Raw genomic sequence first — 228,582 nt, forward strand, 5'->3', positions numbered from 1 at the left:
CGGTTGCATTCATCATTGTAAGCTTATTAATGGGCTATGAATTCGCGAACAAACAGAAGGAAGATCAGCCGAAAGCCGTTCACTCGAACACGAATGAACCAAGAAAGAAATCGGGGAATAGCGCTAATGGGGGAGGCGTTTACGGTACTCCATCCGCAAAGCTTGGCACGGAACCGAACTCCGTGCTCGATTTGCGGATGGCCGTAAACGCCTTTTCGTGCTATGGATTACGAGGCCGGGCCGCCGCGAAGGATTTTGATTATCGCGGAAACTTCTTCATCCCCGTATCCTGCTGCGGCAGCTTTCGCAAAGAGCGGCAAAGCGAATCTGGGAAAATCGGAATTGATCCCCGCTTCGGTCGCTTGTTGAAGCAGCCGCTCCACGCTATCGGCCGAGGTTTGGAGGGAGCTTTCGGGGTTTCCGAATTTCCCCGTCTGGATGACCTTCCCCTGATGCTTTGCTTCCTCCCCAAGTAAAGGTGCGATGGCGGCGATCATGGAGCCGAAGGAGTCGACGGGCAGGTGTTCGGATTCGAGGATGTGAGCGCCGTGAGCAAAACCCAGCCATGTACCCAGAAGGTAGGAGATCACAGCTAAAGCCTGGGCAGACGCCGAGCCGACGGGTTCACCCAAATAAATCGAGTTCCCGGCAAGGATCCGGAGAAGCGGCTCACTTGTCTGGAATGCAGTGCTTGAACCGGAGAAGAGGATGACGGTCTCCGGTGCTCCAATATGACTGGGCCACGCCTGGATCGCGCCATCCAGATAGTAGGCGCCCCGCTCCCGGGCCCAGAACTCACTGTTTCGCGCTTCCTGAGGGGTGCCTGTGCTTAGCTGTATAAGCGTACGTCCGGCAAGTGCGGAAGCCGCTTCTTGGGTATCAAGGAGACTGGCTGAACTCCCATAGTTGGCAACGCAGATGATAGTGATGGGACTCGCGTTAATGGCTGAAGCCGCAGAGGAGGCGAGCACTGCACCTTGCCGTACTAGCGATTCCGCCTTCGAAGCCGTCCGGTTCCAGATCGTAATGCGTTTGTCGTTGTTGAGGAATGTCTGCGCGAGCGCTGTTCCCATGGGGCCCAAACCAATAATGGATACTTCACTCATAGTAATTACCTCCCGGATAGGTTGATCAGTATACAACATGACCTAGATGATACTAAACGGTTTCGTATTACAAGTCGAATGATACTATACCGTTTAGTTTCGTGTCAATCCATATATTTCTTGCCGGCCACCATGCTCAAAAATAAAAAACCTTTGGAGTTCAAGAAATAACCGCGGTTATCTCCCGGACTCCAAAGGAATCAATGTACATACTGATGTATCATCTGGGCAGTCAATTTTTTTAGTTGAGCAGCGGACCCGGTTAAACCGAGCACAGGAACGGATGAATAGGCTCCATTGATGACCAAAAGCAGCTGATCCGGCCAGCTCTCGTCGGTGACGCCTGCCTTCCGGCTGAGGTCAGACAACCGTGAGCGTAAGGCGTGATTATATTCCATCGCCAGCCGGTGTGCTGGATGATGTGGATCCGAAAATTCGGCAAATGCGTTGAGAAAAGGACATCCCCGGTAATATTCGGGTTGGAACAGCTCTGCAATGGCATCGATCAGCGCCAACAGCTGATCTTTGGGGGAACCTTCATGTTTAGCGACAGCTTCGTCAAAATGTTCCCAAATGTGATGATCGTGTGCCTTAAGATAGGCGGAGATTAATTCATCTTTGGTAGGAAAGTGCCGATAGAGGGTTGCTTTGCTTACCCCGGACCGCTCAACGATCGTATCCATGCTGATGGCCCGAATCCCTTCACGATAAAACAAATCGGAAGCTACATCCAATAGGCGCTGGCGGGAGGAAGTGGGTGCTGTGGACATACGTTCACCTGACCAATCATTCATATTCGTGTTCGCAGGAACTGCATCTTCGTGAAACGAAACGGTTTAGTCTTAAAATTTTATCATTCGGATCTCCCCTTTGCAAGGTAGCGTCAGCACATAACCCTTAGGCCCTGCCAGTTACAGGGAATCGGTAGAGACTTGCTCCTGGTGTATTGTAATTCTTCTTTTCTTATAGGAAAATACAGAGGGGAGGGCGACTTATGCCAAGAGGAAAGAAGACACAAGATGCAGGCAAGGCAGGGACACAGCAAAAGTCTCTCGCGGGTAAACTCATACGGGAATTGGAAATGAAGGGCGAAGAAACGGAAGCCGCTTCTTCCATAGATGAGCAGGATACGAAACCCCGTTCAAATACAAAGCCAAAAGTAAAATCCAGCATTATCCGACTGGCGGACAAAGCGGAAGCCATGGCCGAGAAACTCATCCGCCAGATCGAGCAGAGCACCAACCCCGATGATGTGACATCCGTTGAAGATCTGCTGAAGGAATCGGCATCCAAGCTCGATTCAACCAAATCCTATCTTACGAAAGATATCACGGAGGCCAGCGTCTATCTGCTCCAGAAGCTGTCTCAGATCGTCAGTGAAACCTCAAGCGTCGTCGATAATTTGAGTCTGACCAAGAACCAATACGCACGGCAGATCATCAAACTGGCTAAGGAAATGCGTGAGCGAAAGAAGACGCAGCCGATGGAGCTGAATCTAATGGCAAGCAACCCTTTCTTCACTGGGATTCCCAACAGCTACAAAGAGAAGGTAAAGGAAACCGGATTGGCTGAGGTAGTCAAAAACGGCACCAAGACCCTGGAATATCAAAACAGCGAGGGCTTGTATTTGTCCGAGTTTGACAAGCGCGTCTTCACGGCCCTTACTTCCATCTGGGTAGATCAGAACTGCAAACAGATTTTCAAATTTACGGAGTTTGAACTCCTGCGGCGGCTGGAGATGAACCCCAAGGGTGGAATGCAGCATAAGCGCGTTCGGGATTCCCTAAGGGCGCTGACCACAACCCAAATCGTCATCAAGGAGTTCTATGAAAAGAAAAATGCCAATCGCATCGTAACCAGTAAGTTTCACTTGGTCGCGTCCGAAACAACGATCGAGGAGTACAGCAAGGATGATGGGAAGCTGCAGTCCCGGGAGTACCAGTTCCAGTTCGCGGATCAGATCCGGCAGTCGTTCCAGGACGGGTACACGACGCTCATCTCCCTGGGGATTCTCGATACCTTGAATACGAAGACATCCAGAGAGCTGTACCAGCTTCTATGTACGATCCGCGATATGGCCCCGCAGGAGCAGTTCAAATATACGGTAGAGGCCGGCGCGTTTGACGTCTCGCTTACGGAAATCAGCGAGTATATGCATTTAGCCAATAATGAATACGACAATCGCCGGAATATCCTCAAGGCCTGCGAGGAATTGAAGGAAGTCTATGTACTGCAGGACTATGTCAAACTGGGCACCGGCCGTTCCTGCAGTGCCATCCGGTTCTACCCGGGCACCCTGTTGAAAAAAGAGGAAGTAAAGGTACTAACACAGGGATAAGTCAATGAATTTCGAGACCTTAGGGGTCTCTTTTTTTGTGGATAAATTCATTTTCTGACTTCGCCCGTTTAGTAAAAAAAATTTTATGAGTCGAATTTTCACCTTTTTTGGCGGATTAGGGAGCGTCGGGGACGCTTCTTATCTGTTCGTTAGTACAACCGGGGAGTATCCGGCCATGTGCAGCCAATCCGTTCGCTAGTACAACCCTTTCTGTCCTCATCGTTCGATCCCAATCTGTTCGCCGGTACAACCTATTCTGAAAGTGCAATGAATGTGAATCTGTTCGCCAGTACAACCTGTTCATCGAGCGCCTGCAGCTCATTCCTCGCCAACCCTCTACTACACAGGAATGACAATCTGTTCGCTAGTACAACCGTTTTTCTAAAAGCAGCGGCACGGAATCCGTTGGCTGCTGTGATTCCCGCTGTGGATATCCGATCGGGCCAAAAGCTGCTAAGAAAAGGAGGCACCTCAACCTTCGCGGAATCCGCCGTATCCGCAATCTGTTCGTTAGTACAACCGGTAGTTTATGAAAAACCCAAAATGTAAGCTTGCTGCTGCTAGAAAGTGAACGGTTATCTGTTCGCCAGTACAACCTGTTCCTATCTGCAGCCTCCTGCGAATCTGTTCGTTAGTACAACCTATAATGATGAAGGGGGGGGGATCGAGTCTAATCCGCGTCCTGTTCGCCAAATGAGCAGCTCCTTCCGCAGGTTCACTCCAATATCCCTTGGTCGAATACTTAACCACGGACACTCTCCGTTCGGCAGGCCCGGCTTTATCATCTGTTGGCTAGTACAACCTGTCCCGTTTCAATCCTTCCCTTTAATCTGTTGGCTAGTACAACCGCTTTCGGGGAGGACGCTCGCTGCGAATCTGTTGGCTAGTACAACCTTTATTGGATGTATTCGCTCCGTGCGAATCTGTCCGCCAGTACAACCTGGTTGTACCTGGATGCCGCTGGAAAAAAGCCTGAATCTGTTGGCTAGTACAACCTTTTTTGGCTATTTGGGAGGGTGGTTCGGGGGATTGGCAAATGGGATAAACATGTGTAATATCGTATAAGGTTAAGATTCAAACCAAGCATACATAGCGATGGAAGAAAGAAATAGAGAAGCCCGCAAATAAAAAAAGACCCTATCAGAGGGTCGGGCCAGATCGCAGAGGTGTTGGAAGCACCCGTGATCTGCTTGGAAGAAAATAACAACGAATCCACTCGCAGCGTGTTGGAAGCACGGCTGCCGGGAAGCTCAATGCCGCAAGACTTGGAAGGTCTTCGCATTGGTAGTAACGTTCGATTGAAGGAAGGACCAGATACACAGCTGTAAGATAAACGCCTGTGACGTCCAATTCAGGACGAAGAGCGTCTATTAAAAATATCAAAAAACAGAAACAAGCTTAAGCGAGCTATGCTTTCTGACATTTCAGGAACAGACAGTGACCGGTTTGTAGTAAAACCAAGGTCTTCTTCAAGCACGTCTAATTTCATTATAGCAATGATACACGCAGGGTTCAATCACTATATACATTATTAGCCAATGAAATTACTTCTAATTTCGGGAAAGGAGAGACGAACATGATCTATAAAGATACGTATCACCTCATGATGAACAGTCTCTCCTCGACCGAGATCGATGCCTGCCTTGCCATGCTGCTCCATCTGGACTGGGAGAACCGCCTTCGGACCGAACCGGAACACCTGGCCAGGCAGATCGGCACGACCTCCAAGTACATGGGGGATATTCTGCGTAAGTTTCTTCGTGACAAGAAGGTCCTGAGCAAGGATCGCAAGGATGACACGTATGCTTTCCGCTACGGGCAAAGCTCCCTTCAATATGATGAGAGAACCACGAAATACGGGAAGAAGTTCAGTCTGTACTACACGCCTCAGTTCCGCTCGCTCTCCTTGAACGCGAAGCGGCTGCTCATCATGGCGTTATTCAGGATCAGCGAAACGCGGGATACCGAGTTTCATATCCCCCGGCTTCGTCTTATCCGCAGATCCGGACAAGAAGGACGTCTGCCGTTGACCGGTACCCAGCTGCTTGACGTGCTGCAGGAGCTTCGCGACGCGCAGATCCCGGGGCTCTCATCCGCAGAGATCGTACAGTTTCAGGGCGAGGCGAATGTGGTGATCCGATTCTCTGACGATATTCAGCAAGCTTACCTGGAGAACCATACGGAAATGAATCTTGTAAAGCGTGAGCTTTTTAAGTTAGGTCTGCATCGCCTTGTGCCCAGCGATGAGCTTTGCCATGCCCTGCTTTCCGTAGGGTATCACCTCTTTAAGTCCATGCTGGAGGCGGATTTCGCCATGAACCGCAGAGAAGGAGAGGCAGAGGAGCGGCGCCAAGGGATTCTGCGCACGGCACGTCATATGTATAATACCGCGCTGGCCCGCCTGGCCGCTTCCTTCCCGGCCAAACGAATGGAGCTCACGAATAAGGACAAGCTTGCGGCTTATTTCAGCGCCATTGTCCATGAAGTGATGACTCAGGAGATGGCTTCCTGCAGCTACCAGGTACTGCAGCAGGAGAGTCTGCTTGACTATTATATGGACAAGACGAAACAAGAGGGGATCACTTACGGCGGACCGGAAGTGAAGGCACTCGTGCTGCATATCGACGGCATGAAAAGAATGGCCGCTGTATTGGAGACGGTTTGCCAGCAGTGGCTGCTGTCCAGGGTGGCGACGCTGTCGAAGGACTTATCGGAAGCCGCGCGTTCAACCCAAGACCAAGAGCGGATCCTGGACCGCCGCGGCTGGACCAGCATAGAGGAGGGGAAGGCTCAGCTTCGCAAGCTGCTCAAGCATGAGGAGGAACTCCTGGCTGCCATGAGAGCCCATGTGGGCAGCGGCGTGCGTGTACCCGCCAGAGTGCTCGAGGAAGCGATGGAGCGGTACTTTGTCGAGATTCAGACTCGTGCGGCCGATCTGGCTGCGAAGAACTCCCGCATGAACACCGATAAAACTGCATAAACAACACCGAGCACTGGTTAGAGCTGATACAGCTCCGATACGAGTGCCATTCGGCGTTTCGGCATCGAGTTACCTAAAGCAGTTCCGTTTATCCGACGGAGCTGCTTTTTTATTTTGTCTTATTCCATTGTGGATAAGCGTTCCCAACCGGACTCGTTTATTCACAAAAGCGCGGTCTTATCAACCTGTGAATTGTTTAAAGCAGGATGTAAATTCATGTCCGGGCATTGTGGATAAGTGAAACGGACATGTGAAGCCTGAGGAAGCCGCTGTAAACGAAAACTCTCCGGTTGGGGATAACAGCAGACGGCTGTATGTTAATTCCGAAGGATGGCTTTCAGGCTTGCCCCATCAAGGTTTCTTCCCATAAGTTATCATGATATTAAAAGAGGTTTTGATCTAATGTTCTTCTCATGGTAATCATCAGTGTATTCATTTATGACTGCATTCCCCATCATCATTAGGAAAAGAAGAAATAGTAATTTAATTCCATAAGTGATATCATAATAATATTATTCATCAGTCCTCCAGATTATCAGATCATCAACCCCCAAATGAGGTGCAGGAGCATGGATCATGTAATCGAAGAAGTGATGTCAGATCCGAAGGCTCTTCGCTGGGCCAACCGGCCGGCACATCAACTGACGGTGGGAGTCCTTCATCCCTCCGGACGAAAGATATGGAGCAGCGGGGGAGAATCCGGGGAAACCGACGGCACGGGGAGAGCGTATGAGATCGGCTCGATAACCAAGACGATGACAGGCTTGATGCTGGCGGCGGGGGAACAGCAGGGTCTGTGGAGCCGTTCGGACCGGCTCTCCGATGTGAATCCGGACCTGGCAGCGAGCCCCTTCGCCAAGCAGACGACACTGCTGGATCTGGTGACCCACACCTCCGGACTGCCGGACGTACCGGGGAATTTCAAAGCCTCCATCACCGACCGGCTGAATCCGTACGCGAATTATGATGAAGCCCGTCTCATCGAAGCGGTGTTAGCGGAGAAGCCCAAAAGCGGCAGCAGGCATCGGTATTCCAACTATGGCTTTGGTCTGCTCGGCTGGCTGCTCAGCAGGCGGCTTGGCACCGCGTTGGATGATGCCCTGACCCGGCAGGTGTTTCACCCCCTCGGGCATGCCCGATACCTATGCAGGGTGGAGGACGCCCGCGCCGGCACAGCTCCTGCCTGTGTACAATTCGAAAGGAAAGGCGCTGCCGCCTTGGGATTTTCACGATGCGATGGGAGGAGCGGGGGCCGTCCGTTCGACGGCGGCCGATATGCTGAATTACTTGGAGGCGCATGTCCACCCCGACTCACATTCCTTCAGCCCGGCAGTGGAGGAGGGCTTGAAGGAGCATTATGCCATCATGCCAAGCAGAGGCATCGGAATCGGTTACGGATGGATGAGGTACCGGGAGAAGGACGGGACGGTGACGCATTGGCACAATGGAGGGACGTATGGGTCAAGCTCTTTCATCGCTTTTAACCGGTCCAAGGGGGCGGGGGTTGTCATCTTATCCAACAACGGTTCTACGATGTGGAGCCAGCTCGCCCCTATGCTGGGACTCCGGCTGCTGTCCGTCGATGCCCTGGCCACCAGGCTGACCAAGAAGCTGTTTGCGGCAAGCGCCGGATGAACGGGGTTCCCGGACAGCCTCGTGCGCATCCCTAAAGAGAACTTTACGCATCTTTTCGAGCGGCTTCATCTATATTGATTGGGAACAGTCCGTGGGTGCATCCCGGTCACCGGGGCCGGCTCCCATAGCAGCGGCCCGCTGTTTGTAAACGGGTGGAGCATGCCCATATCAACCTTCTTGGATGGGGATCGATGGTGCTGTTCGGGCTCCTTTATCATGTGTATCCGACAGCCGGCAGGTCCGAGGACCCGCCGGCTGTTTTTCTTGGAAACAGACCATCGAAGGCCATCTCGCAGTGCGGATTCCTTGATTTTCACGAAAACGAGAAATAAGGATGCCTTCTTCGGACAGGCAGATTGTGCTTGCTCTGTAACGCGTTTCATAATCTATACTCATCCTGTACACGCTACGCAATAGATCAAGGAGGGAACCATAGATGATTCATACGCAGGTACGTCCGTTTCCGCAGGATTTTCTCTGGGGCTCCGCTTCGGCAGCCTACCAGATCGAAGGGGCCTGGAATGAGGACGGGAAGGGCCCGTCGGTGTGGGATGTGTTTACCAAAATCGAGGGGACAACGTATAAAGGAAGCAACGGCGACGTCGCCATGGACCATTACCACCGCTACCGGGAGGATATCGCCCTTATGGCGGAGATGGGGCTGAAAGCTTACCGCTTCTCGGTCAGCTGGCCGCGGATCTATCCGTCCGGCCATGGCGAGGTGAACGAAGCGGGCCTGCAGTTCTACGATAACCTGATCGACGAGCTGCTCGCGCACGGCATTGAGCCGGTGCTTACGCTGTACCACTGGGATGTCCCCCAGGCGCTGATGGACGAATATGGGGCATGGGAGTCCCGGCGGATTATCGAGGATTTTGACAACTACTGCATTACCCTGTTCAAGCGTTACGGGGACCGGGTGAAATACTGGGTCTCGCTCAACGAGCAGAATTACAACACGAATCACGGCTTTATTACCGCCATGCATCCGCCTGGAGTCAAAGACCGCAAACGCTTCTATCAGGCCAACCATCATGCCTTCCTGGCCAATGCCAAGGTCATCGACTCCTTCCGCCACTACGTGCCGCATGGTAAAATTGGTCCAAGCTTCGCGTATTCTCCGGCCTATCCGGCTTCGAGCAAGCCTGAGGATCTGCTGGCCTTCGAGAATGCGGAGGAATTCACCAACTACTGGTGGCTGGATGTCTACTGCCTCGGGCAATATCCCCAGATCCCGCTGCGGTATCTCGAAGAGCAGGGGCTGGCTCCCGTCTTCGAGGAGGGAGACCTCGAGCTGCTGCGCCGGGGCAGACCGGACTTCGTCGGCGTCAACTACTATCAGACGATTACGTATGAGACGAATCCGCTGGACGGCGTGGCCGAAGGCCGGATGAATACGACCGGCCAGAAGGGCAGCAACCAGTCGACCGGGATGCCGGGGCTGTTCAAGACGGCGGCGAATCCGAATCTCGAGACCTCGAATTGGGACTGGGCCATCGACCCGATCGGCCTGCGGATCGGCATGCGCCGAATCACGAGCCGCTACGGCCTCCCTGTCTTCATCACGGAGAACGGCCTCGGCGAATTCGATAAGCTGGAAGCGGATGACACGGTCCATGACGATTACCGGATCGCTTACCTGAGAAGCCATCTGCTTCAATGCCAGCAGGCGATGAGCGAAGGGGTGGAGCTCATCGGCTACTGCTCCTGGTCGTTCACCGATGTGCTCAGCTGGCTCAACGGGTATCAGAAGCGCTATGGATTTGTCTATATCGACCGGGATGAGACCGATGCCAGGTCGCTGCGCCGGATCAAGAAGCTCAGCTTCCACTGGTACCGGGAAGTCATCCGAACAGGCGGGGAGCATTTGTTGAAGTAACCCGTCTGAAACCGATCAAGAACAGGAGCGGATCCGCATGAAAACAGGAGCGGCGTCGGCCCCCGTCCATGGGGAGGCCCACCGGCATGGCGAATATCCGTGAGATTGCCAAGGCGGCCGGGGTCTCGGTGGCTACGGTATCCCGGGTGCTCAACAGCCACCCTTACGTCAGCGCCGAGAAGCGCAGACGGGTGGAGGAAGCCATGCGCCGTGCGGGGTACAGCCCGAATTCCAATGCTGTTCATCTGTCCACGGGGCGGACAGGCATGGTGGGCGTCATCCTGCCGTTCAGTCATCATCCGTACTTCCATGCGCTGCTGGGCGGACTGATGGAGGAAGCGTTGAAGCACCAGTATACGGCGCTGCTCTGCCAGACGAATTATGAGGCCGGCGAAGAACGGCGGTATCTGCAGATGCTGCGTACGAAGCAGGTGGACGGGCTGATCCTGTGCTCCCACGAGCTGCCATGGGCTGAGATCGCCGCTTATGCCGCGGACGGGCTCCTCGTTGCCTGCGAGCCGGTCCGGCAGGAAGGGATTTCCTGTGTCTATACCCATCACTATGAAGCCTTCCTCACCGGTATGCGGTACCTGATCCGCCGCGGGCACCGGAACATCGGCTTCTGCATCGGAAGGCGGGACAGCGAGAGCAGCCGCCAGAGGTACGCCGCCTATGCCGACGCGCTGCAAGAGATCGGCCGCCCGGTGCAGCCGGAGTGGATCTTCGAAGGCTGCACGGACCTGCGGGACGGGATGCGGGTAATGGACCGCATCGCCGCGATGGAGAGCCGGCCGTCGGCCCTGCTCGTCACCGGCGATGAGGCTGCGGCCGGTGTCCTGGCCCGTTCCCGGCAGCTCGGGATCGCGATTCCCGGAGAGCTGGCGGTCGTCGGCTTCGACAACCAGCCGATCTCCGAGGCGCTGCAGCTGACGACGATTGACCAGCATCTGCAGGAGATCGGCCGGCAGGCTTTTGGCGCCTTCTATCACGGGATCGTCCAGCCGGGTGCCGCACCGCGGCGGATGGAGGTTCCGTTTGCACTGGTCGAGAGAACAAGCGTGTAACGGCCGCTCCTTCTTGGAAGGGAGCGTTCATAACGCTGGAGTAAGCCCGGTATCCCACAGATGCCGGGCTTCTCTGTTTTTGTTCCTTGTGTGATCCGCTTCACATCCTGCGCCTTGGGGCCGTGCTATAGTAGAGACATGAGGGACAGCACCTCAGGAGCAAAAAGAAGAAAAAGAAGAAAAGAGGCCGCGAAGCCGGTAACATGGCTCTGACGCCCATCCTATATTGTGAAAAAAATCACGAAGGTGCTGCGCTTCATAATAACCCGAACGACACAAGGAGATGTTCACTATGCTTACCCGATTCCTGAGAGACAACGTGTATGCCGCCGGACTGCTGCTCATTCTTCGCTTGTATGTCGGTTATCAATGGTTCACCGCAGGCTTTCATAAGCTGACAGGCGGCTTCGATGCCGCAGGCTTCCTCAAGGGGGCCATCGCGAAGCCGGTGCTCGATAAGGCGACGGGCGAGCTGGTCTATCCAACCTTCACAGCCTTCCTGCAGAACTTCGCCCTGCCGAACGTGAAAGTGATCAACTTCCTGATTCCCGCAGGGGAAACGCTGGTGGGCCTTGGCCTGATCCTGGGTGCGCTGACGACGGCAGCCGCGTTCTTCGGTCTCCTGATGAACTTCATGTTCCTCTTCGCCGGTACGGTCAGCACGAACCCTTGGCTGGTCCTGCTCGGAGTGATTGTCCTGATGGCCGGAACGAATGCGGGCCGGTTCGGTGTGGACCGTTATCTGATGCCCCTGCTCCGCAAGCTGCGCCGACAGGGCGGAGATGAGGCGGGCCGCCGGAAGGGCATCCCTGCCAAGGCTTAATCGATAAGGTTTTGGATTGAAAAGAAAACCGGGAAGGCGTCCGCGCCTTCCCGGTTTATTTGCTGATGGGCGGGGCATGCCGGGCAACTTCCCCATCCGGCTGCTGCCGATCTCCGGAGCCTCGCCGCCTAGCTCTGATGGACCAGGCTGCCGCGTTCCACGGCGCCCGGGATTTTCTCCATCCATTGATGCTTCAGCATCAGCTCCGCTCCGTCTTCTCCGTACTTGGCGATTTCGCCGATCAGCCGCACATAGACCGAAGTGATATCGCGGCGGGTGCTGTTAGGGGCGGCCACACCGTAATTGACCGCGCCTGTCGCTGACAAGGCCCCGATATGATACATCATCAGCCTGTCGGAGTACGGAGGGGTGGTGGAGGCCGTGACACCGTCATCCCAGTAATTCGGCGCCGGCAGGCCGTCGTCCCGGAGCAGGGAGCTGAATACTTCGACGTGCTTCCCCGAGATCTCATGGCCTCTCAGCAGATAAGCCCGGATGTCCTTGGATACGGCGGTCTGGGCGAATCCCAGGGTCAGCGCCTTGCCCATCAGATTCGTCACGATGTTGGCGTACAAGTGGGCGATCTCCGGACCGTTCACCGGGCGCTTGTCCTCGAAGAGCGCATAGAAGTAGCTTTCCTTGTGCACATACTCACGAGCTTCCGGAACCGGGATGCGGGGAGGCCTGACATATACCCCCTTCGCCAGCATAAGATCCAGCGTCCGGTTATAGAGGGCAGAAGAAGAGGCAAGGCATTCGGACAGATACTCGCGGATATCCTGCCTGGACGAGACGGGAACCGAGTAAGCGTACAGCGCCATCCCCTGTTTGCCCATATTGAGAAGGTATCCGAGATAGAAGATGTCCGAGAAGAGGCGGGGGGCTTTCGGATCGACGTCCTCGTCCCCGAAGCCCTGGGGAACCGGGATTTTTTCGGTTTCAAAATAACCCAGCAGCCGCGTAATATGCTTGTCGCACAGCTCAAGCGCATAGGCTATGAGCTCCCGGACCTCCGTATCTTCCACGTGGGCGGCAAAATGGGTCAAAACACACCTGGACAGTGTGTCCCCCTGATAGCCTGACCAGAGATTGGAGATTTCCGGCGCCGTTAACGGAATGTTATGTGCTGTTTCCATCGTTCACCCCGCAGGTTGAGTATTTTTGATTTAGTATGGTTGATTTGGAATTCCTTATGCCCCCCGGGCGGAATACCTTACCTCGAATTGCCTCATACAGAGGGGAGTGACTTTGGAGCGGGAGGAATGGTCTCTTGTTGAATCAGCTGATCCTGTGGTCTCTGCTCAGCATCCCATGGTTTTCGCTGCTGTTCATGGATACGACGAAGCTCCGCCGCTTCTTCCCGGTTGCGCTGCTGGTCACAGTGATCAACACGCTCTTCTACCAGGCAGCGAGCTCGAAGTGGAGCTAGGGGGGAGGAGGAAGCGGGCGCGGTAAAAATGGAAAAGACAGGGCCAGTTTCCTGCCCAAGGTAAGGTTCGATCCGGAGCTCCTGGAATACGCTGCGTTTATCTCCTTCATGCAGTAAGATGGACGCACTTCTCTCTATCCTTTCGCCCATGTCCCCAGTAAGGAATCATGCTAAGATAAACGGGAATGATTTCCGCACGAGCAGTGCGGAAGCGTTGACAGCAGGAGCATCCTCCATGAATTCCAATCCGAATGCGCGAACGGTACCTGTCCTTGATTCGGGATGCGGATTAGACGCTGACGAATAAAGGGGAGGCCGGCCGCCGCATTCGGTTTTTTTGGCTTATTCAGGGGACGCAGGGGGGCATAATGTGATGAGAAACCAGGGGAGACGGAAACTGCCGGTTCTGGCGGCAGCAGGATTGGCCGCAGGGCTGGTCTTCTCGTCCGCTGCGGCGGCATATCCCCATCCGGGGGGAGTGCATTCCGAAGCGCAGCTCGCTTCCGCCAAGCGAAATATCGCAGGGGGATTGCAGCCGTGGGCGGATGCCATGAAGGAACTGATCCCGCGAGCGGATTTTTATTTGTCGGAACCTCCGAGCGCTTCCGCCGATTTTCACGTGCCGGGCTACTATGAGGATCCGGCCGGGCATACCGGGGCTTCCGAGGTGCTTCATACCGATGTCCGCGCCGCCTATGCTTCGGCATTGGCTTACCGGTTGACGGGCAGAACGGCCTATGCGGAGAAGGCGAAGGCCATTCTGAACGATTGGGCATTCCGGAATACCGCGGTAAGCGGCACCGACGGTCCCCTGGTGATGACCTATTCCGGTGTGGGATTCATCCATGCGGCGGAGCTCCTCCGGGATTACAGCGGCTGGAGCGAAGCGGACAAGACGGCCTTCTCGAACTGGCTTACGAATGTATACCTGGCGAGGGCGGCGAATCCGATCAAGACCCGGAGCAACAACTGGGGGGATTGGGGCATCTACGGCGCGATGGCGGCCTATTACTACAAGGATGATCCCGTCCTCCTGAACGCCGAGATTACCCGCCTCAAGAACAAGATCGATTCGAGCATCGCGGCCGACGGGTCCATGCCGCATGAGGCCGGCAGGGGAGCGAGCGGGCTGTGGTATACGTATTTTGCGCTGGCACCGATGACGGCTGCCGCCCAGATCGCCAAGGAAGCGGCCGGCATCGACCTGTTCCAGTGGACCTCCCCGGGCGGCAGGACGATCAAGCAGGCACTCGATTACCTGCTGTTCTACATGAACCGCCCGGACCAATGGCCGTATGGGGCGAATCCGCGGATGCCCGTCTCCGATGAAGAGTGGGGCTATAATCTGTTCGAGGCGATGTCCGATTATTATGATGAGCCTGCCTATAAGTCTTTCGCTTCGGTGAAAGGGCCGATCATGTATTTGGCCAGCCACTTCGCATGGAACTTCCCGAGTGTGACGAAGGGCGGCCTGCGGCTGGTCGACGAGAAGTTCGACGCCCTGACGTCTACCGCCGCACCGCGCGGATGGACGGTTTCCAAGGCGGCCAATACGAGCGCCGTCGTATGGAACACGCCGACGGCAGCGGACAAGAGCCTCAAAATCTGGGATACCAGCACCTCCGGAACGGCTTCGGCCGTCAAAGTCTTCCCGGACCAGTACGGCATTATTGAAGCGGAGTGGAAGTTCATGTACATGGCGCTGTTCCCGAATGCCAGGTTCGGGTTGAAGCACGCGGCTGTCTATGCGGCCGAGCTGCTTACCACCGCGTCGGGGCTGATCTACCGCAGCGGCACGGGCAGCGATATCGTTCTCCAGACCCTGTCTCCGGAAGCCTGGTATACGGTGAAGCTCATTGCCAATCCGGCGTCGGACAAGACGGATGTGTATGTGAACGGGCAGCTCAAGGCATCGGGCGTTCCTTTCCGCAGCACGGTCAGCGCCCTGGACCGCATCGAGTTTGCCGGAGGATCGGGAGAGACGGGGACCTTCTATATCGATCAGGTCAAAATCATGAATTGACGCATGGCCCACAGAAACGGATGCAAAGACGCCTGAAACGAAAAAAGTCCTTTCCCATGGCGACAAACGAGGGAAAAGGACTTTTTGCGCTGCGCATGCCAAGCCGCGGGCCAAGAACTACCAGCCCTCCCGGCGGGTGGCTTGTGTTATGATGGAGCAGCCTCAGGAACAGGGGCATCTGCTCGGGGGAATTTGTCTAAATTCTCAACAACACAAACACCCAGGAGGGATACAGCAAATATGAAACGTATCATTACAGCAGCTTCCGCAGCCCTGATCGCAGGCGTTTTCGCCCTGCCGCAGGGACAAGCCCAGGCGGCGACCACGTCGACCATCGTAAGTGACGTCAGCTTCCGCAAAGCACCGGACACGGATGCGGCACGGATCCGTTACCTGCAGGAAGACGAGAAGGTTACGGTCGTCAGCAAGGTGAACGACTACTGGTATAAAGTGACGGACAAGAACGGCGTAACGGGCTACGTTTCGTCGAGCAGCAAATATATATCGGCACCCCGGACGACTTCGACCGGTACGGCCGCAGCCTCGAACACAGGGAAGATCGTCAGCGGCGTTTCCTTCCGCAAAGCGGCGGACACGGATGCGGCCCGCATCCGGTACCTGCAGGAGGGCGAGACGGTCACGATCCTGGACAAGGTCAACAGCTATTGGTACAAGGTGAAGGACAAGAACGGTGTGACCGGCTATGTATCGACAAGCTCCAAATACATCTCTGCTTCGTATAAAGAAACGGCATCGGCAGCACCGGCCGGCACGACAAGCGGCGGTACTTCTTCCTCCACAACGTCCACCCAGAAGGTGGAGAAGGTCATCGCGGCAGGAATGAAATACCTCGGAACTCCGTACGAGTACGGTTCCGACCGCAGCACCGTGGCGACCTTCGACTGCTCGGACTTCGTCAGACAAGCCTTCAAGGACGCACTGGGCGTTACGCTGCCTTCGAACTCCCGGACGCAGGCTGATTATGTGCGCGAGCACTCCAGCCGGATCGTCACGGATATCGACAACCTGAAGCGCGGCGACCTTGTGTTCTTCATGTCTTACCGCGGCTCTTCGCTCAGCGCCTATTCCGGCATGGACAAGTCCGCACAGCGCATCACTCACGTCGGGATCTACCTCGGTGACGGCAAAATGCTCAACACCTGGGGAACCGGCGGCGTGAAGGTCGACACGATCACGGGCCGCCACTGGGAAGGCCGCTTTATTTTTGGCGGCAGCGCCCTGTAAATTGTAAGGTAAGCTGCAGCCTTGGCTGCGCACAGACACTGCGTCACCGGAGACATGCCGGTGGCGCTTTTTGTTGTATCTAAGGTTCCCCTTGGAGCTCCAGGATATTCAGCGAGCCCATTATCCCCTGGGCGCCCACAGCATAATCGCCACGCCTGCGGTACATACCACAGCGCCGATCCAATCGTAGAGATCCGGTGTTTTCCTGTCAATGAGCCATCCCCACAGCACGGCCAGAACTATGAATACGCCGCCGTAAGCCGCATAGACCCGTCCGAACGACGGGAAGCTCTGCAGCGTCGGAATGATCCCGTAAGCGACCAGAACAAGGCATCCGGTGAGGCCGAGCCACAGGGACCGGCCCTCCCGCAGCCAGAGCCACACCAGGTACCCTCCGCCGATCTCAGCCAAGCCGGCAAGCAGGAACAATACAACAGCCATACGGCAAGCCCTCCTTTCTGACATTTCATGGTCCAAGCATACAGGGGGGAGTTGGTTCTGACAAGGCGTAACGGGCAAGCCGGAAACGGCCTGACCCCCGCGAGTTCCCATCCGCTTACTTTGGCAGGGAGTTGGGGATGGTAATCCTATGAACGACGGACCCAAGAAAGGAGCGGAGGATATGAACCTTATGTATGGCTTCGGGCTGCTGGCGGCCGGATTGTCCATCATTAACGCCATCTTCTCCTACCAGGCGAAGGCGATTGACCCCGGCTTCGGGCCGATGCTGTGGTTCCAGCTGCGGATGCTCCCCCTGATGTTCTTCTCCAACGTGATGATCGGATACGGGGTAAAATATTTGTACCGTGCCTTCCAGAGCCTGACCTTCGCCCTGACGGTCTCGAAGGGGCTCGAGATCCTGGTGTGTGTGGTGATGGGCTACCTCTTCCTGAAGGAAGTGCCGACCTGGAGAACTTACGCGGGGCTGGGCGTGGTGGTCTGCGGTTTTGTCCTTACCCGCTGGAAATAAGCGTGTATAGAGTGTGCGGCAGTAACGCAACCTAACCTTTGGATTTCATTATAGGGAAAGGAGGTGCTACAACAATGTCCAGACAGAACCGGAATCAGAACCAAAACGAAAATCAAGACGGTTTCATGGAAGATACCACGGAAGCGGCCCGCAATGGACTGCAGTCCGCAGGCGAGTTCGTGCGGAATGCGGCGGAGAACACCGTCGATGCGGCGCAGAATGCGGCCCAGAACGTGGCCGATTTTTTTGACGGCGATAACGAGGAGAACCAAGGCAGCAGCAGATCGTAAGGATTCAGGGACCGGAGGTTTGCCTCCGGCCACCGGGAGACACCGGCGCAGACGGCGCCGGTGTTTTTTGTGCGCTGATAAGGGCTTTGGCAGGTTATACCATTGCAGCATTTTAGGTCGGTCTATTCAAGCTTCGGGCCTCTTATCCGATACTAGATTATGGACCGGGTGCAGTTCATCCGTTCAAACTTAGTGAAAAAAGGGGTCAATGAAATGTCACGGTTGACAACCAAAGCAGGACTGATCGGCGGTGCACTGCTTCTGCTGCTTACCGCATGCAGTCCGGCGGAACCGGCTGGGCAGCAGGATAAAACGGTCATCGGCTTCTCGATGCACAACCTGATCGACGAGCGGTGGCAGCGGGACCGCGATCACTTCGAAGCCTCGATCCGCGAGGCGGGCGCCGACGTGATTACGCTGACTGCAGGAGGGGACGAGAACAAGCAGGCCGCCCAGGCGGAGAAATTGCTTGAGCGCGGGGTGGATGTGCTCGTCATCGTCGCCCAGAATACGGAGTCGCCTCTCCTGGGGGCCGTCATAGAGAAGGCCCACAGCAAGGGCGTCAAGGTGCTGTCTTATGCGCGCCTGATCAAGAATGCCGATACGGACTTCTATGTCTCGATCGATAATGTGAAAGTCGGGGAGCTGCAGGCGGAGGAAATCCTGAAGCGGGCTCCACAGGGCAATTATGTGTATATCGGCGGCGGTCAGACCGACAACAACGCCGTTCTGCTGCGCGACGGGTCCATCCGGGTGCTGGAGAAGCACAAGGACCGGGTCACGGTCGTGGCCGACGACTATTCCGCGGATTGGAAGCCGGAGGAAGCGTACAAGCATATGAAAGCGGCGCTTGCCCGGACAGGTGGCAGCATTCAGGGCGTAGTCGCTGCCAACGACGGGACAGCCGGCGCAGCCGTACAAGCCTTGAGCGAGCTGGGGCTGGCAGGCAAGGTGCCGGTATCCGGCCAGGATGCCGAGCTTGAGGCGCTTCAGCGCGTCGTCCGCGGCACGCAGGCCATGACGATCTTCCTGCCGATTGAGAACATGGCGAAAGCCGCGGCCGATGCGGCCCTGGCGTTTGCCGGAGGGCAGGAGCCGGTATCCAACCATAAGGTGCCGAACGGCAAAAAAGACGTTCCGTCGCATCTCCTGGAGCCGGTGGTCGTCACGAAAGAGAATGTGGCGACTACGGTCGTCAAAGCGGGTTACGCCGCCATGGAGGACGTCTTCCAGGGCGTTCCGAAGGAACAGTGGCCGCAGCCGTAAGGGCAGCGGTCAATCATAAGAGGGAGAGAGAACTGTCATGAGATTTTCCATACGCGCCAAACTGATCAGCGGGTTCCTGCTCTGCACGTTCCTGCTGGTGATCGCGAACGCGGTCGGCCTCTTCCGGATTTCCATGCTGGGCGACGCCGTAACCCGAATCACCTCGGTCCATCTCCAGCAGGTTATCCTGATCAATGACATGGGCCAGTCAATGAAGAACATGGAGAACAGCATGCTCCAGATGCTGAGCACCGCCAAGTACAGCGAAATCCAGGAGCTGAAGAAGGCGATCGCAGACGAGCAGGAGAAGATGAAGGAGCTTCGCGCCAAGTACGAGAGCATGCCGCAGGGGCACGGTACGGAAGGGCTCTACTACCAGTTCACGAATGACTGGGAAGCCTTCGAGGGCACCATCCCGCAGCTGATCCAGGAAGTGGAGACGCCGGGGAGCTCGCTTGCCGAGACCAAAACGATCAATCTGATGAAATACCTCAGCCGGAAGGCCAATGCTTCGGCTGAGGAGCTCGTCCAAGCCAACCGGGCGGAAGCTGAGCGGCAATCGACGGCTGCGGGCCGGATCATCACGTCGAGCAAAACGATCATGATCACGCTCGGCCTGATCGCCATGCTCTTCGCCGTCGCGGCAGCCGCCTGGATCTCCATGCAGATCGGCGGGGCGATCCGCCGCTTGTCGGCCTATGTGTCCCGCATCGCCGAAGGCGACCTCACGGCGGAAGCGCCGGTGATAACGCTCCGGGACGAAGTCGGCGATCTCTCGAAGGACATCGGCGGCCTCGCCGTAAGCCTGCGGGAGAAGCTGTCGAACATCATTCTCGCTTCGCAGCAGGTTGCCGCCACCTCCGAGCAGCTGACGGCTTCGGCCGAACAGACGGCGCAGGCCACGGAAGTCATCACGGTGGCGGTACAGGAGATCGCCGACGGCTCCGAGAAGCAGAGCCGCACGATGCAGCAGTCGCTCGAATCTTCGCGCCAGCTGGACCGCAGCGTAGACGGGGTCAACCGCTCGCTCGAAGACGTTTCGAATACGTCGAACGAAGCGATCGGCCACGCCCGGCAGGGGAACCTGGTCGTAGGCGAGTCGGTCGCGCAGATCGGCCGCATTGAGGAGAAGGTGTCCGCATCGTCCGGATATGTCTTCGCCCTCGGAGAGAAGTCGGCGCAGATCGGCGACATCGTCTCCCTGATCTCGACGATCGCCACGCAGACGAACCTGCTCGCGCTCAATGCGGCTATCGAAGCGGCCCGCTCGGGCGAACACGGCAGAGGCTTCGCCGTCGTCGCCGAGGAAGTGCGCAAGCTCGCGGAGCAGTCCCGGATGGCCGCCGACCAGATTCATGCCCTGATCACCGAGATCCAGGGAGGCATCACGCATGCAATGACTTCGATGGAAGAAGGCAATGCGGCGGTGAAGGAAGGCACGGTTATCATCGGACAGGCGGGCTCGGCGTTCGAGCATATCCGCCGTTCGATCGAAGGGGTTCACGCCATCGCGCAGAAGGCGGTGCAGGATGCGCAGCAGATCCGTCACGAGACCGCCCAGGTGGTCTCCGACATTAACGTGATCTCGGGCGTGGCGCAGGAAGCTTCCCAGCATGCCCAGGGCGTGGCCGCTTCGGCGGAGGAACAGAATGCGACGATGGAGGAGATTGCGGCCGCATCCGCCATGCTTTCCCGCCTGGCGGAAGACCTGCAGGATTCACTTGCCATTTTCAAGCTTTAATCCGGTATATGATGGGACCCGTCTGTAATGCGGCGGGTCTTCCATTATAATGTTCGACAAAAATATGAGATAATAGTTCATAATTCGACAAAATGGGTAGACACCGTACCATGCCCCTCACTATAATATGAGTAATTGTTCTGCACGTCCCAAGCACACATCACGATTACGCATCAAGGAGGCTTGAAATGCACCCGACCGAACAGGGTATCGAAGGCTCGTATGACTGGGTCCTCGTCCTGCTGTCCTATCTTATTGCCGTCATCGCTTCGTATACCGCTCTCGATATGGGAGGACGGGTTTCTTCTTCGCAAGGCCGTGCCCGCTCGGCCTGGCTGCTCTGCGGCGCCGCAGCGATGGGGATCGGCATCTGGTCCATGCACTTTGTGGCGATGCTGGCTTTCCGGCTGCCTGTACATACCAGCTATGATCTCGGGCTCGTTCTGCTGTCCATGCTGTTTGCGGTTCTGGGATCCTATGCAGCCTTGTTCATGATCGCCCGGCCGCAGCTGACCGTGGGCCGGCTGAGCACTGGGAGCCTGCTTATGGGCAGCGCGGTGGCGGCTATGCATTATACCGGTATGGCTTCCATGCGGATGGAAGCTGTCATCACGTATGCGCCGGTGCCTTTTGCCGCATCGCTTGTCATCGCCGTAGGCGCTTCGGCGGCGGCCATGTGGCTTACCTTTTACTTCCGCGGGGAAGGCGGCATCAGGGCCTTCTACCGCAAGCTGATCAGCGGTCTTGTCATGGGCGGGGCCATTGTCGGCATGCACTACACGGGGATGGCGGCGGCGCACTTTACCGAAAGCGGGGCTTCGGCCCACGGCATGGTGATGGGAGGCGCGTATCTTGGTTATGCGGTTGGCCTCGCCACGCTGATCGTGCTGTCCACCGCCCTCGTGACGGCCTTCTTCGACCGCCGGATCGCCAGTGCCACGGCCAAGCTGTCGGAGAGCGAGCAGCAGTTCAAATCGCTGTTCGAGCATAATCTAGACGGGGTTGTCGCCTTTGATCTGCAGGGCAGGGTTACCGCTGTCAATCCGGCGGTGACAAGGATCACGGGGTACACCCAGGAGGAGTCGCTGGAAATTCATCTGACCGAGCTCCGCTCCGCCTCGAACCCGGGAGACCTTCAGAGGTATTTTCACCAGGCTGTCTCCGAGAATTCGTCCGTTAAGTTCGAGTCCGTAGTTCGGCATAAGCGGGGGCATGAGGTGGCCGTCATCGTTACTACGGTGCCGATTGTCGTAGACGAAGAGGTCACCGGCGTCTACGGCATTATTCAGGATATTACGAGGAACAGGGAGGCCGAGCAGCTGATCAAGCATATGGCCTACCATGATGATCTCACGGGACTGCCGAACCGCCGGTATCTGCTTGCCCGGATCCGGGAGCTTGGCACGAACCCCGGTGCGATGCTGCTGCTGCTCGACATCGACCGATTCAAAATGTTGAACGACTCGATCGGGGCAAGACTGGGAGATGAACTCCTGCGCCAGCTTGCCGGAAGACTCCGGTCGGAGGCGGGCGAGGCCGGTACGGCCGCCCGGATCGGCAGCGACGAATTCGCGGTCCTCTTCCCCTGGAGCGGGGGACAGGGGGAACCGGAGAAGCTGGCCGGCCGGATCATGGAGGCGCTCAGCCGGCAGTATGACCTGGATGCGCACAAGCTGCATCTCAGTGTCAGCGCAGGCTACGACCTGTCGGCCGGCTGCGATAACCATGAGCTTCTGCTGGAGCACGCGGGCACAGCCTTGTTCCAGTCGAAGAAGGAGGGGCTCGGCAGAGCGCTGGCGTACACCGCGGAGATGGATGCCGCGACAAGGGAGAAGCTGGAGCTCGAGAAGGGACTGCGCGAGGCTCTGGAGCGGGAGCAGTTCGAGGTGCATTACCAGCCGCAGCTCGATATGTTCGGGAACCTGATCGGCTCGGAGGCGCTCGTGCGCTGGCGGCATCCGGAGCGCGGGTATATTCCGCCGGGTGTCTTCATCCCGGTGGCGGAAGAGAACGGTCTCATCAATCCGATCGGCAGCTGGGTGCTGCGGACCGCCTGCCGGCAGAACCGCGCTTGGCAGCTCGAAGGCCGGGCGCCCGTGCCGGTGTCCGTCAACCTGTCGATCAAGCAGTTCGAGCAGCCGAACCTCGTGGAGATCGTGCAGTCCGCCCTCGCCGATTCCGGTCTTACGCCGCAGTATCTCGAGCTTGAGATCACCGAGAGCATGGCGATGAATGCCGCGGCCACCGAAGGCACACTCTACCTGCTCAAGGCGCTCGGCGTCAAAGTCAGCATGGACGACTTCGGTACGGGCTACAGCTCGCTGAGCTACCTGAACCGGTTCCCGATCGACAAGCTGAAGATCGACCAGTCCTTTGTCCGCGACCTCTTCAAGGAGGAGAGCGGGGCGTCGATCGTCGCCACGATCGTTGCCATGGCCCATCACCTGAAGCTGTCGGTGATCGCCGAAGGCGTGGAGACCCGTGAGCAGCTGGAGTTTCTGCGCGAGCAGAAGTGCGATCAGGTGCAGGGCTATTATTACAGCCCGCCCCTGAAGCCCGAGGCGTTCAGCCGGTTCTGGGACGAGCTGGAGAACGGAACGAAGAAGGGGTAGACGCCCCTGCTGCCGGACCGGATAGGGCCGGAATACGCCAAAGCCGCCAATCCTGCAGATGCTGGATTGGCGGCTTATTATTTTCGCTCGATGTAATTATTTTTGCGTTCCGTTGAGCTTCGCTCAAAGGTCACTTACAAAAATAATACATCTCGCTGGCAGAAAAAGATAAAAGACAAAAGATAAAAAAGAACCATCACACTTACATCTTGCTGGCAGAAAAAGATAAAAGCATTAAAGATTACGACTATTCCTTCAACCGCTGGCGCTGAGTGGAGGCTCGTGGAATCAGCGTAGGCAGGAGGAGACGGTTCTCCACCCCGGTCACCGAGCCGTCGATCCGCTCCATGAGCATGGAGGCCGCGTGGATGCCGAGCTCGAAGGTGTCGAGATGCAGACAGGTGAGCGGCGGCGTCGTGTAGGGGGCCAGCGGATAGTCGTCGAAGGTGGCGACGCAGATGTCCCCCGGGACGCGGAAGTTCGCTTCCTGCAGCGCCTGGAGCACGCCGAAGGCGACGTAATTGCTGATGGTGATGATCCCGTCGGGGGCATATCCCGAAGCCAGGAGCTCCTTCGTCAGCCGATATCCTTCGGCTGCGCTTCCTTCGCAGCAGGAGACCGTGCCTTCGAGGCCGTGGGCCTTCAGGCTCCGGTGGAACCCCGTGCTGCGGCTTTCGAAGATCGAGTCGGCGGGCTCGCCGCCCAGGAACGCAAGCTTCCGGCAGCCCTGCTCCACGAGGTGGTCCGTCAGCATGCCGGATCCGAGGGCGTTGTCGATATCGACGGAGCTGACCCCTTCGGTATCCGCAATCCGCCCGATGGAGACGAAGGGGAATTCGAGCTGAAGCAGCTCATCGACCTGTTCCCGCGTCAGGATGGATTTCTCCATAATGAGCCCGTCGACCTTACGTCCGCGGACCAGCCGGTTCATGAAGTTGTCCGGGCCCGAAGACTGGATGTTCGAGATCGTCAGCTCGTAATGAAGCGGGCCGGCCACACTCTCGATTCCGCCGATGATCGTGTAGAAGAAGTGGTTGAGAAAATCGGCCCTTCGTGACAAGTCGACCAGCATTCCGATCGTGGAGCTGCTCTGTCTTGCCAGCTGGGTGGCGATGGTGCTCGGCGTATAGTTCATCTGCTTCATGATGGCCCGCACCCGGCGTTTGGTGTCGGGGGATACGGTTGGCGCATCGTTCATGACTTTGGACACCGTCGATTTGGCAACGTTCGCCGCCCTGGCGATGTCGTTGATCGTTACTTTTTTCATGGGAAGCCGCTTCTTTCGTTCAAATAAGGTAGGACTTACGCGGATGTCAGCGCACAAGCGCATCCATCACCCGGCTCGTCCGGATAGCTGTGGCCGCAGTGCTCGGGGAGCTTCCGCGTCCGAGGAGCTCGTCCACGATATGCTGGATGAGCGGCTGCTGCACGTGGGCGGGATTCGGGATGAGCAGCTCTTCCACGGACCCGTCCCGCAGCAGCCGTACGGGCGCTTCGGTGAAGGTGGAGAACTCGATGCGTCCCCGGGTGCCTGTTATTTCGTTATACTCCAGGTTCCGGTCCGCCGCAAAGCACCAGGTGCCGGTGCCGTGCGCGCCGGATTCGAACCGGTAGGCGCCCGTTACCGTGTCCTTGGCTTCATAGTAGCCGCCGAGGTTCGAGGAGAACCCGCTGGCGGCGCCGATGGGGCCGAGCAGGTAATCAAGCAGGTCGAGCGTATGGCTCGCCAGGTCGAAGAAGTAGCCGCCGCCCGACAGCTCGGGCCGGGTCCGCCAGGAGGCCGAGGTGCCGTTCACCTCATCCGGCTTGGGCCTGGCCACATGCATGGTATTGACGGCAAGCACCTCGCCGATCGCTCCGGCGTCCAGCCACTGCTTCACCTGAACGAACCGCGGAAGCGCCCTCCGGTAGTAGGCGACGTAGATGGGGACGCCGCTGCGTTCGGAGGCGGCCGTCATTTCTTCGCATTCCGCCGCATTCAGCGCCATCGGCTTCTCGACGTACACGGGCTTGCCGGCCCGGCACGCTTCAATGGCATACGATTTGTGGAACGCGGGCGGCGTTGCGATATAGACGGCGTCCACTTCCTCGTCCGCAATGAGATCTTCGGCCTGGTCGTACCATTTCGGTATGCCGTGCCCTTCTTGCGTAATCCTCCGCAAGCCGCCCGTCTCTTCTCATCACGGCGGTCAGCCGGGAGCCGTCGGCCTGCTGGAGCGCCGGACCGCTTTTGACTTCCGTCACATTGCCGCAGCCGATGATGCCCCATCTGATCTCTTTGTTCATCCTTTGCCTCATCCTCTCCTGCCGGCATTTGGTCCCATCCATTATATCAAGGGGGGGAGCGGGGGGCCACTTTCTTTTCCCCGGTGGCGGAGGCGGCCCTCTGTCTTGTCTTTTTTTGGAGAGCAGTGCTATAATGTGAGATACCATCGGATGCTTTCCGGATTTTGGGACACGTTCGTTCCGCCTGCAGTTCCCGTTCTTGATGCGGTGTACCTGGGAGGACGGCACAAGATACAGCTCTCACACCCCCTGTAACAGCATGAGCGGGGTCTTTGGTATGAATTTGGAGAAGGTTCACAAAGTGGGCTACAACGGTAGAGATGGGGGCTGTTTCGATATGAAAAAGATACTGGTTGTCGATGATTCGCTGTTTATGCGCATGATTCTGAAGAATGTGATCCAGGAGCTGGGGTACGAGATTGCGGCCGAGGCGAGCAACGGGATGGAAGCGCTGACAAAATATGAGGAGATCAAACCGGATCTTGTTACGCTCGATATTACGATGCCGGAGATGGACGGGATGACGGCACTCGAGGAGATCCGCAGCCGCGACCCTGAAGCGAAGGTGATCATGGTGTCGGCCATGGGGCAGCAGGCGCTGCTGATCCGGGCGGTTTCCATGGGAGCCAGTGATTTTATCGTGAAGCCGTTCAATAAAGACCGCGTACGCGAGGCGCTCAAGAAGGCATTCGCTTCCTGAGGAGGGGCCGGCCGGAGCTGCTCCTTCGAAGCCCGGTTTGCTGAAGTGAAGCAGGCATGCGGTGCAGATTCCCAATTGAGATAGGGAAAGGGACATCAGAGGAGGCCGGCACTTATGCGGGCCTCTTCAGCATGGCTTCGGGCAGGTGGAGGCCGGCCGCTATTTTGAATTCGGGACAGGTACCCGTTACAATTAAGAGGGGAAAAACCGTCTGCCGGGCATCCCTCACATTTTCGTCGAAGAAGGAGTGAATCGCAATGGAAGTATGGTATCATGGGCATTCCTGCGTCCAGCTGACGCACGGAGGCCATTCCCTGATTATCGATCCGTTCATTTCGGGCAACGGACTGGCCGTTACCCGTCCCGAGGACGTCAAAGTAGATCATATCCTGCTGACGCATGCGCATGCGGATCATATTCTCGATACGGTGCCGATCGCCAAAGCGAACGACGCCACGGTGGTCGCCACCTTCGAGCTGGCCGCCTATATGGGCTGGCAGGGGCTGAAGACCTTCGCGATGAACATCGGAGGGCGGACATCGCTCGGCTACGCGGATGTCGAGATGACGCCGGCGCTGCACAGCTCGGGCATCGTGCTGGAGGAAGAGAAGAAGATCATCTACGGCGGCATGCCGGGCGGCTTCGTCATCAAGTGGGCCGGCTTCACGATCTACCACAGCGGCGACACCTCGCTGTTCTCGGATATGAAGCTGATCGGCGAGCGCCACAGCATTGATCTGGCCTTCCTGCCGATCGGCGATGTCTTCACGATGGGGCCGGAAGACGCGGCGACCGCCGCCGCCTGGCTCGGAGCGAAGTCCGTCGTGCCGCTGCACTTCGACACCTTCCCGCCGATCCGCCAGGATGCGGAGAAGTTCGCGGCAGGGCTGTCGCAGCAGGGCATCCGAGGGATATCAATGCAGCCTGGAGAGAAGCGGGTCCTGGAGGCGTAACAGCCGGGCACCCTGCAGCATAGAGGAGGAATGGGTTGTGGGAGTGTTGGCAATCCCCGTAGAGACAACCGAACAGCTTGAGGAATGCTTCGGCATCCGCAGGCGTGTGTTCGTAGAAGAGCAGCAGGTGCCGGAGGAGGAAGAGATCGACGAGTTCGATGCAAGTCCTGCCGCCTGCCGCCACTGGCTGCTGCGGGATGGAGAAGAGCCGGTCGGCACCGGACGCTGGCGCATGTATGACGGGGAGACGGCCAAGCTGCAGCGGATCGCGGTGCTGAATTCCCGCCGCGGACAAGGCCTCGGCCGGACGATCATCGAGGCGATGGAGCAGGATGTGCGGAAGGCGGGCGTGCCGGCCGTCATTCTTGACGGACAGGTGCAGGCCGAAGCCTTCTACCGCAAGCTCGGCTACGAGACGATCTCGAAGGAGCCGTTCCTTGACGCGGGCATCTGGCATGTCCGGATGCGCAAGGAGCTGCGTCCCGAGGAAGCATAGCATTCAAAGGTAGGGAAGCCTAGCATCCTTGGAAGCATGACAGCCAAGGAAGCATAGAACCCGAGAAAGCATAACACAAAGAAAGCACACCACAAAGAAAGCGAAGGCCCGGGCCTCCGCTTTCTTTGTGTTACGGACTGCAGGCAGCAGACACGGCGGAAGGGAGTCTTCCTGCCGAATGCCTGCAAGCCCGCTCAAGCTTGTCAGCCGTTATTCCCCGCCGGCAAACTTCTTCGTGATCGTCTGAGCGGGCACCGGCCTGCTGAGCAGGTAGCCCTGAATCGCCGCACAGCGGCTGCGGGCCAGCCGTTCGCGCTGCTCCTCGGTCTCCACCCCTTCGGCCACCGTCCCCATGCCGAAGCTCAGGGCCAGGGTGATCAGGGCTTCGGCGATCGCGCCGTTGCCGCCCTCGTCCGTCATCTCCTGCACAAACGAGCGGTCGATCTTGATCGTCTTCACCGGGAGCTGCCGGATGAGTCCGAGCGACGAATAGCCCGTCCCGAAATCGTCGAGGGAGATCGAGACGCCGAGCTGGGCCAGATCCAGCAGCATCCGGCGGGTGTGCTCGAGGTCCCGCACGGCGGCCGTCTCGGTGATCTCGAGGATGAGCAGCTCCGGCGGAAGACCGGTCTGCTCCAGGACGGCACGCACCTCTTCAGGGAATCCGGAGCGCATGAGCTGGGCGGCCGACACATTGACCGAGACGGTCCATCGCTGCCCGAGGTCGTACCAGGCTTTGTTCTGCCTGCACGCTTCCCCCAGCACCCACTGGCCGATCGGCACGATGAGGCCGCACTCCTCCGCCACCGGGATGAACTCGACCGGAGGGACCAGGCCGGAGGCACCGGGCGCATTCCAGCGGATGAGGGCCTCCATGCCGATGATCCGGCCGGAAGAGAGCTCCGCCTGTGGCTGGTAATGCAGGACGAGCTCGCCGCGGTCGAGAGCCAGCCGCAGCCGCTGTTCCAGGCTGAAGCGGGCTTCGGACAAGCGGTTCATCTCCAGATCATAGACGCTGACGCGGTTCTTCCCAAGGCTCTTCGCCCGGTACATGGCATTGTCGGCATGCTTCATGAGCGTCTCGGTATCCGTACCGTCCTCGGGGTAGTGGGCGATGCCGATGCTCGACGTCAAGTGAAGCTCCTGGCTGTCAAGCACGAACGGCCGGCGGATCTCCTTCAGTATGAGGTGTGCCAGGTCCTCCGCTTCCCCGCGGTCCAGGTCGGCAAGCAGGACAAGGAACTCGTCCCCGCCCAGTCTTGCGATGAGATGCGGCCCCGGGACCGCCGACTTCAGGGATTCCGCCACATGCTGGAGCAGCTGATCGCCCGTGCCGTGACCGAGGACATCGTTGATCTGCTTGAACCGGTCGAGATCCAGCAGCAGGACGGCCATCCGCCGGTCCGGGTTCTCTTTGGCAAGCTCACCGAACCGTTTGTGGAACAGAGCCCGGTTTCCGACACGAGTCAGGGGATCGGTGTACGCCATCTCCCGGATCCGGTCCTCCGTAAGCTTCACGTCCGTCACGTCCCGGACGATATCCATCCGCAGCAGCTCATCTTCATATTCGAAGTAATCGCAGTCCAGGGCGACATGCATCACTTCGCCTTTTGCCGTAGTAAGGGGGAACACCAAGCCGCGGTGACGCTCCTGCCGGTCGAAGTCCCCGCGGAAATGAGCCAGCATGGCCTCGCGTTCTTCCTCGGGAAAAATCTCGAGCAGCGAGCTGCCCGGGGAGAGAGCAATATGGAACATGTTCTCCACCATGGGATTCAGCTCACGGATGCGGGCGGAGCTGTCCAGCACCATGATGCTGTGCGGGCTCGTCTCGAACAGGATGCGGAATCGGTTGCCGATCGAGGTCAGGAAACCGTATTTGACCATCAGGTAGCGGATCATCGCGGCCCAGATCACGGTGCCGTACACGAAGAACAGGGACGGAAGCGGCATCGGCGGCGGGAGCAGCTCGGCGAGCACCCCGAAGACCAGCACCCAGATGAAGAGGATCGAGGACGATGCGGCAAGGATCGTGTACTTGCGTTTCATCCGCTCGGTCGGGACCCGCCGTCTGGCCAGCAGCAGCAGCGGGACGAAGGCGGAGATATAGAAGAGCACGAAGATCATCAGGGCAAAGTAGCCCGAGGGCTCGATCACGAGCTTGTTCCAGGGACCGACCGCCTCGGTGCCGGTGAAGATCAGTTCCGTATGGCCTGTCTGGAAGATCAGCGCTAGAACCAGGGGAGGCGCATAACAGATGCCGTAGTAGAGCAGAGGATGCAGCCGTTCGTTCCAACGAACAAATTGGGTATAAAAATGGTAGGCGAATCCGATCGACAACCCTGCCGAGATTCCCGACCAGTTCTCCACAATCGCAATCGAATACTCGGGAGGCAGCAGCGCCCGCACCATCTCACCGAAGAAGAAGGAGGCGAGGGACAGCATCAGGGCGGCGGCCGTGCGGCTTTTGGCATCATGGCGCCATTCCATCTCGCAAGCCATAATCAGGCACAGAAGGCCGGGGAAAAAATAAAAGCCCCACAGCAGATAAGAAGTCAGTGTCATGGTGAACCTCCATATGTAGAACAGCCCAAACCATATAGTTTCAGTTTACCTTAAGATTCGACAAAAGTAACCGTTTTCCTCCCTGCCGGTTTATGCCATTGAAAGTGCAGGTGTCCTATAGAGAGAATTGGGAGGATATGTTAGACTATTGAACTATCGGCCGGACCCTGTAAGCCGCAGCCGACCAAACTGACTCAGACCGAGGTGACAAGCATGGCCAAAGGGCTTCCCAAAATTCCCATACGCGATTATGTGCTCCTGCTGTCCCAATACCTGAAAAACCAGCGGAGGAGCATGCTGCTGCTGACCTTCCTGCTGCTCTTCGGCATCGCCATGCAGCTCATCACGCCGCAGATCATACGCTATTTCATCGATACGGCACAGTCGCAGCCGAGCTCCCGGCCGCTCTATTACGCGGCGGGGCTTTTCCTCGCAGCTACGCTGCTGCAGCAGATCGTCAACGTGGGGGCGACCTACGTCGGGGCGAGCGTCGGCTGGATTGCGACCAACCAGCTGCGGCTGGATGTCGCCTCCCACTGTCTGCGGCTCGATATGTCGTTTCACAAATCCCAGACCTCCGGCGCCATCATCGAGCGGGTAGACGGGGACATCAACGCGCTGTCGAATTTCTTCTCGAGCTTCGTCATTACGCTGCTGAGCAACGTGATCCTGGTGGCCGGCATGCTGGTGCTGCTCTTCCGCGAGGGATGGCTGATCGGGACGGGAATGCTGTTCTTCGTGCTATTCGCCCTGGCCTCCATTCAATACATACGCCGCTTCGCCGTCCCCCATTGGGGCAAGCTCAGGGAGATCAGCGCCCGGTTCTACGGCTTTCTCGGGGAGCATCTCGAGGGAACGGAGGACACAAGGGCGAACGGGGCGACGGGCTACGTCATGTTCCGCTTCCATCAGCTCCTCAGGGAGTGGCTTCCGCTGCGCATCCGCGCTTTCCTCGGGTGGGCTTCGATGTGGATCACCACGCTGATCGTGTTCACGATCGGCAGCGCCGTCGCTTTCGCGATCAGCTACAGCCTGTGGAAGCAGGGGGCAATTACGCTCGGCACCGTGTACATGATCTTCTATTATACGGAGCTCATGGCCAAACCCATCGAGCAGATCCGCACCCAGATGGAGGATCTGCAGAAAGCCGACGCGAGCATCCTCCGGGTGAGGGAGCTGCTGGCCACCCCGGCCGCCATCCAGGACGGCCCCGGGACACCGGTGCCGGAAGGCCCGCTGTCCGTCGAGTTCGACCGGGTCTCCTTCAGCTATGACGGCTCCGGCCGGACGCTCGACGGCTTAAGCTTCCGCCTTGAGCCGGGCCAGGTGCTCGGGCTGCTCGGCCGTACGGGGAGCGGCAAGACGACGCTCGCCCGCCTGCTGCTCCGCTTCTACGATGCGGACGAAGGCGAGATCCGCATCGGCGGAACGGAGATCCGTGAACCGAAGCTGCAGCAGCTGCGGGGGCGTGTCGGCATGGTGACACAGAATATTGAGATCTTCCAGGGGACGCTGCGCGACAACCTGACCTTCTTCGACGATACGATCGGCGATGAGCGGGTGTCGGGGGTCCTGAGGGAGCTCGGCCTCCACGGCTGGCTGGAGTCGCTGCCGCAGGGGCTGGATACCCAGCTGGAATCCGGAGGCGGGGGATTGTCCGCAGGCGAAGCCCAGCTGCTGTCCTTCGCCCGGGTGTTCCTCGCCGATCCGGGGCTCGTCATTCTCGATGAAGCCTCTTCCCGGCTGGACCCGGCAACCGAGCAGCGGATCGAACGGGCGATGAACCGGCTGCTCGTCGGGCGCACCTGTATTATCATTGCCCACCGGCTGGCCACCATCGAGAGGGCCGACCGCATCCTGATTCTGCAGGAGGGCCGGATCATCGAGGAGGGGGAACGGGAGACGCTGCGGCGTGACCCGGGCTCCCGCTACGCCCGGATGCTGCAGGTGGGAATGGAGGAGATGCTGGTATGACGACCTTTACCTTCTTGTGGCGGCTGACCCGCTACCGGCTCGGGCTCTATTTCCTGAACGCGCTGGCTTGGACCCTGATCTACCTGGCGCCGATCGTGCCGGGACTGCTCACCAAAGCGTTCTTCGACATGCTGTCCGGCAGCTCGCCGTATGAGCTGGGCCTGGGCATGATTATCGTGCTGCTTGTCGCGGCGGCGCTCGGGCGTGTGGTGCTCATTATTTTCGGGTTCATGACCGATGTCCAGTTCCGCTTCCGGATCGGCGGCCTGCTCCGCCGCAACCTGCTCAGCCACGTGCTGAAGGAACCGGGGGCCCGTGCGATCCCGACCTCCCCGGGTGAGGCGATCTCCTCGTTCCGGGACGATGTCGAGCAGGTGGAGGAGACGGTGAGCTGGTCGGTGGACGCGTTCGGCATGACGCTGTTCGCGGCGGTCTCCTGCTACATCCTGATCGGGATCAACGCTCAGATGACCTTGTGGGTATTCCTGCCGCTTGTCCTCGTGGTGACCGTCGCCCAGCTGTCCACGGCGATGCTCCAGAAGTACCGGGCCGCCAGCCGAGAGGCGACCAGCCAGGTGACCGGGGCGATCTCGGAGATGTTCAGCACCGTGCAGTCCATCCAGGTGGCCGGCGCCGAAGACCGGGTGATCCGCCGGTTCAAGGAGCTGGGGGAGCAGCGCAGGGAAGCGATGCTGAAGGACCGGCTGCTGAGCACGTCGCTCGAGTCGATCTTCAGCAATGCAGTGAACTTCGGCACAGGGCTGATCCTGATCCTTGCAGCGGATTCCATGCGGACCGGCACGTTCACTGTGGGCGATTTTGCCTTGTTTGTTTACTATTTGAATTTCGTGACGCAGTTTATCCAGAATTTCGGCAAGTTCATGACCTACTTCAAGCAGAGCACCGTTGCGCAGGAGCGGCTGCAGAGCCTGCTGCAGGGTGCCCCGGCCGAGCGGCTGACGGAGCATCATCCGCTGCTGCTTCGCGGGAACCTGCCGGAGCCGCAGGAAGCGGAGCGCAGGCCCGAGGACCGGCTGCAGCAGCTCAGCGTCGCAGGCCTGACCTACCGCTATCCCGAGACGGGGCGGGGGATCGAGGGCATCGACTTCGAGCTTGGCCGCGGCGCCTTCGTCGTGATTACCGGCCGTGTCGGCTCCGGCAAGACGACGCTCGTGCGGACGCTGCTCGGTCTGCTGCCGAAGCAGGCGGGAGAGATCCGGTGGAACGGGAAGCGGGTCGAGGACCCTTCCGAGTTCTTCATCCCGCCGCACAGCGCTTACACCCCGCAGATCCCGCGGCTTTACAGCGATACGCTCCAGAACAACATCCTGCTCGGGATGCGGGCGGACCCGGCCAGGGTTGGCCGCGCCGTACACGCGGCCGTGCTGGAGGAGGACCTTGAGCGGCTCGGTGCGGGAATGGAGACCGTCATCGGCCCGCGGGGTGTGAAGCTCTCCGGCGGGCAGGCCCAGCGGACGGCGGCCGCCCGAATGTTCGTGCGGGAGGCGGAGCTGCTCGTCTTCGACGATCTCTCCAGCGCTCTCGACGTCGACACGGAGAGCCGGCTGTGGGAACGGCTGGAGGAGCAGCGCTCCGGCGCCGCCTGCCTGGTCGTCTCGCACCGCAGGTCGGCCCTGGCCCGGGCGGACCGGATTCTCGTCCTGAAGGACGGCCGCGTCGAGGCCTCGGGACGGCTCGAGGAGCTGCTCGAGAGGAGCGAGGAGCTGCGCCGGCTGTGGTACCGCGGGGAAGAGTAAGGCGCCGCCGGCTTCCGCTAGCGTAGCGCAGACTGCACGATTTTTTGTATCCGTACGTGAACCGTGGTATTTCCCGGGGAAGCGCAGGAGTCGACAGGCTTCGGCACGAAGCGGCACCGCCCGGTCTCCCGGGCAAGGGGCTGCTTCCGGCCCTCGGTTTCAACTGGCAAGCCCTTCCGAGCCGACGGCCGGAAGGGCTTGTTTGTCGTTTGCTTCGCTGCCGGGCAGGGATCATACTCCCGTCAGGGGGTATAGAGCCTGTGCGCGGGGTCATGCAGCATGCTGCATGCTTAAGCCGTGAAGTTGAGCCTCCGTCAAGGGGGCGCGCGAGGTCTTCGTCATGCCGCGTTCGGGTCGGCAGTCTCGGCAAGCCGGCAGCCCGCTGTCCCAGGACCCGCGCCTTCTTACCGGCCGCAGCGGTACAGGAAGGCGTCCAGGGGCATCCTTGTCTGCAGCCCGGTGGCGAGATCCTTGACCTCAACCATGCCGGCCTCGTCCTCTTCCTCGCCGAGGACGAGGAGGTAGGAAGCCCCCGCCCGGACGGCCGTCTTCAGCGCTCCCTTCCAGCCGGCCGGCTCCAGCGGGGAATCGGCAGCCATGCCGGCGCGGCGCAGCGCATCCAGCACAGGCAGCACCCGCGGGCACGCCGCTTCGCTGAGGGGCACGACCCAGACATCGGGCCCCTGCGGGCCGGCATCCGGCAGGGCGCCGGTGTCCCGCAGGAGGAGCAGCGTCCTCTCGAGGCCGACGCCGAAGCCGGCGGCGTGCAGGGGCGGACCGCCGAGCTCCGCGTAGAGCGCATTGTAGCGCCCGCCCCCGGAGACGGCCGAACCGCCGTGCTGGATCTCGAATACGGTTCCCGTGTAATAATCGAGGCCCCGCACCAGCAGCGGGTCGCGCTCATACGGGAGGCCGAGCGAATCCAGGGCGGCGTCGACCCCGCCGGCGTGGCTGCGGCAGGGGGGACAGAGCGACGCCGAGAGCTGCGGGGCCTGCCCGAGCCGGCTCCGGCAGCCGGGCTGCTTGCAGTCGAGCGTGCGCAGCGGGTTCAGCTCGAGCCGCCGGAGGCAGTCGGTGCAGAGCGCTTCCGCATCCTGCCGCAGGTAAGACTGCAGCTTGGCGGCATAGTCCCGCCGGCAGTCCACGCAGCCCACGCTGCCGACGGAGACGGTAAGCCCGGTAACGCCGAGCTCCTCGTAGAAGCGCAGCGCCATGGCCATCAGCTCCGCATCGGCCAGGGGGGAGGCGGAGCCGACCGCCTCCACGCCGAACTGCGTGTGCTGCCGCAGCCTCCCCTGACCCGGCCGCTCATAGCGGAACATCGGGCCGATATAGTAGAGCTTCAGCGGCAGAGGGCCGCTGAAGAGCCGGCCCTGGATTATGGCCCGGGCTGTGCCGGCGGTTCCTTCCGGCCGCAGGGCCAGCTGCCGCCCGCCCCGGTCCGTTAAGGTATACATTTCCTTCTCCACGATGTCCGTCGCATCACCCACGCTGCGGCTGTACAGTTCCTCGTACTCCAGGAGGGGCGTGCGGATTTCCTTGGCATGATGCAGCCGCGCCACCTTTCTTGCAGCGTTTTCCATCCGGTGCCACAGGAAGCTCTCTTCGGGCAGCACGTCTGCCGTGCCGCGGGGGCGAATCCATTCTTTGGTCTTCAGTGCCTTTTCCCTCCTGGTGATAAGTATTGGCGTACAGCAGCTGACGGCTGGCGGCGGGCCGGGAGAACGCAAAAAAGCCCCATCCCTTACGGGACGAGGCTCGGCTCGCGGTACCACCCATGTTACACTGCACCCCGGTCTTCCGCAGAAGGGGAGCACAGCATCTCTCGACAGGGGTCACAACAACTAACCCCTCTTCCGCTGATAACGGTGGAAGTTTCCGGTGCCGCCTACTGGGCTGCCGCGCTGATTGCGCAGAGCGGGTTCGGGACACGGCTCAAGGGTGTGTTTCGGTCTCTTCATACGTCCGGTTCGCACCAGCCACCGGCTCTCTGCACGTACGGGGAAGCGACCTACTCTCCCTGTCAACGCCTGCATGCTATACAATAACAGCAGAGACTGGAATGAATTGGTTCATTCTGTCTCAATCTACCAAGGATTCTACAATGGGAAGCTTCCGGTTGTCAACTCTCGTTTCTGCGGCTGGGTGCCGGAACGGCAGCCGTCCTTCCGGCGTAATCTCAAAGCCCCCATCGACTCAGTGTCTCTGGGCGGGGAAGCTGAGCGTCTCCGAGACGGCCAGCACGTTCTCCTTCGAATCGAGCACTTTGATCTGTACGGCAAGCGTACCGGTTCCGCCGATCAGCTCCCGTGGAACGAGAGCCTGCAGGGTGGATTCGCTGCGCCAGGTGGTCGGCACGGCCTGCCCGTCGACGAAGACCGTGCAGCCGAGTCCGAAGCGGCCGCCTTCGAGGGTCAGCTGCAGGGGGCCGTGCCGTTCGCTGCGGGAGCCGCCCCCGGTGGTGATATCCTGCAGGCGCGGTTGGCCGTACCCCAGCTCGAAGGTTCCTTCGCTGCGCTGGGGGGCGAGGCGCTGGGCCTCGGCGAACTGCTCGGCCTGCCTGCGGGCGTATTCTCCCGCCAGGGCCGGGTCGATCCCGTACCGGGCATAGTGCTCCGCAGGCGGGAGGACAGGGAGCTTCTTCGAGAGCTCGCCCAGGTAGTCCGTATAGTCGCTGCCTTCCCGGCCGGCCATCTTCAGCACATGGGGACCGAGGAAGGAGGGGCTCATATGCAGCTTCTCCGCCTCTCCCCGGGGCAGGTAATTGTTCCAGATCACCAGCGGAACATGGTACATTTTCTCCAGGAAATCGGGATCGTCGGTTCCGGAGATGTACCCGGTATCCACGTAGGCGTTGTACTTCTCAAGGGAGGGCAGGTGGTCGCCGAAGAACACGATGATCGTCGGTTCCCTTACCGTGCTGTAGTGGCTGACGAGGCTCTGCAGCATGCGGTCTGCACCGGACATGCCCTGTGCGAGCGTCTCGGTCAGCCCGATCGTCTCGGCCGATACGCCGTCACCCTTGACGTCGATCGTATTACGCTTGAATTTGCCCGGGTAATAGTGATAATGGTTCTCCATCGTGTTGGCGAAAATAAAGTCCGGACCGTGGCTTCGTTCGCTCTCCTCTGTGATCCGACGGGCGACCGCGGCATCCCCCATATACGGCCCCACGAATTCGTCGGGGTTGAAGAACTCCAGGGGGATGAACCGGGAGAAGCCCAAGTACCGGTAGACATCGGTCGAGGTGAAGAACCACTGGTGGAACGGCGCGATCGCGGTCGCCTTGTAGCCTTGAGCCGACAAAATGGTGGCCAGCGACGGCGTGGGCTGCTTGATATACTGCTCGTACACAACGGAGTCCGGCGGAAAGAAACGGTAAGAGAGGCCGGTCAGCACTTCGAGCTCCACATTGGCCGTGCCGCCCCCGAACATGGGGGAGAGCATCGTTCCGTGCGGAAAGCTATTCTGCAGGGAGTGGAAAAACGGGATCGGATCCCGGCTGAACTGAAGTCCGGGCAGCTGGGTCGGGTCCCAGAACGCTTCACTCAGCACGATGATAATATTGGGCGGCTGCCTGAGCTCCTCGGGGGTGAGGGCTATCGGTTCGCTGAGATCGGGGGGAGGCCCCGGATCGCCCGGCTTGCTGTATTCGGACGCGCTGAAGGTCAGCACTAGGAGGAGGGTGGCGGCGGCTGCAGCCCACCGGAATAAACGCGCCATGGGATCAGTTCTCCTGTATTTTGTATGCGTTTGCGCAGCAGAAAAGTAACGTTATTATACCATGCCGGCCACCCGAGTGATACAGGCGGGACGATTTCGCAGAATTAAATTTATTTGATAAAGGCATGGGGATATGGGGTAAATATGTTTGACATTAACCAAACAAAAACATACTATGTCTATATATGATAAGGTTGAAGGAGAGGGTCCCGTATGAAGGAGCACCAGCCGTCCGAACTCCTGTGGTCCGCATCGCAGGAGGAATTGAAGAAAGGCTACCGGTTCGAGCCGGACAGCGGAGTCTACCGCTGCCTTGCCTGCAGTGCCCAATCCGAGCAGGGCATCATCTACCCTGCCGGGGAGGAGCGTCCGGGTCTGTACCTCGACGCAGGCCGGTGGATGAAGGAGCACATTGCATCGGCGCATGGCTCCATGATGCATTATTTGAGCAGTCTCGACAAGAAGTGGACCGGCCTCTCGGATCTGCAGCGCAGCCTGCTGCTCTTGTTCCACGAGGGCCACAGCGATGCGGAGATCGTCAAGAAGGTGGGGGGCGGCAGCGCTTCGACGATCCGCAATCACCGCTTCATGCTCCGGGAGAAGGAGAAGCAGGCCCGGCTGTTCCTGGCGATGATGGAGCTCCTGAGGGAGAGCAAGGAACAGGCGCCGAAGCCGTCCGGTGCAGCCGGGCAGGCGATCTCCCCGGACGAGGAGCTGCCCGAAGGGCTCGGCAAGCTGTTCCCCCAGGGGGCGCACGGTCCGCTGAAGCGCTGGCCCGGCAAGGAAAGCCTGCGCATCCGGATCGCGGGGCTGCTCGCCCAGCGGTTCGAGCCCCATAAGCGCTACACGGAGAAGGAAGTCAATGATGTGCTTGAACAAGCTTGGCCGGATTACGCCGTCCTGCGGCGCTACATGGTCGAATACGGCTTTATGGAGCGCAAAGACGACGGCAGTGCATATTGGCTGGCGGAAGAGAAAGATTCTACCGGCACGGAAGCGGCCGCAGAGGCTGACTCCGGAAGCGTGGGGGCCAAGCCGAGCCGCGAGAAGCGCAAGGAGCTCGTGCAGGCGTATCAGGAAACCGAGCGGCCGGCCGGTGTGTTCCGAGTGATCAACCGACGCACGGGCCGCATGCTCATCGGCTCTTCCCGCAATCTCGGGGGGATGAAGAACCGGATCTGGTTCCAGCTCGAGAGCGGCAGCCATCCGAGCAAGGAACTGCAGGAGGAGTTCCGGGCGTCGGACGGGGAGGGCATCGACTTCGAGGTGCTGGAGGAGCTTCCGCTGCGCGGGATCAATGCCGACGAGGCGGGCAAGCTGCTGGCCCAGCTGGAAGCCAAGTGGATGGACGAGCTGAAGCCCTATGGGGAGCGCGGCTATCACCCGGAACCGCGGGAGGGCGGCAGCGGCCGTTAGGCAAATGTAAGTCAGGCGTCAGGCACATAAACTTTTCAAACCCGGCAGGGGTGCGCTATGATAGAAAAGGATTCTGCTTCACCTGCAGGGAGGATGGAAGTTATGGATACTTATGCATCATTATACGTCATACGCGGAGAGCCCTTCCGCTCGGGAACCTGCCTGAACCTGGCCGCACCGGAGACCGTGGTGGGCCGCGCTTCCAATACCTATTCGCCGGATTTCGCATTCTCGAATGCGTTCATCTCGCGCAAGCATATATTGATCCGCCGGGAGGGGGAGCAGGCGGTGCTGTACGACTGCGGCAGCCGCCACGGGACGGAGCTCAACGGGGAGATGATCGAACCGGGGCAGCCGTATCCGCTGCAGTCCTTCGATATCATCAAGCTGGCCAAGGGCATGACCGTCCTGCACTTCTCGTATGTCTTCGCGGACCGGACGCTGGAGCTCGAGCCGCTGAGCATCACCCAGCGGCTGGATGAGCCGCTCGGGCCGATGACGATCCACTGGGAGAAACGGGAGTGCGTCGTGAACGGCAGGCGGATCGCCATGTCCGAGAAGGAGTATCTGCTGCTGCAGCTGCTGCATGAGCAGGCGAACCGCCTTGTGCCGATCTCCGAGATCAAGGGGAGCGTCTGGCCGGAGCGTTCGGCGGGGCCGGACGGCGCTCCCGACGTCACGATGGACGAGCTCAACGCGCTCGTGTACCGGATCCGCAAGAAGTACGGCAAGGACACCTTCCTCATTTCTTCGGTCCGGGGCAGCGGCTATGTGCTCGAGACCGATTTGAAGAGCCATGCGAGATAGACGATGCTAAAGGGAAAGCGGGGCTGCACCATGAATTATTTTGAAGTGGAAGCGGCGGGTAGGCTGCATGGCGAAGTCCGCATACCGGGCTCGAAGAACAGCTCGCTCGCCCTCCTGGCGGCCGCGTGCCTGGCCGACGGGATCGTGACGCTCGAAGGCATCCCGGAGATCGACGATGTCAAAGTCATCGGCCGCATCGCCCGGGATATCGGGCTGTCCATGCAGTGGACGGCGCAGGGCGAGCTGGTGCTCGACCCGAGATACATACACAGCGCGGTGATCGATCCCGGCAAAGCGTCCAGCTTCCGGGCATCTTATTACTTTGCCGGCGCGCTGCTTGCGAAGTTCGGACGCGTCACGGTCGGGTTTCCCGGCGGGGATGATTTCACGTCGCGCCCGATCGACCAGCACCTCAAGGCTTTTCAGGCGCTGGGGGCCAAGGTGTATGCCGGTGAGGAGTCGTATACCGTTGAAGCCGCATCGCTGCGCGGGGCGGACATCTACTTCGACACGATCACTTCGGGGGCAACCATCAATGCGATGCTGGCGGCGGCACGGGCGCGCGGGACGACCAACCTGTACCACGCCGCCGTCGATCCCGAGGTGGTCGATACGGCCGCGTTCCTGAACGCGCTCGGTGCCAAAGTCTACGGTGCGGGAACGGACCGCATCCGCATCGTCGGGGTGCCGTACCTGGACGGCGGCCGGCACGCGGTGATCCCCGACCGTCTGATCGCCGGGGCCTTCCTGATGGCGGCCGGTATGACCGGCGGTGTGGTGACGGTGCGTGACGTCATCCCCGAGCATCTGGGCTCCTGCATCGCCAAACTCGGCGAAGCGGGGCTGGAGCTCGAGAGCCGGGAGAGCAGCATCACAGCTTATGGCACGGAGGGGGTCCGGGCGGTGCGGGTGCGTGCCGCGATGTATCCCGGCTTCGCCACGGACCTGCAGCAGCCGATGACGGCGCTGCTCACCCAGGCGAAGGGTAAGAGCCTGGTGACGGACCACGTGTTCCCGAACCGGTTCAATCACGTGCCCCAGCTGAGGCGGCTGGGCGCCGAGATCGAAGTGCGCGGGGAGACGGCGTTCATCCGCGGGGGCCGGCCGCTCACGGGCGGGTGGGTCCATGCGACCGACGTGCGGGCCGGCACCTGCCTGATCCTGGCGGGGCTTGCCGCCGAGGGCGTTACCCGGATCACCGGGACCGAGCACATCCAGCGAGGCTATGCGGACGTGCTCGGCAGCTTCCGTGCGCTTGGGGCGAAGATCACTCTGCAAACGGGCGGGCGGCAGGAGGCGGCACTCTCGTCGGATTGCTCCTGAAGATAGTGAAGCGCATCACATACGTCGCGTTGATAAAGCAGGTACACTTAGGGTGTAACCTGCTTTTTGTGTTAGGAACGGCAGCGGGCCACAGGCTGCGAAGACGCTCATTGATTCCTGCGCCCCCTTGGCACGGGATGGGGCCGATGAGGATCATGCGGTTTCGGGGAATGCCGGGCGGATCGTAAAGGCGGCTGGAGTTTCTGGTGCTTCTCAGCGGTGTAATATACCCATACAGCGGCATGGGAAAGGAGAGAAGAATCTCCTGAATTCTCTTAAATATAACATACTATTTACTTGATATAAAGTATATGATATGTTTTATTCAAGTGAATTCGTTTTCTGTATGACGTAATGAACAGAGAAGCTTCACCCGGCAAGATTACGGGAGCCCCATTCCGGACATAATGAGATGTGGTCCCATCCGAATTTTCCCAACAATCCCAAAGAGAGAATGGAGTGCATTTCCATGGAAAGAACATTCTTGATGGTAAAGCCCGACGGTGTGCGCAGACAGCTGGTTGGCCGGCTTGTTCAGCGTTTTGAGGAGAGAGGGTTCCAGCTCACTGCAGCGAAGCTCGTCGTCTTCGGGCGGGAACAGGCTGAGAGGCATTATGCCGAGCACCGGGAGAAGCCGTTCTTCGGCGAGCTGGTGGACTTCATCACCTCCGGTCCGTGCTTCGCCATGATCTGGGAAGGCGACAATGTGGTGCAGCTTACGCGCAACATGATTGGCAAGACCGATCCGCTGGACGCCGCTCCAGGGACGATCCGCGGCGATTATGCGGTACATAAAGGCTTCAATGTGATTCACGGCTCCGACTCCGTGGAGAGCGCCGAACGGGAGATTGCGAATTTCTTCCGGCCGGAAGAGGTTGTTGCATATGACTGCCCGCTGCAGGTGTGCATCTAGGAGAGAGGCTTACGGAGCGGGAAGCCGTTCATTTATACAAAAATAGGATTTTGCTGGAAACCACTGTTTTGTCCTTCGGGAGAGACAGTGGTTTTGTTGTGTGCAGCTGGGCAAAAGTGCGGAGGATAGACCCTGCTTGCAGTAAGACGGAGCAGGTCCGGCTTTCCTGGTCCTGCCGTGTTTTGAATGTAAAGCGGGCTTGACATGTGTACTGGAAGTAAACCCACTGGCAGAAGGCGAGAGCGGCGGCCTGGTTCTGTACGTTATGCACGGTAATGCTGCTCTTCGTGCTCTATGGTCTAGGGATGCCGCTCACCGTACCGGCCGCGCTCGGCGGCGTGCTGCTCGTACACCTGTTCTCGTGGGGGGCCGTCGGCACCTACTATGCGGCACGCGGATAACCATTCCCTTTTACTGCCAGATTTGCAGGAGAGTTCGCCGTGCGGATGAGGAGATTTGAAGTTTGGCCGGGAATTGGTTACATTGGTACTGTAACACTTCCGATTTCACCCGCGAACGGATCCGATCCGTTCGGGAAACTGGTGCAACAAAGGAGAAAAGTCGTATGAGAGACCCCCGTTTGAAAGAATTGGCGCACAATCTGGTGCGTTACTCGGTGAACCTGCAGCCGGGCGAGAACATTCTGATCGAATCGATCGGCCTGCGTGATCAGGAATTGACCAAGTGTATAATTGAAGAGGTCTACGCGGCCGGCGGTCATCCGTTTGTCGAGTACCGTGATCCGGCGGTTACCCGCGCCCTGATGCTCGGCGGCTCGCTGGAGCTGTACCGCCAGATGGCGGAGATCGAAGTGGAGCGGATGAAGAAGATGCAGGCGTATCTCGGCATCCGCAGCGGAGACAACATCACGGAGACTTCCGATGTGCCGGAAGACAAACTGAAGCTGTATTTCAAAGAGTACCAGCGCCCGGTCACAGACCAGCGCGTCAATCATACGAAATGGACGATCATGCGGTATCCGAACGCCTCGATGGCCCAGCTGGCGAACACGAGCACGGAAGCGTTCGAGGATTTCTACTTCCGCGTCTGCAACCTCGACTACAGCAAAATGTCCGCCGCCATGGATTCGCTCGTCGAACTCATGGAGAAGACTGACAAGGTGCGCCTCGTCGGCGAAGGCACCGATTTGAGCTTCTCGATCAAGGGCATCCCGGCGATCAAGTGCGCCGGCGAGTTCAATATTCCGGACGGCGAAGTGTTCACGGCGCCGGTCAAGGATTCGGTAAACGGGGTCATCTCGTACAACGCGCCGACAATCTATCAGGGCACTGTCTTCGAGAAGGTAGTCCTGCGCTTTGAGAACGGCCGCATCGTCGAAGCGACGGCCAACGAGACGAAGAAGCTGAACGACATCCTGGATTCGGATGAAGGGGCGCGCTACATCGGTGAGTTCGCGATCGGGGTGAACCCGCATATCCAGCATCCGATGAAGGATATCCTCTTCGACGAGAAGATCGACGGCAGCATCCACTTCACCCCGGGCAACGCTTATGAGAGTGCCGACAACGGCAACCGCTCTTCGGTGCACTGGGATATGGTCCTCATCCAGCGTCCGGAGTACGGCGGCGGGGAAATTTACTTCGACGACCGTCTGATCCGCAAGGACGGACGCTTCGTCGTGCCGGAGCTCGAGAAGCTTAATCCGGAGAACCTGAAGTAAGCAGGCCTGCGGCCGGCTGTCCGCGCCGTCAGAAGGATGCGATAGTTTGGAAAATGCATGCAGGAAGCTGTAAAAGCCGCTCCGATTGGGGCGGCTTTTTTTGCTATGCATACGGCCAACTTGACGAGAAGCGGTGCGGGATTGTGAGGCGTGGGGCGAAATAGCACGGATTATCCGTGCAAGCGAGACGGAAACGCGCCTGGGCGCTGCAATAACACGGAAAATCCGTGTTCGCTGAGCCAGCGAGGGCGTGGAGGGCGAGCCCGAAGCGCGATTAATGCGGATCTTCCGTGTAAGCAAGGCGGAAACGCGCCCTGACACTTCAGCCACGGTAAATCCGTGCACGCAAGACGGCCGGCTGATTTGGCCGGCCGTTTTTATAGCGCCCGCGCCCGGCTTACTTCCCGCCCCCTTCGATGGACTTGCGGTACTGCAGCGGCGAGAGGCCGCAGATCGCCTTGAACACGCGCCCGAAGTGCGTCGACGAATCGAAGCCGACCTCGCCGGCCACTTCGGTGATCCGCATGGAGGTGCCGGCCAGCAGCTTGCGCGCTTCGTGGACCCGCAGCCGCTGGATGTACTCGACGAGGGTGAAGCCCGTCGCTTCCTTGAAGATGCGGCAGAGGTAGTACGGCGAGATGTGGAACCGGTCGGCCAGCACCTGCAGCGACAGCTCCTCATGGAACGAGGCGTTGATATGCTGCACGATGTCCGACACCTTGCGGTGCAGCGACGTCGGGTGCTCGGAGCGTCCGCCGTTCTCCGCAGCCTGCTCCTTCAACCGCCAGCGGTACAGCCACAGGAGCAGCTCCGCCAAATACAGCTTCAGCGCGCTGCCGGCCCCCGGCTCGTCCGGATGGCTCTGCTCGGCAAGCATCGTGGTCAGCAGGAGCTCGATGCGCTGGCGGTCCTTGGGCTCCGGCCGGACGACCGGCACACGGCCGAACGCCTCCAGAAGGTCCGGCTCCATCGCCGGCAGCAGCGAACCGAGCCACTCGGGCTTAAAGTTGATCAGGATGCGCTCGTGCTCGGAGCTGTGAGCTTCGGTGGTGCGGTGCAGCACGGAGGGCTCGATGAGCACAAGATCCCCTTCGCGGACGAGATATGAGCGGTCCTTGATAAAATAGTAGCGGCTGCCCGACTGCATATAGTAGATCTCGTAGGAATCATGCGAATGGTTCGATTCCATATTGAACGAGGCGGAGCGGTGGGTATGGTTCAGAATGAAAGCGGGTTCATCCGTGAGATGCACGGACGGGACCCTGGGCGTATCGGTGGGCGTCATCGGAGAGACTCCTTTCCTCAGAGGGACTGGATTGCAGCAAACAGAGAGAGCAATATATGTTGAAAATAAAGAATTTAGACAATTTCCGTGCTGAAATCCTATAGATCTTGCGCTATACTCCAACTATACCTTAACCCATAGAGGAGGAGCAACACATGACAGATCAGCGCAAGACGTATGCCCTGGTCGGGACCGGCGGCCGCGCGGCATTTTTCTATAAGGCAATTGTATCCGATTTCAAAGAAACCTCCCAGCTCATTGCCTTCTGCGACGTGAACCAGACCCGCATGAATTATGCGAACAAACAGATCACGGATCTTGGAGCAGAACCTGTACCTACATACAAAGCCCACGAGTTCGACCGGATGATCGAGGAGACGAAGCCCGATGTGGTCATCGTCACTTCCGTCGACCGCACACACCATACCTACATTATACGCGCAATGGAGCTCGGCTGCGATGTTATGACCGAGAAGCCGATGACTGTCGACGAGGACAAGTGCCAGGAGATTCTCGACGCGGTGAAGCGGACAGGCCGCCAGCTGCGTGTGACGTTCAACTACCGGTATTCCCCGCACAACACGAAGATCCGCGAGCTGATCGAAGACGGCGTGATCGGCGACGTGCATTCGGTTCACTTCGAGTGGCTGCTGAACACGAAGCACGGCGCGGACTATTTCCGCAGATGGCACCGCGACAAGCGCAACAGCGGCGGCCTCCTCGTGCACAAGTCGACGCACCACTTTGACCTGGTGAACTTCTGGCTGAACACCCAGCCGCAGACCGTGTTCGCCCTCGGTGATCTCATGTTCTACGGCAAGGAGAACGCGGAGAAGCGCGGCGTTACGGAGTTCTACCAGCGTGCGACCGGCAGCAAGAACGCGGAGAACGACCACTTCGCGCTCCATCTCGACAAGAACGAGTCGCTGAAGGGCATGTATCTCGATGCGGAGCACGAGGACGGCTACCAGCGTGACCAGAGCGTATTCGGCGAAGGCATCTCCATTGAGGACACGATGGGCGTGATGGTGCAGTACAAGAACCGCGCGATCCTGACGTACAACCTGTATGCCTATGCTCCGTGGGAAGGTTTCCGAGTGGCGTTTAACGGTACGAAGGGCCGCATTGAGATGGAGGTCGTCGAGTCCTCCTATGTGAACTCGGGCGGCGATCAGGCACTGGAAGGCGCGGTCGTCGGCAAAAAGATTATCGTCCACCCGATCTTCGAAGCGCCGTACGAGGTGCAGGTGAAGGAAGGCAAGGGCGGCCATGGCGGCGGCGACCCGGTGCTCCTGAACGATTTGTTCGGTACGCCGGAGCCGGACCGCTTCAATCGCGCAGCTTCTCACGTGGACGGCGCGATGTCGATCCTGACAGGGATCGCAGGCAACCGATCGCTGCGCACAGGCCAGCCGGTCCGCGTATCCGAATTGGTCCGTTTCTAAGGACATGTGGTATACTAACCTAAAATAAGTACATCGGCCCCCGGCTGCAGCCCTCTGCAGCCGGGGGTTCGTTTCGTAGGAAGGCGGCCTTCATCATGATGACACGTTTGCTTATGACGCTTGCCGTCACCGCGCCCGGAGGGCTGCTCTTCGCCTGGCTGCACATGCCGCTGAGCTGGATGCTCGGTCCGCTGACGGCGGCGGTGCTGTGGCAATCGCTGATCGCCGGAGCGGACCGGCCGCTGGTCTGGCCGGTCGCCTGCCGCAACGGCGGCCTGCTTCTGCTGGGCTACGCGATGGGCCTCGCCTTCACGGCGGACAGCGCCCGCCAGATCGCGGCCCAGCTGCCGGCCATGGCGGCGGCCACGCTGCTCACCGTCGGCTTCAGCATGCTCGCCGGGTACTGGCTCGCCCGCCGGGCCGGCATCTCCGCGCAGAGCGGAATCATCGGCAGCGTGCCGGGCGGCCTGAGCCAGATGGTCCTCGTCAGCGAGGAGACGCCTGGGGCCGACGGCACCGTGGTCGCCTTCATGCAGACGGTCCGGCTGCTCACCGTCATCTTCGCGGTGCCGTTCCTCGCCGTGCACGGCCTGGCCGGCCCTGCGGCTCCCGTATCCGCCGTGCCGCTTCCCGCCCCTGACGCGGCCGCAGCACATCCGCTCGGCCTGGCGGCCGCCGTCGTGCTCATCCCGCTCGCGGCCCTCGGCGCGGTGCGGCTCAAGCTGCCGACGCCGTGGTTCCTCGGCCCGATGCTGGCCTCCGCCGGGCTGACGATCGCAGGCCTGGCGCCGCCGCACCTGCCGGCCCCGCTGCTGCTCGCAGCGCAGTGGAGCCTCGGCATCTACCTCGGCCTCGGCATCAAGCTCAGCGGCCTGGCCGGGTGGCGCCGCCTGCTGCCTTACTCGCTGCTCACCGGCGCGGGGCTCGTGCTCTTCTCGCTAGGGCTCTCCTGGGTCTACAGCCTGCTCCTGCCGATGACCACGGCCACCGCCTTCCTCAGCACCTCACCCGGCGGCATGACGGAGATGGGGGTCGTCGCCTCTGTGATCGGGGCCGACGTGTCGCTCGTCGTCGCCTTCCAGATGTTCCGCATCCTGTTCATTCTCTTCGCGGTGCCTTATCTGCTCCGCTGGGGCTTCCGCCGGGCCGCCGCCCGCAGAGAGGAAGGGGCGCCGGCGAAGCCGGAGCGTCCTGGGGCGTGAAGCGGAGCGGAGGGCTGTGGACAGCGGGCAGATCAGCCCTCAGCGCCGGGTCTTCGACCTGCCGGTAACCGCTCATGAAAGGCATGGGACGGCGGAAAGTCGGCTGTTTAACCGGCAGCAGAACGTTTTTTTGCAGCCGGCAGCCCAATGGATAGTACATCGAGTCTGCTGTACCCAGAACAGTACATAGAGAAGCCCCGGGCGTCTGCGGCAGCCCGGGGCTTTTTCCAGAGACTCAGAAGAGTTAACTCGCTTAAGTTCGTTTCTGTCAACTGATCTTTCTTATGAACGCGCATATAAAGGACGGCGAAGCCGTTTATTCTGGCCGAGGAGGAGCTTCACGGCTGCGGACCGGAGACCTCCCGGATGTACGCCTGAAACTCCCGCATCGCATAGGAGACGTATTTGCTTTTGGGCCAGATCACTTCGAGGTTCCACGGAATGACCGGATCGGTGAGGGCCAGCGTGCGGACGTCCGGGTTCGTTATCTTGCTGCAGATCGCCTGGGGAATGATCGAGACCCCTACGCGGGCGGCGACCATCTCGGCCAGGAGATCCCACTGCGAGCTCTCATAGACGATCGACGGCTCGAAGCCGAGGTCCCGGCATGCCCGCATCACATGCCGCCGGACGGCGAACCCGCGGGGGAAGAGCACGAACGGCTCGCCCCGGAGCTCCTCCAGCCGGACGGAAGGCTGTGCGGCGAGTGGATGGCTCTCGTGAATCACCAGCGCAAGCTGCTGGTAGAGAAAAGGCAGCGTATCGAAGCTCTCCGGATCCACAGGGGAGACGACGACGCCCATGTCAAGCGCCCCTTCGAGCAGCAGGCTCTCCACCTTGTTCGCCCCTTCTTCCACCAGATCAAAATCAATATGCGGATGCTTGGCGCGGAACCCGGCCAGAATCCGGGGGAAGAACACGGAGCCGATCACGGGCGGCAGGCCGATGCGAATCAGGCCCTTTTTCAGCTGCACGACGTCTCCGAGCGCCGTGTGAAGCCCCTCGAACGCCTGCAGGACAGAGTGAATCTGAGCGACGGCGGCTTCTCCCGCATCGGTGACGCCTCACGCTTTTGCCGGAACGGTCGAAGAGGGTGACCCCGAGCTCTTCCTCGACCGCCTTGACGATCTTGCTCAAGGTGGGCTGGGTCATGTGAAGCGCTTCCGCCGCTTTGGTGATGTTCTGGTGTTTGGCAATCTCCAGCAGGTAGGCAAGCTGTCGTATATCCACGTGTGGGCAACCCCGATTCATAACATTTTTTCATGAAGATCATGCTATCTCTGAATTTTACCTGCGGGGGACGGGGATGTAAACTGAAAAGGCACAGGAACCCTTCCGTCGGAGCCGGCGGGAATTTGAATTGTAAGCGTTTTAGATAACAGAAAAAGCGATCAACTTCCATGAAGAGGAGAAATGCCCGATGATCCTACAGGTCTTGGCGATCGTGTTAGCCTTGGGACTGCTTATGTTTTTTGCCTACCGGGGGTATCCGGTCATCGTCTTCGCTCCGGTGTTCACGCTGCTTGCCGTTGTAATTTCGGGGAACGCCCTGCTGCCGAGCTACACGGAGACGTACATGAGCAATGCGGCGAATTATGTCAAAAGCTTCTTCCCCATCTTCCTCCTCGGCGCGATCTTCGGCAAAGTGATGGAGCTCAGCGGGGCGGCGTCCTCCATCGCGCAGGCGATCGTGAGAGCGCTCGGTTCGCAGCGGGCGATCTTATCGGTGGTCGCCGCCTGTGCGGTGCTGACCTACGGCGGGGTATCGCTGTTCGTGGTGGCCTTCGCGGTGTATCCGTTCGCCGTCGCCATCTTCCGTGAAGCGGACATTCCGAAGCGCCTGATCCCCGGCACGATTGCGCTCGGCGCTTTCACGTTCACCATGGATGCGCTTCCAGGGACGCCGCAGATTCAGAACATCATTCCGACGACATATTTCGGAACCGACGCGTATGCGGCTCCGGTGCTCGGGACGATCGGCGGGCTCATGGTGCTCGCCGGGGGATTGTTCTGGCTGGAGAGACGCCGCAAGGAGGCGGCGCAGGCCGGAGAAGGCTACGGGACCGGCCACAAGAACGAGCCGGAGGTGCTCGAGAACCAGACGTACCCGAATATCTGGATCGCCGTGCTGCCGCTGGTGCTCGTGCTGCTCTTCAACTATCTGCTCAGCCGGGGCGCACTTACGGTGAACAACTGGTACAGCGCGGAGCTCCTCAAGAGCTTCAACATCGCGAATGTCAAAACGGTCTCCTCCTCCTGGGCGCTCATCATCGCCCTGTGTATCGGGATTGCGGCAGCCTTGTGCATTAACGTCCGTGCGGTGCAGGGCAAGCTGGCGGCGGGATTGACCGCTGCGGCGATGGGCTCGCTGCTCGCCATTTTCAATACGGCTTCCGAGGTGGGCTTCGGCAATGTGGTGAAAACGCTCCCAGGATTCAAGCTCATCCAGAATTGGATTCTCGGCATCAGCGACAACCCGCTGATCTCCGAGGCGGTGTCCGTCAACATTCTTGCCGGGGTAACAGGGTCGGCTTCGGGCGGTCTGTCGATCGCGCTGGAAGTCATGGGCAAGACGTACCTGACGGCGGCCCAGGCGGCCGGCATCTCGCCGGAGCTGCTCCACCGGATCGCCTCGATGGCGTCGGGCGGGATGGACACCCTGCCGCATAACGGCGCAGTCATCACGCTGCTGGCCATCACCGGACTGACGCACCGGCAGGCGTATAAGGATATTTTTGCGATCACGGTGGTGAAGACGGTTACCGTGTTCGTGCTGGCGATCGTGCTGTCGATGTTCTGACGCAGTATCCATACGAAGGTCATACGGTAGGCAATCGTTCACATGTGGAAAAGGAGAGGATTCGTTCATGTCACAGCTGCTTAGAGACCGCACCGCCCTCATCACGGGGGCGGCCAGCGGCATCGGATTGGAGATCGCAAGGACATTCGCAAAGGAAGGGGCCCGGGTGGTCGTCACTGACATCCGGACCGAGGGGGCGCTGCAGGCGGCTTCCCTGCTGCAGGAGGAAGGCTTCGAAGCGCTCGGCCTGCGGTGCGACGTGACGCAGGAAGGGGAGTATGCGGCGGCGCTTCAGGCAGCGGACGAGACGTACGGCTCGCTCGATATTCTCGTCAATAATGCGGGACTGCAGCATGTGGCGCCGCTTGAGGACTTTCCTGTGGACAAATTCGAGTTCATGATCAAGGTGATGCTTACGGGAGCTTTTATCGGAATCAAGCATGCGTTTCCGCTGATGAAGCGGGGCGGGTACGGGCGCGTCATCAACATGGCGTCGATCAACGGGGTAATCGGGTTCGCCGGCAAGGCGGCTTACAACAGTGCGAAGCACGGATTGATCGGCCTGACGAAGGTGGCGGCGCTCGAAGGGGCGTCCCACGGGATCACCGTGAATGCGCTCTGTCCGGGCTACGTCGATACGCCGCTGGTCCGCGGGCAGCTCGAGGATCTGGCGCGTACGCGGGGCGTACCGCTCGAGAGCGTGCTCGAGGAAGTGATCTATCCGCTCGTGCCGCAGCGCAGGCTGCTGACGGTGGAGGAGATTGCGGACTACGCCGTGCTGATCGCCAGCGACAAGCTGCGGGGCGTAACGGGGGCGTCGCTGCTGATCGATGGAGGCTATACTGCACAGTAGCGTTTTGCGGGAGAAAGAAGCTGAGGGAGGAGAAGAAGCGCATGGACAAAAGAGTGGCTTCGATGGAAGAGGCGGTGCGGGATATTGCCGACGGCTCGCTGCTGGTCGTGGGGGGCTTCGGGCTCTGCGGCATTCCCGAAGGGCTGATCCGCGCCCTGCAGGCACAGGGCACGAAGGGGCTGACCGTGGTCAGCAACAACTGCGGTGTGGATGACGCCGGACTCGGCCTGCTGCTGGCGGGGCGTCAGATCCGCAGGATGGTGTCCTCCTACGTCGGGGAGAACAAGACGTTCGAGCGGCAGGTGCTCAGCGGCGAGCTGGAGCTGGAGCTCGTCCCCCAGGGGACGCTGGCCGAGCGCATCCGCGCTGGCGGAGCCGGCATCCCGGGATTCTATACCCCGACGGGTGTGGGCACGGTTGTGGCCGAAGGCAAGGAGCACAAATCGTTTGACGGCCGGACTTTTGTGCTGGAGCGCGGCATCGTGGGTGACTTCGCACTGGTCAAGGCGTGGAAGGCGGACACGCTCGGCAATCTCGTGTACCGCCGGACCTCGCGCAACTTCAACCCGCTGGCCGCGGCCGCCGGCCGGATTACGATCGCCGAGGCGGAGATCATCGTGGAGGCGGGGGAGCTGGACCCGGATGAGATTCATACGCCGGGGATCTACGTGCAGCGGGTCGTGCAGGGCACAGCGGAAGGCAAGCGCATCGAGCGGCGTACGGTACGCTCGAAGGAGGGTACGGCATGACGGGGCAGCCGGAGATCATGGATGCGCCGGGGAGATTCGTGCAGCGTGTCGAGCAGTGGACGTCGGAAGAGCTGAGCAGAGTATGCGCAGAGGAGGGAGCGTTATGAAGGGACAGCGGGAGATCATTGTGGCGAGAGCGGTCCGGGAGGTCCGGGACGGGATGTATGTCAATCTCGGCATCGGGATGCCTACGCTGGTGGCGGGAGCGATCCCCGAAGGAATGAACGTCATGCTGCAGTCGGAGAACGGGCTGCTCGGCATCGGACCGTATCCGTATGAGGGCGAGGAGGATCCGGATCTCATCAATGCAGGCAAAGAGACCGTCACGGCCATCCGCGGCGCGTCGTTCTTCGACAGTGCGGAGTCGTTCGCCATGATCCGGGGCGGTCATATCGATCTTGCGATCCTGGGCGGCATGGAGGTCGCGGAGAACGGGGATCTCGCGAACTGGATGATCCCCGGCCTGATGGTCAAGGGGATGGGCGGCGCGATGGATCTGGTCAGCGGGGCGAAGCGGATCGTCGTCATCATGGAGCATGTGAACAAGCACGGCCAGAGCAAGGTCCGGAAGGCCTGCACGCTCCCGCTGACCGGCTCGGGCGTCGTGGACCGGCTGATCACCGATCTGGCGGTTTTCGATTTCACGCCGGAGGGCATGCGCCTGATCGAGCTGCAGCCCGGTGTCACACTGGACGAGGTGCGGCAGCGGACGGAGGCGGCGTACACCGTGGCGCCGGAACTGCATAACGGCGAAGCGGCGGTCAAAGGGGGCGCGATAGGATGAACACGGATCGGGAAGCGGTTATTGTCAGCGGAGTCCGGACGGCGATCGGGAGCTTTCAGGGTTCCCTGGCGGGAATCTCGGCCCCGGAGCTCGGCAGCATCGTGGTGAAGGAGGCTCTGCAGCGGGCCGGTATCGGCGAGGAGCATGTGGATGAGGTGATCCTCGGCAGTGTGCTGCAGGCGGGACTCGGCCAGAATCCGGCCCGGCAGGCCTGGCTGAAGGCGGGCTTCGGCGTCTCGGTGCCGGCGATGACCGTCAATAAGGTGTGCGGCTCCGGGCTCAAAGCCGTGATGCTGGCGGCGCAGGCCGTACTCCTCGGAGACGCCGAGGTCGTGGTGGCCGGGGGGATGGAGAACATGAGCCGGGCGCCTTACCTGCTGCCGGGGGCAAGGGACGGCCTGCGGCTCGGCGATGCCGCGCTCGTCGACTCACTGGTCCGCGACGGCCTGTGGTGCGCCTCCTGCGATATTCACATGGGCCTCACGGCCGAGAATATCGCGGAACGGTACGGGCTGACGCGGGAGGAGCAGGACGCCTTCGCGGCGGAGAGCCAGCGGCGGGCGGCGGAGGCGGCATCGGCCGGCCGGCTGCAAGCCGAGATCGTGCCGGTGCCCGTGCCGCAGCGCAAGGGGCCGCCGGTGCTCTTCGCCGTGGACGAGCACCCGCGGGCCGGCACGACGGCGGAGGCGCTCGCCCGGCTGCGCCCGGCGTTCCGCGACGGCGGCACCGTCACGGCCGGCAACGCCTCGGGCATCAACGACGGCGCGGCGGCGCTCGTCGTGATGTCGGCAGAGCGGGCGCGGGAGCTCGGCGTGCAGCCGCTGGCCCGCATCCGGGGCTATGCGCAGGCGGCGCTGGACCCGGCCGTGATGGGCCTCGGGCCTGTCGACGCCGTGCGCCGGCTCGTGCAGAAGACGGGCGTGGCGCTGGACTCGGTGGAGCTCTTCGAGCTCAACGAGGCGTTCGCCGCCCAGTCCCTGGCCGTCATGCGCGAGCTGGGCGTGCCCGCGGACCGCGTGAACGTCAACGGCGGCGCCATCGCCCTCGGCCACCCGATCGGGGCTAGCGGAGCCCGCGTGCTCGTCACGCTGCTGCACGAGCTAGCCCGGCGGGAGGCGCGCTATGGCATCGCCGCGCTGTGTATCGGCGGCGGCCAGGGCGTTGCGATGCTCGTGGAGCGGGTGGAGCAGAGCGCGGGGTAGCGCGGAAGGAAGCGGTGAGTAAGCCACGCGGGGGGCGGCGGCTGGGGACCATGGATGCGAGCATGTGGCTGGTGTAGGCACATGCGGGCAGAAGAGACACTGAGTAGACGTTCACGCTTTGCGGCGGAAGGTTGTCGGCAGGGCAGCAGAGTGAAGTCGAGAATATAGCGAGAATAAAAGCACCCGATTCCATGGTAAAAGTGGGATCGGGTGCTTTTTGGGCTGCTGGAAGACAAGTCCTGCATAGGCTGCTTTAGGTCCATGTCACCGGTGATTGGAACAAAAAAAGTCATACATCTCCCACGGAATGTTCACAACTGTTTTGGCTGGAATGTAATATACTGGAAGGGTAAGCTTCATAGACGACACCCGAGAACCTGCCGGATGGACATCAACTGGAAGGAAGGGATTCCATGAGTTTGGACGTCGGATTGGACATGAGCTCGCCCGAATTCAAGAACCGTGCTTATGCGCTGTATGACCGCTGGAGAGTGGAGGAGCCCGTCCACTCGATGGGGACGACCGGAGGTCAGCAGGCCTGGCTGATTACCCGCTATGACGATGCCGTGGAGGCGCTAAAGAATGAAGAGCGGTTCACGAAGAACAACCGCTCTCTTCAGGCACCCGGTGAGCCCGGGCTGCTGCCGGATAAGGTCTTCGGCCTGATCAATAACAATCTGCTCGGGTCCGACCCTCCGGATCATACCCGGCTGCGGTCGATCGTCTCGAAGGCGTTCACGCCGGGCGTGGCGGAAAGTCTTCGGGGGCAGATTGAAGAGATTACAGGCCGGCTGATCGGGGAGCTCCGCCAAAAGGGAGGCGGCGACCTCATCGACGAATTCGCGTTCCCCCTCCCGATCTATGTCATCTGTCAGATGCTCGGGATTCCGCCGGAGGATCATGCCCTGTTCCGGAAGTGGTCCGACGACTTCATCGCCGCGGCGACCGATATCGAGAAGATTCGAGGGGTACAGTCCTCGCTCGAGGCCTTCGCTTCTTATGTCAACGGGCTGATCGAGGAGCGTAAGGCGAAGCCCCAGGCGGACCTGATCACGGAGCTCATCCGCGTGCAGGAGAACGGGGACCGGCTGACCCGGGAAGAGCTGTCCTCAACGATTTTCCTGCTCATCGTGGCTGGCCACGAGACGACGGTGAACCTCATTGGCAACGGCACCCTGGCGCTGCTCGAGCACCCGGACCAGCTTGCCCTGTGGCGCGGGAATCCGGACCTCGATTCCACGGCCGTGGAGGAGCTGCTGCGCTTCTACGGTCCGGTGGAGATTTCGACGAACCGGTGGGTCCGCGAGCCGTTCGAATGGCACGGCAAGCAGCTGCAGCGCGGCGACCTGCTCTTCGTCTCGCTCGCTTCCGCCAACCGCGATCCTTCCCAGTTTGAAGACCCGGCCCGGCTGGATCTCACCCGCAAAAAGAACCGCCACATCGCCTTCGGCAGCGGCATCCACTTCTGTCTCGGTGCGCCGCTGGCCCGGCTGGAGGGCAGCATTGCCATCTCGACGCTGATCCGCGAGCTGCCTAACCTGCGCTTTGTCGTGCCGCGCGAGGAGATCCACTGGCGCCCCGGCCGCCTGATGCGCGGGCTGCAGCGTCTGCCCGTGCTGGTGTAACATGCAGCAAGGCGTGCCGGCGGCTGCGGCGAACGCAGGCTGCTGTAACACGGAGGATCCGTGTTAGCGGCGCCGCATCGAGCTTTCAGCCGCTGCTTTACTCCTTCGAACACGGAAAATCCGTCTTCGGAGCGGCAAATGCAGCGAATCAGCCGGTTTAACGCGGAAAATCCGTGTTAGCGGCGCCGCATCGAGCCTTCAGCCGCTGCTTTACTCCTTCGAACACGGAAAATCCGTGTTGGGAGCGGCAAATGCAGCGAATCAGCCAGTTTAACGTGGAAAATCCGTGTTAGCGGCGCCGCATTGAGGCTTCAGCCGCTGCTTTGCTCCCTCGAACATGGAAAATCCGTCTTCGGAGCGGCAAATGCAGCGAAGCAGCCGGTTTAACGCGGAAAATCCGTGTTAGCGGCGCCGCATTGAGGCTTCAGCCGCTGCTTTGCTCCCTCGAACACGGAAAATCCGTGTTGGGAGCGGCAAATGCAGCGAATAAACCGGTTTAACACGGAAAATCTGTGTTAGCGGCACCGCATCGAGCCGTCAGCCGCTGCTTTACTCCTTCGAACACGGAAAATCCGTGTTGGGAGCGGCAAATGCAGCGAATCAGCGGTTTAACGCGAAAAATGCGTCTTGTCGTCAAACGCAGCGGGCCATCATCCGCGTTCATACTCCTGCAAGCCGGTGAGTCAGCTCGGCCGACACCGAGCGAACCCCTCGCGCCTTCGCATAGCCTCTGCGCGCGGCTGCCTCTTTCAACCGCCCCTTACGGCGAAGGCCAGCATCCGTCCCTCGACCGCCCCTGTCGGCATCCCCTGCCGCCCCGGCTGTCATCCCACGCAGCTTCTCCCGCCAACAGCAAGCCCCCTGCCGACTCCGGCAGGGGGCTTGTTTCTTTCTAAATATGCGATCCAAGCCTGCAGATCCGTGAGGGCATGGGTGTGTGGGGGGGGGAGCGCAGCGATGCTGGAACCGCCACCCATTCCTCCCGCGCACGAAAGTATATGCTACCACGCTGCAGATCGTCCGGCATCCGTTAAGCATATGGATTATCACATCGCACTCCGTCCGGCGATCCGGGTTACGACCTTTAATGCGCCGGGAAGAACGTCATCTGCACCAGGAAGATCACGCCGAACACGTACAGCAGCGGATGGACGCTGCGGCCCTTGCCGGTTACGAGCTTGAGCAGCGGGTACGTGATGAACCCGATGGCTATGCCGGTAGCGATGCTCGAGGTCAGCGGCATCGCGATCAGGATCGCGAAGGCGGGGAACGCTTCATCGAACGTGTCCCACTCGATCTTCGCCAGGCCTTCCATCATGAAGCAGCCGACGATGATGAGGACCGGTGCGGTGATCGCGGACAGGGACGAGAGAGCCTCGACCACCGGCGCGAAGAACAGCGAGAGCAGGAACAGCACGGCGACGGTCAGCGAAGTGAGTCCGGTCCGGCCGCCTGCGGCGACACCCGCCGAAGACTCGACGTAGGCGCTGGACGGGGAGGTGCCGAGCAGCGAGCCGGCCACCGTGGCGACGGCGTCAGCCATCAGCGCCTGCTTGGCCCGCGGGAACACGCCGCCGCGGACGAGGCCCGCCTGTTCGGCGACGCCGATCATCGTACCCGTCGTATCGAAGATCGTGACGAGCAGGAAGGCGAACACGACGGTGTACAGCCCGCTGGAGAACACGCCGGCGACATCCAGGTCGAAGAGCACCGGGGCAGCCGGAAGTGCGGCGATGCCCTTGAACTGCAGCAGGCCGAGCGCATAGCCCGCGGCCGCCGTCACCGCCATGCCGATGAAGAGGGCGGCCTTCACCCGGCGGGCCATAAGCACGAGGGTGAGCAGCAGGCCGAAGATCGTGAGCAGCGTGCCCGGCCGGCTCAGGTCGCCAAGGGCTACCAGGGTCGCCGGTGAGGCGGTTACGATGCCGGACATCCGCAGTCCGATGAACGCGATGAAAAGGCCGATGCCCGCAGTGATCCCGTACTTGATGGAGGCGGGGATCGAGGCGATCAGTGTCTCGCGGAGCTTCGTGAAGCTCAGCAGCAGGAACAGGACGCCGGCGAGGAACACGGTACCCAGCACGGCCTGGTACGTGACGCCCTGGGAGGCGACGACGGAGGTGAAATAAGCGTTCATGCCCATGCCGGGCGCGACCGCGATCGGATGATTGGCGAAGAGGGCCATGTACAGGGTGCCGATGACAGCGGCACAGACGGTGGCCGTGAAAACCTGGCCGAAGGGAATGCCCGAGGCGGACAGAATGGCCGGGTTTACGATGACGATATAGACCATCGTCAGGAAGGTCGTCAGGCCTGCGGTCACCTCGGTGCGGACGTTCGATTGTCTTTCGTTCAGTTGAAACCATTGGGCTAGCATATTATGTGTTATCTCCTCTCGGTAAGGAACTCAGTGCAGGGGCCGGAAGCCTTGAAGGCACACAAAAAAACCGGCCGCAAACGGACAGGTACACTTCACCTGCCCGTTCGTAGCCGGAGATTTACGGTCTCCTGTAGAGACCCCCGGCCCATATTGCCGGGGATATACGAAAGGTTGTCCCTTACGTATAGTAGGAGAAAGAGGTAACGATGTCAAGAGGGTTTTGATGTAATGTTCGTTTTTATGTATCAAATGGAGTCTGCCTAGTAATCCATGCGCTGTGATCTGAGCTAAATCCGAACGAAAGGATCCGAAACCCGGGTTATACCCTGAGCAGCAGCAGAATAATCGACGTCAGCCCGAAGCACACGTTGAGCAGGCAGAGGACCATGACGACCTGCTTCTGGTTCAGCCCGCTGCGCAGCAGCCGGTAATGGGCCTGGGAGGCGTCGGCCATGTAGATCGGCTTCCCGCTGCGCCAGCGCTTGAAGACGACGAACAGATTATCGAAGATCGGTACGCCGAGCGCGAGGATGGGAATCAGCAGCGAGAGCACGGTCGCCTGTTTGAATGCACCGTCCAGCGCGATGACGCCGAGCAGGAAGCCAAGCAGCGTCGCACCGGCGTCTCCCATGAATACGCGGGCCGGAGGCTTGTTATAGCGCAGGTAAGCGAGCGAAGCGCCGACGAGAATGATGGCGAGAATCGCCGAATCCTCCTGCCCCTTGGCCGCGGCTACGACGAACAGCGTACCGGCCGAGATGGCCGAGATGCCGCCGGCCAGGCCGTCCATGCCGTCGGTGAAGTTGATCACCGTGGTGACCCCGAAGATCCACAGCACCGTGAGCGCGAACTGCAGCCACTCCCAGAGGATGAAGTCCTGTCCGGTCAGCGGGTTGTTGAAGCCGTAGAAGACGATGCCGGACTGATACACGATGACGGCGGCGGCCATCTGGACGAGCATTTTGGGCCAGGCGGCGAGCTCCTTGCCCCGGGTTTTGTACCAGTCATCCAGGGTGCCGATCCCGAGAATGAGCAGCGAACCGGCGAGAATCGCCGTCGTCTGCGTCCAATCGTCATTAGCAAAAAGCAGGTACGTGCAGGCAAAGCCGGCGAAGATCGCGAGCGCCGCCATCATGGGTATAGGCTCCCGGTGGATTTTGCGCTCCTGGTCGGGCCTCGGCTTGTCCACAAAATCGATCCGGAACGCCCAGCGGCGCAGCGGGGGAATAAGAGCGAGAACGATGACGAACGACATAACAAAAGCGGCCGCGTACGAATACAGGTACAAGATACATATCCCTCCAGGATCCGCCAAATTCTGCGTGGCAATGATTAACAATTATACCATAGACGCACGCAGGAAACACAAACGAGCTCCTGTTATCAGGAAGACGTCAGGATACCAAAAAGCACCGGAGGGCATACGGTTGCCCCCACGGTGCTGATCTTCACCTTTTTATCCCCACCAGCGTACCTAATGATCCCCTTACGGCCCCTCACCGCTCGCCCTTCCGGTATTCCAGCGGCGTCATGCGGGCAAGCTTCTTGAATGTGCGCCCGAAGTGTGCGATATTCTCGAATCCTGTCAGTTCGGCAATCTCAATGATCTTCTTATTCGACTCCTTGAGCAGCCGCTGCGCCTCCCGGATCCGCGTCGTGTTGACATACTCGACGAAGGTGAAGCCCGTCACTTCCTTGAAGGCGCGGCTGAGGTAGTAGGGACTCATGAAGAACTGTTCGGACAGCCCGGTCAGCGTCATCGGCTCCTGGTAATTCGCATTGATATGGCGGACGATCTCGGAGATCTTCTTGTGCACGGGGCTCTGGTGCTCGATGGCCGTCGTCTCGGCCCGTTCCGAATAGCGTCCTGAGAAGAGCAGCAGCTCGAGCAGCAGCAGCTTCACATAGATCTCGTAGCCGGTTGCGCGCTCCTTGATCTCCTTGGCCATCTTCTGCAGGATGTTCTGCACGAAGATCTGGTCCGGCAGCTTCAGGCTGAACACGCGGGAAGGGCTCTGGAACGCGGCGAGCATAGCCGGGTGGGAGAGCGGATGCTCCCTGTCCCCGCCGATGAAGCGGTCGCTGAAGTTGATCACGACGCGCTCGTGGCCCGGCAGGCCGACGTCCGACGTCTTGTGCACTTGATGCTTGCCGATGAAGACGAGGTCGCCGGGCGAGATGAGGAAGGTACGGTCCTTGATAAAATAGGCGCGCTGCCCCGACAGCTGATAATAAATCTCGTAGGTGCCGTGCCAGTGGTTCGTGCGGGCGAACGGCTCGGTGCGCCGGACATGCTCGATATGAAAGTCGCCTTCTTCTTCTCCATAATGAAGCGTTACCGTTTCACTCATGGTGTTCATCTCCGTTCCGGGCTGCTTTCGCAAAATATGCATAGGTATATGTTAAAATAGCAAAATAAACGGAGAATGTAAACTATTATTGCGATAAGATGAGGTTGTGGAATGGAAGGAAATTATGATGGAATATACAAGGAGGCTCACGTTCATGAGCAAATGGGGTACAATCGCCGAAGCGCTGCGCGCCGGCACGGTAGCTGGAGTTAATGCAGAGGGCGTTAAAGTGTATGCGCAATCATTGACAGAGAACGAAACGACAAAGCTGGTGATGGTCAAGGACACGGCCGCCCATACCAAATATATTGCTGCCGCCGGCGAAGGCGCGCTGTATGACGAGCTTCAGGGTGAAGTGCAGGACGGCGTCAAGCTCGCCCCGCTGACCCACGAGAACCGTCTTGTCCTCAACAAGTACTTCGACTACACGGTGCCGCGCGCATTCGGCACGCAGATCGCAACGATCGGTCTCGGCGACCGCCTCGGCATTGCCTCCCCGGGCCATATCAAGACGGTCCGCGGCCGCAACATCCGTCCGATTCTGGCCCAGCAGTCCATCCGTGAGCTGGCGCTGACCGGCCGCGACTACAAGCAGGTTGTCGACGCCGCTTGCTTCGCCGTATTCCAGGAAGGCTACAAAGACGGCTTCGGCGCGGACGGCGACCACCTCAAGGTGGAAGCGGACATCGAGCTCGCCCTCGGCCTCGGCTTCACGATGCTGACGCTGGACTGCTCCGAGAAGATCGACAACAACGTGGAAGGCACGTCCGCGGAAGAGCAGGCGGCCAAGTATGCGGCACTGCCAGCCGAAGTGCGCGAGCACTACGAGAACCGCTTCCTGAACCAGACGTTCCAGGTAGCCGGCGGCGAGATCACGTTCGACCGCGAGACCCTGATCAAGAACGTGCTGATCTATGCGGCAGCCGTTGATTTCATGGAGCACATCTACAACACGTACATCACCAAAGCGGACCGTGAGATCGACTTCGAAATCTCCATCGACGAGACGATGACGCCGACAGCTCCGGAATCCCACTTCTTCGTGGCGAAGGAACTGTACAGCCGCGGCCTGACGATCTACAGCATGGCGCCGCGCTTCATCGGCGAATTCCAGAAGGGCATCGACTACATCGGCGACATCGCGCAGTTCGAGAAAGAGCTGGCCGTACACGCAGGCATCGCCGACGACTTCGGCTACAAGCTCAGCATTCACTCCGGCAGCGACAAGTTCAGCGTATTCCCGCTGATCGGCCAGTACACGAAGGGCCGCTTCCACGTGAAGACGGCAGGCACGAACTGGCTCGAAGCCGTCCGCACGGTAGCCAAGGTGAACCCTTCCCTGTACCGCGCTATGCACGCTTATGCGCTGGAGCATTTTGAAGAAGCAACGGCATACTACCATGTAACGACCGACTTGAGCAAAATCGCACCGCTGGATGGAGTGGCTGACGCCGATCTGGCCGACACCTACATGAACGAAGACAATGCCCGCCAGCTGATCCACATCACCTACGGCATTCTGCTCCAGGCGAAGAACGAGCAGGGCGGCAGCCTGTTCCGCGACGACTTCTACCGCACGCTGAGCGAGCAGGAAGAAGCTTACGAGGAGTCCCTGCGCAGCCACATCGGCAAGCACCTGGACCTGCTCGGCAAGTAAAAGCTGAAGGGGAGGAGCGCACGAAAGGGGGCGGCCTACGTGGGGGTCCGGACCAAGGAAGCGCTGCGGGAGCTGGTGCGTAAAACGGTGCGGGCGGTGCCGGTAACCGACGCTTTCACGGAGTTGTACCCGGAGGCGTTCGGGAGCCTGATGCGGTGGGGCCTTGACGGGCTGCTGACCTCCCGGGCCCTGCTGGAGGAGGCGGTCCGCTTTCATCCCGGTCTGACGGAGGAGGCTAGTTCTCTTCCCCGGCCGGCCGCCGCGGAGCTCGTCTGGCAGACGCTCTTCCTCGATCGGACGCCCCTCAGCCCGGCGTGCCGGGAGGTGGTTGCCGTGCTGCATGCCCTCGGATGGGACGGACGCAGGAAGCGCCTCTCCGCCTGGCGGGACTGCTATGACGACCTGACGGCTGCCGACTACCTCGATCTGGTGTTCGCGAGGTCCGGGGTCACGACCGTCTGCATGCTGAGCGACCCGCTCAACGACGCGGAAGGGCAGGTATGGGAGAGGCTTCACGCTCTGGACCCGCGCTTCAACCCGGTGCTCTCCGTCGACCTTCTCCTGCGCGACTGGAAGAAAGCCTGCGCATGCCTGAGAGCCAAGGACTACGCCGCGGCGGAGCAGCTCGATAACGGAACGCTGGAAGCGGTCCGCTCGTATCTGCGCTACTCGATCGTCCGGCTCAATCCGCTCTATCTGGCGGCGTCGCTGCCGGATGGGTACGCCAACGGAGGGGCTTCCGATGCGGACCGCCTGCTGCGGGAGTGCATCCTGCCGGTGGCGGGCGAAGCGGGCATCCCGCTCGGCATCCGGCTGGAAGCGCCGGGGCCGCTCAGCGGCGGCAGCCGCAGGGCACAGGACGGAGAAGGCTCCGCAGAATTCTCCGTCCTGCTCGAGCTCTGCAGGCGGCATCCCGGGCAGAAGTTTCTCGCGCTGGTCTCCGGCGCAGAGCTCACCCTGCCCGAGCTGAAGGCTGCAAGCTGCATGCCGAACCTGCACCTCGCCGGCTGCGCGGCGGCAGGTACGCCAGGCCGAGGCGCTGCCGTTAGGCTGCAGGGGTGCCTGGACATGCTCGGCCTGACCATGACGCCGATATACTCCGGCGCTGAGGCGGCCGACCTGCTGCTGCCGGCCTGGGAGCAGGGCCGCTCCCTGCTTGAGTCCGTGCTCTGCGAACGGTATGCCGCCTTGGCGGATGCCGGGTGGAGCATCTCGGCTGAGGACGTGGAGCGGGATGCGGCGGAGCTGCTCGGAGGAGCCTTCTGGCGCTTTCTCGGCCGGCCGAACCCGGCAACGGGGCTGTAGACGGCATGGAGATGAAGGGCGATTCAGTACGGCGTGCGGACCGGTGCCGATCCCGATGCCCGAAGCGTATCCTGGAAATTTTGCACGGCAGTGCCCATATATAAGAACACTCGCACCAGCATAAGCGGCTTCGACGTCCATGAAGGATGGCGAAGCCGTTTTGTGTTGTACTAGCCGGACAGGACCACTCGTTTAACCTCGTATGGTGAATCCGCTGTGCGGCGGCGGGATACATGGCGGAGGCCTGCGGGTAAGAAAGGAGAAGTGTCCCTGCCAGGGCCAAGGTTCATTCCTGTGCGGCCGTGATCCTGTCGCAAGCTGCAGGCCATGCAGGGCACCAATCCAATCCAGGTCGTAGGGAGGTCATTGAGATGACACAGCATTTTGCCGCCATGCCCCTTGTAGCCCATATCCCGGACGGCCAGCCGGGCTGGAGACTCGTTCACTGCCCCGAATGCGGGGCAGCCTGCTGGGAGCGGCCCGACATCGCCGAGGCGAAGCGGGTCATTCCCGATCTGACGGAGTGCTGCACGGAATGCGCACAGAAGGCCGGCCTGCCGCTGGACGGTACGCAGATTGAAGGCGGGGAGGGAGTCAGATGACCCCGCAGCGCCCCTGTCTGTAACAACGTTCACAATTTCGGTGTCCCTTCTGTGAATTCTTTGCGGCGGCCGTAGCCGGGTCTGTCCTCCCTGACTTATACTGTGGGTATAACAGATCGGCCGGGTGTGAGAATCCGGCTTCAGGGAGGTGAACCGGATATGACAATGCGTACTCCAATCGGACGGCTGCGTGTGGTGGGACTGCTGGAGGGGATCTCGTTCCTTCTGCTCCTCGGGATTGCGATGCCGCTCAAATATATGCTGGATCTGCCGCAGATGGTAAGCGTGGTCGGCATGGCTCACGGAGTTCTGTTCGTGGCTTATCTGCTCGCGGTGGCTCACGTTACTTTCGTGCACCGCTGGTCGCTGCTTAAGGTGCTCTTCGCGGTGATCGCTTCATTCCTGCCGTTCGGCACATTCGTGCTGGACGCCCGTTTGAAGCGTTCGTAGCCTGACGGCGGATGGAAGTGTCCACAAGCTCTTTTCGAGAGACGGCCTAGACTGGCTGGGCACACAGGAAATGGAATATGGGGAGCTTTCCGGAAGCAGGTGGAATCCGGAAGGCTTTCTTTTGTTTTGCCTGCGGTTATGTTAATCTTAATAGTTGGAATTCATATCAGACAACAAGGGAGTGAACAGCGGAATGTTCTGGAAAAGAAAACCGTTTCTAGTATTAACATTTCTGCTTATCGCCGGCATGCTGCTTGGAGCTTGCGGGAAGAAAGCATCGAATGAAGGACAGCAGGCTGCGGAAGGGAATGGTCAGGGTACGGCGGCGACGGAGCAGGGAGAATTCCTGATCGGCGTCATTCCGGCCCAGGGAAGCAACCAGATGAAGACCGGGGCGGACAAGCTGGCGGCGATCCTGTCGGAGAAGCTCGGCCGCAAGGTGCGGGCGGAAGTGTATCCCGACTATAACGGGGTCGTCGAGGCGATGGGCGCGGGCAAAGCGCACATGGCATATCTCGGGCCGCTGACCTATGTGGAAGCGCACGAGCGCTACAACGTCAAGGCGGTCGTGACGCAGCTCATTAACGGCAAGCCGTTCTACTACGCCTACATGATCGCTCCGTCCGACTCGCCTTATGCGACGCTGGACGATGTCATCAAGGACTCGAAGAACGTGCGCTTCGCCTTCGGGGACATCTCGTCCACCTCAGGCTCCCTGATCCCGGGCATCGCGCTGAAGAAAGCGGGCGTGTTCGAAACGCAGCAGAAGCACCAGTTCAAGAGCGTGACCTACACGGGAGACCACCTGGCTACAGCATTGGCCGTTCAGAACAAGACACAGGACGTTGGCGCGATCGACAGCGCGTATTTCAACCGGCTTGTGAAGGACGGCAAGGTCGACGGGACGAAGATCAAGCAGATCTGGCAGTCCGAAGAGCTGTTCCAGTATCCGTGGGCGGTCATTGAGTCGACGCCGGAGAAGGACGTGAAGATCATCCAGGACGCGATGGTCGCCATTACCGACAAGGACATTCTGGATGCCTTCGGCGGCGCGAGCGGGTTCACGGTCGCCAAGAACGAAGACTACGCGGCCATCCGCCAGGCGGCCATCGCAGACGGACGGGTGAAGCCGAAGCAGTAAGCCGGGCAGGTATAGGAAAGAGATGAGGGGCAACAATGAACAAAATACTTCTCCTCGCACTCGCCGTCCTGCTGCTGATCTGGTCGGGCCGCGGCGTCGGATTCGACATCGCGCTCTTCCGGGATCTCGGGAATACGTACCGCTTCATTACGGAGCAGTGGTTTCCCCTCGATCCCGCGGACTATGAGATCGCGCTTCAGGCGGCGGTCGAGACGCTGCAGATCTCGCTGTTCAGCACGATGATCGCCATCGGCATCGCGCTGCCGGCGAGCTTCTTCGCAGCCCGTAACTCCACCCCTGCACGCTGGCTCTACGACGGCTTCCGGTTCGTCTTCAACCTGTTCCGGGCCATTCCGGAGCTGGTGCTTGCGCTGCTCTTCATCCCGACGCTCGGGCTTGGCCCGCTGCCGGCGGTGATGGCTCTCATTATTCATAACACGGGCGTGTTCGGCAAAATGATCTCGGAGACGATCGAAGCGATCGACCGGGGACCCCAGGAGGCGGTCCAGTCCGTCGGGGGCACGAGGCTGCTCGTGTCGCTGTACGGGATTCTTCCGCAGATCGTTCCGCTCGTGATCTCGCACTTCTTTTACCGGCTCGAGGTTGCGATCCGCACCTGTCTCATTCTCGGGGTCGTGGGCGCCGGGGGACTCGGACAGCTTCTCTACAATGATTTCAAGCAGTTCATGTACCAGAAGGTGGCCTTCGAGGTGCTGCTGATCATGATCCTGGTGACAGGCGTCGATTACCTCGGCGCTTTCATCCGAAAGCGGGTGAGCTGAGATGAATGGGAAGCGGACGCCTGCGGAGAACCGGGGAGGAGCCCCGGCGCATGCCGGCCTCGAGATCCGCGGATTGACGAAGCAATACCCGGGCGCCAAGGAAGCCGCCCTCCAGGACGTGACGCTGACGGTCCGTCCGGGGGAATGGGTGGCGGTGCTCGGCCGCAGCGGGGCGGGCAAATCCAGCCTGATCCGCTGCATCAACCGGTTGATTGAGCCCGACAGCGGGGAGATCCGCTGGGCCGGGCAGCCGGTCACCGGCGTGTCCGGAAGCGAGCTGCGGCGGCTGCGCGGCGACATCGGCATGATCTTCCAGCACTACAACCTGCTTCCGCGGCTCAGTGTCCTCACCAACGTGATCGCCGGGCGCTTCGCGGACATCCCGCTGCGCCAGAGCCTCCTCGGCGTATTCTCGGGCGCGTACAAGGCCCAGGCGATGGAGGCGCTGCGCAGCGTGGGGCTGGCCCATCTCGCCGGCCGCAAGGTCGAGGCGCTGAGCGGAGGCCAGCGCCAGCGGGTGGCGATCGCGCGGGTGCTGATGCAGGACCCGCAGCTGCTGCTCGGGGACGAGCCGGTATCGAGCCTGGACCCGGTGACGGCGGTGCGCGTGCTCGACTTTATCGGGACGCTGCACCGGCGGGGCATGACGGTTGTGACGAACCTGCACGATGTGCATGCTGCCCGCCGTTATGCCACCCGCATTATCGGGCTGGCCCACGGCGGGATCGTTTTCGACGGCCCGCCGGAGGAGCTCGGGGAAGCCGAGCTCCAGCGGATCTATCCGCCGGATGACGACAAGCTGCAGCCTTAACCCATAGCACCATCATTTCCATCTGAAAGGATGATTCCTAATGACGCTCCAAGAGCCAGTGAAGCTTACTTCCTACTCGACCAAAGGCGGCTGCGGCTGCAAAATCGGCCCGGCCGATCTCTCGCAGGTCATCCGGAGCCTGCCGGCGGCGGTGCCGGACCCGAACCTGCTCGTCGGCCTCGATACGAGCGACGATGCGGGCGTATACAAGCTCAGCGACGATCTGGCCCTCGTGCAGACCGTCGACTTCTTCACGCCGATCGTCGACGATCCCTATGACTTCGGCCAGGTGGCCGCGGCGAATGCGATCAGCGACATCTATGCGATGGGCGGCCGACCGCTGACGGTGCTCAACATCGTGGCGTTCCCGATCTCGAAGCTCGACAAGCAGGTGCTCGCGGATATTCTTCGCGGTGCGGGCGACAAAGTCAAGGAAGCCGGAGCCACGCTCGTCGGCGGTCATTCCATCGACGATAACGAGCCGAAGTTCGGCCTGGCCGTCACGGGCCTCATTCACCCGGACAAGATCCGGGCCAACGCCGGTGCGAAGCCGGGCGACAAGCTCATCCTGACGAAGCCGATCGGCGTGGGCATTCTCACGACCTCGATCAAGCGCGACAAGCTGTCGCCGGAGGAGATCAAGCGGGTGACTCAGGTCATGGCCACGCTGAACAAGACGGCGGCCGAGACGATGGAGCCGTACGAGGTGCACGCGTGCACGGACGTCACGGGTTTCGGCCTGCTGGGGCATGCCTCCGAAGTGGCCAAGGGCAGCGGTGTAGGCCTGCGCATCCGCCAGGCCGACGTGCCGGTGCTTCCGCGTGTCCGCGAGCTCGCCGAAGAAGGCATCGTACCGGGCGGCACGAAGAACAACTTCGCGCACCTGCAGGGTTCGGTGACTTTCCCGGAGACACTTGATCAGGTAGGCCAGTGGATTCTGTGCGATGCCGTGACCTCCGGCGGTCTGCTTATCTCGGTAGCGGGCGACCAGGGCGATGCGCTCCTCGCGGACCTGCGCAAGGCCGGCGTGGAAGCGAGCCTGATCGGCGAGGCGACGGCGGAGCATCCGGGTCATATTGTAGTGGAGTAATCTTCAGCGAAGAAGCAGGGCAGCAGGGGAAGGGGCGGATTTCGCTTGTTTCAAGATATTTCGGTAGAGGAATTGCTGGAACTCCAGAAGAAAAGGGAGCTGACGCTCGTCGACGCGCGGTCGCCGTCCGAGTATGAGGAGTCGACGATTCCGGGCAGCCTGAACATTCCGCTGTTCGATGACGCGGAACGGGCGGAGATCGGCACGATCTACAAGCAGGTCAGCGTGCAGGCGGCGAAGGACCGGGGGCTTGAGATCGTGTCGGCGAAGCTGCCGGCCTTCATCAAGCGCTTCGAAGCGATCGACTCGCGCAAGGCGGTGTTCTGCTGGCGCGGAGGGATGCGGAGCAAGACGACGGCAACGGTGCTGTCGCTCATGGGCATTCGCGTGTACCGGCTGGCCGGCGGCTTCCGGGCCTACCGCAAGTGGGTCGTGGATACGCTAGAGCACTTCGAGTTCCGGCCGCCGGCGTACGTCGTGCACGGCTACACCGGAGCGGGCAAGACGGAAATTCTGCGGCGGCTGAAGGCCGAAGGGTATCCGGTCATCGACCTCGAGGGTCTGGCCGGGCACCGGGGTTCCATCTTCGGGCAGATCGGCCTCAAGGCGAACAACCAGAAGACCTTCGAGTCCCTCCTGCTGCATGAGCTGCTGGCTTACCAGGATTCGCCGTATGTGCTCTTCGAGGCGGAGAGCAAGCGGGTCGGCAAGGTCGTACTGCCCGACTTCCTTGTGAAGAGCAAGGAGCAGGGCGTCCAGCTCTTCATCGACATGCCGGCGGAGGAGCGGGTGAAGCACATTCTCGAGGATTACAAGCCTTGGGAGCATCAGGAGGCCTGCATTCAGGCGTTCGAGCATATCAAGCGGCGCATTCATACGCCGGTGGCTGCGGAGATCGAAGGCTGCCTGCGGGACGGCAAGTATGAAGGCGCGGTGCGGATGCTCCTTGAGCATTATTACGATCCGCGGTATGAGCATGCGGCGAAGCAGTATGACACGGAGCGCGAGGTTTTGAAGGCCGGGAACGTGGAGGAAGCCGTCGAGGCGATCAAGAAGCGCGTCCCCGCTCTCCAGCCGGAGGGACGGCGCTGAGGTTGGAGGCCGTGCATCCGGCAGAACATATCCATAACACATAAACCGGAACGGCAGCCGTTCCGGCAGGTCCTCCCGGTTGTCCCGGGGGGACCTTTTTTTGTGGAAGCGAGATTCCATGCTAATACGGGCTGAGGCCGCCGGGAGCTTCCGTCCAGGCCGAGGTCAGAGAGTCTGCTGGGCCGTACGAAATTGTGCAGGGGCCCGACAGCGATAACGGTGAACAGCAATGGCCTGGGCAGCATGTTCGAATAGAACGGTGCGACCGTAGGGGCGAAGCAGGGTTAAGGCGGCAAAGCCAGGCTGGGGACAGGGGCTTCCCGACCTTCTGTTGTAAGCGCTTTATCCGATGGGCGAAAGAGGCTCCCTCTCAAGGACCTAAACCTCTCGCCATGACTCATCCGCGTATACTTGTACTGCACCCGGAAGGGAGAGCCGGACCGCTGCGGGGGAAGTTCGGATCCTGTGCCTGAGGCCGTGTCATTGAGGCACCGGATCACGGAGGGATGCCCCCGATCTAGTAACTGGCCATGCTCCGCCGGAAAGCCTCACTGCGGAGCGTAATGCATCATATGCTCCTTGCCCCAGTCGTACATCATCCGGATGATCGGCAGGAGGGTTGTCCCGCGGGCGGTCAGCGAATACTCCACCCGGGGCGGCACTTCGGGGTAGATGCGCCGGAGTACGATGCCGTCTTCCTCGAGCTCGCGAAGCTGTGCGGTCAGCACCTTGTGGGTGATCTTCGGAAACAGGCGCTGCAGGTCGCTGAACCGGAGAGAACCCTCCTGATCCAAATAAAACAGAATGGAGATCTTCCACTTGCCGGAGATGAGAGAGAGCGTGAGCTCCTTCTCGCAGTGGAATTCCTTGTTTCCGAGCCGTCTCTTGACTTCTTTCCTCAGTACGTCAGACACCGGGGATCCCGCCTTTCCGTTCAGATATGGGGCTGCCAGAATCAGGGACTGCCGGAGCGGAAAAGGTCCTGCCTCTTCGGCGTGAAGACCGGTCCGTATGATGGAAAGCGCAGGGAGCAGTTTTTTGTAAGGTGGGTCAAGGCACGTCCCGCGCAAAAGTATCCTCCAGGTAACTACCGCACAAATAAGTGCATGCTTACCAGCAGCGCCTTCTTCTTTTAGAATACTTGTGAAAGCACTTTATTTCAAGAATGGAGGATCTTTCATGAGCGAATCGACGATGGCGCAGCGCAGCCGGCTGGACCTTTTCCTTCAGGGGACGAAACGATTGTTTATCGGCGGTCAATTTGTGGAAGCGATTGCAGGACGGACGTTCGAGACACCGAACCCGGCAACCGGGGAGACGCTGGCCGTGGTGAGCGAAGGGGATGCCGAAGATATTGATGCGGCTGTACGGGCCGCCCGCCGAGCCTTCGACGAAGGACCTTGGTCGCGGATCAGCGCGGCGGAGCGGGGACGGCTGATGTACAAGCTTGCGGACCTCATCGAGGAGAACAGGGAAGAGCTCGCCCGGCTGGAGACGCTCGACAACGGCAAGCCGATCCGCGAGACGCGCGGGGCCGACCTGCCGCTGGCCATCGAGCACCTCCGTTATTATGCCGGCTGGACCACGAAGCTGACGGGGCAGACGATCCCGGTCAGCGGTGATTATTTCAACTATACAAGGCATGAGCCGGTCGGCGTAGTCGGCCAGATTATCCCGTGGAACTTCCCGCTGCTCATGGCGATGTGGAAGATCGGTCCGGCGCTGGCCACCGGATGCACGATCGTGCTGAAGCCGGCGGAGCAGACGCCGCTGTCGGCGCTCTACCTGGCTGAGCTCATTCAGGAAGCGGGCTTCCCGGACGGCGTCGTGAACATCGTGCCGGGCTTCGGGGAGACGGCCGGCCAGGCGCTGGTGAACCACCCGCTCGTGGACAAGATCGCCTTCACCGGCTCGACGGAGGTCGGCAAGCTGATCATGCGCCAGGCCGCCGATTCGCTCAAGCGCGTGACCCTCGAGCTCGGCGGCAAGTCGCCGAACATCATTCTGCCGGACGCGGATCTCTCCCGCGCGATCCCGGGGGCGCTCAGCGGCATCATGTTCAACCAGGGGCAGGTCTGCTGCGCGGGCTCGCGTCTGTTCATCCAGAAGAAAGTGTACGACAACGTCATCGCCGACCTGGCGCTTCACTGCCGGAACCTCAAGCAGGGAGCGGGGCTCGAGGAAGGCACGGAGATCGGACCGCTCGTCTCCGCCGAGCAGCAGAACCGCGTGCTGCGCTACATCGAGCAAGGGCAAAGTGAAGGCGCCGAGCTCGTATACGGCGGCTCGAACCCGTACGGGGCCGGGTACTTCGTGGAGCCGACGGTGTTCGCGGGTGTGCGCGACGAGATGACGATCGCCCGCGAGGAGATCTTCGGGCCGGTCGTGGCGGCGATGCCGTATGAGGATCTCGACGATGTCCTCGCCCGTGCGAACGCGAACGACTACGGCCTGGCCGCCGGGCTGTGGACCGAGAATATCAAGAACGCGCACTACGCGGCTTCCCGTCTGAAGGCGGGCACGGTGTGGGTCAACTGCTACAACGTGTTCGACGCGGCCTCCCCGTTCGGCGGCTACAAGCAGTCGGGCATCGGCCGGGAGATGGGCTCGTACGCCCTCGACAATTACACGGAAGTCAAGAGCGTCTGGATTCAGCTGTAGCGGCGACCTTTCGGGAAGTCCTTCCCGCGGACGCCTGGCTGACTGCTAGCCGTGAAGTAACCCTCTGCCCCTGTGGGCGGAGGGTTTTTGGTGTTCGCAGAAATGGAAGCCGGCGCCCAGGCGACTTATGGAGTGAGGCAGAAGGAGAGGGGATTCGCCGCGCTTTTTTACAAGGAGCCGCAGTTTTCCCTCTCGATCTGCCATAGGATGAAAATCATCACATGTCCGACCGAAAGGCCGTCTTTGTGCAGTTATCCGATGTTATTCATCGCAAGCCGCGAGAAACGGGCCATCCATGCGGTTTCCGCAAGAACATCTGATGAAAAACAGCACAAATCAGCCCAAAATCGGGCTGTGGTTCCGTTATCCGATGTTATTCATCGCAAGCCGCCGGAGAAACGGCCCTTCAGGCAGCTTTTTGAGAGACGCAGCAGCCAGCCGGCACTTTCTAGCGTTAGTTTCATGAATCCCCAACCGAAGCTGCAAGCACGATCTCGTGAGGCTGCCGGTGGAACTCGGGCTTGTTTCATGAGCCGGGGGCCCGGATAAGTATAAGAGTACCCCATTTGTGGAAGGAGGTGTCAGCCATGCCGTGGAGAGACGGGGATTATCCCCCATCCATGAAGAACATGGATCCGCAGATCCGCCACAAGGCCGTTGAGATCGCCAATGCCCTGCTCGAAGACGGGCACGAAGAGGGGCGGGCGATCGCCATCGCCACAGCCAAGGCCAAGGAATGGCACGAGGCTCATGGCGGAGGCGAGGCGAGGGATGCACCGACATCGCAGAAGTGAACGGCCGACTGAAGGCCGCGCCCGGACGGACGCACAGTCTCCGGCAGATAGATCGATATCATGATGGGATCAACCGAAGGGAGAGATAACCATGAGCACGACGCAGAAGGACAAAATGACGATGCCCGCACAGCACCAGGACCGGCAGCCCGGTTTGGAAAGCGAAATGACACCGAAGCCGGTGGCCAAAGACCGCAAGTACAAAGGCAGCGGCAAGCTGCTCGGCAAGGTGGCGATCATCACCGGCGGTGACAGCGGGATCGGGCGCGCTGCCGCGGCCTGCTATGCAGCGGAAGGCGCGGACGTGGCGATCATCTACCTGAACGAGCATGATGATGCCAAAGAGACGCAGCGTCTCGTGGAAGAGGAAGGCACGCGCTGCATGCTGATCGCGGGCGACATCGGCCAGGAGCAGTTCTGTTTCGAGGCCGTACGGAAGGTCGTGGAGAAGTTCGGCAAGCTGGATATTCTCGTCAATAACGCAGCGGAGCAGCATCCGCAGAAGTCGATCACCGAGATTTCGCAGGAGCAGCTTGAGCGCACGTTCCGCACGAACATTTTCTCGATGTTCTATATGACCAAGGCCGCGATGCCGCACCTGAAAGAAGGGGCCGCGATCATCAATACCGCATCGATCACGGCGTACCGTGGACAGCCGACCCTGCTCGATTATTCGTCGACGAAGGGCGCGATCGTCGCCTTTACCCGCTCCCTGTCGATGAATCTGGCGGACAAGGGCATCCGCGTGAACGGCGTGGCGCCGGGGCCGATCTGGACACCGCTCATTCCTTCGACGTTCGATGCGGAGAAGGTGGCGGAGTTCGGCGGCTCTCAGCCGATGAAGCGCCCGGGTCAGCCGGAGGAGCTCGGTCCGGCGTACGTCTTCCTGGCCTCGGACGATTCTTCTTACATGTCCGGCCAATTCCTGCATATCAACGGCGGGGAGATTATCAACGGGTAATGGAACGAACAGCAAGCGGGGATGGGCAGGTCACTTCTGCCCGGCATCCCGGCGAACCCCCTGGGAAGGCTGCCTGACGGCGGCCTTTCTTTTTTATTTTTACGAACGCGTCACATGAATCCCCTTACACCCTCACCATCCCCTTCATTTTCAGCAAACTCCCAGCTCAAATTCATCTTATCTTAAGCTTTCTTCACGATTGATTCACAAATACAAGCTATCATGAAGCCTATAGAAAAGAATTTACGCTAGTCCTTTCAGGAGGGGAATACAACAATGGCACTACCACAACGCAAGACTTGGATCGTCGCCGGACTGGCCGTGGTGCTGGCCGGAGGGGGGACCTACGTCTATCTCCAGCAGAAACCGCAGAGTGCGGCAGCTGTCAGTCAAGAGAAGACAACGGATGTGAAAAAAGGAACGATCCGTTCCACCGTCTCCGGCACGTCGCAGTTCGAAGCCAGGGATCTGCAGAACATCATCGCTCCGGCCGACGGGACGATCAAGACGCTGAACCTGACCCGCAACCAGGCGGTCAAGCAGGGGGATGTGCTCGTGGTCGTATCGGACCCCGAGCTCGATAATCAGCTCAGTGAAGCCCAGTCCACGCTGGCTACGCTCCAATCCGACCTGGCGGATCTCCAGGCCGAGCAGGGCAGCATGACCATTACGGCTCCGGTGTCCGGTGAAATCACGCTCTCGAGCAATGTTGATGCGGGCGGCAGCGTGAACAAGTCGGGGCGCTTCGCCACGATTACGGATACGTCCGTGCTGACGGTGAAGCTTCCGTTCCTCGTAGATGATGCATTGCAGCTCAAAGCGGGCGACGAGGTGGAGCTGGAGGCCGACGGCTTCTCTCTCAGCCGTACGGGCAAAGTGCTCTCCGTGAGCAAGCAGGTCCGCGGGGATGCGGCCGGCAACAAGCTCGTCGACGTCGAGATCGAGATCGAGAACGACGGTACGCTGGACGAGGGCATGAACATCGAGGGATCCGTGCAGATCGGCGGCCGGGAAGCGGAGTCGACGGCGAAGGCCGCTCTCGCTTATGACGAGGTGGAGCCGGTGTTCGCAGCGGCGAGCGGAACGATCCTCGACCTGAAAGTGAAGACGGGGGATACCGTCAAGAAGGGAGCCGTGCTCGCGGTGCTCGGCAGCGATACGCTTGCCGACGATATCGAAGACAAGATCACGGCAATCGACAAGCAGCAGCAGCAGATCACGCTGCTCGAGGAGCGGATCGCGAAGCTGACGCTGACGGCGCCGTTCGACGGGGTCTTCTCCACCGACTTTGCGGACAAGAAGAAGAACGTGCTGGCGAGCTATCCGGTCGGTTCGACGATCGAAGCCAACACGCTGCTCGGCGGTGTAGCTAGCCTCGATACGATGCAGCTGCCGATCCAGGTCGACGAGCTCGACCTGCCGAACGTCAAGGTGGGGCAGAAGGCGGAAGTGACCGTCGATTCGATCTCCGGCAAGGTGTTCGAGGGCGAGGTCAGCCAGGTCTCTACCGTCGGTACGACGACCAACGGGGTTACGTTCTTCGACGTGGTCATCTCGGTCAAGAACTCCGGGGAGCTGCGCAACGGTCTGACCGCTACTGCGGAAATCCTCGTACAGGATAAGCAGGATATCATTACCCTTCCGGTGGAAGCTCTCCAGCGTTCCAAGGGCAAGCGGACCGTCACGGTGCTGAAGGCGGACGGGACCAAGGAAACCCGTGAAGTGAAGACGGGCATCAGCAACAAGACGTCCATTGAAATTACCGAAGGGCTGCAGGAAGGCGAGAAGGTCGTCATTCCAGTGCGCCAGACGACGCAGAACGGCTCCCAGGCCGATATCGAACGGATCCGGCAGATGATGCAGCAGGGCGGCGGCACAGGCGGCTTCCCGGCAGGCGGCGGAGGCTTCCCGGCCGGCGGTACGGGCGGCACAGGCGGCACGGGCGCGGCTGGCGGACAGCGGTAATCGCGGCGCAGGAAAGGAGATACGCAGGTGGAAGTCATGATCGAACTACGCAACATATGCAAAGAATACGCCCGCGGCGCCGAGAAGCTCCGAATCCTCGACGACTTGACCCTGGAGGTGGAGCGGGGCGATCTCGTGGCGATCGTCGGGCCGAGCGGCTCCGGCAAATCGACCCTTATGAATACGATCGGGCTGCTGGACGTGCCGACCTCCGGCACCTATAAGCTCGACGGCGTTTCGACGGAGAAGATGTCCGACAACCAGCTCGCCGAGCTGCGCAACAAGAAGATCGGATTCATCTTCCAGCAGTTCAACCTGCTGCCCCGGCTGACGGCAATCGAGAACGTGGAGCTGCCGATGATCTACTCCGGTGTTCCGGCGAAGAAGCGCAGGGAGCTGGCGCTCCAGATGCTGGAGCTGCTCGGCATGGGCCAGCGCGGCCACCACAAGCCGAGCGAGCTCTCGGGCGGACAGCAGCAGCGTGTGGCGATCGCCCGCGCCCTGGCGATGTCGCCGGCCCTGCTGCTCGCCGATGAGCCGACGGGCGCCCTGGATTCCAAAACGGGGATCGAGGTGCTCGAGCTCATCAAGAAGCTGAACGAGCAGGGCAATACCATCGTGCTCATCACGCATGACCTGCATATCGCGGAGAATGCGAGAAGAGTCGTCTCGATCCGCGACGGCCGGATTGTCTCGGACGTGCGGAACGCTCCGATACCCGGAGCGCCTGCGGCCGAACTGAAAGCGGGCGTGACGGTATGAAGGCTTCAGAACTGATCCGCATGGCCCTGCGCACGGTGATCTCTTCCCCGATGAGGACGATGCTCACCATGCTGGGAGTCATTATCGGCGTCGCCTCCGTCGTGACGCTCGTGTCGATCGGTCGGGGCACCACAGCCCAGATCGAGAAGCAGTATGAGGCGCTCGGCACGAACATGATGGTCGTGAACGTGCTCGGGAACGGGCGGGCAACGCAGCTGAACTACGACGAGCTGATGGAACTGGAGCTCCTCCCGGAGTTCTCGGCCATCGCCCCTACAATGACGAAGAATTCGAATATCAAATATGACCGTACGCAGGAAAGCCACACGCTCGTCGCAACGAACGACCGGTATATCGACATCATGAAAGGCGAGGTGGCCGACGGCCGCTTCCTGGTCGATGCCGATTCGGAGCTCCGCAGCCAGGTAGTGGTGCTTGGCAGCGAGGTGGCGACCGAGCTCTTCGGCACGGAGGACCCGATCGGCGAATCGGTTAACATCGACGGCGTCGTCTTCGAGATCGTCGGCACGCTGAAGAGCAAGGGCTCGAACAGCACGGGCACCTCGCTCGACAATTCGGTGTTCGTCCCGCTGGAGACCGCCAGACGCGCCTTCAAGCTGGGGGCCATCCGTACGACCTACGTGGAGGCGCCGAGCAACGAAGAGATCTATACGGCGCAGGCCACCATGAAGCAGTACCTGACTTATAAATTCAAAAGCGATACGGGCTTCACCCTCTCGAACCAGGATGAGCTCATGAATTCCCGGAAGGAAGCGTCGAGCTCCCTGACCAACCAGCTCATCAGCGTGGCGTGCATCTCGCTGCTCGTCGGCGGGATCGGGATCATGAACATCATGCTCGTGACGGTCAGCGAGCGGACGCGCGAGATCGGCATCCGCAAGTCGATCGGCGCCAAGCGGCGCAACATCTTGCTGCAGTTCCTCGTGGAGTCGGCGGTCATCAGCGGACTCGGCGGATTCATCGGACTAGCGCTCGGGTCCGGTCTTGCGCTGGCCTGGCCGTACCTCAATCCGAAGCAGCCGACGGAGCTGTCGATGGACATCGGCTTGTATGCCTTCCTGTTCTCCGTGCTGGTCGGGATCATCTTCGGCCTGTATCCGGCGAACAAAGCATCGAAGCTCCGTCCGATCGACGCGCTGCGCACCGACTAAGCTCCGCGCTGTACGAATACCCGCCTGCGGGCCGGACAGCCCATCGCGGTCCGGTCGCGGGCATTCCATCCAGACGAACACTGAAGGAGGATTATCCTTTGAAAAAGATATGGAACAAATCGCTGCTTTACGCCCTGGCGGTGACCACGGCACTCGGCTCGATCGCACTGCCGTCGTCCGCCCGGGCCGGCAAGGAAGGCGTCTTCCTTGCGAACGATACTTACTTCACGCTGGAGCGTGTCTCGGTTGCCTCCGGCAGCTCCTCGCTCATGCAGTTTACCCTGAAGCTGCATAACGGCAGCTCGTCGGTCATCGACTTCAACCGCTACGGCGTCCGCGTGCTGGATGCGGCGGGCAACCGCTATCCGGCCCGCCTCACAGGCAAGCTGAGCGCACGTGTGCAGCCGGGGGCCGACCAGGAGTTCCCGTTCTACTCGGAGCTCGGAAATCTGCCGTCGGCGGAGGGCCTGAAGGTCGATCTCTTCGAGTGGAACGGCAGCGGCACGGACGGGATCCGGGATATCGGCGCGCTGAACGCATCGGTCGATGTTCCGGCCGCGGCCGAGCCGGGCACCCAGGCGGTGATTTCCCTACAGGACGCCGACACCAGCCTGGACAGTGAAGGCTTCGTTACCGTAAAGCGCGGAGACGCCTACGAGACGGTGGAGAGCGGCAAGCGCTACCTCTATGTGGATCTCGCGTTCAAGAATGACAGCGGCTCGGATCTGACGCTCCCATCCGCTCTGCAGTACCGCCTGCGCGACGCCCAAGGCTACTCATATGAGGGCTCGCTGCTCACCGGCGATTCCTCCGTGCTTCCGTCCGGGCGGTACGGTCGTGCGCACGGTCCGCATGCTGGCTCCGACGGTCGAAGCGGCGGCGTCCGGCGCCATGAGCCTGCAGCTCTGGACCGATGCTTCCGGCGACGAAGAAGTGCTTGCGAGCCTGCCGGTGGCCGGAGCTTCAGCGGCGACGGCCCTTGGCGGCGAGCGCGCGCTGACCGGCAGCAATGAAGGCCTGACGCTGGTGGCCGAGAAAGCGGCCGCAGCGCCGCAGGATGACGAAACGCTCGTGCAGACGACGATCACCGTCCGCAACGACACGGACAGCGTGCTGGCCCTGCCGGACCTGACCGGCACATACCAGTTCGGCTACAGCGCTTCGGAGGAAGCGACGCTCGTGCGGACGACCAGCGAGTCATATGTCCAGCCGAAATCGTCGGTGACCCTGCAGTATTCCGCGCTGCTGCCGGAGGGCATTGATCCGGAGAGCGCCAACCTGGTGGTGCGTGCACAGACCGGCACGGCAAGCAGTACGTCGGGCACTTCCGGCACGTCATCCTCCTCGGGAACCACGTCGGGAACGAGCACCTCTTCCGGAACCACGGCAAGCACCGGCACTTCGTCTTCCACGGGCACCGGCACGTCGACCGCTTCGACGTCAAGCTCGAGCAGCACCTCCTCGACTTCCACGACGACGAAGGCGACGACGTCTTCCACCGTATCGGTGGACCGTCCGGTGATGATCGCCTCGCTCAAGGGAATTACGCGTCAGGCGAATACGCTGCAGACGGCCAAGGCCTATACGCTCGGCGAGGTCATGCCGCTCGAAGCGACCTCCTCGATCGCGTCGAAGCTTACCACCACGCTGGTGGAGCTGCACGAGCATGAGAGCGAGGAATTCGGCTACCGTACGGCGATCGCGAAGATCAAACTGACGAATAACGGGACGACGGCAGTCTCGCTGCCGGATGTCGGACTGGAGCTCCTGGCGAGCAGCGGCCTGTCCTACCCGGGGACGCGCCAAACGACGACGGCGTCCACGATCGCCCCTGGCACCAGCTACGTCGTTAGCTACTCCTTCCTGCTTGCGGACGATGCAGGCGAAGAAGAAACTTATGCGCTGCAGGTGACCGACGCCAAGGCGGCGGCTCCGGCCAAGCTCACGCTCGGCACTTATCAGGTGGCCTTCCAGAAGGATGACACTTCTTCGGACAAGATCAGCTTCTATCCGTTCGAGGTCGGCTTCGACTGGTATACGGGCGGCTGGCTCTACAGCAGCGGGGACTACTCTTACGTGCTCAATATGTCCCTCACGGTGGAGCGCAAGGACAATGTCATCATCGACTCCGGGTTCTCCGGCATCGAATTCGCGCTGGTGGATTCGACGGGCCGCGTGCTCAGCACGTCGACCGGCACCTTCATGGGCACCCAGAAGCTGAACTCCGGCAAGCACAAGATCACATTCACGGATATCCAGTCCGAGCAGATCGAATCCGGCACGTCGATTCATGTATACGAGACCGTCACGACGCCGGAAGGCACGGCGAAGCGTCTCGTGAAAATATTGAAGTAACCGCCGCACCGCATAGTGCGGGACTTGGAGCCTCCGGGTTCACGAACTCAGCCGAAAGCCGCTCAGGCTTCTTCCCGCCATGGGAAGAGCCGGGCGGCTTTTTGGCCGTTTCGGAAAGCCCGGCTTGCAGGGAGCAGGAGTCTGCTGTTCGGGGGCGTCCCTCAGATAACTGCATGGCTTCATGACAAAAACACTTGTAAGTTGGCACACGATTTGCTTAGATGAGAGAAGGAAGCTTTCACTACAGGCTGTCAGGAAGGATCATCCGCCAAAAGAAGGAGCGTTAACACCCCATATGCAGCAGTCTTCGCAAACGGAACAAGAAACGAATTCGCAGTCTTCACCCGCAGAGGCTCCGGCCTCTCCCGGACTGTGGAAGCTCTTCACAGTCGCCCTGCGCCTCGGGCTGACCTCGTTCGGAGGGCCTGCCGCCCACCTCGGATACTTCCGCCAGGAGTACGTGGTCCGGCGCCGCTGGATCGACGAGCGCACCTATGCCGACCTCGTCGCTCTCTGCCAGTTCCTGCCGGGGCCCGCCAGCTCCCAGGTGGGCATGGGTATCGGCCTGCTGCGCGGCGGAATCGCCGGAGCCCTCACGGCCTGGCTGGGCTTCACGCTGCCCTCCGTGCTGGCCCTGACGCTCTTCGCCTTCGCGGTGCAGGGCGGGGCGGCCGCCTCCAGCCCGTGGCTGCACGGGCTGAAGCTGGTGGCGGTCGCCGTCGTCGCCCAGGCCGTCATCGGCATGGGCGCCAAGCTGGCGCCGGACCGCTCCCGGCGGACGCTGGCCCTGCTCGCTGCAGCGGCCGCGCTGCTGTGGCAGGCGCCCTACAGCCAGGTCGCGCTCATCGCGGCGGCGGGGCTGTTCGGCCTCTGGGCCTTCCGCAGCGGGGGCGCGCAGCAGGAGGCTCCCGCCTCCCTGCACATCCCCGTGAGCCGGAGAGCGGGGGCGGTCAGCCTTGGGCTGTTCTTCGTCCTCCTGATCGGCCTGCCCTGGCTCCGTACCGCCGTCGACAATCCGTCGCTGGCGCTCTTCGACATCATGTACCGCGCAGGCTCACTTGTCTTCGGCGGCGGCCACGTCGTTCTCCCGCTGCTGGACCGCGAGCTTGTCCCGGGCGGGTGGATGAACAGCGAGACCTTCCTCGCCGGCTATGGCGCCGCCCAGGCGGTGCCCGGTCCGCTCTTCACCTTCGCCTCGTATCTGGGTGCGGCCGCGATGGGCTGGCAGGGGGCCGTCGTCGCGACCCTCGCCATCTTCCTGCCGGCGTTCCTGCTGATCCTGGGCGCGCTGCCGTTCTGGGCGGACCTGCGGACCAGCCCGCGGGCACAGGGGGCGCTGGCCGGCATCAACGCGGCGGTCGTGGGCATTCTGCTCGCGGCCTGGTACCAGCCGATCTGGATGACGGCCGTGCTGCGGCCCGCCGATTTTGCCGCTGCGGCGCTGCTGTACGGCATGCTCGAATTCTGGAAGCTGCCGCCGTGGGTGGTCGTTATCGCAGGGGCGCTCCTCGGCAGCGGATTGGGTTATCTTCCGGGTGCCTAAGATCAGGGTCAGATTAGGAGGGAACAAAGGATGCGCAACCGCAAAGCAGGCTACGGGCTCTGCCAAGGGGACAACGCCTACGGCTGCCCGGTCGAAGCGACGCTGGACGTCATCGGAGGCAAGTGGAAGGGAGTCATTCTCTATCATTTGACCGGAGGCACCGTGAGGTTCAACGAATTCCGCCGCCTCATGCCCGGCATTACGCAGCGGATGCTGACCCTCCAGCTCCGTGAGCTGGAGAGCGACGGACTGATCCGCCGGGAGGTGTTTCAGGAGATCCCGCCGAGAGTGGAGTATTCGCTGACGGATCTAGGCCGTACGCTGGAAGAGATCATCCTGGCGATGCGGGCTTGGGGCGAGAAGTACCAGCGCCTCTCCGCGAGGGACGGGGCGGCTGAGGACGCTGGTCGCTGACGGAGAGCCCATGCGGCTCCCTTATGATCTGGGCCGACTGCAGCCCCCTATATATGAACAAGTCCCGGCGTTGAAGACCGGGATTTGCTCTGAGCGCCTGCCTGGCAGCAGGGCCTGTCCCGCAGGGTGTCCGGCTGTGCCGGGCGCCTTTTTTATTATCAGTTAGGTTTGCTTGCGTCAGCACGTTTCTTTCATTTTAGATCTCACCGGGGCTCGATTCTCTAATCTTATCTCTCGTATAAAGGCGCCTCGTCCTAAAGGGATGCGAAGCCGTTTATCTTGGCTGCCTCATGAACGTTACTTCTTTTTGAGGATCCACCGGGCGGCTTCGGATAGGAGAATGACGATGGCAAGGCAGGCGAGGAGGTACGGGATGACGAGGGGAACGGCGCGCAGATCGGTGATCTTGACGGCCCGGAGAAACAGGGGATAGAGGAGCAAAAGCAGGATAAACAGGGCGATTTTCACGGGATACTCCTTATATTGGCAATAATGAACAAAGGTTAAATAAATATTGACGGAATGTGAAGCGGCGTAATAATATAGCATTACCGCGTTAAAGCAAATTTCTACAAAATATTCAGAAAAAGCGACAGGTTCTTCCTGCTTGCAGGACAGGCCCTTAGAATGGTCGCAGGCCGCTGTCCGCTCCCGGACGGGTCACCCCGTTATATCTACATATGCAGGAGGTCATTGTTATGAAACCATTCAAGCTCATCCCTCTCCTTCTTGCGGTTCCGCTCATCTTCGCGGGCTGTGGATCCAAGGAAACCCCGGCTTCCGGCAACAGCACCGGCGGGACGGCACCGGCAGCCACCGAGAAGAAGGTCTATAAGATCGGCATCACCCAGATCGTCGAGCATCCTTCGCTCAACGCGACCCGTGAAGGGTTCCTGGCGGCGCTGAAGGACAGCGGATTGGTAGAGAAGGACAACCTTCAGGTAGATTACCAGAACGCCCAGGGCGATTCAACCAATAACCTGACGATCGCCCAGAAGTTCGCATCGGATAAGAAGGATCTCGTACTGGCCATTGCTACGCCGTCCGCACTGGCGGCCGTGCAAAGCGTGAAGGACGCTCCCGTGCTCTTCGCAGCGATTACCGATCCAGTGGGAGCCAAGCTCGTGAAGAGCCTCGACAAGCCGGGCGGGAACGTGACCGGAGCGGCGGACACGCATCCGGATGCCGTGCCGAAGCTCATGGATCTGATCGCCTCCGACTTCCCGAAGGTGAAGACGGTCGGGATCGTCCTGAACGAGGGCGAGCCGAATGCGGCCGTGATGGCGAAGAACGCCGAGACGGCACTGGCCAAACATAATATCAAGGTGCTCAAGGCGGCTGTCACGAACTCTTCCGAAGTGAAGCAGGCGGCGGATTCCCTGGCCGGCAAGGTCGATGCGTTCTACATCACCCTCGACAACACGGTTGTCAGCGCGGTGGATACCATGATCAAGGTAGCCAACGACAAGAAGATTCCGCTCTTCTCCTCAGACCGGGATACCGTGGAGAGAGGCGCTACGGCCACGTACGGCTTCAAGTACTATGACCACGGCTACCAGGCGGGCAAGATGGCGGTTGAGATTCTGAAGAACGGCGCGAAGCCGGGCGACATGAAAGTCACCTATCCGGACAAGCTCGATCTCATCATCAACCTGGATGCCGCCAAGGCGCAGGGCGTAGAGATTACCGACGCGCTGAAGGGCAAGGTACAGGATCCGAAGAACCTGCTCAGCGGTTCGGCGAAATAAGAACGTCAGACGGAGTGACCTTAGCGTTGGTGCCAAGGTCACTCTTCATTCTTTATAGGGGGAAACCTACATGTTGGACATTATCGAAGGCTCCGGAGAGCTGGGTCTGCTCTATGCCTTGATGGCGCTTGGCGTCTACATTACCTACCGGATTCTGGATTTTCCCGACCTTACGGTCGATGGCAGCTTCACGACGGGCGGCGCCATCGCGGCCGTACTGATCACCGGAGGCACGCCTCCACTTCTTGCAACGGCGGCTGCCTTTGCAGGCGGCATGATCGTCGGCGCCTGCACGGGCCTGCTGCACACCAAGGGTAAGATTAACGCGCTGCTGTCGGGGATTCTCATGATGATAGCGCTGTATTCGATCAACCTGCGGGTCATGGACAAGAAAGCGAACATTTCCCTGTTCGGTACCGAATCGCTGCTCAGTGATGTGCCGAAGCACTGGATTATTCCTACAGTGGGTATTGTGGTCGTGCTGATCAAATTCGCGCTGGACTGGTTCCTGCATACGGATCTTGGCCTGGCACTGCGTGCCACCGGGGACAACCCGCGCATGGTCCGCAGCTTCGGGGTCCATACGGACAACACGATTATTGTGGGCGTGTCTCTCTCGAACGGCCTGGTTGCGCTCTCCGGTGCGCTCATCACCCAGTATTCGGAATTTGCCGACGTTAACATGGGGATCGGGATGATCGTCATCGGTCTGGCCTCCGTCATCATCGGCGAAGCGCTGTTCGGCGCGCGGACGATTATCCGGGCGACCTTGGCGGTGCTGCTCGGTGCCATCGTCTACCGCCTGATCGTCGCGCTGGCGCTGCAGATCGGACTGGAAGCGTCCGACATGAAGCTGATGACGGCGCTGATCGTAATCGCGGCACTGACGATTCCGAAGATCCGTGCATCCATCCGGCAGCGGACGTTCATCCGCAAGCGGGCTGCGGAGATCGAGCGTACGGCCGCCGCCCAGAGCTCCCAGGGAGGTGTACGGTAATGCTGAGAATCGAGAATGTAACAAAGCTGTTCAACCCGGGCACCCCGGATGAGAAGGTGGCGCTGTCCCGCATTAACCTGCATCTGAACGAAGGCGACTTCGTAACTGTGATCGGGTCCAACGGGGCAGGCAAATCGACCCTGATGAACCTCATCTCGGGTGTCATGACGCCGGATCTCGGCAGCGTGCAGATCGAAGGGAAGGCGGTTGAAGGCCTGCCGGAGCATCGCCGCAGCCAGTGGATCGGCCGGGTCTTCCAGGACCCGATGGCCGGTACGGCGCCTACCATGACAATCGAGGAGAACCTGGCGCTCGCGTATTCGCGAAGCAAGCCCAGAGGACTCTCCATCGGCGTCACCGGGAGCAAGCGCAAGTTCTTCCGCGAGCAGCTGTGGCGGCTCGGTATCGGCCTCGACAAGCGGCTGAACGCCAAGGTCGGACTGCTCTCCGGCGGGGAGCGCCAGGCGCTCAGTCTGCTCATGGCGACGTTCACGCGGCCGCGCATCCTGCTGCTCGACGAGCATACGGCAGCCCTGGACCCGTCCCGTGCGGAGCTCATTACCACGCTGACGGAATCCATCGTCTCGGAGATGAAGCTTACCACGCTGATGGTCACCCACAACATGGAGCAGGCGATCCGGCTCGGCAACCGCCTCATCATGATGGACAAGGGCTCGATCATCCTCGACGTGCCGCCGGAGAAGAAGAGCGGACTGACCGTCGAAGGCCTGCTGAAGGAATTCGAACGGATCCGCGGTGAGAAGCTGGCGGACGACCGGGTTGTCTTGGGCTAAAAAAGGACTCTTTCTGCAAAACCACCGTACCGCGCCGAAGCGGAGTACGGTGGTTTTTTTCGAAATATAAGAATGGAAGAGCGCCGCAGCGATCCTGTCAACGGCTGCTTCGAAGGCTGCTTCATTCTTTCACATAATCCATTGGCAGGAGGCCATGCTAATCCTATCCAAGTCTGAGTAGGGTCATAACGAAGGGAGCCTCCGAACATGTTGCACTACCATTTCAAAAGAATCCGAACCGCCGGCTTGGCGGCTGTGCTGCTGTGCGGGACCTGGCTGCACAGCACTGTAGTTCACGGACGTCCGGCGCTGCCGAAGGAAGAGCCGAAGGCCGCTTTCGTGCGAAGCGGGCATCTCTGGCTGAAGATGAACGGCCAGGAGAGGGAATTGACGGCGGAGGGATTGGCGGATACGCCGCGGTGGTCCGAGGACGGACGGTATGTGGCTTATACCCGCCGGGCTTCCGCTGAAGCGCCGCAGAGCGAGATTTGGGTCTACTCCTTGGAGACCGACCGCCATGAGCAGCTTCCCGTCCAAGGCGGGGCGAATTACCGCTGGTCACCCGTGCGCAGCGTCCTGGCCCTTCAGCTCGAGACGGTGCTCGGTACGGTCGAGATGGGCCTCAGCGGAGCGGGCAGCTTCACCAGCGAGGCGGTCGGCGTAGGCAACTATGCCTGGCTGCCGGACGGCAGCGGCTTCCTGATCTCCTCCGCGGCACAGCTGAACCCGGCGGGATGGAACGCGGTCGAGCTGTACACGGTGGCCCTGCGCAGCGGCGCGGAGCCGTCCAAGCCGAAGCATCTGTTTACGCTGCCTCTGCAGAGCGAGGATTTCTTCGCGATCGGCACGAGCACCTTCAAGTGGTCGCCGGACCGACGCTGGATCTCCTTCATCGCCAGGCCGACCGCTTCCTTATCGGCTGACAGCAATACGCTGTGCCTGCTTTCGGCCGATGGCCGCACCTTCCGCAGGCTGGGACCCATGCTGGGCTACGAATCGTGGTTCCGCTGGGCGCCCAAAGCCGAGAAGCTGGCCTACATCGAAGGCGAAGGCCGGCTCGTGACCCAGAACAAGAAGCTGCAAATCCGGGAGGCGGGGGCGTTCCGCACGGGTGGGTATACGCCGCCAGGCTATGCGGACCGGGGCTTCACCTGGCTCGATGACAAGATGCTGGCCGTCTCCCGTTCCAAGGAGAGCGACTGGGAGACCGAGGAGCGCCTGCGGCCGCTGCCCGTGCTCTACCGGATTCCCGCGGCGGCCGCTGGACCGGACGCAGGGCAACAGCTCACGAGCCCGCCGGAAGGGTCGGGAGACTTCCAGCCCTACTATGTCAGGCGATCGGGCAAGCTGACCTGGGTGCGGTCGGACCGCAAGGAAGCGGACGTCTGGATCGCGGATGCCTCCGGTGCCGAAGCTGTTCCTTACATCAAAGGGCTCGCAGCGGGCTCGAGCTACTATGAGCATTTCGACTGGAGCTGGGCGCTCGCTTGGTATGACCCGCAGCCGGCGGCTGCAGGCCGTGCGGCCGTTCAGATGACGGCTACCTTCGGGGCGGGCGTGCCGTCCTACGCCCCATGGGGACGGATCGCCATGCAGGAGACGGCGAAGAAATACGGTGCCGAGATTCACGATTACCTGTATGTCGGCCGCAAGGAAGCGGGCCCGAATCTGACGGAAGACACGTTCAAGCTTTGGGTGGTGAAGGGAGGCCGAGGCTTCGGCGTGATCGTCCATGTACGCTGGGAGACTTCGACCGAGCAGTTGAAGTCGGTGACCTTCGAGGAAACGGATCGCTGAGGCAAGCAAAGTGCTGGTTCGTCCAAAGCACCCGAACCGACCAAAACCAGCCCGGCTCTTCCGCTTTATGCCGACTTGACCGGTTCAGACACCAGCCTCCGGCATGAGTCCGCACCGACATGCGACCATGATCGCGAACTGGTCCAGTAGGCGCATGGAACGAGCACCAGAAACCCGGCAGCGCCTATACAGGCGAGGCCGGGTGTTTTTTTTGTATGCCTATTGCGGGCGACTTTAATTTAGATTATTATCTAATTAGATAAATGACGAAAGAGGTGGCTGACGATGCCTGTACAGTTGGATAAGATCGTCACATATCACAAAGCGCTGGCTGATCCGACCCGCTTCCGCATGCTGATCCTGCTCGCCCAGGGGGAATGCAGCGGCCAGCAGCTGGCGGAGCGGCTGCATCTCGCTCCAGCAACGGTGACGCACCATGCGGCCAAGCTGCGGGAGGCCGCGCTGCTGCGGGAACGCCGGGAGAAGAACACGATTTATTTCTCCCTGAGCGAGTATTTTCTGAGAGAGCACGCCCAGGCTTCACTCGATCTCATCTTCCGGAATCCCAGCGCCGAAAAGGAGGAATTATCCATGGTGAACGAGAAGTTACAAGCATCCGTGTTCAAGCATTTTTTTACTAAAGAAGGCAGGCTGATCCGGATCCCCGCCCAGTACAAGAAGAAGCTGATCGCACTGGAACGGATTGCCCGCAGCCTGGAGCCCGGCCGTGCTTATGCGGAGCGGGAGCTGAACGAGGTGATCCGGGAATATCATGAGGATTTTGCAACCATCCGGCGGGAATTCATCATGCATCACTTTATGTTCCGTGAGAAGGATGTGTATGAGCTGAATCCGGAAGAAATGTGGACGAAGTGGGAGGAAGTCAGGTAGATGCAGGAACTGTTGAAGAAGGCAAGGGAAGTGGCGGCCGAAGCGGCGGAAGCCGCCGGAAGACTGGCGAAGGAGTATTTTGACCAGGAGAAGGAGATTCTCGCCAAGGGCAGTGAAGGCGATCTCGTAACGGCCGTCGACCTGCTCGCAGAACGGGAGATCCTGAGCCGGCTGAACGCCGCCTTCCCGGAGCATCAGGTCCGCAGCGAAGAGAGCGGCTGGTCGGGGGTGGAGGGCGACTGGCTCTGGCTGGTCGATCCGCTCGACGGCACGAACAACTATGCGATCGGGCTCGCCGCTTACGGCGTATCGATCACGCTGCTGTACCGCAAGGAGCCGGTGCTCGGCGTGATCTATGATTCGCACCTCGGCAATCTGTACGTGGCCGAGAGAGGGAAGGGCGCCACGATGAACGGGCTGCCGCTGACGGCCAAGACGGGACGGCCCACGCCGAAGCTGACGCTGGCCTGGATCCAGGGACATCACGTAGGCCGGAGAGGGCGGGCGGCCGCACTCAAGCGGCACCTCGAAGAGAATTCGAAGCGGGTGCTGCCCCTGTGGGCGCCGGCCCTGCAGTGGAGCATGCTGGCGAGGGGCGACCTCGACGGCATTGTGCTGTATAACTCGGAAGGCGACGACCTGTATGCCGGGGTGCTGCTGGCCAAGGAAGCCGGAGCGGCCGTCACCGACTTTGAAGGCCTTCCGTTCGAAGGGATGAACCCTGAGCCGTATCTGGTTGCCTGTGCGCCGGACCGGCTGGAGGAGCTGCTGGAGCTGGTGCGCCGGGGGATGGAAGCCGGCAGGGGACTGCCGCACTAATCACAGGCGTGCCGGGACGTTGATCCGCAGCTCGGAGGACACTGCAGGCTGTAGGCCGAAGGGAAAGGATGTGCGCTGCAGCGTGGAACGAAGGAGCCATAGATATGAGGAGGATTCCGTCTTTAAGGAAGGGACACCGGGTGTCCGTACCGGGGATACCGGCCGCACATAAGGAAACGGATGTACCTGCAGGAAGCCCGGCTGCACGTGTGAAAGCGGACGTCGTACGATACCTGCGGGCTCACCGGCACCCTTGGAACCTGCGACTGCATTACGGAGCGTTTCTGGCCGCCTTCTTCGGCTGGATCTTCCTTTTCTTCGATTGGCGTATGACGCTGGTGTTCGCAGCGGCTCATTATATCCTGTCCTGGACAGGTCACTTTGGCTTCGAGAAGAACAAGCCTGCTTCCTTCCGACATCCGATGCTGGGATTCTATGCGGGCTTTGCATGGTTTTTCGTCCGCACGTATGAGCTCGGAACCGGGCGCAGCGTGCTGCGGCACTGGGAGAAGGAAGCGGCAGGGCTTGTCGACATGCAGGAGAAAGGGGAGGAACTCATATGACAACGGAGCGGGAATCTCTGCCCCTCTTGACGGACCGGTGGACGGAAGAAGAGGCGTCAACGGTGCGTGCCCAGCTCAGACTGTTCAATCAGCTTACGGCACCGAGCGCCTTCGACGTACCGTCCGAATCGCTGAACTTCCTGCTGAAGGAGGAGGACGGCACGCTGGCCGGCGGGCTGCTCGGCCGGACGTACCGGTATGCGTTATTCGTCGAGATTCTGTGGGTGGACGAGAAATACCGCGGGCAGGGCCTGGGAGGCCGTCTGCTTGCCGCAGCGGAAGAGGCGGCCAGGCTGCGGGGCTGCCGGCTCATGCATCTTGATACGTTCAGCTTCCAGGCGCCGGAGTTCTACCGTAAGATGGGCTTCGAGGTCTTCGGGGTGCTGGACGGCTTTCCGGAAGGGTACCAGAGGTATTATCTGAAAAAAACGATTCAGCCCGCGGCGCACCCGCCCGCCTGATAGCAAGAGAGACTGGAATCCGGACGGGATCAGGAGTTCCTTAGTGGACCGGCCGGCATGCAAGCGGCACAGGTGGGCAGCGCCCGGAAACGTCGATTCCGAGGCACGGCTCCAGCTGCCGGCCAGCCTCCATGGTGGAGCCGCCATACCGCGCAAGGCATGCCGGCTCCACGTCAAACAAGCCGGCCTACCTGAGGGTAAGCCGGCCGTCTGCGGTTCCGGAGCGGAACCTTATGTAAGCGATTCATTGCGTGCCCGGGATTCAGCTCCGCTTTTTACCACATGCTCGGGAGCACTTTGATCTCGCGGTCCATCTTCGGGAGGAACGAATAATTCGGGTTGAAGGTGAAGATCCGCTTCATCTGGTAGGAGAGCATCACAACCGCCGTCAGCGCTTCGCTCAGCGAGAACTGGTAGTTCGGGAAGTCGATGATGAGACGCTTGGCCTCCTGCTCAAGCTCGGGGGAGCTTGGAATGATCGTGAGCACGCCCTTCTGGGCCGCTTTGTCCATCGTGTTCAGGAAAATCTGGGCATCCGAATAATCAAAATGATTGCGAAGCCACTGGTGGGTCTCGAACACGACATAGTTCGTCGTAGCGAGCCGCCGGTCCATATCATCCATATCGTAGAACAGCGTCCGGGCCTTGAGATAGTACGGGTCCTCCGGATTCATGAACGCCATCAGGGCGGACTGCTCGAGGAAGACGGTCTGGCCGAGTCCATCCGTATCAAGTACGCTCATATTCTTCAGCCTCCTCTGTCCGCCGGTCTCTGCGTTTGGTCAGTGCATCAAGCTGCAGCAGCGGATTCTTCTCCTTCTGCTCCACCGTAGCCTGGAACATCACCTCGTGGCTGCGCACCGCAAAAAACTGCTCGATCATATAATGGACGGCACCGCTGACCGTCGTATGCTGGGCTTCGGCCATCTGCCGGCACTTCTCATAATATTCGGGCTCGAGCTCAATGACATGGCTGTTGATTTCCGTTTCGCCTTCGGGGGAAGAGATCAGCGAAGTTGCGGCGCTCTTCCAAGCCTTCAGCTTGCTTTGCAGCAGATCTTTGGAATTGCTCATGGGCGTCACCTTCCAAACTCCAGTAGTTTCAATCGATTTCTTGTTGTTTTGTCCTGCCGACGTCTTATAACTTTCGACGCAAAGCTGCAAATTTATGGGGGTTTTTGTCGGAAAAGACGGAACAGTCTCATTATAACATAGTTACTTAACCGCATCCCCCCCAGTTTAAACAAAAGAGGACAGAGGATGACTTTCTCGCAGCATGCCCCCGTAAATCCGAAAGCCGCTCAGAATGCTATAGAGCACTGCTCCCGGAATCAGGGGCAGTGCAGCTGGGGTAATCCGCATGAACAGCTGTGTAAGCGTCAAGCAGCGCACGGTTTCCACGGTACATAACAGCAGGAAGACTGCCATCAGGCTCCATCCTGAAGTGCTTGCGGACTGCAGGGCTTCACGGGGCACGGGCCGGCAGGGGAGTCGGCTGAAGATAGGGTTAAGGGAAGGCTGCCTTGGCGCCGATGAACCTCGGTCCTGAAGAGGGAAAAGGAGGAGATAAGCGTGCTGGGACGCTTTGATATTTTTTATGGCATTGACTTGGGGACATCGAATACGGTGATCTATCAGCAGGGGAGGGGAATTGTGCTTAGAGAGCCGTCCGTGGTGGCGATCCGCCAGGATACGGGCGAGATTGTGGCGGTCGGCACCGAAGCGCAGGCGATGATCGGACGTACGCCCGAGTCGCTTGAGATCGTCTATCCGCTGACGAACGGGGTGATCGCGAACTTCGACATGACGTCGCAGATGCTGCAGCTGTTCATCCGCAAGATTGAAGGGCGGCGCCGGTGGCTGCGCGGCTCGCAGGTGTATATCTCGGTGCCTTGCGGCATCACGAGCGTGCAGAAGCGGGCGGTCGAGGAGACGATGGTCCACAAGGGGGCCAAGAAGGCCGTGGCCGTCGAGGAGCCGCTGGCGGCGGCGCTTGGCGCAGGCATGCCGGTGGACGAGCCGATCGGCTCGCTCGTGCTCGATATCGGCGGGGGCACCAGCCAGGTGGCGGTGCTGTCGCTGGGCGGCATCGTCGTCAGCCACACCGTGCGGCGTGCGGGGATGTCGATCGACAAGGACATTATCGAGTACGTCAAAAAGACCTACAGCCTCGCGATCGGCGACCGTACGGCCGAGGAGATCAAGATGCGGATCGGCTCGGCGGTGGAGCTGCCGGAGGAGCTCTCCATCGACATCCGCGGCCGGGATCTGATCGACGGCCTGCCCCGTGCGGTGCGCATAACCTCGGGGGAGATCCGCGGGCTGTTCGACGATTTCCTGTCGGTGATCTTCGAAGCGATCCGTTATACGCTGGAGCACTGCCCGCCGGAGCTGGCGGGCGATGTCGTCGAGCGCGGCATGCTGCTGTGCGGCGGCGGGGCGCTGCTCCACGGGCTCGACCGGCGCATTCAGGCGGAGACCGGCGTCCCGGTGCATATCGCAGCCGAGCCGCTCGACTGCACTGCGCTCGGTGCGGGCATGATGCTCGACTACCGCCGGGAGCGGCGGATGGGCACAGGCCTGCCGGGCTACCGCGAGAGTGCGGCGGCAGTGGAGAGAGAAGACGAACGCCTCCGCCAGGAGGCGTAGGGCGTAAGGGAGCAAGGATTCCGTCCGGCGTGGCGGGGTCCTTGCTTTGTTTTTGAGCGGGGCCAGCCGGCTCGGCTGCGCTGGACCGGTATGATGCGGCAGCGGTTGACGCTTCGGGCCAGGGCAGGCTATGATGTAAAGAATATCCAGATGGTGCATCGGTCAAAAACGCCTTCACCCTGGGACTGTTCACGAAAGAAGGGATTCTTATCGCTGCCAAACGTCTGATCGGGTGCCTGCATGCCCACCATTCCAACATCCGTTTTTTTGAAGGAACCTTCGATGAAGCGTCCTTCGGCTTCCTGCATTTCGTCGATCCGGGGCTGATTCACTGGCTGACCAGGCAGGAGGAGAAGCACGGTCCGCTGGAAACCCTGGGGACCGCGACCGAGCTGCAGGAGCGGCTCACCGGTCAGCTGGAGTGGATCGCCGGCTGCGGGGCCGACGCGATTCTCGTCACGTGCACGAACTATATCGCCGAGCTGGCGAAGCTGGACAGAACAAGGCTGGAGGGCGTCGGTGCCGAGGTCATCGCCATTGACGAACCCTGGTTCCGGGAGGTGGCGGAGAGCGGGGGAGCATGCCGCATTGCCTTCACGAATCCGGCCACCGTCCAGGGGACGATGAAGCGGCTCGAAGCCTATGCGGAGGCACAGGGCATCCCACTTCGTGCCGAAGCCGTCGTGGCGGATGCCAGCCTGTTCGAGCATCTGCTGCAGGGCAGGGAAGCGCGCTATGCCGAAGAGACCTGCGCGTTTCTGGCCGGACTGACGGCGGCGGACCCCGCCGTGCCTGTCGCCGCCGCCCAGCTGTCGATGGCGGATGCGGCGCGAAAGCTGCAGGGCCAGGGGGCACGAATCATTGAGCCGCTCAGTGCGCTGCAGCGGCACCTGGCTGCCTGGTAGCTAGGCGCGCGGCCGCATGTTCTTCATATAAACCTAAAACCGGCGCTCCCCGCATAGAGGGGAACGCCGGTTTTGGATTTATGGGACTTTAATGCAGGGATGCCTCGTGCAGGCCCTATCCTGCCTCCGGAATCCCCTTACTGAGAGGCAGACCCGGGAAGCTCGCGGTAACCTTGAAGATATCGCCGTCAACCTCAATCCCCAGCTCCCCTCCCTGCAGCTCCACGATGCTCTTGGCAATCGCGAGCCCGAGACCTGAGCCTTCGGTATGCCTGGAAGCGTCCCCGCGCTTGAAGCGTTCGGCGAGCTCCTGGGCTTCGCCTTCGAACTCGTACGCCGATACATTCTTCACCGTCAGCAGGATGTCCGCCGGCCTCCGGGTCAGTGTAACGTAGATCCGCGTCTGCGGGAGAGCGTACTTGACCGCATTGCCGATAAGGTTCTCGAAGACGCGCCACGTCTTCCGGCCGTCGAGGGAGGCCATCATCTGCGGCTGATCCACCTGGACGCGGAAGGTGAGGGACGAGGCGGCCAAGCTGTCCTCGAATTCGGCTAGCGCCTGCTGGAGCAGGGCAGAGACGTTGACGTGCTCGACCTGGAGCTCGACCGCACCGCTGGCCATCTTGGAAGCCTCGAACAGGTCGTCGATCAGCGCCTTCAGCCGCTGGGCCTTGCGGTCCAGCACACCCACATAGTCCCTGCGTGCCTCCTCCGTCAGCTCGGGTGATTTGAGCAGATCGACATAGTTGATGATGGAGGTCAGCGGTGTCTTCAGGTCATGGGAGACATTCGTGATAAGCTCGGTCTTCATGCGCTCGCTCTTCATCCGCGACTCGAGCGCGGTCTGCAGGCCTTCCCGCATGTTGTTGATGCCGTGGGCCAGTCGGTACAGGCTGCCCCGGCCTTTCTCCGGAAGGGCCACGTGGATCTGTCCTTCGGTCATGCGCGATACGCCTGCCAGGATGGTGTCGAGGGTGCGGATTCGGCGCAGAACGTAGGGGACGACGGTGAGGCAGTAGAGCAGGGTATAGGCAAGAACGATGAGAGTAATTTCAAAAGGAACGTCGTATATCAACGCATCGTGATACAAGAATATGCCCAATACGCCTCCCAAGACCACCGTTGCAGTAAAGACCAAACTAGCCTTAAACGTCATACTGCGGTGCGCCGTCCGGTCCGCCAGCTTCCCCCGCACTCGCCTCGCTATACTTTTCTCCCACTCCGCTCTGATTGACCCAGGCTCCTTGGCGAGCCGCCCCGCATCACGAAGCAGCAGAAGCAGGCGCCCAGGATCAAGGCCAGCAGAAGTAATAACAGCAGTTGCGACGGATGAGGAGGCACCGTGAACACGGCAATCTCATCAATTAATCCGATCGTGGTGAGGCCGCCAGCCAGAAACAGAGCAAGCCTTGCATCCAACGGCAATTGACTTATCCAACCCGTCATCCGCCACGGAAGGGTCGAACCCAAGGCCGTTTTGACCCTGTACAAAAAGTACCCCAGAAGCACCATACCCATCAGGCATGCTGCCAACAGCCCCAGCTCAATGACGATCCGGTCCTGAATCGAACTGTAGTATACCGCGTCCCGATGGATCTGAGAGAATCCCTTTGGTTCGAGAGGAACAATCAGAAAGCCTTCCCACTGCTTCTCCTGGAAATACTGGTTTAGAGTGCGTTCATACTCACTCTCCGTCGGAAACGTCTGAGGCAGCTTCAGCCAGTAAAGGGCTTCGTCTTTCAAATTGGACTCGATGGGCGTGTACTGGATATTGGTATAAGTCGTGAAATTCTCACCCTGGCTCTTATCCCGGATGTAATACTGAACCGACCCAGCCCGCTTACGCAGATCAAGCTCCGCCTCCTGATACTGCTTGTCACGGTAAGCCACAAACTCCGCCATCCGCTTCGGCTTCAAGGCGGCCACATCGGCTTCCGCCTTCGCAAGATCCTGCTGCTGCTCCAGCCGGATGCGAGCCAGCTCCTCGGGGCCTTGGCCCTGCTGTACCGCCTGCTCCAGCCGTTCGCTGTGTTCAGTCTGGATGCGGAGCTGGCTTCTTTTCAGCATGGCTGCATAGGAAGCATCCCACGCGGCCAGCCTTTCTTTCCCCACCTTTTGTTCATCGGTTAACTTCATATAATCCCGGTTTTCCCCGTGCATGAACTGGATCAGATTCGTATGCGCGCAGAGCTGCTCCTGGAAGGCCGGGCTCTCGAAGTAGTAGTTGTCCTTCAGGAACGCCCGGTGCGTCCAGATATCGCCTGCCGTCACCAGGGATACCGCTGTCAGACCGATCAGCAGCATCCAGGCGGTGAACGCCAGCCGCTTACTTTTCCATCTTGTAGCCAATGCCCCACACCACCTTCAGATATTCGGGTTCCTTCGGGTTGATCTCGATCTTCTCTCGGATGCGCCGCACATGGACGGCGACCGTATTCTCAGCCTGGAAGTACGGTTCCTTCCATACCTTCTCATAGATCTCCTCGATGGAGAAGACCCGTCCTTTATGCAGCATGAGCAGCTCGAGGATTTTGTACTCCGTTGCCGTCAGCCGCACTTCTTCGCCCTCCACGGACACCGTCTTTGACGCTTGATTTAGCACGAGTCCGCGGACGCGGATCTCATTGTCCTGCGCCTGGTAGCTGCCGAAGAGGGTATACCGCCGAAGCTGCGACTTGACCCGGGCGACGAGCTCCATCGGATTGAACGGTTTCGTCAGGTAATCGTCCGCTCCGACGTTGAGCCCGAGAATCTTATCCGTGTCTTCGGACTTGGCGGAGAGCATGAGGATGGGGATGCTGCGCTGCTCCCGGATGCGGTGCGTCGTCTTGATTCCGTCGAGCCTCGGCATCATGACATCAAGGATGAGCAGATGGATGTCTACTTCCTCGAGGATCCGCAGCGCTTCGAGACCGTCCGATGCCTTGAGCACGTTCATGTTCTCGGCCCGCAGGTAGATTTCGATCGCTTCGGCAATCTCGGGCTCGTCGTCGGCTACCAGCACATTATAGGTTTGCATAGGGGGTTCAACCTGCCTTGTTTCATGGTATGGATTTATAGCCCTTGCCTCCGTCTCCCATACCGGGAAGGTGGACAGTAGTGAGCTTATCAGAAGGGAATGACAACATACTCTACAAATCTCTTACAAATTTCTTAAGTATATCAAGAAAGAGAAGATGTGGGCTACAAAAATGGAACTTCCATGGTAAAATGGCGTATGAAACCAAATAAAAGGTAAAAATTGTAACAAATCTATGATATGATAGGAGAGACGGAGATGGGAAATAGAGAAAAAACAAAAACCGTGGTATCCTGGCTTCTGTGTGCGACAGCCTTGGGTTATGGCGTCATTCATCCGCTGCTCGACCTTAGCGTTTGGCTGAAGCTTCTCATCTTTGCCGGAGTCTTCATAACCGACGGATTCCTGAACGACGAGGATCAGAAACGCTACGGCACGCTGGCTTTTTACGGGATCGGACTCATCATCGGGTATACATACAAGTGGCTCGCGTAGCAGTTCTAAGAACAGCGTGCATTTACCGCTGTTAGTATGTTTTTTGTATACCGTTTTTTCTACCTGCGCCAGCGAGGAGATATCTTTTTGAAAGCGACCTTTATGCGAAGCATAACGGAGCGCAAAAAGATACGCCCGAGCGTGTTGATTGGAGACCCAGTGGTACAGGCTGGTGTCATGTTGTTGTTGGTGCATTCTGCCAGCGAGGAGATATCTTTTTGAAAGCGACCTTTATGCGAAGCATAACGGAGCGCAAAAAGATATACCCGAGCACCTAACGGAGCGCAAAAAGATTTGCCCGAGCACCGGATATTCCCCAGTATTGAACGGCGCCCTTAGGCGGCCGAGTAAGGAAGGGACTTATTATGAATAAAAAGGTTCATATTTTATTATTAGCAGGCGTCATTGCCATGGGGTCCTGGGTGGGGCTCGCCACCGGCAGCGCCGTGTCGGCAACCAAGCAGGAAACCGCCGCGAAGACTTCGCTGGAGGAGGCCGTGAAGCGTGCGGCGGCCCAGGGAGGAGAGGTTCACATTCGGGACTACACTCCTTTCGAGTGGGACCTGCTGCATGTTTTTCCTCCCTACAGTACACCGGATCAGATCAATGCGCGTCTCGGCTACCACTGGACCGACCGTCATCTCTCGAGTGACGAGGGCACGAGTATTCTTGTCTTTACCCGTCAAGGCAGGGTTGTCGGGCATTGGAGCTACACGGGCGGCAGCCTGGGCCAGAGTCTGTACGAGCAGCCCATGTCTCCCGAAGAGGCGGTAGTCAAGCCGGCCGTGAAGCCGAATTGACAGGCGGCCTTCCCCCATGGCATCATGAGACGCATGAAGGGCGAGGGGGAGGCGGAAGTCCATATGAAAAAAGCGCTCCAGGCGCCCGTCCGGTTCTACCGCCGGTTTATTTCGCCGCTGAAGCCGCCGACCTGCCGGTTCTATCCGACCTGCTCGGAATACGCGCTGGAGGCGCTCGAGAAGCACGGGGCAGCCCGCGGCAGCTGGCTGACCGTGAAGCGGATCTGCAAGTGCCATCCGTTCCATCCGGGAGGCGTGGATCACGTCCCTTGACAGGCGCAGGGGATTTTCGCTATATTTGGCATAACAGTCCCGTGAACGGATAAGTACTTCAGGCAGAAGCCACAGCAGAGAGCCGGGTTAGGTGAGAGCCGGTTGGCGGAGCGGAAGGAAGATGGTCCCGGAGGATATGTCGGTGAGCCGCGCCAGGTGTTGGCGGGAGCGGTGAGCTTTCATCGTAGGTCCGGCGTTAACGGACGGCCGGCGACAGCCGGCCGCTGAGCCCTGCGCACATCTTACCGAAGTGTGCCTCCATGCAGGGGAAGTTGGGTGGTACCGCGTGAGCACAAGCTCTCGTCCCAAAGGGATGAGGGCTTTTTTGTTTTTTCACTACCGAAGGAGGATGTTGTCCATGTCGACACCGCAGTCCGAGAAAAAGACGTTTTATCTTACCACGCCGATTTATTATCCGAGCGACAAGCTCCATATCGGCCACGCTTATTCCACCACGGCCGGCGATGTCATGGCCCGCTACAAGCGGCTTCGCGGCTTCGATGTCCGCTACCTGACCGGCACGGACGAGCACGGGCAGAAGATCGAACGCAAGGCCCAGGAAGCCGGCAAAACGCCGCAGGAATTCGTCGATGATATCGTAGTAGGCATCAAGGAACTTTGGAAAAAGCTCGATATCACGTACGACGATTTCATCCGCACGACGGAGCCGCGGCATAAGCAGGCGGTCGAGAAGATTTTTACGAAGCTAAAGGACCAGGGCGATATTTATCTCGGCCACTATGAAGGCTGGTACTGTACGCCGTGCGAATCCTTCTTCCTCGAGAACAAGCTCGACAACGGCAGCTGTCCGGACTGCGGGCGCCCCGTCGAGTGGGTGAAGGAAGAGAGCTACTTCTTCCGTCTGAGCAAGTATGCGGACCGGCTCGTGAAGCACTACGAGGAGCATCCGGAATTCCTGACGCCGGAAGCGCGCCGCAACGAGATGATCAACAACTTCATCAAGCCGGGCCTCGAGGATCTCGCGGTGTCCCGTACGACGTTCGACTGGGGGATCAAGGTGCCGGGCGATCCGAAGCACGTCATCTACGTGTGGATCGACGCGCTGTCGAACTACATTACGGCTCTCGGGTACGGCAGCGATGACGACAGCCTCTACCGGAAGTACTGGCCGGCTGACGTACATCTGATGGCTAAGGAGATTGTGCGCTTCCACTCCATCATCTGGCCGTGCATGCTGATGGCGCTCGACATTCCGCTGCCGAAGCGGGTCATCGGCCACGGCTGGATCCTGATGAAGGACGGCAAAATGTCCAAATCCAAGGGCAACGTCGTCGACCCGGTTACGCTGATCGACCGGTACGGCCTGGATGCCCTGCGCTACTTCCTGATGAGGGACGTTCCGTTCGGCTCCGACGGCACCTTCACGCCGGAGAGCTTCGTCGAGCGCGTCAACTACGACCTCGCGAATGACCTCGGCAACCTGCTGAGCCGCACCGTAGCGATGATCGAGAAGTACTTCGGCGGCGAAGTGCAGCCGTATATCGAAGGGGCCACCGAGTTCGACAAAGACCTGCTCGAGACGATCCGCGCCTCCGTGGCGAAGGTCGAAGAGAGCATGGAGAACATGGAGTTCTCCGTTGCCCTGTCGGCGATCTGGCAGTCGATCTCCCGCACGAACAAGTACATCGACGAGACGGCGCCATGGGTCCTCGCCAAGGACGAGAACAAACGCGCGACGCTCGGCTCCGTGCTGTACGTGCTCGCCGAATCGCTGCGGATCTCCTCGGTGCTCCTGCAGCCGTTCCTGACGCAGGCGCCGAAGAAGATCTGGGCGCAGCTCGGCATCGCGGAAGGGGAGCTGACGGCATGGAATACCGTCCATGCGTTCGGCACGCTGCCATCCGGCACCCGCGTGACGAAGGGCGAAGCGATCTTCCCGCGCCTGGAAGCCGATGTCGAGATCGCGTACATCGCCGCTTCGATGACCGGCGGCACGCCGGCGGCACAGGAAGAAGCACCGGCTCCGGCAGCGGAAGGAAGCCAGGCGGCTCCAGCCGCCCCGGCAGCAGCGGATGCGGAGGAAGTGGAGCACCTGCCCGAAATCTCCATCGACGATTTCTTCAAGGTAGAGCTCCGCGTAGCCCAGGTCATCGCCGCCGAGCCGGTGAAGAAAGCCGACAAGCTGCTGAAGCTGCAGCTGGATCTCGGCGACGAGCAGCGCCAGGTCGTCTCCGGCATCGCGAAGTTCTACACGCCGGAGCAGATGGTCGGCCGCAAGGTCATCTGCGTCACGAACCTGAAGCCGGTGAAGCTGCGCGGCGAGCTGTCGCAGGGCATGATCCTCGCGGCTTCCAAGGGCGACCAGCTGACGCTGGCGACCGTGGCCGAAGATCTTCCGAACGGCGCCATCGTGAAATAACGATTCGGATCAATAGGGGATGTTCACGTGAACAGTCCTGTGGTAAAATAAGGACTGTTCACGTTAACATACCAATCCGTAAGGATTCATGGGAGGCCGATTCTCATATGTCGAAGCACGACGGAATGAACTACGCGCCGAAGGGAAAACCGAATCCGGTGGTGTCGCAGGGCGAATTCGCCTTCGCCGCGGTGGCGCTGGACCACGGGCACATCTATGGGATGACGAACGGGCTGATCGAAGCGGGGGCCGACCTCGTGGCGGTTTACGATACGGATCCGAAGAAAGTCGAAGCGTTCCGGCAGAAGTTCCCGCAGGCACGGGCAGCCGCTTCCGAGGAGGAGATCCTGAACGATCCGTCGATCAAGCTGGTCGCGGCCGCGGCGGTGCCATCCGAGCGCTGTGCCCTCGGGCTTCGCGTCATGGACGCCGGCAAGGATTACTTCACGGACAAAACGCCGTTCACCACACGGGCCCAGCTGGAAGCCGCGCGCGCGAAGGTCAAGGAGACCGGACGCAAGTACGCAGTCTATTACAGCGAACGGCTGCATGTGGAAAGCGCCATCTATGCGGGCCAGCTCGTGGAGCAGGGCGCGATCGGCCGCGTGGTTCAGGTGATGGGCTGGGGGCCGCACCGGCTCAATGCCCCGTCCCGTCCGCAGTGGTTCTTCGAGCATGAGAAGTACGGCGGCATCCTTTGCGATATCGGGAGCCACCAGATCGAGCAGTTCCTGTACTATACCGGCGCCAAGGACGGCACGGTAACCAGCTCGCGCGTGGCGAACTACAACAACAAGCAGTATCCGGAGCTCGAAGATTTCGGAGACGCGATGCTCGTCGGCGACAACGGGGCGACCTTCTACTTCCGCGTCGACTGGCTTACGCCGGACGGCCTCAGCACCTGGGGCGACGGCCGCACGATTATCCTCGGTACGGAAGGCTATATCGAGCTTCGCAAGTATGTGGACATCGCCCGCGACGAACAGGGCGGCCATGTGTATCTGGTCAACCAGGAAGGCGAGCACCACTTCAGCGTCAACGGGCAGGTGGGTTACCCGTACTTCGGCCAGCTCATCCTCGACTGCATCCACCGCACCGAGAACGCGATGACGCAGGAGCATGCGTTCAAGGCGGCGGAGCTGTGCCTCCGGGCGCAGGAGCAGGCCGTGCGGATCGAGTAGGGAACCCGTACCCGGCGCCGTGCTGACGCGGCCTGATATGAACTAAGTGCCAAAGCATCTTTCCAAGGCAGGAATCTCTGACTTGGAGGGATGCTTTTTTTTCTTGAATGGTGACAGATCTTGTCCTCATTCCATGGTAGATTAACGATATCACGACACATACCAAGCGATGATGTGAACGAAGGAGAACCAGATGAAACCTTATTTTCCGGCCAGAGGCGAGCATGGAGTAAAATTTGTTTATGAAGCGGAGGAAGATGTCCGGTGCGTCGCCGTAGCGGGAACCTTTAACAGCTGGGATGCGGCCAGGCATAGGATGGCACGAAGGGAAAACCATACCTGGGAGCTGGAATTGAAGCTCCCGGAAGGAAGGCATTTATACAAAATCGTCGTGAATGATTCGGAATGGATCCTGGATCCGCTGAACCCGAATGTTTCGGAGGACGGACAACATAATTCGTCCATCACGGTAACGGAACAGGGGGATGTCCTGATACGCACGTCCGACATTACGGAACAAGCGCCCGGAATCCTGTATGAACGGTTTCATTCGCTGGACAGTCCCGAATGGATCAGGAGGGCGGTGATTTATCAGCTGCACATCAGCGCCTTTACGGAAGGCGGGTTCATAGGATTGGCGGACAAATTGGATTACCTGCAGCAGCTTGGGGTCAATACGCTGTGGATCATGCCTTTCCAAGAAGTCGGCGTGGAGAAAAGAATCGGGAGCTTCGGCGATCCCTATGCCGTGAGGGATTATTATTCCATAGACAGCCGGTTTGGAACATCCGATGAGCTGCAGGCATTCATCGCCAAGGCGCATGAGTACGGCATGAGGGTGATCCTGGATTGGGTTATGAACCGCGGCAGTGTGGACCACATCCTGACTCGGAGCCATCCGGACTATTTTATGCGCAACGAGAACAACGAAGTGTACTATGAAGTTCCGAACCGGGACTATTTTGCGGGATTGAATTTCGAGAATGAAGAGATGAGAGCTTATATTATAGAAGCCATGACCTATTGGGTCACCCGCTTTGATTTCGATGGCTTCCGATTGGACGACTCCGACATCACCCCGATGAATTTCCTGGCACAGATCCGGCAGGCGCTGTTGAAAGTGAAAGCGGACATCGCACTGATCTCCCAATCCTACGATGAGTATCATCACCTGGAATGCTGTGATTTGACTTATGACGGCAGTCTGAGATTAACGATCAAGGATTTGGCCGAACGGAAAATCACCCGGGATGAGTTCGTCCGGATCTATCATTCCTATAAGTACAGCTTTCCGAAAGGCGCTTTGCGAATGCGCTGGCTGGAGGAGAAGGAGCGGTCCAGGATCTGGGCCTATGCCGGAGAACCATTGACCAAGCCCGCAGCCTCTATTCTGCTGACGGTGGAAGGTGTGCCTTCGATCATGATGGGCCAGGAGTTTAACGAGCGCACGCTGGATACCTGGACTTCATTGTTTCACGAATACCAATTGGACTGGAACCGGTTTGATGAGGAGCTGTACGCACACTATAAGGCCCTGATTCACCTGCGAACCTCTCATGCGGCATTGTGGGAAGGGGAACTGGAGTTTGTCGGCCATTCGGAAGACTCGGTGCTGACCTATATCAGAAGGCGCGGGAATGAGGAGTTTCTGATTGTCGTCAATGTATCCGAAAAGCCCCGTGGGATCTGGTTTGAAGAGCGCAGGTTTGCCGATACATATGCAGGAGCAAACAAACGTTTGATCTACTCATCCGGTCAGGGCGGCGCTGGGGGCTCCTCTCCGGGGACGTATGATCTCTTTATCCAGGGATGGGAGACGCAGATTTTTCAGAGAGTTCATTTGCTGCCAGAAAGCTAGCAGAAAGCACCCGTGCAGGGTGTTTTTTCATTGTTGGGGGAAGGGAGGTTCCGGGGGCGTGCGCGGTTGGGGGAGGAGCTGATCTTCTTTATAGTAATTTCTACATTTACCATTGACAAGCCGGGAGGGCGGCCGTATAATCTGTTTTGTTCTAATAAAAATATTTACGATTTACATACAAAGGAGTGCACTCATCATGTCCCGATTCAACTTATTCTCCCGGAGGTTCCGGTTCCCCTGGCTGCGCCGGTCGTTCCTGCCGCTTGCACTGATCGCGGCGCTGGCGGTCATGTCGGCGTGCGGCAAGCCGCAGGCCGCGCTTGTCAATGACAAGATCAACGTGGTTACCAGCTTCTACCCGCTCTACGATTTCGCCTCGAAGATCGGCGGAACGCATGTCAATGCGGTCAACGTGGTGCCGGCCGGCGTAGAGCCGCATGACTGGTCCCCGAAGGGCCGCGACATCCAGAATATCAAGAATTCGCAGGTGTTCGTGTACCTGGGAGCCGGCTTCGAGGGCTGGGTTAACGATACGCTCGAGAGCCTCAAGACGGATTCGAAGTCGCTCGTCGTCGAAGCGGGGAAGGGCGTGGAGCTGATCGAAGGCACGGGTGATGCCCACAATCATGAGGGAGAGGCCGCTCATCAGGAAGAAGAGGCGCATGCGGATGAGGCGGCGCACAAAGAAGAAGCGGGTCACGATGAAGCCGCTCATGAAGAAGAGGCTCATGACGAGCATGCCGTAGACCCTCACGTGTGGTTGTCACCGCTCAATGCGAAGAAGATCGCCGAGAACATCAAGAACGCCCTCGTTCAGGCAGACGCGGCACACCAGGCCGACTATGAGGCGAACTATAAGAAGCTCGCCGCGGATCTGGATGCTTTGCATCAAGAGTTCAAGACGAAGCTCGCAGCTGTGCCCAAGAAGGAGATTGTCGTCACGCACCAATCATTCGGTTACCTGGCGAAGGAGTACGGCCTGGTCCAGAAGCCGATCATGGGTCTGGCACCGGACGCGGAGCCGACTTCGAAGGATCTGCAGAGCGTACTGAAATTCATAAAAGACAATGACGTGAAATATATATTCTTCGAAGAGCTAGTCTCCGATAAGCTCGCGAAGACACTGGCTCAGGATGCCGGCGTGCAGACGGCGGTGCTGAGTCCGCTCGAAGGCCTGACCGAAGAGCAGGTCCAAGCCGGTGACGATTATGTGAAGGTCATGAAGAATAATTTGAATTCTTTAGTAAAAGCATTACAATAAGAGAGACCGTAATTACAGAGCGGCGGTCATCCGTCCTCCCTCCAAGAGACAGGGCGGATGGCCCCGTTAACCCTGGAGGAGCCACACACCATGCAGCAGACCGCTCATTCCGGATGTCATCGGGAGATCGTATCGATCGATGACGTCTTTTTTTCTTATGAACACAAAACCGTCATCGACGGCCTGAACTTCAAGGTGCTCGAGCGGGACTTCGTCGGCCTGATCGGCTCGAACGGGGCGGGCAAGACGACACTCCTGCGGATGATCGTCGGCCTCTTGAAGCCGACGCGCGGCGAGATCCGGCTGTTCGGAGAGCCGCTCTCCACGTTCCGGGATTGGGAGCGGATCGGATACGTGCCGCAGAAGAATTCGCTGAACCCCCTCTTCCCGGCAACGGTGCGGGAGGTCGTCACGTCAGGCCTCTACGGCAAAAAGAACATGTTCCGCCGCCTCTCGAAGGCGCAGCTGTCGAAGGCCGATGACGCGCTCTATGCGATGCGCATCGAGGATCTCGCCGACCGCCGCATCGGGCAGCTGTCGGGCGGCCAGCAGCAGCGGGTGTTCCTGGCCCGCGCGCTGATCAATAATCCCGAGCTGCTCATCCTCGATGAGCCGACGGTCGGGATCGACGCCGAGACGCAGGCGGGCTTCTTCCGCATGATCCGGCACATGCACCAGCATCATCACATTACGTTCATGATGGTTTCGCACGATATGGATATGGTCCAGTCGTACCTCGGCGAAGAAGCCATCCAGCGGAGCGGGTCGCTGTCATTTTATGTGAAGCATACGCACACGCCGGAGGACTGCAGGGAGACGGATCTGACGCATTCCATGCAGCAGTTAAGAGAATCGATGGAAGTGCTGACGTAGAATAGGAGAGGCTGCAGGTTGGATATTTTTCAAGAGTACTTTTTTCAAAGAGCGCTGCTCGGCGGACTGCTGATCGGTCTGACTGCACCGCTCATGGGCGTGTTTCTGGTTCTGAGACGGCTGTCGATGATCGGGGATACGCTGTCGCACGTCTCAATCGCAGGCGTGGCACTGGGGTTTCTGATTAACGTTTATCCGATCGGTGTGGGCCTCGTATTTGCACTGCTCGCTTCCTTCGGGATCGAGAAGCTGCGCAAGGCGTACAAGTCCTATGCGGAGCTGTCCATCGCCATTATCATGTCAGGGGGTGTGGCGCTGGCCACCCTGCTGTTCACTCTCGGCAAGGGCTTCAATATTAATGTCATGAGCTACTTCTTCGGGAGTATCTATACGCTGGACCGCACGGACCTGTGGGTGGTCAGCGGAGTAGCCGTGCTCGTCACCGCTTTCGTCGCCTTCAACTACAAGGAGATGTTCCTGCTCTTCTTCGACGAGGAAGCGGCCGGAGTCAGCGGGCTGCCGCTGCGCTTCTACAACATCATGATTACGATGATGACGGCGCTTGTCATCTCCGCATCGATCAAGATCGTGGGCGCGCTGCTCGTCTCTTCGCTCCTGACGATTCCCGTCGCCTGTTCGCTGCTTGTCGCCCGCAGCTTCAAGCGGTCGATCTTCTGGGCGATCCTCTTCTCCGAAGTGGCCGTCTCGCTCGGCCTGATCTCCGCCGGCATCTGGGACCTGCCTCCCGGCGCCACGGTTGTGCTTATGCTGATCAGCGTATTGATTACGCTGCTCGCCTTCAAACGGGGATGGCGCACTTAACCGGTGCCGCCCCGTTATACATACGCTGTCTATGTATGCCCATGCGGGTTAGCAAGAAAGGGGACGAAGTCTCGCTATGGAACTGAACATCTGGATCGCGCTGTGGGCCGGGTTTATCTCGTTCATCTCTCCCTGCTGTCTGCCGCTGTATCCGTCTTATTTGTCCTATATTACCGGGGTTTCGGTGGGCCAGCTCAAGAGCGAAGAGAGCTCCGGCGAAATCCGTTTCAAACTGGTTACGCATACCCTGTGCTTTATTGTCGGCTTCTCCGTCGTCTTTTACACGATGGGTCTTGGGGCCAGCGCCGTGGCTTCTCTCTTCGACGATCAGCGGGACCTGCTGAGGCAGCTGTCCGCTATCCTGATCTTCGTGATGGCTTTGTTCCTGCTCGGGATCTTCCAGCCCCAGTGGCTGATGAAGGAGCGCAAGCTTCAGCTGAAGTCGAAGCCGGCCGGATATCTCGGTTCCCTGCTGGTGGGCATCGGGTTCGCGGCGGGCTGGTCGCCCTGTATCGGGCCGATCCTCTCGGCGATGCTCTCGCTTGCCGCGACGGAGCCGGATTCCTGGCTGCCGCTGATCTCCGCTTACTCGCTCGGTTTCGCGATTCCGTTCTTCGTGCTGGCCTTCTACATCGGGTCGACGAAGTGGATACTGAAGTACAGCTCCCTGATGATGAAGATCGGGGGAGGGGTCATGCTTCTTATGGCCGTGCTGCTGTATACGGACCAAATGACGCGAATCACCATCTGGCTGCAGCGCATTACGCCAAGTTGGATCGGATAAAAGCAAAAGCGGCCCCGCGGGCCGCTTTTTTATATTCCACTGCTCTGCTACGTAAAATACTCGATCTTCGACTCCGGGAAGTTCTCGAAGATCCGCTCCGTAATGAATTCGCGCAGGGCGTTCGCCTGCTCATCCGGATACACATACTTGCCTTGGCCCCAGCGGCCCCACTTGTACTTGCGCTTCTCCTCATCCATCTCAAGCTTCGTCTTCGGATACCGCTGCTGGATGATGGTTTTGGCTGTCTTCGTGAACCGGTGCTGAATCAGCTCGAACGTCAGATCGGCCGTCGCTTCGGGCGGCAGGGTTTCTTTCAGCTTCGTCAGCAGCTCGGCATACCCGTTCTCCCAGCCTTCGTGCCAGATGATCGGGGCGATGATGAAGCCGAGGGGATAGCCCGCCTTGGCGACTTTGCCGGCCGCTTCAATCCGCTCGTAGAAGGACGAGGTCGAAGGCTCGAAATGTTTGATGACGTAGTCGGCATTGACGCTGAACCGGAACCGGGTATGCCCGTTGTGCTTGGCATCGAGCAGGGGATCGACGTGGTGAAACTTCGTTACGAAGCGGAGCCGGGCAAGCGGCTGCTGTCCCATGAACTCGATATACTCCTTCAGCGAGCCGCTGATATGCTCAAGACCCACCGGGTCGGACGTACAGGCTGCCTCGAAGCGGGTAATCTCCGGCGCCCTCTCGTCAATGTACCCTTGGGCGGCCTTCAGAATATCGTCGGTGTTCACATATACGCGGATGTAAGGCTTGGCGCCGAGCGTCGTCTGCAGGTAGCAGTAATGGCAGTGGGCCATGCAGCCGGTTGCGATCGGAATCGCATATTCGGCGGAGGGCTTCGACGTGTCGAATTTGAGCGTTTTGCGGATGCCGACAACAAGCGTGCGCTTGGCGATGCGGTATTTCTCCAGATCGCTTTCCCCCGGCAGATTCGTGATCCGGTTATGCGACGGGGTAATGCGGATCGGCAGGCCTTCTTTTTTGGCCCACTCGTGAATCCTCTGGCCTTTGGGGTATTCCAGCGCGTTCGGCTCGAAATAGACAAGCTCCGGAACGAATACCTGCGTACCGCGGACCGGCGGTGCGAGCAGCTCGGTGGTCATCGCTTTTCCTCCCTGCGGGCAAGGTTGGTGAGGCGGTGGTGCGGACTTGCGAAGTGGAAGAAGCCTATGATATAGTAAAGAACGCTTAAGATGGACTTAGGATGTGCCGCTGGTGCGCTTCCGAACCGAGGGAAAGCGTGGGGTCGATCCCCTTCCGGCACTTTCCTAACGCTCAGACGAATGAACGAACCCTCCCCGGAGCCCTTACGCTCCGCCGGTTCGCGAAACACAGGAGGAACGCGCATGGCTACGCCGAGTATGGAAGATTACTTAGAGAAGATTTATAAATTGATTGATGAAAAAGGCTACGCCCGCGTATCCGACATTGCGGAAGGGCTGGAGGTTCATCCTTCTTCCGTGACGAAGATGATCCAGAAGCTGGATAAGGATAACTATCTCATCTATGAGAAATACCGTGGACTCGTACTTACCTCCAAGGGCCAGAAGGTCGGCAAGCGGCTGGTGGACAGGCATCAGCTCCTTGAAGAATTCCTGACGCTGATCGGCGTCTCTGAGGAGAACATATACAAAGATGTGGAAGGCATAGAGCACCATCTCAGCTGGGACTCCATTACCTGCATCGAAACGCTGCTGGAGTATTTCAAGCAGGACCCTTCCCGCGGCGAGGCGCTGCTGCAGATCAAGAAGGAAATCGAGGAAACGTCGAATTAAAGAGCATCCGGCTGTTGGCCGGGTGTTCTTTTTTTATGGCTTGAAGGCTGTGGATGGTGCTCTCCGCATAACGTCCAGGCCCTCCCGCATACATAATGGTAAGCATGGTCTGCCGTCGGCAGCAGGGGAGTGGTGCGGATGAAAATTAATGCCGTCTTCGAAGGGGGAGGCGTCAAGGGGATCGGCCTGGCGGGAGCTGTCGCGGCCGTCGAACAGCTGGGGTACGAATTCAACCAGGTGGCGGGCACCTCCTCCGGTTCGATCGTCGCCTCGCTGGTAGCCGCGGGCTACCGGGCCGGCGAGCTGAAGGAAGTCATCGAGGGAACTCCATTCCGTTCCTTCCTGCACCGGGCTCCCGTTTTCAATTTGAAGTGGGTGGGTCCGCTTACGCGGCTCTTCGTCAAGCAGGGGCTGTATTCCGGAGACCGGCTTGAACACTGGATTTACCAGCTGCTCCTGGCGAAGGGAATCCGGACGTTCGGCGATCTGGAGAAGGATCAGCTGCGGATTATTGCATCGGACATTTCGGGGCGCAGGCTGCTGGTCCTCCCGGACGATATTGCGCATTACGGCATTGATCCCCGCCGCTTCCTGGTGGCGAAGGCGGTGCGGATGAGCAGCGCCATTCCCTATTTTTTCGATCCGGTCATCATCCGGAAGAAAGCCGCGGCCCGAAAGCCCGGCGAGAGCTTCGCCGACGGATTCATCTTCATTGTCGACGGGGCGCTGCTCAGCAACTTCCCGCTGTGGATCTTCGACCGGATGGAAGCCTCGGCTGCCGCTTCGCGTCAGATCATTCCGACCATCGGCTTTCAGCTGGTCGGCCGCGGGGCAGGGGTGCCGAACCGGATCCGGGGACCGGTGACGATGATGCGCGCCTTGTTCTCGACGATGCTGGATGCGCATGACGAGCGGTACATCCAGGAGCAGAACCGGTTCCGAACGGTCAAGATCCCGACCCTTGGCGTGTCGGTGACGGACTTCGACTTGACGGACCGCCAAAGCCAGGAGCTCTACGATTCCGGGCACCGGGCGGCCTTGTCCTTCTTCCAGAAGTGGAAGCTCGACGAATACAAGCAGCACTGGACCAAGTTTTATCCGCGAGCGGACTCCCCTTCCGGACCGGGGAACCATCCGGCGGCAGAGGAGCCGAAGACCATTGTGCGGGTGTAAGGGACGGATCCGCTCAAGACGGCCCCTGCAGCAGGAAGCCCGTCCGGCGCAAAGGGAGAGGCGGGTGCGGGAATTCGAGCAAGCCAAAGAGCCGGGCGGCGCCGCCCGGCTCTTTGGCTTGCTGTATCGTGAAAGGCAAATCAGGCTTAATGATATTTCGGCGGTTCATCTCCATCGGGCTTGCTTCCCTGGATGACCCGGAACTTGGCGTTCTTCCGCTTCGGTCCCTTGGCGGGACGCGCACCGTAGCCGCGGGACTTGCCCCAGCGGTTCGGAGGGAACTTGTAGAGAAGGAAGATACCGCCGAACACGATCAAGGGAACGAGGATGCCCCGGGGATTCGACAGCAGGTTCACCAGGATCCCCACGCCGATAAGCCCAAAAACGATGTAAGCTGCTGTGTTGCCGCGATTTCTCATGATCTGACCTCCCTCGCAGATACGGACTGCCGCTGAAGTTACATTTGTTTGTCGAGCTCTCTCATCCTGTTGAACGATGCAATCGAGACTTCCACCTGCGCATCATCCGGCTCTTTGGTTGTCAGCAGCTGCAGCCAAAGTCCCGGATAGCCTAGATAGCGGAGCACAGGCACTTCACGGAGCGAATTGGTGAAGCGCAGCACCTCGTAGGATACCCCGATGACGAGCGGCAGCAGCGCAAGGCGCAGAACAATCCGTTCGACGAGCGAGTCGTATTCGAAGAAGGAGTAGATGACGACCCCGATCAGCACCGTGAAAACAATGAATGAGGAGCCGCACCGGTAATGCAGTGTATTGAATTTCTGCACGTTGGCCACTGTCAGCTCGAGTCCCGCCTCATAGGCCGAGATCACTTTGTGCTCCGCTCCGTGATACTGGAACAGCCGCTTGATCATTGGGGTGAGGGAGATGAAGTAGATGTAGCCGACGAGCAGAATGATTTTGATCAGTCCTTCGATCAGGTTATGGCCGATCTGATTCTCGAACATCCGGCCGAACAGCAGATCTTCAATGATCGGCGGGATTAAAGTGAACACGAACTTGCCGAAGAGAAAGGAGAGAACCCCGACGACCGCGACACCTAGAATCATCGAGAGCCGGCTGGCCAGCGTTTCCTTCTGTTCTTCCTTGGGCTCGCCTTCTTCCTCCGCGAACACCTCCGCCGAGAAATTCAGGTGCTGCGCACCTTTGGCACTGGCCTCGATAATGCCGACGAGGCCTCTGACCAGCGGAATGCGCTTGAGGCTCTGCACCCAAGGGATCTCCTTCTTCGGCACCTCGAGGTATTGAATGGTGTTATCCTTGCGGCGTACGGCCGTTACGTGAACTTTCTGGCCGGCGAACATCACGCCTTCGATGACTGCCTGCCCGCCGTAGATGGCGGTGGGGCACTGCTTATCCGACAATATCAATGCACCTTCTTCTACATGGTTGAGTATGGATTGAATGAGTCTTTACAGCTTATTGTAACGAATCCCGTGGCATATTGCCACTTTGTTTACCGAGATCCTTTTTGCACATACTAAGGACGATTCCACCATGCAGGAGGTTGCTGAGAATGGACCATCGCTTCCATAAAAAACACCGCACGAACAAATGGTTCTTCGCTGCCTACATCGGCTTTTTCGCCGGAGTGATCTGGGGCGGACTGAAGCTGCTCGAGCATTATTTTCATTTTACGTCGCTGACCCCGAGCTTTCTCGTAGAGCCTTTCTTTCTTCATTCGTTCCTCTTCACCTGGATCGGAACGCTGATCGGCTGGGGGGCGTTCATCGGGCTCTCGGTTGCGGCGTCGCTCATCTACGCGCTCGTGCTGTCCAAATTCCAGGGACCGTGGTACGGCATGGCTTACGGCTTGGCATGGTGGGGAGCCCTCTATCTGCTGATCGGCCCGCTGATCGGGATGATGCCCTGGATTCTGAGGCTGGACCTGAACACGATTCTGACGGACGTCTCGCTGTTCGCACTCTGGGGCCTGTTCATCGGCTATTCCATCGCCTTCGAATTTACGGACGAGCGGGCTAGAGAACCGATCACCAAGCGCCGCAAGCTGGCTTAGGAAGGCAGAGAAGCCCGCTGCGCCTCCTGCTCCGAACTTAAGAACTTCTCAAACCTGCTTTGTTTATGGTAAAATGGGGAAGTATGTCTGTTTTCTTAAGTGGGAGGCGTATGGAGTGAAGCAGATTCTGGTATTGAACGGACCGAATCTCAACATGCTTGGTGTCCGCGAGCCCGGAGTTTATGGCACGCTGACCCTGGAGGCGATCGAACAGCGCCTCGCCGGCCTGGCCGCGGAGCTTGGCGTGGAGATCGAATGCGCCCAGTCGAATCATGAGGGCGTTCTCATCGACAGGATTCATGCAGCCTTCGGTACGAAGGACGGCATACTGATCAACCCTGGCGCCTTCACGCATTACAGCTATGCGCTGCGTGATGCGGTTGCTTCCGTGGGGCTGCCGACGGTTGAAGTACATATCTCGAATATTCACCGCAGGGAAGCGTTCCGCCATGTCTCGGTGATCGCCCCGGTCGCCGTCGGACAGATCGCCGGCTTCGGTGCGGACAGCTATGAGCTCGGCCTGCGGGCGCTCGTTCGACACTTAGAGGGTTCGGAGGGATAAGGATGGCACTGGATAGAGTTCACCGGCTGCGGGAGCTTCTTGACGAGAAGGGCATTCCCGCGCTGTTCATCACGAACGCGACGAACCGGACTTATATGACCGGCTTCACGGGCTCTTCAGGGTATGTGCTCATCACCGCGACTCGGGCGGTGCTGCTCACGGATTTCCGCTACATGACCCAGGCTCCTCAGCAGGCGCCGGGCTATGAGGTGGTCGAGCATGCGCCGAAGGTGGCGGAGACGGTGAAGGACATTCTGGCGCGGGAAGGCATTAGCCGGCTGGGGTTTGAAGCCTCGGACCTCTCGTTCTCGGCTTACCGCTCTTATGCGGAGGGACTGAGTCCCGTGGAGCTGCTGCCGACCGAAGGGCTGGTGGAGACGCTGCGGATGGTGAAGGATGAAGGGGAGCTTGCGGTGATGCAGGAAGCGGCCGATCTGGCCGACCGCACCTTCACGCATATTCTGGACTTCCTGAAGCCCGGCGTCAAAGAACTGGATATCGCCCTCGAGATCGAGATGTTCGTCCGCCGAAACGGGGCGGCGTCCACCTCGTTCGAGACGATTGTGGCCTCGGGCGAGCGTTCGGCCCTGCCGCACGGCAAGGCCAGCGAGAAGCTTATCGGCAATAACGAGTTCGTCAAGCTCGATTATGGCGCGTATTACAAAGGCTACTGCTCCGACATCACCCGTACGGTCGTGCTGGGAACCCCGTCCGACAAGCACCGGGAGATCTACGGCATTGTGCTCGAAGCCCAGATGGCCGCGCTTGAAGCGATCCGTCCCGGCATGACCGGGCGCGAAGCGGATGCGGTGGCGAGGGACATCATCACGAAGTACGGCTATGGCGACCATTTTGGTCACGGCCTCGGTCACGGCCTCGGCATGGAAGTGCATGAGTCGCCCCGGCTCTCGAAGCTCGGCGACACCGTACTGAAGCCCGGCATGACGGTCACCGTAGAGCCGGGAATTTATCTGCCCGGATTCGGCGGCGTCCGGATTGAAGACGATATCGTCATTACGGACCAGGGCAACCGTAGATTAACGCATTCAGATAAGGACCTGATTGTGCTATCATAAGTTTGCTGACCGTTTGTCCGGCGACCCGCCGGACAGGCCGGCAGCCTGGCAGCCAGGAGGAAAGGACGGGAGACCGTTCTCCGTACGAAATGGCATGCCACCAATTTAGGGAGGGTTTTTAAGTGATTTCAGTTAACGATTTTAAGACAGGCCTGACAATCGAAGTAGACGGAGACCTCTTCACGGTCATCGATTTCCAGCACGTTAAACCGGGCAAAGGCGCGGCGTTCGTCCGCTCCAAGCTGAAGAACCTGCGCAACGGCAACACCGTTGAGCGTACCTTCCGCGCAGGCGAGAACGTAGCCCGCGCCCATATCGAGAACCGTCAAATGCAGTACCTGTATGCGGCAGGCAGCGAGCATACGTTCATGGATACCGAAACGTTCGACCAGATCAACCTCGAAGAGAAGCAGATCAAGTGGGAGCTGAACTTCCTGCGCGAGAACATGAACATCAACATCATGAGCTACCAGGGCGAGATCCTCGGGATCAACATCCCGAACAGCGTAGAGCTCAAAGTCATCGAAACCGAGCCGGGCGTTAAAGGCAACACGGCTCAAGGCGCTACGAAGAAGGCGAAAGTGGAAACCGGCTTCGAAGTGAACGTGCCGCTCTTCATCAACGAAGGCGACGTGCTTCTGATCGATACACGTGAAGGCGACTATATCTCCCGCGCTTAAGAATTCGACACATAACGACAAGACTCTCTTTTCCTCTTTGGAAAAGGAGTCTTTTTTTGTAGTTTTATTCAAAATAATGGTTGATTTCCTAGATATTCTGTCCTATAATGAGGCTATAGTCATAACATACAAAATATTCCAACACAAGAAGAGTAAAGGAGATTTTGCAACATGATGCTACATTCCGTCCCCCTCTCCAGACAGGTTGATATGGTATTTACACAATTGAGAGAGGAACTGGAGCATTTGGATTCGGGAACCGTGTTTATGCAAATTCGCAACGATGTAGTAGGAAAGTTCGGGATCAGGCACTTTCCGCTGGAGAGCCGGGGGGCCGAGCTCAAGAAGATCGAGAAGGGATTGTCGGAGACCCAGCAGATCTCCTTCCGCCAGACGGCACAGGAATCCCTGAAGTACAAGCGCTGGACGCATGGAGAAATTCAATTTGAATTTGCCACGATGCAGGACACGCTCTGCACTTCGATTACGTTTGAGTCGAACTATAATATGGCGTCTATGGTGAATGAATCGTCCCACAGGTACAGATAAATTGTTGTACAGGTGTTCTTAATAAAGAATGACATGGAGGGCCTCCGCGTGATGCGGAGGCCTTTTTATTTTCGGAGGGAGGCATTGATGCATGCTCCGGGTCATCATCGATAATATAGAAAGAGGAACCGCAGGAGGAGTGCTGTTTTTTTGCTCTTCCTTGGGTTATAATGGCGGAACTACGAACAACAGGGCTGAGGTGAGCGGAATGAACGCAGGCCATCCGGAGCTGGGAACCAAGCATGACCAGCTCATGAAATATATCGAGTCGCTCAGCGTCGGGACGAAGCTCTCCGTGCGGCAGATTGCCCAGGATCTCGATGTCAGCGAGGGTACGGCGTACCGGGCGATCAAGGAAGCGGAGAATCTGGGGCTGGTCACCACCAAACGGCGGATCGGCACGATCCGGACCGAGAAGAAGGAGGAGCCCCTCATCGACGAGCTCACCTTCGCCGAGATCGTGAAGGTCGTCGAAGGCGTGGTGCTCGGCGGATCGGAGGGCATCCTGAAGTCGCTGAACAAATTTGTAATCGGTGCCATGCAGCTCGAAGCGATGCTGAAGTACATTGAGCCGGGCAACCTCCTCATCGTCGGCAACCGGGTACAGGCGCATATGTGCGCATTGAGCCAGGGAGCCGGCGTGCTTATTACCGGCGGATTCGATACGACCCCCGAAGTGAAGAAGCTCGCGGACGACCTGCGGCTGCCGATTATCGGCACGGCGTATGATACGTTCACCGTGGCGACGATGATCAACCGCGCGATGGAAGACCGGCTGATCAAGAAGAAGATCATGAGTGTGGAGGACATCATCCGCAAGGATACGCCCGTCTACTCGCTGAAGGCGGAAGACCCGGTCAGCGAGATGCAGCGCCTCGTGGAAGAGACGACGCACACCCGCTACCCGGTCGTCGACGAAGACATGCGGCCGATCGGCATCATCACCACGAAGGATATCATCGGGGCGGCGCCGGAGCAGCAGGTCGGCTCCCTGATGACGCCGAATCCTCTGCTCATCAACGTGAAGACGTCGGTCGCCTCGGCCGGCCATACGATGGTCTGGGAGGGCATCGAGCTGCTGCCGGTCATTGACGGGGACCGCCGGATGATCGGGGTCATCTCCCGCAAGGACGTGATGAAGGCGATGCAGTACATGCAGCGCCAGCCGCAGAATGCCGAGACCTTCGAGGTGCAGATCTGTGCGGGCATCGAAGAGCGGAGGGACGGCGAAGGGAACCTGATCTTCCGCGGGGTGATCACGCCGCAGATGACGAACTTCGAGGGCATGGTCTCCGAAGGCATGCTGAGCACCCTGATGGTCCGCGCCGCTTACCGCACCGTACAGGACCAGAAGAAAGGCGACCTTATCATCGACAGCTCTTCGACGTACTACCTGGTTCCGCTGCAGATCGACGATGTCATCGAGATTGTGCCGTCCATTGTGGAGATGAGCCGCCGCTTTTGCAAAATCGACATGGACATCCGCACCGGAGGAACCCGGGTGGCCCGCTCCATGTTCACCGCAAGAATCATATAGCAGGTCAGCGGTGGTTTCGATGCCATCCGCCGATTGGGCCGTCCTACAGGGCGGCTTTTTGGCGTGGAAAGAAAAGGACCGGGTGTGCCGGAAGCGGCAGGGATTTCTAGGATTTTACAAGAAGAAAGGAATATTTTATGATGGAGAGGAATGGTAGATTACTAGGAAATGGGTGATTAACGGGCTGCGCTTTCGTGCGGACGCTCTGGAATGCCGGTGAGGAAGCTCGCGCATTATGGCAGGCTCATCACCAAGCTCTGCAGCGGGTAAGCCTGGTTTTGCCTCAAGAAAGGATGCAGCGCTTGAAATGGCTCCGCTTTCTTTACGTCCGGTGCTCGGACTGCTTGGCGGTCTGTCCGGGGTTTGCGTGATCGTGCACCTGCTGGCCACCCCGCAGACGTACTACAATTTTCTGATCTGGAACCTGTTCCTTGCCTGGCTGCCATTCCTCTTTTCCACGGCGGCGCTCGCATTGAACGGACGGCGGAGGCTGGGGCCCGCCGGCCTCTTCGCGCTCGGGATCCTGGGGGTGGCCTGGCTTCTGCTCCTGCCCAACAGCCCTTATGTTCTTACGGATCTGATCCACCTCACGGTCCGCAGGGAACTGTATACCGAAGCCGGTCGTCTTGTGCTGACCTACTGGACGGATTTTTTGCTGATTTTCACCTTTGCCTGGACGGGGATCATTCTGGGCATGCTCTCGCTCTATCAATTTCAGTACATCATCTTTACCCGGACGAACATGGCCGTCTCCTGGCTGTTCGCTGCGCTGGCTTCGCTGCTGTCCGGGTACGGCATTCTGCTCGGCAGGGAATACCGGCTGAACTCCTGGGACGTGCTGGGGAAGCCATCGGCCGTGCTTGATATCGTAAGCGATACGCTGGAGCCGTCTTCGATCATCGTATGCCTGTTCTTCGGTACGGTCCTTCTGATGATGTATGCGACGGTTCATACACTGCTCGGACTGGCCGCCCGGGATTCGCGGTCATGGCCGTATTGAAACGGCAGCCAAGCCGGGCGTCCAATTGAGGAGGAAATGCATTGAGATTCAAGAGCGGTGTAAGAGGCATCATCTTTGATATGGACAACACGCTGCTCTCATCCCGGATCGACTTCGCCGCCATGAAGGGGGACGTGTACAAGGCGCTGCTCGAGCTGGGAGGGCTCCCGGAGCCCGTTGTCCTGGAGGAGCATACGACGGCGACGCTCATTGGTCTCGCCAAGGAGAGCGGTCTGGCGGACGGGCCGCTAACCGCGATCTGGACCCTCGTGGCGGAGCACGAGCTGCGGGGAATGGAAGGCGCGGGGCTGGAGCCCGGGGCGGCCGAGATGCTGAAGCGGCTGCACGGCCGTCTTCCGCTCACCGTGGTCACCAATAACGCGGAGCCGGCAGCCGCGGCAGCCCTGGAGCAGACGGGGATCGCTCGTTATATCGATCTGCTCGTCGGGAGGGAAGGGATGGACGCGCTGAAGCCCTCGCCCTCCGGCTTCCTGTCGGTGCTCGGCAGGTACCCGGGGATTCCGGCAGCGGAGTGGGTGTCGCTCGGCGACTCCTGGATTGACGGGAAGGCGGCGATGGGAGCGGGCGTTCCTTTCGTGAGCTACGGCAGTCCGGCGGGAGCCATGGAAGCCCGGGGCGTACGCACGGCCGGCAGGATCCTGCACCTGGACGAGTGGATTCCGTGGCTGGAGAAGGCCCGCCTGCCGCAGCCGGACGGCCGGCGATCGGACTCGCCTGAGTGAGGGCAGCGGGAAGCCGCTGAAGTTTCAAAAGGAGGAGAGCATGGGTAAAATCATTAGAAACGCTCTGCTGTTCACAGCAGGCATTCACGTACTGTTTTTTGCTTATCAAATCCTGCATGGGATGTATCTCACCTACACTTACGTGCCGGATATCGTCGACGCGTATTCTTCTGCCGGCGCTATGGGGCAGAAGGTCAGCTTCGGCAGGCAGCCCGCCTTCTCCGGCTGGGATTACCTGTGGACGGTTCTGGGCGGTATGGTGCTTTACATGGCGGTAGTTCATCCGTTGCTGAACAGGCGCAGGAAATGAAAGTCCGTCTCTCTATCAGAGGGTGGAGGATCATAGCACTGCTGGCGCTTGCGGCCGGAATCCTATTCTATTACCGAAGCTACTTTTTCTTTGACGTATATATTGACATCACCCGTGCCGGTCCGGGGCCGTTCTCCGTCGGTGCGGTGCTGCTGTCCTTCGGGGCGGCCGTGGCGCTGACCTGGGGGCTGTTGTACCTGGGGTGCCTGAAGCGGCACGGCTGGACAGCGCTGCTGATGCTCGCTGTGCTGGCTGCACCCCCCGTGTACACGGGAGCGAAGCTGCTCGCCAACGGGGCGACGGCGCCGGACCCCGGGTTCTCGCTTGCACTGCACGAGGCCTTTACAGCTTTACACCGGGAAGCGGTGGCGGAAGGAACGACCGTGACGGTGGATTTCCGGAAGATGTCCGGGGACAGACCCTGGGAGCGCATGCTGATCTTCGGCCCTTACAGCTCGGGAGAGCAGGTGAACAAGGCGCTCGGCTTCCAGTGGACGCAAGAGGACTTCTTCACGTCTCACGAGAGAGACTATCGGATCCTGTTCGTACAAGGGGACAGGGTAGTTGGGGAGTTGGGCTTCGATGGGCTCATCCGCTCCTCTCCGAGTAAGTACAAGCCCGGAGAGGCCGTGTTCGAGCTGACGAACAAACCTGACCCTTACGGTGCGGGAGACCATCCTACGATATTCGAGCTGAGCCCGGCCCGGACGGGAGAGACATCATAGCATGCAGACAGGCGGAGTGCGCATAGGTATATAAAATTCCAGATATGCCGGGGTGAGAAGGATGGACATGGTCTTTGTGCTTCATGGCGAGTCGCAGCACTCGCTCCATCAGAATGGGCAGCAGATGAGGGACCCGGGGCTGACCGAGGCCGGGCGGAAGGAGGCCGAGCGGCTGCGGCAGCGCTACGAGCTGTCGCCGGCGGACGCCGTTCTGGCCGGGCCGACGGTGCGCATGCTCGAAACCGCCCAGCTTTGGACCCGTGGGGCGGAGTGCAAGCGGATGGTTCATCCGCTCGCCGGTCCCCGCCAGCATCCGGTAAGGTATGATTTTCGCACGCACCCCTGTGACGAGCCGCTGGACCCCTCGCGCATCCGCGCTGAGTACACCGATTGGCTGATGCCCGCCGATCTCCCCGAGCATCTGTGGCTGCAGGGCATCCACACGCTGCCCGGCCTCTTGTTTGCGCAGCAGGCGGACCGCTTCCTGCAGTGGTGCCGGCAGCTCGGCCAGCAGCGTGTGTTCATCGTCACCGATGCGGGCACTACGGATGCGTATATCGACCATATCCGCTCCCGCTGCTCGCGTGCGGAGGAGGCCTGCCGGGTGAACCCGGAAAGGGAGGATTGGCTTTTTTCGATTTCCGTCTGAGTCTTTCGACAATTTGCGATTTTTTTATTTCATGAGCGCAGGGGCATATGCTATAATCTCTTAATAGTTGTATAAGTTTGTTTAGGGAGTGAGCAGCTTTGTCTCTGATTGTAATGAAATTCGGCGGAAGCTCCGTAGGTACTCCGGAGCGGATGAAGCGCGTAGCCTCCCGGATCGTGGAGAGAAAGCGCGAAGGCCATCAATGCGTTGTCGTTGTATCCGCGATGGGGGATACGACCGACGAACTGATCGATCTGTCCAAGCAGATTGCGGATGGGAATCCTCCGGCACGCGAGATGGATATGCTGCTGACAACAGGCGAGCAGGTATCCGTGGCGCTGCTGTCCATGGCTATACATAGTTTGGGTGAGCCGGCCGTGTCGTTCACGGGCTGGCAGGCGGGGATGTACACCGAAGCCGTGCATGCCAAGGCACGGATTACCGACATCCAGCCGAAGCGCGTCCTTGCGGCGCTGGACGCAGGCCAGATCGTCATCGTGGCCGGCTTCCAGGGCATGAGCGAAGAGGGCGAGATCACGACGCTCGGCCGCGGCGGCTCCGATACGACGGCCGTGGCGCTGGCTGCTGCGATCAAGGCGGACGTCTGCGAGATTTTCACGGACGTCGACGGCGTATACTCGACCGACCCGCGTGTAGTGAAGTGCGCGAGGAAGCTCGGCGAGATCTCGTATGACGAGATGCTCGAGCTGGCCAACCTCGGCGCGGCGGTGCTCCACCCGAGAGCGGTGGAATACGCGAAGAATTACAACGTATCGCTGGTCGTGAGATCCAGCTTTAACCATAATGAAGGAACGTACGTGAAGGAGGAAGCGGCGATGGAACAAGGCATCGTAGTCCGGGGTATTGCCTACGATAAGAACGTGGCACGAATCAGTATTTTGGGTGTGGAAGAGAAACCGGGCCAGCTGGCCAAAGTATTCACGGCCCTGGCGAACGCCCAGGTCGATGTCGACATTATCGTACAGAGCGGTGTCCTGAACGGCCTCGCCGACTTCTCGTGCACAGTCTCCCTGGCGGACCGCGAAACGGCGCTGCAGGCGATCGAAGCGATCCGTCCGAGCGTAGGCTTCCGTGAAGTGACCTCCGAGATCAACCTCGTTAAGGTTTCCATCGTCGGTGCCGGCATGGTGTCCACGCCGGGTGTCGCCGCCAAGATGTTCGAGGTGATCTCGGATCTCGGCATCTCGATCCTGCTCGTGAGCACGTCCGAAATCAAGACCTCCTGCGTCATCGAGAACAGCCGCCTGAACGAAGTCATCAGCGCGCTGCACAGCGCTTACGGTCTCGATACGGAAGAAACCGCCTTTGTAGGCGGTCCGTCCGAGCGTCGTTAAGTTGTTGACAGGCGGGCGTCCAAGCCTGCTCCGGCTAACCGAGCTTCCCGAAGACATAAGTGAACACTTTCAGCAGGAAAGCGGTAATCCCGGCGGCCATCAGTGGTCCGACCGGGATTCCTTTTAGGAAGATGATACCGAAGATCGAACCGATGACAAGGCCCACAATCATTTGTGGGTCTATTTTTAGCAGCTCCAGCCCTTTGCCGTTCATGTAGGTAGCGATGGCTCCTCCGAGCAGAGCCAGGATGCCGGGCCACGTCGTGAACATCGAGGTCACATCCTTGATCGAGATGCGCTCGCTGGCGAACGGCACAAGCACGCCCATCGTCAGAAAAAGCAGCCCGAGCTCGAGTCCCCTCCGTTCGATGGAGGGAAGGTAGCGCTCCAGGCTGATCAGCTTGACGATGAGCAGCACGCAGGCCGCTGTAGTTATGATATGCGAGCGCCCGATCAGCCCGATGATGATCAGTGCAACCAGCAGAATGTCTCCATTCACCGCACCCCGCCCCTTGTCCTCGTGGATTCTTTTTATGTCTATGAGGACAAGGGGCTTTTCATGATTACAAAGAAGTGAGCGTGGGGAACAGCTGCAGCCGGCCGTCCGCGATCTCGGGGGCGGCCTCGATGGCGTTCAGCCGGGAGCAGTACGCTACGTCCTCGCGGAACCCCAGAGAGACGAGCCGGCGTCCGTTCTCACAGGCAAGCAGGGCGCCTTCGAGATTGCCATTGGCTGCACGGAACGCATGCAGCATGGCAAGGCCGAAGTCGTTGACCTGCAGATGGTCGCCCTGGCGCCCGGACCCGGTGTAAGCCGACAGCAGCTCGTCGACGATGGCGCCGGCCCCCAGGCCGTCCTCGAGCGAGAAGATATCCCGGGTGCCCGAACAGAGGATGACGATCTCCCGTCCCAGCGCCAGCGCTTTCCCGGCACAGGCGCGGGCGTTGAGCAGCGAGCCGGCCAGAATGCGTCCGGCCTGCTCCGCCTTGCGGATGGCGCGGGTGCCGTTGGTCGTCGTCATCACGAGGACGCTCCCGCCGACCACGGAAGGCGTATACTCGAGCGGCGAGTTGCCGAGGTCAAAGCCGGGAATGCGGCGGCAGCCGCGTTCGCCTCCGAGCAGATGCCCCGGAAGCTGCAGCTCCTTCGCCTGCTCGACGGTCTCGACCGGAATTACGGCACGGCAGCCGCTGGCCAGGGCGGCGAGCATGGTCGAGGTGGCCCGCAGCACATCGATGACAATAACGGTTTTGCGTCTCAACTCCTCTACGCGTGCTTCCTGAATCGTAGGGATGACACTAATGTTCATGACGGAGAATCTCTCCTCCTCTCTAAATCTCCCAGGCCCAGCTAGGATCCCCGCTCTTGCGGCCTTCGTTGCCCAGAAGCAGGGTGTCCGAGCGAAGTCCCCGGCGGAGCGCCTCGAGCGAGATGACATCCCCCGGTGCGATGTTGCCTAGATGAATGCCCGTGCCCAGCGTGTTCAGCAGGTGTACCTGCTGCTCCTTGTGCGGCGCCTCCCAGAGCAGCACCGCCGGACTCGGCACCCCCTTCAATACCATGGCGATCTCCTCATCCTTGCAGCCGCCCTGTTCGTCGAAGATGCCGACGCCCTTGCCCGACTCCCTGCCCTCGATCGTGACGAGGGAGGCTCCGAGCTCCGAATCCACCGTCACCGTCTCGATCAGCTCCTGCAGTTCGATCGCCGAGCCCCAGCCTTTTTTGCCGTATTCCGTAATCACCGTAAGCCCCGCATCCAGCCCCCGGCAGATCAGCTCGCTGCGCAGGGAGCGCGGGACTTCGATCGTTCCGTCCGATACCTCGAGGCCGTTGAAGCCTAGCTGCCGGACCATCTCGAAGAATGGCTGTACGGCGCCTTGACGGATCGCCACCTCCAGGAAGGTGCCTCCCGGATAGACAACGATGTCGTGCCCTTTGATCATCTCGATCTTTTGCTTCAGAAATTCCGTTGTATAGAGCGGCGAAGTGCCGAAACCGATCTTGAGCATGTCAATATAAGGAGCAGCCGTTTCGAGCAAATCTTCCAAGGCATGGAGCCCCAGGCCTTTGTCAATCACCATCGTCTGTCCCAGGCTTCTCGGTTTGCCGGTCCGCACGCCGGTCGGATCGCTCAGCAGGGGATGCCACTGCCCCGGTGATGTAACCTCCATGTCCAATCGCCTCGCTGTACTATATTGTTTTGAATCACCCTCAGCATATGCATTTTTGGATGGGGTGGTGCCCGGTTAGCCTAAATGAAGACGAGCCCGCATACATTGATGAGGAGAAACCAAGCTGGAGGGAATCCCATGTCGATGATCAACAAAATCGTTTTGAGCATGGCCATGCTGAGGCTGCTGTCGGGTACGATCGAGATCATGGCCGCGCTGCTCATGCTCCGCTTCAATCAGATCGAGAAGGCGCTTCTGGTGAATTCCGGGCTGGCGCTTGTCGGTCCCCTGGTGCTGCTGACGACCACGACGATCGGGCTTGTAGGTTTGGCGGATAAGCTCTCCGTGGGCAAGTTCCTGTGGGTGCTCGCCGGTGTGGCGTGTCTCTTTATCGGAATCTTAAAAAAGTAATGGGAGACTGTCATATTTCAGTAGGACGGGCATACATTGGATTGTAAAGATGGACAGCTTGGGGGGATGGCGCTTGATCCAGTCGGTCTTACCTTATTTCTCCGCTCCGCTGCAGCGCATTCTAGCAGCTCTGCCGGCGCACATGCTGGGTGATCTGCAGGAAATCCGGATCCGCGAGAATCGCCCGCTCGAGCTGATCCGCGCGGGCGGCAGCCGCTTCGTTACCGCCGAAGGACGGACGGCCCAAGACAGTGAAGCGGCGTACAGGCCCACCCGGGAGGACTGCCGGACCCTGCTCGAGCTGCTTACGCAGCATTCGCTCTACACCTTCGAGGAAGAGCTGAAGCGGGGCTTCATCACGATTGCCGGCGGCCACCGGGTGGGACTGGCCGGCCGGACGGTGGTCGAGCAGGGCCGGGTCAAATATGTGAAGGACGTCGCTTCTTTCAATATCCGGATCGCCCGGGAATGGAAGGGAGCGGCGGCGGGTGTCGCGCCCCACCTGCTGGAGCCGGGCACCCGCCGGCTGTGCCGGACGCTGGTGATCTCTCCGCCGCAGCTCGGCAAGACGACGCTGGTGCGGGATCTGGCCCGGCTGCTCAGCAGCGGCAGTGCGGAGGCGGGCATCGGCGGACGCAGCTTCAAGGTCGGCATCGTCGACGAGCGTTCTGAGATTGCGGCCTGCGTGCGCGGCGTGCCCCGCTTCGACGTCGGCCCGCGAACGGACGTGCTGGACGGCTGTCCGAAGGCGGAGGGGATGATGATGATGATCCGCTCGATGTCGCCCGAGGTACTCATCGCCGATGAGATCGGCCGCAGCGAGGATGCGGCGGCCATTCACGAGGCGCTGCATGCGGGCATCGGCCTGATCGCCACAGCCCACGGCAGGGACGTCGACGATGTACGGCGGCGCCCTATCCTGAAGGAGCTGCTTGCCGGGGGGGTCTTCGACCGGTTCGTGGTGCTCTCGCGGGCCGCGGGCGAAGGCTCCGGGGCCGGAGCGCCCCGCACAGCGGTGTACGACGCGCAGGGCCGGCGGCTGGACGAGCGGCTGGCGCTGCGGGGGGGCCTTAGCTGATGCGGCGGATGCTGCCGAGCGGGACGGCCTCAGGGAAGCGGGGCGCCGCCCCATGCTGAAGCTGCTGGGAGCGGCGCTCGTGCTTCTCGCCGGCACGCTGATGGGTTTCCACCAGGCGGCCCAGCTCGCGAGGCGCCCGAAGCAGATCGCGGACCTGATCCGCCTGCTGCAGCGGCTCGAGACCGAGATCGTCTACGGCTTCACCCCGCTGCCGGAGGCGCTGCGGCGCACGGGCGGCACCTGCGCCGCACCGGTAGGGACCCTCTTCCTCGAGACCTCGAGGGAGCTCGAGCGGGCTGAAGGCGAACAGGCGGCCGGCGTCTGGGAGCGCACGATCACCCGCGGCTGGCGGGCGACGGCGATGAAGCCGCAGGAGCGCGAAGTGCTGCTGCAGCTGGGGACTACGCTCGGGCTGACCGACCGGGAAGACCAGGTGAAGCACCTGCGTCTGGCCGTCTCGCAGCTGCAGGCGGAGTCGGAGACCGCAAGAGACGAGCAGCAGCGCTACGAGCGGATGTGGAAGAGCCTCGGCGTGCTCTTGGGTGCGTTGGTTGTCATTCTGATGTATTAAGCCGGCGGCAGCGGCAGGGCGTGACAGCAGGGCCGGAGCCGGCTGCAGGGTAGGGGGTGAGGTGCCGCCAATGAACGTGGATGTAGATGCGATATTCCAGATTGCCGGCATCGGCATCATTATCGCCATGATTCATACCGTGCTCAAGCAGATGGGCAAAGAGGATATGGCCCACTGGGTGACGGTCATCGGGTTTGTCGTCGTGCTGTTCATGGTGGTCAGCCTGCTCGACAGCCTGTTCAAGGAAATCAAAGCCATTTTCCTCTTCCAATAGGAAGGGAGGAGCGCACCCGTGGAGATCATCCAGATCGTGGGACTCGGGCTGATCACGACGATCCTCGTACTGATCATCAAGGAACAGAAGCCCATGTTCGCCTTCCTGCTCACCGCCTTCACCGGCATCACGATCTTCCTGTTTCTCATCGGCAAAATCGCCGTGGTGATCGGGGTGCTGGAGGATCTGGCGAACCGGGCGGATATCAATATGATTTTTCTGAAGACGATTCTCAAGATTATCGGCATTGCGTACATCGCGGAGTTCGGTGCGCAGATCGTGAGGGACGCGGGGCAGGAGTCGGTGGCTTCCAAGATCGAGCTGTCGGGCAAAATCCTGATCATGGTCATGGCGATCCCGATCGTCTCCGTCATCATCGATACGGTCGTGAAGCTGCTGCCGACTTGACGGGCGGCAGGGGACAAGGCAGGGGTGAAGAGCATGCGGGGCAAGGTACGGCTGCAAGAGGACGGGAGGCTCGGCGGCTCGGGGAGCATAAGACGGGAGCGGCTGGTGCTGGCGGCGCTGATTATCGTGCTGCTGCTCAGTACGGAAGGACTCTTCGGTCCGGGCGTGCGGCTGCTGGCGGCCACGCCGGCGGAGGAGCTGGTGAGGCAGCAGGCGCAGCAGCTTCCGCTCGACTCGGTCGAGGGCTTCTGGACACGTCTGGTCCAGCAGTACGGCGGGTACTTCCCCGACGCGCGGGCGCCTTCGTTCATGGACCTGCTGCTCGGCGCGAAGGACATCTCCTTCCCAGGGCTGCTGCAGGGGCTGCTCAAATACCTGTTCCACGAGCTGCTCTATAACGGCAAGCTGCTCGTCTCCATCGTGATCCTGACGATCTTCAGCATGCTGCTCGAAACGCTGCAGAGCTCCTTCGAGAAGAATGCGGTGAGCAAAATCGCCTTCGCGATCTCCTTCCTGGTCCTTATGATCATGGCCGTGAATTCGTTCAGTGTCGCGATCGGTTACGCCAAGGAGGCGATCGGCGACATGATTCATTTCATGATCGCTGTGGTGCCCATCCTGCTGACGCTGCTGGCTTCTATGGGGAACGTGGTCTCGGTGTCGGTGCTTCACCCCCTCATCGTCTTCATGGTGCATGCGGTCGGTACGGTGATCTACTTCATCGTCTTCCCGCTGCTGTTCTTCTCGGCGGTGCTGCACATTGTCAGCGCCCTGTCGGACAAATACAAGGTCACGCAGCTGGCGAACCTGCTGCGCACGATCTCGCTGGCGTGCCTTGGCATCTTCGTCACCGTCTTCCTCGGCGTCGTCTCGGTGCAGGGGGCGACCGGCTCGGTCGCCGACGGCGTGACGATCCGCACGGCGAAGTACATCGCAGGCAACTTCGTGCCGGTGGTGGGCCGCCTGTTCTCGGACGCCTCCGAGACGGTGATCGGTGCTTCGCTGCTCGTGAAGAATGCCGTCGGCTTGGCGGGCGTGGTGATTATCCTCGTGATCTGCGCCTTCCCGGCCATCAAGATCATTGTGCTCGCCTTGATCTACAACGTGGCGGCCGCGATCATGCAGCCGCTCGGCGATAATCCGATGATCTCGTGCCTGGAGACGATCGGTAAAAGCCTCATCTACGTGTTCGCCGCCCTCGCGGTTGTCGGGCTGATGTTCTTCCTGGCGATCTCCATCATGATCGCCGCCGGCAATGTCTCGGTCATGATGCGGTAGCAAGCCTGTCAAGGAGGGGGAGAGCCTATGGATTGGCTTAGCGACTGGCTGCGCTCGATCATCCTGGTGATCCTCCTGGCGACCTTCGTCGATCTTCTGCTGCCGAACGCCGCCATGCAGCGCTACGTCCGGACCGTGATCTCGCTGTTCCTGCTGCTGACCCTGCTGCAGCCGCTGTTCACGCTGTTCTCCGGCCGAGGAGAGCTCAACGGGCGGCTGACGGCAGCCCTGTTCGAGCAGAACGGCCCGGGCTCTGCCGGGGAATCCCTCGCCGCCATTCAGACGAGGGCGGAGACGCTGAAGCGCAGTCAGGAGCAGGAGGCGCACAAGCTGGTCCGCCAGCAGGTGGCGGAGCTCATGAAGCGCAAGCTCGAGAGCGCGTCAGGCGTCGAGGTCCGGAGCATCCGGGTCGAGACGGAGGCGGGGGCGGACGGCCAGGCAGTGACTCAAGAGCGTGTCCGTCACGCTCGATCCGGAGCCGGCCGGCCGGGGGAAGCGCGGGCGGGGAAGCTCCGCAGCGTGCGGGCTCCGAGGCAATGAAGCCGGTCGAACCGGTCGAGCCGGTGAAGAGCGTGAGCATCCGGATCGGGGCGGAGGAAGCGGGGGCGAAGGAAGTCTCCCACATGGGAGAGTCGGCGGCACGGGAACTGACGCCGCAGCAGCTGCAGAAGAAGACGGAGATTACCCGGCTGCTCGCGGCGGATTGGCAGCTGGAGGAGAGTCAGATTCAGCTGGAACTGATCCATGAACCGAAGGGGAGGTGAGGAGGATGGGTACGGGATGGAAAGGACTCGGCGAGCTGCTGGGCGGCGGTCCGGGCGGGCCGAAGCGGATGCAGACGCTGCGCTGGCTGCTGCTGATGGGGCTGGTCGGCGCCGCCTTCATGATCTTGAACTCGTTCATTACGGTCAAGGACGTCGATACGCCGGACGGGGCCCGGGCCTCTCCTCCCTCCCCCTGCGGACCAGCCGGTCTTCTCGGTGGGCAAGGAACGCAGCCCCTTCCGCGAATACGAGGAATCCTACCAGACCCAGCTCAAGGAGATGCTGACGAAGATGGTAGGCGTCGGCGAGGTGGAAGTCATGGTCACGATCGAATCGACGGAGGAGATTGTGGTGCAGGAGAACCGCAAGGATGTCGAGCAGGTGACCAACGAGAAGGACCACCAGGGCTCGACCCGGCACATCACCGAGATCAACAAAAGCGGGGAAGTGGTCATTTATGAGGTGTCGGGGGGCAAACAGCCGCTGATTACCAAGACGATCAAGCCGAAGGTGCGCGGGGTGCTCGTCATCGCCAAGGGGGCGGAGAATCTGACGGTCAAGAAGATGATATCGGAGGCTGTGGAGCGCGGTCTGGAAGTGCCGCCCCACCGCATTTCGATCCTGCCGAGAAAGTCGTAGCGCGAATCTCAACCCATTAAAGGAGGAATACGAGAATGAACACGAAACGGCAAACGGTGTGGCTTGTATCGATGCTGAGCCTGATGGTGGTACTGTCCGCCTACTACCTGTTCACGGAGGATGTCAACCAGATCGACGTTAAAACCGCCGGCGCTTCGACCAAGGAGCTGACGGTCAATACCGGGCAGCTGGACGGCCTGCATCCGGCTTCCGCACCGGATGCGGCTGCGAAGAACGGTGCGGCTCCTGCCGAGGGAGCCAAAGCGGACGGCCAGGCTTCCGCAGGATCGGAAGCGAAGCCGGATGCCAAGGCGGCGGATCCGAAGGCCTCCGACGTCAAAGCGGCGGATCCCAAAGCGGCCGATCCGAAGGCGGCTCAGCCGCAGGCTGCCGAGCAGAAGGAAGCGGGCAATGCGGCCGAAGGCGGCGGCGAGCACAAGGAGAGCAGCACGAAGACCGACAAGCCTTCGTCCGCCGCTCCGGATGCCGCAGGCACGCCGGCCTCCAAGCCGGTATCGGGCACGGGATCGTCCCTTTCGGCGGAAGATGCGCAGGTGCTGAAGACGATGCAGACGGGAGCGCAGAGCGGAGCCGGCTACTTCCAGGATCTGCAGATGGTGCGTGAGACGGAGATCTCGAAGAAGAGCGAGCAGCTGCTTGCCGTCATTGCCGACACGAAGCAGACGACGGAAGCGGCCGCGAACGCCCAGGCGGAGCTGCACAAGCTGCAGGATATGGAAGCGAAGATCGAGTACCTCGAAGGGCTGCTGAGCAAGAGCTTCTCCCAGGCGGTCGTGACCCAGGAGGGCAGCAAGTGGAAGGTGACGGTGCAGGCCGACAAGCTCGACCGCACCCAGGCGTTCAGCATCACCGACCAGGCGATGAAGGAGCTTGGGATTGCGAAGGAGAACATCTCCGTATCGTTCAAGCCGTAAGACTGCAAGGGCGGGGAGACCCGCAAAATTACACGAAGCATGGCGGATCAGGGCCCGGGCAACCGGGCCTTTTTCGTGTCTGTGCCGCAGTCCTTGAGCCCCGATTGGGACCACGTCCCAAGAAACTCTTTCCTTCATAAGAGTTTGTGATATAATAACAACGTCGTTTGTTTCGCTATGCTGCATTAGGACAGGCTCCAGGAAGCTTGTGCCTACCCAGCAGCAAGACGCCCAAAGGAGTGAATGTTGTGTTTAAACTAAGTGAAATCAAGGAACTGATCAAGGCTGTGGATGCATCGACTCTGCAGGAGCTGGAGATCGAAAGCGAGGGCTCCCGTCTCGTCATCCGCAAACCTAACAAAACCGAGCAGGTGGTCTACGCCTCCGCTCCGGCCGCTGCTCCTGCTTTCGCTCCTGTGGTCTCCGCACCGCCAACGGCTCCCGCTGCCGTGCCTGCGCAAGCGCCTGTTGAAGGCAAGCCGGCTGCAGCAGATGCTAATTTACATATAATTACATCTCCCATGGTGGGAACTTTCTATGAATCCCCATCTCCGGGGGCGGCTCCGTTTGTTTCGAAGGGCAGCTCCATCAAAGAGAAGACGATCGTCTGCATCATCGAAGCCATGAAGCTGATGAACGAGATCGAAGCCGAAGTGAAGGGCGAGATCGTCGAAGTGCTTGTGGAGAACGGTCAGCTGGTCGAATACGGTCAACCGCTCTTTAAGGTGAAGCCGGAGTAGAAGGAGAGATCCCATTGAAGTTCCATAAAGTACTTATCGCCAACCGCGGCGAAATCGCCGTCCGCATCATCCGCGCCTGCCGCGAGCTCGGCATCTCGACGGTCGCGGTATACTCGGAGGCCGACAGGGAAGCGCTTCATGTCCGTCTGGCCGATGAAGCTTACTGTATCGGGCCGACCCTGTCGAAGGACAGCTATCTCAATTACACGAATATCATGAGCGTGGCGACCCTGACGGAGACCGACGCGATCCACCCGGGATACGGCTTCCTGGCGGAGAACGCCGACTTCGCGGAGATCTGCGAGAGCTGCAATATTACGTTCATCGGGCCCTCGCCGGAGGCCATCTCGCGCATGGGCGACAAGTCCGTCGCCAAGCAGACGATGAAGGAAGCCGGCGTGCCGGTCATTCCGGGCTCCGACGGCCTCGTTGAGGATGTCGAAGAGGCGATCCGCCTCGGTCGCGAGATCGGCTACCCGCTGATCATCAAAGCGACGGCCGGCGGCGGAGGCAAGGGCATCCGGCTTGCGGATAACGAAGAGATGCTGATCCAGCAGATCACCGCCGCCCAGCAGGAAGCCCAGAAGGCGTTCGGCAACGCCGGCGTTTACCTCGAGAAATATCTCACGGGCATGAAGCACGTGGAGATCCAGATTCTTGCGGACAAGCACGGCAACGTTGTCCACCTCGGGGAGCGGGACTGCTCCGTGCAGCGCCGCCGCCAGAAGCTGGTGGAGGAAGCGCCATGTCCGATCCTGACGCCGGAAACGCGGGAAGCCATGGGTGCGGCGGCGGTCCGCGCCGCCCAGGCCGTGAACTATTCCGGCGCCGGCACGCTTGAGTTCCTGCTCGGGCCGGACGGCCAGTTCTACTTCATGGAGATGAACACGCGCATCCAGGTCGAGCATCCGGTCACGGAGCTCATCACCGGCGTCGACATCATCAAGGAGATGATCCGGGTGGCCGAAGGCGAGCCGCTGTCCTTCTCGCAGGAGGATGTCGTGATCAACGGCTGGGCCATTGAGTGCCGGATCAACGCAGAGGATCCCGAGCGGAACTTCATGCCTTCGGCCGGCCAGATCAAGTTCTACCTGCCGCCGGGCGGCTTCGGCGTCCGCGTCGATTCGGCCGCTTACCAGGGGTATACGATTCCGCCGCATTACGACTCGATGATCGCGAAGCTGATCGTATGGGGAGCGGACCGCGAGGAAGCCATCCAGCGAATGAAGCGGGCACTGGCCGAATTCGCCGTCGAGGGCATCCATTCGACGATTCCGTTCCACCTGAAGCTGCTTGAGCACAAGAAGTTTCTTGCGGGCGATTTCGATATCAAATTCCTGGAAGAGCATGACGTGAACGACCCGAACTCCTAAGCTGCGCAGGTCCCGTTTCATTGTCATATTTTTGACGTAATGGTATAGTATATAAGATAAACGGCTTATCCTACCCGTGCGGGAGGGTACGCCGTTTGCACACGAAGATCAGTCATCAGAAGCAGGCCATGGCGAGTCGCACTCTGATTTCGATACAGTCCATGCAAGAGTCAGACAAGGCACAGGCAGGCGCCGGAGGCGTTCTGCCGCTCCTGCATCAAGAAGGGCAGCAAGCGAATTCATTGCCGGCAAAATTGAGGCGTAAGCCCGGGGAGCCCCCGGCGCTTGCGTAATTTGGTTTTGCAGTGCTTGCATTTGCGGGCGCAAAACAACGAGGAGGTCCAATCCATGAGCACATTGGCTGCGGATTATGAGAAGACCGAGATGGGCACGATCCAGATCGCCCCGGAGGTGATCGAGGTCATTGCCGGCATGGCTGCGGTGGAAGTACCGGGTGTAGCCGGGATGAGCGGCGGGTTCGCCGGCGGCATCGCCGAGCTTCTCGGACGCAAGAACATGGCCAAAGGCGTGAAGGTGGAAGTCGGCCAGCGCGAAGCGGCCATCGACGTATCCGTTGTCATTGAATTCGGCACGCGGATTCCCGAAGTGGCCAGCGGCGTACAGCAGAATGTGAAGCAGGCTATCGAATCGATGACCGGCCTCAGCGTCGTTCAGGTGAACGTGCACATTCATGACGTCATTTTCAAAGGCGCGGAGAAGGCGGAGGAGCCGGAATCGGCCGCTCCCGGACGCGTGAAATAAAAAAACGAGAATCCGGTTGAACCCCCTGACGGAGCGTTTGGGGGTTTCCTCCGTACTCGCGTAAAGGAGTCAGGAATCGTGGTCAAAGTTCTCGACAGACTGCTGCTGTTTCTTTTTAGCATCGCCGTACTTCTCATCGCCATCGTGTGCCTGTTCGGGGCATTCGGCCTGATTTCCTTGGATACCGCGGGCAATTTCCTGGTTAACGTCTACCGGGATCTCGATACGGCGGTGATCTTCATCGCATCGGCCGTGGTGCTCGCTCTGCTTGCGCTGCGCTTCCTGTACCTGTCGGTGCGCCGGAGCAAGGGAACCGCACCGTCGATCGACCAGCGCACGGAGTTCGGGGATATCCGCATCTCCATGGATACGGTGGAGAACCTCGCGCTGAAGGCGGCCGGACGCTCCCGCGGGGTGAAGGACCTGAGAGCACGGGTCAAGGTAAGCCAGGCGGGGCTGGAGATCGTCGTCCGCGCCATCGTGGACGGGGAGAGCTCCATTCCGAACATGACCGAAGAGATGCAGTCGAACGTGAAGCGCCACATCGAGGAGATTACGGGTATTCCGGTCGCTTTCGTGTCGGTGTTCATCGCGAACATTCAGCCGTCGTCCCCCACGTTCAAAAGTCGAGTCGAATAGAGGTGAGCCCCCGGATGTGGATGCGGGTATGGGAAGGCGTGTGGGAAGGCCACAGGGGCAAGACGCTCGGCGTGCTGGCGGGCAGCGCGCTCGGACTCATTTATTTGTTCTTTGGCCTGTGGCGTATGTTAATCTTTGCCCTTATCGTATATACTGGATATTATATAGGGAAAAAGATGGACCGAGGCGAACCGGTGTTTCCCGCAGAAGACACTTGGCGCTGGCTGATGGACAAATGGAGACTGTTCCGATAGAATCCTTGGGATAGCCCCAAGGATTTTCTTATGGCCAGAGGGCAGATTAGACAGACAGATGTAATGAGGGGCCGGGGTCCAAAGCGGAATCCAGGCTTACCACAGGAGGACGTAACGAGAATGAGAAGAAGATTGGCCAGAGAACTGGCAGTCCAGAGTTTGTATCAACTGGAGATGAACGAAGTGACATCCGTGGACGCCATCGCCCATGTGGTAGAGGAAGCGCAGACGGAGGACGAGGGGCAGCTGACGCGAGAGCGCGACCAGATCGCCACGCCGGCCGTTCAGGAGCTGGTCGAGGGCACGGTGGCCCATAAGCGGCAGATCGACGGGCTTCTGTCGGATTACCTCAAGGGCTGGCAGATGGACAGGCTCTCCCGCGTGGACCGGCAGATTCTTCGTCTGGCGGCCTACGAGATGGTGTTCCGCGATGATGTACCGCCCAAGGTCGTGGTCAACGAGGCCATCGAGATGGCGAAGCACTTCGGCACGGACGAGTCGGGGAAGTTCGTCAACGGCGTGCTCGGCAAGATGATCAAGGATCTGGATACGCTCCGTAAGCCGGAATCCGCACCAGAAGCTTAACAGGGACGAGGAGGAGACGGAATGTCTGCACAGGTAATCAACGGGAAAGAAATCGTCAGCGCGTACCGCGCCGAAATCAAGGAACAGGTGGATGCTCTCAAAGACCGCGGCGTTCAGCCCGGTCTTGCGGTCGTGATCGTCGGGGACGATCCGGCTTCACACGTGTATGTGCGCAACAAGGCAAAGGCCTGTGAGGAAGCGGGCATGCATTCCGAAGTGTACAAGCTGCCGGAAGCAACGCCGGAAGCGGAGGTGCTGGAGCTGATCGGAAAGCTCAACGCCGACGCTTCCATCCACGGCATCCTGGTGCAGTCGCCGCTGCCGAAGCACATCTCCGAGGAACGGATCGTCGAGAGCATCGATCCGCTCAAGGACGTCGACTGCTTCCACCCGGTGAACGTGGGCAATCTCATGATCGGCAAGGAAGGCCCTGCGCCTTGCACGCCTGCCGGCGTCATTGAGATCCTGAAGAAGATCGGCGTCGAGATCGCCGGCAAGCATGCGGTCGTGATCGGACGCAGCAACATCGTCGGCAAGCCGATGGCGATGCTCCTGCTCCGCGAGCATGCGACGGTGACCGTCTGCCATTCGCGCACGCAGAACATGGAGGAGATCACCCGTCAGGCGGACATCCTCGTGGCGGCGGTAGGCCGTCCGAAGATGATCAACCGCAGCCATGTGAAGCCGGGCGCCGTGGTCATCGACGTGGGCATCAACCGCCTCGAGACCGGCAAGCTCGCCGGCGACGTCGATTTCGACGATGTGCTGGACACGGCCGGCTGGATCACGCCGGTGCCGGGCTGCGTCGGACCGATGACGATTACGATGCTGCTGCGCAACACGCTTGAGTCGGCCCAGCGTACCGCGCATACAGAAGCGGTACGGTAGAGAGTCATGGCTACGGTCAGGGACAATCCCGCGAAGGACAAGCAGGTCTATTCGATCAAGGAACTGAACCGCTTTATCAAGATGCTGCTTGAAGGCAACAACCGGCTGCAGGATGTGTGGGTGCGGGGAGAGATCTCGAACTTCACCCACCACTCCTCCGGCCATATGTACTTTACTTTGAAGGATGCGGACAGCCGGCTGAAGAGCATCATGTTCGCCTCCTATAACCAGAGGCTCCCCTTCATTCCGAAAGAGGGCACCAAAGTACTGGCCTGCGGCAATATCTCGGTGTATGAGCGGGACGGGCAGTATCAATTCTACGTGACGCAGATGCAGCCGGACGGCATCGGCAGCCTGTACCTGGCCTTCGAGCAGCTGAAGAAGAAGCTCGAAGCCGAGGGGCTGTTCGATCCGCAGCGCAAGAAGGCGCTGCCGAAGTACCCCCGCAGCATCGGGGTCATTACCTCGCCTACGGGGGCGGCGGTGCGGGATATCATGATCACCCTGCAGCGCCGGTTTCCGAATGTGCCCGTCCTCCTGTATCCCGTACTGGTGCAGGGGAAGGGCGCGGCGCCTTCCATTGTGAAGGCGATTAAGGAAATGAATGCGCGTGCGGAAGCCGATGTGCTGATCGTCGGGCGCGGCGGCGGTTCGCTCGAGGAGCTCTGGGCGTTCAATGAGGAGATCGTGGCGCGGGCCATCGCGGCCTCGCGGATCCCGGTCATTTCGGCCGTGGGCCACGAAACGGACTTCACGATCGCCGACTTCGCCGCGGACCTGCGCGCCGCCACGCCGACCGCCGCCGCCGAGCTGGCGGTGCCCCACCACCTGGAGCTGAAGCAGCAGGTGGGGTACCTGCGCCAGGGGCTGCAGGCGGGGCTGAACAAGCAGCTCGAGCGCAGCCGCGAGAAGCTGAGAAGGCTGCAGCGCTCGCCGTACCTCACGGATCCGCGGCGGCAGCTGCTGCTGCACCCGGCCCAGCGGCTCGACCGTCTGCGGGAGCAGCTGGCCTTCAAAGCGGGGGCCCGGGTGACCCGGGCGCAGGAGCGGCTGATCCGCACGGAGCGGCGGCTGGCCTCGTTCAACCCGCGGGAGCAGGTCATCTACTCGCGGCGGCGGCTCGACACGGCCGAACGCCAGCTGAGGCAGGCGATGCAGGCCGAACTGAAGAAGAAGACCCAGGAACTCGTATCCGCGATGCGGCAGCTTGACGCGCTCAGTCCGCTGAAGGTCATGCAGCGGGGATACGGTCTCGTATATGACGAAAGAGAACAAGAGCTGGTGAAATCCGTCCGTCAGGTGCAGATTGGGGATATCTTGAAGCTGCGCCTCTCCGACGGCCGGATTGACTGCCATGTCTGGTCAATGGAGGAGAAACCGGATGACAACGCAGGAAGCGACGCCTAGCTTTGAGCAGGCAATGGACCAGCTGGAGCGCATCGTAGCCCAGCTGGAGAGCGGCGATGTGCCGCTGGAGAAGGCGATCGAGCTGTTCCAGGAGGGGATGCGGCTGTCCCAGCTCTGCGGACAGAAGCTGGAGCAGGTCGAACGCAAGATCGAGATTCTGGTAGAACAGGAAGGCGGCATGGTCAAGAAACCGTTCTCGCCGGGTGAAGGGGAAGCGCGATGAATCCGGAAGCAGGCATCAAGGAATATATTGCGGCCCTGGCCGGCCGCATCGAAGACGAGCTGAAGACATCGCTGCCCGAGCAGTGGAGCGTACCGGGAGCCCTGAGGGAATCGGTCATGTACTCGCTGATGGCCGGGGGCAAGCGGCTTCGGCCGATTCTCGTTCTGGCGGCGGCGGAAGCGCTGCAGGGCCGGGCTGAAGCGGCCATGCCCGCCGCTCTTGCGGTGGAGATGATTCATACGTACTCCCTGATTCACGACGATCTGCCGGCGATGGACAATGACGACTACCGCCGCGGGAAACTCACGAACCACAAGGTGTACGGCGAGGCGATGGCGATCCTGGCCGGCGACGCTCTCTTGACGCACGCCTTCCATACGGCAGTGCAGGCAGCAAGACGTCACGGGGTGCCGGCCGATGTGGTCGTGGACATCGTGGAAGAGCTGGCGAAGCTGGCCGGCGCGCCGGGAATGGTGGGCGGCCAGGCGGCCGACATGCTTGGAGAGCAGGGGCTGACGAAGCTCGAGGAGCTCGAGTACATCCACCTGCACAAGACCAGCGATCTGATCGTGTTCTCGCTGAAGGCGGGAGGACGGATTGCGGGGGCGACAAGCGCCCAGCTTGACGCGCTGGAACGCTTCGGCACTTGTATCGGTCTCGCGTTCCAGATCCAGGACGATATTCTGGACCTGATCGGAGACGAGCAGAAGCTGGGCAAGCCGGTGCAGAGCGATGTCAAGCAGGGCAAGGTAACCTACCCTTACTTCATCGGGATCGAAGCGTCGGAAGCCAAGGTTGCGGAGCTGACCGCGGAAGCGAAGAGCGCGATTCTCGGCGGGGGATTCCCCGAGCCGCGGCGGCTTCTGGAGCTGGCGGATTACCTGATGAAGCGCGATCATTAGAAGCAAATCAGCCAAACGTATGTACGGCTTCGGTGCCGCTTTGAATTTGAGCCGCCGCTTGCCGTGTGCTATAATGACCACGTATGCGCTGTCACAACGCCTAAGCGGCCGGGGTGACCGGCGGACCTGATCTTTTTCCGTCCGGCTTGCCCTGGCGGAATGTATAAAGTGCAGGCTTCTGCCGCACACTGGATAAACCTGGCGTATATGGATGTAGTACGCCTGCGCGGCTCGCTTTGCGGAGTGCCTGCCGGCGGAAGTTCGTCTGCGGCCGAAGCGCAGTCGTTTTTTTGGAGATGGAATCAGCAATGGATACCGATTATGTTCATATTCAGGAAGGGAAGCTCCGGTTTCCCGGCAGTTCTTTGTCTTGCGTTCACCGGGCATCGTCTCGGCATCAAGCGGTAAGGCATCAGGCAATTACATTCCAACGACGGAAAGCGAGGGAACAAGCGTGCTGCTCGATCAAATTCACGGGCCGGAAGATCTGAAATCTCTGACGGCTGAACAGCTGGAGCAACTGGCTGCGGAAACGAGACAGTTTCTTATCGAGAAGCTATCGGTCACCGGCGGTCACCTCGCGTCGAACCTTGGTGTTGTCGAGTTAACGATTGCTCTGCACTATTTGTTTGACAGTCCTACGGACAAATTCATATACGATGTAGGCCATCAATCTTATGTTCATAAGATGCTGACAGGCCGGATGGGCCGGTTCGATACGCTCCGCAAATATCACGGGATGTGCGGCTTCGTCAAGCGTGCAGAGAGTGAGCATGACGTCTGGGAAGCCGGACACAGCAGCACTTCGCTCTCGGCGGCCATGGGCATGGCGGTCGCCCGCGATCTGAACGGGGACGACAACCGCGTCGTCGCTCTGATCGGGGACGGCGCGCTCACCGGCGGGATGGCGCTCGAGGCGCTCAATCATATCGGCCACGAGAAGCGCAAGCTGATGGTCATCCTCAACGACAATGAGATGTCCATTGCGCCGAATGTAGGCGCCTTGAGCAATTATTTGGCGCGGATCCGCTCCGACCGCCATTACAAGAAAGCCAAGGAAGAAGTCGAGCATCTCATCAAGAAGGTGCCGGCCATCGGCGGAACGCTGGCCAAGACGGCCGAGCGGCTCAAGGACGCCTTCAAATACATGGTCGTCCCGGGCGTCTGGTTCGAAGAGCTTGGTTTGACCTACTTCGGTCCGATCGACGGGCACAACCTGCCGCTGCTGATCGAGACGCTGAAGCAGGCGGACAAAGTGAACGGACCGGTGCTCGTACACGTGATCACGACCAAAGGGAAAGGCTACTCCCCGGCGGAAGCCGATTCGCACACCTGGCACGGCATTTCGCCGTACAAGATCGAATCCGGCCAGGTGCTGAAGACCGTCGGGCCGCCGATGTATACGGAAGTGTTCGGCAAGACGCTCATCGAGCTCGCCGAGCAGGATCCGCGGATCGTCGCCATCACGCCGGCCATGCCGGGCGGCTCCGGTCTGCTTCCGTTCGCGAAGCGGTTCCCGGACCGGATGTTCGATGTGGGCATAGCCGAGCAGCATGCCGCGACCTTCTCTGCGGGCCTGGCCACCATCGGCATCAAGCCGGTGTTCGCCGTCTACTCGACATTCCTGCAGCGTGCGTATGACCAGGTCGTACACGACATCTGCCGCGCGAACCTCAACGTCATCTTTGCGATCGACCGTGCAGGCTTCGTCGGTCCGGACGGGGAGACGCACCACGGGGTCTACGATATCGCGTACCTGCGCAGCATCCCGAACATGGTGCTTATGATGCCGAAGGACGAGAATGAGCTGCGGCACATGATGAAGACGGCCGTGGGCTACAATGACGGCCCGATTGCCGTCCGCTATGCGCGGATCAACGGACTTGGGGTGTCGATGGAGGAGCCGATGAAGGACATCCCGATCGGCTCCTGGGAGGTAGTCCGTCCGGGCAGCGACGCAGTCATTCTGGCCGTCGGCCCGATGATTCCCGCCGCACTCGAGGCGGCTGAAGCCCTGGCCAAGGAAGGCACACAGGGTGCGGGTCGTCAACGCGCGCTTCATCAAGCCGATGGACGAAGCGATGCTGCATGCGATCGCCAAGGAAGACATTCCGGTGATTACCGTAGAAGAAGGGACCCAGCTCGGCGGCTTCGGCAGCGGCGTACTGGAGTACTACTCCCTGCAGGGCATTTACGGCCTGCGTATCAAGCTGGTCGGCGTACCGGATTATTTCGTGGAACACGGCTCCGTCAAGGAGCAGCGTCAGGAAGTAGGCCTGACGGCCGAGCGGCTCGTTCAGGAACTGCAGACGCTCGTTCCCCGCAGGAGACAGCGCGCGTAGCGCGCATTCAAGGAGCAATCGATGTCAGGAGAAAAAATAGAGAAAGAACGGCTGGACGTCCTGCTCGTCGAGCAGGGCTATTACGAAACGCGGGAGAAGGCCAAGGCGGCGATCATGGCGGGACTCGTGCTTGTATCGGGCGAGCCGGTCGACAAGGCCGGCACAAAGGTGTCCCGCACCGCGCCGATCATCGTGAAGGGTGCGATCCATCCGTATGTCAGCCGCGGCGGGCTGAAGCTCGAGAAGGCGCTGAAGACCTTCGGCATCCGTCTGGAAGGCGTGACGATGCTCGATATCGGCGCCTCCACGGGCGGCTTCACCGACTGCGCCCTGCAGAACGGGGCGGCGTATGTGTATGCCGTCGATGTGGGATACAATCAGCTCGACTGGTCGCTGCGCAAGGATCCCCGGGTATGCGTCATGGAGCGGACGAACTTCCGCCACATGCAGCCCGGGGACCTGCCCGGCCCGGTGCCGTCTTTCGCCTCGATCGACGTCAGCTTCATCTCGCTGAAGCTCATTCTTCCGCCGCTAAAGGCGATTCTCGCTCCCGGCGGGGCGGTGGCCTGTCTGATCAAGCCGCAGTTTGAAGCGGGACGGGAGAAGGTGCCGAAGACCGGCGTCGTGAAGGAGCCCGAAGTACACAGGGAAGTGCTGGAGTCCGTGCTGGTATTTGCCCAGGAGGCCGGCTTCTCGGTTCAGGGACTAACCTATTCGCCGATCAAGGGCGGGGAGGGCAATATCGAGTTTCTGGCTTATCTGATGAATACGGACGAGCAGGGGATCACCGGCGAGGCGCTCGGCCAGTGCATCCGGCAGGTTATACAAGAGTCGCAAAACATGCAGAGCTCATCTTAACGGATGAGTTTTTTTAAAATATAAGCATGGATACCTCACCGGGGCTGATTCTGTAATCTTATATTTCTTCTAAACGCGCACCGTCCATATTGGGCGGTGAAGCCGTTTATCTTGAAGGTGTTTCGTCCTGAGAAGGACTACATAGGTGTTGAACTCATGAATAAGGGATCCATCCCCCAAGGTACGCCCGGTCACCAAGGCACCACTTCGAGCCATATCCGGGCGGTAGGATTTTGCAGTTGCAGGCAACGTTCCTGACGGTTGTGCTTGGTCTGTAGAAATCTGGTGTCGAGGTGATGCGCATGCAGAGCGGTGACGGGTTCATCATCCTGCTTGTGGTGGCCGTGCTGGCCGGATGGCTCTACCTGGCGGCGCGGTCCAGAATGAAAGAAGTCGTGGAAGAGGAAGGACTGCCCGAGCTGCTGAGCGGCCTGGAAGAGCCGCCCGAGGACGAGGTGTCCGAGCTGTTGAAGGATCTCGGCTATGAGGTGCTGAGCGGCAAAAAACGGGTAATGCTGGATATTGCGGTAAACCGCCGTGAGACGCTGCAAAGCCGGCTCTTCATCGATTATGTGGCGCAGAAGGACGGCGCCTATTATGCGGTGAAGGTGGCCAGGGAACGCATGCCCCTCGAGAAGACGGGCAGTGCGATCCGAGAAAGGCTGCTGGTATACCAGCTGCTGTACCCCCAGACCGCAGGCGTGCTGTATGTGAACCTGCAGGGAGGGACCGTGGATTGTTACGAGTTCGAGCTGCAGGTCGCAAACGAATAGGGAGGAAATCATGAAAGGCCAACGGCATATCAAAATTCGCGAAATTATCACGAACAATGAAATCGAGACGCAGGACGAGCTGGTGGAGCAGCTGCGGAACGCGGGCTTCCATGTCACGCAGGCGACCATCTCCCGTGATATCAAGGAGCTGCATCTCGTCAAGGTGCCGCTGGATGACGGCCGGTACAAATATTCGGTACCCGCCGATCAACGGTATAATCCGCTGCAGCGGCTGCGGCGGGCGCTGAACGACCATTTCGTACATATCGATTACACCGAGAATCTGGTTGTGCTCAAAAGCCTGCCCGGTACGGCCAATACGATCGCCGCGCTGATCGATTCGCTGGAGTGGAACGAGATTATGGGAACGATCTGCGGTGACGATACGGTCCTGATCATCTGCCGCAACCGGGATCACAGCACGCACGTGGTGAACCAAGTCCTGGGAATGCTGAGCTGACCCGTAAATCCATAGTGTAAATGAGGTGCATGAATATGCTGCTGGAATTATCCATTCGTCATTTGGCGGTGATCGAGCACGTCGAACTGCACTGCAAAAGAGGCTTTCATGTGCTGACCGGCGAAACGGGTGCGGGCAAATCCATCATTATCGACGCGCTGAGCCTGATAGCGGGCGGGCGCAGCTCTACAGATCTCGTCCGGTACGGAAGTGACAAGGCGGCGATCGAGGCCCTGTTCCAGATTGCATCCGATCATCCGGTGTGGGGCGTTGTGGAACGGATAGGAATAGAACCCGGGGAAGATGAGCATCTTATCATACGCAGAGAAATAACGGCAGCGGGCAAAAGCACGAGCCGGGTGAACGGGCATCTCGTCAATCTCGCCACACTGAAGGAGATTGGGGAATGGCTCGTTAACATCCACGGCCAGCACGAGCACCAATCCCTGTTCAAGATCGAGGAGCATATCCGCTGGCTCGATCTGTTCGGAGAGAGCCGGATTCTCCCGGTCAAGCGGGAGTACCAGCAGGCATTCGACGCTTATCAGGCTGTCCGCAGGCAGGTGCGCGAGCTCCAGGAAACGAGCAAGCAGGCGCTTCAGATGCTCGATTTGTACCGGTTTCAGGTGGAGGAGATCCGCTCAGCGAAGCTCAAGGCAGGGGAGGACGAAGCCCTCGGCGACGAGAAACGCAAGCTGGCCAATGCGGAACGGCTGTACCAGAACGCGTCGGATGCTTATGATCTGCTGTACGGCGGCAAAGGACTCGATGCCGTATCCAAGGCGGTGCAGAAGCTTCAGGATATCGCACAGCTCGATACGGCCAAGCTGGGGCCGTTGGTGGAGCAGGTGCAGAGCGCGTTCTACCAGCTTGAGGATGCGGCTTATCAGGTGAGGGACTACCGGGAAGAGATCGAATTCGATCCGGTGCGGCTCGATTTCATTGAGCAGCGGCTCGACACGATCTCATCGCTCCGGCGGAAATACGGAGAGAACGTGGCGGAGATCTTGGCGCATGCCGACAAGATCGAACGGGAGCTCGATCTCATTGAGAACAAGGATGAGAAGCTGCAGCAGCTTCAGAAGGAAGAGGCCAAGGCACGGGAGACGGTCGACCGGCTGGCGGACAAGCTGACCGTGGAGCGGATGGCGGTGGCCGAGGAGCTTGCCGGCGAGATCGTATCCGAGCTGCGCGGCCTGCATATGGAGCGGACGCAGTTCAAGGTGAACTTTGCCCCGCATGAAGGGGAGCGCCGCAAACTGACCAGAGAAGGCGGCGATCTCGTCGAATTCCTGATCTCGGCGAACCCCGGTGAGCCGCTCCGCTCTTTGAGCAAGATCGCTTCCGGCGGCGAGATCTCCCGTGTCATGCTTGCCCTGAAGTCGATCTTTGCCCGTGTGGACCGCATTCCGGTCCTGGTCTTCGACGAGGTGGACACCGGGGTGAGCGGGCGCGCAGCCCAGGCGATCGCCGAGAAGATGTCGAAGCTGGCGGACGCATGCCAAGTGTTCTCGATCACCCACCTTCCGCAGGTGGCCTGCATGGCGGATGTGCATTATCTCATTCATAAACGGGTTGACGGCAACCGCACTTATACCAATATTGACGATTTGAATGAAACCGGCCGGATTCATGAGCTTGCACGGATGCTCGGCGGTGTCGAGGTGACCGACAAGACGCTGCAGCACGCGCAGGAAATGCTCGGTCTGGCAAATGATAAGAAGGCAAGGATGGTCTGAGAGCTTAGGGAGCAATTACGTAACATAAAAGAAATCCCGCGAGGCAATCTTAAAGGTACACAAACGGCGGTGCACATTGCAGGTGTGACACGGAGGGGCGGCACAAGCTGCCGCCTTCCGTGCCCGCTAAGCAGGAAGCAAGGGAGCGTGAGCGAATTGAGTTCCAACCAGAGAAAAAGATTGATTGGATTACTGCTCGTCCTCTTCGTTTGTTTGGGTAGCCTGACCACGCCTTTCCGCAGCTTTGCCTCATTCCCCGAGGAAGTCCGGCTCTTCACCGGACAGCAAGCCCATCTGCAGCTATCGATGCCGGTAAATGCGATGGTGACCGTGTCCCACCCGGAGATTCTCAAGGTGAACGGCACGGCGGAGCACTCATTCCAAGTGGATTTACATCATCCGATTTCGCTTCAGACCTATAAGGCAGGACAGACGGAGATGAAGCTGAAGCTCTTCGGAGCCATTCCGCTGAAAACTGTAAAGGTCAATGTCGTTCCCGACCTCAAGGTCATTCCCGGCGGCCAGACGATCGGCGTCAAGCTGAAGTCGGCGGGAATCATGGTTGTCGGCCATCACCTGGTAGCCGTAGCCGAGGACAAGAAGACGTCACCGGGCGAAGAAGCCAAGGTGCTGCTTGGCGACCTGATCGTCAAGATGAACGGGAAGCCGGTCAGTGAAGTCAGCAAGGTGGCGGAGCTCGTCAAATCGGCGGGCGAGGCGAAAAAAGAAATCATGCTGACCGTGGTCCGCGGCAGCGAGACCCTGGATATTGCGATTACGCCGGCTTACGATATCGTGGACAAAGCATACCGTCTCGGGCTCTACATCCGCGATTCGGCTGCCGGTGTAGGGACGCTGACATTCTATGCACCGGATCAGGGAGTGTACGGCGCCCTGGGGCATGTCATCACGGACATGGACACCCAGACGCCTATCAAGGTCGGCAACGGGGAGATCGTGCATTCCAATGTCACGTCGATCTCCAAGAGCCAGAACGGCGAGCCGGGAGAGAAGCGGGCGATCTTCCCGAAGGACGGCAAGGCGATCGGCAATATCGAGCGCAACACGCAGTTCGGCATTTTCGGCAAGATGTTCGAATCCCCAAGCCACAGCCTCAGTGACAAGGCTCTTCCGGTGGCTTTCGCGGAAGAAGTGAAGGAAGGACCGGCCCAGATCTATACGGTTGTGGGCGGGCAGAAGGTGGAGAAGTTCGATATTGAGGTGGTCCACGTCGCGAAGCAGGAGTATCCGGCGACCAAGGGCATGGTCATCAAGATTACCGACCAGCGCCTGCTGGACAAGACGGGCGGCATCGTGCAGGGCATGAGCGGAAGTCCGATTATCCAGAACGGCAAAGTGATCGGCGCCGTGACCCATGTCTTCGTCAACGATCCGACCAGCGGCTACGGCTGCTTCATCGAATGGATGCTGCAGGATGCCGGCATCATGCTGAGACCGGCGGCGGGGAATGGACAGGAACTGAAGGCGAGCTAGCGGCCTTCGGTTTTTTTATTTTGAGGAGAAGTAGATAGCATGAGTAAGGAATTGCGGGAATGCTGAAGTCAGCCTGTGGCAGTTTCCCTAAGCTGATGTCGATAAATGTATAATGATGGATTAAATTAATCATTATAAAATATCGCCGAAAAAAAATCCAGAAAAATAATATTCGACAGAAGGAATTTTGATGTGCATGTCGAATTCATAAGCTAGGTAAAAAATGCTAAAGTCAATTGCCGTAAATGAAGGAGGAGTTAGACGTTGCAAACCATTGAAGTTCTTTTAGCAGACGACAATCGTGAGTTTACGAATCTGCTTTCGGAGTTTATCGACGATCAGGACGATATGAGAGTTGCCGGTGTGGCCTATAACGGAAATGATGTGCTGCGTTTGATCGAACAAAGCGCGAAGGTGCCGGACGTGCTCATTTTGGATATTATTATGCCGCATCTTGACGGCCTCGGCGTATTGGAGAAGCTCCGCGAGATGGATCTGAACCCTCAGCCGAAGATCATCATGCTGACGGCCTTCGGTCAGGAGAATATCACCCAGAAGGCTGTACAGCTCGGCGCCTCCTACTATATTCTGAAGCCGTTTGACATGGAGATCCTCACGAACCGCATCCGACAGCTGGTATCCACCAACCAGTCGATGCCGATGATGTCGAGCTCTTCCGGAATGAAGAATGTGGTGCAGCTGCCGAAGGGCAAGAACCTGGACGCGAACATCACGACGATCATCCACGAAATCGGCGTGCCTGCGCACATTAAGGGCTACCAGTATCTGCGTGAAGCGATCACGATGGTCTACAACAACATCGAGATTCTGGGCGCGATTACGAAGACCTTGTATCCGGCGATTGCCGAGAAATACAAGACGACGCCGAGCCGCGTCGAACGTGCCATCCGCCATGCGATTGAGGTCGCCTGGACGCGCGGCAACATCGACAGCATCTCGCACCTGTTCGGGTACACGATCAATATTTCCAAGGCGAAGCCGACGAACTCGGAATTCATCGCTATGGTGGCCGATAAGCTGCGCATCGAGCACAAGGTTTCTTGAAGGGGAGCCGGCCAGGACCCTGAGGACGCGTAAGCGTGCACCCTCAAAGGTCATCCTAAGCCGGTGAGAACTGCAGGGTTTGATTGCACGACAAAAAGAATGGCGCTGGGGCGGGCTAGGTCCAAGCGTCATTCTTATTTGAAAGCGGCGAAAGGCAACAGGCCGGCGGCCGTTTCCCTTAGTCCGGTTCGTTGGGTGGATTTGAAATGCTTAGTAAGAGATATGGGTTTCCTGTAAAGCCGGGAGCTCATTGGAGCCTCCCCATAAGGTCACATCCCAGAAGGTGTACAAGGCTTTGCGGTACGGCACGTGGTTAATCTCCACGCAGTCAGCGTCGACTTCAGTCACCTGTCCCGCATCGATCCGCTCTTCGCCGCGGAGCACCATGACGTCCACTTCACAGGCGGCGGCAATTCTCAGTTTCAAATCGCTGTCCAAACGATACATACTCATCCCTCCGTTACCTGTTATATCGGCAGAGAAGAGGCAAACCTTAACAGTTGACAGAGAAAAAAGCCGAACGGAAGCGTCCGGCTGTTTCTTTCCCGCTTGCTATGAAGGTAAGAGGGCGATTGACAATTAAGGCTTGATGTCGCATTTGTTCTTGATAAAAGAAATTTGATTCTCGAGGCGGTTGATCCGCTCGGAAGCGAGCGCGTCCACATCCGGCCCCCGGCCTCTCAGCTCGGCAAGCTCGCTGAGCAGGGCATGAAGATCCTCGCCGGCAGCGGCGCAGTCGTAATTGCTTTCGAGATGTTCAAGCATCTTCGTGCACCTCCTTCCCTGTGAATTGCCTCCCTTAGTATGGGGTGCGCAGGAAAGAGTCATGCCGCCTGGCTTCAGCCAATTACAGGATCGGCTGTGTCGTATGAACAAGCTGCTTGTCTTCCTGTCCATGTTCCGAATAGATGGCATGGGCCCAATCCAGCCATCCTTCCGGCAGGCGTTTCATCAGGAAGCCGCGGACCTCATGGCCCGAGCAGGCCAGATCATATATCAATTTCTCATAGGTATGCAGGATCGTATCAAAGTCCAGACCTACATCCTCCATCAACAACTCCTTCAATGCGCTGTCGTTATCACTGAAGACACGGTAGACCAAGCCATCATAAATTTCCGTAATCAGACCATCCTGAACACGAACAATTTTTTGACAAGTTTTTTGCATTGAATCTACTCCTTGCACTGGGATACCTCACATTATAGCACAGCATTACTCTCTGGTTTGTAGAATTTTGTAAGTGCTTTCGTGTTTTTTTGTTTTTTATGCTTTTGTTTTTGCGCTGTATCGCATACCTCCCTGTGCAGGTGGGAAGCCTAAAACAGGTACAGCTTGGAGGTGGAGCAGATGCAGATGGAATCGAAGACGGACTCTTACAAAATCGGCGTCGGGCACATGAAAGAGCATATGCCCGGTATGGTCGAAGCATACCATGGTTTTACGGGCAGCTGTTTCGCTCCCGGTGCGCTGGAGGAAAAGCAGAAGCAGCTGATTGCGCTGGGAATTGCGCTCTATGCGAACAATGAGGTATGTACGATGTATCATGTGGAGGAAGCCTTGTCCAAGGGCGCATCCAAGCAGGAAGTGCTGGAGGCGATGGCCGTGGCCGCCGCTGTCGGCAGCGGGCATATCCTGTCCCAGGGCGTGACCCGTGTCCAGCAGGCGCTGGGCTCTCTCACTTACGGAAAGCAGTAGCAGCCAGAGAAAAAAAGGGAGTAGGCCGGGGCCTATCCCTTTTTGCGTTTTTTGGCCCGGAACCGGGGGGCGACATAATTGCGCTTGCGGTCGCGGAAGAAAATCCAGCCTCCGATAAAGGCTACCCCTGCGCCGAACAGCAGGAGGCCCAAAAGCAGCTTGCCCCACTGGATGCCGGGGTCGGCGGCGGTCAGATCGAATTGGGCGAACCAGGCATCCTTGACGGCCAGGAACCCGTACGTGGCCATAAGGCCTGGGATCACCAGCATCAGAATGGCGATGAAACGGTAGAATGCGGCTTTCATGCGGACTCCTTTGTCATCCGGCGCCTGCCGGATACGGTCGACTTTTCGCATAAACTCCAGTCCCGGTTGGTGGGGAGAGCGTATGCATACCCTACTAAGTTACCATAAATCCGTGCCGGATTCATGCTTGTTCACAAATTGGACCTATATTTCTAGCATGAAGTAGAGGTAGAATAGAGAGAATGACCTACGCAGGAGGAATGGTAAAATGTCGCAGAATTTTGACGTGGTGGTGCTCGGAGGCGGGGTAGGCGGCTATTCTGCAGCGATCCGGGCAGCGCAGCTTGGCAAGTCCGTGGCCATTGTGGAAGAAGACAAGCTCGGGGGGACATGTCTGCACCGGGGATGCATCCCGAGCAAGGCGCTTCTCCGAAGTGCTGAAGTATATGCTTTAATGAAGGAAAGCGCACGTTTCGGGATCGAAACCGGGGAGACGAGACTGAACTTCCCCCAGGTGCTGAGCCGCAAGAATGAAGTGGTGGAAAGCCTGCATACCGGTCTGCAGTTTCTGATGCGCAAGCACAAGATTCAGGTCTTCTACGGCAAAGGCCGTGTCATCGGGCCGTCGATCTTCTCGCCGCGCAGCGGGGCCGTATCCGTTGAGCAGGCGGACGGGGAGATTCTCTCGCTCGTGCCGGAGGCGCTGATTCTGGCGACCGGATCGCGTCCGCGCGTGCTGCCGGGTCTCGAGCCCGACGGCGTGACGGTTCTCAGCAGCGACGATGCGCTGCGGATGGAAGAGCTGCCGGCGTCGATGCTCATCATCGGCGGAGGGGTGATCGGGGTCGAGTGGGCCTCGATGCTCAGCGACTTCGGCGTGAAGGTGACGATCGCCGAGGTGGGGCCGAGACTCGTGCCCGGCGAAGAAGAGGAAATCTCCCGGGAGCTCGAGCGTCTCCTTCGCAAGCGCGGGGTGACCATCCATACCGGCTGCACGGTGCTGCCGGAAACCTGCCGCAAACAGGAAGGCGGGCTGTCGATCGAAGCGGAGCAGCGCGGAGAGCGCATCAGACTTGAAGCCGGGGCGGCGCTTGTCAGCGTAGGGCGCGGGGCGAATGTGGAAGGAATCGGCCTCGAGAATACGGACGTGAAGATCGAGGGCGGGTATATCCGGGTGAACGCCTCGATGCAGACGGCGGAGCACCATATCTATGCCGTGGGCGACTGCACGGGAGGCGTGCAGCTGGCGCATGCCGCAGGCCATGAAGGCATCGCAGCCGCAGAACATATCTGCCGTCAGGAGACGCACCGCTATGAACCGCACCGGATTCCGAGATGCGTGTATTCGCGTCCGGAGATCGCCTCGGTCGGCTGGACGGAGGCCCAGGCCAAGGAGCGCGGCCACGAGGTCAAGACGTCCAAGGTCCACTTTCAGGCGCTGGGCAAGGCGCTGGTGCTGGGCGAGACGGACGGATTCGTGAAGGTGGTTGCAGATGCCCGCACGAACGATATCCTCAGGGGTCCATATGATCGGTGCGCATGTGACCGACTATATCTCGGAGGCCGTGCTGGCGCAGCTGCTCGAAGCCGCACCGTGGGAAGTGGGAACGGCGATGCATCCGCACCCGACGCTGTCGGAGATTCTTGGCGAAGCGATGCTCGCGGTGGACGGAAGAGCCATCACGATGTAGCCGCGGGCGCCGAACGACCCCGCCCCGGGAAGATGAATTACTTATGAATCTCTTGATCCAAAAATTGTTTTCATATCGGGAAGAGATTATAATATAAATGTATTAGGTAGTATTAGCACCTGGTATTAGACCCAGCCCTTGTGCCGGGTCAGTATCCTACAAGGAGGGTTCCTCCCATGTCCATCGGACAAATCTACAAGCACCGCCAGCTCGGACTCACGGATGCGCAGGTCGTCGAGATGTATACATATATGCTGAAGGCCCGTATGTTTGACGAGCGCGGTTTCGTGCTCCAGCGTTCCGGCAAGATCGCCTTCCACGTGTCGGGGATCGGCCAGGAGACGGCGCAGGTCGCTGCGGCATACGCCCTGCAGAAGGGTAAGGATTATTTTCTGCCGTATTACCGGGACTACGGCTTCGTATTGACCGTCGGTATGACGATGAAGGAGCTGCTGCTCTCCGTCTTCGCCAAGGCCGAAGACCCGAACAGCGGCGGCCGGCAGATGCCGGGCCACTTCAGCCACAAGAAGCTGAACATCGTGACGGGCTCGTCCCCGGTCACCACGCAGGTTCCGCATGCGGTAGGCTTCGCCCTGGCGGCGAAGATGCAGCGTAAGGACTTCGTCTCGTTCGTCACCTTCGGGGACGGTTCGAGCAACCAGGGGGACTTCCATGAAGGCTGCAACTTCGCGGGTGTGCACAAGCTGCCCGTCATCTTCATGTGTGAGAACAACCAGTATGCGATCTCCGTGCCCCTGCACAAGCAGACCGCGGGCAGCATCGCCGAGCGGGCGGCCGGCTACGGGTTCCCCGGCGTGAAGGTCGACGGGCGCGACGCGCTGGAGGTGTACCGCGTCGTGAAGGAAGCCCGCGAACGGGCGCTCCGCGGAGAAGGACCTACCCTGATCGAAGCGGTCATGTACCGTATTCCGCCGCACTCCACCTCGGACAACGATCTGCTGTACCGCACCAAGGAGGAAGTGGAAGAGAACCGGGCGAAGGACGGTCTGCCGGTCTTCCGGCAGTACCTGACCGGCGCGGGTCTCTGGAGCGACGAGCAGGAAGCGGAGCTGGCGGAGAGCATCAAGGCCGAGCTGAACGAAGCGACGCAGTACGCCGAGCAGGCGCCGTTCCCGCTCCCCGAGGATACGCTGAGGCATGTATACGCGGAAGAGGGAGGGCGCTAGCATGGCGGTTATTACATATCTGGAGGCCATCCGTACGGCCATGAAGGAAGAAATGGAGCGCGACGAGTCGGTGTTCGTGCTTGGCGAGGACGTGGGCAAGGGCGGCGTGATGAACGCGACCAAGGGTCTGCGCGACCAGTTCGGCGAGGAGCGCGTCATGGATACGCCGCTGGCCGAATCCGCTATCGCGGGGGTGGCGATCGGGGCGGCCATGTACGGCATGAAGCCGATCGCTGAGATGCAGTATGCGGATTTTATCTTCCCGGCAACGAACCAGATCATCTCCGAGGCGGCGCTGATCCGCTACCGCTCGAACAATGACTGGAACTGCCCGGTTGTCGTGCGTGCTCCTTACGGGGCGACGGGCGGGGGGGCGCTCTACCATTCCCAGTGCCCGGAATCGGTGTTCTTCGGCATACCGGGCCTGAAGATCGTCGCTCCTTCGAATCCTTACGATGCGAAGGGACTGTTGAAGGCGGCGGTGCGGGATGCGGATCCTGTGCTGTATTTTGAGCACAAAAAGTGCTATCTCGGCATCACCGGCGAGGTGCCCGAAGAGGATTACATCGTGCCGATCGGCAAAGCGGACGTGAAGCGGGAAGGCACGGACATCACCGTCATTTCCTACGGGATCACAGTGCAGTATGCCCTCCGCGCGGCGGAGGAGCTGGCCGCGGAAGGCATCTCCGCGCATGTGCTCGATCTGCGCACCCTGCAGCCGCTCGACAAGGAAGCGATTCTGGCTGCGGCGTCGAAGACCGGCAAGGTGCTGATCGTGCATGAAGACAACAAGACCGGCGGCGTCGGGGCGGAGGTGTCGGCCCTCATCGCCGAGGAGCTGCTCTTCGAGCTTGATGCGCCGATCATGCGTCTGTGCGGACCGGACGTGCCGGCAGTGGGCATGAATCCTCCGATGGAGAAGTTCTTCCTGCTCAGCACGGACAAAATCATGGAAGCCATGCGCAAGCTGGCCTTGTTCTAGGAGGATACGCAACATGAGCGAGAACATGAGAGGAACCGCCGTACCGGTGCCGCACCTGGCCGAGAGCCTGGTGTCGGCCACGGTAGGCAAGTGGCTCCGGCAGCCCGGAGATGTCATTGAGCAGTATGATGTGCTGTGCGAGCTCATTACGGATAAAGTGACCGTGGAGATGCCTTCGCCCATCGCAGGCCGCCTCACCGCTCTGCTGGTCGCCGAAGGGGAGACTGCCCCGGTAGGTGCGCCGCTCTGCCTGATCGAAGAACCGAACGCCTCGGGGGCGCCCGGCGGCGCAGTCCAGCCGGCTGCAGGTGCTTCGGCAGCAGCGGTACAGGCGGGAGGCGGGTCTCCGGCGGAGGAAGCGATGCGCTCCCGGTATTCGCCGGCCGTACTGAAGCTGGCGGCCGAGCACGGAATCGACCTCAGCCGGCTGGCCGGCAGCGGTCTCGGCGGGCGCATCACGCGCAAGGACGTGGAGGCGCATATCGCCTCAGGGGCCGTCAATCCGGGGGCGGCGGCCGTACAGGGAGGCGTGATCCCTGTGGCGCAGGCTGAACGGGATGCGGCCGCGGCCGCAGCGGCCGAAGGCGTCTTCGTACCGGCTTCGCCGAAGATTCCGGTGCGCACGACGGGCCTTCACCTGTCGGAGAATCCGCCGCATACGAATGTGGAGGCGGAGGGCCGGATGACTGGGGACCGCGAGTACCTCGTGGACGTGACGCCGGTGCGAAGCATCATTGCAAGCCGGACGCGCCAGAGCGTGACCGAGATTCCGCACGCGTGGACGATGATCGAGGTGGATGTGACGAACCTGGTGCATCTGCGCAACAAACTCAAAGGCGAGTTCATGAAGCAGGAAGGCATCAACCTGACCTATCTTGCGTTCGTGCTGAAGGCGGTCGTCAATGCCATCAAGGACTATCCGATCATGAACTCCGTCTGGGGCGTCGACAAGATTATCGTGAAGAAGGACATCAACATTTCGCTGCTTGTGGGCACGGAGGATTTTGTCCTGTCGCCGGTCATCAAGAAAGCCGACGAAAAAACAATAGCCGGCCTCGCCCGCGAGATCGATGATCTTACCAAGCGGGGCAGAGCCGGCAAACTGACGCTGAGCGAACTCGAAGGCGGGACGTTCACGGTGAACAACACCGGGTCGTTCGGATCGATTCTTTCTTATCCGATCATCAACTATCCGCAGGCCGCGATCCTGACCTTCGAATCCATCGTGAAGAAGCCGGTGGTGATCCAGGACATGATCGCCGTGCGTTCCATCGCGAACATGTGCCTGTCCCTCGACCACCGGATTCTCGACGGCGTCATCTGCGGACGGTTCCTCCAGCGCGTGAAGGAGAACCTGGAGGGCTACAACCAGGAAACGAAGCTGTACTAAGCCTCGGTACTCCGGAGCCTTCTAGTAGAACGAGGTGGCCGTGAGAAGGATCGTAGAGAGCAGCATGGATGCAATCATGAGATAAACGACAATTTTAAACAGGGTCTTGTTTGGCAATGCGTGTTCAGCTCCTTGTGTATGGAAATGCTATGGCTATATTTTAACCCAACGGGGATACGGGAGGAAAGTCCATGATTCAGGAAAAGCGGCTGGTCGCGGAATTTATGGAATTGGTGCAGATTGACAGCGAAACGAAGCACGAAGAGGAAATCTCGCGGGTGCTCAAGGAGAAGTTCACAGCGCTCGGCTTGACCGTTCAGGAGGACGACTCCGCTTCAAAGACCGGCCACGGCTCGGGCAACCTGTTCTTCACCCTGGCTCCATCGGGAGCGCCGGGAGCACCGAAGCTCTTCTTCACCTCCCACATGGACACGGTCACACCGGGCAAGGGCGTAAAGCCGCAGCTCGGGGAAGACGGCTATATCCGAAGCGACGGGACGACGATCCTGGGCGCGGACGACAAGGCAGGCCTCGCCGCCATGTTCGAAGCGATCCGTGTGCTCAAGGAGCACAACATCCCGCACGGCCAGATCCAGTTCGCGATCACGGCGGGCGAGGAGTCGGGCCTGCTCGGCTCGCGCAACATGGACGCGAAGCTGATCGACGCGGACTTCGGCTACGCGCTGGACTCCAACGGTACGATCGGGGATATTGCGGTGGCGGCTCCGACCCAGGCGAAGATCTACATTACGTTCTGGGGCCGTTCGGCCCATGCGGGCGTGAACCCGGAGGACGGCATCTCGGCGATCGCGGTGGCCAGCAAAGCGATCTCCCGCATGCCGCTCGGGCGCATCGACAGCGAGACGACGGCGAACATCGGACGCTTCGAAGGCGGTGTGGACGGGGCTACGAACATCGTGGTGGAACGCGTCCGCCTCGAAGGCGAAGCCCGTTCGATCACGGACGAGAAGATGTACGCCCAGGTGGAGAAAATGCGCGCAGCCTGCGAATCGGCCGCCGAGGAATCGGGCGCGAAGCTCGAGTTCAAGAGCGACGTCATCTACCCGGCTTACATGTATGATGAGACGGCGCCGGTCGTGAAGCTGGCCTCCGCCGCACTGCGGAGCGTCGGCTGCACGCCGCGCACCTTCCACTCCGGCGGAGGAAGCGACGCCAACATGTTCAACGGCATCGGGATTCCGACGGTCAACCTGGCGGTCGGCTACCTCGACATCCACACGACGAAGGAACGGATCGCCGTGTCCGATCTCGTGAAGACGGCGGAAGTCGTCGTGGCGATCGTGAAGGAAACGGCCGCCCAGGCACAGGCATAGATAGAATTGGGATAACCTCATGAAAGACAAAGGAAGCCGCGCTTATCGCCGATAAGCGCGGCTTCCTGCCGTTCACGGGCCGGCGGATGAACGTACGGGGGTGAAAGCGGCTGCCGGCGTCGCCGGACCGAAAAGGCCCCGGGTCCCGCTTGCACGGACGGATCCAGGGCCGATCGGTGGGGCTTGGCAGCGGGCTGCGCGCCTTGTTTCTGCAGAAAGAGAAAGCGGCCCGCGGAAAATGCAGTATAGGTTAACCCCTGCTAGCTCATGGGGGAGTAGGCGGAAGAAACATCGGGCATCCGGTTCTGCCGGGCGTAGGCCGGTCCGCGGAACGATCCCGAAACGGCGGCGGCCGAGCGGATCACCCGCTTGCCCTTCGGTACGGAGTAGCTCTGCGTGCCGTCGAGAAGAGCTGCGAGAGGCACGTCTGCCGCAGCACGGTCGAGTGCGCGCTGCAGGTACTTGCGGATTTCCCAGGCTTTGCCGACGAGTCGGAGCTGCTGCTCGGTCACATAGGATTTCATAGAATTCCCTCCCAGCTTGATAGGATGCTATAGTCCACCTTATGCTGGAGACTGATAGGTTATGTCCTATTCTTGGCACGGTCCACCCGGTTTCGGGTTGGCCCCTGACTTCTGGTATAATGTGAAAAGGCTGTACCAATACAATACCCGCAGAAGCGTAGGAGGAATCGGTATGACGCGCTCTATTCCCAAAAAATTTGAAGAAATTACTATATCGACCCAGCCGGTCTTCCAGGGCAAGATCATCTCGCTGCAGGTGGATACGGTGAAGCTTCCCGGCGGCGGGGAAGCGACCCGCGAGATCGTGAAGCATCCGGGAGCCGTGGCCGTGCTGGCCCTGACGCCGGAGGATAAGATCCTGATGGTCGAGCAGTACCGCAAGCCGCTGGAGCGCAGTCAGGTGGAGATACCGGCAGGCAAGCTCGACGCCGGGGAAGATCCGCTTGCAGCCGCCCAGCGGGAGCTCCAGGAGGAGACCGGCTACCGGTGCGGGAAGATCCGGCTCTTATCTTCCTTTTATACCTCGCCCGGGTTTGCCGACGAGATCATCCACCTGTACGCCGCCGAGGAGCTGATCCCGGGCACAGCCCAGCCGGACGAAGACGAGTTCCTGAACGTCGAGGAGCTGACCTTCGATGAGGCGCAGGAGTATATCCGGGACGGCCGGATCTCCGACGCCAAGACGATCATGGCCGTCTATGCCTGGCAGATCTACCGCCTGACAGGATCGCTGCCCGAATGAGCCTGAAGCCGTACTACGCCGATCTGCATATTCACATCGGGCGCACGGAAGCGGGGGAAGCTGTCAAGATCAGTGCGGCGAACAACCTGACCTTCTACAATATCGCCCGGGAGGCTTCGGAGCGCAAAGGCATCGAGATTATCGGCATTATCGACTGCCATTCTCCCGGCGTGCAGCGCGAGATGGAGCATTACCTCATGACCGGCGAGATGGAAGAGCGTGACGGCGGCGGCATCGCGTATCACCGGACGACGGTCATGCTCGGCTGCGAGCTCGAGGTGCGCGAGCCCGGCATGGGCCCGGTGCACCTGATCGCTTATCTTCCGAAGCTGGCCGACATGCAGTCGTTCACCGTCTGGCTGTCGAAGCACATGAAGAACGTGCAGCTGAGCTCACAGCGCCTCTATGTGCCTTCCCGGGAACTCCAGCAGGAGGTGCTCGGGCGCGGAGGGCTGCTCGTTCCGGCGCATATTTTCACGCCGCACAAGAGCGTCTACGGCAGCGGCTCGAGCCGGATGGAGCATCTGCTTGATCTTGACGGCATCGCCGGGGTGGAGCTCGGCCTGAGCGCCGACTCCGTCATGGCGGGCTATATCAGCGAGCTCGACCGCTACACCTTCCTCACGAACTCCGATGCCCATTCCCTGCCGAAGATCGGCCGGGAATACAACGAGTTCGCGATGGAGGAAGCGTCCTTCAGCGAGCTGCGGCGGGTGCTGGGCGGAGAGGAGGGACGGGGCGTGCTGGCCAACTACGGCCTCAATCCGCGCCTCGGGAAGTACCACCGCACCTACTGCGACAGCTGCTCCTCGATCCTGGATGAGGGGGGCGCCGTGGTGACGGAGCGCTGCCTTTACTGCGGAAGCACGAAGCTCGTACGCGGGGTGATGGACCGGATTCTGTCCATCGCCGACCGGGACGAGCCGTATGTGCCCGAGAGCCGGCCGCCGTACCGGTATCAGGTGCCGCTCGAGTACATTCCCGGGCTCGGGCCGAAGCTGTACGGCCGTCTGCTCGAGCGGTTCGGCACCGAGATGAACCTGCTCCACCGCGCTTCCCGCGAGGAGCTGGAGGAGGCGGCGGGGGAGACGATCGCCGGGTATCTGCTGGACGCCCGCGCCGGAACCCTGGAGCTCGAAACCGGAGGCGGCGGGAAGTACGGCAGGGTGAAGAAATAAAGCGGAGTCCGGAGTCATAACTTCGTCCAAGCCCTCATATATTGTTCCATATGGACAAGGAGGCATGGGCGATGCTGAAGAGCCGGACGCTGGAGCTGTACATGAAAGAGCACCTGTCATTCTACATTTTTGTCGGCGTCGTCTTTGTAACGGGCGTCGTATTCGGGGCTGTGATGGTGAATGCCCTTTCGATCGAACAGCGGGAGGAGATTGCCCGTTATCTCGGCAACTTCTTCTCCTCCGTCCACCAGGGCGCACTGGACGGCGAAGGGGCCGGTTCTTTCCGTGAGGCCTTCGGCATGCACATTAAGTGGATTCTCCTGATCTGGCTGCTCGGGATCTCGGTGATCGGGCTTCCACTCATCCTCATTCTCGATTTTCTCAAAGGGGTGCTGATCGGCTTCACGGTCGGCTATATGGTGGGGACTCTCTCGTGGAAAGGGCTGCTGTTCGCCCTGGTGTCCGTCGTGCCCCCGAATCTCGTGCTGATTCCGGTGCTCCTCGTCTGCAGTGTGACGGCGATGGCCTTTACGGTACATCTGGTCAAGAATCGGTTCATCTCCCGCCAGGGCGCGCTCTACGAACCGTTCATGCGCTTCACGGGCACGATGGTGGGCTCGGCGGTGCTGCTCGTCGGTGTGGCCGGGCTGGAGGCTTATCTGTCGCCGGTGATGATGAAATGGGTGACGCCCATGCTGCTTACGGTTTCCGGCTCCTAATAGGGTTTGACTTTCCCGCAAGCGAGAACCTATAATGTAAGCATACGGCAATGCCCTTCCAGGGGACTGCCGTCCGCGAAACCCGGAGCGGTTGCTTTCGATTGTAGGGGGAGAAGCATGGAATCTCGAATTGAAAAAATCAAACAGCAGCTGCAATCGCAAGGCTACAAACTGACGCCCCAGCGGGAAGCCACCGTGCGTGTGCTCCTCGAGAACGAGGAAGACCATCTGAGTGCCGAGGACGTATTCATGCTCGTTAAGGATAAAGCCCCGGAGATTGGACTCGCGACGGTCTACCGGACCCTGGAGCTTCTGAGTGAGCTCCATGTCTTGGAGAAAATGAACTTCGGAGATGGCGTGGCACGTTATGACTTGCGCAATGACAGCACTCATCATCACCATCATCACCTAATCTGTGTGCAGTGCGGCGCCGTGGATGAGATTATGGAAGATTGGCTCGGACCACTGGAGGAGCGGCTGGATAAGGAATTCAATTTCCAGGTTCTCGATCACCGGCTGGACTTCCAAGGCATCTGCCACCGCTGCCGTGATAAGAACAAATCGTGAGTAACGAAACCTTCCCCTGGATCGAGGCGATTCAAGCGAGAAGGTTTTTTGCATTGTCCCACATAATACGGCCCGCTTGGCAAACGCTATAGAACAGATGATTTGCGTATCAAAGGAGGCGGCTCACTGTGATTATTGGCGTACCGAAGGAACTGAAGAACAACGAGAACCGGGTGGCTCTGACCCCGGGCGGCGCTGCGATGCTGCACGCGGCCGGACACGAAGTGCTGATCGAGAGCGGGGCCGGGGGCGGCAGCGGCTTCAGCGATGAGGAGTATGCGGGGGAAGGGGCGCAGATCGTGCCGGAGGCGGCGGAAGTATGGGCCCGCTCCGAGATGATCATGAAGGTCAAGGAGCCGCTTCCCTCCGAGTATGACTATTTCCGCGAGGGCCTGACGCTGTTCACTTATCTGCATCTGGCGGCCGAGCCGAAGCTGACCGAGGCGCTCGTACGCAGCAAGGTGACCGGTATCGCCTACGAGACGATCCAGCTGCCGAGCGGCGGTCTGCCGCTGCTCACGCCGATGAGCGAGGTCGCGGGCCGGATGTCCGTCCAGGTCGGCGCGCAGTTCCTCGAGCAGTCGTACGGCGGCCGGGGGATTCTGCTCGGCGGTGTGCCGGGTGTGCCCCCTGCGGATGTCATCATCCTCGGCGGCGGCATTGTCGGCACGAATGCAGCCAAGATGGCGCTCGGCCTCGGCGCGAATGTGGTTGTGATCGAGCGCAGCGCGGACCGGCTCCGCTACCTCGACGACGTCTTCTTCGGGCGGATCCGTACGCTGATGTCGAATCCGTATAATATCGCCAACGCCGTACAGAAAGCCGATCTCCTGATCGGTGCCGTACTTATTCCGGGCGCCCGTGCGCCGAAGCTCGTCACCGAGGACATGGTGAAGACGATGAAGCCCGGTGCGGTCATCGTCGACGTCGCGGTGGACCAGGGCGGCTCGATCGAGACCGTCGACCGCGTCACTACGCACAGCCAGCCGACCTACGAGAAGCATGGTGTCATCCACTATGCGGTGGCCAATATGCCGGGGGCCGTACCGCGTACCTCCACACTGGCGCTGACGAATGTGACGATCACGTATGCGCTTGAGATTGCCGGCAAAGGGGTCACCCGCGCGCTCTACGGCAATCCGCCGCTGAAGCTTGGAGTGAATACGTACCAGGGACACGTCACCTATCCGGCTGTGGCTGAGGCGGTGGGACTTCCTTATACGGGGCTTGACTCGCTTCTGCCGATTTCCTGATGGAAGAAGGAGTATCCGCATATTTTTGACCGAAGGATCATAGTCTCTTCTTAAGACGCCCGGCGTCCGTTCATCCGGACACGGCCGGCACCTTGGGAGGTACAGGCTATGATCTTTCATTTTTCCCTGCGCAAATGGAAGGAACGCTTCCGCTTTCTGCTCCTCTTCACCGCCTTCACGGTGGCGCTGTATCATGCCCTCCTGCTTGTCACCACTTGGATCGAGCCGGGCAGCCGGTACAGGGAGCCGGAAGGCCGGGCGGTGAAGGTGTTCCTGAACGAAGGGGACGCATTGGCCGGAACCGGCACGATGGGCGAGCGCCTCAGGCTGTTCTACGAGATCGGGGAATAGGCTGTCTTGGGCCCTAAGACGCATGACGGACAAGGGTTTTCAAGAAAAATCAGGATAGGTTGCAGGAGATTAGAACGATCGTGTGGAAAAGATAAGGGACTGCCTCTGTACTACATAAAAGGGGATACCTAATCGCATGAGAGAACAACTGCAAGCTTTTATCCGTTATTTGTCTGAAGACAAGGGTCTGGCCAAGAACACGCTGGATTCCTATGAGCGGGATCTCGTGCAGTATCTGGATTATCTGGAGAGCCAAGGGGTCTTCTCGCTGCAGGCCAGCTCCAGAATCAACATATCGGGCTATCTGCTCGGTCTCAAGCAGAAGGGCAGAGCGGTGGCTACCCTGTCACGGAGCATGGTGTCCATCCGTGCCCTGTACCAATATCTGGTTAAAGAGCGCCTGCTGGATTCGGATCCGACCATTCATCTCGAGTCTCCGAAGCCGGAGAAGCGCGTGCCGATGGTGATGTCCATCCAGGAGGTGGGCAAGCTGCTGAACGCCCCGCAGACGTCCACGCCGAACGGCATGCGGGACAAGGCGATGCTCGAGGTGCTGTACGCCACAGGCATCCGCGTCTCGGAGCTGATCTCCCTGGATGTCGACAGCGTGAATCCGTCCCTCGGCTTCATCCGCTGCTCGGGGAGCGGGGGGAGAGAGCGGATCGTCCCGCTCGGCGAGATCGCTTCGCAGTACGTCAGCGCCTATATCGAATCGATGCGCCCGAAGCTGCTTAAGGCTTCGAAGCCGGAGCCGGCGCTCTTCGTCGGTCACCTCGGAACGCGCATGACCCGCCAGGGCTTCTGGAAGATCATCAAGAAGTATGCCACGGACACCGAGATCCGGCAGGAGATTACGCCGCATACGCTGCGGCATTCCTTCGCCGCCCATCTGCTCGAGAACGGGGCCGACCTGCGTTCGGTGCAGGAGATGCTCGGCCATGCGGACATCTCCACGACGCAGATCTATGCCCAGCTGAACCGGGGGAAGATCAAGGAAGTATACGACCGGGCCCATCCCCGGGCACGGATGGAATAAGGCGGCCGGAGCAGTCCGCGCTCGTCCGGCACAGGCAAGATGAGAGCAGGCTCTTTCCCTGACAGGATCAGGGAAGGGGCCTGCTTTGGGGTGCGGCGGCGCCCTCCCGGAGGAAGGCCGGCCCGTTTTTGCAATAGGCTCCCGCTTTTGCGATAATAACGGTAGATTTGGCGCCAGCAACACTTACATAACGACGACGATTCAAGGAGGCTGCAGAAGCATGGAAAAAACGAACGTACTGCAGAACATTAAAGAAGCCGCAGCATTCATCCGCGGCCAATACCCGGCGACGCCGGAGATCGCCCTCATTCTGGGCTCGGGGCTCGGCATTCTCGCCGATCTCGTAGAGGATGCCGTTACCATTCCGTATGAAGACATCCCTCATTTTCCCGTTTCCACAGTAGAAGGCCATGCGGGCGAGCTGCTGCTGGGTACGGTGGAAGGCCGCCACGTGCTTCTTATGAAGGGCCGCTTCCATATGTATGAAGGCTACGGGGTGGATACGGTATCGTTCCCTGTCCGCGTGATGAAGGAGCTCGGCGTGGAGAAGCTGCTCGTCACCAATGCGGCGGGCGGCGTCAATACGTCCTATGAGCCGGGCGACCTGATGGTCATCAGCGACCACATCAACTTTACGTTCCGCAACCCGCTCATCGGGCCGAACTTCAGCGAGCTCGGCGTCCGCTTCCCGGATATGTCCGAGGCGTACAGCCGGCGTCTGCGTGCGCTTGCCCACGAAGTGGCGGGCGAGCAGGGACTTGCCCTCAAGGAAGGCGTCTATATCGGACTGCTCGGCCCATCCTACGAAACGCCGGCGGAGATCCGCATGATGCGTACGCTTGGAGCGGACGCGGTCGGGATGTCCACGGTATCCGAGGTGCTTGTGGCCAGACACGCGGGTATCGAGGTGCTGGGCTTCTCGTGTATCTCGAATATGGCTGCCGGGATTCTGGACCAGCCTCTGTCCCATGAGGAAGTCATGGAGACGACGGACCGCGTGAAGCAGAAATTCCTGAAGCCGTGCTCGGGATTATCGGCCGGATGTAAAGCGGCGGGCACAGCGGGAGCAGAGAAAAGAAGGGTCTCCGCCGCCCTGGCAGCGGGGGCATCTTCAACCAGAGAGGAGCGGAATGGACATGGAACCGAACTACGTTCAGCATATTCTGGAGGCCGCCCAGTGGATCAGCGACCGGATTGACCGGCGTACACTTGAATTCGGGCTCGTTCTGGGCTCGGGACTCGGGGACCTTGCGGGTCAGGTGGAGGACCCCGTTGTCCTGCCATATGACGCGATCCCGCACTTCCCCGTCTCGACGGTGGAAGGCCATGCCGGGCAGTTCGTCATCGGGCGCCTCGAAGGCCGGCAGGTTATCGTCATGCAGGGCCGCTTCCATTATTACGAAGGCTATTCCATGAAAAAAGTGGTCTTCCCCATCTATGTCATGAAGCAGCTCGGCGTAAGGTCCCTTCTCATCACGAATGCGGCCGGGGGGATGAACCGCGGATTCCAGGCTGGCGATCTCATGCTGATCTCCGATCATCTCAATCTGACGGGGGACAACCCGCTGATCGGCATTCACCATCCGGAGCTCGGGGTCCGCTTCTCGGACATGTCGCAGGCGTACAGCCGCGAGTACCGTGCGCTGGCCAGACGCATTGCGGATCGCATGTCTGCAGAGCGGGGAGAAGCCGTACGTCTGCAGGAGGGGGTGTATGCGGGCATCACCGGACCGAATTATCTGCCGCCGGTGGAGCTCACGATGCTGGCGAAGCTCGGCGGGGATGCGGTCGGCATGTCGACGGTGGGCGAAGTCATCGCCGCTTCCCATGCGGGCCTGCGGGTTCTCGGCATCTCCTGCATCACCGATATGGCTATCGGCGAAGAGCTGGAACCGCTGACCCACGAGCAGGTGGTGGCCGTGGCGAACCGAACCAGGCCCGTATTCATCGAACTGGTCAAACGCTTCGTGGCGGAGGCCCCGCACTGATTCTCTTTCCTTCCTTCTTTGCCGAAATAAACCAAAAAGGACTGCGTCTGGCTCGCAAGAGCCCGGCAGTCCTTTTTTTGTGTTTTAGAGCCGATGCGGTTCAAGCTACTTCGATTTATTGGCGCCTTTGTCACTGGTGCGGGTAGTGGTGTTCTGGTTGCCGTGACCCTGCTGCTTTGCCATGGGGTTCCCTCCTCCAGGTAAGAATGATGATGTCGGATGCATCTTTAGTATGACTTGGAGAAGAGCCGTTAGCCGAGGAGAAAGTTACCTCGGGATTTTTTGACGGACCCTCTATGATTGGTAGGTACCCTGTGCTACAATGTGGGCATAAAGAACTACATAATAAAAGTGACCAAAGAACCAATCGATAAATATACAGAGAAAGAAGGGGTCGGTCATGACCATGCTGAAGGTAGCCCATTGCTCTGGGTGCGGTCAGGTTTATCAGAAGAATATCAGGAACCTCTGCCAGGACTGCTGCCGGTCCCTCGATGACGAACTTGACCGCTGCGAGTCCTACCTGAGGAGGAACCGCAGGGCAACGACCGAACAGCTGAGGGAAGCCACCGGGGTGCCGGTGAAGAAGATTACGGCCTTCCTCAAGGAGAACCGCCTCCACCTGGCGAGCTACCCGAATTTGACCTACCCCTGCAATTCGTGCCAGGCGCCGATCCGCCAGCACCATCTCTGCTGCTCGTGCCGGGTCCGCATTATTTCGGATCTGCATATCCTCAAGGAGCAGGAATCGAAGAAGGCGTCCCGGCCTTCCGCCTTCCAGATCCGGAACGCGGCTTACCGCTGAAGAATTACGGCTGTAAGGGTTTACTCCTCCAGGCAGGCTTGTCCGTTCCCCGGATAAGCCTGCTTGTGTGGCAGACCGGAGGCCAAAGTAGGAGATCCGCTCATCCCTGCCAATGTTTTCATATTTTCGGTCATCCGGTTTGGTTGTCCGTAACTTTTATGCTAAAATGTCAGAGGGAATTCATAGCCGCTGCCCGGGCGGCGATTTGTCACAAATTTTTCACGGGTAGCACGTCAAAAGGCATGTGTAAGTCCGCTTGGTTTTTGTACAATAACACTATACGTCTTCGTCGTAGTAAGGGGGGAATACCTATGCAAAAGTGGATCATGTTTTCACTGTTCATCGTCGCCTGTCTCCTCGGTACGGGCGTGCTCTTCCAGAACATTTCGGCGCGTCAAGCCGAGCTCGCGAAGGAAGCTACAGCCGGACCGTCGCTGAAGTTCAACGCTTCGAACTACAAGTTCGAGATCTCGGGCAAAGCGAAAGCCGGCGAGAAAGTAACACTCTCCTTGGTGAACAAGGAAGGCCTTCACGCAGTTGAGATCGCAGGCACCAACGTGAAGCTTGACAATAACACCAAAACGGCTGATTTCACTTTCGAGAAGCCAGGTGAGTATGAAGTGATTTGTGCACTGCCATGCGGTCCTGGCCACGCAGAGATGCGTGCGAAGTTTGTGGTCGAGTAATCGGCGTGCCGCATACGCAATAGAAGAGGAAAGCTCCGGAACCTGGGTTCCGGGGCTTTCCTCTTTTTTTGATATTTCGGGAAGCAGAAACGCGCCCGTTCAATGAAATGGACGACATAGGGCCGATGATCTCACCGCTTGGCGGGTATGCATGTCTTGACGGGGGAGGAAGCATACTACCTGTTATGGAACTCCCATCCACATGCTCCAGAAGGCAGGTGTATCTTATGGCATCCCGATTCCGACATCCACGGCCCCCCTTCGGCTGCGGACGCTTGTCTGCCGTCTCGTGCTGCTTCCTGCTCGGCGCCTTGGCCGTCACCGCCTGCTCTTCCCCTGCTCCCCGGCGGCCGGCAGAAGGGGAAGGCGTACAGGCCTATGGCGCCGGAATGAAGTTCAGCCGGATGCAGGCGGACCTGCCGACCGAGCGGGAGGAGCAGATTGTGCCGGCCGACGAGGCGGCCGCCGCCGTGGAAGCCGTGCCCGGCGTCAATGAGGCCTGCGTGGTGCTGCACCGCCGGCAGGCCATCGCCGCTGTGGCGCTCGACGAGCCGGCGGGGGAGATGAGCGGGCAGGTGCGGGAGCGGATCGAGCAGGCCGTGCGTCTCAGCGGGACACCGGCCGAGCGCATCCGGATCACCGCCCATCCGGGCTTCCTGAAGCGGCTGCAGGCCTATACGGAGACGGTCCGCGGCGGAAGAAGCGTGCCGGGCTTCAACCGGGAATTTCCCGAGCTGCTCCGTGAGGCGTTTCCCGGGGAGGGCGATTGATGCCCCCTGGACGCAGGATTGGAATAATTTGCACGCATTTGGTCAACACTGTGATGGAGAACGATCATTTTAGACGCTATGGCCAGGAGGGGTAGAACAGGTATGATCTCCAAAGTACTCAAATGGTTCGTGTCCGCCCAGCTCTTGCTGATGCTTGCGCTGCCTGCGGCGCTGGCTGAAGAGGGCAAGGGTGCGGCGCAGGTCGATCTGGCGCCGAACGCGACATCCGCCGTCATTATCGATGCGGATACCGGTACCGTGATCTTTGAGAAGAATAAGGACGCCAAGCTGCCGCCGGCTTCGATCACCAAGATCATGACGATGCTGCTGACGATGGAAGCGCTCGATGCCGGCAAGCTCAAAATGGACGACAAGGTGCCGACGAGCGAATATGCGGCCTCGATGGGCGGCTCCCAGATCTTCCTGGAGCCGGGCGAAGAAATGACCGTGCAGGATATGCTCAAGGGTATCGCAATGGCCTCGGGCAACGATGCGTCGGTGGCGATGGCCGAGAAGATCGCGGGCTCCGAGGAAGCGTTCGTCCGCATGATGAACGAGAGGGCCGAGCAGCTCGGCATGAAGAACACGAAGTTCGTGAACCCGAACGGGCTGCCGGCGGAAGGCCATGTTTCGTCCGCGTACGACATCGCCTTGATGTCGAGGGAGCTTCTGAAGCACGAGGAGATCACGAAGTTCACCGGGCAGTATCAGGATTACCTTCGCAAGGATACGCCGAAGCCTTTCTGGCTGGTGAATACGAACAAGCTGGTGCGCTTCTACAACGGGGCCGACGGCCTGAAGACGGGGTATACGAGCGAAGCAAAGTTCTGTCTCTCCGCGACAGCGAAGCGGGATAACCTGCGCGTCATTTCCGTGGTGATGGGCGAGCCGGACACGAAGACCCGCAACGCTGAGGTCACACGTCTGTTCGACTATTCGTTCTCCCAGTACACGAACCTGCCGATCTACAAGACCGGCGACGCCATCGGCGAGATGAAGGTGGGCAAAGGCGAGGTGCCGGTCGTTCCTCTGACGGCGAAGCATTCCTACTCCCTGCTGCTGAAGAAAGGCGAGGCGGCGGACGGGATCCGTCACGAGGTGCAGCTGCTGCCGGACCTGAAAGCGCCGGTCGCCGCGGGCCAGCCGATCGGCAAGATCGTGGTCTACAAGGGAGACCAGGTCATCAACGAATTCCCGCTGGAATCGCCGGTCGAGGTGAAGAAGGCCGGCTGGTGGACGCTGACGAAGCGTACCGCCAAGAAGATGTTCTTCCTGGATTAACAAAACACCCAAGAAGCCCCCGCAGAAGATTGTCGATCCGCGGGGGCTTTGTGTTTTTTGGCGGGGGGCCTGTCGCAATTCTTCTAGTTCTGCCGCAATTCTTCTAGTTTTGTCGGGGTGGCAGGAAATGGTTTGCGGAGCGTAGAAACAGTTGGCTATGAACCCAGAAGGAGTTGAAGCCGCTTGAGTCTGCAGATCGAACTGGAGCATCACCGCAAAACGCTGATTGTGCGTCTGAACGGAGAGCTGGATCACCATACGGCCGACGCGGTCAAGACGAAGATGGAAGAAGCCATTCTGAGAGGGAATGTCTCGCATATCATTCTCAGCCTGAAAGACCTGAGCTTCATGGACAGCTCGGGGCTCGGCGTTATCCTTGGCAGATACAAGCTGATTACGGCCAAGGGCGGCCGCATGGTCGTGTGCGACGTCAATCCTGCCGTCTACCGGCTCTTCGAGATGTCGGGGCTGTTCAAGATCGTATCCGTCGAAGATGACGAGAGCAGGGCGCTGCAAAGTCTGGAGGTGGCATTATGAGCGAACGCAATTTCATGACATTGAAATTCGCCAGCCGCTCCGAGAACGAATCGTTCGCACGGGTGACCGTCGCCGCCTTCGTCTCCCAGCTCGATCCGACGCTTGATGAGCTGACGGATATCAAGACCGTTGTGTCCGAGGCCGTCACGAACTCCATCATCCACGGCTACGACAACCGTCCCGACGGGATTGTCACGATCTTCGCCGAGATTGAGGGAGACACGGTGATGATTCAGGTGGAGGATCAGGGAAGCGGCATCGAGGATCTGGACCTGGCGAAGCAGCCGCTTTACACGTCGAAGCCGGAGCTGGAGCGCTCCGGGATGGGGTTTACGATTATGGAGAATTTCATGGACGAGGTGGATGTCGTCTCTACCCCTTCCAAGGGGACCGTCATCAAGATGAAGAAGCGAATCGAATCGAAAAAAGCCTTATTCAATTAGGGGTCTGATCTCATGGATGTGGATTTGAAGAAAGCCTCGCATACCTATTTGGACGATACCGAAGTCAAACGGCTGATCGCGCTCAGCCAATCGGGAGACTCTCTGGCCAGAGAGACGCTCGTGAACTGCAATATCCGGCTGGTCTGGTCGGTCGTGCAGCGGTTTCTGAACCGCGGATACGAAGCCGAGGACTTGTTCCAGATCGGCTGCATCGGGCTTCTGAAATCAGTTGACAAGTTTGATCTGTCCTATGACGTCAAGTTCTCCACGTATGCCGTGCCGATGATCATCGGCGAAATCCAGCGGTTCCTGCGGGATGACGGCACCCTGAAGGTGTCCCGCTCGCTGAAGGAGCTGGCGAACAAGATCCGCAAGACGCGCGACGAGCTCTCGAAGACGCTCGGGCGCCTGCCCACGATCTCGGAGGTGGCTGAGGAGCTCGGCATCACGCCGGAGGATGTCGTGTTCGCCCAGGAAGCGAACAAGCCGCTGTCTTCCATTCATGAGACGGTATTCGAGAACGACGGCGATCCCATCACCCTCATGGATCAGATTGCGGACGATACGCAGGACAAATGGTTCGACAAGCTCGCGCTGAACGAAGCCATCGGATCCCTCAGCGAGAGGGAGCGGCTGATCGTCTACCTCCGGTACTTCAGGGATCAGACCCAGTCGGAGGTGGCCAGCCGCCTCGGCATCTCGCAGGTCCAGGTGTCGAGGCTCGAGAAAAAAATTCTGCAGTCCATCAAGAATCAGATTGCCCAGTGACCGGAGCGAAGAGCGCATCATGCAATCTCCGAGAATACCCCAAAGAACCGCTGTACCCAAGGGGGGACGGCGGTTCTTTGGCGTTGCAGCAGGGACGGAGCCCGCCCGGCTGCCGGTATCCCGCTGCAGCCGGAAGACTATCTGGCACGGGAATCCTCGCGGAACAGCAGCTTCGTGCAGTAGAGTCCGGCCAGTCCCACAAGCGAATATACGATTCTCGCGATGCCAGAGGATTCGCGGTGCGCGTCTCCGCCTAGAATGGCGGACACGAGATCCCACTCAAACAAGCCGACGAGCAGCCAGTTTAAGGCCCCGACAATCACAAGGGTAAGAAACAATTTTTCCACAGTATGACACCTTCCTTGGAAGCGTAATGGTGTTCGGGTTATGCTTACGTTTACTTTTCGCAGAGGAAGAAGCTGCTATACGGAGGAGCAGACGCCACTTTTTGGCAGGAAGGGTTACGGTTATGCGGCCGCCGAAGGGGCTCATACTACGGATAACTAGCATAAAGCCTGGCAAGGGAGGAAATCTGCGATGCGTCCAGCTTCGGTGCCGTCTCTCTATATCCGTCTGCGGAAAAACCGGAGAATCGGGCGCGGCGAGCCGATCCGGCTCGGGCATGTCGCCCAGATTCTTCTCACCGGGCTGGACTCCGAGGAGGAGCTGAAGGACGTGGTGCTCTACGAGCCGCGGGAAGCGGACGGCTCTGTCGTCCTCGTCGACATGATGCTCATCGTGCGGAAGGTGAAGTCGCGCTTTCCGGAGCTTGCCATCGAATACTTCGGAGAGCCGCATACGCTGGTGGAGATCGGGGGGAAGGTCAAGCCGCCGAACCTGCTGCTGCTGGTCCTTGTATGGCTGCTGCTCTTCGTGGGCTCGGGCCTTGCGATCATGAACTTCCATGCAGACGTCAGTATGGCACAGGTGCACCAGCACATCTACAAGCTGCTGACGGGCAGGGAGTCCGCCCATCCGCTGCTTCTGCAGATTCCCTACTCTCTTGGGATCGGTATCGGGATGATCGTGTTCTTCAACCATCTGTTCAAGAAGAAGTTCAATGAGGAACCGAGTCCCCTTGAAGTGGAAATGTTCATGTATCAGGAGAATGTCAATCATTACGTCATTACCGAGGAGTACCACCGGATTCATGCGGAAGCCGTGAGAAGGGAGGAGGGGGATTGAGCGAGGTGCTGGCATGGGCCGTCCTCGGGTTCGTGGGCCTTGCGGGAGGGCTTGCCGTGGGAAGCGGTCTGGTGGCTTTCCTCGTGGTGCTCGACATTATCCCCCGGCTGGCCCAGATTACGCGCTCCTATTACAGGATCCGCTGGTACGAAGGGGCGGTCATTCTGGGAGCCCTGTTTTTCACGCTGACGGATTTTTTTGAATGGGAATACGGGCTGTTCCCGCTGGCCTCATCGCTCTTCGGGTTGTTCTCGGGGTGCTTCATCGGGATGCTGGCGGCCGCGCTCACCGAGGTGATCAACGTGCTGCCTATTCTGGCCAAGCGGATCGGGATGGAGCGATATATCATCTGGCTGCTCATGGCCATGATTCTCGGGAAGGTGCTCGGCTCCATGGTCGATTGGCTCGGCGTCATCGGGTGAATAACAGGGTCGTGAAGAGCCCATGGATCGGATAGAGGACTACAGACAGGACAGACACAGGAGGTGCTTGAGCAATGCAGAAGCAGTTGAAGCGGGCCAAATTGATCAAGAGCATTCCGCTGCGCAGGGAGGATCACGTAGAGGCGCACACCGAGCCGGAAGAGGAGCGGGACGAGCATCTGAAGGAGCAGCTGAAAGAAGAGCTTGAAGCGAAGCTGGAGGAGATCAAGGAGCAAAGCCTGGCGGCGAAGCCGGCCCGGACCGGGCTCAAAAGTCCCGGGGCCCAGAAGAAGGACCTCGAGAAGCTCGAGATCGATACGGAAGGGAATATCATCCACGCCCACCGCCGCGAGCCGGAGAAGAAGGAAGTGAAGAAAGATAGCCGGGGCATCAAGCCGGGCGAGAAGAACGACAAATCGCTCAAGGCCCAAAAAAAGCTGACCCCGCGCGAGGAGGAGCTCAAGGAAGCGGACGTGATCCCGAAGACCTTCGAGGAACTGAAGCGGGCGCTCGAAGAGCAGGTCGGGCTGAACAAAAGCTTCGACGTCATCTTCCGCGAGATGGTGTTCGGGGGGCAGAAGACCGGGATCTTCTACTTCAACGGCTTCGCCAAGGATACGGCGCTGATCTCGGTGCTCGAGCGGCTGTCCTATGCGGATTACGGGCAGGACCGGCGCCATGGGGCGTTCGACGAGAGAGAGGACCTGGGAGAACGGCGCAGGGCCGGTAAGGAAGCCGGGGATGCGCAGGGCCAAGGCGATGCGGAGAAAAAGGACGGGAAGCTGGGCGGGCTCGCCGTCATTGACCTGTTCGACGAAGCGTTGATTCCGCATATCCAGGTCGAGAAGGCCGCAAAGCTCAGCAAGGTGATCGATGCGGTCAGTGCCGGCGGCTCGGCGTTCTTCTTCGAAGGCCATTCGGAAGCGATCTGCGTGGACGCCAAGAGCTTCCCGGCCCGCAGCACCGAAGAGCCGGACCTCGAACGCGTCGTGCGCGGTTCGCGCGACGGCTTCGTCGAGACGCTCATGACCAATGTCACGCTGGTCCGCCGCCGGGTCCGGGATCCCCGCCTGAAGCTGGAGCTCACGAAGGTGGGTCAGCGCACGAAGAGCGATGTCTGTATCGCCTATATCTCGGATATCTGCGATATGGAGCTGGTGGAGGCCGTGAAGGATAAAATCCAGGCCGTGGAGGTCGACGGCCTGCCGCTGGCAGAGAAGCAGCTGGAGGAGGCGATTGTCGGGAGGGGATGGAATCCGTACCCGATGGTCCGGTATTCGGAGCGGCCGGACGTGGTATCCGCCCACCTGCTCGAAGGGCATGTGATCGTCATGGTCGATACGTCCCCGTCGGTCATGATCATTCCGACGACGTTCTTCCACCATGTGCAGCACGCCGAAGAATACAGGCAGACCCCGATTGTGGGCTCTTATCTGCGCTGGGTGCGGTTCCTCGGGATCGCTGCGTCGATCTTCCTGCTTCCCCTCTGGTACCTTGTCGTCTCCTCTCCGGAGCTCAAACCTGTAGGCCTCGAGTTCGTCGGGCCGCAGCAGGAAGGGCTCATTCCGCTGCTGGGGCAGTTTCTGATCGCCGAGCTCGGTATCGACCTCATGCGGATGGCGGCCGTGCATACGCCGACGCCGCTGGCTACCGCGATGGGCCTGGTCGCTGCGATCCTGATCGGGGATATTGCAGTGAAGACGGGGCTGTTCGTCAACGAGGTTATCATGTACCTGGCCGTAGCGGCGGTCGGTACGTTCGCCACCCCGAGCTATGAGCTTTCGCTGGCGAACCGGATCTCCAGGCTGGGCCTGCTCCTCGCCGCCGCCATCTTCCGGGTGCCGGGCTTCGTGCTCGCCTCCACATTCCTGGTGGTGTTCCTGTCGGTGCAGCGCTCTTACAACACGCCGTACATGTGGCCGTTCATTCCGTTCAATCTGAAGGCGATGGTAGACATTATGGTGCGCCGCCCGTTCCTCTCGATGAAGACGCGCATGAGCCTTACGAAGACGACGGACCGGACGCGGCAGCCCGTACGGTAAGCGGGAGCGGGGACTGCTGGACGCCTCCATCGCAGGTTTGGTTTATACAGCGGTACGGCAGCACGGCTGCACGGCAGAGAGTCCCGGCAAGGGGCTCTTTTTGCTTATACAGAAAAATGCCGATCCGGCACGCCCTCCACCGGGAAAACGGCAAAAAGCGGATGATCTTAGCTGTTGTCATCCCCGGGGACATATGGTACTTTAAATGTAATGTAAAACGATAGGACTATTATTTTATTATCCATAGGCATCCTCCGCCCCCCAAGGCGGACGGTTTTCAAGGGGAAGAAGGGGCAGGGCACGATGTATCTACACGGCACAAGCAAAATCAATGGGCAAGGACATTTGGAGATCGGCGGCTGCGACACGGTGGAGCTGGCCGCGCAGTGGGGCACTCCCCTGTATGTCATGGATGAAGAGCTGATCCGTCAGCGCTGCCGCGAATTCGTGGACGCCTTCCGGGCATCGGGTCTGCCGTTTCAGGTGGCCTATGCCAGCAAAGCCTTCTGCGTCATGGCCATGTGCCGGATCGTGGAGGAAGAGGGCATGTCGCTCGACGTCGTCTCGGACGGCGAACTGTACACCGCGCTGCAGGCGGGTTTTCCGGCGGAGCGGATTCACTTCCACGGCAACAACAAGACGCCGCAGGAGCTCGAGATGGCGGTTGACGCCAGAATCGGCTGCATCGTCGTCGATAATTTCGTAGAGCTTGCGATGCTGAACGCCATCGCCGGCGAGAAGAAGCAGCGGATGAAGATCCTGCTGCGGATCACGCCGGGGGTCGACGCGCATACGCATGAATTCATATCGACCGGACAGGAAGATTCCAAGTTCGGCTTCGACCTCGGCAACGGGGCCGCCAAGCAGGCGGTGGAGACGGCCTCGGCACTGCCGCACGTCGAGCTGCTGGGCATTCATTCCCACATCGGATCGCAGATCTTCGAGGTCGGCGGCTTCGAGCTGGCCGTGGACAAGATCACGAACTTCGCGGTAACCATGCGTGAGGAGCTCGGCGTTCTCTTCCCGGTCATCAACCTCGGCGGCGGCTTTGGCATCCGCTACGTCGACGGCGATACGCCGCTTCCCGTAGCGGAGTATGTCCGCGCCATTACGGATGCGGTGAAGTCGACGTTCGGCCGGCACGGCTACCCGCTGCCGGAGATCTGGACCGAGCCGGGCCGCAGCATTGTCGGCGAGGCCGGCACGACGCTGTATACGGTCGGCACGTACAAGGATATTCCGGGGGTGCGCAAGTACGTTGCCGTGGACGGCGGGATGACGGACAATCCGCGTCCGGCCTTATACGGCGCCAAGTATGAAGCGCTGCTTGCCAACCGGGCGAACGATGCTTCGGAAGAGACGGTCTCCATCGCCGGCAAGTGCTGCGAAAGCGGCGACATGCTGATCTGGGACGTGGAGCTGCCGGCGGTGAAGTCGGGCGATGTGCTTGCCGTGGGCAGCACGGGCGCCTACAACTATGCGATGGCGAGCAACTATAACCGGCTCCGCCGTCCCGCGGTCGTCTTCGTCAAGGACGGCCGGGCGGAAGTCGTCGTGAAGCGCGAGACCTTCGAGAACCTCGTCGGCAATGACGTGATTCCGGAGCGTCTTCAGCGTCCGGTGGTGAAGAGCCTCTAAACGCGGAGGGACCGGGCCGTACCCTGATTTAGCAGGGGCGGCCGGTCTATTTGTGCAAGAGCCCGTTTCATAGTAGAATAGAGAAGATCGGCCGGCAATCCTTGCGGCCACCATAATGGACAAGAATCTAAGGAGTGTACATATCATGGCTAAACAAGCGATTATCAAGATGGCAGACGGCAACGAAATCGTACTCGACCTGTTCGAGAATGACGCACCGAACACGGTGGCCAACTTCGAGAAGCTGGCGAACTCCGGCTTCTATAACGGCATTCCGTTCCACCGCGTCATTCCGGGCTTTGTAGCTCAAGGCGGCTGCCCACACGGTACCGGTACAGGCGGTCCCGGCTATACGATCAACTGCGAGATCAACCCGAACAAGCATGAGCGCGGAACGCTGGCCATGGCTCACGCCGGCCGCAACACGGGCGGAAGCCAGTTCTACATCTGCTACGCGCCGCAGCCTCATCTTGACGGCCAGCACACGGTGTTCGGCAAAGTCGTGAAGGGCATGGAGCATGTGGACGCGTTCAAGGGACGCGAGAAGATGGAAACCGTGCAGGTCGTGGAAGCGTAAGCTTGCGGCTCAGCAGTTAATTTCAATAGCTTGAACCTTCGGGGCAGGGTGAAATTCCCTACCGGCGGTGATGGACGGCTCACGAGTTGAGCCGCCCTCAGTCCGTGACCCGCGCATCTTCATTTCCTGGCGGAAAGGAAGATGCCGGTGGACTCGGTGCAATTCCGAGACCGACAGTATAGTCTGGATGGGAGAAGGGGAAGCGAAACGGATCGAATGTCCGGTCCGGGAAGAGCAAGCCAGGCGGGCGAGTCCCGTTCGAGCCTTGCTGTCCGCTGACGTGCGTTCATGACGCATCGTCTGTTCGGGCGCAGGCAGGAACAGGGAGCGGTGTGTCCGGCGGAGCTCTTGCCGTGATCGGGAGTAGCTTAATCCAAGCTTTCACATGCGACTACGGGTGTTTTACCCGGAAGGCGCGTGTACTTTCGCACATCCGATTTCGCTCTACCGCGATTCCTTTGGCCCCTTTTTGCTTCGGCAAACAGGGGCCTTTGTGCGTTTACCGGGAAGAATACCGGAGTAGGCGCGGAGCGGCCGAACGGGATGAACCGAAGCCCGGCGGCTGCTCCCGCAGGAACGACGGGGGAGGAGTGGAATGGGATGATCATCAATGACGAGATGTATATGCGGATTGCTCTTCAGCTGGCTGCCGCAGCCGCCGGCCAAACCGGCATCAACCCGGTCGTAGGCTGCGTGCTCGTCAAGGACGGGCGTGTGGTCGGTATGGGGGCCCATCTCAAGCGCGGCGATGCGCATGCCGAGATCCACGCGCTGAACATGGCCGGAGCCGAAGCGGCGGGCAGCACGGCCTACGTGACCCTGGAGCCCTGCAGCCATCACGGCCGTACCGGCCCCTGCAGCGACCGGCTGATCCGCGAAGGCGTCAAGCGGGTCGTCGTTGCCGCGGTGGACCCGAACCCCGTGGTGGCCGGCAGCGGCATCGCCCGGCTGCGGGCCCAGGGCATCGAGGTCACCGAAGGCGTGCTGGCGGCGGAGTCGGAGGCGCTCAACGAAGCGTTCAACAAATATATTGTGACGCGGAGGCCGTTCGTTACGGTGAAGACGGCGAGCACGCTGGACGGCAAAGTGGCCGCGGCGGGCGGCGACAGCAAGTGGATCACCGGGGAAGCCGCACGGGGCTACGTGCATACGCTGCGGCACCGCCACCAGGCGATCCTCACGGGCGTCGGCACGGTGATGGCCGATGATCCGCAGCTGACGACCCGGCTTCCGGTGCCCGGGCTCTCGCCGGTCCGCATCATCGCGGACTCGATGCTGCGGATCCCGCTGGAGTCGAAGCTGCTGCATGACGGCGAGGCGCCCGTGATCGTGCTCACGACGGCGGAGGCCCCGGAGGACCGCCGGCGTGCGCTGGAGGCGCTCGGCGTGCAGGTCATTGACTGCGGCCCGGGACCTGCGGTCGATCTCGAAGCCGCCCTCGCACGGCTCGGGGAGCTGGAGATCGGCTCCGTACTCGTGGAGGCGGGCGGCAAGCTGGCCGGCGCCTTCCTGGAGCGGCGGCTGGCCGACAAGCTTGTGCTGTTCTTCGCACCGAAGATTATCGGCGGCGGGGCGGAGGCCCCCGGCACGTTCGATTTCCCGGGGTTCCGTGCGATGCGGCAGGCGATTCGTCTTGAACGGATGACCGTAGAGACCTTCGGGGAGGATGTCTGCTTCACGGGATACCCCAGCTATGAGGCTGCCGACAGCTAGCTTGAAGCTGGCACGGCGGCGAAAGGAAGGAATCAACCATGTTTACTGGCATTATTGAAGAAATCGGTACGCTGCGGCGGATCGCCAGACAGGGGGAGGCCATGGTGCTGACCATCGGGGCAAGCCGCGTGCTGGAGGATGTGAAGCTCGGCGACAGCATCTCCGTCAATGGGGTCTGCTTAACGGTCGTGTCTTACGACAAGGAGTCGTTCACGGTCGACGTGATGCCGGAGACCTTCCGCCGGACGAACCTCGAGCGCCTGTCCTCCGGCTCGCCCCTCAACCTGGAGCGTGCGATGGCGGCCAACGGGCGGTTCGGCGGCCATATCGTGCAGGGCCATGTCGATTCAACCGGCACAATCGTGGGCCGCACCGCGGAGGCAAACGCCGTGGTGTTCCGTGTCTCGCCGAAGGACCCCGGCCTGCTCAAATATGTGCTGCCGCACGGCTCGATCACGATCGACGGAATCTCCCTGACCGTCGTAGAGGCGGACAACGCGGAATTCACGGTCTCGATCATTCCCCATACCCTGGCCGAGACCGTGCTGCAGCATAAGAAGCCCGGCGACGAAGTGAATCTCGAAGCGGACGTGCTCGGCAAGTATATCGAGCGGCTGCTTGGGTTCCAGGGAGGACAGGGGGGTTCCATGTCCCGTGCCCGCGGCCGGCTGACTGCCGATTTTTTGAGCGACAACGGGTTCCTCTAAAGGAGCCGGTACAAAGAGCAGGGCAGGAGACGGAGAGAACCGTACTGAAGGAGGGCGAGAGCTTATGTCGGAAGCAAATCAAGAAGGAAAGTCCCCGGAGCTCCGGTTTCATACCATTGAGGAGGCCTTGGCCGATCTGAATGAGGGGCGGGTCATTATCGTCGTCGACGACGAAGACCGCGAGAACGAGGGGGACTTTGTGGCGCTGGCCGAGAAATCCACGCCCGAAGTTATCAATTTCATGATTAAAGAAGGCCGCGGCCTGGTGTGCGTGCCGATTACCGAGGAACGGGCGCAGGAGCTCGATCTTCCGCCGATGGTCGCCCGCAATACCGATTACCACGGTACGGCGTTCACCGTATCGGTGGACGCGGTGGAGACGACCACCGGCATCTCGGCGGCGGAGCGCTCGCGTACCGTGCAGGCGCTGATCGACCCGGCGACGAAGCCCCATGCCTTCCGCCGTCCGGGCCACATGTTCCCGCTGGTGGCACGCAAGGGGGGCGTCCTGCGCCGTGCCGGCCACACGGAGGCGGCCGTGGATCTGGCCCGCCTGTGCGGGTCGTATCCGGCAGGCGTCATCTGCGAGGTGATCAAGGAAGACGGCGAGATGGCCCGTGTTCCCGAGCTGATGGAGATTGCGAAGAAGCATGACCTCAAGATCATTACGATCCAGGATCTGATCGCCTACCGCAACCGCATGGAGAAGCTCGTCCAGCGCGAGGTGGAAGTGCGCATGCCGACCGACTTCGGCGTCTTCACGGCCGTAGCCTACACGAACGATGTGGACGGCAAGGAGCATGTCGCCCTGGTCAAGGGCGGTATCGACAGCAGCCGTCCTACACTGGTGCGCGTGCATTCGGAGTGCCTTACCGGCGACGTATTCCACTCCCACCGCTGCGACTGCGGACCGCAGCTGGCCGCCGCGCTGAAGCAGATCGACGAGGCTGGCGAAGGCGTGCTGCTCTACATGCGCCAGGAAGGGCGCGGAATCGGTCTGATCAACAAGCTAAAAGCCTACAAGCTGCAGGAGACGGGGCTTGACACGGTGGACGCGAACCTGCAGCTCGGCTTCGCGGCGGATCTGCGGGATTACGGCATCGGGGCGCAGATCCTGAGAGATCTCGGCGTCGGCCAGATCCGCCTCATGACGAACAACCCGCGCAAGATCCGCGGACTTGAGGGCTACGGCCTGCAGGTGGTTGAGCGGGTGCCGCTGCAGATGCAGGAGAATGAGGACAATACGGGCTATCTGCATACGAAGCGCAGCAAGCTCGGGCATTTGCTTGAATTTAACATCTAAAAATTTGTTCAATCATGGAAGGGAAGTTGAAGACATATGGCGAAAGTATACGAAGGACATTTGGTATCTCAGGGACTGCGTTACGGTATTGTGGTAGGAAGGTTCAACGAATTCATTACGAATAAGCTGCTCGGCGGCGCGCTCGATGCGCTGAAGCGTCACGGCGTGCAGGAAGACGAGATTGAGATTGCCTGGGTGCCGGGCGCCTTTGAAATTCCGCTGATCACCCAGAAGATGGCTGAGAGCGGCCGGTACGATGCGGTGATTACCCTCGGTGCGGTGATCCGCGGGAGCACGCCTCACTTTGACTATGTGTGCAGCGAAGCGGCCAAAGGCGTGGCGGCCATCGCGCTGAAGACGGGCGTGCCTACGATCTTCGGCGTGCTGACGACCGATTCCATCGAACAGGCGGTTGAGCGTGCGGGCACGAAGGCCGGCAACAAGGGCTGGGAAGCCGCGGCAAGCGCCATCGAGATGGCCAACCTCTCCAAGCAATTCGCGAAGTAACGAAGCCACAGTTCCTGGGCAGTAAGGGGGAACAGACCACAAGTGAAAGTCACGGTAAAGCTGGAAACCTTCGAGGGCCCCCTTGATTTGCTGCTTCACTTGATAGATCAGGCGGAAGTCGATATCTACGACATTCCGATTAAGGACATTACCGATCAGTATATGGAATACCTTGGGGCGATGCAGGAGCTGGAGCTCGAGGTCACGAGCGAGTTTCTCGTCATGGCCGCGACCCTGCTCTCCATCAAGAGCAAGATGCTCCTGCCGAAGCCGCCGGTGCTCGATCTCGAGTTCGACGATTACATGCAGGACGAGGATTACGATCCCCGGGCCGAGCTCGTCGCAAAGCTCATTGAGTACCGCAAATACAAGGCGATCGCGGAACACCTCCGGGACAAGGAGTCCGAGCGCAGCCTGATCTATACGCGGGAGCCGGAGGACCTGACGCCTTACACTCCGGTGAAGCCGGAGAATCCGGTGGAAGGGCTCCATGTCGCCGATCTCGTGCGCGCCTTCCGGAAGGCGCTCCGGCGCATGGAGAGCCGGAGCAGTGTGGCGCGCATCCGCAAGGATGAGATCTCCGTGAAGGACCGGATGTTCCAGGTCGTTGACCTGCTCGCCCGCGAGCGCGGCCCTGTATTTTTCTCCAGGCTGCTGGAGCAGGAGGCGTCCAAGGATTCCATCGTAGTGACCTTCCTGGCTCTTCTGGAGCTCATGAAGGTGAAGAAGATTACGTGCTATCAGCACAAGCTGTTTGACGACATTGTGATACAGGCAAGAGAGGATGGAGCAGCGAATGGATTCTGGGCAGATGAAATCAGTTATTGAAGGCTTGCTGTTTGTGGCGGGGGACGAAGGACTGAGCGCCAAGCAGCTGGCTGAAGTGCTGGAACATGATGCCGCTTTTGTGAAGGAGCTGGTGAAGGACCTGCAGAAGGATCTGAAACGGACCCAGAGGGGCATCCAGATTGTGGAGCTCGCCGGGACATTTCAGCTGACGACGGTTCCGGACCATGCCCCTTACTTCGAGCGGCTGGCCCACTCACCCTCCCGTTCCTCCCTCTCTCAAGCCGCGCTGGAGACGCTGGCCATCGTGGCCTACAAGCAGCCGATCACGAGAGTCGAGATTGAGGAGATCCGCGGCGTCAAGGCAGAGAAGGCCCTTCAGACCCTGGTATCGAAGGATCTGATTCAGGAGGTCGACCGGGCGGATGCGCCGGGCCGGCCGATCCTGTACGGAACGACCAAAGCGTTCCTCGATTACTTTGCCCTCGGATCGATCGACGATCTGCCCGAGACCACGCTCTTCGAAGACGATGAGAATCTGGAGGAAGAAACACGCCTCCTGTTCGAGAAGCTTGAAGGCCAGCAGATTACGTTCGACGAGCTGGCATTGGGCCAGGAATCGCGCTAGGCGCATGCGTTTGGCAGATTAGGGTCACAATAACTCCTGTGGAAAAGAAGCGGACGCTTCTTGGTACCGGGAGTTTTTTTGTCGTATGCGTACTGTTTGCGGCAGGGGAGGAACGAATACCGATGATATGGGCTTGGGCAGCCGCAGGCCTGGCGGCCATCGCGATCGCGGCTTTGGTGCTGAGTCAGGTGACGATACAGATTGGTTTCAGCCAAAAAGGCAAGGATGAAGACATCACCGTCAATGCGAAGGCGCTGTTCGGCTTGGTGAAGCTGAAATTCGAGATTCCCTTCATCCGGTTTAAGAACCTGCAGGAAGGGTTTGAAGTGAAGGCAAAGGCCAAGCAGGTGAATTCAACCGCCGGGCAGCTCCTTGGCCAGGCGATGGAGAATATCGGACCGGAGATGCTGAGGAAGGCTTACGAGAACATCCGGAAGCTCCTCGAGAACACCTTGAATTTCAACGAGTGGCTGCGTCATATGCTCGGCCGTGTCCGATGCACGCAGATGGATTGGAAGACGACGGTCGGCATCGGGGATGCGGCGGAGACCGCTTTTCTCGCAGGAGCGTTTTGGGGGATCAAAACCTCGATTCTCGGGCTCTTGTTCCGCTACATTCCGCTGGAAGGACAGCCGCGGCTCGCGGTGGTGCCGGCATTTAACCAGACTCTGATAGCGGTGGAAGTGATGTGCACGTTCCGGATCCGGATGGCTTATATCCTTCTGTCCGGCGTGCAGCTGCTTTGGAGAGTGTTGAAGGTCAAGGGAGGCCTCAAGGCTTGGCGGAACGTGCTGCTGCCATCGTAAGTCGATGGATCGGTCCCGCCCCGGCTGTCTGCGCCCGAGGCGGCTTACGGCCTTGAGGCCCTTCGCAATGGAATACGGCCGAAGCATCAAGGGAAGCCTAACGAATGGCTAGTCAGTCTACACAACTTCTGATCAGGAGGGAACAGCGATGACAGAACATCCGATTCAAGGTCTTATGAAAACGGCCATGGAGAATATCAAGGAAATGGTCGACGTGAATACGATTGTCGGTGATCCCGTAGAGACACCGGACGGCAGCGTAATTATGCCGATCAGTAAGGTAGGCTTCGGTTTTGCGGCAGGGGGCAGCGAGTTCGTAACCACGGAAGAGGCTAACCCTCCGGGGCTTACCCGCCACGAATCCCACAATGCCCAGGTCGCTCTTCCGTTTGGCGGCGGCAGCGGCGGCGGCGTGTCCATTACGCCGATCGCTTTTCTCGTTGTAGGCAAGCAGGGCGTAAAGATCGTACCGCTCGATAACCAGACGCATCTGCTGGAGCGCCTGATCGATTCCGCCCCTCAGGTGGTGGACCGCATTCAATCCATGATGAAGAGCGGCGGCGGCGGCAAGTCGCAGGGCTCCGAGCAGAGCTCTTCCGCAAATGCCGGTGCGACGACGGTGACGAATAACATCGAGAATCAGAACTTTATCGTGTAGCTCCATTTCTTTTCATTTAAGCAGACGGCCAAGCTGCTCTCCTTGCGGGAGCGGCTTTATGCATTTAGGATGTCATAAAACTTTCCATCTGGTTCCAAAGATCTATAAAAATATTGAAATTATAGGATAAAAGAGATAGACTAACCCCGGCCTTCATGCTACTATAGGTAACAAAGAACTATACATACCTGATTACGATAAAGGCAAACTCATCGAAAGGTGGGGACGCAAAGCCACAGATCTAAAGCCTTCAGTCCCGCTGACAGGCAATGACCGCTGGGTTACCGAAAAGATACCGTACTTTCCGGTGATAGGCTCAGATCGACGGCTGCTCTTGCTGAAGGGTGGCTTTTTTGATTTTGGTTCGGATCCCCGCAAGGACCCTCTTCCGACAATTCAGGCCGCCTCATCCTACCCGTTATGGAGGGCTCATCATGTCTGGAACTTATAATGTCTATCTCGTTCTCCTCTCGTATCTCATCGCTTTTATGTCGGCCTATTCGGCCTTTGATCTGGCGCGCCGGCTCTCCGCCGCCGCGGCCCGCGTTCGCAGGCTCTGCCTCGGCCTGGCGGGCGTGATTCTCGGCATCGGCATCTGGGCCATGCACTTCGTAGCCATCCTGGCTTATGAAACTTCTCTGTCTATTCATTATGACAGCTTGCTGATGCTTCTTTCCGTCGGTTTTGCCGTTACGGCCTCCTGGGCCGGACTGGCTGGCGCCAGCCGTCCCGCTCCCGGCCTCCGGCGTCTGCTCGCCAGCGGATGTATCGTATTCGCCGGCGTAGTGGGGATGCACTTCATCGGCATGGCGGCCATGGGGATGGGCGGTGATCGTTACCACTGGCTTCTGCTTATGCTGGGGGCGGCAATCGGACTTGCCGGATCGTTCGGTGCGTTGTTCGTGTCCTTCCGTTCGCAGCCTGCGGGAGGCAGGAACTCCTATCTGCGCCGGCTGCTCGGTGCCGCCATGATGGGCGGGGCGATTGCCGGCCTGCATTACCTGAGTATGGAGGCCATGACGTTCGGGTCCGTCGGACACCTCCATCAGAGGTTCCGCCACGCCGGCCATCAGGATGAAATGCTTGGTATTATCCTGGCGAACTGCATCATTTTTCTGCTAAGTATCATCGTGATTCGGGGCTATTTCCTGGACCGGAGGTACCGGGAAGGCGAGGCCTTCCGACTGGCGGTGCTGGAGTCGGCGCTGGACGGCATCCTCCTGGTGGATCACCAGGGCGGCATTATGGAGTGCAATCCGGTGATGGGCGGAATGTTCGGGTACCCCCGCGAAGAGCTTGCTACCCTGCACCTGACCGATCTTCTTGAAGTTCCGGCAGGAGGCAGCGGGGACGGTGGGCTGAGCACGGAAGCGGAAGGGCGGGAGGGGCCGTCCGGCTTCGCACTGCCCGTGGAAGCGATCCGCGGGCTGCTGGACAGCCGCGTCGAGACGACGGGATGGCGTGCCGACGGCACGGCCTTCCCGGTGGAGATCAGCCTGACCCGGACTGAGGGCTTCGGCCGTCCGGTCTTCACCGTCTTCGTCCGGGATATTACCGACCGCAGAAAGGCGGAGGAGCACATCCGGCAGATGGCGCTGCGCGACCCGCTGACGGGGCTCTACAACCGCTCCTACCTTCAGGAAAAGCTCTCCTCCGCGCTGAGCCGCGCGGAAGGAAGCCGGGGGACGATTGGGGTGATGTTCCTCGATCTGGATGGCTTCAAGTCGATCAACGATACCTTCGGCCATGACTCGGGGGATATGCTGCTTCAGGAAGTGGGCGAGCGGCTGCTGCACTGCGTCCGTGAAGAGGATTTGGTGTCCCGGCAGGGCGGCGATGAGTTTATCGTCATGCTCAGCGGAGTGACCCCGGGAACAGCTTCGAGCATTGCCGTGCGGATGATTGAGGCGCTGGCCCGGCCTTTTTATTACGCCGGCAGGGAGATGACGGTGACGCCGAGCATCGGTATTGCGCTTTATCCCTCCGCCGGTACGAGTGCCCATGTGCTGGTGAAGCATGCGGATGCGGCGATGTACCAGGCCAAGCTGAACGGGAAGAACCATTTTCAATTCTATACGGCCGAGATGGAGGCGTCCCTCTCGCAGCAGACGAAGCTGGAGGCCCGGCTCAAGCTTGCCCTGCAGCAGGACGAATTCCGGCTGCACTACGCGCCGGTCATGTCGGTGCAAACGGGCCGGCTTCTCGGAGTGGAGGCGCTGCTTCGCTGGGAGCGGGACGGCGTCTTGATTCCCGCCGGACAGTTCATAGCGGGGGCGGAGGCGACGGGGCTGCTTCCCGGTATCGGACGCTGGGTGCTGCGTGAGGCCTGCCGTCAGCACCGGAGCTGGAGGAATGCCGGTCATCCGGCCGTGACGATGTCCGTGAATATCTCGGCCCGCGAGCTGGCTGAGGAAGACTTCGTTGAAGGCGTAGGCCATGCGCTGAAGGAGACGGAGATGCAGGCGGAGTGGCTGCAGCTTGAGATTACGGAAGAGATCGGCCGGGGGAGGGCCACGCGGCTGTGCGATAGACTGAAGGAGCTCAAAGCCCTCGGCGTCCGGCTGTCGCTGGATGACTTCGGCGCGGGCGCCGCTTCGCTGAGGTTCCTGCAGCTGGCTCCGGTGGACGAACTGAAGCTGGACGGCAGGCTGATCGCCGCGCTGGGGGAATGCCCCGCCCGTCAGGCCATGCTGGAAGCGTTGATCTCTTTGGCTCACGGCCGCGGCATGCAGGTGATCGCCGAAGGGGTGGAGCGTTCCGGGCAGCTCGAGAAGCTGCGGGAGCTTGCCTGTGACGGGGCACAGGGGTACTGGTTCGGTCAGCCGATGGCGGCGGGAGAATTTGAGCGGCTGCTGAGCTACGAGCGGTTTCACCGCAAAGATTCGAGCCAAATCTCCTGAGCGGCAGGCGTGCCGGAAACAGCGGGATCAGGGCATAGAGGCGATTTTTCGTGTATGTTTAATCTTACAGCGGGCAAGGGGGAGGCGGGCTTTACTTGCCTCCTCCTCCGTTTTATAGTAAACAGAAAGGTCATAAACAACGGCAGAGAAAAGGGAGGTGCCACGGATGTGCGGCAGGTTTACGATCACCGTCACATGGGAGGAGCTGCTTCTCCGGTTCATGCTCGATCCCCGTCCCGGGGCGTACCAGCCCCGGTATAATGTGGCGCCGGGGCAGTATATCCCGGCAATCATCGGCGGAGACCCCTCCTTCACGGGTGCTGCGCCGAACCGGTTCGGCGCTCTGCGCTGGGGCCTGGTGCCCTCCTGGGCGCAGGATGACAAGTCGGGGGCGCGCATGATCAATGCCCGGTCGGAGACCGCGGCGGAGAAACCGGCCTTCCGGACGCTGCTGAGGCGCAAGCGGTGCCTCATTCCCTCGGACGGCTTCTATGAATGGAAGAAAGAGGGGAGCCGCAAGCAGCCGGTGCGGTTCGTGCTGCGGGAGGGAGAGCCCTTCGGCATGGCTGCGCTGTTCGATACGTGGGCCGCTCCGGACGGCGCCAAGCTGCACACCTGCACGATCCTCACCACGGCGGCGAACCCGCTGGTCGCCGAAGTGCATGAGCGGATGCCGGTGATCCTGGAGCCGGAAGGGGAGCGGCTGTGGCTGGACCGCAGCATTCAGGAGGAGCGTGAGCTGCTGCCCCTGCTGAGGCCTTACCCGGCGGAGGCGATGCGGTATTATCCGGTCGATCCCAAGGTCGGACGGGTCCAGCATGAAGCGCCGGATTGTATCGAACCGCTGACTTTGTAGACCAGCGGGGCAGGAAATCCAAGGGCTGGTGTTAAAAGGGCGGACGGAGCGTCATTTCATTTCTCCACGTCCCCCATATCATGGCAGCACGTGCATTGAACCGTCCGGCACCCGGACGGTTTTTTGCTGCTGGAGGGGCCGGCAGCTTGAAGGACGGCGAAGCCGTTTATCTTAAACCATAGGTTCATATCGAGCCCTGACAAGCATATACATGTACAAGATGGGACCGGACAAGAGGATGCACCGGGTACCGGGACATGCCTGCTCCGAAGACCCCGTTTTTTAGATGTGGGAGGATCGCGATGAGAAGAGGATGTCTGCTGCTTGCCCTGCTGTTGCTGTTCACCGGTACGCTCCTGCCGGGCGCCGCCACCGCCGCCCCCGGCATCTCGACAAGCGCGGAGGCCGCCGCCCTGATCGATGTCACTTCCGGCCGCATCCTGCACAGCTCCCATGGGGACAAGCAGATGCGGATCGCTTCCCTGACCAAGATTATGACGGCTATCGTGGCCATTGAACACGGGACGCTTACGGACAAGGCCAAGGTCAGCAAGAATGCGTTCGGCAAGGAAGGCTCCTCGATCTATTTGAAGCTGGGCGAGGAGATGGTGCTCAAGGACCTGCTGTTCGGCATGATGCTCCGATCGGGCAACGACGCGGCTACGACGATTGCCGAGCATGTCGGCGGAACGGTGGAAGGCTTCGCCTACCTCATGAATGAGAAGGCGCGCATGATCGGCATGAACAACTCGAGCTTCAGGAACCCGTCGGGGCTCGATGAGGAAGGGCATTATTCGACGGCCAACGATATGGCCAAGCTGACCGCTTATGCGCTGAGGAACCCGGTCTTCCGCGAGATCGTGAAGACCAAGGTGAAGAAGGTGCCTAATCCCAATGAGTCCTGGGATTACACCTGGCTTAACAAGAACAAGATGCTCAATCTGTACGACGGCTCCGACGGAGTAAAGACGGGCTACACCAAGCTTGCCAAACGCTGCCTTGTTTCCTCCGCCACCCGCGGCGGCCAGCAGCTCGCCGTCGTTACCCTCAACGACCCCAATGATTGGATCGACCACGCCAGGCTGCTCGATTACGGGTTCCAGCACTATCCGCTCTTCGGGCTCATCGGCAAAGGCGAGCCGTCGGGGGGACGGAGCTGGTCGCCGGTGCCGGCTTCCGTTATGCGGCGGAAGAGAAGGAGCGCGGCCAGTTCACCCGCCAGCCCGTGCTGAACGATCCGCTCTCCACCGCTTACCGGCTCGGGGATGCGGGGCGGCTTGAGTTTCAGCTGAACGGCAAAGTGGTCGGGTCCGTACCGCTGGTTCCGAAGGACAGCCCCCGTCTGCGGTGGGGGGACAGCCCGGTCTTCTCCTCGAAGGAGAACGACTATCAGGGGGCGACGCAGGCCGGCCGCTGGCTCTACATATTGGAGGCGCTGACCCGCGTGCTCTTCACGGGACATGCGGACTAAGGAAGGAGAGGAAGCCGTATGGTCAACTTTATCTGGCTGTTCTTCATTGTCGCGGGATTCGTCGTCGCCGCTTTTCAGGGCCGGATCGAGCTGGTGACCGAGGCGGTGTTCGACGGGGCGAAGAGCGGGGTCACCGTCTGCTTCGGTCTCATCTCCATCATGGTCTTCTGGCTTGGGGTCATGCGGATCGCCGAAGACGCGGGGCTGCTGCAGGCGATGGCCCGTCTGCTCAGCCCCATCGTCCGCTGGCTGTTCCCCGGCATTCCGAGGAATCACCCGGCCCTCGGCTATATCATGTCGAACATGAGCGCCAATATTTTCGGCCTCGGGAATGCCGCCACTCCCATGGGAATCAAGGCGATGCAGGAGCTGCAGCGCCTTAATCCCCACAAGGATATCGCCTCGCCGGCGATGTGCACCCTGCTGGCCCTGAATACGGCGAGCATCACGCTGGTGCCGACCACGCTGATTGCCATCCGCATGAGCTATGACTCCGCGAATCCGGCGGAGATCGTCGGAACGACGCTCATCGCCACGTTCATATCGACCCTGGCCGCCATTCTGGTGGACAAATGGTACCGCAAACGCTACACGCCCATTCCGCCGGTGAAAGGATGAACGCGCCGTGTATGATTTCGTCAATCTGATCTCCGCCTGGGCGATTCCCGTCATCATCGTGTTCATCCCGCTGTATGCCGCCTACCGCAAGGTGCCCGTCTACGAATCGTTCGTGGACGGGGCCAAGGACGGCTTTGATACGGCCATCCGGATTATCCCGCATCTGGTCGGCATGATGGTGGCGATCTCCGTCTTCCGCGCGTCGGGCGCCATGGATCTGTTCATCGGCTGGCTCAAGCCGCTGTGCGAAGAGATCGGCGTGCCGAGCGAAATCATTCCGCTGGCTTTCCTGCGGCCGATTACGGGCGCCGGCTCGCTCGCCTTCACGACCGACCTCATCTCGCAGTTCGGGCCCGATTCCATGGTCGGCCGGATCGCCTCCACGATCCAGGGCAGTACGGACACGACGCTGTATGTCATCACCGTCTACTTCGGCGCGATCGGCATCCGCAAGGCGGGCTACGCGCTCAAGGTAGGTCTCATCTCCGACGCTGTCGGCTTCATCGCATCCATCGTGGTCTGCTACCTCGTCTTCATGTAGCCGGCCCGGCAGGATGCGGGGCCGACAGTGTTTTTTCGCAAGACACCGATGTGAGCCCATCGCAAGACCCGCCGCAAGCCTCCGCCGAATGGCACCACCGCCCATCCCCGGGCATATACTGCCAGCAGTCAACCGCGAAGAGGTGAGCTGCATGCAGTTCTACGGCATTGTCATCCATCGTTCCGTCTGCCCTTCGATCAACGGCAGAGGCTACGATTTCTTCATCACCAAGCAGGGCGCGATCATCCCCTCCTCCGAACAAACCGATCCCCTCTATATCCATATCTGCCTCGAAGGAGAGTTCTCCACACCGGGGCAAGCTCTCTCCGCCGAAGAGAAGGAGCAATTTTTTCTGCTGAACAAACTGGTTCTCCGCCTCTCGGAAATGTACCGTTTCAAGCCCGACGACATTTTTCCCCACACGGTTACCTGCCCCGGGGCCATTTTTCCATGGGCTCAACTTGTGATTTCACCCGAGGATCGTTATCATTAGCTTGAGGTGAAACCACGAATGGAAAGATTGCAAAAAGTATTGGCCGAAGCCGGTGTGGCTTCCAGGCGCAAATGTGAAGAATTGATTACGGCAGGGCGCGTACAGGTGAACGATGAGGTGGTCACGACGCTCGGCGTTAAAGTGAATCCGGCCCTGGACAAAATCAAAGTGGACGGCAAATCGATCCGCCGCCAAACGAAAGTGTACGTGCTCTTCAATAAACCGAAGGGCGTCATTACGAGCGCCCAGGATCCGGAAGGCCGCAAGACGGTCACCGAATTTTTCAAAGACATCAAGGAGCGTATCTATCCGATCGGCCGGCTCGATTACGATACGGAAGGTCTGCTGCTGCTCACAAATGACGGTGAGTTCGCCCACCTGCTCACCCATCCGAAGCATCACGTGCCGAGAACCTACCTGGCGACGGTCCGCGGCGTGCCTCACGGCAGCCAGCTCGAGAAGCTGAGCCAGGGCATCAAGCTCGAGGACGGCATGACGGCCCCCGCCGAGGTGGAGTACCAGGACATCGATCAGGACAACAACGAAGCCGTCATCAAGATCACCATCTACGAGGGCCGCAACCGGCAGGTGAGACGGATGTTCGATGCGATTCATCATCCGGTGAACAAGCTGAAGCGCGTACAGTTCGGGCCGATTCAGCTGACGGGCGTGCCCCGCGGCCGCTACCGCTTCCTGACCCAGGACGAGATCGAGGAGCTGAGAGCCAGCGCGCTCGCTGCCGGTACGCGGGAAGGGAAGAAGCCCCGGGAGTCACATAAAATTCAAAAAGGTGAATAAAAGGAAGTAACTCATTTCGTTATAATAGAACTGTTGCAGTATGAGCCGTTTGAAGGTGGGGGATCATGGGAAAACATAGGCAGTGGATTCAAATCAGCATCTTGGCTGTGATCCTGGTTATCGGCGGATTAACCCTCGCAAACAACTTGTTCTCAAAAGAGGAGAAGCCCGTCGCAGGAAGCGCTGCTCCGAATTTCAAGCTGCTCGGCCTCGACGGAAAGACGCATAACCTCTCGGATTACGAAGGCAAGCCGGTCGTCGTCAACTTCTGGGGCACGTTCTGTGAACCGTGCCGCAACGAGATGCCGGCGCTTGAACGCCAGCATGCCAAGTGGGGCGACAAGGTCGCGATTCTCGGTCTGAACCTGGACGAGCCGAAGGTGGCCGTCGAGAATTACGTCAAGGAGACGGGCGTAACCTTCCCGATCCTCTTCGACAAGGACGAGACGATGCGCAAGCGCTTCGGCGTGAAGGAGTATCCGACCACGTTCTTCCTTAACGGGGACGGTACGATTGCAGCCATTAAGGTCGGCGAGATGGACGAGCCTTTCATCGAGCGGACGCTGTCGTCTTTATTACAACAACAATAGAGTGTGCGCGGACCCGCGCAGCTGCCGCCAGCCCGCCGCCCGGTTTCCCGCGACGGGGCTTCGGTGTTTGGGTAAGCTTGCTGCAGCGCTTTCCAAGACAGGGAATGAACTCTCTCTTTCATTTCACAGGCGGAACAGGCGCACACAGGAGGACACATGATTCACAACACAAAATGCGAATGCGGCCATCAGAATCATGTCGGCACCCTGCTCTGCGAATCCTGCGGCAAACCGCTGCAGGAGGACGGGGGCAGCGAGCCGCTCGAGATGAAGTACGACGGCGTCGCCCGCAGGTCCCAGCGGTCGAATCCCGGCGTGCTTGACCGGGTGTGGAACTTTTTTTCCTCGGTGAAGGTGGCTATCTATCTCATTATCATCACCCTGCTGGGATCGGCCCTCGGCACGATCTATCCGCAGGAGAGCACGTTCCTGAACTTCGACCCGTCCTACTACAAGGACAATTACGGAACGACGGGCGAATGGTACTACAAGCTCGGACTGTCCCATACCTTCGAATCGTGGTGGTACATCACGCTGCTGTTCATGATCGGCACCTCGCTCATCGTCTGCTCGCTGGACCGCGTGCTGCCGCTGTACAGGGCGCTGAACAAGCAGCAGATCCGCAAGCACCTGAACTTCATCACCCGGCAGAAGGTTACCTTCTCCGCTGACGTGCCGCGGACTGAGGCCTCGGGTGAGGACTCCGCCGAAGTGTGGACCCGGAAGGCCGCGGAGGCGCTGCGCCGGAAGCACTACAAGGTACATACGGATGGAACCGCCCTGCTTGCCGAGAAGAACCGGTTCAGCCGGTGGGGGCCTTATATCAATCATATCGGGTTAATCATCTTCCTCGGTGCCGTGCTGATGCGCAGCATTCCGGGATGGCATATGGACCAGCATCTGGCGTTCCCGGAAGGGCAGACCGTGCACATTCCCGAAACCGATTACTACCTCAAGAACGAGAAGTTCACGCTGGAATTCTACAAGCCCGAGGAGCTTTCGGACGATTTTCGCGCCAAGGGCCAGGATGTGCCGAAGGTGTATGAGACGAAAGCGGTGCTCTACCGCTGTACGCAGGACTGCGACGATCCGTCGAAGAAGCCCGTGCTGACGGAAGTGCACCGGCAGGATATCATTGTGAACAAGCCGCTGGAGTACAAGGGGCTGCTTGCCTTCCAGTTCGACTTCAAGCCGTCGCCGATGCTGATCTCCGTGAAGCCATCGCTGAAGAACAAAGTGACCGGCGAGAATTACGGCTCGTTCACGCTGCCGATGGCCGATCCTGCGGACGAGTATCAGGCGGGCCCTTACCGGCTTAAGCTGCAGGCCTATTTCCCTGAATTCGGCCTGAGCGACAAAGGGGCGCCTTTGACCAAGTCGAAGGAGCCGAAGATGCCGGCCTTCGTCTTCACGGTCACAGGGCCGGGGCTGAAGCCAGAGGGCGAGCCCTACATGTACTTCCCGCGCCAGGTGGATAAGGTGAACTTCCGGCAGGATGACATCAACGGGGCGCTGGCGGACAAGCTTGAACTGTCGGTCGGCTCCATGGAGGACGTGCAGATCTCCGAATATATCTCCTACCTGAATATCCGGGTGGACCGCGCGATGCCGTTCATCTGGGTCGGGGCCGCGATCTCCATGATCGGGCTCACGATGGGCTTCTATTGGCATCACCGGCGCATCTGGCTGCGGATCGACGGAGGACGCCTCGCGCTGGGTGCCCATACGAACAAGAACTGGTACGGGATCCGTAAAGAGGTGTCCGAGGTACTGCGCAAGACCGGGATCGAGGTCGATCCCAAGACGCTGGAGAGAAAGGTGATTCCTTCGTGAGCAGCACGCTACTGCTGATTGCTTTTATTATTTACGGCCTCGCCATGATGGGCTTTGTCATCGCCATCACGGGGCGCTGGTCCGTTCAGGTGCAGGACCCGGATGCCTATGCCCGCCGCTGGGGACGCATCGGACTGATCCTGACCATTATCGGCTTCCTGTCCCACCTCGGCTTCTTCTTCACCCGCTGGGCGGAAGCCGGGCATATCCCGACAAGCAACATGTACGAGTTCATGACCTTCCTGGCCATGATGATCGTACTGGCTTTCATCGTGGTCTATCTGATCTACCGTACCTCGCTGCTCGGGGTGTTCGCACTGCCGCTGGCGGTGATCATTATCGGCTACGCCTCCGTGTTCCCGCGTGAGATTCAGCCGCTGATTCCGGCGCTGCAGAGCTACTGGCTCAAGATCCACGTGACCACAGCGGCGCTCGGCGAGGCGTTCTTTGCCGTCGGCTTTGCCGGCGGGCTGATGTACCTGCTGCAGGCGGTGGACTTCTCCTCGAAGGAGAAGAAGCACCGCCGTGAACAGCGCGGGGTGGAATTCACGATCTTCACGCTGGTGATGATTACGGCCTTCGTCGCCTCCATCTTCAGCTTCAATGCGGCAGGCTACAGCGCCAAGTTCGAGACGGACGTCAAGGTCATCGGAACCGACAATACGGAGCAGACGGTCCGGCAGGAGGTCAAGTATGTGCTTCCGCCGATCGTGAAGCCGTTCGAGAGCAAAACGACTGAGATGCAGCCGTTCCTCGGTATGACCTCGCCGCTGTTCGAAGCGCCGAGCTGGATGCACGGCGCCAACGCCGGACGCAAGCTCAACACGGTCGTCTGGTCGGTGCTCGGCGGCGCCATTCTGTACGGCATTCTGCGGTTGATCGCACGCAAGCCGCTGGGGGCGGCACTGCAGCCGCTGACCCGGGGCGTCGATCCGGACGATGTCGACGAGATCGCCTACCGGGCGATCGCCATCGGCTATCCGATCTTCACGCTCGGCGCGCTGATCTTCGCCATGATCTGGGCGCATGAGGCCTGGGGCCGCTTCTGGGGCTGGGACCCCAAGGAGGTCTGGGCGCTGATCGTCTGGCTGTTCTACGCGGCCTACCTGCACCTTCGGCTGTCGCGGGGCTGGCAGGGCAAGCCGTCGGCCTGGCTCTCGGTCATCGGCTTCCTCGTGGTCATGTTTACACTCGTGGGAGTAAACCTTGTGATTGCAGGTCTGCACTCGTACTCCGGTACGTAAGGATACCCGGAACATTCCAGTGAAATGAGGCTGAACTATGTCGGAAGTGAAAATGAATATCCTGGTCGTGGACGATGAGGAGCGGATCCGCCGGCTTCTTCGCATGTATCTGGAAAAGGAGAACTACCGAATCGACGAGGCGGAGGACGGGGAGTCGGCGCTGGCCAAAGCGCTCGAGACCGATTACGATCTCATCCTCCTCGATGTCATGCTGCCCGGCATTGACGGCAATGAGGTATGCGCCCGGCTGCGCCAGGTCAAGTCGACCCCGGTGATCATGCTGACGGCCCGCGGGGAAGAGACGAACCGCGTGCAGGGCTTCGAATCCGGCGCCGACGATTACGTCGTCAAGCCGTTCTCCCCGCGTGAGGTCATCTACCGGGTCAAGGCGATCCTGCGCCGTTCCTCGGTGACGGCTTACCTGTCGAAGGAAGTGAACTCCTCGAACAACATCGTCTTCCCGAACCTCGTCATCGAGCATGACGCCCACCGGGTAACGGCCGGAGGGCAGGAGGTTGCCTTGACGCCGAAGGAGTACGAGCTGCTGCATTATCTCGCGGTTTCGCCGGATAAGGTGTTCTCCCGCGAAGAGCTGCTGAAGGACGTATGGAACTACGAGTTCTTCGGCGATCTGCGGACGGTGGACACCCATGTCAAGCGGCTGAGAGAGAAGCTCAACAAGGTATCGCCGGAAGCCGCATCGATGATCACCACCGTGTGGGGCGTCGGCTACAAGCTCGAGGTGCCGAAATAACGTGTTTATCCTACGGACGATAGTCGGGAAGCTCTGGATTACGATCATCGGGCTCGTAGTCGTTGTACTGCTGACCCTCAGCGTATTCCTGTTCCAATATATCGAGACTTCTTTCCCGAAGTCCTCCGATCAGGTGGAGACGCTGAACCGGCTGGCGCAGAAAGTCGCAAGCGAGATCTCCCTGCACAAGGAGGAGCAGCGCTACCTTCAGGTTGTCAATGAGCTTCTCAGTGCGCAGGGGGCCAACGTGGTCCTTGCCGCACCGGACTTCAGCCGGGTGGAGGCGCCGGTCGGCGTGTCGGACAGCCGCATCTACGAGCCGCTCGATTTCTTCCTCGAAGAGGATCTGAAGAAGGTGTTCGCCGGGGAGACGATCAATAACCAGCTCAGCGGAATCGGACCGAAGCCGCCTCTGACGATGGAGTACACGGCGGTGGCGGTGCCCTTCATGGACCAGAGCGGGGCGAAGATCGGCGGCGCGCTGATTCTGTATCAGCTGACCCAGTCCTCGGAAGAGACGCAGGAATACGTCAAGCGGCTGTTCGTGGTCGTCGGCGTCTGCGGGTTCCTCATGACGACGTTCTTCGCTTTCTTCCTGCTGACCCAGATCACGAGACCGCTGCAGAAGCTCAAAAAAGCGGCGGATCTTATCTCAAAAGGGGAGTACGGCACCCGGGTGCCGATCGCCTCCTCCGATGAGATCGGGGAGCTCGGCAAGACGTTCAACCACATGGGAGAGCAGCTATCGGACACGATCAAAGCGCTCAGTCATGAGAAGGAGCACCTCGCTTCCGTGCTGCGGAGTATGGCCGATGCCGTAGTGACTTTCGACTCGGAGGGCAGAGTCATCCTCACGAACCCGCCGGGAGCCAGGAATGTCCGGGAGTGGAACCGCATCGAATGGCCTGAGCAGGCGGAGGGTGCCGATGATACGGCGGAGACGGATTGGTCGGCGCTTCCTGTCGCCTACATTCCGGAGCCGCTGAGGCCGCTGTTCGATACCGTCATCGACGAAGCGCAGGAGTTGACTTCCAAGGTTCACGTACAGAGTGAAGTATGGTCGGTGGTGATGGCTCCACTGTATGCCCACGATGTCGTCCGCGGAGTCGTGGCCGTGATGCGGGATGTCACAGAGGAATACCGCCTCGACAAGGTGCGCAAGGACTTCGTGGCCAATGTCTCGCATGAGCTGCGGACGCCGCTGTCGATGCTGCAGGGCTACAGTGAGGCGCTGATCGATGACATTGCGGCGACGCCGGAGGAGCGCAAGGAGCTCGCGCAGGTCATCTACGACGAATCGCTGCGCATGGGCCGGCTGGTCGCAGATCTGCTGGACCTTGCGAAGCTCGAGACCGGCAACATGGAGATGGCGTTCCGGGAGCTCGACGTGCGCGTCTTCCTGAGACGCATCCAGCGCAAGTTCATGGCGCTCTCGAAGGAACGAGACATTACATTGAACTGCATCGTGCCGGAGACGGAGCTGATCCTGCGCCAGGCCGACGAGGACCGCCTCGAACAGGTGCTGACCAACCTGCTCGATAATGCGATCCGGCATACGCCGGCCGGCGCGGAGATCAGGCTCAGTGCCTCCGGTACGAGGCATAAGGGCGACCCGGCCGTTCTGATCGAAGTGGCGGACCAGGGCTACGGGATACCGGCGGCCGACCTGCCTTTCATCTTCGAACGCTTCTACAAAGCGGACAAGGCGAGAACGCGCGGGGTCTCCGGCGGTACGGGACTCGGGCTCTCCATCGTCAAGAATATCGTGGAAGCCCACCGGGGTGTCGTGTCGGCCAAGAGCCAGCCGGGCCAAGGGACGACATTTTCCATCACGCTTCCGGTCCAAACTCCATAAAAACCACAAGAAAGCCTCCGATTCGTCATCGGAAGCTTTCTTTTTTTGTTGAATGTCTTGTTTTTTTCTTGTTGTTCGTGAAACAAAAGGATGGATTAGAGCGTCAGTTCGCGGACCTTCGTCAGTTCAGGCAGCTGCTCAAGCTGGGCGATCACGTCGGTTGGCGTCTGCTTGTCGGTGGTGAGAATCATGATCGCCTGGCCGCCGATGACCTTCCGGCCTACCTGCATGGTGGCAATGTTGACGTCGTTCGTGCCGAGCAGGGTGCCGACCTTGCCGATGATCCCCGGTTTGTCCGTGTGGGAGATCAGGAGCAGGTTGCCTGCCGGTGCGATATCGACCGGATACTGGTCGATCTGGACGATCCGCTCGCCGTAGCCCGAGAGCAGGGTGCCGGCCATCAGGCGCTCTTCGTTCTTGGTCTTCAGGGTGACGGAGACCAGGTTCGTGAACGTCTTGGCAGCAGTGGACTGCTGAACGACGATGTTGATCTCGCGGGATTTGGCCAGATGCATCGCATTGACGATGTTGACTCCTTCAAGCTGCTTCTCCAGCACACCCTTGACGATGTGGCGCGTCAGCGGGGCTGTATCCACACCTGTCAGTTCGCCGGAGTAGGAGACGACGATCTCGCTTACCGCTCCGTCGATCGTCTGGCCGAGCAGGGCGCCGAGTTTGAGGCCGAGGCCGAAGTAAGGCTGCAGGGTGTTCAGCACATTCGCAGGCACCTGCGGCATGTTGACGGCGTTCTTGAACGGCTCATCGCGGAGGATGTGAAGCACTTCTTCCGATACGTCGATCGCTACGTTCTCCTGTGCTTCTACGGTCGAGGCGCCGAGATGCGGAGTCACGATGATCTTCGGGTTGTTCAGGAACGGGTGGTCGGCACGAGGCGGCTCCTGCTCGAATACGTCGAATGCGGCGCCGGCAACGATGCCCTGGTCGATCGCTTCCACAAGCGCCATCTCGTCGATGATGCCGCCGCGGGCACAGTTGATGATCCGTGCGCCTTTCTTCATGATCTCGAACTGAGGGCCCGAGATCATGTGGCGGGTTTCGCTCGTGAGCGGCGTGTGCACGGTAATGAAGTCGGCCACACGGCAGATCTCATCCACGGTGCCGAGCTTGACGCCAAGCTTCTCGGCACGATCTTCGGTCAGAAACGGGTCGTAGCCGCGGACTTCCATGCCGAAGGCTTTCGCACGGCGGGCAACTTCGGAACCGATCCGGCCCATGCCGAGGACGCCGAGCACTTTGTTGCGCAGTTCCACGCCGACGAACGTCTTGCGGTCCCACTCGCCGCCGATCGTCTTCTTATAGGCTTGAGGGATGGTGCGCGCAAGCGACATCATCATGGCGAAGGTGAGCTCGCAAGTGGCGATCGTGTTGCCGTCCGGCGCGTTGATGACGACGATGCCGCGGTTGGTTGCCGCTGCGAGGTCAATGTTGTCGACGCCGACACCGGCACGGCCTACGACCTTGAGCCTGCTGCCGGCGGCCATCACACGGTCGGTAACCTTCGTAGCGCTGCGGACAAGCAGAGCGTCGTAGTCTGCGATGATGGCAACGAGCTCGTCCTCGGACAGGCCGTTCTTTTTCTCTACTTCCACATCCGGCGCGTCGTAGAGCAGTTGAATCCCCATGTCGCTGATTCCATCCATGACTAACACTTTGAACATTTTCACGATACCTCCATTTTTTTCTTCCTTGGTCTGATGTCCTTGCTGACTTCCCTTTTTAACCTACAACTTTTGCGTTGTAAAAACCGCGGTGGAGCCTCAGGCCAAACTTCCTGCGGCCGTGAAGGAGGGGATCCACTCCGCTTTTTGCAACGCAAAAAACTCCCCGATCCCGACACGACTAGCGTATACAAGGGACGAGGAGTTACTGATCTCGTGGTACCACCCTAATTCGCTGCACGCTCGCGCGGACAGCCTCAAGGGTCTGCCTGATGGACAGACCTGGAAGGGTAACGGCTTCCGGCCGGCTGGGACTACTGTAAAGTTCGCCTCAGCAACTCAGGAGTGCTCCGCATATCGAGAACGACCCGGTTCGCACCGACCACCGGCTCTCTGAACGTTTCGGACTATGCTTGGCTCCGTCATAGCATGTTAGATCTAAAATTTTCATTAGCTTATCATGCGGATGCGGACCTAGTCAATAGGTTTCGCACCGCTCAGCCGAATCATCCGAAAGCAGGCAGTTGAAAGGAATGTCCGAACATTCGGGCGGATGTATACTGTTATTGTAAGTCTATTGGCCGAAAAACGCAATAAAAAATCGGATATTTACATAAAATTCACGAGTTTGATGAAATGTGACGGCGAGAAGGCTCCCCAAAGCCGGCGCGGTCCCGTCGATCGGCTCCCCGCCCGAGTTTTCGGGCGTCGCTGCGCATGGTATGATAGGAAAAGCAGCGCAAAGTCTGCCCGGACAGGAGGGAAAAAAGATGACGGATATTCAGCGGATCGATCCCGCCGCCTTTCAGGAAATGCTGGAGGGAGGAGAGCTCGAGGGCCAGATGATCCTGGATGTACGGGAGCCTTACGAATGGGAATACTATCACGATGACCGCGCGGTGCTTATGCCGATGAACACGATTCCGGCACGGATGGAGGAGCTCCCCAGGGACCGGAGCATCTACGTGGTATGCGCCCATGGGGTGCGCAGCGTCAACGTCTGCTTGTATCTGCGCCAGCAGGGCTTCGATAATCTGGTGAACGTCGACGGGGGAATGGCGGCCATCGCCTCGCTCCGCGGCTTCCAGTACGACTGAATCAGCTGCGTACCGGCTGAAGAATACAAAAACCGCGGTCCATTTGGGGACCGCGGCTTGCGGCTTGCATAGCCTCTCAGTTGGTGAAGAAGGGCAGCTGCGGCAGGGTTTCGCTGCCGTAGCGCTTGTCCTTTCCGCGCAGGAAGTCACCCGGACGTACCGCTTCCGTGGCTACGAGCATGTCCATGACCTGCTTGACCTGCCCGATGCCCATGTTCTTCGCCTGGCCGCTTGAGGCCATCTCGTCGATGCGGATCGTCAGATCCTGGGGCGTGAATGCCTGGAACACTTTGCTGGACAGCATGAGCTGGGCGGCATAATCGTTTTTCGTGTTGAGAGGCAGGGCATTCCAGTCCGACAGACTCAGATTCTGGCTCACATCGATCGCCGCGAACTGCGGGTTCACGGACTGGTTCCATAAGATAATGGAGCCGTAATACTCCTTCTCGGCCTTGAGCGCGTAATTCTTCGCTTCATTCAGATAAGCATCGCCTGCGATGCTCTTCAGGAACTCACCGTGCGATTGGCTGCCCGCTTTGGAGGAGAGGCCTCCCAGTCCCTCGCTGAACAGCTTGAGGCTTCTCATATAGTCCGTATGCGCATCCTTGAGCATAGGGGAGGAGTCGGGCATGGTTTTGCTCCCGAGCACGGCATAGGTTTCATCTGCAAGCTTCTTCAGCTCCTTGACCATGCCGGCCGGATCGATGGAACCGCTCTGGAGATCGTCGGTCTTCTCGAACCAGCTCTTGTGAAATTCCCTGTAGGGCTGGTAGATGGTATGATAGAACGAGACCAGATACTGCTGGTGGTACGCGGTGAACCCGTGTTCCTCTTCATTCTTTTTGACGATCAGCGCCTCGTATTTCGCGTCCGACTTTTGCTGTCCTAGCTTCAGCCCGAGAAAGAAGGCGCCGAGAGCCACGACCAGCATGAAGATAAACGTTACGACATACAGGTAGTCCGAACCACTGAGACGTTTTTGCATAGGAAGCACCTCCTGCTGACAATCTGTTTCATTTTGGGTTGTTTGCAAAGTATAGGGAATTTTGTCGAAAAAGGGAAACCAAATGAAAAAATTCAATTTCAAGCTCAAAGATCTGAAATTCCGCAGGGTGGACGTCCACGAACTTGATGACCGGATGCTGCTGGTCAACCTGTATATGACGCAGGGGCTTGTGCTCCTGATCGCGGCCGTCATCATGCTGTTCCAGAAACCCTCGCTCGGCAGTCTCTTCTCTATCGACAACCCTGGTACCATCCTGATCTGGGGGGGCTCCTTCGCCCTCATCGTGCTGGCGGCGGATCTGCTAATCTCCCGCTGGGTGCCGCCGGAGGTGACCGACGACGGGGGGGTCAACAAGATGATCTTCGGGAACCGGGCGCTGTGGCATATCGCGCTCCTGTCCCTCATCGTCTCGATCTGCGAAGAAGTGCTGTTCCGCGGCGCCATCCAGGCGGCCTGGGGGCCTTATTGGACGAGCATCCTGTTCGCCGCCATTCATATCCGGTATCTTCAGCACTGGCTGATGACCGGTCTGGTATTCAGCATCTCCTACGGGCTCGGCTGGATCTATATCCAGACCGGCTCGCTGTGGACGCCGATTTTCGCCCATTTTCTGATCGACTTCTTGATGGGCTGTATTCTTCGCTATAGGAGAGAAGAATAGATGAACCGCAAACCATACCTGCCCGCGGAAGGGCAGAGGGGGCAGGCGGAGAGACCGGGAACCGGCCCCGCCGTACCTGACGACCACTACCTTCCCCCGCGTAAAACCGTGCATCCGACCGAAAAAGAAAAATGGCTTCCTCTCTTTTATCGGTCGCTGCTTTGGATTTTTGTACTCTTAGTTATCGGACTTTTATTTTGGGGTTATCAGAGGCTTTATTGAGGAGATCCGGGGCCATGACCGGCCCCAAGGATCAGGGTTATTCGGAGAGGAGTTCGGCAGGGTCGGCGAAATGATAGCCCTGCCCGGCCAGCCGGGTCAGCAGCGTGTCCAGGGCCTCGGCCGTCCAGGGAAGCTCATGCATCAGGATATTGCTGCCGGGACGAAGCTGCTCCAGCACATTCGTAACGACCTTTTGCGGGTCGTTTTTTTGCGTGGTCATCTCCCAGTCCTTCGATCCATTGGACCAGGTCATGTAGAGCAGCTTCTGCGTCTTGGCTTCCGCACGGACCGCTTCCCCGCCGGAGCCGAACGGAGGACGGAAGAAGCGCGGCGCTTTTCCGGTCAGCGCTTCCACTTCCTTCTGCACATCCCCGATCTGGCGCTTCACGCTGTCCGCGCTTTCTTTCGCCAGGTCGATGTGGTCCCAGGAGTGATTGCCGACCGTATGGCCCTGCTCGTGGATCAGCTTCAGCAGTTCGGGCTTCTGCCGGACACGGTAGCCGTTGACGAAGAAGATCGCCTTGGCCTTGTGCCGCTCGAGCGTGCCGAGGAGCGACTCCAGCACGTCCCGGTCCTTCGGTCCGTCGTCGAACGTAAGCAGCACGGCTTTCGCGGGTGCGCCCGAGCCCTCGACCGGCTGAATATCATAGGTTCGCGGATTCATCTTGTACCGCTTCACGGCGGCCTCAGGCCGGGCTTCCGGCGCCGCGGCCGGCGGGGGCGGGGCTGCAGAGGTGCTGCCCGGAGCCGGTTGTGGAGAGGCGGGTACGGCGTCTTGGACCGGCTGGCTGCCGGCATCGGCTGGCTGCCCGGCGGACGGTTTCACGGGAGAGCCGGGGACACCGGAAGCAGAGGGGGCCGCCCCCTGGCAGGAGGCCAGCAGGATCGCCGCCCCCATCGGGAGGATCAGGCTCATTCGTGACGGCATGTGAGTTCGCTCCTCTCTGACAGATATTGTAACGGTAGATGCGGCGGATTTTGGGGTAATCTTCGTTCCAAAGGCGGTGTACGCGCCTTAAGGCTTCCTTATTTTATCATGCATGCCAGCGGCCCTCCTAACGGAAAATAAGTTTCGAATACGAAATTAACGCATACGAAATTACGGAGGGATCCCAATGAAGCTGAGTTCGTTTCTGCTGGGCGGGCTGGTTGGAGCCGCCGCAGCCGTCTACTTGTCCAACCGCAGAGGACCGATGCTCTTATCCGCTTTGAGCAGCAGCGACGCGATGAACAACCTGCTGTCCGGCGGGCAGGAGAAGAAAGAGAAGCCGAAGCGTTCGGAGAGCAAAGCCGCTTCTTCGCGCTCGAAGAAGGAGAGCGGGATCGAGGATGCGCTTTCCGCATCGGATGGCCTGAGCAAGGTGGAAGACATAGTGAAGAAAGACCCCGCTCTGTCCGCTACGGTGGCTGAGATCCTGGCAAGCAATCAGGCGAAGGAAGAGCACCGCGCCCACTGATTCCGCGCCGGTTTGCGCTTCAAGACAGGGCCGTCGCTCTTACCGGGGCGGCGGTCCTGTCTTTTTCCGCAAATGAAGCTTAAATTTAGGGGGATAACCGTTCTTTTCTTTGACGTTTGTGATATAATAGTCGTATCATGGAATACAAGCTGTTAACTCACGTTCATATCTCACCTTTGAGAACCTATTTTCATAAGCTGTTAATACAGTCGGCAAGGGAGGAATCCAGTATGAAAATGGAGCGTTTAAGTCAGGACAAGATACGGATATTCCTCACATTCGATGACTTAACGGAGCGGGGCATTCATAAGGATGACATGTGGAGAGAGATCCCCAAGGTTCATGAGCTGTTTAGTGAAATGATGGACCAAGCCTATATGGAGCTTGGCTTTGACGCTACAGGACCGCTTGCCGTTGAAGTTCTTGCCATGCCGGCTCAAGGGATGATGGTGATTGTAACCAGAGGGAAGATGAATCTCACTCACGGAGATGACACGCTTGAGGATGAAATGGAGGAAGTGTACGAGCTGGAAGTGACGATGGACGAAACCGACCAGATCACGTACGCCTTCCATGATTTTGAAGACCTGCTCCGTATGGCGAAAGTAATTAACCCGCTTCTGATTGATGGGGGAACGTTATATTCGTTTAAGAACAAGTGGATCCTGCTGCTCGATGCAGTGGATATGGAAGAGAAGCGCCTGCAGTCAATCGTTGCAGTGCTGTCCGAATTCGGCGAATCGACTTCCGTGACTCAAGCCATGCTTGAGGAATACGGGAAGACGGTGATCGAGTCCGATGCGGTCAAGGTGCTCTGCGCCAAATTCCAATAGAACAACCAGCCCGGCGGGCGTCGGCGCTCCAAGAGATTTGCGCATGAAGAAACAAGCTGTAGACATGGTAAAGCATTCAACAAAAACGTCCGTTTTTGGGGAATGCTTTTTTTGCGGAATTCGGTTATTGACAGGAGGAAGAGAGAACATGTCCATGAGCTTAAACAAACCGACGGCGGCTAAATCGTCGTATGACCTGGAACAACTGGCGAACCATTATCATAAACAGCTTAGGGAGGAAGCGCTTTTTTATCTGCAGCGGCGGGGCATTGAGCCCGAAACGGTGGAAAAGTACCGCATCGGCTTCGAGCCGGGTCGGATCGGCTTCTATGTGGCTTCCGACAAACTCGGGGATTTCTTCGAGAACCGCATCATTCTGCCCATCGAGAATGCCGAAGGGACGGTGGTGGATCTCATCGGCCGGTCCATCGACAACCGGGAGCCCAAGTACAAGAGCCTGCTCGGCGTAGAAGATTATATGTTTAACGAAGAGGTGCTGGAGGACGCGGATGACGTCGTGCTCGTCAGCGGCGTGTTTGACGTGCTCAGCCTGTCGCAGGCGCGCCTGCCGGCGGTCTGCGTGCCGGTCTGGATGATGTTCAAGGAAAGCCATGCGGAGAAGCTGAAGGACAAGCGCGTGTTCATTTGTTTGGGCAACGATGAATTGGGGCGGCGCGAAAGTGTAAGAATACAGACCATGCTGCAATCTACGGCAAAGCAGTCCTTTATTGTCAATCTGCCGGAATCCATCCGCGATGCGAACGACTTCTTCAGCCGGGTCAAGAATCCGGTGGAAACGTTCACGCAGATGCTGGGCGACACGATGGAGGAATCGCTTCTGCTGCCGATCGCACCGGATGTCAAGAATATCACGGTATATACGGAGGAATACATGAAGCGGCACCGGGGACAGGTCTCCGGCGTGGCGACGGGCTTCCAGCGGCTTGACGACGTGCTTTTCGGCGGCCTGCACAGCGGCCTCTATCTTTTGGCAGGGTGCGCCTCCTCCGGCAAGACGATGCTCATGAAGCAGATGGCCGACCATATCGCACTAGGCGGGACGCCTGTCGTGTACGTTTCGTGGGACATGACCGCTTTCGAGCTGTGGGCCCGGAGCATTGCCCGCCTGATCGGCACGGAGCCCCAGAAGGTGCTCGGCGGTACGGTATCCCCGGATGAGGTCAATGAAGCCAACAAGCAGTATATTCCCATCAGCAAAATGCAGTGGACACTGGAATGCTCTCCGGATACGACGATGGAGCGGGTGCTGAATTCTATCGAGCGGATCGCGGGGATTGCAGGAAAGACGCCGGTCGTGTTCATCGACCACCTCAACCGGATTCCGCTCGCGCTCGGAGGGCCCGTGCCCCGGGTTACGCCGGCGGAGTACCAGACCTCGCTGGCCTATGCTCTGAAGCAGTGGTCAAGAGAGTGGGGAGGCCCCGTGGTGGCGGCGATTCCGAGCGATATCGGCGAAGAGCGTCTGCCCGAAGGGGTGGAGGCATCGGCCGATGTCATGCTGCTGCTGAAGTCGCAGTGCGCGTCGGAACCGCCGGCCAAGGTGGAGGGGCACCCGGCCGCCCTGCATCTGATGAAGCACCGCAACGGGCCGCTGGCGACCGTTCCCCTGCGGTTTCTGGACGGGAAAGCCCGCTTTGACGAGCTGCACTGAGAATTGAATGGGCCTGAACCCGGAACAGGGCGCGGTCTCCTCCTGCTGAAGCATCCAGTGATTCATACTCTCATGAGATAAGGGTGGTCCGTATGTCCGAAAATTTGAATGTGCTGCATTCGACTCAAGTCATCATCGAGCAGGCGCTTACCCGTCTCGGCTACTCCGAAGCGATGGTGGAACTGTTGAAGGAGCCGATTCGTGTGCTCACGGTGCGGATTCCCGTGCGGATGGACGACAATAGCGTGAAGGTGTTTACCGGCTACCGCGCGCAGCACAACGATGCGGTAGGGCCGACGAAGGGCGGGGTACGGTTTCATCCCGATGTGAATGAAGATGAGGTGAAGGCCCTCTCCATCTGGATGAGTCTGAAGTGCGGGATCGTGGACCTGCCCTACGGCGGCGGCAAAGGCGGAGTGATCTGCGACCCGAGGCAGATGTCCTTCGGGGAGCTGGAGCGGCTGAGCCGCGGGTATGTGCGCGCGGTCTCCCAGATCGTGGGGCCGACCAAGGACATTCCGGCACCGGACGTCATGACGAACTCGCAGATCATGGCATGGATGATGGACGAATACAGCCGGATCCGCGAATTCGACGCCCCGGGCTTCATCACCGGCAAGCCGATCGTGCTCGGCGGATCGCACGGCAGGGAGACGGCCACGGCCAAGGGCGTGACCATCATGATCGACCAGGCGCTCAAGAAGAAGGGCATCCCGCTGAAGAACGCCAGGGTTGTCATTCAGGGCTTCGGCAATGCCGGCAGCTACCTGGCGAAATTCATGCACGATATGGGAGCCTGCGTAGTCGGCATCTCCGACGTGTACGGGGGGCTGTACAATCCGGACGGTCTCGATATCGAATACCTGCTGGACCGGCGGGATTCCTTCGGCACCGTAACGAAGCTCTTCAAGGACACGCTGACCAACCAGGAGCTGCTGGAGCTCGACTGCGACATCCTCGTGCCGGCGGCCATCGAGAACCAGATTACGGCCGAGAACGCCGGCCGCATCAAGGCACCGATCATCGTGGAAGCGGCCAACGGCCCGACCACGATCGAGGCGACGAAGATCCTTACGGACCGCGGCGTGCTGCTCGTGCCGGACGTGCTGGCCAGCGCCGGAGGCGTAGTTGTGTCGTACTTTGAGTGGGTGCAGAACAATCAAGGATACTACTGGACGGAAGCGGAAGTGCATGCCAGACTCCAAGAAATGATGGAAAAAGGCTTCGAGAATGTCTATAATGTTCATATGACACGAAAAGTCGACATGCGTCTGGCCGCTTATATGGTGGGTGTCCGCAAAATGGCCGAAGCCGCCCGGTTCCGGGGCTGGGTCAATTAATATAGAATGGGTGTAAGTAACCAAACGGTTTTAATCTTTTCTTTTTTTATTATTTAAGGCGGTTTTGGTTTTTCGTTTTGAGTGTTCTGGGCGAGACGGAGTGTAATTGATTTGTATAAAAGCCGTAGAGTTTACGTGCCGCCTTTGAATCCGGATTCCTTCCTTTAATCGATTGATTGGGAATCCGGATTCAACAGCGGCCGCAGGCATTTATACAAATCGGCCCGGCAGACAGTTCCTAAGAACGCTCATATAACCAAAAACCAAAAACTGGATCGGAGGGGTCACCATGAGCGTCTTACCCATCTTAACCGCGGCTATAGCGCCTGGTGCCGCTCTGCTGTGCTATTTTTATCTCAAGGACCGTTATCAGCCGGAGCCGGTGTCTCTCGTGCTCCGGATGTTTTTCTTCGGCGTCCTGCTCGTCTTTCCCATCATGGTCCTGCAGCGGGCCCTGGTGCTCGGGCTGGGGCTAGGAGAAGGCTCCTTTCTGTTCTCCTTCCTGGCGTCCTCCCTGCCGGAGGAGTTCTTCAAGTGGTTCCTGGTCTACTTTATCATCTACAAGCACACCTCGTTCGACGAACCGTATGACGGGATTGTGTATTCGGTGGCGGTGTCCCTTGGCTTCGCCACACTCGAGAACGTATTTTACGCCTTCCTGCACGGGTCCGACTTTTCCTTCCTGATGTGGAGGGCGTTCCTCCCGGTGTCGGGGCATGCGATGTTCGGCGTGATCATGGGCTATCACTTCGGCAAGGCGAAGTTCACCGCCGGGGGAGAGCGCAAGCACCTCCTTTACGCTCTGCTGCTGCCGTTCTTCTGGCACGGGACGTTCGATTACATTCTGGCCGTCACGAAGACCTACTGGATCTGGTTCATGGTGCCGCTGATGGTGTTCCTGTGGGTGCGCAGCCTGCTTAAGGTGAACCGCGCCAACGCCAAGTCTCCGCTTCGGATGGTGACCCGGGAAGAACAGGTTAAAATCTGACGGAACCGTCTATACTGGGTAGCATAACCAGTAGAGAACCGGAGGATGGGCATGACGGCAGTAACCATGAGAGTGAAAGTCACGATCCGCTGCAAGCACTGCGGCGAGAAATTCGTCCTGAAAGGACGAAGGGAGAAGGGCCGCGTAGATACCGGCTTCAAAATGTGCATCTGCAACAACAATTCGGATTTTCATATCGAAACACATGATTTTTAATAGGGGATGAAGAAGAAGCCGGCGAGATGCCGGTTTTTTTTGTTTACGGACAGCCCTGCCGCTCCGTGTTCCCGCATCAGCCGCCAGAGGCTTTCTTTCCGTGCATAAACGCGCTCCCTTCCGGCGAACACTAAGCCCAACTTTTGCTGATGAAGGGAGATCTTAAGTCATGTACAAACGGCTCAGCATGGTCATGTTCCCGATTCTCCTCGTGGCGCTGGTGGGTACCGGGATCTGGGGATATATGGAGCACCAGGAGAAGAACTCCGTGCTCATCAAGGCGGAGAACCAGTACCAGCGGGCGTTCCACGACCTGAGCTTCCATGTGGACAAGCTTCATACGGAGCTCGGCAATACCCTGGCGGTGAATTCCACGTCGCAGGACGCTTACAAGAAGGGCCTCATCAATGTATGGCGGATCACCAGCCAGGCGCAGAACGAGATCTCGCAGCTGCCCTTGACGCTGCTTCCCTTCAACAAGACGGAAGAGTTCCTGGCGAATATCTCGAATTTCTCCTACCGGGCGGCCGTCCGTGACCTGAGCAAGCAGCCGCTCGACGAGAACGAGCTGAAGACGCTCTCGGCGCTGTACAAGCATGCGGGCGAGATTGCCGCCGACCTGCGGGGCGTTCAGTCGAAGGTGCTTGCGAGCAACCTGCGCTGGATGGATGTGGAGCTTGCGCTCGTCACCGAGAAGGAGCCGCAGGACAATGCGATTATCGACGGATTCTCGGCCATGGACCTGAAGGTCGGCGAGTATTCGGAGATCGACTGGAGTCCCGTGGTTATGAGCATGTACCAGAAGCGGGACATGACGATGCTGGCAGGCATGGAAGAGTCCCCCGAGGACATCAAGCAGAAGGCCGCGAGGTTCCTCAGACTCGCCGATACGTCCGGCGTGAAGGTCACCGAGAATGGAGCCGGCACGGACTACCAGTCCTACAGCGTCAGCGTGCCGAAGCCCGGTACGACGGACGGCGTGCTGATGGACTTCTCCAAAAAAGGCGGGCAGCTGCTATGGTTCTCGGCGGCGCGGGAGATTCCGGCGAAGCAGCTCGAGCTGCGGCAGGCCAGGGATATGGCGGCCCAGTTCCTCGATGATCACGGCTACAAGGACATGACGGCCGTTTCCTATGACGAGTACGGCAATGAAGCGAATATTACGTTCGCCACCCGCAAGAACGACGTGATCAACTACCTCGAGAAGGTGGCGGTCAAGGTGGCGCTGGACAACGGGGAAGTGACGGGGCTCGAGGCCTCCGATTATGTGTTCGACAAGAAGGACCGGCAGCTCAGGCAGCCGAAGCTGTCGGAAGAGGAAGCGCGCAAGACGCTCAATCCGAGCTTTGAAGTGGAGAGCACATCGCAGGCCCTGATCCGCAGCGATATCCAGGAGGAGGTGCTGTGCTACCAGTTCATCGGACGGGTGAACGGCGGCATGTACCGCGTCTACATCAATGCGGAGAGCGGAGCTGAGGAGAAGATCGACGAGCTCGGCGCACAGGAGGCGGAGGTTCAGGCGTAAGAAGCAGCAGACGGAGCCCGGCTTAGGTACGGGCTCTTTCATTTGAGGGGAGAGCCGCCGGTCTTTCCCTTCGGGATGAGCCTCTTCCCATATTTGGTCAGCATGCTATAATAGGGAATGGCGTGCGACAAGAAAGAGCTTGGGCCAGGGCTGCAGCCTAGAGAAAATCCCGGGGGGATGACGTTGCTTCCGAAAGTGAATCAAATCCTGCATATCCAGATCGAATCCATAGATGAAGAGGAAGCCAGGCAGGAATACAAGTCCCGCATAGCTGACGTGACCGATACGGAGATCATTATGGAAGTGCCGATCAACGAGAGTACGGGCCGCCTGAAGAAATTGTTCAAGGGCGACGGGCTGTCCGTGTATTTCATCGCGGAGGGCGGCGTCAAGAATTACTTCCATACCGAAGTGAGCGGCTTCCGCGACGATGTCATCCGGCTGGTCGCTATCCGCAAGCCCGAGCCGGAAGCCGTAACCCAGATCCAGCGGAGAAGCTATCTGCGGGTGCCTGCGGAGCTGGAGATCGCCCTCCGGCTGCCGGACGGGGAGCGCCATGTCGCCTTGACCGACGATGTGAGCGGAGGAGGCTTGTCCCTGCTCTGCCCGCCGACGGTCCGGGCCGGCGAAGGGCAGTCGCTCGATTGCTGGCTCCTTCTTCACATGAAGAGCGGCACGCCGGAGCACATTCCGTTCAGCGCCGAGGTCGTACGGGTGAAGATGCACGAGTCGGGCAAGCACCAGCTCATGCTGCGCTTCACTGAGATCTCGGACAAGGACCGCCAGAAGATCATCCGCTATTGTTTCGAGCGGCAGCTCGATATCCGCAAGAGATAGCGGATAGAACCGCAGCCTGCAGGGCACACTACCTTCCAAATTCAGGCTTGGGGTGAAGGTCATGCAGGGAAAGGCTTGCGGCAGGCAGGAAAGAGAAGAGGCGGACGAATACGAAGAGCTGTTTTTGGGCGTTGCCGGACGGGTGGAGAAAATGGCGGTGGCCGTGCTGGTCGTGCTGCTGTCCCTGCTGCTTGCCTCCCAGCTGCTTTTGCAGAACCCAAGGATCCGCTACCTGCTGGTCCGCGTGGAGCAGCTGGAAGGAACGCCTTACGGCGAGCATGGGGCTTTAGTACGCAGCGGACCCTGACCCTTCGTCGTTTTGCATTCGGGTGGACAGCTATGGTATAATTTTCTACGTTCAAGGCTTCGGCCTGTTTTTTTGTGATTCGGCAGGATTCGCACCCGCGGTCTTGGCTTCACCGGATCATTCCGGGCCGCCCTATGCCGCTGCCGCGATGGATGGGAGCGGAGCAATGCAGCTTCGGAAGTTTCGTCCGCTTTCAGGCAAGAAGGAGGCCGCATCTTGGAAAAGTTTAACATCGCTATCGACGGTCCGGCCGGAGCGGGCAAGAGCACCATCGCCCGTTTGGTGGCAGGGGCTCTCGGATTCGTGTATGTCGATACGGGGGCCATGTACCGTGCCGTCACCTGGAAGATTCTGCAGGAGAACCTTCCGGCGGAGGCCACGGCGGACATGATAGCACTGACAAGCCGGACGGAGATTCGTCTGGTGCCCGGCGAGAACGGGCAAACGGTTTATGTGGACGGGCTTGACGTCACCGGCATGATTCGATCGGCCGAAGTGACGGGGAACGTCTCACGAATCGCATCCGTCGCGGAGATCCGTTCCATTCTGACCGCGAAGCAGAAGGAGATGGCCGCCGGCAAGGGTGTGGTCATGGACGGCCGGGATATCGGCAGCCATGTGCTCCCGGACGCGGAGGTCAAGATCTTCCTGACCGCCTCGGTTAGAATCCGCGCAGAGCGGAGGTTCAAGGAGATCTGCGATACCCAGACGGAGATGACGCTCGAACAGCTCGAGCTGGACATCGCCCGCCGGGACCGGATGGACGAACAGCGGGAAGCCTCGCCACTCGTCAAAGCGGCGGACGCCGTTTTGATGGACACAACCGATATGACGATCCCCGAAGTGGTGGAGCGGATATTGGAGCTTTGCCAGTCCAGAGTCGGTGGAGGGAAATAAATCATGCTGTATCGGTTTTTTCGGAGTCTCTTTCGGGTAATATTCCGTATCCTCTTCCGGCTTCGCGCCGAAGGGATGGAGAACATTCCCCGTACGGGACCGGTCATCTTGTGCGCGAACCATACGAGCAACGGGGATCCTCCGCTGCTTGGATGTCTGATGGAGCGCAAGGTGCACTATATGGCGAAGGCAGAGCTTTTTGAAATGCCTGTACTCAGCTACATTCTTCCCCGAATCGCGGCTTTTCCCGTCAAGCGCGGCGGTGTAAGCAAAGAATCGATCCGGTTGTCCCTGGATCTGCTCAAGGAAGGCAGCGTGCTCGGGATCTTTCCTGAAGGAACCCGCAGCAATGCTGGCGGCATGGGCAAGAAAGGGGCGGCAAGCCTCGCCATAAAGTCGGGAGCTACGGTGATCCCTGCGGCGATCGTCGGCGGCTACAAGCTGTTCCGGCCGATGAAAGTGGTCTACGGGCCGCCGGTGGATCTCAGCGAATTCGCGGGTAGCGGCTCCGAAGGCTTGGAGCAAGCGACGGAGAAGATCATGAATACCATCCGCGCGATGGTGAAACAGCACGAATCGAAAAGATAAACCGTGGAATACTTAGGAAAAAGATGAAAGCTAGCTTTTATCCAAATACATTGTCGTCAGGTTGCTAAGGAGGGTATTGAACATGTCAGAAGAAATTAAAGACCAGGAAGTTCAAGAAGTGCAGGGTGCCGAGGTATCCCAGGAAGAGTCCATGGCGGACGTAACCTTCATCAAGAAGGGCGACATCGTCAAAGGGAAAGTCATCAAGGTGGATGCGGACCAGGCGTTTGTTGACGTAGGTTACAAATATGACGGCGTTGTTCCTGTGAAGGAGCTTTCCTCCGTGCAAGTGGACGATGCTTCCCAGAACGTGGAGATCGGCCAAGAAATCGAGCTCAAGGTCCTCACGATCGACGATCACAGAGAGAAGCTCGTTCTCTCCAAGCGTGCCGTTGACGGCGAGAAGTCTTGGGACAAGCTCGCTGCCGACATGGAGAACAAAACGATCCTCGAAGCGAAGGTTGCCGAAGTGGTTAAGGGCGGTCTCGTTGTTGACGTAGGCCTGCGCGGTTTCGTTCCGGCTTCGATGGTTGAGCGTACATTCGTTGAAGATTTCAGCGATTACAAAGGCCGCACACTTCGTCTTCGCGTGAAAGAAATGGACCGCGAAAAGAACAAGGTCATCCTTTCCCAGAAGGATGTTCTCGACGAGGAGTTCGAAGGCAAGAAGAAGGAAGTACTCGCGAAGCTGTCCGTCGGCCAGGTGCTCGATGGTACGGTTCAGCGTCTGACCCAGTTCGGCGCATTCGTGGATATCGGCGGCGTGGACGGCCTCGTGCACATCTCCGAGATGGCATGGCACCATGTTGAGAAGCCGTCCGAAGTCGTGAAAGAAGGCGACAAGGTACAGGTGCAGGTGCTGAAGGTAGATCCGGAGAACGAGCGCATCTCCCTGTCCATCAAGGCTACCCAGCCGGGTCCTTGGCAGCAGGTGGCGGGCCGCATCAACACCGGTGACATCGTAACCGGTACAGTGAAGCGTCTTGTGCAGTTCGGTGCCTTCATCGAAGTGGCTCCTGGCGTAGAAGGTCTGGTACATATCTCCCAGATCGCTCACCGTCACGTAGCAACTCCGCAGGAAGTGCTCAAAGAAGGGGAAGAAGTCAAGGTGAAAGTGCTTGACATGAACCCGGACGAGAAGCGTATCTCCCTCTCCATTAAGGAAACGGAAGAAGCTCCAGCCCGCGAACCAAGACAAGAGCGCGAGCGCGGTGACCGTGAGAGAGCTCCAAGAAGAGAGAGAGAATCCGTCTCCCACGAAGAGCTGTCTTCCCTGAACCTGACCCTCGGCGAGCGCTTCGGCGACAAGCTGAGCAAGTTCAAGTAAGATGGCCGCCCGGCTTAGGCCGGCTGTCCAAGTATAACGAAAAGAGGAACCCAGGGTGCGCATACCAAGGAAAATGGAGCATGTCCATCATGCTCTGCAGCAGGGCATCAGCGGAGCGCAGGGCTTCCGCGATATCCGGCTGCTCCCCAATTGTCTTCCCGGGATCTCCTCCGATCGCATATCGTTAGTTACCGGAATCGGCGAACTCACTTTGAGCTCGCCGATTCTTATTAATGCGATGACCGGAGGAGCCCGCGAGACGGAGGAAATTAACCGGGAGCTGGCGGCAGCGGCCCGTGAGACGGGGCTGGCCATGGCGGTCGGTTCACAGATGTCCGCCTTGAAGAATCCCGAAGTGGCTTCATCTTACCGCATTGTGCGGCAGGTGAATCCAGAAGGGATCATCTTCGGCAACCTGGGCAGCGAAGCGACACTGGACCAGGCGAAGCGTGCTGTGGAGATGCTGCGGGCAGATGCGCTGCAGATTCACCTGAATGTCATGCAGGAGCTCATCATGCCGGAGGGGGACCGTGATTTTACCGGCATGCTCGAGCGGATACATACGATTGTGGAAGGCGTCGGCGTCCCCGTCATCGTCAAGGAAGTAGGCTTCGGCATGGTGCGGGAGAGTGCGGAGCGGCTTCTGCAGACCGGTGCTGCGGCAATCGATGTCGGCGGAGCAGGCGGCACGAACTTCGCAGCGATCGAGAACGCCAGGAGAGCGAGGCCGATGGAGTGGCTGAACGACTGGGGCTGTCCTACCGCCATCGCCCTGCTTGAGGTGTTGGAAGCGCGGCCAGGTACGGAGGGACGGAGTACGCCGGTTATCGCGACAGGCGGCATCACCGGTGCGCTCGATGCGGCCAAAGCGCTGGTCCTTGGCGCGTCGGCTGTCGGTATGGCCGGGGCGATGCTGCGGGTACAGCGCGAAGAAGGAACGGAGGCGCTGATCGGCTTCATCGAATCGCTCCATGCGGAACTGCGGCTGGTGATGACGGCCTTGGGCGCATCCACCGTCGAAGAGCTTCACCTCATGCCGGCCGTTATTACCGGCGATACGGCGCAGTGGTGCAGCGCAAGAAGCATCGATATCCGCAAATTTGCGGGGCGCAGCGGCTTTGCCGCACGGTGACTAAAACTAAATATGGAAAGCCATACTACGGAAGTGAGATCACGGCTGCCTATCCTGAATACGGATAGGGAGTCGAAGCTTGTTTCTGCGGGTGAGAGCGAATGAATCCAGGGTATTTGTCCTTATTGCTGATCGTCGTATCGCTGATTCTGATCGCCAGCGGCTGGAAGGATGTTCTAATAAGAGGTATTACTCGTATGAGTCTACTCTTTTTTTTATGGGCTGGCTGATCGGTACGGCCTGGTCCTTCCCGGCCGGAGAACAGGCGGTGAACGGCGTAATGCTGGTGCTGACCGCCCTGGCTGCTGCTGTGCTTGTACGTTCCCCCGGCGTTCTGCTGCGGCTGCATCTGCTGTCTGTGGGGATGCTGCTGGCGTCCGTGCATTTTTTTCTCCGGGAAACGCTGCCCCTGGCTCCGATGCTGGTGGTGGTGACCCCCGAGTGCACGTCGGCGCTCCTGGTCGGGCTGATCGGCGCCGTGCTGCTCCGCTCGCCCGCCGCACAGATCGGCTCGGTGACTCTCGGTCTGCTGATGGGGGAGGCGATGAGCTTCTACGCCCACAAGGAAGCATGGGCGGGAGTGATCGGCGGGCCCGCCTTTCAGGACGGGTGGTGGCTGACGGTGTATGCGGTGAGGGGATGCTCCATGGTGGTGGTCACCCTCCACCGCTCGGTGCGTTCGGCCCTCCGGTTCCTCTGGAGCAGTCTCCGGGGGGACAAGGAGTAAGGCCCAAGAACAGAGGAGGTTCGTCATGTGGCTGTGGATCGTAGAGCAGAAGTATAATGTTGGCATCATCCTCGGGATCCTGTTCGGCGTTGCGTCCCGCATTGCGATGCTTCGCACCGATTACCGGCAGTATCCGACCTACCCCCACGGCAAGATTATACACCTGTCGCTCGGTGTGATCGCGGCCGGTCTCGGCTCTGTGGCGGTACCCGCGCTGCTCGACAAGAATTACACGGCGATGACCTTCCTCGCCATGGCGGCCCAGCAGTTCCGCGACGTACGCAACATGGAGCGCCAGACGCTGAGCAAGATCGACTCTCTGGAGCTGGTTCCGCGGGGGGCCACTTATATCGAAGGCATCGCCATGGTGTTCGAAGGGCGCAACTACCTGGTGATCTTCACTTCCTTCGTCACCGCCTTCTTCGCGATTCTGTTCGCCTGGTACTGGGGGATTGCGGCGGGACTGATCGCCATGCTGATCACCTTCTATTTCAAGTCGGGCAAAAGCATTTCCCACATTGCCGACATTCGGGTGGCGCAGGTGAGGCTGGACGGACCGAATCTCTTCGTGGATGATATCTATATCATGAATGTGGGCCTGAGCGATACGCAGCGGGTGATCCGGGAACAGGCGATCGGGCTGATCCTGACCCCTAAGAATCCGAACGGACGAATCACGCTGGCGAACCTCGGTCAGCGGCAGGCTCTGCTTCATGATGTGTCGACGATCATGGGGGTGTTCCGGGACGACGGCGAGCCTTCGCTTGTTCCGCAGGCCAAGCTGGATATGAAGGACGGCCGGCTGGCGGTGCTGCTGCTCCCGCAGGAGAAGGACGCCGAGAAGGCCCGCGCGGTAGCTCTGCGATCCCCGATTCTCGAGAGCGCGGTGCGCATGCCGACGGAAGCGGAAGTGCCGGCCGGCGGAAAGGCGGGTGCATAGCATGGGCAAGATTCTTGCGGTGATTACGATGGATAAGAGCAAGGTGGCCGGCGGGGCGCCGATCTTCGTGACGGCCAGTCCGGAAGAGCAGCAGCAGGTCGCCTTCAAGCTGGAGAAGATCATGGATGCCTCCGCCCATGACCTGCAGAACGGGACGCTGATTATCGTGAAGCACGGGTAAGTGCCTTCCGTCGCAGGGCGGCTCCCGCGCTTCACGGCGCTGCGGATGGGGGAGAAGAAGCGCCTTCTCGTTTACTTGCTCCATAAATTTTGGTATAATGGCGTAGCCTGAGCGGGCCTGGCGAATTGTGGAACCGCCAAAGACCGCCGGAACAGCAGTGCAGAACGTTACCCCTGTGAAGCGGTGACGCAGATCACCCGAGTACCTGGTTCCGTCCGTTTTGCTCCTCATGAGCTCGTCCGCGGATGCGGCAGGTACTTTATTTTTTGCAGGGAAGACTTGTCTCCCGTCTTGGGGGTCGTAAGCAGCAGAGAGAGAAAGGAATGAAGCGCATGGCAAGGCCTGTTATTGCGATTGTCGGCCGCCCGAATGTGGGCAAATCCACGATATTCAACCGGATTATCGGAGATAAGCTGGCGATTGTAGAAGATAAACCCGGAGTGACCCGGGACCGGTTGTACGGACGGGGCGAATGGCTCGACCAGGAGTTCAGCATCATTGATACGGGCGGGATCGAGATCGAAGGGGAGGACCATATTCTCCGCTCGGTGCGCGTGCAGGCGGAGCTGGCCATTGAAGAAGCGGACGTCATCATCTTCATGGTGGATGCCAAAGCCGGCGTAACCCCGGCCGACAGCGAAGTCGCCCAGATTCTGTTCCGTTCGCAGAAGCCCGTCGTCGTGGCCGTCAACAAAGTGGATAACCTGCAGCGGGCGGACGACATCTATGAGTTCTACTCCATGGGCTTCGGCGAGATCGTCGGCATCTCGGGAGCGCACGGCACGGGCATCGGCGACCTGCTGGAAGAAGTCGTGAAGCACTTCCCGGATACAGTCGACGAGGAGTACGGCGAGGATGTCATCCGCGTGGCGCTGATCGGGCGGCCGAACGTAGGCAAATCGTCGCTTGTGAACGCCATTCTCGGCGAAGAGCGCGTCATTGTCAGCGACATGGCCGGAACGACGCGCGACGCCATCGATACGCCGTTCGAGAAGGACGGGCAAAAGTACGTCATCATCGACACCGCGGGGATGCGCAAGCGCGGCAAGGTGTACGAGAACACGGAGAAGTACAGCGTGATGCGCGCCATGAAGGCGATCGAACGCGCGGACGTCGTTCTTGTGGTCATCGACGGGGAAGTCGGCATCATCGAACAGGATAAGCACGTGGCGGGCTATGCCCACGAAGCGGGCAAGGCGGCGGTCTTCGTCGTGAACAAATGGGATGTCGTCGAGAAAGACGAGAAGACGATGCACCAGTTCGAACAAAAGATCCGCGACCACTTCCTCTTCATGACGTACGCGCCGGTCGTGTTCCTCTCGGCGAAGACGAAGCAGCGCCTGCACAAGCTGCTGCCGGTCGTCAACACGGTGTCGGAGGCTCACGCGATGCGGATCCCGACCCACGTGCTCAACGATGTCGTGTCGGATGCGGTAGCGATCAACCCGCCGCCGACGGACAAGGGCCGCCGGATGCGGATCAACTACGCCACACAGGTCGCGGTGAAGCCTCCTACGATCATTTTCTTCGTCAACGATCCGGAGCTCATGCACTTCTCCTACCAGCGCTATCTGGACAACAAGATCCGGGCAGCCTTCGGGTTCGAGGGGACGCCGCTCCGTTTGTTCACGCGGCGCAAATCGGAAGAGGAATAGGGGCGAAGGAACGTGACAAGCTGGTTGTCGCTGCTGATCGGGTACTTGCTCGGCTCGATCAGCTTCAGCTTCTTGGCGGGCAAGCTGCTCAAAGGAATCGATATCCGCCAGCATGGAAGCGGGAATGCGGGGGCGACGAATACACTGCGTGTGCTCGGCAAGGGGCCGGGCATCGCCGTACTCCTGCTCGACGTGCTGAAGGGGATTGCCGCCGTCTGGATCGGAAATGCGCTCAGCGGCGGTGACACCCTCATCATGGTGCTCTCCGGCGTGTCCGTCATCATCGGGCACAATTGGCCGGTATTTTTCGGATTCAAGGGAGGCAAAGGGATCGCCACGACGATCGGTGTCATGGCCACGCTGGCTTTTCTTCCGTCCCTGTTCGCCGGGCTTATCGCCATTGCGGCCATCGTCTTCACACGGTACGTGTCCCTCGGTTCCCTGCTGTTTACCGCACTGCTTCCGCTCTTTATCTGGGGAATGGACCGTTCCGTTGAAGTACTTGTGCTCAGCCTGCTGCTGTTCGTCTTCGCGTGGGTGAAGCACCGGACCAATATCGTGAAGCTCCTGCAGGGCAAGGAGAACAAGCTTGGATCCAAGAAACCTTCCTAACTTACTTACATAGGGGGCCCGAACATGTCCAATTCCACGAAAGTCGCCGTGCTCGTGGCCGGCAGCTGGGGGACGGCAATTGCCTCCGTTCTCGCGGCCAACGGTCATGAGGTGCTGCTCTGGTCCCGCAGCGAAGATCAAGTCAGAGAGATCAACACGGAGCGGCGCAACCGCCGCTTCCTCGGGGAGGCGGTGCTCTCCGAGCAGATCCGTGCCACCACTTCGATGCAGGAAGCGGCGGAGGGGGCCAAGGCCGTATTCATCGTTGCGCCTTCCTCGGCGATGCGTGAGATCGCTTCCCAGCTTCGGCCCCATCTCGGTCCGGAGGCCATCCTGGTGCATGCGACCAAAGGCTTCGAGACCGGCACCCTGAAGCGGATGAGCGAGGTGCTGGCCGACGAGATGCAGGGGATGGACCCCGCACGCATCGTCGTCCTCTCGGGGCCGAGCCATGCCGAAGAGGTTATCCAGCAGTGTCCGACGACCGTCGTAGTCGCTTCGCAGGACAAGGAAGCGGCCGAGGCGGCCCAGGCGCTGCTCATCAACCCGTACTTCCGCGTGTACACCACGCCGGATGTGGTGGGTATCGAAGTCGGCGGCGCCCTCAAGAATATCATCGCCCTCGGCGCCGGGCTGTCCGACGGGCTTGGCTTCGGCGATAATGCCAAGGCGGCGCTGATGACCCGCGGGCTCGCGGAGATCGCAAGACTTGGCGTGGCGATGGGCGCCAATCCGCTGAGCTTCGCCGGTCTGGCCGGGGTGGGCGACCTTATCGTCACCTGCACAAGTAAGCACAGCCGCAACTGGCGGGCCGGTTCGATGCTGGCCCAGGGGCTGTCGCTCAGCGAGGTGCTCAGCCGGATGGGGATGGTCGTCGAAGGCGTCAAGACGACCCAGGCGGCGCACAAGCTCTCCCGCCAGTACGGCATCGAGATGCCGATCACCGATGAGCTGTACCTGCTCCTCTTCGAGGGGAAAGAACCGCGCTCCGCGGTCGAGGACCTGATGGGCCGCGATCCGACGCACGAGTCGGTCCAGGTGGCCGAATCCACCCGCACCGGTTGGAACTAAGCGGGCTCGCGCCTACACGCCGCGGCATCTTCCCACATATACTGCTCTAGACTTACCGCAGCGGCCGCCATCCGGCGATCCAGCATGAAGGTCCGGGGAGGAATGAGGGAAGATGTCAGGCAATAACAAGAACATGCCCAAGGACGTCCTGAACGTCGTGAAGAAGAAGACCGGCAAGAACGTTTCCGAGAAGGATATCTATAAACTGGCCAGCGGCGTGAAGCCGACGACGGTGCAGAGCGATGCCCAGCTCAAGCAGCTGATCAAGCAGGTGGCCGGTCTGGTGAACGTTCCAGTATCGGAGCAGACGATGAACGAGCTGATTCAGGCGATCAAGACGAGCAAGATGAATACGAACAACATGGAACAGCTCATGAAGATGATCATGAAGAAGTAACGGCTTGACAATTCCGTGGCATAAGCGGCCGGAAGGCGCGCTTGTGCTTTTTTTGTGTATATGATGGAATAAGGTTGTTTCGAATCAGAAAAACAGGGGTTGGTTTTCTCATGTCACCGCTTGACAAAATGTGGGCATCGTTCATCGCGATCGGCCTGATGGTGGCCGCGTCGCTGCTGATTTCCTTTGCGAGAACCCGGACGAAGGGAGCGGTCCGTTTCCTTCTCTCGCTGGTCGCCTTCCTGATGTTCATTCCGATTCTGCTCTATATGTTCGCATCACTGCTGTAAGGAGAGAGCCAAGGGATATGATCACGCTAAAAGGAAGACAAGGATCGAAAACCGTGGAGCCCGAAACCGGGTTCACGATTGTGGATATGGCGCTGAAGCACGGGGTCGAATGGGGCTTCTCGTGCCTGCGGGGGACATGCTCCCGCTGCCGGTGCCAGGTGGTCGAAGGCGCGGAGCATCTCAGCGCACCGACGGACGAAGAGCTCGACAATCTGGGGGACGAAGAGATTGAAGAGGGCTTCCGCCTTGGCTGTCAGGCGACTGTCCGGAGTGCGGGAGCGGTAACCATCGTCCACAAACCGTATTTCTAGAGAACGCAACGAAGAAGTGCCGCAGCGGTACTTCGAGGAACTTCAAGAGTAAGGATGTAGAGCTGCATGAACCCTAACGACGACAACCTCTCCGCCGCCGGAGAGCCGCTGAGACAAGCGCTGGAGGAGATCGGGCGAAGCGGCAGGAACCTGCCGGGAAGCTGGCTCGTCGGCGGAAGTACGGGACTGCTCCTGCAGGGCGTGCCGCTGGCCGCTCCGCCCCGCGATCTGGATCTCTATACCGATAGGGAGACGGCAGCGGAGCTGCACGGGGCGCTGCTGCCCTGGTCGGTGGACAAGCAGGAAGAGAGCGCAACGGAGATCTACCGTTCGATTCTCAGCCATTACGTGATAGCCGGGGTGAACGTGGAGCTGGTGGGGGCGTTCGAGGTCCGTACCCCTGAGAGCGCCTACCGGGTGGAGGCGGAATATCTGCGGAGAGAGCATGCCCTGACCCTGCGTGTGGGGGAGGGGACGGAGGCCGGACTCATGCCGCTTGCGCATGAGCTGCTCTTCAACCTGCTCCGCCGCCGCCCCGACCGGTATGAAGCCATCGCCGCCGTCATGGTCCGCCGGCGGGACGGGCGTGAGCTTGCTGCGCTGAGGGAGCTGCTGTCCCGCAACCGCTTCGGCGGAGAAGCGCTGAAGTACGCCCGTTCCGTGCTGGCATCCATGTCTTCGGATGGAGGGAAGGAGCCATGAGCATGAACGCGGAAGTGACGTTTTTGCCGGACGGACGCAAGGTCACGGTCAGGCCGGGTACCACGCTGCTGGAGGCTTCGCGCAGAGCCCGGGTGACGATCCGCACCCGCTGTGCCGGCAAGGCCGCCTGCCTGATGTGCAAGGTCAGGGTGACGGAAGGGATGGAGTCCGGCCTGGCCGAACCCGGCAAGAACGAGCGTCTGAAGCTGGGCGGCCAGGAGCAGGATGGCTACCGGCTGGCCTGCCAGGCCAAAGTGACCGGCCCCGTGCAGGTTGAGGTGCCGGAGGATCCGCTGAAGGCGGCAATCCGCAAACAGCTCGAGAAGCAGCAGGAGGAGGACTGGTGATGAAGCATATGCTGAGGCTCGTGCCGCTGCTTCTGCTGTGCGGCCTGCTCGCCGGATGCCTGTATCCGAAGGAACTGCGCAAGCAGAGCCAGGCCGCAAGCGGCGAGTATATCCTCATCGTGCAGAACGCGATCGACGCCTACAAGGCGAAGACCGGGGTGCTGCCGATCAAGAACAGCAGCGAGACCACGCCGCACTATGAGAAGTACCCGATCGACTTCAAGAAGCTCGAAGGCCGGTACCTGAGCGAGGTGCCGTCCAACGCCTTCGAGAAGGGCGGGACGGCTACCTATGTACTCGTGGACGTGGAGACGAAGCCGACCGTCAAGATGATGGACATTCCCTCGTTCCAGCAGGTTCTGGAGCTCCAGAGGGAAGTCGATTCATACAAGATCAAGAACGGCAGCCTGCCTCTCGGGGGAGAAGCCGCACCGGGCTTCCACCAGATTGATTACGGTAAGCTCGGGAGAGCCAAGCTGGAAGTGCCGAGCGTATATACCCGCTCCATGATGCTGCCGCTGCTCCTGACCGGTGAGGGCGAGGTCGTGATCGACTATGCGCCGGAGATTATGCGTCTCATCGACAAGGAGGGGCTCGCCGGCGGGCTGAACGCCCAGCAGGATCTGCGCGAGCTGCTCGTGCAGAAATCGTTCTTCGTACCGGCCCGCTCCGTCGCCTACCGCTGGCAGGGGGGCAGTCCGGTACCCGCCGGGACGCTTCACGAATAACATATTGATGCCATGCCCAAGAGCTCTATCATCCCTGTGGATGATAGAGTTTTTTTCTTATTTAGGGGATGAGTCCGAATAACCGGGGATTCCCGCTCATATATTTGTTTGGGATGAGTCAAGGGTGTCTTGGACGAAGTAGCGCAGCAGCCTTGGGCGGAGAGAAGATATTTGTGCCCGCCGGCATCATAAAACGCGGTGTCATACATATATTTGTACTAGTCCAAAGCATGTACGAGTTTCGTCTTAAACAACCTGTAGGAGGGATTCTCATTGGAGAAAGTAGATATCTTTAAGGACATTGCAGAGCGTACTGGCGGGGATATTTACCTGGGGGTCGTTGGAGCGGTCCGTACGGGAAAATCAACATTCATCAAGCGCTTCATGGAATCGGTGGTGCTGCCGAACATTCAGAACGAATCCGACCGTGTCCGGGCCACCGACGAGCTTCCGCAGAGCGCGGCCGGACGGACGATCATGACGACGGAGCCGAAATTCGTACCGAACACGGCAGTGCAGCTGCACGTGGCTGAAGGACTGAACGTCAATGTCAGACTGGTGGACTGCGTAGGCTATGTGGTGGAGGGGGCCAAAGGCTACGAAGACGAAAGCGGTCCGAGAATGATCAACACGCCCTGGTTCGACGAGGCGATCCCGTTCCAGGAAGCGGCGGAGATCGGCACGCGCAAGGTGATCCAGGAGCATGCCACGCTTGGGGTGGTCATCACCACGGACGGCTCGATCGCCGAGATTCCGCGCTCATCCTATGTGGAAGCCGAGGACCGCATCATCGGCGAACTCAAGGAGGTCGGCAAGCCGTTCATCGTCATCGTCAACTCGACGAAGCCGCAGAGCGATGCCGTTCAGGAGCTTCGCAGCGAGCTGCAGGAGAAGCACGACGTGCCCGTGGTGGCGATGAGCGTGGCGAGCATGAACGAGGACGATATGACCTCCGTGCTGCGCGAAGTGCTCTACGAGTTCCCTGTCCACGAAGTCAATGTGAACCTGCCGAGCTGGGTTATGGTGCTCGAAGAGAACCACTGGCTGCGCTCGTCGTTCGAGAACTCCGTGCGCGAGACCGTGCAGGACATCCGCAGGCTGCGCGATGTGGACCGGGTAGTCGGCTCGTTCGAGCAGTATGAATTCATCGACAAAGCCGCTCTGGCCGGCATGAACATGGGGCAGGGCGTAGCGGAGATCGATCTGTATGCCCCCGACGAGCTGTATGACCGCATCCTGATGGAGGTCGTCGGCGTTGAGATTCGCGGCAAAGATCACCTGCTTCAGCTTATGCAGGAGTTCACGCATGCGAAGAGGGAGTACGACCACTTTGCCGAGGCGCTCGAGATGGTGAAGACGACCGGCTACGGCATCGCGCCGCCTACGCTGGCGGAGATGGCGCTGGATGAGCCGGAGCTGATCCGCCAGGGCTCGCGCTTCGGTGTCCGGCTGAAGGCTACCGCACCGTCGATCCACATGATCCGGGTCGATGTCGAGTCCGAGTTCTCCCCGATCATCGGCACGGAGAAGCAGAGCGAAGAGCTGGTCCGCTACCTCATGCAGGATTTCGAGGACAACCCGCTGAAGATCTGGGAGTCCGATATTTTCGGCCGTTCCCTGCACTCCATCGTGCGCGAAGGGATCCAGGGCAAGCTGGCCATGATGCCCGACAACGCCCGCTACAAGCTTCAGGAGACGCTTGGACGGATCATCAACGAGGGCTCCGGCGGCCTGATCGCCATCATTCTATAAGTTCCGGGCTTCGACAAAGAGAGATAGATTCGAACAATTTCTGTCACAAAAAGAGACTTTCCTGCAAAAATGCACTCCACCGGGTGCATTTTTTTGCGTTCTTACTTGAAAAAGCGTTAGTCCTGTATTACTATAATCTTGATTTGACTGGCGAAAACCCTGATTCCATGTATATTTTTCGGTGAAACAGCCAACAAAGGAAATAACAGGATATTTCTAGCAGGGGAGGTGAATTCCATGAATAAATCCGATTTGATCAACAAGGTGTCCGAATCCACCGAACTGTCCAAGAAAGACGCTACCAAAGCGGTAGAGGCGGTATTCGAAGCCATCTCCGAAGCGCTGCAGAGCGGGGACAAGGTTCAGCTGGTCGGCTTCGGCAACTTCGAAGTTCGTGAGCGTTCCGCCCGCAAAGGCCGCAACCCGCAAACCGGCGAAGAGATCGAGATCCCTTCGAGCAAGATTCCTGCTTTCAAGCCTGGCAAGGCGCTGAAGGACGGCATCCAGTAAGAGAAGCACTTCATCTACATAAGAGCTTCGGCTCCCAATAGATCGTAAGCACAGAAACACCCGGACCCTGCAGGGACCGGGTGTTTTTATCATTCCGTATGACGAAGGGCAGGGTGGAAAACATTAGGCGAAAAATATGCCGAATCTATTGCAGGTGAGATAGGCGCGTGCTATAATGAATTTCGCCGAGTGAAAGCGTACCATATACATAATCTTTACATGAATCGCCTTCTTGGTATGCAGGCGAGGCACGATTCGGGGTATGGCGCAGTCTGGTAGCGCGCACCCTTGGGGTGGGTGAGGCCGTGGGTTCGAATCCCGCTACTCCGACCATGAAAGAGACACCGTCAATGCCGGTGTCTCTTTTCTTTATCCGCCGCGTACAGCCCCAGAGTCCAGCGGGTCCGGTTGACACGGCTTGGTTTTTTTTGCATGATGAAGAGGAATTGGATATGAGAACGGAGGAGCTTAAGCGATGGAAGGGAACCAGAACGATTATATTGTCATCAAGGCGAAGGAGAACGGGGTCCAGGTCATCGGACTGACCCGGGGGCAGGATACCCGCTTCCATCACACGGAGAAGCTGGACAAGGGCGAAGTGATGATCTGCCAGTTCACCGAGCATACCTCGGCCATCAAGATCCGCGGCAAAGCTTCGGTGATGACGAAGGTCGGCACGGTGGATACGCAGGAATAATTTTTCGGAAGAGTGCAGGCATAGCCTGCTTTTTTTCGTTGTACAATGATAAGGACAGGGTCATCTCGAGAGCGCAGCCGCAGATTGCCCAAACCGGTCAAGGAAGGAAGCGTGCCAGGAATGAAATGGGCTCCCCGTGTCTTTATCATGACGGCCGTCTCGGTGGCCGTAGCCATTCTGCTGTCCTATGTATCCAAGCTGGACGATTCGGCCCTGGTGTTCCGCCAGGCGAGGCCGGTGACGGAAGCGACCATCGTCGATGTCGTCTCGGGCATGAAGCTGCACCTGCGCATCCGCCGCGTGGAAGTCAGCCATGCAATCGTATCCATTGATCTGCTTGCCTCCAAATCCACAGCCAAGGCGGACATGCTCCAAGATTTGTACGAAATTCCGAGCGTCCTGTTCGGGGCGTCGACCAATATCAATCAAGTGCTCGTCCGCGTACTGGACGGATCGCAGGATAAGGAAGGAACGCCGGGACCCCTCATCGCCACCGACGCGAGAAGGGAGAAGTGGCTGCCGAACGAACCGAAGCTGCATCCGATGAGCGCGGAAGAGATTCAAACGTATCTCGAAACGCATTACCGGACCACGTATACCCCCAAGTGGCAGCAGCGCGACAAGCAGAAAAGCTGAGGGTAAAACAATGCGAAACGAATCCTGTTGTGCTATAATAGTTTGGATTGGAGAACAGAGATTTGTGTAACGGTTCGGAGGCTTACATATGACCACTTATCGGATTCCGGAGATCGCCCAAAGATACTTGGCTTACGACATGATCCAGAAGCATACGGACCTGCCGCTGTTCCCTGACTACCGAACCCGGCTGCTGTATGCTTTTCTCAATAATCACAGTGTTCTGGCCGGGTACAGCGAGCTGTATTCCCTGGTCACGTCGCTCGTGCAGGTCGGGCTCGATACGCATGACGGGGTCAGCGTAAACAGCGATATCAAGGAGCAGAAAGCGGCAAGGTCCCGGCAGCTGAAAGTGCTGGCGGGAGATTATTTCTCTTCTCGCTTCTACCACCTGCTGGCCCAGGCGGGCCGCATCGACCTGGTCGGGGTGCTGTCGGAGGCGATCTGTGAAGCGAACCGGCTCAAAATGAACTTGTATCTTGCGATGAAGGGGGCCGGGCTGACCGCGGAAGAGTACCTCCGGCAGACCGTCAATGTGAAGGCGGAGCTGTACCTTTCGTTCGGCAGGCTCCTCGAGGAGAAGGCCGGTACCGTATGGAGCCTGCTCCTGAGGCTGATCACCCGCTGTGAGGTGCTCCTTCAAGAGATTCAGCGCTCCGAATCGTCCCAGCACTACCGGGATAGCTGGGGCTTTTGGCATGTGCGGCAGTTCGGCTCGAAGGAAGAGCAGACGCTGCTCCGCCAGGAGGAACCGGATGGATCCAAGCTGCGGGCCGTCTGGCTGAAGCACAAGGTGACTTCCCAGCTCTACGGGCAGCTCGAAGCTTGCATGAAGGATGTGCATGCGGCGGTTCAGGGACTGGAGTCCGAAGCATTGAGGCAGGAATTGCTGTCGATCGGCGAGCCGATCCGGCGGTATTTGTCCGCTCCGCGGGCCACGCAGGAAGTGTAGGGGGACAAGAGAGCATGCAGAGCACATCAGGGAACCAACCCAAAGGAAAATCCAAAGAGCAGTTCGTTCATTCCGTATTCGAGAGCATCGCACCGAAGTACGATCTGATGAACGACATTCTGAGCTTCCGCAGGCACAAGGCCTGGAGGAACTTCACGATGAAGAAAATGAACGTCCGGCCCGGCAGTACCGCGATCGACATCTGCTGCGGGACATGCGACTGGACGATCTCCCTTGCGGAAGCTTCCGGCACCGGAGCGATGATCGGGCTGGACTTCTCGCAGAACATGCTGGATGTGGGAGCGGATAAGATCGAACGGCTGGGCCGGGACAAGCAGATTCGTCTGGTCCGCGGCAACGCGATGGAGCTGCCCTTCGAGGACAATACCTTCGATTATGCGACGATCGGCTTCGCCCTGCGGAATGTGCCCGATCTCGTGAAAGTGATCGAAGAGATGCAGCGCGTCGTGAAGCCCGGCGGCCTGGTGGTTTCTCTGGAGCTCTCCAAGCCGACCTGGCAGCCGTTCAAAGGCATTTATTATTTCTATTTTCAGCGGGTGCTGCCGATGATCGGCAAGCTGGTGGCGAAGAGCTACGAGCAGTACAAGTGGCTGCCGGAGTCGCTGGTTCATTTTCCGGACCACAAGCAGCTGGCGGAGATCTTCCGTAACACGGGGCTGAGCGGGGTAGAAGCTTATCCGCTCACCGGCGGAATTGCAGCCCTGCATATCGGCCGCAAGCCGGCATCGACCACAGCAGCCAAGGGAGACTGACGTTATGTGGAGAAAGACCAAGATTTTCATGGAAATGATCAAGATCGAACACACCTTGTTCGCTCTGCCGTTCGCCTTCATGGGCGCGCTGCTCGGGTCGGTGGTGGTGTACGGTCACCTGCCCTCCTGGGCCACGATCGGATGGATTCTGCTCGCCATGGTGGGAGCGCGCAGCGCGGCCATGGGGCTGAACCGGGTGATTGACAAGGTGTTCGATGCCAAGAACCCCCGTACGGCCATGCGTGCGATCCCGGCCGGACTGATTTCTTCCAAAGAAGCCATCCTCTTTATTTTGATCTCGTTTTTGCTCTTATTTTATGCGGCGTTTCATTTAAGTCCGCTGGCCGTGAAACTTCTTCCGGTGGCCGTGTTTTTTCTGGTATTCTATTCCTATACCAAACGCTTCACCTGGGCCTGCCATCTGGTGCTGGGCATGACGGTGGCGCTGGCGCCGCTGGGAGGCTGGGTGGCCGTTACGGGCGAGTTTTCTCTTCCGGCCCTGGTGTTTTATGTGGCGATCGTCTTCTGGCTGGCCGGCTTTGATATCATCTACGCCTGCCAGGATGCGGAATTCGACCGCGAGGAAGGACTGCATTCGATTCCGAGCCGCTTCGGGATTCCGAAGGCGCTGAAGATGGCACGCTGGTTTCATATCATTACGGCAATCGGCCTTATCTCTCTTTATTTCCTTACGGAGCTGACTTGGGTATATCTTCTTGGTATCATCGTATCTTATGCGCTGCTGATGTATGAGCATTTTATCGTCAAACCGGACGATCTCAGCCGGGTCAATACCGCCTTCTTCACCATGAACAGCACCCTGAGCATCGCGGTCTTCGCTTTTACCTTGATCGATCTGGTGGTGCACACGGGATGAGCAGGCCTTGGGTCGTCGGCATTACGGGAGCCAGCGGAGCGGCCTACGGAGTCAGACTGTGCCGCTTCCTGCTGGAAGCCGGAGAGGATATTCATCTGGTGGTCACCGATGCGGGCTGGCGCGTCCTGAAGGAAGAGCTCGGCTGGGATGTCAGCCGCCGGAAGGAGACCCTGGAAGAGCAGTTTGCTCCGGGTCAGACAACGGGGCGCCTGGAGTATGTGCCCAACCAGGATATCGGCGCCAAGACAGCCAGCGGCTCGTTTCGAACCCAGGGCATGGTCGTCGTTCCCTGCTCGATGGGCACCCTCTCCGGTATTGCCCACGGCGCGTCGGACAATCTCCTGGAGCGGACGGCGGACGTCATGCTCAAGGAGGGGCGGAAGCTGATTCTGGTACCCCGCGAAACGCCGCTTCATGCGATCCATCTCGAGAATATGCTCAAGCTGGCAAGGCTGGGCGTGCGCATCATTCCGGCTATGCCCGCATTCTATCAAGGACCCCAGACGGTCGATGATTTGATCGATTTTATGGTGGGTAAAATTTTGGATTGCATGGAAATCGATCATGAGCTCTACCGGAGATGGGGGTCGCCTCAATAGGGGAACGGCCGGCGTGACGGCTTCGGATCGAACGATAAAACACAGTACGGGTGACGGAATGAAACTGCTCGAATTATATGCAAAAATGAAAAAGGATATCAGCTACATTGAGAAGGAGCTGGAGCGCAGTATCGATG

The 228,582-nt window shown here is 59.6% G+C and carries 230 protein-coding genes, 1 tRNA gene, 6 pseudogenes, 3 riboswitches and 2 other annotated features (1 of these 242 only partly in view); of the genes and pseudogenes, 198 read left to right on the forward strand and 39 right to left on the reverse strand.

Features of this window, described 5'->3' with window-relative positions:
• Positions 1-227 precede the first annotated feature (227 nt).
• Together PM3016_RS13880 and PM3016_RS13885 are read right to left on the reverse strand one after the other, a co-directional pair.
• Positions 228-1,106, reverse strand: coding sequence for an NAD(P)-dependent oxidoreductase (locus PM3016_RS13880; RefSeq protein WP_014369926.1), 879 nt, complete (start codon positions 1,104-1,106; stop codon positions 228-230).
• Positions 1,107-1,306: 200 nt separating this feature from the next.
• Positions 1,307-1,876 carry a TetR/AcrR family transcriptional regulator gene (locus PM3016_RS13885; RefSeq protein ID WP_013916256.1) on the reverse strand — a complete coding sequence of 190 codons (570 nt, stop codon included), beginning with the start codon at positions 1,874-1,876 and terminating at the stop codon, positions 1,307-1,309.
• 431 nt (positions 1,877-2,307) lie between these two features.
• Between PM3016_RS13885 and PM3016_RS13890 the strand changes: the two genes are divergently transcribed.
• The 7 genes and pseudogenes from PM3016_RS13890 to PM3016_RS13915 all read left to right on the forward strand — a co-directional run bounded on the left by PM3016_RS13890 (position 2,308) and on the right by PM3016_RS13915 (position 11,825).
• Positions 2,308-3,444, forward strand: coding sequence for a replication initiation protein (locus PM3016_RS13890; RefSeq protein ID WP_236628679.1), 1,137 nt, complete (start codon positions 2,308-2,310; stop codon positions 3,442-3,444).
• 1,576 nt (positions 3,445-5,020) lie between these two features.
• On the forward strand, positions 5,021-6,424 hold the full coding sequence (locus tag PM3016_RS13895; RefSeq protein WP_014369927.1) for a hypothetical protein: 1,404 nt from the start codon (positions 5,021-5,023) through the stop codon (positions 6,422-6,424).
• 767 nt (positions 6,425-7,191) lie between these two features.
• Positions 7,192-7,476: pseudogene (locus PM3016_RS40750) on the forward strand (serine hydrolase); the annotation flags it as partial.
• A 79-nt stretch (positions 7,477-7,555) separates the two neighbouring features.
• The gene (locus PM3016_RS40755; RefSeq protein ID WP_274380020.1) at positions 7,556-8,059 is read left to right on the forward strand and encodes a serine hydrolase domain-containing protein; all 504 of its coding nucleotides are present in this window, start codon (positions 7,556-7,558) and stop codon (positions 8,057-8,059) included.
• A 436-nt stretch (positions 8,060-8,495) separates the two neighbouring features.
• On the forward strand, positions 8,496-9,938 hold the full coding sequence (locus PM3016_RS13905) for a glycoside hydrolase family 1 protein (protein WP_014369929.1): 1,443 nt from the start codon (positions 8,496-8,498) through the stop codon (positions 9,936-9,938).
• A gap of 86 nt (positions 9,939-10,024) precedes the next feature.
• A complete protein-coding gene (locus PM3016_RS13910) occupies positions 10,025-11,002 on the forward strand; it encodes a LacI family DNA-binding transcriptional regulator (protein ID WP_014369930.1) in 978 nt (325 codons plus the stop codon).
• Between the two features lie 292 nt (positions 11,003-11,294).
• Complete coding sequence (locus PM3016_RS13915) at positions 11,295-11,825, forward strand: DoxX family protein (protein WP_014369931.1); 531 nt, start codon at positions 11,295-11,297, stop codon at positions 11,823-11,825.
• 128 nt (positions 11,826-11,953) lie between these two features.
• Here the strand turns inward: PM3016_RS13915 and PM3016_RS13920 are convergent, their stop codons facing one another.
• Positions 11,954-12,961, reverse strand: a complete 1,008-nt coding sequence (locus PM3016_RS13920) for a DUF3231 family protein (RefSeq protein WP_014369932.1) — start codon at positions 12,959-12,961, stop codon at positions 11,954-11,956.
• Positions 12,962-13,095: 134 nt separating this feature from the next.
• Between PM3016_RS13920 and PM3016_RS38645 the strand changes: the two genes are divergently transcribed.
• From PM3016_RS38645 to PM3016_RS13930, 3 genes are all read left to right on the forward strand, one after another.
• A complete protein-coding gene (locus tag PM3016_RS38645) occupies positions 13,096-13,254 on the forward strand; it encodes a hypothetical protein (RefSeq protein ID WP_014369933.1) in 159 nt (52 codons plus the stop codon).
• Between the two features lie 373 nt (positions 13,255-13,627).
• Positions 13,628-15,277, forward strand: a complete 1,650-nt coding sequence (locus tag PM3016_RS13925; RefSeq protein WP_014369934.1) for an alginate lyase family protein — start codon at positions 13,628-13,630, stop codon at positions 15,275-15,277.
• Between the two features lie 240 nt (positions 15,278-15,517).
• Positions 15,518-16,522, forward strand: coding sequence for a C40 family peptidase (locus tag PM3016_RS13930; protein ID WP_014369935.1), 1,005 nt, complete (start codon positions 15,518-15,520; stop codon positions 16,520-16,522).
• Between the two features lie 120 nt (positions 16,523-16,642).
• Here the strand turns inward: PM3016_RS13930 and PM3016_RS13935 are convergent, their stop codons facing one another.
• Entirely contained in the window at positions 16,643-16,963 is a 321-nt protein-coding gene (locus tag PM3016_RS13935) for a YnfA family protein (RefSeq protein ID WP_013916270.1), read from the reverse strand.
• Between the two features lie 181 nt (positions 16,964-17,144).
• On the opposite strand from PM3016_RS13935, the gene PM3016_RS13940 reads away from it, so the two are divergent.
• The 5 genes from PM3016_RS13940 to PM3016_RS13960 all read left to right on the forward strand — a co-directional run bounded on the left by PM3016_RS13940 (position 17,145) and on the right by PM3016_RS13960 (position 23,401).
• Positions 17,145-17,492: a hypothetical protein gene (locus PM3016_RS13940; protein ID WP_014369936.1), complete on the forward strand. Its 348-nt coding sequence runs from the start codon at positions 17,145-17,147 to the stop codon at positions 17,490-17,492.
• A gap of 74 nt (positions 17,493-17,566) precedes the next feature.
• Positions 17,567-17,782 carry a hypothetical protein gene (locus tag PM3016_RS13945; protein WP_013916272.1) on the forward strand — a complete coding sequence of 72 codons (216 nt, stop codon included), beginning with the start codon at positions 17,567-17,569 and terminating at the stop codon, positions 17,780-17,782.
• A 213-nt stretch (positions 17,783-17,995) separates the two neighbouring features.
• A complete protein-coding gene (locus PM3016_RS13950) occupies positions 17,996-19,048 on the forward strand; it encodes a sugar ABC transporter substrate-binding protein (RefSeq protein ID WP_014369937.1) in 1,053 nt (350 codons plus the stop codon).
• A gap of 37 nt (positions 19,049-19,085) precedes the next feature.
• Complete coding sequence (locus PM3016_RS13955; RefSeq protein WP_014369938.1) at positions 19,086-20,789, forward strand: methyl-accepting chemotaxis protein; 1,704 nt, start codon at positions 19,086-19,088, stop codon at positions 20,787-20,789.
• 188 nt (positions 20,790-20,977) lie between these two features.
• The gene (locus PM3016_RS13960; protein ID WP_014369939.1) at positions 20,978-23,401 is read left to right on the forward strand and encodes an EAL domain-containing protein; all 2,424 of its coding nucleotides are present in this window, start codon (positions 20,978-20,980) and stop codon (positions 23,399-23,401) included.
• Positions 23,402-23,648: 247 nt separating this feature from the next.
• Here the strand turns inward: PM3016_RS13960 and PM3016_RS13965 are convergent, their stop codons facing one another.
• Both PM3016_RS13965 and PM3016_RS13970 read right to left on the reverse strand, forming a co-directional pair.
• A complete protein-coding gene (locus PM3016_RS13965) occupies positions 23,649-24,668 on the reverse strand; it encodes a LacI family DNA-binding transcriptional regulator (protein WP_014369940.1) in 1,020 nt (339 codons plus the stop codon).
• A gap of 46 nt (positions 24,669-24,714) precedes the next feature.
• Positions 24,715-25,687, reverse strand: a pseudogene (locus PM3016_RS13970) (Gfo/Idh/MocA family protein).
• Between the two features lie 337 nt (positions 25,688-26,024).
• Between PM3016_RS13970 and PM3016_RS13975 the strand changes: the two are divergent.
• The 3 genes from PM3016_RS13975 to PM3016_RS13985 all read left to right on the forward strand — a co-directional run bounded on the left by PM3016_RS13975 (position 26,025) and on the right by PM3016_RS13985 (position 27,836).
• A complete protein-coding gene (locus PM3016_RS13975; RefSeq protein ID WP_014650693.1) occupies positions 26,025-26,387 on the forward strand; it encodes a response regulator in 363 nt (120 codons plus the stop codon).
• Between the two features lie 257 nt (positions 26,388-26,644).
• Positions 26,645-27,340: a metal-dependent hydrolase gene (locus tag PM3016_RS13980; RefSeq protein WP_014369942.1), complete on the forward strand. Its 696-nt coding sequence runs from the start codon at positions 26,645-26,647 to the stop codon at positions 27,338-27,340.
• A 37-nt stretch (positions 27,341-27,377) separates the two neighbouring features.
• On the forward strand, positions 27,378-27,836 hold the full coding sequence (locus PM3016_RS13985) for a GNAT family N-acetyltransferase (protein ID WP_014369943.1): 459 nt from the start codon (positions 27,378-27,380) through the stop codon (positions 27,834-27,836).
• A gap of 210 nt (positions 27,837-28,046) precedes the next feature.
• Here the strand turns inward: PM3016_RS13985 and PM3016_RS13990 are convergent, their stop codons facing one another.
• On the reverse strand, positions 28,047-30,398 hold the full coding sequence (locus tag PM3016_RS13990) for a putative bifunctional diguanylate cyclase/phosphodiesterase (RefSeq protein WP_014369944.1): 2,352 nt from the start codon (positions 30,396-30,398) through the stop codon (positions 28,047-28,049).
• A gap of 213 nt (positions 30,399-30,611) precedes the next feature.
• Between PM3016_RS13990 and PM3016_RS13995 the strand changes: the two genes are divergently transcribed.
• A complete protein-coding gene (locus PM3016_RS13995; protein WP_014369945.1) occupies positions 30,612-32,372 on the forward strand; it encodes an ABC transporter ATP-binding protein in 1,761 nt (586 codons plus the stop codon).
• Positions 32,369-34,129: an ABC transporter ATP-binding protein gene (locus PM3016_RS14000; protein WP_014369946.1), complete on the forward strand. Its 1,761-nt coding sequence runs from the start codon at positions 32,369-32,371 to the stop codon at positions 34,127-34,129. Before PM3016_RS13995 ends, PM3016_RS14000 begins: the two co-directional genes overlap by 4 nt.
• A 404-nt stretch (positions 34,130-34,533) precedes the next feature.
• On the opposite strand, the gene hisS is transcribed toward PM3016_RS14000, so the two are convergent.
• Both hisS and PM3016_RS14010 read right to left on the reverse strand, forming a co-directional pair.
• Positions 34,534-35,859: a histidine--tRNA ligase gene (hisS, locus tag PM3016_RS14005; protein WP_014369947.1), complete on the reverse strand. Its 1,326-nt coding sequence runs from the start codon at positions 35,857-35,859 to the stop codon at positions 34,534-34,536.
• 14 nt (positions 35,860-35,873) lie between these two features.
• Positions 35,874-36,165: a binding site (T-box leader), on the reverse strand.
• 160 nt (positions 36,166-36,325) lie between these two features.
• Positions 36,326-37,852 carry an LTA synthase family protein gene (locus PM3016_RS14010; protein ID WP_014369948.1) on the reverse strand — a complete coding sequence of 509 codons (1,527 nt, stop codon included), beginning with the start codon at positions 37,850-37,852 and terminating at the stop codon, positions 36,326-36,328.
• A 213-nt stretch (positions 37,853-38,065) separates the two neighbouring features.
• Here PM3016_RS14010 and PM3016_RS14015 point away from each other — a divergent pair, with 213 nt between their 5' ends.
• From PM3016_RS14015 to PM3016_RS14040, 6 genes are all read left to right on the forward strand, one after another.
• Positions 38,066-39,268: a DUF2087 domain-containing protein gene (locus PM3016_RS14015; RefSeq protein ID WP_014369949.1), complete on the forward strand. Its 1,203-nt coding sequence runs from the start codon at positions 38,066-38,068 to the stop codon at positions 39,266-39,268.
• A gap of 102 nt (positions 39,269-39,370) precedes the next feature.
• Positions 39,371-40,075, forward strand: coding sequence for an FHA domain-containing protein (locus PM3016_RS14020; protein WP_014369950.1), 705 nt, complete (start codon positions 39,371-39,373; stop codon positions 40,073-40,075).
• Between the two features lie 30 nt (positions 40,076-40,105).
• On the forward strand, positions 40,106-41,398 hold the full coding sequence (gene murA, locus PM3016_RS14025) for a UDP-N-acetylglucosamine 1-carboxyvinyltransferase (protein ID WP_041619113.1): 1,293 nt from the start codon (positions 40,106-40,108) through the stop codon (positions 41,396-41,398).
• A 469-nt stretch (positions 41,399-41,867) separates the two neighbouring features.
• Positions 41,868-42,311: a nucleoside-diphosphate kinase gene (gene ndk, locus PM3016_RS14030; protein WP_013916292.1), complete on the forward strand. Its 444-nt coding sequence runs from the start codon at positions 41,868-41,870 to the stop codon at positions 42,309-42,311.
• A gap of 275 nt (positions 42,312-42,586) precedes the next feature.
• Positions 42,587-42,712 (forward strand): hypothetical protein, encoded by a 126-nt coding sequence (locus tag PM3016_RS40760; RefSeq protein ID WP_013916295.1) that lies wholly within the window; start codon positions 42,587-42,589, stop codon positions 42,710-42,712.
• A gap of 164 nt (positions 42,713-42,876) precedes the next feature.
• Complete coding sequence (locus PM3016_RS14040) at positions 42,877-43,992, forward strand: aminopeptidase (RefSeq protein ID WP_014369952.1); 1,116 nt, start codon at positions 42,877-42,879, stop codon at positions 43,990-43,992.
• A 397-nt stretch (positions 43,993-44,389) separates the two neighbouring features.
• Here the strand turns inward: PM3016_RS14040 and PM3016_RS14045 are convergent, their stop codons facing one another.
• Positions 44,390-45,277 (reverse strand): AraC family transcriptional regulator, encoded by an 888-nt coding sequence (locus PM3016_RS14045; protein WP_014369953.1) that lies wholly within the window; start codon positions 45,275-45,277, stop codon positions 44,390-44,392.
• 155 nt (positions 45,278-45,432) lie between these two features.
• Here PM3016_RS14045 and PM3016_RS14050 point away from each other — a divergent pair, with 155 nt between their 5' ends.
• Both PM3016_RS14050 and PM3016_RS14055 read left to right on the forward strand, forming a co-directional pair.
• Positions 45,433-46,722 carry a Gfo/Idh/MocA family protein gene (locus PM3016_RS14050; RefSeq protein WP_014369954.1) on the forward strand — a complete coding sequence of 430 codons (1,290 nt, stop codon included), beginning with the start codon at positions 45,433-45,435 and terminating at the stop codon, positions 46,720-46,722.
• 95 nt (positions 46,723-46,817) lie between these two features.
• Complete coding sequence (locus PM3016_RS14055) at positions 46,818-47,924, forward strand: AbrB family transcriptional regulator (RefSeq protein WP_014369955.1); 1,107 nt, start codon at positions 46,818-46,820, stop codon at positions 47,922-47,924.
• Positions 47,925-48,262: 338 nt separating this feature from the next.
• On the opposite strand, the gene PM3016_RS14060 is transcribed toward PM3016_RS14055, so the two are convergent.
• Together PM3016_RS14060 and PM3016_RS40765 are read right to left on the reverse strand one after the other, a co-directional pair.
• Complete coding sequence (locus PM3016_RS14060; protein ID WP_014369956.1) at positions 48,263-48,898, reverse strand: LysR substrate-binding domain-containing protein; 636 nt, start codon at positions 48,896-48,898, stop codon at positions 48,263-48,265.
• The gene (locus tag PM3016_RS40765; protein WP_274379999.1) at positions 48,792-49,175 is read right to left on the reverse strand and encodes a helix-turn-helix domain-containing protein; all 384 of its coding nucleotides are present in this window, start codon (positions 49,173-49,175) and stop codon (positions 48,792-48,794) included. Before PM3016_RS40765 ends, PM3016_RS14060 begins: the two co-directional genes overlap by 107 nt.
• Before the next feature lie 169 nt (positions 49,176-49,344).
• Here PM3016_RS40765 and PM3016_RS14065 point away from each other — a divergent pair, with 169 nt between their 5' ends.
• The 6 genes from PM3016_RS14065 to PM3016_RS14090 all read left to right on the forward strand — a co-directional run bounded on the left by PM3016_RS14065 (position 49,345) and on the right by PM3016_RS14090 (position 55,937).
• Complete coding sequence (locus tag PM3016_RS14065) at positions 49,345-50,724, forward strand: GntP family permease (protein ID WP_014369957.1); 1,380 nt, start codon at positions 49,345-49,347, stop codon at positions 50,722-50,724.
• 67 nt (positions 50,725-50,791) lie between these two features.
• Positions 50,792-51,577, forward strand: a complete 786-nt coding sequence (locus PM3016_RS14070; protein WP_014369958.1) for a 3-hydroxybutyrate dehydrogenase — start codon at positions 50,792-50,794, stop codon at positions 51,575-51,577.
• Positions 51,578-51,618: 41 nt separating this feature from the next.
• Positions 51,619-52,326: a CoA transferase subunit A gene (locus PM3016_RS14075; protein WP_014369959.1), complete on the forward strand. Its 708-nt coding sequence runs from the start codon at positions 51,619-51,621 to the stop codon at positions 52,324-52,326.
• Between the two features lie 103 nt (positions 52,327-52,429).
• Positions 52,430-53,110 carry a 3-oxoacid CoA-transferase subunit B gene (locus PM3016_RS14080; protein ID WP_014369961.1) on the forward strand — a complete coding sequence of 227 codons (681 nt, stop codon included), beginning with the start codon at positions 52,430-52,432 and terminating at the stop codon, positions 53,108-53,110.
• Positions 53,107-54,312: an acetyl-CoA C-acetyltransferase gene (locus tag PM3016_RS14085; protein ID WP_014369962.1), complete on the forward strand. Its 1,206-nt coding sequence runs from the start codon at positions 53,107-53,109 to the stop codon at positions 54,310-54,312. Before PM3016_RS14080 ends, PM3016_RS14085 begins: the two co-directional genes overlap by 4 nt.
• Before the next feature lie 413 nt (positions 54,313-54,725).
• The gene (locus PM3016_RS14090) at positions 54,726-55,937 is read left to right on the forward strand and encodes a cytochrome P450 family protein (RefSeq protein WP_014369963.1); all 1,212 of its coding nucleotides are present in this window, start codon (positions 54,726-54,728) and stop codon (positions 55,935-55,937) included.
• A 1,084-nt stretch (positions 55,938-57,021) separates the two neighbouring features.
• Here PM3016_RS14090 and PM3016_RS14095 read toward each other — a convergent pair.
• From PM3016_RS14095 to PM3016_RS14105, 3 genes are all read right to left on the reverse strand, one after another.
• Positions 57,022-58,314, reverse strand: coding sequence for an NCS2 family permease (locus PM3016_RS14095; protein ID WP_013916308.1), 1,293 nt, complete (start codon positions 58,312-58,314; stop codon positions 57,022-57,024).
• A gap of 90 nt (positions 58,315-58,404) precedes the next feature.
• Positions 58,405-58,504: riboswitch (purine riboswitch) on the reverse strand.
• Between the two features lie 132 nt (positions 58,505-58,636).
• Positions 58,637-59,572 carry an MraY family glycosyltransferase gene (locus PM3016_RS14100; protein WP_413783333.1) on the reverse strand — a complete coding sequence of 312 codons (936 nt, stop codon included), beginning with the start codon at positions 59,570-59,572 and terminating at the stop codon, positions 58,637-58,639.
• Between the two features lie 241 nt (positions 59,573-59,813).
• Positions 59,814-60,668 (reverse strand): AraC family transcriptional regulator, encoded by an 855-nt coding sequence (locus PM3016_RS14105; RefSeq protein ID WP_014369964.1) that lies wholly within the window; start codon positions 60,666-60,668, stop codon positions 59,814-59,816.
• A gap of 154 nt (positions 60,669-60,822) precedes the next feature.
• On the opposite strand from PM3016_RS14105, the gene PM3016_RS14110 reads away from it, so the two are divergent.
• The 9 genes from PM3016_RS14110 to mnmH all read left to right on the forward strand — a co-directional run bounded on the left by PM3016_RS14110 (position 60,823) and on the right by mnmH (position 69,598).
• A complete protein-coding gene (locus tag PM3016_RS14110; RefSeq protein WP_014369965.1) occupies positions 60,823-62,325 on the forward strand; it encodes a tagaturonate epimerase family protein in 1,503 nt (500 codons plus the stop codon).
• Positions 62,326-62,364: 39 nt separating this feature from the next.
• Entirely contained in the window at positions 62,365-63,630 is a 1,266-nt protein-coding gene (locus PM3016_RS14115) for a hypothetical protein (protein WP_014369966.1), read from the forward strand.
• Positions 63,631-64,001: 371 nt separating this feature from the next.
• Positions 64,002-64,232, forward strand: coding sequence for a hypothetical protein (locus tag PM3016_RS14120; RefSeq protein ID WP_013916313.1), 231 nt, complete (start codon positions 64,002-64,004; stop codon positions 64,230-64,232).
• Between the two features lie 159 nt (positions 64,233-64,391).
• Positions 64,392-64,682: a DUF3817 domain-containing protein gene (locus PM3016_RS14125; protein ID WP_013916314.1), complete on the forward strand. Its 291-nt coding sequence runs from the start codon at positions 64,392-64,394 to the stop codon at positions 64,680-64,682.
• Positions 64,683-64,875: 193 nt separating this feature from the next.
• A complete protein-coding gene (phnD, locus tag PM3016_RS14130) occupies positions 64,876-65,823 on the forward strand; it encodes a phosphate/phosphite/phosphonate ABC transporter substrate-binding protein (RefSeq protein WP_013916315.1) in 948 nt (315 codons plus the stop codon).
• A gap of 35 nt (positions 65,824-65,858) precedes the next feature.
• On the forward strand, positions 65,859-66,605 hold the full coding sequence (gene phnE / locus PM3016_RS14135; RefSeq protein ID WP_013916316.1) for a phosphonate ABC transporter, permease protein PhnE: 747 nt from the start codon (positions 65,859-65,861) through the stop codon (positions 66,603-66,605).
• A gap of 1 nt (position 66,606) precedes the next feature.
• On the forward strand, positions 66,607-67,416 hold the full coding sequence (gene phnC / locus PM3016_RS14140) for a phosphonate ABC transporter ATP-binding protein (RefSeq protein ID WP_013916317.1): 810 nt from the start codon (positions 66,607-66,609) through the stop codon (positions 67,414-67,416).
• A gap of 40 nt (positions 67,417-67,456) precedes the next feature.
• On the forward strand, positions 67,457-68,506 hold the full coding sequence (selD, locus tag PM3016_RS14145; RefSeq protein WP_013916318.1) for a selenide, water dikinase SelD: 1,050 nt from the start codon (positions 67,457-67,459) through the stop codon (positions 68,504-68,506).
• A gap of 45 nt (positions 68,507-68,551) precedes the next feature.
• Positions 68,552-69,598, forward strand: coding sequence for a tRNA 2-selenouridine(34) synthase MnmH (gene mnmH / locus PM3016_RS14150; protein WP_013916319.1), 1,047 nt, complete (start codon positions 68,552-68,554; stop codon positions 69,596-69,598).
• A gap of 548 nt (positions 69,599-70,146) precedes the next feature.
• Here the strand turns inward: mnmH and PM3016_RS14155 are convergent.
• Positions 70,147-70,512, reverse strand: coding sequence for a winged helix-turn-helix transcriptional regulator (locus tag PM3016_RS14155; protein WP_013916320.1), 366 nt, complete (start codon positions 70,510-70,512; stop codon positions 70,147-70,149).
• A gap of 265 nt (positions 70,513-70,777) precedes the next feature.
• On the opposite strand from PM3016_RS14155, the gene PM3016_RS14160 reads away from it, so the two are divergent.
• The 9 genes from PM3016_RS14160 (at position 70,778) to PM3016_RS14210 (ending at position 82,225) form a co-directional block, all read left to right on the forward strand.
• Positions 70,778-72,259 (forward strand): aldehyde dehydrogenase family protein, encoded by a 1,482-nt coding sequence (locus PM3016_RS14160; RefSeq protein WP_013916321.1) that lies wholly within the window; start codon positions 70,778-70,780, stop codon positions 72,257-72,259.
• A gap of 587 nt (positions 72,260-72,846) precedes the next feature.
• Positions 72,847-73,053 (forward strand): DUF2188 domain-containing protein, encoded by a 207-nt coding sequence (locus PM3016_RS14170; RefSeq protein ID WP_013916322.1) that lies wholly within the window; start codon positions 72,847-72,849, stop codon positions 73,051-73,053.
• Between the two features lie 91 nt (positions 73,054-73,144).
• Positions 73,145-74,014 carry an SDR family oxidoreductase gene (locus PM3016_RS14175; RefSeq protein WP_014369968.1) on the forward strand — a complete coding sequence of 290 codons (870 nt, stop codon included), beginning with the start codon at positions 73,145-73,147 and terminating at the stop codon, positions 74,012-74,014.
• 276 nt (positions 74,015-74,290) lie between these two features.
• Positions 74,291-75,979 carry an efflux RND transporter periplasmic adaptor subunit gene (locus PM3016_RS14180; RefSeq protein WP_013916325.1) on the forward strand — a complete coding sequence of 563 codons (1,689 nt, stop codon included), beginning with the start codon at positions 74,291-74,293 and terminating at the stop codon, positions 75,977-75,979.
• Positions 75,980-76,015: 36 nt separating this feature from the next.
• Positions 76,016-76,741 (forward strand): ABC transporter ATP-binding protein, encoded by a 726-nt coding sequence (locus PM3016_RS14185; protein WP_014369969.1) that lies wholly within the window; start codon positions 76,016-76,018, stop codon positions 76,739-76,741.
• The gene (locus tag PM3016_RS14190; RefSeq protein ID WP_013916327.1) at positions 76,738-77,913 is read left to right on the forward strand and encodes an ABC transporter permease; all 1,176 of its coding nucleotides are present in this window, start codon (positions 76,738-76,740) and stop codon (positions 77,911-77,913) included. The genes PM3016_RS14185 and PM3016_RS14190 overlap by 4 nt, the downstream gene beginning before the upstream one ends.
• 98 nt (positions 77,914-78,011) lie before the next feature.
• Complete coding sequence (locus tag PM3016_RS41130) at positions 78,012-78,926, forward strand: DUF4352 domain-containing protein (protein ID WP_041619118.1); 915 nt, start codon at positions 78,012-78,014, stop codon at positions 78,924-78,926.
• Between the two features lie 1,637 nt (positions 78,927-80,563).
• Positions 80,564-81,811 (forward strand): chromate efflux transporter, encoded by a 1,248-nt coding sequence (gene chrA, locus PM3016_RS14205; protein WP_014369970.1) that lies wholly within the window; start codon positions 80,564-80,566, stop codon positions 81,809-81,811.
• Between the two features lie 30 nt (positions 81,812-81,841).
• A complete protein-coding gene (locus PM3016_RS14210; protein ID WP_013916330.1) occupies positions 81,842-82,225 on the forward strand; it encodes a winged helix-turn-helix transcriptional regulator in 384 nt (127 codons plus the stop codon).
• A gap of 297 nt (positions 82,226-82,522) precedes the next feature.
• Here the strand turns inward: PM3016_RS14210 and PM3016_RS38655 are convergent, their stop codons facing one another.
• Complete coding sequence (locus PM3016_RS38655; protein ID WP_013916331.1) at positions 82,523-82,693, reverse strand: hypothetical protein; 171 nt, start codon at positions 82,691-82,693, stop codon at positions 82,523-82,525.
• Between the two features lie 230 nt (positions 82,694-82,923).
• Between PM3016_RS38655 and PM3016_RS14215 the strand changes: the two genes are divergently transcribed.
• The 8 genes from PM3016_RS14215 (at position 82,924) to PM3016_RS14250 (ending at position 90,295) form a co-directional block, all read left to right on the forward strand.
• Positions 82,924-83,973, forward strand: a complete 1,050-nt coding sequence (locus PM3016_RS14215; RefSeq protein ID WP_014369971.1) for an ABC transporter substrate-binding protein — start codon at positions 82,924-82,926, stop codon at positions 83,971-83,973.
• A 70-nt stretch (positions 83,974-84,043) separates the two neighbouring features.
• Positions 84,044-84,970 carry an ABC transporter permease gene (locus PM3016_RS14220; RefSeq protein WP_013916333.1) on the forward strand — a complete coding sequence of 309 codons (927 nt, stop codon included), beginning with the start codon at positions 84,044-84,046 and terminating at the stop codon, positions 84,968-84,970.
• Positions 84,970-85,764 carry an ABC transporter ATP-binding protein gene (locus PM3016_RS14225; protein ID WP_013916334.1) on the forward strand — a complete coding sequence of 265 codons (795 nt, stop codon included), beginning with the start codon at positions 84,970-84,972 and terminating at the stop codon, positions 85,762-85,764. Before PM3016_RS14220 ends, PM3016_RS14225 begins: the two co-directional genes overlap by 1 nt.
• Before the next feature lie 207 nt (positions 85,765-85,971).
• Positions 85,972-87,561, forward strand: coding sequence for a DUF3889 domain-containing protein (locus PM3016_RS14230; RefSeq protein WP_014369972.1), 1,590 nt, complete (start codon positions 85,972-85,974; stop codon positions 87,559-87,561).
• 285 nt (positions 87,562-87,846) lie between these two features.
• The gene (locus PM3016_RS14235; RefSeq protein ID WP_013916337.1) at positions 87,847-88,452 is read left to right on the forward strand and encodes a DUF2087 domain-containing protein; all 606 of its coding nucleotides are present in this window, start codon (positions 87,847-87,849) and stop codon (positions 88,450-88,452) included.
• On the forward strand, positions 88,453-89,271 hold the full coding sequence (locus tag PM3016_RS14240; protein ID WP_013916338.1) for an inositol monophosphatase family protein: 819 nt from the start codon (positions 88,453-88,455) through the stop codon (positions 89,269-89,271). It begins immediately after the preceding gene.
• 104 nt (positions 89,272-89,375) lie between these two features.
• Positions 89,376-89,834 (forward strand): DUF962 domain-containing protein, encoded by a 459-nt coding sequence (locus tag PM3016_RS14245; RefSeq protein WP_014369973.1) that lies wholly within the window; start codon positions 89,376-89,378, stop codon positions 89,832-89,834.
• Positions 89,831-90,295, forward strand: coding sequence for a GNAT family N-acetyltransferase (locus PM3016_RS14250; protein WP_013916340.1), 465 nt, complete (start codon positions 89,831-89,833; stop codon positions 90,293-90,295). The genes PM3016_RS14245 and PM3016_RS14250 overlap by 4 nt, the downstream gene beginning before the upstream one ends.
• Positions 90,296-90,570: 275 nt before the next feature.
• Here PM3016_RS14250 and PM3016_RS14255 read toward each other — a convergent pair whose 3' ends face one another.
• Together PM3016_RS14255 and PM3016_RS14260 are read right to left on the reverse strand one after the other, a co-directional pair.
• Complete coding sequence (locus PM3016_RS14255; protein ID WP_013916341.1) at positions 90,571-91,038, reverse strand: type II toxin-antitoxin system VapC family toxin; 468 nt, start codon at positions 91,036-91,038, stop codon at positions 90,571-90,573.
• Positions 91,025-91,369, reverse strand: a complete 345-nt coding sequence (locus PM3016_RS14260) for a hypothetical protein (protein WP_013916342.1) — start codon at positions 91,367-91,369, stop codon at positions 91,025-91,027. The genes PM3016_RS14255 and PM3016_RS14260 overlap by 14 nt, the downstream gene beginning before the upstream one ends.
• A gap of 498 nt (positions 91,370-91,867) precedes the next feature.
• Between PM3016_RS14260 and mreB the strand changes: the two genes are divergently transcribed.
• Positions 91,868-92,944 (forward strand): rod shape-determining protein, encoded by a 1,077-nt coding sequence (mreB, locus tag PM3016_RS14270; protein ID WP_013916344.1) that lies wholly within the window; start codon positions 91,868-91,870, stop codon positions 92,942-92,944.
• Between the two features lie 128 nt (positions 92,945-93,072).
• Here mreB and PM3016_RS14275 read toward each other — a convergent pair whose 3' ends face one another.
• Positions 93,073-93,252, reverse strand: coding sequence for a hypothetical protein (locus tag PM3016_RS14275; RefSeq protein WP_013916345.1), 180 nt, complete (start codon positions 93,250-93,252; stop codon positions 93,073-93,075).
• A gap of 252 nt (positions 93,253-93,504) precedes the next feature.
• Between PM3016_RS14275 and PM3016_RS14280 the strand changes: the two genes are divergently transcribed.
• Complete coding sequence (locus PM3016_RS14280; protein WP_014650735.1) at positions 93,505-93,849, forward strand: hypothetical protein; 345 nt, start codon at positions 93,505-93,507, stop codon at positions 93,847-93,849.
• Positions 93,850-93,964: 115 nt separating this feature from the next.
• Here the strand turns inward: PM3016_RS14280 and PM3016_RS39645 are convergent, their stop codons facing one another.
• The 3 genes from PM3016_RS39645 to PM3016_RS14290 form a co-directional block, all read right to left on the reverse strand.
• Positions 93,965-94,951: a HAMP domain-containing sensor histidine kinase gene (locus PM3016_RS39645; protein ID WP_238540511.1), complete on the reverse strand. Its 987-nt coding sequence runs from the start codon at positions 94,949-94,951 to the stop codon at positions 93,965-93,967.
• A 101-nt stretch (positions 94,952-95,052) separates the two neighbouring features.
• A complete protein-coding gene (locus tag PM3016_RS39650) occupies positions 95,053-96,198 on the reverse strand; it encodes a hypothetical protein (RefSeq protein ID WP_238540512.1) in 1,146 nt (381 codons plus the stop codon).
• Positions 96,176-96,868: a response regulator transcription factor gene (locus tag PM3016_RS14290; protein WP_014369975.1), complete on the reverse strand. Its 693-nt coding sequence runs from the start codon at positions 96,866-96,868 to the stop codon at positions 96,176-96,178. Before PM3016_RS14290 ends, PM3016_RS39650 begins: the two co-directional genes overlap by 23 nt.
• Positions 96,869-97,126: 258 nt before the next feature.
• Between PM3016_RS14290 and PM3016_RS14295 the strand changes: the two genes are divergently transcribed.
• The 10 genes from PM3016_RS14295 (at position 97,127) to PM3016_RS14340 (ending at position 107,595) form a co-directional block, all read left to right on the forward strand.
• Positions 97,127-97,363 (forward strand): hypothetical protein, encoded by a 237-nt coding sequence (locus PM3016_RS14295; protein ID WP_013916349.1) that lies wholly within the window; start codon positions 97,127-97,129, stop codon positions 97,361-97,363.
• 365 nt (positions 97,364-97,728) lie between these two features.
• On the forward strand, positions 97,729-98,163 hold the full coding sequence (locus PM3016_RS14300; protein WP_013916350.1) for a hypothetical protein: 435 nt from the start codon (positions 97,729-97,731) through the stop codon (positions 98,161-98,163).
• A gap of 63 nt (positions 98,164-98,226) precedes the next feature.
• A complete protein-coding gene (yidD, locus tag PM3016_RS14305; protein WP_014369977.1) occupies positions 98,227-98,436 on the forward strand; it encodes a membrane protein insertion efficiency factor YidD in 210 nt (69 codons plus the stop codon).
• Positions 98,437-98,794: 358 nt separating this feature from the next.
• Positions 98,795-100,816, forward strand: a complete 2,022-nt coding sequence (gene metG, locus PM3016_RS14310) for a methionine--tRNA ligase (RefSeq protein ID WP_014369978.1) — start codon at positions 98,795-98,797, stop codon at positions 100,814-100,816.
• A 107-nt stretch (positions 100,817-100,923) separates the two neighbouring features.
• Positions 100,924-101,997, forward strand: a complete 1,074-nt coding sequence (locus PM3016_RS14315) for a Gfo/Idh/MocA family protein (protein ID WP_014369979.1) — start codon at positions 100,924-100,926, stop codon at positions 101,995-101,997.
• 193 nt (positions 101,998-102,190) lie between these two features.
• A complete protein-coding gene (locus tag PM3016_RS14320) occupies positions 102,191-103,855 on the forward strand; it encodes an alpha-amylase family glycosyl hydrolase (RefSeq protein ID WP_014369980.1) in 1,665 nt (554 codons plus the stop codon).
• Between the two features lie 196 nt (positions 103,856-104,051).
• The gene (locus PM3016_RS14325; protein ID WP_013916357.1) at positions 104,052-105,116 is read left to right on the forward strand and encodes a metal ABC transporter solute-binding protein, Zn/Mn family; all 1,065 of its coding nucleotides are present in this window, start codon (positions 104,052-104,054) and stop codon (positions 105,114-105,116) included.
• A 90-nt stretch (positions 105,117-105,206) separates the two neighbouring features.
• Complete coding sequence (locus PM3016_RS14330; RefSeq protein WP_013916358.1) at positions 105,207-105,989, forward strand: metal ABC transporter ATP-binding protein; 783 nt, start codon at positions 105,207-105,209, stop codon at positions 105,987-105,989.
• A gap of 18 nt (positions 105,990-106,007) precedes the next feature.
• Positions 106,008-106,811, forward strand: coding sequence for a metal ABC transporter permease (locus tag PM3016_RS14335; RefSeq protein WP_013916359.1), 804 nt, complete (start codon positions 106,008-106,010; stop codon positions 106,809-106,811).
• Between the two features lie 76 nt (positions 106,812-106,887).
• A complete protein-coding gene (locus tag PM3016_RS14340; protein ID WP_013916360.1) occupies positions 106,888-107,595 on the forward strand; it encodes a cytochrome c biogenesis CcdA family protein in 708 nt (235 codons plus the stop codon).
• A gap of 47 nt (positions 107,596-107,642) precedes the next feature.
• Here the strand turns inward: PM3016_RS14340 and splB are convergent, their stop codons facing one another.
• Complete coding sequence (splB, locus tag PM3016_RS14345) at positions 107,643-108,704, reverse strand: spore photoproduct lyase (protein ID WP_014369981.1); 1,062 nt, start codon at positions 108,702-108,704, stop codon at positions 107,643-107,645.
• A 243-nt stretch (positions 108,705-108,947) separates the two neighbouring features.
• On the opposite strand from splB, the gene mntR reads away from it, so the two are divergent.
• Both mntR and PM3016_RS14355 read left to right on the forward strand, forming a co-directional pair.
• The gene (gene mntR, locus PM3016_RS14350) at positions 108,948-109,376 is read left to right on the forward strand and encodes a transcriptional regulator MntR (protein WP_013916362.1); all 429 of its coding nucleotides are present in this window, start codon (positions 108,948-108,950) and stop codon (positions 109,374-109,376) included.
• A gap of 138 nt (positions 109,377-109,514) precedes the next feature.
• The gene (locus tag PM3016_RS14355) at positions 109,515-110,549 is read left to right on the forward strand and encodes a patatin-like phospholipase family protein (RefSeq protein WP_014369982.1); all 1,035 of its coding nucleotides are present in this window, start codon (positions 109,515-109,517) and stop codon (positions 110,547-110,549) included.
• Between the two features lie 146 nt (positions 110,550-110,695).
• Here the strand turns inward: PM3016_RS14355 and PM3016_RS14360 are convergent, their stop codons facing one another.
• On the reverse strand, positions 110,696-110,968 hold the full coding sequence (locus PM3016_RS14360) for a hypothetical protein (RefSeq protein WP_013916365.1): 273 nt from the start codon (positions 110,966-110,968) through the stop codon (positions 110,696-110,698).
• A gap of 38 nt (positions 110,969-111,006) precedes the next feature.
• A complete protein-coding gene (locus PM3016_RS14365) occupies positions 111,007-111,933 on the reverse strand; it encodes a DUF1385 domain-containing protein (RefSeq protein ID WP_013916366.1) in 927 nt (308 codons plus the stop codon).
• Positions 111,934-112,085: 152 nt separating this feature from the next.
• Between PM3016_RS14365 and PM3016_RS14370 the strand changes: the two genes are divergently transcribed.
• From PM3016_RS14370 to PM3016_RS14425, 12 genes are all read left to right on the forward strand, one after another.
• Positions 112,086-112,586 (forward strand): YqhR family membrane protein, encoded by a 501-nt coding sequence (locus tag PM3016_RS14370; protein WP_013916367.1) that lies wholly within the window; start codon positions 112,086-112,088, stop codon positions 112,584-112,586.
• A 115-nt stretch (positions 112,587-112,701) separates the two neighbouring features.
• Positions 112,702-113,148 (forward strand): type II 3-dehydroquinate dehydratase, encoded by a 447-nt coding sequence (gene aroQ, locus PM3016_RS14375; protein ID WP_013916368.1) that lies wholly within the window; start codon positions 112,702-112,704, stop codon positions 113,146-113,148.
• 2 nt (positions 113,149-113,150) lie between these two features.
• Positions 113,151-114,224 carry a M24 family metallopeptidase gene (locus PM3016_RS14380; RefSeq protein WP_014369983.1) on the forward strand — a complete coding sequence of 358 codons (1,074 nt, stop codon included), beginning with the start codon at positions 113,151-113,153 and terminating at the stop codon, positions 114,222-114,224.
• A gap of 122 nt (positions 114,225-114,346) precedes the next feature.
• Positions 114,347-114,904: an elongation factor P gene (gene efp / locus PM3016_RS14385; protein WP_014369984.1), complete on the forward strand. Its 558-nt coding sequence runs from the start codon at positions 114,347-114,349 to the stop codon at positions 114,902-114,904.
• Positions 114,905-115,075: 171 nt separating this feature from the next.
• Complete coding sequence (locus tag PM3016_RS14390) at positions 115,076-115,453, forward strand: hypothetical protein (RefSeq protein ID WP_014369985.1); 378 nt, start codon at positions 115,076-115,078, stop codon at positions 115,451-115,453.
• A 208-nt stretch (positions 115,454-115,661) separates the two neighbouring features.
• A complete protein-coding gene (locus tag PM3016_RS14395) occupies positions 115,662-116,990 on the forward strand; it encodes a DRTGG domain-containing protein (protein WP_041617832.1) in 1,329 nt (442 codons plus the stop codon).
• Between the two features lie 307 nt (positions 116,991-117,297).
• Positions 117,298-117,990 carry a DUF1361 domain-containing protein gene (locus PM3016_RS14400; RefSeq protein WP_014369987.1) on the forward strand — a complete coding sequence of 231 codons (693 nt, stop codon included), beginning with the start codon at positions 117,298-117,300 and terminating at the stop codon, positions 117,988-117,990.
• A gap of 41 nt (positions 117,991-118,031) precedes the next feature.
• Entirely contained in the window at positions 118,032-118,733 is a 702-nt protein-coding gene (locus tag PM3016_RS14405; RefSeq protein WP_014369988.1) for an HAD family hydrolase, read from the forward strand.
• Positions 118,734-118,773: 40 nt separating this feature from the next.
• Complete coding sequence (locus PM3016_RS14410; protein ID WP_013916377.1) at positions 118,774-119,043, forward strand: hypothetical protein; 270 nt, start codon at positions 118,774-118,776, stop codon at positions 119,041-119,043.
• On the forward strand, positions 119,040-119,768 hold the full coding sequence (locus PM3016_RS14415) for a hypothetical protein (protein WP_014369989.1): 729 nt from the start codon (positions 119,040-119,042) through the stop codon (positions 119,766-119,768). The genes PM3016_RS14410 and PM3016_RS14415 overlap by 4 nt, the downstream gene beginning before the upstream one ends.
• 67 nt (positions 119,769-119,835) lie before the next feature.
• On the forward strand, positions 119,836-120,417 hold the full coding sequence (locus tag PM3016_RS14420; RefSeq protein WP_013916379.1) for a histidine phosphatase family protein: 582 nt from the start codon (positions 119,836-119,838) through the stop codon (positions 120,415-120,417).
• A gap of 98 nt (positions 120,418-120,515) precedes the next feature.
• Entirely contained in the window at positions 120,516-121,772 is a 1,257-nt protein-coding gene (locus PM3016_RS14425; RefSeq protein ID WP_014369990.1) for an aspartate kinase, read from the forward strand.
• A 34-nt stretch (positions 121,773-121,806) separates the two neighbouring features.
• Here PM3016_RS14425 and PM3016_RS14430 read toward each other — a convergent pair whose 3' ends face one another.
• The 3 genes from PM3016_RS14430 to comA all read right to left on the reverse strand — a co-directional run bounded on the left by PM3016_RS14430 (position 121,807) and on the right by comA (position 123,944).
• Positions 121,807-122,271 (reverse strand): DUF441 domain-containing protein, encoded by a 465-nt coding sequence (locus PM3016_RS14430; protein WP_013916381.1) that lies wholly within the window; start codon positions 122,269-122,271, stop codon positions 121,807-121,809.
• Positions 122,272-122,335: 64 nt separating this feature from the next.
• Entirely contained in the window at positions 122,336-123,082 is a 747-nt protein-coding gene (locus PM3016_RS14435) for a 2-phosphosulfolactate phosphatase (RefSeq protein WP_013916382.1), read from the reverse strand.
• Positions 123,083-123,104: 22 nt separating this feature from the next.
• The gene (gene comA, locus PM3016_RS14440; protein WP_013916383.1) at positions 123,105-123,944 is read right to left on the reverse strand and encodes a phosphosulfolactate synthase; all 840 of its coding nucleotides are present in this window, start codon (positions 123,942-123,944) and stop codon (positions 123,105-123,107) included.
• A gap of 144 nt (positions 123,945-124,088) precedes the next feature.
• Between comA and PM3016_RS14445 the strand changes: the two genes are divergently transcribed.
• The 27 genes and pseudogenes from PM3016_RS14445 to spo0A all read left to right on the forward strand — a co-directional run bounded on the left by PM3016_RS14445 (position 124,089) and on the right by spo0A (position 146,806).
• Positions 124,089-124,355: a YqhV family protein gene (locus PM3016_RS14445; RefSeq protein ID WP_187296769.1), complete on the forward strand. Its 267-nt coding sequence runs from the start codon at positions 124,089-124,091 to the stop codon at positions 124,353-124,355.
• Positions 124,356-124,428: 73 nt separating this feature from the next.
• Complete coding sequence (spoIIIAA, locus tag PM3016_RS14450) at positions 124,429-125,433, forward strand: stage III sporulation protein AA (RefSeq protein ID WP_041619120.1); 1,005 nt, start codon at positions 124,429-124,431, stop codon at positions 125,431-125,433.
• A gap of 52 nt (positions 125,434-125,485) precedes the next feature.
• Complete coding sequence (gene spoIIIAB / locus PM3016_RS14455; protein WP_013916386.1) at positions 125,486-126,004, forward strand: stage III sporulation protein SpoIIIAB; 519 nt, start codon at positions 125,486-125,488, stop codon at positions 126,002-126,004.
• A gap of 70 nt (positions 126,005-126,074) precedes the next feature.
• Positions 126,075-126,278 (forward strand): stage III sporulation protein AC, encoded by a 204-nt coding sequence (spoIIIAC, locus tag PM3016_RS14460; RefSeq protein WP_013916387.1) that lies wholly within the window; start codon positions 126,075-126,077, stop codon positions 126,276-126,278.
• An 18-nt stretch (positions 126,279-126,296) separates the two neighbouring features.
• On the forward strand, positions 126,297-126,686 hold the full coding sequence (gene spoIIIAD, locus PM3016_RS14465) for a stage III sporulation protein AD (protein WP_013916388.1): 390 nt from the start codon (positions 126,297-126,299) through the stop codon (positions 126,684-126,686).
• 24 nt (positions 126,687-126,710) lie between these two features.
• Positions 126,711-127,964 (forward strand): stage III sporulation protein AE, encoded by a 1,254-nt coding sequence (spoIIIAE, locus tag PM3016_RS14470; RefSeq protein ID WP_041619121.1) that lies wholly within the window; start codon positions 126,711-126,713, stop codon positions 127,962-127,964.
• 27 nt (positions 127,965-127,991) lie between these two features.
• Positions 127,992-128,504: a stage III sporulation protein AF gene (gene spoIIIAF, locus PM3016_RS14475; protein WP_238540513.1), complete on the forward strand. Its 513-nt coding sequence runs from the start codon at positions 127,992-127,994 to the stop codon at positions 128,502-128,504.
• Positions 128,501-128,728 (forward strand): hypothetical protein, encoded by a 228-nt coding sequence (locus PM3016_RS39655; RefSeq protein ID WP_238540514.1) that lies wholly within the window; start codon positions 128,501-128,503, stop codon positions 128,726-128,728. The genes spoIIIAF and PM3016_RS39655 overlap by 4 nt, the downstream gene beginning before the upstream one ends.
• 216 nt (positions 128,729-128,944) lie before the next feature.
• Complete coding sequence (locus PM3016_RS14480) at positions 128,945-129,367, forward strand: hypothetical protein (RefSeq protein WP_238540515.1); 423 nt, start codon at positions 128,945-128,947, stop codon at positions 129,365-129,367.
• Between the two features lie 35 nt (positions 129,368-129,402).
• On the forward strand, positions 129,403-130,302 hold the full coding sequence (locus PM3016_RS14485) for a SpoIIIAH-like family protein (protein ID WP_014369994.1): 900 nt from the start codon (positions 129,403-129,405) through the stop codon (positions 130,300-130,302).
• 248 nt (positions 130,303-130,550) lie between these two features.
• Complete coding sequence (accB, locus tag PM3016_RS14490; protein ID WP_013916393.1) at positions 130,551-131,042, forward strand: acetyl-CoA carboxylase biotin carboxyl carrier protein; 492 nt, start codon at positions 130,551-130,553, stop codon at positions 131,040-131,042.
• A gap of 14 nt (positions 131,043-131,056) precedes the next feature.
• On the forward strand, positions 131,057-132,415 hold the full coding sequence (accC, locus tag PM3016_RS14495) for an acetyl-CoA carboxylase biotin carboxylase subunit (RefSeq protein WP_013916394.1): 1,359 nt from the start codon (positions 131,057-131,059) through the stop codon (positions 132,413-132,415).
• 348 nt (positions 132,416-132,763) lie between these two features.
• Entirely contained in the window at positions 132,764-133,177 is a 414-nt protein-coding gene (locus PM3016_RS14505; protein WP_013916395.1) for an Asp23/Gls24 family envelope stress response protein, read from the forward strand.
• A gap of 78 nt (positions 133,178-133,255) precedes the next feature.
• Positions 133,256-133,816 carry an alkaline shock response membrane anchor protein AmaP gene (gene amaP / locus PM3016_RS14510; protein WP_014369995.1) on the forward strand — a complete coding sequence of 187 codons (561 nt, stop codon included), beginning with the start codon at positions 133,256-133,258 and terminating at the stop codon, positions 133,814-133,816.
• A gap of 14 nt (positions 133,817-133,830) precedes the next feature.
• Positions 133,831-134,070, forward strand: a complete 240-nt coding sequence (locus tag PM3016_RS14515) for a DUF2273 domain-containing protein (protein ID WP_041619123.1) — start codon at positions 133,831-133,833, stop codon at positions 134,068-134,070.
• Positions 134,071-134,190: 120 nt separating this feature from the next.
• Complete coding sequence (gene nusB, locus PM3016_RS14520) at positions 134,191-134,655, forward strand: transcription antitermination factor NusB (RefSeq protein WP_013916398.1); 465 nt, start codon at positions 134,191-134,193, stop codon at positions 134,653-134,655.
• Between the two features lie 21 nt (positions 134,656-134,676).
• Complete coding sequence (gene folD, locus PM3016_RS14525; RefSeq protein ID WP_014369997.1) at positions 134,677-135,543, forward strand: bifunctional methylenetetrahydrofolate dehydrogenase/methenyltetrahydrofolate cyclohydrolase FolD; 867 nt, start codon at positions 134,677-134,679, stop codon at positions 135,541-135,543.
• Between the two features lie 6 nt (positions 135,544-135,549).
• Positions 135,550-136,950: an exodeoxyribonuclease VII large subunit gene (gene xseA, locus PM3016_RS14530; RefSeq protein WP_013916400.1), complete on the forward strand. Its 1,401-nt coding sequence runs from the start codon at positions 135,550-135,552 to the stop codon at positions 136,948-136,950.
• Positions 136,925-137,173: an exodeoxyribonuclease VII small subunit gene (gene xseB, locus PM3016_RS14535; RefSeq protein WP_014369998.1), complete on the forward strand. Its 249-nt coding sequence runs from the start codon at positions 136,925-136,927 to the stop codon at positions 137,171-137,173. The genes xseA and xseB overlap by 26 nt, the downstream gene beginning before the upstream one ends.
• Positions 137,170-138,075: a polyprenyl synthetase family protein gene (locus tag PM3016_RS14540; RefSeq protein ID WP_014369999.1), complete on the forward strand. Its 906-nt coding sequence runs from the start codon at positions 137,170-137,172 to the stop codon at positions 138,073-138,075. The genes xseB and PM3016_RS14540 overlap by 4 nt, the downstream gene beginning before the upstream one ends.
• A 454-nt stretch (positions 138,076-138,529) precedes the next feature.
• Positions 138,530-140,417: pseudogene (gene dxs / locus PM3016_RS14545) on the forward strand (1-deoxy-D-xylulose-5-phosphate synthase).
• Between the two features lie 21 nt (positions 140,418-140,438).
• Complete coding sequence (locus PM3016_RS14550) at positions 140,439-141,275, forward strand: TlyA family RNA methyltransferase (RefSeq protein WP_014370002.1); 837 nt, start codon at positions 140,439-140,441, stop codon at positions 141,273-141,275.
• A gap of 296 nt (positions 141,276-141,571) precedes the next feature.
• Entirely contained in the window at positions 141,572-142,048 is a 477-nt protein-coding gene (locus PM3016_RS14555) for a hypothetical protein (protein WP_236628685.1), read from the forward strand.
• Between the two features lie 10 nt (positions 142,049-142,058).
• Complete coding sequence (gene ahrC, locus PM3016_RS14560; protein WP_013916406.1) at positions 142,059-142,508, forward strand: transcriptional regulator AhrC/ArgR; 450 nt, start codon at positions 142,059-142,061, stop codon at positions 142,506-142,508.
• A gap of 35 nt (positions 142,509-142,543) precedes the next feature.
• The gene (recN, locus tag PM3016_RS14565; protein WP_013916407.1) at positions 142,544-144,247 is read left to right on the forward strand and encodes a DNA repair protein RecN; all 1,704 of its coding nucleotides are present in this window, start codon (positions 142,544-142,546) and stop codon (positions 144,245-144,247) included.
• A gap of 156 nt (positions 144,248-144,403) precedes the next feature.
• A complete protein-coding gene (gene spoIVB / locus PM3016_RS14570) occupies positions 144,404-145,741 on the forward strand; it encodes a SpoIVB peptidase (RefSeq protein ID WP_014370003.1) in 1,338 nt (445 codons plus the stop codon).
• Between the two features lie 264 nt (positions 145,742-146,005).
• The gene (gene spo0A / locus PM3016_RS14575; protein ID WP_014370004.1) at positions 146,006-146,806 is read left to right on the forward strand and encodes a sporulation transcription factor Spo0A; all 801 of its coding nucleotides are present in this window, start codon (positions 146,006-146,008) and stop codon (positions 146,804-146,806) included.
• A 210-nt stretch (positions 146,807-147,016) separates the two neighbouring features.
• Here spo0A and PM3016_RS14580 read toward each other — a convergent pair whose 3' ends face one another.
• The 3 genes from PM3016_RS14580 to PM3016_RS14590 form a co-directional block, all read right to left on the reverse strand.
• Positions 147,017-147,253: a hypothetical protein gene (locus PM3016_RS14580; RefSeq protein ID WP_013916410.1), complete on the reverse strand. Its 237-nt coding sequence runs from the start codon at positions 147,251-147,253 to the stop codon at positions 147,017-147,019.
• Between the two features lie 132 nt (positions 147,254-147,385).
• Complete coding sequence (locus tag PM3016_RS14585) at positions 147,386-147,571, reverse strand: hypothetical protein (protein ID WP_013916411.1); 186 nt, start codon at positions 147,569-147,571, stop codon at positions 147,386-147,388.
• Positions 147,572-147,653: 82 nt separating this feature from the next.
• The gene (locus PM3016_RS14590; RefSeq protein ID WP_013916412.1) at positions 147,654-147,974 is read right to left on the reverse strand and encodes a hypothetical protein; all 321 of its coding nucleotides are present in this window, start codon (positions 147,972-147,974) and stop codon (positions 147,654-147,656) included.
• A gap of 228 nt (positions 147,975-148,202) precedes the next feature.
• On the opposite strand from PM3016_RS14590, the gene PM3016_RS14595 reads away from it, so the two are divergent.
• Positions 148,203-148,502, forward strand: a complete 300-nt coding sequence (locus PM3016_RS14595) for a carboxymuconolactone decarboxylase family protein (protein WP_413783334.1) — start codon at positions 148,203-148,205, stop codon at positions 148,500-148,502.
• Between the two features lie 32 nt (positions 148,503-148,534).
• Here the strand turns inward: PM3016_RS14595 and PM3016_RS14600 are convergent, their stop codons facing one another.
• On the reverse strand, positions 148,535-148,858 hold the full coding sequence (locus PM3016_RS14600; RefSeq protein ID WP_013916414.1) for a DUF2627 domain-containing protein: 324 nt from the start codon (positions 148,856-148,858) through the stop codon (positions 148,535-148,537).
• Between the two features lie 157 nt (positions 148,859-149,015).
• Here PM3016_RS14600 and lpdA point away from each other — a divergent pair.
• The 4 genes and pseudogenes from lpdA (at position 149,016) to PM3016_RS14620 (ending at position 153,997) form a co-directional block, all read left to right on the forward strand.
• Positions 149,016-150,438 (forward strand): annotated as a pseudogene (gene lpdA, locus PM3016_RS14605) (dihydrolipoyl dehydrogenase).
• Positions 150,439-150,614: 176 nt separating this feature from the next.
• The gene (locus PM3016_RS14610) at positions 150,615-151,625 is read left to right on the forward strand and encodes a thiamine pyrophosphate-dependent dehydrogenase E1 component subunit alpha (protein WP_013916416.1); all 1,011 of its coding nucleotides are present in this window, start codon (positions 150,615-150,617) and stop codon (positions 151,623-151,625) included.
• A 1-nt stretch (position 151,626) separates the two neighbouring features.
• The gene (locus PM3016_RS14615) at positions 151,627-152,607 is read left to right on the forward strand and encodes an alpha-ketoacid dehydrogenase subunit beta (protein ID WP_013916417.1); all 981 of its coding nucleotides are present in this window, start codon (positions 151,627-151,629) and stop codon (positions 152,605-152,607) included.
• A gap of 13 nt (positions 152,608-152,620) precedes the next feature.
• Positions 152,621-153,997 (forward strand): dihydrolipoamide acetyltransferase family protein, encoded by a 1,377-nt coding sequence (locus PM3016_RS14620; RefSeq protein ID WP_013916418.1) that lies wholly within the window; start codon positions 152,621-152,623, stop codon positions 153,995-153,997.
• Positions 153,998-154,018: 21 nt separating this feature from the next.
• Here the strand turns inward: PM3016_RS14620 and prli42 are convergent, their stop codons facing one another.
• Positions 154,019-154,114 (reverse strand): stressosome-associated protein Prli42, encoded by a 96-nt coding sequence (gene prli42 / locus PM3016_RS38660; RefSeq protein WP_016362580.1) that lies wholly within the window; start codon positions 154,112-154,114, stop codon positions 154,019-154,021.
• A gap of 74 nt (positions 154,115-154,188) precedes the next feature.
• On the opposite strand from prli42, the gene PM3016_RS14625 reads away from it, so the two are divergent.
• Positions 154,189-155,331, forward strand: a complete 1,143-nt coding sequence (locus tag PM3016_RS14625; protein ID WP_013916419.1) for a M20/M25/M40 family metallo-hydrolase — start codon at positions 154,189-154,191, stop codon at positions 155,329-155,331.
• A gap of 260 nt (positions 155,332-155,591) precedes the next feature.
• Here the strand turns inward: PM3016_RS14625 and mciZ are convergent, their stop codons facing one another.
• Positions 155,592-155,855, reverse strand: coding sequence for a Z-ring formation inhibitor MciZ (gene mciZ / locus PM3016_RS14630; protein ID WP_013916420.1), 264 nt, complete (start codon positions 155,853-155,855; stop codon positions 155,592-155,594).
• A gap of 172 nt (positions 155,856-156,027) precedes the next feature.
• On the opposite strand from mciZ, the gene PM3016_RS14635 reads away from it, so the two are divergent.
• The 16 genes and pseudogenes from PM3016_RS14635 (at position 156,028) to sigF (ending at position 168,979) form a co-directional block, all read left to right on the forward strand.
• Positions 156,028-156,597: an NUDIX hydrolase gene (locus tag PM3016_RS14635; RefSeq protein ID WP_013916421.1), complete on the forward strand. Its 570-nt coding sequence runs from the start codon at positions 156,028-156,030 to the stop codon at positions 156,595-156,597.
• On the forward strand, positions 156,594-157,775 hold the full coding sequence (locus PM3016_RS14640; protein ID WP_013916422.1) for an endonuclease Q family protein: 1,182 nt from the start codon (positions 156,594-156,596) through the stop codon (positions 157,773-157,775). Before PM3016_RS14635 ends, PM3016_RS14640 begins: the two co-directional genes overlap by 4 nt.
• Before the next feature lie 71 nt (positions 157,776-157,846).
• Complete coding sequence (spoIIM, locus tag PM3016_RS14645; protein WP_013916423.1) at positions 157,847-158,494, forward strand: stage II sporulation protein M; 648 nt, start codon at positions 157,847-157,849, stop codon at positions 158,492-158,494.
• A 117-nt stretch (positions 158,495-158,611) separates the two neighbouring features.
• Positions 158,612-159,061, forward strand: coding sequence for a ferric iron uptake transcriptional regulator (fur, locus tag PM3016_RS14650; protein ID WP_013916424.1), 450 nt, complete (start codon positions 158,612-158,614; stop codon positions 159,059-159,061).
• Between the two features lie 128 nt (positions 159,062-159,189).
• Positions 159,190-160,314, forward strand: a complete 1,125-nt coding sequence (gene ald / locus PM3016_RS14655) for an alanine dehydrogenase (RefSeq protein WP_013916425.1) — start codon at positions 159,190-159,192, stop codon at positions 160,312-160,314.
• Positions 160,315-160,422: 108 nt separating this feature from the next.
• On the forward strand, positions 160,423-160,665 hold the full coding sequence (locus PM3016_RS14660; RefSeq protein ID WP_013916426.1) for a YqzK family protein: 243 nt from the start codon (positions 160,423-160,425) through the stop codon (positions 160,663-160,665).
• A gap of 136 nt (positions 160,666-160,801) precedes the next feature.
• A complete protein-coding gene (gene xerD, locus PM3016_RS14665) occupies positions 160,802-161,701 on the forward strand; it encodes a site-specific tyrosine recombinase XerD (protein ID WP_013916427.1) in 900 nt (299 codons plus the stop codon).
• Between the two features lie 220 nt (positions 161,702-161,921).
• Positions 161,922-162,748: pseudogene (locus PM3016_RS14670) on the forward strand (purine-nucleoside phosphorylase).
• An 89-nt stretch (positions 162,749-162,837) separates the two neighbouring features.
• On the forward strand, positions 162,838-163,689 hold the full coding sequence (locus PM3016_RS14675) for a purine-nucleoside phosphorylase (protein WP_014370008.1): 852 nt from the start codon (positions 162,838-162,840) through the stop codon (positions 163,687-163,689).
• A 400-nt stretch (positions 163,690-164,089) separates the two neighbouring features.
• Positions 164,090-164,494 (forward strand): flagellar protein, encoded by a 405-nt coding sequence (locus PM3016_RS14680; RefSeq protein WP_014370009.1) that lies wholly within the window; start codon positions 164,090-164,092, stop codon positions 164,492-164,494.
• Positions 164,495-164,805: 311 nt separating this feature from the next.
• A complete protein-coding gene (locus tag PM3016_RS14685; protein WP_013916433.1) occupies positions 164,806-165,180 on the forward strand; it encodes a cupredoxin domain-containing protein in 375 nt (124 codons plus the stop codon).
• Between the two features lie 227 nt (positions 165,181-165,407).
• Positions 165,408-165,950, forward strand: coding sequence for a YhcN/YlaJ family sporulation lipoprotein (locus PM3016_RS14690; RefSeq protein WP_014370010.1), 543 nt, complete (start codon positions 165,408-165,410; stop codon positions 165,948-165,950).
• A 102-nt stretch (positions 165,951-166,052) separates the two neighbouring features.
• Positions 166,053-167,231 (forward strand): D-alanyl-D-alanine carboxypeptidase family protein, encoded by a 1,179-nt coding sequence (locus tag PM3016_RS14695; protein ID WP_013916435.1) that lies wholly within the window; start codon positions 166,053-166,055, stop codon positions 167,229-167,231.
• Between the two features lie 183 nt (positions 167,232-167,414).
• Positions 167,415-167,768: an anti-sigma F factor antagonist gene (gene spoIIAA, locus PM3016_RS14700; protein ID WP_013916436.1), complete on the forward strand. Its 354-nt coding sequence runs from the start codon at positions 167,415-167,417 to the stop codon at positions 167,766-167,768.
• Positions 167,765-168,211 (forward strand): anti-sigma F factor, encoded by a 447-nt coding sequence (spoIIAB, locus tag PM3016_RS14705; RefSeq protein WP_013916437.1) that lies wholly within the window; start codon positions 167,765-167,767, stop codon positions 168,209-168,211. Before spoIIAA ends, spoIIAB begins: the two co-directional genes overlap by 4 nt.
• Before the next feature lie 12 nt (positions 168,212-168,223).
• Positions 168,224-168,979: an RNA polymerase sporulation sigma factor SigF gene (gene sigF, locus PM3016_RS14710; protein ID WP_013916438.1), complete on the forward strand. Its 756-nt coding sequence runs from the start codon at positions 168,224-168,226 to the stop codon at positions 168,977-168,979.
• A gap of 137 nt (positions 168,980-169,116) precedes the next feature.
• On the opposite strand, the gene PM3016_RS14715 is transcribed toward sigF, so the two are convergent.
• Entirely contained in the window at positions 169,117-169,326 is a 210-nt protein-coding gene (locus PM3016_RS14715) for a DUF378 domain-containing protein (protein WP_013916439.1), read from the reverse strand.
• A 190-nt stretch (positions 169,327-169,516) separates the two neighbouring features.
• On the opposite strand from PM3016_RS14715, the gene PM3016_RS14720 reads away from it, so the two are divergent.
• The 25 genes and pseudogenes from PM3016_RS14720 (at position 169,517) to PM3016_RS14840 (ending at position 195,904) form a co-directional block, all read left to right on the forward strand.
• Complete coding sequence (locus PM3016_RS14720) at positions 169,517-170,164, forward strand: stage V sporulation protein AA (protein ID WP_014370012.1); 648 nt, start codon at positions 169,517-169,519, stop codon at positions 170,162-170,164.
• On the forward strand, positions 170,161-170,586 hold the full coding sequence (locus PM3016_RS14725; RefSeq protein ID WP_014370013.1) for a stage V sporulation protein AB: 426 nt from the start codon (positions 170,161-170,163) through the stop codon (positions 170,584-170,586). The genes PM3016_RS14720 and PM3016_RS14725 overlap by 4 nt, the downstream gene beginning before the upstream one ends.
• A 74-nt stretch (positions 170,587-170,660) precedes the next feature.
• Complete coding sequence (locus tag PM3016_RS14730) at positions 170,661-172,628, forward strand: spore germination protein (protein ID WP_014370014.1); 1,968 nt, start codon at positions 170,661-170,663, stop codon at positions 172,626-172,628.
• 303 nt (positions 172,629-172,931) lie between these two features.
• Positions 172,932-174,266: a diaminopimelate decarboxylase gene (gene lysA / locus PM3016_RS14735; protein WP_014370015.1), complete on the forward strand. Its 1,335-nt coding sequence runs from the start codon at positions 172,932-172,934 to the stop codon at positions 174,264-174,266.
• 145 nt (positions 174,267-174,411) lie between these two features.
• Positions 174,412-174,843 (forward strand): peptidylprolyl isomerase, encoded by a 432-nt coding sequence (locus PM3016_RS14740; protein ID WP_013916445.1) that lies wholly within the window; start codon positions 174,412-174,414, stop codon positions 174,841-174,843.
• Between the two features lie 30 nt (positions 174,844-174,873).
• Positions 174,874-175,046, forward strand: a riboswitch (FMN riboswitch).
• A 397-nt stretch (positions 175,047-175,443) separates the two neighbouring features.
• Positions 175,444-176,556 carry a bifunctional diaminohydroxyphosphoribosylaminopyrimidine deaminase/5-amino-6-(5-phosphoribosylamino)uracil reductase RibD gene (gene ribD / locus PM3016_RS14745; RefSeq protein WP_014370016.1) on the forward strand — a complete coding sequence of 371 codons (1,113 nt, stop codon included), beginning with the start codon at positions 175,444-175,446 and terminating at the stop codon, positions 176,554-176,556.
• A gap of 38 nt (positions 176,557-176,594) precedes the next feature.
• Positions 176,595-177,263: a riboflavin synthase gene (ribE, locus tag PM3016_RS14750; RefSeq protein ID WP_013916447.1), complete on the forward strand. Its 669-nt coding sequence runs from the start codon at positions 176,595-176,597 to the stop codon at positions 177,261-177,263.
• Positions 177,264-177,327: 64 nt separating this feature from the next.
• Positions 177,328-178,566, forward strand: coding sequence for a bifunctional 3,4-dihydroxy-2-butanone-4-phosphate synthase/GTP cyclohydrolase II (locus PM3016_RS14755; RefSeq protein ID WP_013916448.1), 1,239 nt, complete (start codon positions 177,328-177,330; stop codon positions 178,564-178,566).
• Between the two features lie 36 nt (positions 178,567-178,602).
• Positions 178,603-179,073: a 6,7-dimethyl-8-ribityllumazine synthase gene (gene ribH, locus PM3016_RS14760; RefSeq protein ID WP_013916449.1), complete on the forward strand. Its 471-nt coding sequence runs from the start codon at positions 178,603-178,605 to the stop codon at positions 179,071-179,073.
• Positions 179,074-179,115: 42 nt separating this feature from the next.
• A complete protein-coding gene (locus PM3016_RS14765) occupies positions 179,116-179,901 on the forward strand; it encodes a segregation and condensation protein A (RefSeq protein ID WP_013916450.1) in 786 nt (261 codons plus the stop codon).
• A complete protein-coding gene (gene scpB, locus PM3016_RS14770) occupies positions 179,870-180,487 on the forward strand; it encodes an SMC-Scp complex subunit ScpB (protein WP_013916451.1) in 618 nt (205 codons plus the stop codon). Before PM3016_RS14765 ends, scpB begins: the two co-directional genes overlap by 32 nt.
• A 122-nt stretch (positions 180,488-180,609) precedes the next feature.
• Positions 180,610-181,293, forward strand: a complete 684-nt coding sequence (locus PM3016_RS14775) for a DUF2953 domain-containing protein (RefSeq protein ID WP_013916452.1) — start codon at positions 180,610-180,612, stop codon at positions 181,291-181,293.
• A 148-nt stretch (positions 181,294-181,441) separates the two neighbouring features.
• Entirely contained in the window at positions 181,442-181,951 is a 510-nt protein-coding gene (gene ytfJ / locus PM3016_RS14780) for a GerW family sporulation protein (protein WP_014370017.1), read from the forward strand.
• 192 nt (positions 181,952-182,143) lie between these two features.
• Positions 182,144-182,240: riboswitch (cyclic di-GMP riboswitch) on the forward strand.
• Between the two features lie 145 nt (positions 182,241-182,385).
• Positions 182,386-184,851 (forward strand): EAL domain-containing protein, encoded by a 2,466-nt coding sequence (locus PM3016_RS14785; protein ID WP_014370018.1) that lies wholly within the window; start codon positions 182,386-182,388, stop codon positions 184,849-184,851.
• Between the two features lie 166 nt (positions 184,852-185,017).
• Positions 185,018-185,707 carry an SOS response-associated peptidase gene (locus PM3016_RS14790; protein ID WP_014370019.1) on the forward strand — a complete coding sequence of 230 codons (690 nt, stop codon included), beginning with the start codon at positions 185,018-185,020 and terminating at the stop codon, positions 185,705-185,707.
• Positions 185,708-186,009: 302 nt separating this feature from the next.
• Positions 186,010-187,178, forward strand: a pseudogene (locus tag PM3016_RS14795) (D-alanyl-D-alanine carboxypeptidase family protein).
• 18 nt (positions 187,179-187,196) lie between these two features.
• A complete protein-coding gene (locus tag PM3016_RS14800) occupies positions 187,197-187,796 on the forward strand; it encodes a nucleoside recognition domain-containing protein (RefSeq protein ID WP_014370020.1) in 600 nt (199 codons plus the stop codon).
• A 7-nt stretch (positions 187,797-187,803) separates the two neighbouring features.
• Positions 187,804-188,337, forward strand: a complete 534-nt coding sequence (locus PM3016_RS14805; RefSeq protein ID WP_013916458.1) for a spore maturation protein — start codon at positions 187,804-187,806, stop codon at positions 188,335-188,337.
• Between the two features lie 151 nt (positions 188,338-188,488).
• Positions 188,489-188,830: a hypothetical protein gene (locus PM3016_RS14810; RefSeq protein ID WP_013916459.1), complete on the forward strand. Its 342-nt coding sequence runs from the start codon at positions 188,489-188,491 to the stop codon at positions 188,828-188,830.
• Between the two features lie 18 nt (positions 188,831-188,848).
• Positions 188,849-189,628 (forward strand): pseudouridine synthase, encoded by a 780-nt coding sequence (locus PM3016_RS14815; protein WP_014370021.1) that lies wholly within the window; start codon positions 188,849-188,851, stop codon positions 189,626-189,628.
• A gap of 65 nt (positions 189,629-189,693) precedes the next feature.
• On the forward strand, positions 189,694-190,218 hold the full coding sequence (locus PM3016_RS14820) for a redoxin domain-containing protein (RefSeq protein ID WP_014370022.1): 525 nt from the start codon (positions 189,694-189,696) through the stop codon (positions 190,216-190,218).
• Positions 190,219-190,374: 156 nt separating this feature from the next.
• Positions 190,375-192,051: a cytochrome c biogenesis protein ResB gene (resB, locus tag PM3016_RS14825; protein ID WP_014370023.1), complete on the forward strand. Its 1,677-nt coding sequence runs from the start codon at positions 190,375-190,377 to the stop codon at positions 192,049-192,051.
• Entirely contained in the window at positions 192,048-193,295 is a 1,248-nt protein-coding gene (gene ccsA, locus PM3016_RS14830) for a cytochrome c biogenesis protein CcsA (protein ID WP_013916463.1), read from the forward strand. The genes resB and ccsA overlap by 4 nt, the downstream gene beginning before the upstream one ends.
• Before the next feature lie 37 nt (positions 193,296-193,332).
• The gene (locus PM3016_RS14835; protein WP_013916464.1) at positions 193,333-194,049 is read left to right on the forward strand and encodes a response regulator transcription factor; all 717 of its coding nucleotides are present in this window, start codon (positions 193,333-193,335) and stop codon (positions 194,047-194,049) included.
• Position 194,050: 1 nt separating this feature from the next.
• Entirely contained in the window at positions 194,051-195,904 is a 1,854-nt protein-coding gene (locus PM3016_RS14840; RefSeq protein WP_013916465.1) for an ATP-binding protein, read from the forward strand.
• 95 nt (positions 195,905-195,999) lie between these two features.
• Here the strand turns inward: PM3016_RS14840 and serA are convergent, their stop codons facing one another.
• Positions 196,000-197,583, reverse strand: coding sequence for a phosphoglycerate dehydrogenase (serA, locus tag PM3016_RS14845; RefSeq protein ID WP_014370024.1), 1,584 nt, complete (start codon positions 197,581-197,583; stop codon positions 196,000-196,002).
• Between the two features lie 190 nt (positions 197,584-197,773).
• Positions 197,774-198,018 (reverse strand) — a binding site (T-box leader).
• A gap of 335 nt (positions 198,019-198,353) precedes the next feature.
• Here serA and PM3016_RS14850 point away from each other — a divergent pair.
• Positions 198,354-198,680, forward strand: coding sequence for a rhodanese-like domain-containing protein (locus PM3016_RS14850; RefSeq protein WP_013916467.1), 327 nt, complete (start codon positions 198,354-198,356; stop codon positions 198,678-198,680).
• Between the two features lie 76 nt (positions 198,681-198,756).
• Here PM3016_RS14850 and PM3016_RS14855 read toward each other — a convergent pair whose 3' ends face one another.
• Positions 198,757-199,665 (reverse strand): hypothetical protein, encoded by a 909-nt coding sequence (locus tag PM3016_RS14855; RefSeq protein WP_014370025.1) that lies wholly within the window; start codon positions 199,663-199,665, stop codon positions 198,757-198,759.
• A gap of 82 nt (positions 199,666-199,747) precedes the next feature.
• Here PM3016_RS14855 and PM3016_RS14860 point away from each other — a divergent pair, with 82 nt between their 5' ends.
• Complete coding sequence (locus PM3016_RS14860; protein ID WP_014370026.1) at positions 199,748-200,347, forward strand: CPBP family intramembrane glutamic endopeptidase; 600 nt, start codon at positions 199,748-199,750, stop codon at positions 200,345-200,347.
• A complete protein-coding gene (locus tag PM3016_RS14865; protein WP_014370027.1) occupies positions 200,348-200,569 on the forward strand; it encodes a hypothetical protein in 222 nt (73 codons plus the stop codon).
• A 37-nt stretch (positions 200,570-200,606) separates the two neighbouring features.
• Here the strand turns inward: PM3016_RS14865 and PM3016_RS14870 are convergent, their stop codons facing one another.
• Positions 200,607-201,497 (reverse strand): polysaccharide deacetylase family protein, encoded by an 891-nt coding sequence (locus PM3016_RS14870; RefSeq protein ID WP_013916470.1) that lies wholly within the window; start codon positions 201,495-201,497, stop codon positions 200,607-200,609.
• A gap of 187 nt (positions 201,498-201,684) precedes the next feature.
• On the opposite strand from PM3016_RS14870, the gene PM3016_RS14875 reads away from it, so the two are divergent.
• The 35 genes from PM3016_RS14875 to PM3016_RS15040 form a co-directional block, all read left to right on the forward strand.
• Entirely contained in the window at positions 201,685-202,026 is a 342-nt protein-coding gene (locus PM3016_RS14875) for a hypothetical protein (RefSeq protein WP_013916471.1), read from the forward strand.
• 230 nt (positions 202,027-202,256) lie between these two features.
• Positions 202,257-202,859, forward strand: a complete 603-nt coding sequence (locus tag PM3016_RS14880) for a genetic competence negative regulator (RefSeq protein ID WP_013916472.1) — start codon at positions 202,257-202,259, stop codon at positions 202,857-202,859.
• A 148-nt stretch (positions 202,860-203,007) separates the two neighbouring features.
• On the forward strand, positions 203,008-204,531 hold the full coding sequence (locus PM3016_RS14885) for a DnaB-like helicase C-terminal domain-containing protein (protein ID WP_014370028.1): 1,524 nt from the start codon (positions 203,008-203,010) through the stop codon (positions 204,529-204,531).
• Between the two features lie 92 nt (positions 204,532-204,623).
• Positions 204,624-205,871, forward strand: a complete 1,248-nt coding sequence (locus PM3016_RS14890) for a Glu/Leu/Phe/Val family dehydrogenase (protein WP_014370029.1) — start codon at positions 204,624-204,626, stop codon at positions 205,869-205,871.
• Positions 205,872-206,160: 289 nt separating this feature from the next.
• The gene (gene prsW / locus PM3016_RS14895) at positions 206,161-206,859 is read left to right on the forward strand and encodes a glutamic-type intramembrane protease PrsW (RefSeq protein ID WP_013916475.1); all 699 of its coding nucleotides are present in this window, start codon (positions 206,161-206,163) and stop codon (positions 206,857-206,859) included.
• A 51-nt stretch (positions 206,860-206,910) separates the two neighbouring features.
• Complete coding sequence (locus PM3016_RS38665; protein WP_013916476.1) at positions 206,911-207,075, forward strand: hypothetical protein; 165 nt, start codon at positions 206,911-206,913, stop codon at positions 207,073-207,075.
• A gap of 169 nt (positions 207,076-207,244) precedes the next feature.
• Entirely contained in the window at positions 207,245-208,600 is a 1,356-nt protein-coding gene (gene ypeB, locus PM3016_RS14900; RefSeq protein WP_014370030.1) for a germination protein YpeB, read from the forward strand.
• A gap of 177 nt (positions 208,601-208,777) precedes the next feature.
• The gene (locus tag PM3016_RS14905) at positions 208,778-209,437 is read left to right on the forward strand and encodes a flagellar brake protein (protein ID WP_041616871.1); all 660 of its coding nucleotides are present in this window, start codon (positions 208,778-208,780) and stop codon (positions 209,435-209,437) included.
• 61 nt (positions 209,438-209,498) lie between these two features.
• Positions 209,499-209,744: a hypothetical protein gene (locus PM3016_RS14910; RefSeq protein WP_014370032.1), complete on the forward strand. Its 246-nt coding sequence runs from the start codon at positions 209,499-209,501 to the stop codon at positions 209,742-209,744.
• A 216-nt stretch (positions 209,745-209,960) separates the two neighbouring features.
• Positions 209,961-210,641: a (d)CMP kinase gene (cmk, locus tag PM3016_RS14915; protein WP_014370033.1), complete on the forward strand. Its 681-nt coding sequence runs from the start codon at positions 209,961-209,963 to the stop codon at positions 210,639-210,641.
• Between the two features lie 3 nt (positions 210,642-210,644).
• Positions 210,645-211,229: a lysophospholipid acyltransferase family protein gene (locus PM3016_RS14920; protein WP_013916482.1), complete on the forward strand. Its 585-nt coding sequence runs from the start codon at positions 210,645-210,647 to the stop codon at positions 211,227-211,229.
• An 82-nt stretch (positions 211,230-211,311) separates the two neighbouring features.
• Complete coding sequence (gene rpsA / locus PM3016_RS14925; RefSeq protein WP_013916483.1) at positions 211,312-212,556, forward strand: 30S ribosomal protein S1; 1,245 nt, start codon at positions 211,312-211,314, stop codon at positions 212,554-212,556.
• 55 nt (positions 212,557-212,611) lie between these two features.
• Complete coding sequence (gene fni / locus PM3016_RS14930; RefSeq protein WP_013916484.1) at positions 212,612-213,688, forward strand: type 2 isopentenyl-diphosphate Delta-isomerase; 1,077 nt, start codon at positions 212,612-212,614, stop codon at positions 213,686-213,688.
• Between the two features lie 217 nt (positions 213,689-213,905).
• Positions 213,906-214,415 (forward strand): YphA family membrane protein, encoded by a 510-nt coding sequence (locus tag PM3016_RS14935; RefSeq protein WP_014370034.1) that lies wholly within the window; start codon positions 213,906-213,908, stop codon positions 214,413-214,415.
• 25 nt (positions 214,416-214,440) lie between these two features.
• Positions 214,441-215,355 (forward strand): YIEGIA family protein, encoded by a 915-nt coding sequence (locus PM3016_RS14940; protein ID WP_014370035.1) that lies wholly within the window; start codon positions 214,441-214,443, stop codon positions 215,353-215,355.
• Position 215,356: 1 nt separating this feature from the next.
• Positions 215,357-215,536, forward strand: a complete 180-nt coding sequence (locus tag PM3016_RS14945) for a capping complex subunit for YIEGIA (RefSeq protein ID WP_013916487.1) — start codon at positions 215,357-215,359, stop codon at positions 215,534-215,536.
• A gap of 332 nt (positions 215,537-215,868) precedes the next feature.
• Positions 215,869-217,191, forward strand: a complete 1,323-nt coding sequence (der, locus tag PM3016_RS14950) for a ribosome biogenesis GTPase Der (protein WP_014370036.1) — start codon at positions 215,869-215,871, stop codon at positions 217,189-217,191.
• A gap of 12 nt (positions 217,192-217,203) precedes the next feature.
• Positions 217,204-217,803 (forward strand): glycerol-3-phosphate 1-O-acyltransferase PlsY, encoded by a 600-nt coding sequence (gene plsY, locus PM3016_RS14955; protein ID WP_014650791.1) that lies wholly within the window; start codon positions 217,204-217,206, stop codon positions 217,801-217,803.
• 24 nt (positions 217,804-217,827) lie between these two features.
• The gene (locus tag PM3016_RS14960; RefSeq protein WP_013916490.1) at positions 217,828-218,874 is read left to right on the forward strand and encodes an NAD(P)H-dependent glycerol-3-phosphate dehydrogenase; all 1,047 of its coding nucleotides are present in this window, start codon (positions 217,828-217,830) and stop codon (positions 218,872-218,874) included.
• A gap of 112 nt (positions 218,875-218,986) precedes the next feature.
• A complete protein-coding gene (locus tag PM3016_RS14965) occupies positions 218,987-219,271 on the forward strand; it encodes a stage VI sporulation protein F (RefSeq protein WP_013916491.1) in 285 nt (94 codons plus the stop codon).
• Positions 219,272-219,381: 110 nt separating this feature from the next.
• Positions 219,382-219,561 carry a DUF2768 family protein gene (locus PM3016_RS14970; protein ID WP_013916492.1) on the forward strand — a complete coding sequence of 60 codons (180 nt, stop codon included), beginning with the start codon at positions 219,382-219,384 and terminating at the stop codon, positions 219,559-219,561.
• Between the two features lie 17 nt (positions 219,562-219,578).
• Entirely contained in the window at positions 219,579-219,872 is a 294-nt protein-coding gene (locus tag PM3016_RS14975; protein WP_014650792.1) for a 2Fe-2S iron-sulfur cluster-binding protein, read from the forward strand.
• Between the two features lie 66 nt (positions 219,873-219,938).
• Positions 219,939-220,574 carry a nucleotidyltransferase family protein gene (locus tag PM3016_RS14980; protein ID WP_013916494.1) on the forward strand — a complete coding sequence of 212 codons (636 nt, stop codon included), beginning with the start codon at positions 219,939-219,941 and terminating at the stop codon, positions 220,572-220,574.
• On the forward strand, positions 220,571-220,921 hold the full coding sequence (locus PM3016_RS14985; protein ID WP_014370038.1) for a 2Fe-2S iron-sulfur cluster-binding protein: 351 nt from the start codon (positions 220,571-220,573) through the stop codon (positions 220,919-220,921). The genes PM3016_RS14980 and PM3016_RS14985 overlap by 4 nt, the downstream gene beginning before the upstream one ends.
• Entirely contained in the window at positions 220,921-221,649 is a 729-nt protein-coding gene (locus PM3016_RS14990; RefSeq protein ID WP_013916496.1) for a hypothetical protein, read from the forward strand. The genes PM3016_RS14985 and PM3016_RS14990 overlap by 1 nt, the downstream gene beginning before the upstream one ends.
• A 273-nt stretch (positions 221,650-221,922) precedes the next feature.
• The gene (gene spoIVA, locus PM3016_RS14995) at positions 221,923-223,401 is read left to right on the forward strand and encodes a stage IV sporulation protein A (protein WP_013916497.1); all 1,479 of its coding nucleotides are present in this window, start codon (positions 221,923-221,925) and stop codon (positions 223,399-223,401) included.
• A 237-nt stretch (positions 223,402-223,638) separates the two neighbouring features.
• The gene (locus PM3016_RS15000) at positions 223,639-223,911 is read left to right on the forward strand and encodes an HU family DNA-binding protein (protein ID WP_013916498.1); all 273 of its coding nucleotides are present in this window, start codon (positions 223,639-223,641) and stop codon (positions 223,909-223,911) included.
• Between the two features lie 256 nt (positions 223,912-224,167).
• Positions 224,168-224,244, forward strand: a tRNA-Pro gene (locus tag PM3016_RS15005).
• Positions 224,245-224,386: 142 nt separating this feature from the next.
• Complete coding sequence (gene mtrB, locus PM3016_RS15010) at positions 224,387-224,608, forward strand: trp RNA-binding attenuation protein MtrB (protein WP_013916499.1); 222 nt, start codon at positions 224,387-224,389, stop codon at positions 224,606-224,608.
• Between the two features lie 120 nt (positions 224,609-224,728).
• Positions 224,729-225,244, forward strand: coding sequence for a hypothetical protein (locus PM3016_RS15015; protein ID WP_013916500.1), 516 nt, complete (start codon positions 224,729-224,731; stop codon positions 225,242-225,244).
• An 88-nt stretch (positions 225,245-225,332) separates the two neighbouring features.
• Positions 225,333-226,196 (forward strand): heptaprenyl diphosphate synthase component 1, encoded by an 864-nt coding sequence (locus PM3016_RS15020; RefSeq protein WP_013916501.1) that lies wholly within the window; start codon positions 225,333-225,335, stop codon positions 226,194-226,196.
• A 14-nt stretch (positions 226,197-226,210) separates the two neighbouring features.
• Positions 226,211-226,969 carry a demethylmenaquinone methyltransferase gene (locus PM3016_RS15025; protein ID WP_013916502.1) on the forward strand — a complete coding sequence of 253 codons (759 nt, stop codon included), beginning with the start codon at positions 226,211-226,213 and terminating at the stop codon, positions 226,967-226,969.
• Positions 226,970-226,973: 4 nt separating this feature from the next.
• Positions 226,974-227,846: a UbiA-like polyprenyltransferase gene (locus PM3016_RS15030; RefSeq protein ID WP_013916503.1), complete on the forward strand. Its 873-nt coding sequence runs from the start codon at positions 226,974-226,976 to the stop codon at positions 227,844-227,846.
• Positions 227,843-228,445 carry a UbiX family flavin prenyltransferase gene (locus tag PM3016_RS15035; RefSeq protein ID WP_014370039.1) on the forward strand — a complete coding sequence of 201 codons (603 nt, stop codon included), beginning with the start codon at positions 227,843-227,845 and terminating at the stop codon, positions 228,443-228,445. Before PM3016_RS15030 ends, PM3016_RS15035 begins: the two co-directional genes overlap by 4 nt.
• Positions 228,446-228,503: 58 nt before the next feature.
• Positions 228,504-228,582, forward strand: partial view of a polyprenyl synthetase family protein gene (locus tag PM3016_RS15040; RefSeq protein WP_014650796.1) — the start only. The gene runs 896 nt beyond the window's last position; the window shows 79 of its 975 coding nt (coding positions 1-79); it begins with the start codon at positions 228,504-228,506; the stop codon falls past the right edge of the window.

Origin of the sequence: Paenibacillus mucilaginosus 3016, assembly GCF_000250655.1 — a bacterium.
Classification (GTDB): domain Bacteria; phylum Bacillota; class Bacilli; order Paenibacillales; family NBRC-103111; genus Paenibacillus_G; species Paenibacillus_G mucilaginosus.

Coding starts and splice junctions, on each gene's coding strand:
- PM3016_RS13880 (WP_014369926.1), bottom strand. CDS start 1,106: ATGAGTGAAGTATCCATTATTGGTTTGGGCCCCATGGGAACAGCGCTC.
- PM3016_RS13885 (WP_013916256.1), bottom strand. CDS start 1,876: ATGTCCACAGCACCCACTTCCTCCCGCCAGCGCCTATTGGATGTAGCT.
- PM3016_RS13890 (WP_236628679.1), top strand. CDS start 2,308: ATGGCCGAGAAACTCATCCGCCAGATCGAGCAGAGCACCAACCCCGAT.
- PM3016_RS13895 (WP_014369927.1), top strand. CDS start 5,021: ATGATCTATAAAGATACGTATCACCTCATGATGAACAGTCTCTCCTCG.
- PM3016_RS40755 (WP_274380020.1), top strand. CDS start 7,556: ATGCCCGATACCTATGCAGGGTGGAGGACGCCCGCGCCGGCACAGCTC.
- PM3016_RS13905 (WP_014369929.1), top strand. CDS start 8,496: ATGATTCATACGCAGGTACGTCCGTTTCCGCAGGATTTTCTCTGGGGC.
- PM3016_RS13910 (WP_014369930.1), top strand. CDS start 10,025: ATGGCGAATATCCGTGAGATTGCCAAGGCGGCCGGGGTCTCGGTGGCT.
- PM3016_RS13915 (WP_014369931.1), top strand. CDS start 11,295: ATGCTTACCCGATTCCTGAGAGACAACGTGTATGCCGCCGGACTGCTG.
- PM3016_RS13920 (WP_014369932.1), bottom strand. CDS start 12,961: ATGGAAACAGCACATAACATTCCGTTAACGGCGCCGGAAATCTCCAAT.
- PM3016_RS13925 (WP_014369934.1), top strand. CDS start 13,628: ATGAGAAACCAGGGGAGACGGAAACTGCCGGTTCTGGCGGCAGCAGGA.
- PM3016_RS13930 (WP_014369935.1), top strand. CDS start 15,518: ATGAAACGTATCATTACAGCAGCTTCCGCAGCCCTGATCGCAGGCGTT.
- PM3016_RS13935 (WP_013916270.1), bottom strand. CDS start 16,963: ATGGCTGTTGTATTGTTCCTGCTTGCCGGCTTGGCTGAGATCGGCGGA.
- PM3016_RS13940 (WP_014369936.1), top strand. CDS start 17,145: ATGAACCTTATGTATGGCTTCGGGCTGCTGGCGGCCGGATTGTCCATC.
- PM3016_RS13945 (WP_013916272.1), top strand. CDS start 17,567: ATGTCCAGACAGAACCGGAATCAGAACCAAAACGAAAATCAAGACGGT.
- PM3016_RS13950 (WP_014369937.1), top strand. CDS start 17,996: ATGTCACGGTTGACAACCAAAGCAGGACTGATCGGCGGTGCACTGCTT.
- PM3016_RS13955 (WP_014369938.1), top strand. CDS start 19,086: ATGAGATTTTCCATACGCGCCAAACTGATCAGCGGGTTCCTGCTCTGC.
- PM3016_RS13960 (WP_014369939.1), top strand. CDS start 20,978: ATGCACCCGACCGAACAGGGTATCGAAGGCTCGTATGACTGGGTCCTC.
- PM3016_RS13965 (WP_014369940.1), bottom strand. CDS start 24,668: ATGAAAAAAGTAACGATCAACGACATCGCCAGGGCGGCGAACGTTGCC.
- PM3016_RS13975 (WP_014650693.1), top strand. CDS start 26,025: ATGAAAAAGATACTGGTTGTCGATGATTCGCTGTTTATGCGCATGATT.
- PM3016_RS13980 (WP_014369942.1), top strand. CDS start 26,645: ATGGAAGTATGGTATCATGGGCATTCCTGCGTCCAGCTGACGCACGGA.
- PM3016_RS13990 (WP_014369944.1), bottom strand. CDS start 30,398: ATGACACTGACTTCTTATCTGCTGTGGGGCTTTTATTTTTTCCCCGGC.
- PM3016_RS13995 (WP_014369945.1), top strand. CDS start 30,612: ATGGCCAAAGGGCTTCCCAAAATTCCCATACGCGATTATGTGCTCCTG.
- PM3016_RS14000 (WP_014369946.1), top strand. CDS start 32,369: ATGACGACCTTTACCTTCTTGTGGCGGCTGACCCGCTACCGGCTCGGG.
- PM3016_RS14010 (WP_014369948.1), bottom strand. CDS start 37,852: ATGGCGCGTTTATTCCGGTGGGCTGCAGCCGCCGCCACCCTCCTCCTA.
- PM3016_RS14015 (WP_014369949.1), top strand. CDS start 38,066: ATGAAGGAGCACCAGCCGTCCGAACTCCTGTGGTCCGCATCGCAGGAG.
- PM3016_RS14020 (WP_014369950.1), top strand. CDS start 39,371: ATGGATACTTATGCATCATTATACGTCATACGCGGAGAGCCCTTCCGC.
- murA (WP_041619113.1), top strand. CDS start 40,106: ATGAATTATTTTGAAGTGGAAGCGGCGGGTAGGCTGCATGGCGAAGTC.
- ndk (WP_013916292.1), top strand. CDS start 41,868: ATGGAAAGAACATTCTTGATGGTAAAGCCCGACGGTGTGCGCAGACAG.
- PM3016_RS40760 (WP_013916295.1), top strand. CDS start 42,587: ATGCTGCTCTTCGTGCTCTATGGTCTAGGGATGCCGCTCACCGTACCG.
- PM3016_RS14040 (WP_014369952.1), top strand. CDS start 42,877: ATGAGAGACCCCCGTTTGAAAGAATTGGCGCACAATCTGGTGCGTTAC.
- PM3016_RS14045 (WP_014369953.1), bottom strand. CDS start 45,277: ATGACGCCCACCGATACGCCCAGGGTCCCGTCCGTGCATCTCACGGAT.
- PM3016_RS14050 (WP_014369954.1), top strand. CDS start 45,433: ATGACAGATCAGCGCAAGACGTATGCCCTGGTCGGGACCGGCGGCCGC.
- PM3016_RS14055 (WP_014369955.1), top strand. CDS start 46,818: ATGATGACACGTTTGCTTATGACGCTTGCCGTCACCGCGCCCGGAGGG.
- PM3016_RS40765 (WP_274379999.1), bottom strand. CDS start 49,175: ATGAATCGGGGTTGCCCACACGTGGATATACGACAGCTTGCCTACCTG.
- PM3016_RS14065 (WP_014369957.1), top strand. CDS start 49,345: ATGATCCTACAGGTCTTGGCGATCGTGTTAGCCTTGGGACTGCTTATG.
- PM3016_RS14070 (WP_014369958.1), top strand. CDS start 50,792: ATGTCACAGCTGCTTAGAGACCGCACCGCCCTCATCACGGGGGCGGCC.
- PM3016_RS14075 (WP_014369959.1), top strand. CDS start 51,619: ATGGACAAAAGAGTGGCTTCGATGGAAGAGGCGGTGCGGGATATTGCC.
- PM3016_RS14080 (WP_014369961.1), top strand. CDS start 52,430: ATGAAGGGACAGCGGGAGATCATTGTGGCGAGAGCGGTCCGGGAGGTC.
- PM3016_RS14085 (WP_014369962.1), top strand. CDS start 53,107: ATGAACACGGATCGGGAAGCGGTTATTGTCAGCGGAGTCCGGACGGCG.
- PM3016_RS14090 (WP_014369963.1), top strand. CDS start 54,726: ATGAGTTTGGACGTCGGATTGGACATGAGCTCGCCCGAATTCAAGAAC.
- PM3016_RS14095 (WP_013916308.1), bottom strand. CDS start 58,314: ATGCTAGCCCAATGGTTTCAACTGAACGAAAGACAATCGAACGTCCGC.
- PM3016_RS14100 (WP_413783333.1), bottom strand. CDS start 59,572: ATGTCGTTCGTCATCGTTCTCGCTCTTATTCCCCCGCTGCGCCGCTGG.
- PM3016_RS14105 (WP_014369964.1), bottom strand. CDS start 60,668: ATGAGTGAAACGGTAACGCTTCATTATGGAGAAGAAGAAGGCGACTTT.
- PM3016_RS14110 (WP_014369965.1), top strand. CDS start 60,823: ATGAGCAAATGGGGTACAATCGCCGAAGCGCTGCGCGCCGGCACGGTA.
- PM3016_RS14120 (WP_013916313.1), top strand. CDS start 64,002: ATGACACAGCATTTTGCCGCCATGCCCCTTGTAGCCCATATCCCGGAC.
- PM3016_RS14125 (WP_013916314.1), top strand. CDS start 64,392: ATGACAATGCGTACTCCAATCGGACGGCTGCGTGTGGTGGGACTGCTG.
- phnD (WP_013916315.1), top strand. CDS start 64,876: ATGTTCTGGAAAAGAAAACCGTTTCTAGTATTAACATTTCTGCTTATC.
- phnE (WP_013916316.1), top strand. CDS start 65,859: ATGAACAAAATACTTCTCCTCGCACTCGCCGTCCTGCTGCTGATCTGG.
- phnC (WP_013916317.1), top strand. CDS start 66,607: ATGAATGGGAAGCGGACGCCTGCGGAGAACCGGGGAGGAGCCCCGGCG.
- selD (WP_013916318.1), top strand. CDS start 67,457: ATGACGCTCCAAGAGCCAGTGAAGCTTACTTCCTACTCGACCAAAGGC.
- PM3016_RS14160 (WP_013916321.1), top strand. CDS start 70,778: ATGAGCGAATCGACGATGGCGCAGCGCAGCCGGCTGGACCTTTTCCTT.
- PM3016_RS14170 (WP_013916322.1), top strand. CDS start 72,847: ATGCCGTGGAGAGACGGGGATTATCCCCCATCCATGAAGAACATGGAT.
- PM3016_RS14175 (WP_014369968.1), top strand. CDS start 73,145: ATGAGCACGACGCAGAAGGACAAAATGACGATGCCCGCACAGCACCAG.
- PM3016_RS14180 (WP_013916325.1), top strand. CDS start 74,291: ATGGCACTACCACAACGCAAGACTTGGATCGTCGCCGGACTGGCCGTG.
- PM3016_RS14185 (WP_014369969.1), top strand. CDS start 76,016: ATGATCGAACTACGCAACATATGCAAAGAATACGCCCGCGGCGCCGAG.
- PM3016_RS14190 (WP_013916327.1), top strand. CDS start 76,738: ATGAAGGCTTCAGAACTGATCCGCATGGCCCTGCGCACGGTGATCTCT.
- chrA (WP_014369970.1), top strand. CDS start 80,564: ATGCAGCAGTCTTCGCAAACGGAACAAGAAACGAATTCGCAGTCTTCA.
- PM3016_RS14210 (WP_013916330.1), top strand. CDS start 81,842: ATGCGCAACCGCAAAGCAGGCTACGGGCTCTGCCAAGGGGACAACGCC.
- PM3016_RS14215 (WP_014369971.1), top strand. CDS start 82,924: ATGAAACCATTCAAGCTCATCCCTCTCCTTCTTGCGGTTCCGCTCATC.
- PM3016_RS14220 (WP_013916333.1), top strand. CDS start 84,044: ATGTTGGACATTATCGAAGGCTCCGGAGAGCTGGGTCTGCTCTATGCC.
- PM3016_RS14225 (WP_013916334.1), top strand. CDS start 84,970: ATGCTGAGAATCGAGAATGTAACAAAGCTGTTCAACCCGGGCACCCCG.
- PM3016_RS14230 (WP_014369972.1), top strand. CDS start 85,972: ATGTTGCACTACCATTTCAAAAGAATCCGAACCGCCGGCTTGGCGGCT.
- PM3016_RS14235 (WP_013916337.1), top strand. CDS start 87,847: ATGCCTGTACAGTTGGATAAGATCGTCACATATCACAAAGCGCTGGCT.
- PM3016_RS14240 (WP_013916338.1), top strand. CDS start 88,453: ATGCAGGAACTGTTGAAGAAGGCAAGGGAAGTGGCGGCCGAAGCGGCG.
- PM3016_RS14245 (WP_014369973.1), top strand. CDS start 89,376: ATGAGGAGGATTCCGTCTTTAAGGAAGGGACACCGGGTGTCCGTACCG.
- PM3016_RS14250 (WP_013916340.1), top strand. CDS start 89,831: ATGACAACGGAGCGGGAATCTCTGCCCCTCTTGACGGACCGGTGGACG.
- PM3016_RS14255 (WP_013916341.1), bottom strand. CDS start 91,038: ATGAGCGTACTTGATACGGATGGACTCGGCCAGACCGTCTTCCTCGAG.
- PM3016_RS14260 (WP_013916342.1), bottom strand. CDS start 91,369: ATGAGCAATTCCAAAGATCTGCTGCAAAGCAAGCTGAAGGCTTGGAAG.
- PM3016_RS14275 (WP_013916345.1), bottom strand. CDS start 93,252: ATGCAGGAAGCCGAAGGACGCTTCATCGAAGGTTCCTTCAAAAAAACG.
- PM3016_RS14290 (WP_014369975.1), bottom strand. CDS start 96,868: ATGCAAACCTATAATGTGCTGGTAGCCGACGACGAGCCCGAGATTGCC.
- PM3016_RS14295 (WP_013916349.1), top strand. CDS start 97,127: ATGGGAAATAGAGAAAAAACAAAAACCGTGGTATCCTGGCTTCTGTGT.
- PM3016_RS14300 (WP_013916350.1), top strand. CDS start 97,729: ATGAATAAAAAGGTTCATATTTTATTATTAGCAGGCGTCATTGCCATG.
- yidD (WP_014369977.1), top strand. CDS start 98,227: ATGAAAAAAGCGCTCCAGGCGCCCGTCCGGTTCTACCGCCGGTTTATT.
- metG (WP_014369978.1), top strand. CDS start 98,795: ATGTCGACACCGCAGTCCGAGAAAAAGACGTTTTATCTTACCACGCCG.
- PM3016_RS14315 (WP_014369979.1), top strand. CDS start 100,924: ATGTCGAAGCACGACGGAATGAACTACGCGCCGAAGGGAAAACCGAAT.
- PM3016_RS14320 (WP_014369980.1), top strand. CDS start 102,191: ATGAAACCTTATTTTCCGGCCAGAGGCGAGCATGGAGTAAAATTTGTT.
- PM3016_RS14325 (WP_013916357.1), top strand. CDS start 104,052: ATGTCCCGATTCAACTTATTCTCCCGGAGGTTCCGGTTCCCCTGGCTG.
- PM3016_RS14330 (WP_013916358.1), top strand. CDS start 105,207: ATGCAGCAGACCGCTCATTCCGGATGTCATCGGGAGATCGTATCGATC.
- PM3016_RS14340 (WP_013916360.1), top strand. CDS start 106,888: ATGGAACTGAACATCTGGATCGCGCTGTGGGCCGGGTTTATCTCGTTC.
- splB (WP_014369981.1), bottom strand. CDS start 108,704: ATGACCACCGAGCTGCTCGCACCGCCGGTCCGCGGTACGCAGGTATTC.
- mntR (WP_013916362.1), top strand. CDS start 108,948: ATGGCTACGCCGAGTATGGAAGATTACTTAGAGAAGATTTATAAATTG.
- PM3016_RS14355 (WP_014369982.1), top strand. CDS start 109,515: ATGAAAATTAATGCCGTCTTCGAAGGGGGAGGCGTCAAGGGGATCGGC.
- PM3016_RS14360 (WP_013916365.1), bottom strand. CDS start 110,968: ATGAGAAATCGCGGCAACACAGCAGCTTACATCGTTTTTGGGCTTATC.
- PM3016_RS14370 (WP_013916367.1), top strand. CDS start 112,086: ATGGACCATCGCTTCCATAAAAAACACCGCACGAACAAATGGTTCTTC.
- PM3016_RS14380 (WP_014369983.1), top strand. CDS start 113,151: ATGGCACTGGATAGAGTTCACCGGCTGCGGGAGCTTCTTGACGAGAAG.
- PM3016_RS14390 (WP_014369985.1), top strand. CDS start 115,076: ATGATGCTACATTCCGTCCCCCTCTCCAGACAGGTTGATATGGTATTT.
- PM3016_RS14395 (WP_041617832.1), top strand. CDS start 115,662: ATGAACGCAGGCCATCCGGAGCTGGGAACCAAGCATGACCAGCTCATG.
- PM3016_RS14400 (WP_014369987.1), top strand. CDS start 117,298: ATGGCTCCGCTTTCTTTACGTCCGGTGCTCGGACTGCTTGGCGGTCTG.
- PM3016_RS14410 (WP_013916377.1), top strand. CDS start 118,774: ATGGGTAAAATCATTAGAAACGCTCTGCTGTTCACAGCAGGCATTCAC.
- PM3016_RS14415 (WP_014369989.1), top strand. CDS start 119,040: ATGAAAGTCCGTCTCTCTATCAGAGGGTGGAGGATCATAGCACTGCTG.
- PM3016_RS14420 (WP_013916379.1), top strand. CDS start 119,836: ATGGTCTTTGTGCTTCATGGCGAGTCGCAGCACTCGCTCCATCAGAAT.
- PM3016_RS14435 (WP_013916382.1), bottom strand. CDS start 123,082: ATGAACATTAGTGTCATCCCTACGATTCAGGAAGCACGCGTAGAGGAG.
- comA (WP_013916383.1), bottom strand. CDS start 123,944: ATGGAGGTTACATCACCGGGGCAGTGGCATCCCCTGCTGAGCGATCCG.
- PM3016_RS14445 (WP_187296769.1), top strand. CDS start 124,089: ATGATCAACAAAATCGTTTTGAGCATGGCCATGCTGAGGCTGCTGTCG.
- spoIIIAB (WP_013916386.1), top strand. CDS start 125,486: ATGCTGAAGCTGCTGGGAGCGGCGCTCGTGCTTCTCGCCGGCACGCTG.
- spoIIIAC (WP_013916387.1), top strand. CDS start 126,075: ATGAACGTGGATGTAGATGCGATATTCCAGATTGCCGGCATCGGCATC.
- spoIIIAF (WP_238540513.1), top strand. CDS start 127,992: ATGGATTGGCTTAGCGACTGGCTGCGCTCGATCATCCTGGTGATCCTC.
- PM3016_RS39655 (WP_238540514.1), top strand. CDS start 128,501: ATGAAGCCGGTCGAACCGGTCGAGCCGGTGAAGAGCGTGAGCATCCGG.
- PM3016_RS14485 (WP_014369994.1), top strand. CDS start 129,403: ATGAACACGAAACGGCAAACGGTGTGGCTTGTATCGATGCTGAGCCTG.
- PM3016_RS14505 (WP_013916395.1), top strand. CDS start 132,764: ATGAGCACATTGGCTGCGGATTATGAGAAGACCGAGATGGGCACGATC.
- PM3016_RS14515 (WP_041619123.1), top strand. CDS start 133,831: ATGTGGATGCGGGTATGGGAAGGCGTGTGGGAAGGCCACAGGGGCAAG.
- nusB (WP_013916398.1), top strand. CDS start 134,191: ATGAGAAGAAGATTGGCCAGAGAACTGGCAGTCCAGAGTTTGTATCAA.
- folD (WP_014369997.1), top strand. CDS start 134,677: ATGTCTGCACAGGTAATCAACGGGAAAGAAATCGTCAGCGCGTACCGC.
- xseA (WP_013916400.1), top strand. CDS start 135,550: ATGGCTACGGTCAGGGACAATCCCGCGAAGGACAAGCAGGTCTATTCG.
- xseB (WP_014369998.1), top strand. CDS start 136,925: ATGACAACGCAGGAAGCGACGCCTAGCTTTGAGCAGGCAATGGACCAG.
- PM3016_RS14540 (WP_014369999.1), top strand. CDS start 137,170: ATGAATCCGGAAGCAGGCATCAAGGAATATATTGCGGCCCTGGCCGGC.
- PM3016_RS14550 (WP_014370002.1), top strand. CDS start 140,439: ATGTCAGGAGAAAAAATAGAGAAAGAACGGCTGGACGTCCTGCTCGTC.
- PM3016_RS14555 (WP_236628685.1), top strand. CDS start 141,572: ATGCGCATGCAGAGCGGTGACGGGTTCATCATCCTGCTTGTGGTGGCC.
- ahrC (WP_013916406.1), top strand. CDS start 142,059: ATGAAAGGCCAACGGCATATCAAAATTCGCGAAATTATCACGAACAAT.
- recN (WP_013916407.1), top strand. CDS start 142,544: ATGCTGCTGGAATTATCCATTCGTCATTTGGCGGTGATCGAGCACGTC.
- PM3016_RS14580 (WP_013916410.1), bottom strand. CDS start 147,253: ATGTATCGTTTGGACAGCGATTTGAAACTGAGAATTGCCGCCGCCTGT.
- PM3016_RS14585 (WP_013916411.1), bottom strand. CDS start 147,571: ATGCTTGAACATCTCGAAAGCAATTACGACTGCGCCGCTGCCGGCGAG.
- PM3016_RS14590 (WP_013916412.1), bottom strand. CDS start 147,974: ATGCAAAAAACTTGTCAAAAAATTGTTCGTGTTCAGGATGGTCTGATT.
- PM3016_RS14595 (WP_413783334.1), top strand. CDS start 148,203: ATGAAAGAGCATATGCCCGGTATGGTCGAAGCATACCATGGTTTTACG.
- PM3016_RS14600 (WP_013916414.1), bottom strand. CDS start 148,858: ATGCGAAAAGTCGACCGTATCCGGCAGGCGCCGGATGACAAAGGAGTC.
- PM3016_RS14610 (WP_013916416.1), top strand. CDS start 150,615: ATGTCCATCGGACAAATCTACAAGCACCGCCAGCTCGGACTCACGGAT.
- PM3016_RS14615 (WP_013916417.1), top strand. CDS start 151,627: ATGGCGGTTATTACATATCTGGAGGCCATCCGTACGGCCATGAAGGAA.
- PM3016_RS14620 (WP_013916418.1), top strand. CDS start 152,621: ATGAGCGAGAACATGAGAGGAACCGCCGTACCGGTGCCGCACCTGGCC.
- PM3016_RS14625 (WP_013916419.1), top strand. CDS start 154,189: ATGATTCAGGAAAAGCGGCTGGTCGCGGAATTTATGGAATTGGTGCAG.
- mciZ (WP_013916420.1), bottom strand. CDS start 155,855: ATGAAATCCTATGTGACCGAGCAGCAGCTCCGACTCGTCGGCAAAGCC.
- PM3016_RS14635 (WP_013916421.1), top strand. CDS start 156,028: ATGACGCGCTCTATTCCCAAAAAATTTGAAGAAATTACTATATCGACC.
- PM3016_RS14640 (WP_013916422.1), top strand. CDS start 156,594: ATGAGCCTGAAGCCGTACTACGCCGATCTGCATATTCACATCGGGCGC.
- spoIIM (WP_013916423.1), top strand. CDS start 157,847: ATGCTGAAGAGCCGGACGCTGGAGCTGTACATGAAAGAGCACCTGTCA.
- fur (WP_013916424.1), top strand. CDS start 158,612: ATGGAATCTCGAATTGAAAAAATCAAACAGCAGCTGCAATCGCAAGGC.
- PM3016_RS14660 (WP_013916426.1), top strand. CDS start 160,423: ATGATCTTTCATTTTTCCCTGCGCAAATGGAAGGAACGCTTCCGCTTT.
- xerD (WP_013916427.1), top strand. CDS start 160,802: ATGAGAGAACAACTGCAAGCTTTTATCCGTTATTTGTCTGAAGACAAG.
- PM3016_RS14675 (WP_014370008.1), top strand. CDS start 162,838: ATGGAACCGAACTACGTTCAGCATATTCTGGAGGCCGCCCAGTGGATC.
- PM3016_RS14680 (WP_014370009.1), top strand. CDS start 164,090: ATGACCATGCTGAAGGTAGCCCATTGCTCTGGGTGCGGTCAGGTTTAT.
- PM3016_RS14685 (WP_013916433.1), top strand. CDS start 164,806: ATGCAAAAGTGGATCATGTTTTCACTGTTCATCGTCGCCTGTCTCCTC.
- PM3016_RS14690 (WP_014370010.1), top strand. CDS start 165,408: ATGGCATCCCGATTCCGACATCCACGGCCCCCCTTCGGCTGCGGACGC.
- PM3016_RS14695 (WP_013916435.1), top strand. CDS start 166,053: ATGATCTCCAAAGTACTCAAATGGTTCGTGTCCGCCCAGCTCTTGCTG.
- spoIIAB (WP_013916437.1), top strand. CDS start 167,765: ATGAGCGAACGCAATTTCATGACATTGAAATTCGCCAGCCGCTCCGAG.
- sigF (WP_013916438.1), top strand. CDS start 168,224: ATGGATGTGGATTTGAAGAAAGCCTCGCATACCTATTTGGACGATACC.
- PM3016_RS14720 (WP_014370012.1), top strand. CDS start 169,517: ATGCGTCCAGCTTCGGTGCCGTCTCTCTATATCCGTCTGCGGAAAAAC.
- PM3016_RS14730 (WP_014370014.1), top strand. CDS start 170,661: ATGCAGAAGCAGTTGAAGCGGGCCAAATTGATCAAGAGCATTCCGCTG.
- lysA (WP_014370015.1), top strand. CDS start 172,932: ATGTATCTACACGGCACAAGCAAAATCAATGGGCAAGGACATTTGGAG.
- PM3016_RS14740 (WP_013916445.1), top strand. CDS start 174,412: ATGGCTAAACAAGCGATTATCAAGATGGCAGACGGCAACGAAATCGTA.
- ribD (WP_014370016.1), top strand. CDS start 175,444: ATGATCATCAATGACGAGATGTATATGCGGATTGCTCTTCAGCTGGCT.
- ribE (WP_013916447.1), top strand. CDS start 176,595: ATGTTTACTGGCATTATTGAAGAAATCGGTACGCTGCGGCGGATCGCC.
- PM3016_RS14755 (WP_013916448.1), top strand. CDS start 177,328: ATGTCGGAAGCAAATCAAGAAGGAAAGTCCCCGGAGCTCCGGTTTCAT.
- ribH (WP_013916449.1), top strand. CDS start 178,603: ATGGCGAAAGTATACGAAGGACATTTGGTATCTCAGGGACTGCGTTAC.
- scpB (WP_013916451.1), top strand. CDS start 179,870: ATGGATTCTGGGCAGATGAAATCAGTTATTGAAGGCTTGCTGTTTGTG.
- PM3016_RS14775 (WP_013916452.1), top strand. CDS start 180,610: ATGATATGGGCTTGGGCAGCCGCAGGCCTGGCGGCCATCGCGATCGCG.
- ytfJ (WP_014370017.1), top strand. CDS start 181,442: ATGACAGAACATCCGATTCAAGGTCTTATGAAAACGGCCATGGAGAAT.
- PM3016_RS14785 (WP_014370018.1), top strand. CDS start 182,386: ATGTCTGGAACTTATAATGTCTATCTCGTTCTCCTCTCGTATCTCATC.
- PM3016_RS14790 (WP_014370019.1), top strand. CDS start 185,018: ATGTGCGGCAGGTTTACGATCACCGTCACATGGGAGGAGCTGCTTCTC.
- PM3016_RS14800 (WP_014370020.1), top strand. CDS start 187,197: ATGGTCAACTTTATCTGGCTGTTCTTCATTGTCGCGGGATTCGTCGTC.
- PM3016_RS14810 (WP_013916459.1), top strand. CDS start 188,489: ATGCAGTTCTACGGCATTGTCATCCATCGTTCCGTCTGCCCTTCGATC.
- PM3016_RS14815 (WP_014370021.1), top strand. CDS start 188,849: ATGGAAAGATTGCAAAAAGTATTGGCCGAAGCCGGTGTGGCTTCCAGG.
- PM3016_RS14820 (WP_014370022.1), top strand. CDS start 189,694: ATGGGAAAACATAGGCAGTGGATTCAAATCAGCATCTTGGCTGTGATC.
- resB (WP_014370023.1), top strand. CDS start 190,375: ATGATTCACAACACAAAATGCGAATGCGGCCATCAGAATCATGTCGGC.
- PM3016_RS14835 (WP_013916464.1), top strand. CDS start 193,333: ATGTCGGAAGTGAAAATGAATATCCTGGTCGTGGACGATGAGGAGCGG.
- serA (WP_014370024.1), bottom strand. CDS start 197,583: ATGTTCAAAGTGTTAGTCATGGATGGAATCAGCGACATGGGGATTCAA.
- PM3016_RS14850 (WP_013916467.1), top strand. CDS start 198,354: ATGACGGATATTCAGCGGATCGATCCCGCCGCCTTTCAGGAAATGCTG.
- PM3016_RS14855 (WP_014370025.1), bottom strand. CDS start 199,665: ATGCAAAAACGTCTCAGTGGTTCGGACTACCTGTATGTCGTAACGTTT.
- PM3016_RS14860 (WP_014370026.1), top strand. CDS start 199,748: ATGAAAAAATTCAATTTCAAGCTCAAAGATCTGAAATTCCGCAGGGTG.
- PM3016_RS14865 (WP_014370027.1), top strand. CDS start 200,348: ATGAACCGCAAACCATACCTGCCCGCGGAAGGGCAGAGGGGGCAGGCG.
- PM3016_RS14870 (WP_013916470.1), bottom strand. CDS start 201,497: ATGCCGTCACGAATGAGCCTGATCCTCCCGATGGGGGCGGCGATCCTG.
- PM3016_RS14875 (WP_013916471.1), top strand. CDS start 201,685: ATGAAGCTGAGTTCGTTTCTGCTGGGCGGGCTGGTTGGAGCCGCCGCA.
- PM3016_RS14880 (WP_013916472.1), top strand. CDS start 202,257: ATGAAAATGGAGCGTTTAAGTCAGGACAAGATACGGATATTCCTCACA.
- PM3016_RS14885 (WP_014370028.1), top strand. CDS start 203,008: ATGTCCATGAGCTTAAACAAACCGACGGCGGCTAAATCGTCGTATGAC.
- PM3016_RS14890 (WP_014370029.1), top strand. CDS start 204,624: ATGTCCGAAAATTTGAATGTGCTGCATTCGACTCAAGTCATCATCGAG.
- prsW (WP_013916475.1), top strand. CDS start 206,161: ATGAGCGTCTTACCCATCTTAACCGCGGCTATAGCGCCTGGTGCCGCT.
- PM3016_RS38665 (WP_013916476.1), top strand. CDS start 206,911: ATGACGGCAGTAACCATGAGAGTGAAAGTCACGATCCGCTGCAAGCAC.
- ypeB (WP_014370030.1), top strand. CDS start 207,245: ATGTACAAACGGCTCAGCATGGTCATGTTCCCGATTCTCCTCGTGGCG.
- PM3016_RS14905 (WP_041616871.1), top strand. CDS start 208,778: ATGACGTTGCTTCCGAAAGTGAATCAAATCCTGCATATCCAGATCGAA.
- PM3016_RS14910 (WP_014370032.1), top strand. CDS start 209,499: ATGCAGGGAAAGGCTTGCGGCAGGCAGGAAAGAGAAGAGGCGGACGAA.
- PM3016_RS14920 (WP_013916482.1), top strand. CDS start 210,645: ATGCTGTATCGGTTTTTTCGGAGTCTCTTTCGGGTAATATTCCGTATC.
- rpsA (WP_013916483.1), top strand. CDS start 211,312: ATGTCAGAAGAAATTAAAGACCAGGAAGTTCAAGAAGTGCAGGGTGCC.
- PM3016_RS14935 (WP_014370034.1), top strand. CDS start 213,906: ATGGGCTGGCTGATCGGTACGGCCTGGTCCTTCCCGGCCGGAGAACAG.
- PM3016_RS14940 (WP_014370035.1), top strand. CDS start 214,441: ATGTGGCTGTGGATCGTAGAGCAGAAGTATAATGTTGGCATCATCCTC.
- PM3016_RS14945 (WP_013916487.1), top strand. CDS start 215,357: ATGGGCAAGATTCTTGCGGTGATTACGATGGATAAGAGCAAGGTGGCC.
- der (WP_014370036.1), top strand. CDS start 215,869: ATGGCAAGGCCTGTTATTGCGATTGTCGGCCGCCCGAATGTGGGCAAA.
- PM3016_RS14960 (WP_013916490.1), top strand. CDS start 217,828: ATGTCCAATTCCACGAAAGTCGCCGTGCTCGTGGCCGGCAGCTGGGGG.
- PM3016_RS14965 (WP_013916491.1), top strand. CDS start 218,987: ATGTCAGGCAATAACAAGAACATGCCCAAGGACGTCCTGAACGTCGTG.
- PM3016_RS14970 (WP_013916492.1), top strand. CDS start 219,382: ATGTCACCGCTTGACAAAATGTGGGCATCGTTCATCGCGATCGGCCTG.
- PM3016_RS14975 (WP_014650792.1), top strand. CDS start 219,579: ATGATCACGCTAAAAGGAAGACAAGGATCGAAAACCGTGGAGCCCGAA.
- PM3016_RS14980 (WP_013916494.1), top strand. CDS start 219,939: ATGAACCCTAACGACGACAACCTCTCCGCCGCCGGAGAGCCGCTGAGA.
- PM3016_RS14985 (WP_014370038.1), top strand. CDS start 220,571: ATGAGCATGAACGCGGAAGTGACGTTTTTGCCGGACGGACGCAAGGTC.
- PM3016_RS14990 (WP_013916496.1), top strand. CDS start 220,921: ATGAAGCATATGCTGAGGCTCGTGCCGCTGCTTCTGCTGTGCGGCCTG.
- PM3016_RS15000 (WP_013916498.1), top strand. CDS start 223,639: ATGAATAAATCCGATTTGATCAACAAGGTGTCCGAATCCACCGAACTG.
- mtrB (WP_013916499.1), top strand. CDS start 224,387: ATGGAAGGGAACCAGAACGATTATATTGTCATCAAGGCGAAGGAGAAC.
- PM3016_RS15015 (WP_013916500.1), top strand. CDS start 224,729: ATGAAATGGGCTCCCCGTGTCTTTATCATGACGGCCGTCTCGGTGGCC.
- PM3016_RS15020 (WP_013916501.1), top strand. CDS start 225,333: ATGACCACTTATCGGATTCCGGAGATCGCCCAAAGATACTTGGCTTAC.
- PM3016_RS15025 (WP_013916502.1), top strand. CDS start 226,211: ATGCAGAGCACATCAGGGAACCAACCCAAAGGAAAATCCAAAGAGCAG.
- PM3016_RS15030 (WP_013916503.1), top strand. CDS start 226,974: ATGTGGAGAAAGACCAAGATTTTCATGGAAATGATCAAGATCGAACAC.
- PM3016_RS15035 (WP_014370039.1), top strand. CDS start 227,843: ATGAGCAGGCCTTGGGTCGTCGGCATTACGGGAGCCAGCGGAGCGGCC.